This window comes from Neorhizobium sp. P1_A6 (assembly GCF_056406795.1).
On sequence record NZ_JBFTZM010000002.1, the window covers coordinates 172,669 to 399,655 of the forward strand.

Consider the following 226,987-nt stretch of genomic DNA (forward strand, 5'->3'; position numbering starts at 1 on the left):
CAATTGTTTGGTAGCTTGCGAATATTGCAAGGTACCAAACGAACTGTCAAGTGTCGTGTGGTGCTGCTCCGACGAAGGTGATGTGGCTGCGAACAAGCCCGGGCACGCGCCGATACGAGAAATTCCGCATCCAGCGGCATCGCTTCAACGCTGAAGCTCGAGCACCGCTCCTCAGTCCTGTGCGGTCGGCCGAATGACGATGCTGCCGACATTGACTTCGGGCGGCTGCTCCAGTGCGAAGAGAATGCCCCGTGCGACTGCACCGGGAGGGATCGCGATATTTCCTAAGCGCTTACCGATGGCCTCCTTGACTGCCTGGTCTGTAATCGAGTCTCCGAAGTTCGTGGCGACCATTCCCGGTGATATCTCCGTGACGCGAAGCTTCGGTCCCGCCTCCTGCCTCAGGGCTTCCGTCACCGTCCGGACTGCATTCTTGGTCGCGGCGTAAACGCCCATCGTCGGTAGTATCTTGATACCCGCGGTGGAGATGACGTTGATTATGTGGCCGCTTCCCTGCCGCGTGAACACCGGCAGCGCGGCGGCGATCCCGTAGAGAGTGCCACGCAGATTAACGTCTATCATTGCGTCCCAATCCTCGACACGCAGCGCGTCGAATCGCGAGATCGGCCCAATTCCGGCGTTGTTAACGATGGCATCAAGTTTGCCGCCTCGTTCGACCGCCAATCCAACAAGCGCTTCAAGATCGCGCCGGCGGCGGACATCGGTCGCTAGGAACGCAGCCTTGCCGCCCGCAGCGGTCATCTCGGCCGTGATCGCTGCGAGGGCCTTCTCGTTGCGGGCGCCGAGCACAACGTAAGCGCCATGTTTCGCCAGCAATTTCGCCGTCGCGCATCCAATGCCACTGCTTGCCCCTGTGATCGCGACGACTTTGCCTTCGACGCTCATTGCCGATCTCCATCGCCGAGTTCTTCCGAAGAAAATAGCCAAGCGCGGCAAGATGATCTATGCTTCGTAGGCTATGAAGTTGTCGCAATCGTCCAAACTGGTGGCCGACCCACTATCGAATGTGCTCGATGTCCTTGGTGCGAGGGTGACGCGGCGCACCCGAATGGAGGCCGCGGGTGAATGGGCTCTCGCGTTTCCCGCAATGGATCGGCTCAAGTTCGTCGCGGTGTTGCGCGGCACGAGCTGGATGCTGCTGCCTTCACGCGAGCCTCAGTTCATGCAGGCGGGTGACGTCGGTCTGCTAGGACGCACTCCCTATGTAGTGGCAAGCGATCCGGGCCAAACGCCGATCGATGGACAGGTCTTTTATGGGGCTTCTGGTTGCGACGTGGCCCGCTTCGGAGGCAATGACACAATAGGGATTGGAGGAACGGTCAGCTTTGCCGCTGACAATGCAGACTTCCTGCTCGACATGCTGCCGGACTTTTTGCTCGTCCCCCGCGGCACGCCTGCGTCGGGAGCAATAGCAACGATCCTCAATCTGATGAACGACGAGATCCAGCGAGACAGAATTGGCGGAGAAGTCGTCAGTTCACGCCTGGCCGACATCTTGTTGGTAGAAGCGATCCGCGCCTACGCAAGCCAGCCCGAGCAAGTCGGAATTGGATGGTTTGGCGCGCTCTCAGACCCCCGGCTAGGTCGGGTTCTCCAAGCGATCCACGAGGATGTCTCGCGGCCTTGGACGGTGGCCGGGCTCGCGAGCGTCGCCGGTATGTCGCGCGCCGCTTTTTCCGCCGCCTTCGCCCGCCGCGTAGGTCAACCGCCGCTCACCTACTTGCGGGCGTGGCGCCTAACCATTGCTCGTGCGGCGCTGGCTAGGGGGGATGCGAATGTTGCCACTATAGCAAGGAGCGTTGGCTACGAGTCCCAGAGCGCGTTCGGTCACGCTTTTAAGCGCGAGTTCGGAAGCCCTCCGAAAGCTGGCCCGGCATCGTGACGCAAGCAGACGCGCGACGCGAGTGCCAAATTCAATTCGCAGAAATTAATTCGGATCTTTTACAGACGGCGCAAAGGTCGTTATTTTAGAGATCTGTCCGTTGCTACCGACTGTGATTTGATCACCTCCGCGAGCAAACTCCTTGCCATCGGCCTGGATGATAACCCAAGTCAATAGAGCCACATTGTGGTGCGAAGAGATATCGCCGATTTCGAAATGTCCGCCCGGGAATCTCTCATGGAACGTGGCCATGTCTTCGATGACTAGCGAGCGACCGGTGGTCAGGTCATGTCTTGCAGTGTGGTATTCGATGTTCTCGCTCAAAACCTCGTTGGCGATCTTCAAACGCTCTTCGATCGAGGTTGTATTCCAAGCGCTTAGATATTTTTTGTAGATCTTCCAGGCTTCTTGATTCGTCATAGCTGATCCTTCTCTTTTCGCCGGACCCGGAACTGCCTGTGCTGAAGCCGGGATTGGTAAAACCACCAAACTCACTAGGATAACTGCGTAACGCAGGACTGCGCTGCCCCACTGTTGCGCCGCGATCGGGTTCGAACCGGGCAAGGCCATCTATCTTTCCTTTCACAGGGTGCGTGGAGCGATTGCACCCGTCGATTGATAGCCCCTCGACGTGTCAGAAACCGTCATCATCGAACGCCAATCACGATCCTGCTGCCGCCACCGCGCCGCGAGGGATTGGCGTCGACCGGGGTAGCGCTCCTCCGAAACCGTCCGTAGTTGCAGACGATCGACGCGGAAGTGGCGGAAAGCCGATCTATGTTCGCACCAGGCCGCCAATACGCGCACATCATCGAAATAGACGATGGCGATCGGCCAGACGGTCCGATCCGACAACCTGCCGTGGGTGTCCCCATAGCTGATCGCGACTTTGTGTTGCCGGCGGATGGCATCTCGCAACAAAGCGACCTGCGGAGGGTCCTTGCGCTCCGACGCCGAGGCCGCGGTTACGAGAGCAGGTGGCGCATCATTTGTCGCTGGGCCGTTTTTTCTGGCGGAAAGTATCTTCGCAAGAGCCCTCTCGCTGCCTTGTGCCAAGGCGGGATCGGCGCGCTGCCGCACCCAGCCTAAACCGAGGATTACCGCGTCCAGTTCATCCGATGAAAACGCGAATTCTGGGAGAAAGAAGCCTTCTCCCAGACGATAGCCGATACCCGCCTGTCCATCGAGAGGCGCTCCGAGCGAGCGTAGCGTCTCAATGTCCCGGTATACGCTCCGCCGCGAGATACCTAGTTCACGCGCCAAATATTGCGCCGTAACGGGCATCCTGCGTGCTCGTAGCAGGCTTATTAGTTCAAATAGACGCCCCGTTCTCGACATATACAGGCTCTTTCTCGACAAATGCCGTTTTCTTAGGAGATTATCTAAGTTGACCCTCGATACCAGCCTTGTCGATGACTGACCAAACCTCTTGGATTCGGCCTCCTCGGAATTCGTAGAAGACGTTCTCCGCGAAGGCCACCTTCCGACCGTTCACAGGAACGCCAAGAAATTGCCCTTTCGGCGTAACGTCGAACCACAGCCGGGCCGCGATATGGGGCGGTTCAGCGACAAGGATCTGGATGTCGAAATGGAGGTCCGGCATCTGCTCGAAATTATCCTCGAGCATTCGCCGGTATCCACTCAGGCCAAGCATAGTGCTGTTGCGACGAACATCATCCTGGACGAAGCGTCCGAGATTTTCCCAATCTTGGCTGTTCAGGCAGGCGATATACCCGAGGTAGACGTTTGCAAGATCAATTGTGGTCATTGTCGGTCCTCGCACAGATGTCTCGCGAATGGTGCGGCGGGCTAGTGGCAAAAATCCCGATCTCAACGGTGATGTCCCTGAGTACTAGCGATGAAGGCACGCAGATCCGCGAGCAGCAGTTCCGGCTCTTCCATCGCTGCGAAATGACCACCCTTGGTCATCTCAGTCCAACGCACGATATTGTACGTCTTCTCCGCGTACGATCGCGGCGGAGGTATGAAGACGGGGTCAGGGAACGCGGCGACGCCTGTAGGCACGTCCACACGCGTCCCGGCGGGCACCTTGTCTGCACCCTCTTCCCGTTGGCCTTGATAGATCCAGGTCGCAGTCACGACCGCAGCGGGCGCCACGTAAAGCATAATGTTGGTCAGCAATTGCTCTTCGGAAAAGCGCTCCCATAGGTCAGGGCTGCCATCATCGCGCTTCGGCAAGTCGGACCAGACACCGAACTTCTCAAGGATCCAGGCCGCCGCACCAACGGGACTGTCTGCCATCGCGACGCCTAGCGTTTGGGGCCGCGTACCCTGCTCATGGCTGTAACCTCTCTCTCGATCGGAATTGGCAGCGAAACGGGCCTGCCAGTCCTCCTCAGCGGACGTCGTCGGACGCACATCAGCGGCCGTGATCGGGACCATGTTGAGGTGGATGCCAAGCAATGCTTGCGGACGACCATAGGCCATTCGGGTAGCGATGCCCGCGCCCCAATCGCCGCCCTGCACAAAGTAGCGCCGCTCGCCGAATAGCTCGGTCATGAACCTGTGCAGTAGCTCCGCAATCCGGATCGGACCAAGGATGCCTGTGGTCGGGTTGGAGAAGGCGAAGCCCGGGAGGGACGGTATGACCACGTCATGGCCGTCTGCGATGAGCGGATCGATCATCTGCTCGAACTCAATGAAGGACCCCGGCCAGCCGTGTAGAAGAAGGATGGGCGGTTTGGTCCCGTCGCCTACTTCGTGGATAAAATGAAGGCGCTGGCCGTCAACCTCAGCGGTGAAATGAGGACGCCGATTTAGCCTACGCTCGACCTCGCGCCAGTCGAATCCGTCAAGCCAGAACCTGACCAGGCGCTGAAGATCCGCTTTGCCTATTCCGGATCGCCAGCCCCCGGCGTCTGGCAGCTGATCCCAGTCATAAGCTTCGACTTTGCGCCTGATCTCATTAAGGCGTTGATCGGGAATATGGATGGTAAATGGCGTCGCCATTTTTCCCTCCTTGAATTAGTGCTCCAGTATTGGGCGGATCGCCCTCGTTGATGGCTTCGCGCACACCGTGAGTCTCATCGGACAATAGCTAGGCCGCGGGGACTTAGCCTCAATCGCGCAGCGTACATTTCGTCACGCGCGCCGGTTCGACCTTATTCGACCTGCTTGGCGGGTAAAACAGTGCAGGCGCGGGAATCGGTCAGTCAGCTCGTCTTTTATTTTGTCGTGAGCGTCCACTTCAGCAAACGGTATGCCGATCAGCCGCTGCGGATCGAGCGGAACGCCTTGCGCATCTCATCAGCGAAGATCGCGGGCTGCTCGACGGCCGCGAAGTGGCCACCACGATCAACCTTGTTCCAGTAGAACAGGTTCGGCCACAGCGCCTCAGCCCAGGCCTTCGTCGTCGTGAAAATCTCATGCGGGAACACCGTCGCCGCCATCGGCAGTTCGATTCGGCCGGCATTAGCACCGCGACCGTTCCGCGCGTTCTCCCAGTAGAACCTAGCGGAGGACGCCGCCGTGCCCGTGAACCAGTAAATCGAGATGTCGTCGAGCATCCGGTCGATGCTCAGGGCATCCTCGGGGTTTCCCCGGTTATCGGTCCAGGCCTGGAACTTCTCGTAGATCCAGGTCGCTTGTCCGACAGGCGAATCTGCCAGGCCGTAGGCGATGGTCTGCGGGCGCGTTGCCTGTTCGCGGAAGTAGCCGTAGCCGTCGCCGGTGAAGCGCCTGACGCCGTCGATGGCAAGCTGCTCCTCAGGGGTCGGATGATCGGGAAGCTTATCGGGAACCACCAACTGCCAGTTCACGTGGGCAGCGACGAGCCCGGCTGGCCGCAGATGGCCCAGCGCATGGGTCACGCCGGCTCCCCAGTCGCCGCCTTGGGCGACCCAGCGGGTGTAGCCCAGCCGCTGCATGAGTGTCGCCCAGGCACGCGCCGTCCGCTCGACCGTCCAACCGCCCTCGCGCGGCTTGTCGGACCAGGCGAAGCCGGGCAGCGAGGGGATCACGACGTCGAACGCGTCCTCAGCGCGAGCGCCGTGTGCGGTTGGGTCGGTCAGCGGCCCGATCACGTCCAAGAACTCGGCGACCGACCCCGGCCAGCCATGCGTCAGGATCATCGGCAGCGCGCCCGGATGCTTCGACCGTACATGTATGAAATGAAACCCGAGCCCATCGATCTCGGTGCGGAACTGCGGGATCGTGTTGATCCGACGCTCAAAGCGCCTCCAGTCGTAATGGTCACGCCAATGGGCGATCAGCGCCTTGGCCTTGGCCAGCGGGACGCCCTGCGACCAGTCGGCCACTGTCTCCCGCTCGGGAAGGCGTGCTGTGACCAAGCGCCGCTTCAGGTCGTCTAGCGCAGCCTGCGGGACGGCCACCCGGAAGGGTATGATCGCGGAGCTGGCAGGAGCGAGAACGGGCGTCGCATCTTCAGCAAACGCTTCGGTCGACAAGTCCCCAAGCGTTGCGACTGTGATGCCTTTGACCAGGCCGCGCAGAACCAGCCTGCGCGACGGCGATTTCAGATTATTGAAAGACGATTGCCGGATCATCGGATGGCTCCTTCGAAATAAAGCAGCGTTCGCGGAACGGTCGGGATTCGGACCATTGGGCTAGCTCGCGATCTGGCCGCCACTCCAACGGAGCTCTTCCGAGTTCTCGTCGAGGAAGACGTAGAGGGCCGTGATCCCGCCATCGCGGACGGTTATCACATCGCATCCCGTGTATGCCGGCGCTTCGCCGCGCGGCCCCGAACCCCAGGCGAGCCGACCTGCGTTGTGGAGCACCTGCGGCGCGCCACGCGGCGTGTAGGCGAAGTGTGGTTGTTTCTTGCGGAGATCGCCAGCGAACTTGTCGATCGCCTCTCGTCCGACGATCACGCCCGGCGGGACATAGAGGACGCCGTCCTTCGCCCAGAGTTCGCCGATCGCCGCGCGGCGGCGCTCATCGTTGTTCTCGCCGAAAACCTCCTGCAGGTTCTGGTCGAGCAGCTCACGAATCCGGTCTGCGGACTCAGATGACTTTTTCATAATGAGATCTCCTCGGAAGATGGCCCAGGGGGCTGGCCGCACCTAGGTTTACCCGGCGGCGAATTCGTCCGTCCGTTGTTGCCTTCAGCGAAGCCCGAGTTGCTGCATGACAACGGTGCCCGAGGGGTAGCAGTTGAACGACTGGATCTTGCCGTCCCGGATTTGGAAGACATCGCAGCAAGGTGCGTCCATTCGCTTGCCCGTCGGCTGAACGGTTCCCGACGGGAGGTCGAGTGGCCCCTTGTGGGTGCCCTGTAGCGCCAGCTCCACAACGATCGTGTCGCCGACCTCGAACATGCGAAACAGTTCGCGATGCATGTCGGGAAAGGCCTTCGCATAGACTGCTACCGTCTTGGCCACATCACGGCCTTGGTAGGTGACAGCGATGGATTGGTCAGTCAGCGTACCATCGGGTGTGAAACAGTTGATAAATGCCTCAAGATCCTGGCGCTCGGCGGTCTCGTAGGCCGCGCGGACAATCTTCTCATTCTCAGTCATGTGCTTATCTCCTCTACTGCTCTTCAGACGAGATAGGACTGCACCAGACTGATGTTCAGGCCTCCAATTGCAATGGATTTTTGCTCCCAGTAGAATAATGACCATCATGCGATCCGTCACCGACCTCAATGATCTCTACTATTTTGCCCGGGTCGTGGACTCGGGTTCCTATACGGCTGCGGCAAAAGCATTGGATCTTCAGACTTCGAAACTCAGCCGGCGGGTTACCCGGCTTGAGGAAGAACTGGGCGTGCGCCTGATCAATCGCACGACCCGTCATTTGTCGCTGACCGAAGCCGGTCAGATCTTCCACCGACACTGTGTGGCACTGCTCCAAGAAGCGCAGGCGGCAAGGGATGCGATCGACCACATCCTTGCCAGGCCTCAGGGGCTGGTGCGGATGTCTTGCCCGATCGGGTTGCTGCAGGGGGGGCTCGGCGCCTTGCTCGGTCGTTTCCTGGGCGATTATCCTGAGGTACGCATTGCGCTTAATGCGACCAACCGGCGCGTGGATGTAATCGAAGAAGGTCTCGACCTTGCCATCCGCGTGAGATTGCCGCCGATCGAGGATACCGAACTGGCCATGCGCCAGTTTGGAATTTCAGAGATGATCCTGGTCGCCACGCCCGACCTGGTTCGCACCTATGGGGAACCTGCGGCTATTGGAGACATGGCGGGCATGCCATTGCTGTCAATGGCGGCGCCGGATGGCAGGACCATGTGGCGGCTGACCCACCTGTCCGGGCAGAAGTCAGAACTCGCCATCATGCCCCGGCTTGCGACAGATGATCTTCTGACCCTAAAGGGCGCGGCTTTGGACGGCCTCGGCGCCGCGCTCATACCGGCCCACCTGGTCGCCATGGAAGTCGAGGCCGGAGCCCTCACTTGGCTGCTGCCAGAATGGAAGACGCCCGGCGGCGTCGTGCATGCGGTATTCCCATCCAGACGTGGGATGATACCGGCCGTCCGCGCCCTGCTCGATTACCTGGTGGCTGGCTTCGCGTTACCAAAAGTCGGGACAAGTCCATGAACCGACCTGGCGCGCGTCCGAGCTTCGCTATCAGATGCAGTCAGTTTTGGCCACGGTTCGACGTCGCTGGGTCGCCTTCGGTCAGGCGAACCCAGTTGCCATAAACGAACGCGGCCTGATCGGTTTCGCCCAGCCCGCAGTCCGCCAGAAATCGCCGCGCATCGCCGCCCGGACGATATTGGTAGGGAAAGTCCGTGGAAAACAGCAGCCGGTCCGCTCCGACGATCGCGGCGGCCCTCGCCAGATAGTCGGGCAGGAACATGCCGCTCGCAGTGACGTATAAGTTGCGGCGCAGGTAAGTCGCAATAGGGTGATTCAGTCCCGAGAAGCGGTCCAATGCCGCCAGCCGTTCGGCATAGAACCGCACGACCTCGCCCCAATGGCCGAGGATCACTTGCAAGCCGGGCAACCGATCGAACGTGCCGCTCAGCACCAAACGCAGGAACTGGATGCCCGCATCATAATGCCAGCCGAGACCGAACATGGCGAATACGGCATCGACTTCTACTGAGAAGCCGGAATAATAGGCGGCTCGAACCTCTGGGGGGCGTGCGGGGATGAAGCAGCAAAGGAACGTTCAGCGCGGCTGCGCTCTCGAATAGAGGACGAAGTTCCGGATAGTCGAGATTTCGATGTCCGACCCGACCGCACAGGATGGCTCCCTTGAAGCCAAGGGTTCGGACGCAGCGCTCCAGTTCCAGCGCGGCCTCGTCCGGCATCGCCACCGGCAGCGTCGCCGATGCCTGCAGACGATCGGGTCGCCGCGCGACCGCCTCCGCTACTGCATCGTTGGCGCTTCGTGCGAGACCGACGCTTTCCAGCCCCAAATCGTGCAGCGCCGGCGTGGTCAGCGACAGAACCTGAACGTCGAGCCCGGTCTCGTCCATCAGGGCGATGCGTCTGTCGGCAAGATCAAGCAAACGCCGTTCGAGCTCTCCTGAGTGAATGGAAACGCAAGGATCCGCCGAAGCCAGATCAATCGCATTCCAGGCCTCGCGCACTTCCGCCGTCAGATAGTGCTCCTCGATGCCGGTTAGCTTCATAGGTCTCTTCCCGTCCCTTGAGCGATCACCACGGCACGGTCTCGCCAAACCGGTCGATGAAGCGCAGCCCCGATTTCCCCCGCTGCACGAGCAGCGTTTCGACCAGGGTCGGAATGGTCTCCTCAATGCTGAACGGCGCGTTTGGTCCGCCCAGCGCGGTGCGGATCCAGCCTGGTGCCATCAACACCATCGCACGTGGATCGTCGGCATGGCGGGCGGCATAGCTCCGCATCAGTTGATTGAGGGCGGCTTTGCTTGCGCGATAGACCTCGAAGCCGCCATTGGTGTTGTTGGCGATGCTGCCCTGTCCGGACGACATGACTCCGATGAGACCATCGGCAGCTACCAAATCCTGGAGGCCGTCGACGGCGCGCATCACCCCCAGCGCGTTGGTCAGCATCACGTGCATGAATTCGTCGGTCGAAACCTGGGCGATCGGCGCGGATGCGTCTCTATTGGCTATACCAGAGTTGACAAACAGGATGTCCAAGACGCGGTTTGACAGTTGCTCGTGCAACGCTGAAATCTGCTCAGGCTCGGTGATGTCGAGCGGCGCGATCGTTACCTGATCGGGATGGGCATCGGCGAGCGTGTGTAAATCGGTCCGGCCGCTTTCGCGGACCGTGCCCACGACCTGCCATCCCTGCTTGACGAACTCGATCGCCATCGCATGTCCAAGGCCGCGCGATGCGCCGACAAGCAGTATTGTCCTGGGATGCTCACCCGAAAATCTATTCATGTGGCCGGCCTTTCATCGTTGCCGCCCAATTATGCGTTTGACCACGGGATGCACCAGACGCATAAGACGCAAAGTATGATTGCGCCGAACGCTATGCATTGCGCGAAGCCGCGGTATAATGCTGCTATGAACGCTGTCGACCTGAACCTCCTTACGGCACTGGACGTGTTGCTGACGGAGCGCAGCGTGACGTCCGCTGCCAGACTCTCGGCCTCAGCCCTTCCGCTATGAGTCGGACGCTGGCGCGGCTGCGTTCGGCCACGGGCGACCCGCTGTTGGTACAAGCCGGGCGCTCACTCGTCCCCACCCCCCTATGCCGCGCAACTGGTAGAACGCGTTCACGTCCTCGCCCGCGATGCGCGTGCGGTGCTGACGCCAACCGTAGGGTCACTGGACCTGGCTTCGCTCGACCGAACCTTCACGATTCGCGCCAACGAAGGTTTCGTCACGCTATTCGCTGCGGCGATCGTCACGGCGATTACGCGCGAGGCCCCGCTTGTTCGCCTTCGCTTCGCGCCTAAACCCGACAAGGATGCGACCCCGTTACGGGAGGGAACGATCGACATCGAAGTTGGCACTCAGGGTGTGTCCGCGCCTGAAGTGCGCACCCTGCGGCTCTTTCGCGACCGCTTCATCGGTGTGGCCCGCCTTGGACACCCCTTGCTCGACGGAGCGATGACGCCGCAGCGTTACGCCGCTTGTGGGCATGTCGTCGCATCGCGCCGGGGCGCGTTAACGGGTCCAGTGGACAACGCGCTTCAGGAACTGGGCCTGGAACGCAAAGTCATCGCGGTTGTCCCAGGTTTCCTCGATGCGTTAACGATCGCGCGCCAGTCCGACCTCATCGCGTTGGTGCCGCGCTCCTGTCTTCGCAATGGGGAAGTGGCAGCGCAAGGCCTGGAAGACTTCGGCCTTCCCGTGTCCACGCCCGAACTGACAATCAGCGTGATGTGGCCCCCCCCGCCTCAATGCAGACCCGGCCCACCGATGGTTTCGGCAGAAACTCGCCGCGATCTGTCAGGCGATGCCCTGACGCGAGCCAGACGCAGGCTGCGATTTCAACACGGGCATGGGCATCATCGTCCGGAAAGGCGGAAACCATTTGAGCTTACGAGGGAAGGCGTCTCCGTAGCGATGTTCGTACTAAAACCGACATTGCTTTCGGACCGTACCGCAAGGTAGCAGGCTTCGATAGGCTCTGTTTTTCCGCTGGCCTGGCAGCCTGGGGGTTGGTCCATCAGCTATCCTCACCCAGTACTGTAGACGATGATCCGAATGTCGGGCCTGTCTTCATAAACGAGCACGCTGAGGTGAAAGGTCCGCCAGCCAAAGTTTGCCGAATGCAATTCCTTTCGGCTGTCGCCAATTCGGACGATTTCCGGGTCGCTCCACCATTTCTTCGCAAGCGGAAACGCATCCACTATCTCATCCAGCAAACCGCGAAGGATCGGATCCGAGCCGCCGGTAAGGTAGTCATGACGGGCTTTGAGGAACATAAGTCGGGCTGTCGATTGCCAGTCACGCACGCTTTTCCGGTAAGCGTCGGAAAAAAACACGATGCGAAGAATGTTCGGGTTTTGCTCACCGAACATCGGAAACTGCTCAGACGCCGCCTTGTTGAAGGCCAAGACATCCCACCTTTTGTCGAGAATGTAGGCGGGGTCGGAAAGAGCGTTGATCATGGTCAAAAGCCCGGCGGGCAACTCTGAAACCTGCGCTTGAGACCGCCGGGCCACCCGACCAGCCAAAGCGTAAAGATGCTCCTGCTCGGCACGGTCGAGCCGAAGACCGCGGACCAGGCGATTGAGGAAATCATCGGAAACCTGAATATCGCGCCCTTGCTCGAACCACGTGTACCAAGTGATGCCAACGCCAGCTAAGGTCGCGACCTCCTCGCGGCGAAGACCCTTTGTCCGTCTGCGGGGACCGGGACTTATGCCAAGTTCTTCGGGTGAGGCTTGCTCGCGACAATACCGAACGAACTCCGACAGCTCGTTTCGCGCCGCTGGTCGTGCCAATCGCTCCGCCGTCATCCAAGCATCCCCAGCTATTACTTTAGTAACAGGATAAAAGTCATATAGTAACAGTCTAAACCTCCCGATATTGTCTTGGCAACAGGGAGAAGTTCATGTCGGTTTCGGTTGTCGGCCTTGGGAGAATCGGGACCGCCGTTGTCCCCCACCTTCTCACTCTCGGCGAAGAGGTGCGGGTTTGGAACCGGTCGCCTGCCGCTGTCGAAAAGATGGTGGCGTTGGGCGCAACTCCGCTGAATGACGTCCGCGCCGCGTTCGCTTCCGAACTGGTCTTGTCCATCCTGTTCGACGATGCCGCCGTTCGCGAGGTCATCACGCACGAGGCAATTGCTTCGGCGACTGGTCGAGAGACTCTGCACGTCTGTCTGTCAACGCTGAGCCCAAATCTCGCCGATGAGCTTACCTTGGCGCATCAGAATGCGGGCATGGGCTATCTCGCTGCTCCGCTGTTCGGACGACCCGAAGCTGTTGAGCAAAAGGCCGCCAATATATGCGTCGCCGGCGACCCCGCGCTGCTTGAAAAGGCGCGTCCTTATCTCGAGAGTTTTGGTCGCGTCTGGGCACTAGGCAATGAGCCTCGTCAAGCGAACGTCGCGAAGCTCTGCGGCAACTTCCTGATCGGCGCCGCGGTCGCAGCCATGGCGGAAACGACGGGAATACTGAAGGCCGAGAAAGCAGATGCCGACGCCTTCATGACCCTGATGACAGAAACCATATTTGCGTCGCCAATCTACAAAAACTACGCGCGATCCATCACCGGTGCTCGACCGCTTCCTGCGAGCGGACTTGCGATGCCGATCAAGGATATGGGGCTGCTGGCGGCGATCTCCGCAGAAAATCAATTGAGCAACCGAGTTCTGAAGGCCCTCCGCGAAAGCCTGTCCCGAGCGCAAGACATGGGCTTTGGAGCAGAGGACTGGTCTACCGCATTGGGGCGTTCGGCTCGAATGGCCAGCGCGGTTGCATAGATGATCATCCCTAGAAGTGAGGGCACACCATGCTAGCAGCCTATTATGATCGGCAAGGGACCGCCGACGACGTTCTTGTGGTTGGGGAACTTGCCGATCCCGAACCCGGTTTCGGCGAGGTCCGCGTGAGGGTCGCGATTTCCAGTGTCAATCCGACCGATATCAAAGCCAGGACTGGCTTTGCCGGTGCGCCGATGGCGTTCCCCCGCATCGTTCCCCATCACGATGGCGCAGGCACGATCGACAAGATCGGCCCCGGTGTCCCCGAAGCACGGCTCGGAGAACGGGTTTGGCTTTACCGCGCGCAATACGGCCGGCCCTATGGAACCGCTGCAGAGTTCGTGGTGCTTCCAAGCAACCTGGCAGTCCCTTTGCCGGACAACACCTCGTTCGAGACCGGCGCCTGTTTGGGCGTGGCGGCGATTACCGCGCATCGATGCCTGTTTGCCGATGGAGATGTCCGCGGGCGGCGAGTTCTTGTCCAGGGCGGCGGCGGCGCTGTCGGCACTGCCGCGATCCTTCTCGCAAAGTGGGCCGGGGCATGGGTCGCGGCGACCGTCAGCCGCCCGGAACAGGAGAAGGTGGCACTCGACGCTGGCGCCGACCTCGTCATCAACAGGCATTCCGAAGATGTTGCTGCGGCCATCAGGAACGCTACCGGAGATGCCGGCGTCGATCGGATTGTTGACGTTGATCTCGCCAACAATGTCGACGTCGACATCGCATGTCTGGCGCCAGGCGGGGTTGTCACGGCCTATGCGACAGAAGATCCCACAGCCAAGCTGACGATGCCGTTCCGGACAGCGATGTTCGGGAGCTATGTGTTTCGCTTCGTGTTTTTCACCACCATTCCGGACGCGGCCTTTCAGTTGGCCGTTAAGGAGGTGACGGCATGCGTTGCGGCAGGTCGCTATCGGCCTCACATCGGCCTCGAAGTTCCAATGCAGCACATTGCCCAAGCGCATGCAGCCCAGGAATCCGGAAAGATCGTCGGCAAAATTCTTGTCCGGGTCGGTGATTGAAAGTGCCGGGCAAGAACGTGCTCATCGGCAGTCAACCGGTCAGGACAATTCCGGTCGGCGTGGTCGCGGTAGGCAGCCCCCGCAATCAAATAACTTCTAAACATCGGGGAGAAAACATGGACCATTCTATCGCTGCCTGGCAGCCCGATCTCGGTCAACCACTTCAGTTGGCCCCCATTGAAGCGCCGCAACCCGGTCCGAACGAAATCCTTGTCCGAAACAGGGCAATCGCCATCAATCCAGTGGACTGGTTGCTGCAGGACACCGCGCTGTTCCCATGGCTGGACTATCCCGCGATCCTCGGCAGCGATGTCGCAGGAGATGTCGTTGCGGTCGGCACCAATGTCGTGAGATTCAAGGTTGGCGACCGCGTCCTTGGGCAAGCGGTTGGGGCGACCACAAATCGGCCTGCGCACGGCGCTTTTCAGAGCTTTACCCTAGTCCTCTCAAACATGGCTTCGAAAATACCGTCGAATATTTCCTATGTGAATGCCGCCGTCCTGCCTCTCGGCCTCGGTACCGCGGCTTGCGGCTTGTTCGAAAAGAACCACCTTGGCTTGGAACACCCGTCGTTGACGCCGAAAGCGACAGGAAAGACCATCCTGGTCTGGGGCGGCTCATCGAGTGTCGGGTGCAATGCAATCCAGCTCGCTGTTGCTGCAGGCTACGAATGCATCACTACGGCATCGCCGCATAACATGGACATGGTGAAGAGCCTGGGCGCTACGCTCATGTTCGACCATGCCGATAAGTACGTGGTAGATCAGGTGGTGGAAGCTCTGCGCGGAAGAGAGTTCGTTGGCGCCCTCCATGCGACAGGAAATATCCAGGATTGCTTTTCTGCAGTCAGCGTTTGCGACGGGAGACGGTTCGTGTCGACAACGCTGCCTCCTCCAACGGACTTAGCTGCCGGCGTTGAAACCAGACTAATCTTTGGGACCAGCCTCAAAGATAACGAGGTCAGCAAAATCGTGTATGTCGACTTTCTCGCCGATGCGCTTGCCGGAGGTAAATTCCAGCCCGCGCCACCGGCGCAGATCGCTGGCCACGGCTTGGAAAGCCTCCAGACCGCCCTGCACACTCAGAAAAGTGGGATGTCAGGCGCAAAAATAGTGGTGAGTCTGGAGGCATAGGCGAACGGCTCCGGCATACGGTGGAAATGCCGCGTGAGCTAGTTCCGGCATGGGCGCCATCCCGTTGAATCAGGGCATACTTGAATCGCGGGGCCAATGTCAGACGCAGTTGAAATGATGCAGTAGCTCGTCAGATTTTCCAAACCCGCCGTTCGTGGGCACCTTCATCAAGCCGCATACAAGAGATGTCTCTTTCAAGAACGGGCCGATCAATCGCCCAACAATGAATGAGATTGATCGTGCCACGGATCGAAGCCACGAAAATTGAAAGAACGATCCGGAACCGCCAGCTTCGAGAGATTGTGCCTCTGGCCGGCAGCATATCGAGATGGAGGCACGTGGCGAGTTCCTCGCCGGTCCGTGACCTGTCCAGTTCTGCAGTGCCACGGCCTCAAAATATCAGCTTCCCCCGAGTGATGATCTCGGTAGCCTTCATGACAATTCCCTCAATGAATACCCCCCATTGAGTAGGCGGTGCCGTCTTGGCATTCCTCTTCTCTGCCGCCTCACCAAGGATGCGGGCCTCCTGACCTCGGGTTCTCTGGAATTCCTCCTTGTTATTTTCGGTAAAGCCGTGCGCGATGACGTCGCACAGCGCCCTGGCATCCTTCAGCGCCATGCTGATTCCTTGTCCGCCAGGTCCATAGGGATGTGCGGCATCCCCGCATAAGATAGTCCGGTCGCTGAACCATCGGACCGGGGACGTTCCATTATAGACAGGGCCGTAGGCCAATATGGCGTCGGCGTCCTTGGTGAACTGGTCGAATTTGCTGCGAAGCTCAGGGCTCCATCGTTCAGCGCGTCTCGCCAGTTCTGCCTCGACACCCGCTCGCGTTGCCAGGCCGGCCTCCGCTTCGGGCATGGGAATATGCGTCCACAGGAATACGCTCGGCTTCGTGGCTGTCTCGTGCGCCTTCCCGCAGGAGGCGATTCCGACCTGTTGGCCGGGATAGTGGTAGAGCGTCATTTCGACGTTGGCATCGTCACGGATAATGAGCCCGATCCCCAGATATCCGGCATAGGTCTTGGTTGACCCCTGGCCGGGGTTCAGGAACTGCCGGACCGTTGAACCCACGCCATCTGCCCCGACGAGCAGGGTGCCGGTAACGGTTTCCCGCGAGTGCGACGTCACTTCGACCCCGCCGTCCCGTTCGGTTAGACTGGCGACCTTGAACCCGGTTGTCACCGGAATGCCGAGGGCCTGTGCGCGCTTCATCAGTTTTTCATGGAGCGCCAGCCGCGTGACGATGATTGCGGAGGGAGCAATCTCCCGAGCGGAGAAGCTGGCGGACAGGCAGCCAAAGCGCATGTCCACTCTCTTTGTGGCCTCGCCCACAGGGGGCAGTTTTATCAGGTTCAGGATGGCGACACCCTCGGCGGATACGCGCACGCCGCTCGTCGGCCCATCGAACCGTTCCCTCGCTTCGAGAACCTGACAATCGATATTCTGTTCGGCAAGCATGATGGCGAGGCTGAGACCAGCCACCCCCGCGCCGATGATGATCACTTTTGGACTGTGCATTTGAATTCCGGACAGGAGGGACGATTTTCGAGGCTATCCAATAGCAGAGCCCGGCCGAAGAATCGATACATTGTATCGTTCGATGCAATGTATCGAAACATACGTCGCATTGGTCGAATTTGGATGCTATCCTGCCGGTATGTCGAAGAATGCATCCAGCATGCCCTGGGAGCGTCCGGAGCCCCGGCCGCGTCCCGCCCCTGTGCCGCTCAGCCGCGACGCCATAGTCCGTACCGCCATCGCGTTGGCGRATGCCGAAGGGCTTTCGGCGGTGACCCTGCGCAACGTGGCAACCGCGCTGGGTGCAGGTCCCATGCGGCTTTATGGCTACATCGCCACCAAGGAGGATCTGCTTGCGCTAATGATCGACGCGGTCTACGCGGAAATGCTCGCCGAAAAAGAGACACCCGCGGATGAATGGCGCCTGCAAATCGCTACACTTGCATGTGCCTTGCGGGGTGCCGCATTCCGCCACCCCTGGTTCATCGCCTTGTTGGGCGGAAGGCCGCATCAAGGCCCCAATGCCCTGGCGTTCACCGAGGCTATGTTGGCAGCAGTCGCAGATGCGCCTAGCCTCGACGGGATTGATGCGATTTTCCAGGCGGCGAAGGTTATCGGCGCCTATGTCCTCGGTGCGGTCCGCGACGAGACTGCCGAAGCGGTCGCAGTTTTGGAAAGCGAGATGACCAAAGCGGAATGGCAAGCCGAAAACTGGCCGTATATGCAAAGAATGATCGCGACTGGACGCTTCCCGATGCTCGCCAGGGTCATCAGTGAAATGGATCATCCCACGCCTGAGGCAGTTTTTTACGAGGGCCTCGAGTGCGTCCTCGACGGGATTGCGCGAAGATCTCCGAACTGAGGGGTGGGCTAGGCCTCGAGGACGGATCAGGCTCGCGGCACAGCTTCTATTTTGCGTCACCCTTTCAGTTCGCTTTCAGCACTAGGACTCAAAAACACCACATGACGCTCGCGACGAGATGGATCCTGCCGAGGAAGATGGCGGCGGGGCGGTGATAGCGTGTGGCGAGGTGTCGGCAGGGTGATGTCACGTTGTTTGGCTGAAGCCGGACGAAGCGCTTGCCGTTGAGCTCAGGTAGCTGTGCCGATTGCGAGCGCCGATATGACCGATCGGCCGTCGGCTCGAGACATCGATCCAAGAACCGGCTCGCCTCCGGCGAAGGCACAGGCGAAGTGCGGCCGCGTGCACGATTCTCTCGTGGCCGCTCAACGCGTTGTGGATCCAGCGGTACACCATGTTCTTGCCCGCGGATGCCTATGTGGCCTCGCTAGCTGCGTACGATCGCGATTTCTCTCACGGGCAAGCGACGCCGCATAGGCAGAAGATCAACGGAGCGCGTTCGCCGGAGGTAGTCGGTCCCGCCTTACGCATTGCGGCGCTTCTCTAATCGGCGGGGTGAGGTCAAGCTCCTTTCGAGCTTTTTCCTGGGCGGGACGAGGCAAGATCATCGTCCGCAGTCGGCCCATCGCGGTCATGGCACACGCAGCAAAGGCCGACCAGTGGTGCCGAATTTGGCCATTCGGCAAATCAACTCGCGAAGTAGCGCGTTGGCGTTGTGCCCAATGCCTTCTTGAACATGACGATAAAGGCGGTAGCCGATTCGTATCCCAAGTCGCTCGACACCCTCTGGACCGTCGCGCCGCTGGCCAGTTCGCGCAACGCGATGATCAGGTGCAGTTGCCGCCGCCATCGGCCGAAGGTCAGCCCCGTTTCCTGGACCATCAGCCGCTTTAAGGATCGCTCACTCATGGCAACGTGTGCCGCCCAATCGACCAGGGTGCGACGGTCGCTCGGCTCCGCCATCAGGGCAGCAGTGATCGCGGCGATTTTGGGATGGCTGGACGCGGGTAAGTCCAGCCCCTGTATCGGCATTTGCGCGAGTTCATCCAGCAAGACCCGCACCATGCGGCCGACATGGTCGTCTGGAGCATAGTTGACCGATACATCTGCCAGTCGGAGGATCATCTCGCGGAGCATCGGCGACACAGACAAAGTGCAGCACTCCTGCGGCAGCGTCGCCGCGTCTGGTTGAACGAACAGATAGGACAGGCGTGCGTTGGACGTGACCTGGTTGCTGTGGGGCACGCCGCCGGGTATCCAGACTCCGCAGTCCGGTGGGACAATCCAGAGGCCATTTTCCGTCTTGCAGGTGACCGCCCCGTGCAGGGCCAAAATGAGCTGCCCTTGCTTGTGCCGGTGCTGGGGCACCTCAGCTTCATAGTCACTGAAGTCGAGGCGGACAGCGAAGGCCGGGCGATCTGACCAGTCGGGATCGAAGTCGTCGTAGCAGGAGCGCAGCAGCTTTGCGGATTGGCCCGATTTGGAGATCATTTGGCATTATCTCCAAATTCGTGCGCCCTGCAATAGTCTACTATCGGGCGATCAACCACCGAAAGGAGACTGTTATGCGAATTTCTGTCGTCGGCGCAACGGGACGAGTTGGCGCCAAGCTGACCCGGACCCTGCTGAGCGCCGGGCATCAGGTCAGAGTGTTGTCGAGAGGTGGCCCCGCGCTCGACGCACTGGTCGAGCTCGGAGCAGAGCCATTCCTGGGAAGCTTTGACACTGGAGCGGGAGACCTTGACCAATTTTTCCAGGATGCGGATGCCGCCTTTCTCATGGTGAAGACCGATTGGAACAACATCGAGGGACACTACCCCGCTGTTGCCCAGCGCTTCGTCGATACGCTCGAAAAATCCTCCGTCAAACTGGCCGTAAGCCTGACGGCCATGGGGTCGGACGTGAAGGGGAAGACGGGTCATTTCGAGTGCTTTCACGATCTGGACCAAAAGCTCAACGAACTCGGCAATATCAATTTGGTCCACCTGCGCGCCGCATGGTTCATGGAAGATCTGCAGGCGTGGACGGCACCGGTTGCCAAATACGGTCGAATTGCCTGGTTCTGCAAACCTGATTTGAAGATGCCTTGGGTAGCGACCGATGACATCGCATGGCTGGCAGCGAAGGAACTGACCAATCCGACGGGCAGACACCGCGTCTATCTCGAAGTCGGCTCGGAAGATGTCTCGATGAACGAACTGGCCGTGATCATTGGCAAGGAGATCGGCAGGCCGGTGGAGTACCGATACATCGAGACGACCCGCAAAGACGTGGAAGCCGAATTTCTGGCGCGGTTCGGGACGCCGGAGAAATGGCAGGACGACACTCTGAGTGCTGACGCTTTGAACAATGGCATCGTAAGGTTCCATGGGGAGCACGAGGATCGTCCGAAATTGCCCACAACGATGGAGCGGTTCATTGGTGATGTTTGGAAGCCGCGTTACTTGGAGGCGGTCAGAGCGGGAGACCAACGAGAGACGTTTCCCATGTGGACCGCCAGAGACTAGCTGGATGTCATGCTGGTTCTTTTGAATTGTCCCAGCAATTTTCAGTCCTTACTGGATGCTGTCGCAAATTATTGCGGTAGCTATATGACCGCAATTGGCGCTCCAGCCGAAATCGCGGCATCGTCAACTTAACGGAATGTGGAATTCGATGTGCGATGACGGGCCATGAAAGACCGTGTCCACTCTATCGCCGCCATCGCTTTCCCGCTGAAATCATTGCCCACGCGGTGTGGCTCTATTTCCGGTTTCCCTCTCAGCCTGCGAATGGTCGAGGGTTTGCTGGCTGCCCGTGGGATCATCGTCTCGCATCAAACGGTCCGGCTTTGGGCCGAGAAATTCGGACATGCCTTCGCCAACGAGATTCGCCGCCACTCAGCCGGCCGGCTCGGCGACAAGTGGCACCTCGACAAGGCCGGCATTTCGATCCGGGGCAAGAAGCGCTGGCTGTGGCGTGCCGTGGATCAGGACGGGTTTGTTCTGGAGGTGTTGGTGCAAAGCCGCCGCAATGCAAAGGCGGCCAAACGCCTTATGCGTAGGCTCTCAAAGAGCCAGGGCCGAGCGCCGCGGAGACCGTGCTGGCAATCGATCATCAATTGCTCAGGTTTGCCCCGCTTTGCAGTCAGTTCGGCCAGGATACGATTGAACACGCCAAGCCTGCTCCATCTGATGAAGCGGTTGTAGATCGTCTTATGCGGGCCGTATTCCTTCGGAGCGTCGCGCCATCGCAGCCCGTTGCGCAAAACGAAGATAATACCGCTCAAAATCAGCCGGTCATCAACGCGCGGAACGCCGTGAGACAGCGGGAAATACGGCTCGATCCGGCGCATTTGCGCCTCCGACAACAACAGCAGATTACTCATTGCAACGGCCTCCTTTCGATCCCAATGAATCAAAGGCAGTAGGCCACCGCAAGCTATTTAATAGGTCCTGAGCCTAGCTTGCTTTTCGGACGATTATGCTCAGCGCGATGTCGATCATCGTCGTCGTGGCGATGATCGTCGGCATCGTTATCATCAGTGCGATTGATGCTGACATGCCGATCATTGTCGTCGGCTTCATCTTCGATGAGCGGCGTGAGAAACATCCACATCCATGTCGGAAGCGCCGTAATCCCCGTTGCTAAATCGGCTTTGATAGCCGCTCCCACAGCGGGATTCTTAAAAAGCTTGGCAAGTTTGCTCTTCACGTGTTCACTCTCTCCTTCGCGGCCTAAAAGATCGCGAAGCCAGTGCAGCGCTTGAACGACGCGCATCGCAGGGCGCCCAGCCCAGAATAACTTGCTGGCGGCGGTCGGACGAAAGGTGATCGTGACATTACCAAGCTTAATTGGCCGCCGACGTGCATCAGTATGAACAACGATTTTTGCCGGGACAGCGTCAATCAACCCAAGGTTGTTTGTTGCTGTCATGCCATCTACAAGCATCCGAGTCTGGTCGCGACGCCCGACGACCGCCTTGCTGGCGAGTGATGTGAAGCGAGAATATCAAAAGCGTCCGTAGCCGTTCAGAGTTCTATGGCTGACGGCTCTCATCCCGTCGACCACATATAGCGTACCAGACGCGATCTATGACCATCATCTGAGAAGCGACATAAACGCCGGCGCCTGCGGCTGAAGAGCGGTGGTCCTGAGCTCCATCGTTAGGTGCAACCTCATTGTTTTTGCCAAAACTGAGAACGACCACGTTATTCCGATAATTTTGATGGCACAAATGCCTTCAAGCGAAACAATCGGCCGTTCCCCTGGTCAGGCGGCTTTCTGAGCCTCGATCTGGGGCGTGGTCACCTGTTTTGGGATGGACGTGTTCGTCTGGATCTCGATTTTGCGGGGCTCCAGGGCCTCGGGGATTTCGCGAACGAGGTCAACTGACAACAGTCCGTTCGTCAGATCGGCACCAGAGACGCGAACGTGATCAGCGAGTTCAAAACGGTGCTCGAAGGGCCGACCGGCGATGCCACGGTGCAGAGAGCCTTCTACCCTGCGCTTCGGGTAATTGGATTATAGTCGCTCTGGCAAGCGCCGCCTGAGATTGTGCCTCAACGTGCCAACTGAACCATCCAATCTGCTCCAACGGCCCGCCTTTCGTCCGAGGGTAACGCGTCGGTCGATCTGTTGCGAACGTATTGCCTGGGCGAAGCATGCATGACCCGTTTGAAAGCCGCGCTGAAGGCGCTTTCTGATTCATAACCCAGTGATTGCGCAATGGTCGACACCGGATCGCTGGAGGCGGCGAGCCGGTCTGCCGCCAACAGCATCCGCCAGCGCGTTAAGTAGTCTATCGGCGTCAGTCCAACCGTTCCGCGGAATTTCATCGCAAATCTTGAACGAGACATACCGGCACATTTTGCGAGCGATTGGAGGTCCCAGCGATGGGAGGGATCCCGATGCATCGCATTGATAGCCAAACTTATCTGAGGATCCGACAGCGCGAACAGCCAGCCTATCCTGGGGCCGGACTGGTCCGTTATGTGCAGTCTCAGCGCTTGCACGAGCATCATGCTAGCGAGATTTTGGGCGACGAGATAGCCGCCTGGCTGGGGATTTGACAGCTCTTCCATCATGCGCTGAACCGACCAACGAAGAGTAGCTTGATCGGATTTCTCCCGCAGATGTAAGATGGGAGGAAGCATATCCAGGAGCAGGTCTGCCGAGCCGCTCGCCAAGGTAAAATAGCTACCGACAAGGAAGAAATCACCGCCGCCATTGTAAGTCAGGACGCCGTCTTGGCGCTTTTCAGCGTAGAGTGCCGCGGCGTCAATTGGCGCGAGTTTGGTGTCGCTAGCCAGCCGAAAAGCCCGCCCGTTCGGTAACAGGAAGCCGTCGCCTGATTTCAGGAAGACCGGATCGAGAACGCCATCCACTACCAGCCAGCACGCGCCAGAAGTGACCGCGTAACATTTGATGCCATTGTTGCGCGGGAACTGGATGGACCAGTCACCCCCGGCGGCGAAACCACCGGACACATGGCTTCGAGGTTTTAGCAGTGAGAGCATATCGGAGAGCGGGTCTGTGAGCATCGGATACGATCGCGACAATAATAGCTACTTTCCAGCATAGCACGTATCGCGGCGACATGTATAACTTTGGCTAATGAAGAACCGCACGCATGACGCGAGCCTCAGAAAATCTCGAAGCCTAGCGAGAGGATAACTGCGAAATGAAAGCAATTATATTCGATGCGACACAACCGCGTGGGATTGGTTTCGGCGAAGTGCCAGACCCAATGCCGACGCAGGCCCAAGCCCTTATCGAGGTCCATGCTTTCTCGCTCAACTTCGGCGATGTTGCTACGCTGGCTCGGGGAAAGCCCGGCGACATACCGGGGTGGGATGCGGCTGGCGTGGTCGTTCGTCCCGCTGCTGACGGGTCGGGACCAAAGGCAGGCGCTCGCGTAAGCAGTTTCGGTTGGGGCGGCGCATGGGCGGAACTTCGGGCGGTTAACACCGGCGAACTCGGCGTGGCAACACAGGACGTTGACTTCGCCGCCGCAAGTGCGCTGCCGGTCGCCGGGGTTACGGCGCTGCGAGTCGTGCGTACATTCGGCACTTTGATCGGCAAGCGCATTCTTGTTACCGGCGCTTCTGGTGGGGTCGGTCGCTTCGCTGTCCAACTCGCGCATCTGGCTGGCGCCCACGTCATCGCCAGCGTCGGGTCAGTGGGACGAGGCGTAGGGCTCGTTGAGCTTGGTGCCGATGAAGTCGTCGTGGGGCTCGATGGCATAGCGGCACCTGTAGACGGAGTGATCGATAATGTGGGCGGCGCGCTTTTGACTGGTGCGATGCAATTGCTGGCCAGGGGCGGCGCTTTGCAGAGCGTGGGCGTATCGTCAATCGAGCCGAGCACGATCGATTTCGCCCAACAACGTTTACCAGATGGCCGCAGGGCTGCAGGGAGACGGATCGAGGTTTTCGGCGTCGGCTCCGGCTTTGGTCAAGATCTCGGCTACCTTCTGACACTGGTGGCGCAGCGGCGGCTCAACGCCTGTATTGGCTGGCGTGGCGATTGGCAGCAGGTTGCTGAAGCTGTGGACGCGCTGCTTGGCCGCCAGGTCAATGGCAAAGCGGTTCTAGACATTCGCAGGAGTGGTCAGTGAGCCTCCCTATTCACCATTGGCCGGAACAGTGGGTAAGTTTGAACAATAGGCTTCACGCCCAAATGCCGGTTTCACGGCGTCAAGTTTTTAGTGGCGGCGGCCCATTTGGCTTCTCCTGTTACGTTTGATCTCCGATGGCATCAAGTTCAGATAATGTGTCTTCGTCGAGCTCGATCGAAGCAGAAGCGATGTTCTCTTCGAGATGCGAAAGGCGCCCTGCGCCTCTCATCCCGGCGGTGCGACGAAGGCCTTCTCCGGGAACGCCCTGCCAACCACCTCCAGGAATGCGCGCACCTTGGCGCCGACCAGGCGGCGTGAACTTTGCAGCGCCCAGATCTCCACGGGCGGCCCGGCTTGTTTCCCCCAATAGGCAAGCCTGCCGGCCTCGATGTCTTCGGCAACAAGGAGCTTGGGCAGCATGGCTGCACCGGCGCGTGCCAGCACGGCATCGCGGACCATCAGTAGCGACGAGAGGCGGAGAACCGGGGCCGGCCGCAGGACAATGTCCGCCTCCGTTCCGGACTTGATACGCCAGAGGGTCCCGGGCGGTGTTGCGGAGAGCAGAACGGCCTTTACCGTCGCTTCCTCGCCATCCACGCTGGGGGCGGGGCGGGGCATGCCGGGTGGTGCAACGATCAGCCGTTCATCGTTGAGGAAACGGCGGCCGACGAGGCGTTCGTCCGGCGATGGGTCGATCCGGATGATCAGATCGTAACCATCCTCAACCGGATCGACCCTGCGGTCTTCCGCAACGATTTCGAGCTGGACCTCCGGAAAGGCCAGCGCAAATCGCGCACCGATGCGGGGCAGCGCGACATGCGCGAAGACGACCGGCGCGCTCACCCGCAGCCTGCCTCTCGGCGTGGATGCGCCAAGCACGACCGCTTCTCCGGCCTCGGCGATTTCGCTCAGCAGCCCGTGCGTGCGCTCATGCAGCGCCCGTCCCTCGTCCGTCAGTCGCAGATTTTGGGGTCCGCGCTCGATCAGCCTCACCCCGAGGCTCTCCTCCAGTTCGGCGACCCGCCGCGACAAGGTGGCTTTCGAGCGGCCGGAGACGCGGGCGGCGCGGCCGAACCCACTATTTGCAGCGACAAGGTCGAAGTCGGACAAAGCCTGAAGATCCATCATCGTGTTCCGTATTTGAGACAAGCAATATCGATATTGGCACCTTCTCAACGACAATGAAACGGCTACCTTCTCCCTCATCAGATGCAGACACACCAACACCAGGAGATTTCGACATGAGCATTCTCGTGACAGGCAGCACAGGAACCATCGGGGCGCAGGTCTTGGCCCATCTTCAAACGCGCAACGCCGATGTTCGCGCTCTGACGCGCTCGCCCGAGACGGCGCAGTTTTCTGCTGGTGTGACGGCGGTCCGCGGCGACCTCGCCGATCCGGATTCGGTGCGCGCAGCGCTCGAAGGCGTCAGCACGCTGTTCGTACTGGCCCCAAATGTCGCGGACGAACTGACGCAGGCGATGCTGACGCTGACAGTCGCCCATGAGGCCGGCATCAAGGGCATCGTCTATCTCTCGGTGTTCGGCGGCGACGCCTATGCCGACGTGCCGCATTTTGCGGGTAAGTACACGGTGGAACGTATGATCGAGGCGCTTGATCTGCCCGCGACGGTTCTGCGGCCCGCCTATTTCATCCAGAACGATCTTCGTCAGAAGGACGGGCTGCTGAAGGCCGGCGTTTATGCCTCGCCGATCGGCGCGAAAGGTGTGTCGATGGTCGATATCCGTGACATCGGCGAGGCCGCCGCGATCGAACTGGTTCGCCGTGAACAGGCCGTAACGCCGCTCGGCCGCGAAACCTACGCCCTAGTTGGTCCCGACAGCCTGACCGGCGAAGGCATCGCCACAATCTGGAGCGAAGCCCTTGGCAAAGCGATCCGTTATGGCGGTGACGATCTCGTCGCTATGGAGCAGCGCACCAAGACCATGCTGCCCGCTTGGCACGCGCTTGACCTGCGCCTGATGTTCAGCCGCTATCAGACGGAAGGCGCTGTGGCGAGCGCCGACGACCTGGCACGTCTGGCCAAGCTGCTCGGTCGCGCCCCACGCTCCTATGCCGCTTTTGCCAAGGATGCCGCGACCCAATGGTCGAAGGGCTGAGCCCGTATACCATCCACGACTGAACAAAGGAAACCTGCCATGATCACCATCCAACCCCTGTTGGCCGAAGATGCTCCGGCCGTGGCCGCGATGCGTCAGGCCGCCTCGGCTCATAAGGGCGATGCACTTGGCCCCGAGGCGCGTCCGATGTTCGACGCCATGTTTGCCGCAACACCGGCTGCGGCGGATGTCCGGGTCGAGGCAGCGACGGTCGGCGGCATTGCCGGCTTCTGGGTCCGGCCAGCGAATGCAAGGCCGAGTGCGCGCATCCTTTATCTTCACGGTGGCGGCTATGTGCTCGGCTCGGCCCAGGCATTGGCCCATTTCGCGGGGCAAATCGCCGTACGCGTCGGCGCCGATGCCTTCGTCCCGGACTACCGGCTGGCCCCCGAGCACCCGTTCCCGGCCGCTATCGACGATGCGGTTGCCGCCTATCGCGGTCTTGTCGCGGAGGGAGAGGAAGGGATCGCGGTCGTTGGCGACTCGGCGGGTGGCGGTCTGACGCTGACGCTGCTGTCGATCCTCGCCGCCGACAAGACCGGGGGCATGGTGCAGCCGGTCGGCGCGGCAGTTATGTCGCCCTGGACCGACCTGGCACTGACCGGCGACAGCTTCGAAACCAGGGCCGAGGCAGACCCGATCTTCACGCGCGGCGTCCTCCAGGGTTTTTCCGACATGTACCTCCAAGGCGAGGATGCCACCCAGCCCAAGGCATCGCCGCTTTACGCCCCACTGGCCGGCCTCCCGCCCGTTCGCATCGATGTCGGCGACAACGAAGTACTGCTCTCCGATTCCATCCGCTACACTGAGCAGGCACAAGCGGCGGGCGTGGAGGTCACGCTTGCGGTCTGGGAGGGCATGCCGCATGTCTTCCAATCTTCGCTCGGCCAGTTTCTCGCGGCCGAGCAGTCTCTGAATGCCATCGGTGATTTCCTACGCCAGCGGCTCGAAGCCTTGGCCAAAGCCGCCGTCCCTTCCAACCCGCTCAAAGGAGCTTGATCATGACGCGCGTATTGTTTGTAGGCCAGAAGCCTGAAACCGTAGACTTCTCCGATCCCTCTTTGCCACCGGGATTCAATGCTGAAAAAATCCAGGCGGGCATCGACATCGCCGAGACGACTATGACCGAGCGCGGTTGGGACGCCGACATCTGCATGATCGCTCCCGACGACAGTGGCATCGCCACATTGGCATCGCAGCTGGCGAAAGTGGGCTACAATTGCGTCGTGGTCGGCGGCGGTCTGCGCATCCCGCCAAAGGGATTGCCGTTCTTCGAGAAGGTCGTCAACGCGATCCACCAGGGCGCACCGAAGGCAGCGATCGCATTCAACACCCGTCCCGAAGATACGGCAGAGGTCGCGGCGCGGTGGATCGGCGCGGATTGAGTGCAAGATCAGGTTGTCGATGTGGGAGGGCATGCAGCTGTCTTCCAATCTTCCCTCGGCCGGTTTCCCGCGGCCGAGCGGGCCGTTACCGCCATAGCTGATTTTACTCCGCCAGGGGCTCAGCAATGCTTCCCGTCCATCAGCACAACTTCGCAGGTTTGACATGAAAATTCTGGTATTGGGCGCGACCGGCGCCACCGGCCTGCTCATCGTCGGCAAGGCCGTCGCAGAGGGATACGCGGTCGTCGCTCTCGTTCGCTCGAAGGTGAAGGCCGCGGATCTCGCCGGCGCCGAACTGATCGAAGGCGATGCCCGCGATCCCGCTGCTTTGACCGGCGCCATCGCTGGTTGCGATGCCGTCGTCAGTTCGTTGGGTACGGCCATGAGCCCGTTCAAGGAAGTGACCCTGCTCTCGACGGCGACCCGCGCACTGGTCGGCGTCATGGAGCAGCAGAATGTTCGTCGTCTGGTGTGCATCACCGGGCTGGGCGCCGGCGACAGCCGCGGTCATGGCGGCTTCTTCTTCGACCGGCTGTTTTTGCCCCTGATATTGCGAAAGGTCTATGAAGACAAGGACCGCCAGGAAGATGCGATTCGGACCAGCAAGCTCGACTGGACCATCGTCCGGCCGATGGTGCTCAACGACAAGCCGGCGCGCGGCGGCGTCAAGGCGTTGACCGACCTGTCCGGCGTCCATGGTGGTTCTATCGCCCGAGCCGATGTTGCCGAGTTTGTTGTGCAGCAACTCACCGCCGATACCTGGCTGCGCAAGGCGCCGCTGATCACCTGGTAGCCTCTGGAGCGAGGTCGGGATCAGGGCTTGAAAACCAGATTCTATGGCCGACAGACGAAAAAAGCCAGTTGCCCTTCTCGTCTAGCGGATCGTTGAACTTGGCCTTCTTTAGTCATTTGTAACGGGCTGCCCGAGGCGACATCCTTGTGGCAGTCTCTCCAGTTTGTGGGGTGATGCCTTCTTCAGCCATTCTCGACAGCCGACGCCGCCCGCCGGATCACGTCAACGACGACTGTGGGCTGAGAAAGCATCGGTACGTGGCTGCGTGCCACCTCCGTGACAGTCGCTCCCATGCGCTTCGAAACCCAGCATTGAAGATCAGGGTGCACTGTATGATGTTTCGTCGCCAGTACATACCAACTCGGCTTCGATTTCCAGGCAATGCGGTGGGCAGTTAGGCTCTGCTGGTTGAACAGATCAAAGACGGGCGCATAATGGGTGGCCCAGATGAGCTTGTGCTCTTCCGCCGATAGATCGCCTGCAAAGAATTCCGTACCGTTTGGAAGCATCCAGGCCCATCTGCGACCTCGACGCCGGAGAAGATGTCGGATGGATACTTCTCCAGCTGGTCTTGCACGGTTTCACCGATGTCCGGGGCGACGGCGGCGACGTAGACAAGACCGATCACACGCTCATCGACGCCCTTAGCGGTGATCGTTGCGCCACCGTAGGAATGGCCGACGCGGTTGAGCGTGCGCTTGACCGTCGCCACATCCTCTTCGAACGAGTCCAGGCCATATTGGACGGCAATCACCTCGTGTCCGTCTGCCTGGAGCGCTGGGTCACCTTGCTGAAGCATGAGCCGTCGGCCCAAACACCATGGCAGAAAATTATGGTAAGCTTGGATGGAGTTGCCATTTTTGTTTCTCCTTCGTTGATATCAGCCGAAGCTAGATTTCCCTTCCATAGGTGACAAAGACTTTGCACGCTCGACCTATGCCTTGAAGGTATAGCGAGGGATCGGATGGAACTCCGCCATTTGCGTTATTTCATTGCCGTTGCTGAAGAAGGCAACTTTCTGACCGCTGCCCAGCGGCGACTAAATATCTGTCAGCCGTCATTGAGCCGGCAGATCCGCGATCTTGAACTTGAAGTCGGCGTAGAGCTGTTCGAGCGGCAGGCGCGCGGCGTTGTGCTGACCCCTGCTGGGCGTGTCTTTTTGGATCACGCTCGGCTGGCGCTTCCGCAGGTCGAGGCGGCGAGCGAAGGCGCCCGGCAAACAGCGCGACCGAAAAGGCCCGTGCTTACTATGGGGTTTCTGGTTGGGCTTGAGGTCACGTGGCTACCTCACCTGTTGCGCATGATCCGCGAGGAAGCACCTGAGACCGAAATTACACTATCTGCTCAGTCCTCCCCAGACCTGGCTCTTGCGTTGATGCGCGGAAAGCTGGATGTAGCCTTTCTTCGTCCCGAGCAGAAAAGCTTGGGCGTTGCAGCAGAGGGGACTCAAGCGTGACGTCGCCGTATCGGTAACACATCAGCCGTTTTTTGGCGTTTTGGCCAGCTCTTGGTTCGGGTTTTCAGGCTGCGGGAACCTGCGGGAGCATCTGATGAATGAGCCATCCCTGACGCCATTGGTCCTACTGGTCGAAGATCAGCCGCTGCTTCGCGTCGAGGCCGAGGATATCCTCAAGGGGCGGGGCTTTCAGGTAATTTCCGCGATGAGTGGCAGCGAAGGGCTGTCGCGGCTGGATCAAGACGCGACCCGGTTTAGCGCCGTGATCACCGACGTGCGGCTTGGCGATGGTCCAAAGGGTTGAGACATTGCCCGCCGTGCCCGCGAGTTGGTGCCGACCATGCCGTTGGTCTATGTGACATCCGACAGTGGGGATGAATGGGCGGCGAACGGGGTGCCTGGCAGGCTGGCCCCTAGTCGGTCGTCTCGAGCCCCAACGCAACCCTTGCGTCGCGCAAGCCGCGGGCAGCATCGCGGTTTCCAGTCTCAGCCACAGCTTCAAATATACGCATGGCGTCACTGGCACGGTTCAGGTTGATGAAGGCATAGCCTCTCAGCACAAGTAAATCGGTGGTTTCCGGTTGCAGAAGTGCGCGTTGGTCCAAATAGATGAGAGCCTCGCGATAGCGCCCGGCGTCAAAGGCCAGATTGGCGCGATTGGCAAGGATCGCCACCTGGAGTTCGGACGAGCGCTGCATGCTCTGCGGCGCCTTGGTTGCGGCAACGGCGGCCTTGTCGATGAGGCCGAGCCTCAAATAGGCGAGGCTCTGACCATAAGCGGCGTCCTCACGCGTGGCGTGCACGGAGGAGCCTAGCGCCGCCTGAAAGGCCTCAGCTGCCTCTAGGGGCCGGTTCAGATCCATCAGGCACCATCCGCGCTGCAGTGCTGCCTGAGGTAAAAGATTTTCCACTCCGCTACGGACATCACACGTTGTCCGACCAGCGGATGTTGTCGGGCGGGACTGGCGGGATACCGCCACAGATGCTGCGGCGTTCGTCTGTCGTGATCGGGTTGCATCCCCCTTTCCGCTTTGCTGCGCGGGCTCTGGTGCGAGTTGTGGAGACTTGGCAGCTGAGATGATGCCGAGATCGGCGATGCGTTGTGAACGCCCCGCCCAGGCTGATCGGATCGCTTCTGTTCCGGCGCGGTCATTCAACTGCTGTCGGGTTATGGCAAGTCCATAGGCGGACGGCTCGTCTGCCTTCCACTGGAGCGCGGTCTCGAACCACCGTGCTGCCGTGTGTGGCTGATTGAACGCGCGCGCATACCAGCCAAGCTGCTGGGCGGTCGGCACATATTTCGCTTGTAGGGCCGTTCTGGCGATGCGTTGGAGAATCTCGGTCGCAATTTGCAGCGGAGGATCGCTCGCCAACAGATTGGATGTGGCTGCCAGATATGTCGCGCTTGCCTCTTCGGAGCTGTCGCGCCAAGGGTACATGACGTCCTCCGCTCGTGCCGCCTGTCCGCTTTTGAGGAGCGAGAGGGCAAGACCTTGCGACGCCGACACACTCTTCTCGATCTGTCCTGCCTTCGAGAACCATTGCTCAGCCTGCTTGGCCTCGTCATGACGCAGTGCGTACCATCCCAAGAGCAAAGCGTCCGAGGCTTTTCCTTCAGCCTCAGCCATCCGGCGCAGGCGCTCCAGATAGTCCGGGGCTACGTCGCTGCCGGGGGTCCCGTTTGCCGTCGCAACCAGCCGGCGTGCAAGATCGTTGCGGATGGGCTCGAATTCCTTTTCCCGCTCCAGGGCGAGGAGCGGAGTGAGTGATGACGAGGAGAGAAGGGCAGCGGCTTTCTGGATCGTGGCAACCCGTTGCGGTTCGACCGTACAATTTTCCAGGACGTAGCGATACACGTCCACGCCCCGCGTCTCGCGATCCGTGCGGATGAAGGCTTCTGCCAGGCGCCACAGAACATCGACGTCACTACAGGTGCGCAGGGCTGGAATTTCTGCCGCCAGGGTGATGACTGTCTGATATTGTTTCAAATCGGAGGCGTTGATCAGCCGCACGCGGTTTTCCGCCAGATTCAAGCGTTCCAGAAGATCCTGTGGCGGCTGCCACGTTCTGTCCGTCGCCTGACGTTCCGCAATGGCCTTGCGGACTTCGCTGTAGCGCCCCTCGGCATATTGTCGCCACACCTCCTCAAGCCGTTCATCCCGTTCCATCGGTATTTCGAGCGGATTGGCAGGCGGTGTCCAGTCGGGATAGAGGGCTCGCAACCGTGCAATCTCTGCCTGTAGACGTGCATTGTCGCCACGAGCAGCGAAGTAGCGAAGTGCAGAGAGGTCAGGCTCCGGCTTTGGTTCTGCCGCCGGAGGCGCCGGATCTCCAGCTTGGTCGGGTTCTCTTGTCTTGGGCTGAAGCTGCGCCTGTTCTTGCATTGCCGCGGGGGGAACGGCAGTATCGGGCGCGCCCTGGCCCGCGGGCTGAACCGTGAGGATCTGCTGAGCCAAGGCCTGCGGATCGGCAGGCACGGCTTGTTGCGCGACGCGCTCTTGTTCCGACCTGACCGTGGCCGCCACGTTTGCAGGTAGGCCAGGAAGGCTTACCTTGTCGCGCAGGCTTGCGGCGAAGCCTCCGCCAATCAGGGTGGCCGTGAGAAGGACAAGCGGGAGCTTCATAGACATGAGGGATATTTCTCCCGAATGCCCGCCAGGACCAGCAATTGCAGCGTCGCGGGATAATAGAGATCAGGTTGGAACTGGATCGACGACGGCGGGAGGGGCGTGCCGTCGACGCGGCATGCCAGGAAATCACGGATGGCGCGATAGCCCGGATCACGCAGGGTCTCGACCGGCCGTCCCGTCAGCAAGTCGATCACAGCCGGGATGCCATGCTCATCCACCATGGCGTCCATCAGGCCGCGCATGAGTCCCGGATCATTGATATTACTTCTGGCAAGATACAGCGGAATACGGATGGCATTGTAGGAGAACTGTGCCTCGAAACCCTTGGCAGGGACAGGATGCTGCTTGAGGCTGACCCATTCCGGGGGAAGCCGAGCTCGGTCTATCTGCAGCGTGCGGATCAGTTCCAGTCCGTCGTCTGACAGTGCCTGCCACCGGTCGGATGGCGCAAGAATACCCATCACGGGCAGCGCTTCGAAAATCCAGTAGGACGGATTGACGACGGGTCCGTCTTGGCGGTCCTCAGCCCGAAATCCGATTGCTCCCGGCAAAAGAATGGTCCGCCCGCCCGCCGAAATGACCGTCTTCGACAGAATGCTCTGCGCCATCCGTGCCGCGGCCTGAATGAAGTCCATTCGCTTCCATCTTGAGCCTGCAAGGCCCAGTGCGTAAGCGATCAACAGGTCTCCGTCCGTCGCATTGTTGATATCTTGGACATGAGGAGACGCGTCGGGTTCCCATTTCCAAGCCGAAAGCCCATCGTCCCGCAATAGCAATTCGGTGCGGGTAAAGGACCAGATCTGCTCGAAGTCCGACGGACTGTCGGCAAGATAGGCAAGCAACAGGCCGTAACCCTGGCCTTCGCTGTGGCTGACGGCGCCATTGCCATTGTCGACGATGCGGCCGTTGGGTCCGAGGAACTTTTCCTTGTAGGCTGACCATTCCCGGCCCAGGACCAGCGGCTCCTTGGCCTGGGTGAAGCCGGCAGAGCTGAGAAGTGTCAGGCAAACCGCCAGCGTGATCAGGCGTAGCATCATTTCCGCCTCCCAAGACGACTAAGGACGGATGCAGTGGCAAGCCCGAAGATCACCGCAAACACGACCAGAAGGATGGTGTAGGCGAGGACATTGGTAGACAACCAGTTGGTGAGAACCAGTCGATAATTGTTCAACGAGACGCCGCCTGTCGATCGGTAATCAATTTGGCTCTCCGCAAGCACGGTGACGGTATCGGTCTTGCTTGCATAGGCGCTCAACCGACCGCCAACATCACCCCACCGATCCAGCCTGGTTATCATCTCGACAGAGGTTTTCAGTTCGGCCGACGTCGGACTGGTGACCAGCGTCCAGCTGGCCTCACCTGCGGGGCTTGCGCCTTGCGCAATCAGCAGGCTGTGCGTCGGAGATGGACGAAACGGGGGGGCCGTACTGGGCAGGATCCGCAGAGACGCGGCGGAAATGTCAAAGTTGCGTTGCAGCCACGCCTGGAACGCGCTCACTTGTCCGCTCCAGATTCCGCCGCTGACACGCGTGCGCCATTGCTCGAATGCCGCAGATGTTGCAGCAGCGGGGGCTGCTAGCGGCGATGCCGGCCTCCAGGACGTTGCACCATCGGCAGCGATGGCTGTCTGCGCAAGAAGCCTGGCAGGCATCTGGGAAAGGCTACCAAAAAAGATGGCGTTGCGATCGCCCACGGCCGTGGGCGTTGCCACAAGCTCAGTTGCAATCACGTGCCCCGCCGCCAGTGCCAGCTTTCCCATGAAGGTCGATACCGCCGACATCGTGTCAGCGTCGAAACGATCGACGAAAAGTTGAAGTGGCTCTTCGTCGCGTGCGTAGGGATACCCGGTGGCGGCCAGCGCCGCCAGGTTGGGAGTACGTCCAATCCGGCCAAAGGCTGGCATCTGCCATTCGGACGTATTGAAGATGGCGAGGCGCGGTTCGGCAGCCGCCGTCGAACCTGGAGCACAGAGCGTATCGGCTTCCGTGGTGATGATCGCCTCCAAGCCGATCGTGTTGAGGCCAGGCCTGATGTGACGCAGGGCGACCTTGATGGGAAGGTGCCGCAGGATCCCGCCCTTCGAGGAGGTGATCGGAACGGTCGAGGCTATGTTTCCGTTCACATAGACGTCGATATGGCTGCCCGGCAAGACGGCGTCGGTGAACGCCGCGTCCAAAAGCAACTGCCCTTCTCCAAAGGCGTTGGCGTAGAAGTCCGACGGGACCGCAAGATTGAAGTTGGTGCGTACACGGCGTCCCGGAAATTCAATCGTCTCCATACCAAGCTGCGACAGGGCAAGGGTCTCACCACCAAACAGGAGCGGTGCATCCGGCGTGCTCCACCGCTGGGTGGTGATGACGTCACGACGCGTCGCGAGAGAGCGATCCAGCGGGGTCACGAATGTATCGATCGCCGCGCGAATGTCGGTCCAACGCGGGCCGGTGATAAGAAGAACCGGCTGATCCGTCTGCGGATCAACGGCCCAAGTCAACAAGCTGCCGTTTTGAGCTGCGGCGGGCAATCCCGGAAAGACCGGCTGCAGTTCAGCCGCAGTACCGATCACAATGCCCAAATGTCCCGGCCTGGGTGCTGGCAATCGCTGCGAATGGAACGAGAAGCTCTGGCTTGGCATGCCGGCGAGCAGCGACAGTCCCTGTGCAAGCCGAAGGAGGGGAACTGTCGCGCCTGGCTGCCCGAGGGTTGGAAGCAGTACCTCGAACGATGTCGCGCCCTTGGCATCGGCACCGATGGCCCGGATGGCCTCGGCGATGGAGGGTGCCGTACCGGTCTGTCCTCCAAGCGTGAGAAAGGTTTCGGCGGGATCAATCCTCGTCCAGAGCTCATAGGTGGAGCGGATGTCGCAATCAGTCCTGTGCCGCTGGTTGGCCCGAAATTCGATCTGGTTGGAGCCGGCCTGCAGAATGCCCGCTGGCACCTCCAACGACACAGTGCGCGGCCTGTCCGCAGCGCTGATGGCTTCATCTGCAACTTGACGTCCGTTGAGCAGAACCGTCAAGCGCGATGCTTCCGGGGCGACCACGATGGCGTTGCGAAAGCTGAATGCGAGGCTGATTGGACCGGAAACCTGCTGTTCGGTCAGGTAGATCGACCATGATCGGCGGTCGAGCTCGCCCGTCAGGGCCAGTTCCGGCACGGGAAGGATATAGCGGCGGTTCTGCCGCTCCGGCGGTTGAGCCGAGGGAGTGGTGTCGGATCGCCGGTCGTTGTTCGGCGCAGGTTGCGCCGCCGGGCCGCGCGGGAGCAGCTCAGGCAGTTGGGGTGCTGGCGCAACGGGAACGGATGGCCTTTCCGGCCCCATGTCGAACGGCGCCGCCTGGGCGAGGACGGGCCCGGTTGCAGCAAGCCAGATGACGAAGATCGAGAATAGGAAAAAAGGACGGCGTGTCATGTACCCTTCCCCATGCCCCGGAAGAGATAGATCAGCCCACGGCTTGTCTGGTAGAGCGACAGCCCGAGAAACCAGAGCGTGCCGCGGACAAGGCCCGGATTGCGCCTGCGGCTCGTCTGGAACTCTTCCCATTGCGTGGAATTGGCAAACAGGAGATCGGCGATCCAACGGTGGTCGAGCGCATCGCGCGGCCGGTATTGGCAGCCGACCTGAACGGTGTCGCCGGACGATTGCGCCCCACGAACGACGATCGGCAACAGGGCAAGCTCCTGCTGTTCATCATGCGGCCTGAACCGCAGCACGGCTTCCGCGCCGGGGCGGATGGCCGACAATTGTTTGCCGAACACCTGCAGGCCCGCTCCGCCCACCGAGACATCCTCGATCGAGGCGGGATACCACCTGTCCTCGACGCCAAACTCGCAACGTCGCCGGACCCTTATGCGTCGCGAGGACGATTTTTCGCCGCGCTCCGAGACCACTCCCAGCGCGCATCCGGCGAGAATGAGGTTGATAATGTTCCAGCCGCCGACGACGAGGGTCACGTCCGCCTTGTAGGGCTCGGTGTAGATTTTAAAGATCGTCATGATGACGGCGATGACCTGCACCGCAAAGATCACGAAGAACGGTCTGCTGATTTCCGAAAGCCGATTGACGGAGACGGATTCATCCTTGGCGGTGACCTGGAATGTCGGCTTCCTCGGATTGACCATGACCGACACGACCGCCGGAAGAAGATGGACTGTCTGCACGAATTCATAGAGCTCGGAGATCCAGGGCCAGCGGAACGAGCCGTACAGATAGTTCTGCATCATTAGGTTCACCAACATGTAGGCCAGCGTGTAGGCGAGGAACTCGCCGCCGGACGCGGTGAAGATCTCCAGGTCGAAGAAGATATAGAAGAGCGGCGCGATGAGAAAAATCGTGCGCGGGAAAGGAAACAGCCAGAACAGCGTCGACGACATGTAGCAGAACCTCTGTGGGATAGAGAGGCCGCTTTTCAGGAAGGGCATGCGAAAACGCAGGATCTGCATCATTCCCTGCGCCCAGCGGCTTCGCTGGCCGATGAAGCTGGCAAAGGTCGCAGGTTGAAGGCCGGCGATCAGAGGCTTGTCGACGTAGATGCTGTTCCAGCCCGTACTGTGCAGTTCGAGCGCAGTCTCGCAGTCTTCCGTGATGCTCATGCCGCTGAAGCCGTTGGTCGTCTCCAGCGCGCGGCGGCTCAAGACGGCGGCAGAACCGCAGAAGAAGGAGGCGTTCCACTTGTCCAGACCGCGTTGGATGATGCCGTAGAACATCTCGTTCTCGCTCGGCATGCGCTCGAAGGTGCGCAGGTTCCTCTCAAGAGGATCCGGATTGAGGAAGAAGTGCGGCGTCTGGACCAGGAACAGCTTCGGGTCTTCCTCGAAATAGCCGACTGTCTCGAGCAGGAAGTCGCGTGCCGGCGCATGGTCGGCATCGAAGACGGCGATTAGCTGGCCTTGCGAGTGGGCAAGGCCGTTGTTGAGGTTGCCGGCCTTGGCATGCTCGTTGCGCTCACGCGTAAGGTAGTTTGCGCCCAGCTGCCGACAGAGGTCAGTCAGTAGGGCGTGACGCGCGACGGCCGTCTCCGACTCGCGAACATCGGCCGAATTGCGCTTTTGCAATGTTCCGCCGTCATCCAGCAACCAAACCCTCAGCCTGTCTGCCGGATAGTCCATCGACTTTGCTGCGGCGATGGTGTTGGCCAGCAGCATCGCATCCTCGTTGTAGGAAGGAATAAACACGTCGACCGCCGGAAAGGTTTTCTGTTGGCCTGCCCGCGACGGGCGCGACGCAAGCGGCATCGCCACGATGAACAGGCTGAGAAACAGCATCAGAATGTTGTACATCTCCGCCAGGTACAACAGCATTCCCGGGATAAAGTTCTCCGGCTGATTGATGGGGGGCAGAGTTTCGGTGGTGCGCCAGTAGGCATAGCGCAGAACAATGGAAACGCCGAACGCGAGCGCCACAAGCCGCCAGCGCCCTTCTGACTTGAGAAGCTTCAGTCCGCCCATGATAATGACGACCGTCACGCTTACGATCAGTTGGGTCTGCAGATTGACAGGCAGGGTGATCACGCTGACCACACAGGCTGCCATGATCGTCCACAAGATGATGCCCAAGGCCTTATGCATGGTCATTCCTTTGGCACGTGGCGCTAAGCGCTAGTGCGCCGCTTCACGATCGCCTGGGTTGGAGCAGGCGGGCGACATGGGCGCGGCATCAATGCAATCGGGGGAGGGCACGGCAACCTGTGCCCTTCCCGTGTTCTCGGCTGTGTGAGAGGCAGGCGGTGGTACTGGAACGACCATGGCGTCATCAGACTGCGCGCTCGAAGCCGCGGGAGCGACGGTCGTCGCGACCGGCAAGGCAGGAGCCGCAGCCGGTGCTGCCGGCGCGCGCCGCGTTATGGCAGAAGTGGTGCTCCGGTCGACCTGGGAACGCGAGTAGCTGAATGGGAACGTCTGCGCGGACGGTTGGGCCGCAGGATAGATCGGTTGACCGGTCTGGCCGATCCTCGGATCACCGGAGGATGGGCTGCCGAAGGGGTTCCAGATTTCGCCGTGGAAGGTGCCGATCAGCGTGTAGCCGTACATGACGCTCAGAAGTTCACTTTCGTTCGCGCGCTTGTCGCACAGGCGCAGCCTCATCTGGACCATGCCGAAATCCCGGCCGATGCCGCTTCCGCTGCTGCGCGAACGGATCTGCTGCCAGCCGAAGAGACAGGCATCTCCGCCAGCGCTGCGGCCGGATGCATAGGCAAACGGGCCATAGGCGTTCTGCAGGTAGATATTCGAACGCGTCATACGCACACCAGGCACCGCCGCCGCATATTCACGCCGGAGACCTGCCTCGTTGACGGTTCGATAGTGCCCCATGCTGGTGTTGCTGCCCTGCGACCCGCCGATAAAGCTGACCTTCAGGTAGTTCTGGCCAGGGATGCTGGAGTTGGTCGCCAAGGACACTGTCTGCTCGGTCGCGTTGGTGTGTTGTGTCTGGACAACACCCAATACGGAGGGCCCACCGGGCGGCGGCATGATCAGCGCTTTGTCGGCGGATAGAAGCTCTGGGCCCACGGGGGCTTTGACGGTACCTGCAGTGCCACAGCCGGTCAGCATTGATACGAGCAACAGAGTTGTCAAGCGAGCCTCGATCACCGTAAATTCCGTTCAGTCCTAGGTTATACACGTGAGAGGAATCTCAAGACGATTTGCGGTAGAGGGCAACTTACTCACAATGGTGGTTAACAGATCGTAAATGCTTAATGCTCGATTAAGGATTTTTGGGCTTGCACAGAGCTTCGGCGCAGCCGCGGTACATAGGAACAAGGCGGCCAAAGCGGTCGCGGTCGGTTCCTCTTACGCTGCGGATCGCGCAAATAACGCATAGCTCCATATCAGCCGTGGAAGGCGGTTCGATCTTTTCCACCTAGTTTGACCTGGTAAAGAAGGGTAGGTGTCCGCCTGCTTGATCAGCGCGGTGGCCGCGTCGCTCCCGGCCGAAGCAGTCGTGCAGCCGTCGCCCGTTTTCTTACCAACCATTCGCCTTGTAGACCACTGGGGCCTCGAAGGGCTCCCTTCGCCATCGCCGATGGTCTGGCCTCAACCGCGATAGGATCGTCGATTGGCGTAAACGCCATGGCCAGGTCTGCTGCCAGTGAAGCCAATTCTTCATTTCGTGCGTTCAACATCGTTGCTTCGAACTTTGGCCCTTCTCGCAATCAACGGGAGACGTACATATGTTCGAAAAGGCGATGGGGGTATACGCGTCGAATGGCATTGCAAAATCAGATGTCAGAGGGTCTAGGACTCCCCTATGCGGTTGCGCTCTCGTTCTGCACGATTGTCAGCGGCTTGGTTTACTGGCCGATCCGGAGCGCGACCAAAGATCTCAAGGGCTCGATCACGATCATTACAGAGAAGATGGTGACGCAAAAGGAGATGGAATGGCGCACGACCCGCGGATCGGAGGACCGGGCGCGGGCAGATGCAGCATTGAAGGAAGTCCGCACAGCTCAGGTCCCGCGCGAGGAGCTCGACCATGGGTTGGCAAACTACGACCAGAGGTTCCAAAACAGCAGCGCCAGATCGACGAGGGGAAGACCGCCCAGGACAGCGTCTACGGCCAGCGCGACATCTCCTCGATCTTCGGAGCGTCTCGACCGGGTCGAAAGGCAGCGCAACGCGCCAGGGGGTAGTCTACGCCCTAAGTTTCACGCGCTTGCCGATCATTGGCATTGTCGCGGCTACTGGCTGGCTGATACCAAGCCCAAGGTCAAGGCGTAGAGCGGAACAATCCAGAGCAGAGTGGCAAAAAAGCCTGAGAACCAAAACCGCCTCGGTATATCATCGTCCGCCAGTCGCCGTATTGGCCGTCGCGGTTTCCGCGCCTCGGACATCCTCCAGAGCAGGCCGGTGAAAAACAGCCAGCTTGCAATGCCGGCAATCAATGTCGCGGTGCAGAACATCACGACGCCTAAACCGATTGCCAGTGATACGAGAAGCCCGCTGAATTCGTAGTTTAGGAACGCGATGACCGCGGTGGCGATCGCCAGGCTGACCACCAATAGGGGCCAGTGGCCCCGAGCGTTGATGATGGCCTCTCTAGCTTCAGATGGCACGGCGCGCATTGCAGCCGAAATGTTGGCGTTCAACTCATCCTCCCGATGGCATCATCTTTCCGCCGTTGGCGGAGCGCCACATTTCCAATCACCATGAGTGGCAAAAGGTTCCGGCTGATGAAGATCGCTTGAGAAGTCCGAAGCTTTAGAACGTACTCCACCCGCCATGGCGCCATGAGCAGGGATCGGCTTTCGTTTCGGCGGCGGGGACGTTCATCATTCGTTTCGGCAGCGCTAAATTCGCCAGACGGAGGAAAATCAGAGAGATAGGCAAATCAGCCCACATTTGATCGTTTAATATCCCCATCGACCGACGCCCCTTTATTCTCAGTGGAGTGTGTTGCTCGTTGGACAATTGGAAAATGACAAAGACGGAATGGGTAATGTTGGTGGCAGTGGCAATCCCGGTTTTGCCGCCCCTGTTGAAGGAGGCCGACTTTGGTGGGAAACCTTGCGGAAGTATCAGCGAAGCGATCGCCGGCGGATCGGCCGGCCCCATGGCTAGTGCGCAGGCGAACTTGCTGGCCCCTCGATTTCATGAGTATATTCCATCCGCGCATTTCATGGCGGACCTTGAGCCCCGCAGCCTCAATTGGCTGCCGGGCTTTTTTCGTTCCGGCGGGTTGTCGCGATGGGGTCTTCAGGGTGAAGCAAGCATAGAAAGCCCGACCAGCAGGACTGATTGGCAGGGCTCCATGTCGGGAGTAGAGCGCGGTCGCACTGCGTCCCGTTCTCCCGGAAAAGTTCTCGGCCGCCCAATGGTCCTCGGCGACGTGGGCTTTCCCGGTCTCCTTATGCTGACCTAACCGGCCAGATCGGGAACTGTTCCCCGCATCTGGTCATAACGGAGGTAAGCGAGATAGTTGGGAGCCCTGTTCCTCAAATCATAGAATAAGTTGGTTTGCGGTGCCGGCTGAGATCTCTCAATGTATCGGGTCTCGGCCGATCTGAATTTCAGTGCCTGTATCCAGCACGATATGCAAGTCACGTATCATGCCTGCTGCATTGAACGCTTGTAGGTTTGCTCGTCTCAGCCGAGCGAAAGCGGGTTTATGCTTTTACAAAGATCAGGGGGATGATAATTCATGGCCCTAGATCGCATTCTGACGGCGTTAGCTCAGGTAGTTTTGGCCGGTCTCACTCGGGTGAAGCCACTTGAGCCTCTCAATAATCGATCCGCAGAACGAGCGGCTCCGCCGTCATGATTTGCAACACCTGGTGACGATGGCCAACGACGAGAATTTGGCGACATTCAACAACCCGAAAGCAAAAAAAGCATGATAGCAGCGTACATTGACGAATTCATCATGTTTTGCGCTGGCCTTTGGATGACGGGGATCGGATTCGATTATCTCTCGCTGTCACGCAATCCGGCCCGTCAACCGTCGGTCGTTCGTCATTTCAAGTGGATGGGTCCGCTGCTGCTCGCTATTGCGATCATTCTAGCCGCCGCCTCGTGACTCATCACAGACGCAACCTCCTCGGGTACAATTGATGCAGTGAACGGTATTTTGGCCTGCGAGTCGTGCGGATGGGATCACACAGAATCAATTGTCCCTTTCGGCTCGTACATTCTCCGATGCGCCGCTTGCGGCGAAACTGTCGTCGCAACATCCTTCATCGCCGTGCTCGACACCGATCATCAATGCTCTGCCTTCGTTGACGCCGGTCCCGGACAACACCCTCAGCCGAAAGCGCTTGTCGCGCGGGGACCGCTCCGGCTGATCGCAACGACAATCAATGCCGCGGCAAGCGATGGAACTTTGATCCGCCTGATTTTCGAGCCGACGGGCTAAACGAGCGCGGCTTGAGGCGCCTGAGGACGTCATTGGACCGGCACTTTCCGCATTCCCTGGTTTTGTCCCGCCGAGGCCAGCGGCCGAAGCACCATTAGGACGGCAAGATCAAATATCAACTCCGTTGGATACAGCTTCGCCTCCCATATTTTAGATCTGATTTTTAATCCCAAGGAGATTTAGGTTTGAGTCCCTATCTCTGCAATCCCGCGATATGAAGTGCGTCGCCAAGCGACTTCGACAGCGCAGGTTCGCAGTCGACGCCTGAAAAATGCATTCTGTATTGAAAGTTGGGCTGCAATTCCAAAACGCGGGCCGCAGCACTCTGGGCGTCGAGATTACGTCCGAGTTTCGCGAGCGACGCTGCCAACAACATATGTGAGATGCTGTGGCGGGGGTTGAGTTGAACAGCCTTTTGCGCCGCCATGACGGCCTTGCCGAAGTCTTCCAACCGAAAGTGACCAAGTGCCAGGGCGTGAAATGCGGACCATGCCCACGGATCAAACGGGCTAAGGCGCAAAGCTCGCTCGCCCCAGTCGATGGCGCGACCGGCATCTCCGGCCCACCCGAACATCACGCCGCCAACAATATAGGTGATTGCGGAGGATGGGCTGATGGCGAGCGCAGCCTCGGCTGCGGCGAAGGCGGCATCGCGATCATGTTCGTCCATTCCAATCGAAAACGCAGCGAACGTGAGCGCAAGCGAGTCGTCCGATCCGTGCTGAAGTGCTTTTCGCGCGTATCGAATGGACGCCATTCGATTTTCTTCCAGAAGTCCAGCACGTAGGAAAAGACAATGGTGACACATAGCCGCAAACGCGTGCGCCAACGCGTAGTCCGGCTCAAGAAGCAATGCCCGATCAAGGAGCACCAACGCCGTCGTGACCTCTGTCGGCATACCGCAATAAACATCAGGTTGAGCCTGCAGGACGAGATCATAGGCGTCGAAGCTATCGGGACGCTTACGTCTGACGCGCTCAAATTCCGCCCGACGCAGGCGCGGCTCGATGGAGCCGACGACGTTGAGGGCGATTTCGTCCTGGAGATCGAAGATGTCGACGATTGGGCGGTCGAACCGTTCCGTCCACAATAGGCTTCCCGTCCTCGCCTCGACCATTTCGACAAATACCCGGACACGATCACCGGACCTGCGTACGCTGCCTTGCAGGATATAGCGCACATCCAGTTCCTCACTAATCCGACGCAGGTCAAGGGACTGGGTCTCGTAGGTAAAGCTGGATTTCGGCGCAATCACCGTCAGCCATTTTATCCGCGACAGCCCCGCCGCGATGTCTTCAGCGACGCCGTCGGCGAAATACGCATTGTTAACATCGCTTGGTGCAGAGAACCGGAGGATCGCGACCGACGGCCGTGATGAGCCAACAGGCGAGGATAGCGACGGTTCATCGGGCTTGCCGGATGGAGCCGCCCCGGTTTTCACGTCGGGGCCGACATAGCGGTAGCCTCGTCGCTGCAGCGTTTCGATCCAGTCCGAACCTGCTTCACTGGACAAGGCGCGTCGGAGAGCCGCCACTTGAACCGTGAGATTACTGTCTTCGACGGCAAGTCCGGGCCATGCGGCGTCCATGAGTGCTTCCTTGCCAACCGGCGTTCCCGCCCGCTCAAGGAGTACACGCAACAGCGCCACTGCGCGTCGTCCAAGGCCGAGCGGCTCGGCTCGGCAGAACAGAATTTGGGCGTCCACGTCGAGGCGAAACGAGCCGAATGTTAGGATCGTCGCCATGACGAAAAGAAATAACATCCGCGGACAATTTGCAAGAATTTCGCAAGTCCTTCGCGACTTCCATCAGCCGTTTCTCCATCATCTGCTCTCCGCGAACCAGACAAACAAGATGGGAGAGGATGAGATGAGCAAAAAAGCAGTCGTCCGAATGCCGGAGGAAGGCAGAGAATTGAGTTTGGCCGGAAAGCCGCTGAGGTTCCTGGTGACCGGCGATGACGCGAAACATACTTCGATGTTCGATTGGACCTTGCCCCCAAGCTTTTCCACGGGGCTACACGTCCACCACGTCCTGGAAGAGACGTTCTTCGTCCTTGAAGGTGAATGCGAGTGGCAGATCGGGGATCAAAGGATCGTCGCCAAACCCGGTGCCTACGTCTTCATCCCGCCAGGAGTACCCCATAATATCGCCAACCATAGCGGCAAAACGGCGAGGATGATTATGACGGTCTCACCCCCCGGACATGAACATTATTTCGAAGAACTCACGACTCTTGTCGCAAGCGGCGGGCCGCCAGACGCGGCGGCCATTGCTGACTTGAGGGAGCGCTACGACACGACGCAGTTGTCTATCCTGCAAACGTGAGACGAGCGCGGAATTTGGGGCATCAGAGACCTGAATGTTTCGGCTCCTGTTGGCCCCATAGGGGACACCACGACGATGGGAAAACAGCGAGTTCGACAGTTCGAATCTCCTTCAGGCGACCAGCGCTCACCGGCATCCCTACATCTCGGAGAGCCGCTGGACCGCCCCTTGCGAAGCCCGATGACATCGGAATGTGGAGTCTGAGGTGTGACACCGTTTCGTTGGCCCGTTAACGAGGTCAGACACTTCTGATCAGCCGTTCCCGGCTGACGCTGATCAACCGGAAGAAAACGCTGCGTCACTGAAGAATTCGGCCAGTGCCTTCGCCGTTTCGATGGGAAACTCTTCAGGAAAGAAGTGCCCGCCCGGCATCGAATGACCGACGACGTCGCCTGCGAATTGTTGCCATAACGCCAACGGCCCTCCGTCATTGGAATACCAGGTGGCCAATGCACCGGTCCCGCTCCAGAGGACCATGAGTGGGCAACGAATCCGGTGCCCAGCGATTTGATCTTGGACGTCATGCTGGCGATCGACGCTTGCTGCAGCACGATACTCCTCGCAGATCGCGTGAACATGGTCTGCACTTCTAAGCGCCTCGACATAGGCCTCTCTGATCTGTGGCGGGAACACCGCGGCGGAAGATCCCCAGCCTGTGAGCGCATCGTCGATAACGGCCTCCGGTGCACCTGCGATTAGTCTTTCCGGCAAAGGCTCGGCTTGCGCCAGTAAGACCCACGGCCAAAAGCCTAACGCAAATCGGTCATCAGCTTGATCCCAGACGGTGGAGGTCGGGACGACATCCAGAACGGCAAGCTTTCTTATCGCCGCCGGATGATCGAGCGCCATGCGGTAAGCGACACGGCCGCCCCGGTCATGGCCACCGATCATGAACTCGCTGAAGCCGAACTTTTCCATAAGCTCGACCATCTCGGCCGCCATCGCGCGTTTGGAATAGGGGAGGTGATCGGGGGTGGAAGGAGGGCAAGCGCTGGCGCCATATCCACGCAGATCGGCACAGATGACGGTGAACTCAGAGGCAAGCAGAGGAGCGACGTCGCGCCACATGAGATGGGTCTGTGGGAAGCCATGCAGCAAGAGAAGCGGCGGGCCGCTCCCGGCAACGGTGGTGAATATCGATCCACCCGACACGGAAATTATTTGCGCATGGCTGTGGTTCGGCATGTTGCTTCTCCTTGCAGCGTCATCGTCACTCGTGCGCTCAGTTGAACGGCCAGCCGGGTCCCGGCAGTGGTTACTTCGATGGAAACGATTTGACCGGTGCCGGGCCATCTCATTCATCTTGTCCATACCGAGCCACAGCGCAGTGGTGATGAAGAGGGTCGATCGGTCCTCGCCGCCGAGCACACAGGCGAAAGCGCGCCGGTCGGACTTGACCTCGTCAAGCAGTTCGCCGCCTTCTAGTACTCGGCGACAATAGCCATTGAGCACGTCCGCGTACCAGATGGCGCCCTGGCTGTCGAAACATATCCCGTCTGGCGGACCGGGAAGCTCTGCCCAGATCGGCCGGCTGGAAAGGCGGCCGTCAGCGGCCACATCGAATGCGGCCAGGTGCTTCCCCCAACTTTCTGCGCAGACCAGAGTATGGCCATCACTAGATAGAGCCATACCGTTTGGAAACTGAAGTCCTTCGGCCTGCTTTTCCGCGCTGCCATCTGGCAGGATCAGCATAATCGCCGGACCACTGACATAGATCCTGCCTGCAGCGTCGATGACGATTTCGTTCCACGCTCCCGAGCCGAGCGTCGTGAATTCTTCCAAGCTCTTGCCATTGAAACGCATGAGTGACGACGAACCGGACGGGACCACGAGAAAGGTCATTCTCCGGGCTGAAATCGAATGACAGCCGCGGGGGCTTTCGCCGGAATGACAGTCCGGGATTGATTTGCCTCTTCGAGGACCCGGATTTCGCTACTGGCCCAATCTGCAAACCAGAGCCCGCCTTGATGCCAACGGGGACATTCGACAAGGCCTCTTCCCTTCAACAAGACATTTGCGGAGATGTTCGTCTCCTCGGTCGTCCGCACGTACCAAGGACGCATGACTTCCCGTCGCGCCGACACTCTGGAGCGGAAACCCTCGAAGTTGGATCTCGCGCATTCCCGCCAAGCCAGGCGACCAGACAACCGAGGGAGACCGCCAAACCCTCGAGAAAACAGCAGACAGTCCTTGAGGCGTTTCGTAGCGGAGCGCGGCACCCCAGCGTCTCCGAATGTTCGGACGCGCAAATGTCGCGCAAGCGTGGCCGAAGCGACTTGGAGCCGTGCGCTTTGTCGCTCGACCGGTGCACAAATAGTCGCAACGAAAACTTAAGCACTTTGTAATAATTCTAATCAACGGCCTCGTCGCAGAGTGTGTGACGGCGTGTCTGAGTTCCGCATCCATGTGCCGCTGGAACACGCTTGTCCAGCTTGTTGACCGATTGAATCGGCCCGGAGCCTTGGCGGCCCCGAGCGACAGGAGTGAGACTATGCCATCCAAAATTTTCACCCGCATCAGTGCTAAACTGACCGCCATGTCAGCGGTCGGCATCTTCATGGTTTTAGCCTTGCTGGCGGCGGTCTGGGTTGGCGACGCCTCGGCCGGTAGAAGCTCCGATTTTGGACGCATACAATTGATCATTTCCCGGGATTTGGTGGACGCAAAAGCATCGCTGCGCGGCATGATGATGGGAATGTTGGAATTGCGCCTGGCGGAGACGTTGACGGATTCAACGAAAGCGCGCGAGTATGTTGGCAAGCGGCATGAATCGCTGACCAAATACCTGACGAGCGCAAGCGCTCACGTCACGCTGCAGGCCAACAAAGATCGAATAGCCAAAGTTATTGAGCTGACGAGCCAGTGGATGACCGAATACGAAGGTCTGTCCAAGTCGATAGGCGCCAGATTAAGCAGTGCTAACAACGATTCGGAAGCGTCTGCTGAGGAAAAAGCTGCACAGGGCAAGCTTTTGAAGATTGCCGATCAGATCGGGTCGTTACTCGATGAATGCGTGGATGCGGCCAAAAGCAAAGCGGACGAAGCGGGAGTCCAGATGTCGTCTGCATCGAGCCTGGCGTTGCAAATCAGCCTTGGGATGGGGTTCCTCGTGGTTGCGACGCTCGTCGCCTCGGCAATCTTTGGTTCGAAGGCGATCGCCCGCCCCATCGGCCACTTGACAGCAAGCATGAAACACCTCGCCAACGGCGACCTCGAGACCGCAGTGCCGTTCGCAGGTCGAACCGACGAGATTGGTGAAATGGCTGGCGCTGTGGACGTGTTCAAGCAGAACGGCATTCGGATCCGCCAGCTTAATGCCCAGGAGCGTGCCCTGCAGGAAAAGAATGCGGATTTGTCCTCGAGTATCTCGACGGTCGTCGCTGCGGCCGTTGCTGGAGACTTTACCCAGCGAATTCAGAAAACCTATGACAGTCCCGATCTCGATCGTTTCGCGGCGAGCGTCAATGAGCTTGTGGCCTCCGTGCACCGTGGTGTCGGCGAGGCCCAGCGCGTCATCGCGGCATTAGCGCGCGGGGATCTCACCGACGAGATGCGGGGCGAATTTCAAGGCTCATTCGCAGAACTCAAGCGCGACGTGAATGCAACAATGGACGGTTTGAGAACCGTAATGGCAGAAGTCCGCACGGCGATAGACACGATCAATTCGGGCACCGGCGAGCTCAGCAACGCGTCTGGCGACCTGTCCAAACGTACCGAACAGCAGGCGGCTGCATTGGAGGAAACTGCCGCAAGTCTGGAGGAAATCACATCGGCGGTTAAGAGTTCGACGAACCGCGCGGCCGAAGCCAGTCACATGGTCAGCGAGGCGCGCAGAAGCACGGATCAATCGAGCGCAGTGGTCACCGATGCCGTCGCGGCCATGGGACGTATCGAGAAAGCCTCCGGCGAGATCAGCCAGATCATCAACGTGATCGACGAGATTGCGTTTCAAACGAACCTGCTTGCGCTTAACGCCGGGGTGGAGGCAGCGCGGGCCGGAGAGGCCGGCAAAGGCTTTGCGGTCGTCGCCCAGGAAGTCCGCGAACTTGCGCAGCGTTCCGCTCGCGCCGCCAAGGACATAAAGGATCTCATCACGCGCTCAGGCAGCGAAGTGCAGAGCGGCGTGAGACTTGTGACCGCCACCGGCGAGGCACTGAGCCTGATCCAGGGTCAGGTAACCAGGATCAACGAACATGTCCAGTCAATCGCTACGGCGGCAAAAGAACAGACGATCGGCCTGTCAGAAGTCAATACAGCCATCAATCAGATGGATCAGGTAACGCAGCAGAATGCGGCCATGGTCGAGGAGGCCACCGCAAGCACCAGCCGGCTGGCGGAAGAAGTCATTTCCCTTTCGCGTTTGATTTCGCGGTTCAAGGTGCAGGCTGACGGGCGGCCTACCCTTTCGCTCGCCGGTGCGGTCAACCATCATTCGCCCTCGGCGTCTCCAGCGCATGCGCTGCGTCAGACGTTCGTAAACGCGGTGGGCGCCAAGGCAGTCTAATCATAAAGAGTACCAAGGAGAGCATTCGTGGCTCTCGTTTGCTTCCAGTCAGCCGACCTCTTCCACCGCCAACGCCCCTTTCGGGAGGGGCCTGATGAGCGACTTCGCAGAGAGTGTCAGGTCGAGCCAATCAGCCCACGCGTTGCGCTCGAGGATAACGATCTGCCGGTCGTGGTAAGGGGCAATGTCCGGCCCCGGTTCCATCGTCAGCATGGTGAAGGCTTGGCCCACTTCCGCGATGTCGCGCCAGATGCCGGCGATGCAGAAGATCAGCTCGCCCGTCTTGGTGAACAGCCACTTGTCCTTCCGCTTCTTTTTCGGGTCCTTTGGATCGGTGAACTCGTAAAAGCCATCCCCGATGATCAGGCTTCGATTGGAGTTGAACTCTTGGCCCTCCGACCGGAAATTATAGACAGGCCGCTTGTTCGGCCCGGGCCAGCTCCAGCGCCGCTGCACGAGTTCAGCCTCATCGCGCCCGTCGTCTATCGTCCTGATGATGGGGCCGACATCAGTGATCTTGATGTCCTCGCGTGGCTGCAGGCTCGGCGCTCCTTCGCCGAAACGGATCTTGATCTTGAGGTCGGCGAAGTCCTCGACGGTCGAGGCGACATCCACCATCAGCCGATAATCATTGCACATGCGTCCTCCGTTTTGGCTCTGGTCGTTTCAGGATATCGTTCCTGCTATGTTCCGATCATGATGAGCGCGAAGATTTCCCAGTCCGACGCCCCGCTCGACGAGCGCCACGTCATCATAAGACGCGATGACGGCGATGTGGAGATGGTGGAGCTGCCGTGGGGGCTGCGCCCTCGTGACGGCGGTCCGCGCGCCGTGAACGTCGTCCGGTCGGAACCAAGGATGTTCCCGACCCACCGCTGCCTGGTGCCGGCCTCGGAGTTTCGTAAAGGCTATTGAAATTCAGCTTTCGATCTTGCGGCGGGGCCTCCTCCTGGGCTGTCGGAACCTCACCGTAGGATCCGCGTTGACAGGACACGAGGCGCAGAGAGCACGATATGGGAATTTGGCAAGGCACTTGGCGCAATCAATACGGCTCGACCGTCGTGAACACTGGTCGAGTGRTCTGAACAAAAACCTGGCGGAGAGAAATCATTTCCCCTCGGCGAGAATGCCGTCGGCCAGTTCATCTATACTGCAGACGGCCACGTGGCCGCGCAGCTCGCCCGTCATGGGCGACGTACCTTCCCATCAGGCGACTGGCGCGCGGCCAGCACAGAAGATGGCGCGCGCGCATTCAAGGAGTATTTCGGCTATTTCGGCACGTTCTCCATCGATACCGAAAGGCGGACGGTCACGCACCATATCGAGGGCGCGTGGTTCCCCAATCTGGAAGGCGGAGACCAGAAGCGCCATTACCGGTTCGAGAGCGATCTCCTGGTGCTCGACGCCGACACGGACTGGGGAAGAGTGAGGATCGTCTGGCGGAAGGCAGGAGCGCGCGACGCGAACAGGGAGAAGGCAAAATGACTAAGGTCGTCGAAACCAGACGGGTCGCTGAGGATGCCGACGCGCTCTGGGCCAATATCGGCAAATTCGGCGCGGTGGGCGAGTGGCATCCGATGCTGGCTGGGGTCGACAGCGAAGGTGAGCGCGAAGGCTGTCTGCGTGTCGCCAAGGGCCAGGACGGTAGTCGCCAGACCGAGCGCCTCCTCGAAACGGAGCCAGAGCACCATCTTTATCGCTATCGCATGGAAGAGACAGCTATGCCCGTTCGTCACTACAGCGCCGAATTCCGGGTTGATGACAATGGAGATGGCACGAGCACGGTCGTCTGGTCGGCAGTGTTCGAACCGATGCCGGACGGTTCAAAGGCCGTGGAAGTAATAAGACAATTTCTTAAGGCGGGCCTCGACAACATTTCGAGCATGCACGGCGGAGCGACGGCTTAACTTCGGCGGCGCTGATGATCGGACGGCTTATTTACCGCACGAAAAAGCTTCGGTTGACCGGCTTCGTTGATAGCCAGCGAGAGCGGATACCGTTCGATCACCGGCTCGAACGTCGACTCCGACAGCAAGCGAGAGCACATCGATATGACTGCGGGCGTGACGATTGCCCCTTTCGATAAGGCTACCGACTTTGGTCGGTCAAAAATCTAGGCCAAGGAGAGAATCATGGATTGGCAGTTGTCCGAGCGGTTCAACTTCGAAGGCAATGAGATCGCCTGGGACGTCATTGGCGCAGGGCCGCCTGCGGTGGTGATGCATGGTTCTCCGTTCTCTTCGCTCGAATGGCGGCGGGTCGCGCCATGGCTCGCGCAGCATCGACGGATTTTCTATTACGACATGCTCGGCTATGGCCGCTCGAGCAAGCCCGAGGGCGATGTCCTGCATGGTGTTCAGAACAGTCTGTTTGCGGCACTCGTGAACCACTGGGGCGTCCAACGACCCGACATCGTTGCGTATGACTTCGGCGGCTCGGCAGCTCTGCGCGCGCACCTGCTTAACGATGTCGATTATCGCAGTCTCGTACTGATCGACCCAGTGGCGATCAGCCCGCAGGGCTCAGCGCTTGTACGGGCCGCGAAGGCCCATGGAGAAGTATTCGCCGCCCTGCCTGCCTACGTCCATGAAGCCATGCTGCACGCCTACATCGGGGCGACGGTCAAGCGTGCGCTGGATGAGGAGGCGACGCGGCTCTATCTCGATCCCTGGCTTGGCGATGAAGGGCAGAAGGCGTTCTGGCGCCAGATAGCCCAAATGGATGATAAATACAGCGAGGAGGTGGAATGGCGCTATGGTGAGATCCGCTGCCCCGTGACCATCCTGTGGGGGGCTGAAGACGAGTTTATACCGTTGAAGGACGGCGAGGAACTCGCGCGGCGCATCCCAGGCGCGTTATTCACGGTCATCCCCTATGCCAAGCATCTCGTCCAGGAGGACGCGCCCGAGGCGATCGTCGCTGCGGTGCTCGACGTCTGGCGTCAGTAAACAGGGTGAGACATTCGTTAGGCCCAACATGGAAGAGTCACTCGGCCAAAAGGTTCACGCGACACCGTTGCGCCAAGGACAAGAAAATCGAGGCCCGCGCGCCACGTCAGAAGAATGTCTCAATTGCTCCAACCACATTATAGCTTTCGTCGATTTCATAGATCAGGCGCCATTTGTCGAAAGTGGTGCACGGGTGTGACGGGCTCATCGCGACCGTGTCGCCGATCTTCAATCCATGGTCGGCAGGACCCCTGATCGTCGTATGTTGATCGTTGATGATGACGATCTCGTATCGCTCGGCATCAAGAAGTCGGGGAAGGGCGCCGTCCCGGGATGCTTTTGTAACCTCGGGCGGGCCGGCATCGTGGCCGAAATCTCGCTGCCCGACGCCCACGACAATACGATCCGGCTCTGGAATCGACAGCACGTGGCCCCATACTTCCCGCGCCTGGTCAAAGGAGAGATCTGTTTGCTGTGCAATATCGCTGCGTTGCCTCAGATCCTCGAACAGCCGCCGATACAGTCCCGAATCATGTGTCAGGTAACAGCCGCTCCGGATGACGACTTGCAGCGGCTTGCTGAGCTGAAGATGGCGAGGCATCTCGGCAACTAGATCGTAGAAGGAGCTGCCGCCAGCGCTAAGGATGATTTTCTCGCATGCGCTGAAGAGACCCTCTCTGTCACAAGCGCGGATCATCTCGGTGAGGCTGTGAAGAAATGCTGGTACGGCCGCTAACCCTTCTTTTTTCGACCTTGTTTGCAGGACGCCCTCATATCCCTCCACCCCGACGAGACGAAGGTGAGGAGAACTTGCTTGAACCGCTTGCGCGACGTCGACGGCGGATTCAACGGTTCGAACGCCGCAGCGGCCGCCGGGAAAGCCTCCTTCCACAAGCACCTGCAGCGGCCGGCCGGGCGAGAATTCCTCCGCGCTTGCGCGCAGCCGTTCAACGCCGTCAATCGAGTCGACCAGACAATAGAAATCAAACGCAGGATCCGCGGCGAGTTCCTGCAGGACAAAGACAATCTCCTGAAGCCCAACGAGTTCGCTCGCATAGAAGATACGGTCGAAACCAAGGCGTCGCGCGGCGCGGACCTGGTGAAAGGTAGCAAGGCTGATACCCCAGCAGCCGTCGGCAAGCTGCCTCTGGAACAACTGCGGACTCATTGTGGTCTTGCCGTGAGGACAAAGAACGATGTTGGGCGCAAACGCTTCGAGGAAGCGAAGCATGCGTTTGCTATTGTGCTCAAGCGCCTTCCGGCGCAGCGTGCATACGGGCAGCGGAAGGTCGCCGCGCAGGAGATTCCAGCCGGCGTCTGCGATGGACGAAAGATCCAGCGCATCATTGCCCGGACAAGGCAGCCCCTTCTCCAAACCCGTCAGCCGACCGGTCGGCCCTGTTCCCAGCTTTGTTATCTCAGCTTCGCCTGACATCGCTTGCCGCCGCGTCCGATAACAATTGTCGAATGGCAGTCAGCACCGCATGCGGAGCCTCCCGCGGAATGAAGTGTCCGACGCCCGGCAGGACGACTCTCTGATAAGAGCTGGCAAAGTACTGTTCCTTGTCCTCGGATGTCTCCGGGAAGTTGTCGGCATCGTCGGCGCCTTGCAACATTATCGTGGGAACCCGGACCGGCGGATTTTCGAGCAGCTTCTTTTCCAGCTCCTCATGCTCTGGCGCGCCTGCGGCCTCTCCCCAGCGCTGCAGGTAGGCGTGAATGCTGATCGGCGCCCAGTCGCCGTTCTCCCAGGATGCGGCTGTAGCCTCGAACTCCGCATCATCGAACGTCCAGCCGGGCGACCACGTTTGCCAGAGATAGCGGCAGAGGCGGCGCCTGTCCTTGTCCATCGCCTCGCGGCCTTGCTTGGTGGCCACCAGCCATTCATACCAATAGGCCTTCGCCAGATCGTAGGACATTTCGCCGACCGGTTTCGAGGTGGCGTAGCCTGCCGCCATCGCAAGGAGCCCACACACACGCTCGGAGAACAACGCGCCGACGACGTAGCCGGCTCGAGCGCCCCAGTCGTAGCCCACCACGAGAACGTCGCGGAGCTCGAGACCGTCGATGAAATCCGCCAGGTCCTGACCCAGCGCCGCAATAGCGCCGCTCCTCATTGTCCCAGCCGAATGGATGGTCGTCGGCGTGCAGCCGCGCAGGTAGGGAGCGAGAACCCGGTAACCCGATCCGGCGAGTTCAGGCGTGATCTTGTCCCAGCACCGCACGTCGTCCGGCCAGCCGTGAACCAGCACGATCGGTTTTCCTCGACGATCGCCCGCCTCTTCATAAGCGAGATTAAGATGGGGCGTTTTGATGTATTTCGTCATGAGCATGAAACCAAAGTCGTCCAACACGTGTTTTAAATCTTTCCCAGGTGAGCCGCAGCGCATCGCTGGTCAGCGATGCCGCTCCGCATGTTGGCCCACCTGCCGAAGTCGCAATTCGCTACAACGATCAGGGGAGAGGCTGGTTCCCCTCTCGCCGCGGCGACGCGTTGAAGGGCGAGAGGGAGACGATCATCGATGACACGTGTCGGTGAATGTCGATTGGCGCCAGTGCGCGCTCACCTGGGCGCGAAGCGAGCAAGATTATTCTTCGACCTGTGTGGCCAACGTATTTCAGCGGGCGCCTGAACGCGTTGCGGAAAGGATAAAGGGAATGGCAACACCGTTCAAAGTCGACTGGTCAGATGAGGCCTTCGATGCATTGAAGGCGCGGGTGCGATCATATCGTTTGCCTGACCAGCCGGATGATTCCGATTGGTCCTATGGCTGTGATCCCCAAACCCTGCGCGAACTCTGTGCCTATTGGGTTGACCGCTACGATGTTGATGCGATGGTCAGAGATCTCAACTGCTTTCCGCAGTTCACGATGGAGATTGATGGGCTGAGGCTTCATTTCGTTCACGTTCGAGGCGAGGCTGAGGGCAAGCGGCCACTGCTCCTGATCCATGGCTGGCCCGGCTCGACTTACGAATTCTGGCCGGCGGTGGAAGCCTTGGCGTTCCCATCCCGTAACGGTGGACGTGCCGAAGATGCTTTCGACCTCGTCGTCCCATCGCTGCCGGGCTACGGCTTTTCTGCGAAGCCCAACCAGCCGATCAGCCCGCGGCGCATCGGTGCATTGTTCAACGCGCTGATGCGCGAGGTCCTGGGGTACGATCGCTACCTCGTTCATGGGACTGACTGGGGTGTAGTGATCGGTCCATGGATGGCGCTGGATCAGGCCAATTCGATCCGCGGCTTGCATATTGATTATCTCGGCACTGTCCCTGAGGACGCGCCGCAGGATGACACCGAGCGACGATGGATGCAGCAGTTTGCGGACTATGAGAAGCGGCTGGGTGCCTATTCACACCTTCAGTCCACGCGGGTACAGTCACTCGCCTATGCGATGCATAACAATCCCGTGGCCCAAGCCGCCTGGCTCCTCGAGCGCTTTCACGATTGGGCCGACCTGGGCGAACGTTACGGTGGAAGACACCGAGCTGGAATAGGTCTCCCCGCAATATCGACCTGCTTGCCCTCGATCGTTCAGGTCGAGGGCAATTCGCGTCAGATCTGCCGGTTTTGGGGCGGCATCAGCCGTCAGTTTGCAGCGCTGGAATCAACGGCAATGACGGCGAGGTGCATCAACCGATTTTCGCGGCATCGTCCTGGAGAACCGCGCCGCTATCCTCAAGCTCCGGCGGTGCCCCTATCGATTGTCGTTTGATGAGCGTGGTTGCGAGTACCCGGCAGCGTGGCGTATCGCCCATACCGGTAATACGCCGGACAAGGATCTGCGCGCTTTCAAATCCCAGCTCGTAGACCGGCTGAGCGATGACCGTAATCGGCGGGCTGGTCACGCTTGTCCAGTCGGCATCGTGGAAAGCGACGAGCGACAGATCGCCGGGGATGGACATTCCCAATCTGCGGAGGGTTTTGAACACTTCAAGCGCCACCACGGTATCAGACGCCAGTATGGCAGTCGGCCTGTCGGCGCCCTGAAGCAATTCGGCAATGATCTTGTCACCCAGACCGCGACGGTGGGCACCGAGCCGGATATAACGTTCCGGATGCTGGATGCCGGCTGAGCGGCTTGCCGCGACGACGCCCTCTATTCTCTCCATCACCGTGCTGAGGTTGATCTGGTGCGGTCCCCGGTAGATCGGGTCCTCCGATTCCGTGGCAGAGATGTAGGCGATACGGCGATGGCCAGCCTCGATCAAGGCTCTTGTAGCGGCCTCGGCCGCCTGCCGGTCGTCCGTGACGACGGCATCGACCACAAGGTCCGGGATGGTCCGGTCCAGAAGGACGAGAGGTCGGCCCGATCGTTGGACCTCGTGCAGATGCTGGGTCTCGAATACCGAAGCTGGCGTAACGATCAATCCGTCCACCCGCTTGCCCATCAGCACGCGTACGGCAGCCTTTTCCTTGGCGGCATCCTCGCCGGAATTGGACAGGATGACATCGAATCCGGCAGCGTGCGCCGCATCGCTGATCCCGCGCACGGCCTGACCGAAATAAGGGTTTTCGATATCGCCGACGACGACGCCTATCGTCTTCGACTTTCCAGTCGTCATACTGCGCGCAAGCTCGTTGGCCTGATAACCGAGCCTCTTTGCGGCTTCGCGAACCTTCTCCTTCACGACAGGGCTTGCCGTGCCGTAGCTGCCCAGGACACGCGCGGCCGTCGCCTTGGACACGCCCGCGCTCTGGGCAACGTCCGAGATGGTTACCAGCCGCTTTGACGCCGTTCTCTTCATCATGGGTCCGTGACATAGGCTGAGAAAAAAACGGCGTCAAGAAAATCACACCATTGACATGTGAGACCGGTCTCAAATACGCTTGATACCGGTCTCATTTGGAAATACCGGCGCTTTTATGCCTTGGATAGACGAGGCCCTGCGGCAATCAAAGACGAAGGAATATGCATTTGACAGCCCCATCCTCAGCCAAGCGGGTCGCCGTGATCGGTAGCGGTATTTTTGGTGTCTCCTCGGCGGTTCATCTGGCCCGACTGGGCGTGCACGTCACTCTTGTCACGGAAGGCTCGCTCGCCAGCGGCGCGTCCGGCCGGTCCCTGGCATGGCTCAACTCGGCGCGTTTCCGTTCCGCCGAATATCACCGTCTTCGGGTCGTCGGCATCGATCGCTACCGGACGCTGGCGAGCCGCAATGAAGGCGCTGCATGGCTGCGCTTCGAGGGCGGCCTGACATGGGATGCGGACGACGCGTCGAACCGGATTGCGGAAGCCTACGCTCACGAGCAGGCGATTGGTTATGACTGCCAGCTTCTTGACGCAGCAGACGTGGCGAAGGTCACGCCCGGCATCAACGCGGCCGCGATTTCGCGTCAGGGCGCGATTTTCAATCCGGGTGAGGGCTGGGTGGATCTACCTTCCCTGATCGACATCCTGGTGCAGGAATTCAAAACCCTCGGCGGCCAGGTGGTAACCCATGCCGGCAAAGCCGTCGTCAATATCAAAGCCGGACGTGCGGCAGGGGTCTCGACTGCAAACGGCATGCATATAGAGGCGGATGCGGTTCTCGTCGCCACCGGTGCGGCCGTGCCTGACATGGCAAAACAGGCAGGCCATATCATTGCCGATGACACGCCGATCGCGCTTCTTGTCAAATCGAAGCCTTTCAAGCTCGCAGTTCGCGCCGTTCTCAATACACCGAACGTGGCGCTGCGCCCCACGCCGGACGGCGCCATCGTCTGCGATTCCGCATGGTCGGAGGAGGAACTCAATCGTGGACCCGATGGGACTTACGAGGTGAAGGATGAGACGCTTCGTCGCCTTCTTTCGGAAGCCTCGAACGTGCTCGAAGGCAACCCCGCGCTGGAACTGGAGAGCTATCATTGCGGACCGAAGCCCGTGCCAGGCGACGGGGAGTCGGTGATCGGCCCGCTCGAGGGCATCCCGGGCTATTTCGTCGCATTCAGCCATAGCGGCGCGACGCTGGGGCTGATTACCGGCGAGCTCATCGCCCGTGAAATCGTGACCGGTGAGATGAGCCCTCTGCTTGCAAGTTTCCGGCCGGCCCGTTTCGCGCAGAAAAGTCAGGCTTTGGCCTCGTAAGCCGCGCGTTAGGGAGGAGATCGCAGATGACGGCGAAGGAGAAGGGTTTGGAGATGACCGATCCGGAAATTGCCGTCGAATTGTCCGGCGTCGACAAATGGTTTTCCATCCTCCAGGTGTTGCATGACGTCAACCTCACCGTCAGGCGTGGCGAAAAAGTGGTGGTTTGCGGTCCCTCGGGTTCTGGCAAGTCCACCATGATCCGCTGCATCAACTATCTGGAAAGTCACCAGAAGGGCCGTATCATTGTCAACGGTACGGAGCTGACCGACAATAGGAAGATCATCGACCGCGTCCGGCAGGATGTCGGCATGGTGTTTCAGAACTTCAATCTCTATCCGCATCTTACCGTGCTCGAGAACTGCACGCTGGCTCCCCGCTGGGTAAAGGGCGTTGGGAGAAAGGATGCTGAGGCTGTGGCGCGCGCCTATCTGGAACGGGTGCGAATTCCCGACAAAGCCGATTTTTATCCAAGCCAGCTGTCGGGCGGACAACAGCAGCGCGCGGCGATCGCCCGATCGCTCTGCATGAACCCGAAGATCATGCTGTTCGATGAACCGACCTCGGCACTCGATCCGGAACTCGTGCGCGAGGTGCTGGACACGATGGCGCAGCTGGGGAGCGACGGTATGACCATGGTGTGCGTCACGCATGAAATGGGTTTCGCGCGGCAGGTGGCGGACAGGGTCGTTTTCATGGATGCGGGACGGATCGTCGAAACCGCGCCTCCGGAGGAGTTCTTCAGCAATCCACGGGAAAGCCGGACAAAGGCGTTTCTCAACCAGATACTGCACTAGCGGGTTATTTCTGCAGCCGGCGCGGTTTGCGGCAAAAAGCATACGGACGGGAAAACGTTCGGTGGACAAAACAATGATACAAAGGGAACAACAGCCATGTACATATCCATCAGCATGCTTCGCCGTTCGGCCATAGCGCTCGGCACCCTTGCCGCCTTCGTGGTTCCGGCGCTGTCCGCCTCGGCTCAGGCCCTGCCGAAGGCGATCAAGGACGCCGGCGTGGTCCGGATCGGCGTCAAATGCGATTCTCCTCCATTTGGAGCATCCGGCACCGACGGCAAGCCGGCCGGCATCGAGATCGAAATGGCAAAGCAAATCGGCATTGCCGCCTTCGGGGCCGCCGAAAAGGCGGAACTGAGCTGCGTGGCGACGGACGCCCGCATTCCTTCCCTGACTGGTGGGAAGATCGACCTGATCATTGCCACGCTCGGCAAGACTCCGTCTCGCGAACAGGTGATCGATTACTCCGATATCTACTATTGGGGCAGCAGCCGGGTGATCGTGCCGAAGGACAGCAAGGTTCAGAAGCTGGCCGACCTCGACGGCAAGTCGATGCTCATCATCAAGGGCGGCTCGCAGCTGAAGTGGTTGAAGGAACGCTTTCCGAGCCTGGAATTCGTCCAACTCAACACCAATGCCGACAATCTGCAGGCCCTGCAGCAGGGCCGTGCCGACGGATATGTGGGCGATGCGATCACCATCGCGACGCTTGCGGCCAACTATCCTGAATTCCGAACGCTGGAAGAGCCTGTCGATCTCGGCTTCAATGGTGTTGGCGTCCGCAAGGGTGAAGACGAGCTCAAGGCTTTCGTCAATGGCGTCCTCAAGAAACTGAAGAACGAGAAATTTTACTCAAAGACGGTGCCGACCTTCGTCAAGGATCCGATTGTCGCGGCGGAAATGGTAAAATCCTTCGAAACGGATCCGCCGGCCGCAAAGTGAACGAACATGGGTCCTGACGGTTCGACCGTCAGGACCCATGTTCACCGGTATTTTCGAGCAGGATGACGGCCATGGATTTTGCTTATATTCTCGAGGCCCTGCCGGATCTGATGACCGGCCTGAAAATGACGCTGATCGTCAGCTTTCTGGCAATATTCCTGTCTTGCCTTATCGGCCTGTTAGGCGCGGTTTTGCGGACAAGCGGGATTAAGCAGCTGCAATATGCTGTCACTGCCTATGTCGAATTCATCCGAGGCACGCCTTACCTCGTGCAGATCTTCTTTATCTTCTATGGCCTTCCGAGCCTGGGGATGCGGTTCAGCATCTTCTGGTCCGGGGTCATTGCGCTGACGGCCTGGGCAAGTGCCTTTCAGATCGAAAATTTCCGGGCCGGTCTCGCGGCTGTCGGCAGAGGAATGCATGATGCGTCGGCGTCGCTCGGTCTCAAGCGATGGCAACATTCGGTATTCGTCATCCTGCCTCTGGCGACCCGCGCCGCTCTGCCGTCGGCTATGAATACGATCGTGGCAACGGTGAAGAATTCCGCATACCTGCAGGCGATCGGCCTGGTGGAGCTGACTTTTGTCGCGGTCGACCGGATCGCCTACGATTTCCGGGCGATCGAGATGTTCGCTTCGATTTGCGTGATTTATCTGCTCTGCGTCTTCACCATCTCCGGCCTCGGCTACATGGTCGAACGGCGTCTCAGCCGACCATTCGGCGGGAGGTAGACGATGCTGCTTCTGGAATTCCAGTCCTTCCTGTTGGACGGTCTCTTGAATACCGTGTTTCTCTCGTCGGTCATGATCACGGGCGGTACGCTTTTCGCGGTGATCTTCGCAGCCGGCCTTTCCGCCCAATCGGCGTGGTTGAGACGACCTGTCTACGGTCTCGTCGAATGCCTTCGCGACATTCCGCTGATGGTCACGGTCCTGATGGTCTATTTCGTGCTGCCGCATGCGGGGCTATCGTTCAATCCGTTCTGGTCGAGCGCCCTCAGCGTGTCGGTCTGGGGCGGGGCGAACGGCGCGCATATTATTCGCGCCGGCTTGCTGTCCGTGCCGAGCGGCCAGCGGGAAGCTGCGCTGTCATCCGGCCTGCGCGGCTGGAAAGGACTGTTTCTGGTCATCCTCCCACAGGCGATGCCTGTCATCCTGCCCCCTTACGTCAGCCTTATCACCAGCCTCACCCAGGCGAGTTCTCTGGGTGCGGTCCTCGGTGTCAATGAACTGCTGCGCTCGGCGCAGATCCTGATCGAGCAGACAACCATCGCGCGCGGAGGAAGCCCGGCCTATCTGGTCTATGGTTCCATTCTGATCGTGTATTTCGCTCTCTGCTGGTCGATATCTGGCTTGGGCGCGAAGCTCGAGCGGCATTTCGCGAAACCATACCTGCGGGCGAATGGCAAGACTCAGCCGGCGGCGCCTGCTGTTGTCCCGCAAGCCACCATGACCTGAGCTGCAGTCTGAACGATATCGAGCGGGCCGGTTCGCCTCGCTCACGCAATTGCTGCAGAACAGCGGCAGCCGTCGCAGCTGCCGCAGGATTCTACTCGCTTTTAGAACTTGTATCCGACTGCCAGCATTGCAAAGGGTTGAATGTCGTCTTTGACGATCGGGCTGTCCTTGGCATCCCCGAGCAGGAAGCCGGCCCCGCCGGCGCCTGTGACGCTCCAGTTCTCGGTCATCATGTAGGTGACCGAGCCCTTGAGATCGACGCGCTTGATCCCCGCCTTCGCTTCGTATTCCGCCAGGCCGGACCGAGCTGACTGGATCGACGTCACCCCGAAATACGACTCCATGTGTTTGTCGTCGGCCCATGTGCCGGACACATCGGCGGAGAAGATGAAGCGTTCGTAGCGATGGGAAACTTTCGCGCCGAAAGTGCCGGTCAGTCCCTCGCTGCCGCCTATGGTCTTGTCCAACTTGGCGTAGACGCCGAATGGACCGACGTCATAGCTGACAATCCCTCCGATGACGCCGCCCATGTCGATGTCGCCCAGACCACGCAGATGGTCCGAGTCGTCCTCCTTGCGCCCCATCTCGACGCCACCGGTAACACCTACCCTGAAACCGTTTGTTTCGAAAAGATCGACAGTGAGGCCACTGGTATCGAGGTGCACGCGCTCCCCAAATTGGGCGGAGATAAGCGGAAACGGCTGCACCTCGAATTCGTCGGATCCTTCGTATTCGGGCATATAAATTGCTCCGACGCCGATCGTCACCTTCCAGTCATGCAGTTTGCCGCGAATGCCGCCGTAGCGTCCGTTATCGAACTGCTGGGGAGGGGCAATCGCCGCGTCCGTTGCTTCAAGGTCGGCAGCAAACGCCGTGACCGAGAAAAGTGCCGAGGCTGCGGCCAATGCCGCGATCGAGATTTTTATCGTCCACCTTCGCTGAATGATGTCGGAAGCCCCAACTCCGCTTAAGACCGTTTTGCGGTGCCGGTCTTCCGGATGATGTTGATCGTGCTGGCTCACCAAATTAACTCCTGATTATAAAAGCTAAAGAAACCGGGGTATGGTTTCGGGGAGAAGTTGCGGTTGAAGAATTGCCGCAGCATTACAAGTCGAGATGAAAATCAGCCGGCGATGTCGGTGCGCCAGGGCCAAGCGATAGCCACTAAATCCTGCTGCGAATGCCGGCGAGCAGCGGACGAACGGAGCAAGGCTTTGGGGGTGCTGGCCATTGCTCCGTCCGTCCATGCCGCCTTACGGAGCCGCCGGTCGCTGGAGGGCTCGACCGCCGTTCCTCCGTAAAAAGTGCAACGGCTTCGCTGACGCGTATGCCGCCCCCCTTGGATGATATGTCAGTGTGTAATGATCGGTTTTGGCTTCTTGTCGATCCATTCCGGCGGCGCGCCATACTTGGCCGCCACGACTCCCACCAATCCAGGCGCGCGCCCGAAGGTGTCACACGCCGGGTATTTCGGTTTTCCGCCGAGCCAGGACCGCATCCTTTGCCCTGAAGGAAAGGAGACGTTCAATCCTTTCGGCTCCTTGCCGGAAATGAGCATTCGCGAAAAGTCGGACGCGAACTTCGAGGCGAGGCCGTATGCGTCCCCGACTTCAGAAACGCGGGGCTTGTCCTGGATCGAATTTGCGCCGCGGGCCCACACCATCGCCGCGGTCTGAATGCCGCCGCCATCGACAGCCTCCGCTTCGACGGCCAATCCTCCGAGGCCGAAGGGCAGGCGTGGCACGCTGACGGGCAGGACAAAGCCGGTGCCGACGGTTACGGCGGTTGCAACCCCGGCCATCGCCTTGTTTGTCGGTACGATATCGGTGACGACGGACCGTATTGTCAGATCCGCCGGTTGGCCGGCCGAGACCATCTGGTATTTGTCGCTGAGGGCGACGCAGAGCGCCCGGTCCAGAACGTTCGACACCAGCGAGCGGTCGGCTTCCGTTTTGATGCGGGATGCGGCGCTGAAAGAGAAAGTCGTCGGCATGATGCTGACGGTCTTCACCGCGGCCATATGTCCACCATCAATGTAGAGACGTTTCTTGGCCAGCGTTCCTTTCGGTGCGCCGAGATTGCCGTAGGAGGTCAAGGTGCCTCCTTCCTTCAGAGGCACCGAAGTGCATCCACTTGCCGCAAGGGTCAGAGACAAAGCGAGACCCAGAGATCTGAAAGCAGGAATTGGTGAAGGGCCGACACGTCGGGGAAACAATTGAATGGATGGATTGCTGCGCACGCTTTCTGGCCTCCGTCAGGGATGTTCTGGGATGACAGTGAGGGCAAAGGATTGCGGCGGCATTACAGAGGAGCGGTCACGGGCGAGCACGGTGCCGTCTGTCAGAGTTCGATTGTAACCTGCGTTCCGGTCGAGCCGCTTTGGAGACTGACTTGTCCGCGATGGTTTGCGACGATCTGTTTCACCAGGCTCAAACCAAGGCCTGCGCCTCTGCTTTTGGGGGTAACGCGGTAAAAGGGCTCGAAAACCAGCTCCTGATGTTCGGCCGGTATGCCTGACCCTTCGTCGGCCACGGTGATCCGCCCGCCGGCCGAGACCGAAACAGTGATCATTCCCCTATCGCCACCGTGGTCGATCGCATTGCGGACCAGATTGCTGACCGCCCTTGGCAGAGCGGAAGGGCTGCCGCGCCGCTCAACGCTCTCCACCTCGCTTTGAAAAGAGATCCGGTAGCCAGCGGCGATCGCCTGAGGCGCCAGATCGGCAACCACCGTCCGTGCGATCTCGACGAGATCGACCGCTTCATGGAGATCGGTCGCCTGGTCGTTGCGCTCAAAGTCGAGCAGCTGTTCGGCGGTCTCGGCCAAACGCGCAACGTCGTGCAGCAATCGCCTGCGTTCCTGACCCTCGGGCATGCCGTCGATCCGGGTCTGCATGATGGCGATCGGCGTTCTGAGCTCATGCGCCGCGTCGATCAGGAAGCGCTGGCGTTTCTTCAATTCGTTCTCGAGCCGCTCCAGCGTACCGTTGAATGCAATCACCAGCGGAGCAACCTCTTTGGGAATACCTTCGACCGGCAGGCGTGCTCCATGCTGGCGCGGTTGGATCTGCGATGCTTTGTCAGCGACATCGCTCATTCTTGCAAGCGCACGGCCGACGATTCGCGGGACGGCGAGGAAGATCGCAGGCAAGGCGACCGCGAGCAGAGAGACGTAGATCGGATAGGCCTTTGCCAGAAGGGCGAAGACCGGCGAGCCTTTGTCAGCCACGCCGCCAGACAGAATCCGAACCTCGCCGACGGCTGCTTCGGCATTGTCAATCGTCGCAGCCTCCTTCGTCGCAGCGGATCCCCGTATGTCCGCGTCGTCGAACAGATGGACCAGATGGGCGAGCTCAGCATAAGGTCGAGGGATGGTGCCATAGGACACGGACGCACCATCTATCGTGGCCACCACATACCAAAGCGAGCTGTTCTGCTCCTTGAGTGCCCTTAGCCTCGGCGTTTCTCGTAGCTCCAAACGTCCTTGGCTGTCGCGTGTCGCGGCCGCGGCTATCGCAGAGCCGATCTTCTCCTCCATGGCAATGTTAGGCGACATGATCGTAGCAGCCCATACGCAAAGCCCGAGGATTACCGCAGCAATAACTGCGACGATGACCAGGCTGAGTTGCCAACTCAGCTTCCACCAAAGCGAGGGGGTAGCCTTGTCGTGCATCATTCCTCCCTCAGGAGATACCCGACGCCGCGGATATTGTGGATCGCGACACCGGCACCGGCATCCAGCAGTCGTTTGCGCAATCTTGAAATATGCGCGTCGAGCGCGTTCGACTGGATTTCTTCTTCGTAATTGTAGACTGCGGCCTCCAGGGTCGATCGAAGGACGGTTTTGTCTTTCCGCTTGGCCAGCGCCACTAGGACGAGAAGTTCGCGCCGGGGCAGGTCGAGCGGGGTCGACGCCACGGTTACGCTCAAATGCAGGGGATCGATCACCATCCGGCCCACCGTGATTTGAAGTTCCGCCAGACTTGGCGGTCGGCGCAAAACCGCCCGCAATCGCGCCATCAGCTCGTCCACAAGAAACGGCTTGCCCAGATAATCGTCCGCGCCGACATCCAGCCCTTCGACACGCTCCAATGGCTCATTGCGCGCCGTCAGCACAATGATCGGCGCGTCGGTGCCTGTCCGCCTCAACATCGGAATGAAGGTCAGCCCTTCGCCATCAGGCAACCGCCGATCGAGAAGGATTGCATCGTAGGTATTCTGGCGCGTCAATTCGAAAGCGTCCGCAAGATGCGTGGTGTGATCGGTGACAATGCCGTGTTTGCTCAGCGCCGCTGAAAGAGCGTCAGCCAGCTCTCTCTCGTCCTCTATCAATAGAAGTCTCATCGTCCCTTGGCTCTCCTGTCCCGTTGTTCTCTGCCGCGAAGATTGCGGCAGCATGACGGGGACAAAGGAACCATCAGGTAATGTTGCTGCAATTCTCAAAGCCTAGCAACCGGAACCATCCAGTCGCGAAAACGCGAGGCGCCGCCCGCAGGTGGCCGTGCTTTAAATCCAGGGAATGTCGCTATGGCTTTGAAATGGACAATGAGATTGACCAAGGCGGGGATGCTTCTGGGAGGCGTCTACCTCGCCGTCGTGTTTATCGATCCCGCACGCGGAACGGTCGATGCGAATGAACGGGTGAAAGAGGTTGTCGCGGCGGTCGCGGCGAACCAACGCGATAAACCGCTGGAACTGGCTCCTTCGGAAATTGCCGACATCCGGCCCACTTCCGTGGTGGAACGGCTGCGCGTCAGCGGGGACCTCGAGCCGATCAATCGCGCCGTCCTACACGCCAAGGATGGAGGCAGGATCATCGAGGTTCGCGCCGTTGCGGGACAGGCGGTCAAGGCAGGGGACGTGCTGGCTCGTTTCGAGACGGACGATCTCCAGTCATTCCTCAAGCAGCGTGAAGGGGATCGCGATGTCGCGGCGGCGGAGATGCTGCTTGCCATGCAGTCGCTCAACAGGATCGAACAACTCGCGGATAAGAACATCGCGAGCCAGGAGCAGCTCGACAAGGCACGAAGCGAAGTTGCCGCCTCGACTGCCAGACTGAAAAGCCTTTCAGCCCAGGCGGATATCGCACGCACTGCTTTGCGGGAGGCCGAAGTTCTGGCGCCGTTCGACGGCATCGTCTCAAGCCGGGCGATCAATCAGGGCTCCCGCGTCGGCGCCGGCGCCGAACTTTTCACGATCGTCGATACGAGCATTCTGGACGCAAAAGTCCTGGTCTCGACGCGCGACGTGCACCGCGTTGCGATCGCCCAACGGGCAGAATTGCACATCGACGGGCTTGACGGGCAAACCGTTGTCGGAAGCGTGGATCGTATCGGTCCCGTCGCCGACCAGGGCACGCGCTTCATTCCGGTCTATATCCGGCTCTCCAACGGTGGCGCCCGCCTGCGAGGCGGATCGTTCGCGACGGGCACGATCCTGGTCCGGCAAAATGAAGACGCGATCGTGATACCGGCTATCTCGCTGCGCAAGGACGAGACGGGAGACTATGTCCTGAAGCTGAAAAAAGGCCGTCTCGTCCGCCAGCCCGTGATTGTCGGATCGGGATCAGGCGGGAGTGACAGCCTGGAGATTTCCGAAGGCCTGGCCTACGGCGACACGATCGTGACCGCGCCGCTGCCTGAGCTGCGGCCGGACGTCACCGTCACGATCCCGAAGGCGGGCTGACATGTTTCTCACCCGCATTTCGATCGCTCATCCCGTCTTCGCCTCCATGATGATGGTGGTGTTGCTTGTGCTTGGCGCGTTTTCCTACCAGCGCCTCGGCGTCGACCAGTTTCCGAATGTCGACGTCCCGGTTGTCGTGGTCACGACGACCTATCCAGGTGCGACGCCCGAAACCATCGAGACGGAGGTGACCAGGCCCGTCGAGGAGGCGCTGAATACGATCAGCGGCCTCGATGAGATCACGTCGACCTCCTACGAAGGACGGTCGATCGTCATCGCCCAGTTCAAGCTGGAGGTGGAGAGCACGATGGCAGCGCAGGACGTCCGCGACAAGATAGCAGCCCTCGAAGCAGAGCTTCCGGAGGAAGCCGACAAGCCAGTCGTGGCGCGGTTCAATCCATCGGACGAACCGATACTTTCGGTGGCGATCAGTTCACCTTCTCTCGGCATGCCGGAACTCACAACGATCGCCGACCAGCGCGTGTTGCGCCAACTGACGACGATAGCCGGGGTCGGGCAGGCGACGCTGATCGGCGGGCAGAAACGGCAGGTCGACATCAGCATCGATGAGACGCGGCTGCGCGCATTGGGTATCGGCGTTGACGAAGTCATCAAGGCCCTCCGGGCTGCCAATCAGAACAAGCCTGCCGGAAGCGTGATCAGTGGTCTGACGGACCGCACTATTCAGGTGCAAGGGCGGATTGCGGAACCCAAGGATCTTCTGGATATGATCGTCGCTCGCCGCGGCGGCGGAGCTGTCTATCTCCGCGATGTTGCCACGGTAAAGGATGGCGCCGCGGATCCGGAAAGTCGTGCGATCTATAACGGCGAAGCCGCGCTCGCCGTCGCCATCGTCAAAGTCCGGGATGCGAATACCGTGCAGGTGGTGAGCGATGTTCGCAAGCGGCTCGGCCAGCTGAATGCCGAACTCAGTGCCCAAAACATGCGGCTTCAAATCATCATGGATGCCTCGACCTCCATTCAGGAGTCGCTTGGCCAGGTGCAATCGACATTGATCGAGGGAGCGGCACTGGCGGTCGTCATCGTTTTCCTGTTCCTCAACTCATGGCGAAGCACGGTGATCACGGGGCTGACGCTTCCAATCGCCATGATCGGCACGCTCGCTGTCATCTATTTTCTCGGCTTTACGCTCAACATGCTCAGCCTGCTGGCATTGACGCTCTCGATCGGCATTCTTGTCGATGATGCGATCGTGGTGCGCGAGAACATCATGCGCCATCTTCGCATGGGCAAATCGCATCTCAAGGCGGCTCTCGATGGCACGAGCGAAATCGGGCTCGCGGTGACGGCGACGACCGCCACGATCGTCGCCGTCTTCCTGCCTGTCGCGTTCATGGAAGGCATGGTTGGGCGCTTCTTCTACGAGTTCGGGGTTACAGTTTCCGCTGCCGTGCTGATCTCGCTGTTCGTCGCCTTCACCCTCGACCCTATGCTTTCCAGCGTCTGGCATGATCCCGACGCCGAGCCCGGCGCAAGGCGCGGACCGGTTGGACGATCGATCGCTCACTTCGATGCCGGATTCGAAAGGCTCGCCGAGCGCTATCGGCAGATCATCCGCTGGACCCTGCGACATCGTTTGATCACGCTCGCACTGACTGGCGGCATCCTCGTCGGCAGCATTTTGATGGTTCCCCTGGTGGGTGTCGAATTCGTTCCCAATGCGGACGAAGGTCGATTCCAGATCAACGTGACGACGCCGGCAGGTTCTTCGTTGGACTACACGCGCACCAAGGTTGGGCAGATCGAGAAGGCGCTGCATGAGTTTCCGGAAGTTGCTTCGATCTACTCGACGATCAACACCGGCAGCACCATGGGCAAACATAAAGCCGCCATTCTCGTCAGCCTCGTGCCGTTGGAGCAACGCAAACGGACGCCTGCCACCATCGCGGGTCCCATCCGAGAACGCCTTTCCGTCATACCGGGAACAAAGATCGCCATCATCCAAGAGGGCTTGGGCGGAGACGCCAGTCCGATCCAACTAAGCGTTCTGGGTGACGATCAGCGGGTACTGGAAAAGATCGCGGCGGATCTGACCACAGGCATGCGCGGGATGCCTGGCATGGTGGACATCAATTCAAGCGCTGGCGAGGAAAATTCCAACCTTTCCGTTCGGCTCAAGCGTGAGCAGGCGAGTGATTTGGGCATCGGTATCTCCGAGTTGGCCGGAATGCTCTCGCCGCTGATCGGCGGCGAAGACGTTTCCACCTGGACCGATACGCGCGGACAGACCTACGATGTTGTCGTCCGGCTTCCCCGCGACCAGCGCTCCAATGCCGCCGCTCTCGGGGAGTTGATGATCAAAGTCGCAGGCGACGACGMAAGCGATAGCCCGCGCATGGTCCGGCTGGATCAGGTCGCGGACATCGCGGTCGTCCCGGCGGCCTCCGAAATCCGTCGTCTCGACATGTCCAGAGAGATCCTGATCTCGGCGGATATATCTAGCCGAGCCGCGGGGGATGTCACAGCCGAACTGGAAGCCATGGTAGCCAAGCAGGATCTTCCGACGGGCTACCGCATAAAATTCGGTGGCGATTCCGAGGACATAGAGAAAGCGACAGGCGGCATGTTCAAGGCGCTGATGATGGCGGTGATCTTCATCTATGTCGTGTTGGCGTCTCAGTTCGGAAGCTTCACCCAGCCGATCGCGATCATGGCTGCACTTCCCCTGTCGCTGATCGGCGTGCTTATTGGCCTCATGGTCGCGGGAAGCACCATCAACATGTTCTCGATGATCGGCTTCTTCATGCTGATGGGGCTTGTTACCAAGAACGGCATCCTGTTGGTCGATTTCGCCAACCGGGAGCGCCGGCAGGGCTCGACCCTCAGCGAGGCGCTCGTCAATGCAGGCGCGGTACGGTTCCGGCCGATCATCATGACATCGCTCGCGATGATCGCCGGCATGATCCCGCTCGCGATGGCGGCCGGCGGCGGTGGCGCGCAACGGGCTCCGATGGCGCATGCCGTCATCGGCGGCCTTGTCAGCTCTACCCTCCTGACCTTGATCGTGGTGCCTGTCATCCTCTCCTGCATCGACAGTCTGACGCTGTGGATTGCGGGGAGGGTGCGGACGCATTCGACCAGCGAAAACGAACTCCAATCGCCGAAATCGGCAAAGCAATGACCCGTAAAACCGTTCTCCGCCTCTTCGGCAGGTTTCTCTTCTCCGCCATCATGATGGCGGCCCTTTTTGGAGGGCCGCTTGTACTCCTGGTTCTTCTCTCCAGGCGGTTCACCATGTAGCGGACTTGCTCGGTTAGAGGTAGGTCGGCTGGCAGGCCAAGGGATTGTGCCGACCCCTTTTAGGCAGGATTGAGGGCGGCAAATATGTTGTCATAAGTTCCGTCGCGTTCAGCCCAGCGGCGGGCCTGATCGCGTTCGAGGAGCAACTCGCCGCGCGGGTGGTTGCCTTGCTCGAGCATCGCAATCACCTCCGAAATATAAGAGCCCAGAGGCATCGCCCGAGGGTCGGCAGCCTGTGCAGTGCCGGTCAATTCGGTCTGGACATAGGGCGGCGACAATTCGAGAACCTCGACAGGCAAGGTTCGAAGCTGGTGGCGCAGCGAGACCAGCCATGAATGCAGGAACGCTTTGCTCGCGCAATATGTGGCAAAGTCGGCGCGAGGCACGAAGGCGAGCGCCGAACTGGTCGCCATGATAGTTGCGTGACGTTGCTTCCTCAATGTCGGCAGGAAGGCGGCAATCACGCGCAGCACGCCGAGGATGTTCGTCTGCACGATCGTTTCGGCCTCGGCCACCTTCCAATCTCCGGACGCGATATCCTCAGTTCGAGAAATCCCGGCGTTGGCTATCAATATATTAAGGTCGGGGAACCGCACGCGGACGTCGCTCGCCAGGCGCGTCAGGGAGTGGGGATCGTCCAAGTCGAGGTGCATCCCGACAATGCCGGCGCGACCGGCCGCGATGCTTTCAAGCAGGCCCTGCCGCCGTCCCGTTACGATGACGCGGTTGCCTCGATCATGAAGAGCTTCGGCAAGCGCACGGCCAATCCCGCTCGTGCCGCCAGTGATCAGTATAGTGTTGTCGGTCATTCTCATTGTTGGAACCTTTCCGAAGTTCTGCGTTCAAAGAAAGGCCACGGCGTAGTCATCGAAACCCATACGGGCATCCCTATCGAAGACCAGGTTTCCTTGGTCTTGGCGAAAGATCGGCCTTGGGTGATGATATAAATCCATACCGCGCGCCTTCAAAGTCGAGTTCTCCCTGCTGGGACCTTCTCGACAAAGGACGCGTTGGATGACGGTAACGCCTACGACAGCGCGGGCTTCATCGCTGCGGCCAAACACCTAACCGAGCCAGCGCCCGTGGTCAACGCCGTTGCCCGAGCGGCGCTTTCTTTCGAGAATATCAAAAAGCCCCGTAGCCGGTTAGGATTACGGGGCTTGAGGCAACGAAATGTTGTTGGATCAGGATCAGCACGAGTTTGCCTGGTTCGTCGGGCTGTTCGGGTTGGAGGTAGACGCGTTGGTGCCGTTTGCCCCCGCAGTGGTCGGGCTCTGGCCGCAATTAGCATTCGTGCTGCCCGCATTACCCGCGCCTTGCGCGTTGGTGCTGCCCGTCGTTGTGGTGTCGGGCACTATCGCGCCTCCGGCTCCAGTGCCCGGGGTTCCAGTGCCGGTGGCGTCGGTCGATGTGCCGGTGCCGGAAGTGCCGGTCGAACCCGAACCGGCCGAACCGGTGCTGCCGCCAGTACCCTGTGCGAATGYGGAAGTAGCAAGACCAAGCGCAAGAGCGCTCACAGTGAGAAGCTTTGCGATCATGAAGTGTTTCCTCTCAGTTATCTCAACGACATCCAAACCGCGGGTAGCATCTAAAGTTCCCGCTGTATTAAAAACAATCGAAACCGCCGAATGTTGAACGACCGCCACGTCGCCGCTGGTCACGACGGCATTGGTCATGCCGTCGTGACAACCCGAACATCGCCTTTGCGATCGACAACGAGGACGACGACCTCTCGTCCCGAGCGCCGGACAGTCACGTCGACCGAACCATGTCCGACCAGCAGATGCCGTAGGGTGACCTCGTCGAGGAAAGGCGGAAGCCGAGGCTCGTTGAAGCTGACCTGCAACGCGTTCGGATCGAAGTCGAGGCCGAGGCACGATTGCAACAGCGAGAGTGGCGCTGCCGCGGCCCAGGCCTGCGGCGAGCATGCGACCGGATAGAAAGTCGGCCCTTGTGCTCGCTGGCGCGCCAGTCCGCAGAAAAGTTCGGGAAGCCGGCGCAGATCGATATAGGTCGAAGCCGTAAACAGCCCTTCGAATATTCGAGCCGCCTCCACTCTAAACCCGTAACGAGCGAGGCCGCTCGCGATCAGGGCATTGTCATGTGGCCAAATCGAGCCGTTGTGGTAACTCATTGGATTGTAACGCGCCTCGGTCGATGGAATTGTGCGGATGCCCCAACCGCAGAAGGATGAGGCGCTCATCATCGTGCGGACGACCCGTTCGGCCCGGTCCGGATAGGCGAGCCCGGTAAAGAGCGCGTGGCCGGCGTTCGAGGACCGGACCCGGCAAGGCCGCTTGTCCCGGTCGAGTGCCAGCACGTAGGTGCCAAGCTCTTCGTCGAAGAAGGTGGAATCGAACGCCCGGCGAAAGCCCTCCGCTCTTGCCATAAAGCTTGTCGCCTGTTCCGGCCGGTCCAGCCGGCGGAAGATCTCCGCTGCCGCTTGCCAGGCGCCGTAAACGTAGGCCTGCACTTCAGCGATCGCGATTGGCCCGTTGGCCAGTGTACCGTCGGTGTGGAAAACGGAGTCGTGGCTGTCCTTCCATGCCTGGTTGATCAAGCCTTCTTCGGTCTGCCGCCCATATTCAACGAAGCCGTCGCCGTCGCGGTCTCCGTGCTCGTCGATCCATGTCAACGCCGCCTCTATGTGCGGCAGGAGGGGATAGATCGTCGCGAGATCACCGGTTCGCTTCAGGTATTCCCCGGCCAGCATCACGAAAAGCGGAGTCGAGTCGATACTGCCGTAGTACCGCCGGAAAGGCACTTCGCCCAGTTCAGCCATCTCTCCGGAACGGACTTCGTGCAGGATTTTCCCCGGTTCGGCGTCCGATGCCGGGTCAATCTCCGTCGCCTGGTTGGCCGCAAGGTGTCCGAGGACGCCGCGGGCGATGTTCGGATCGAGCCAGAGCGTTTCAAGCGCGGTGATAAGGGCGTCGCGGCCAAAGACGGTGCTGAACCAAGGTATGCCGGCGTAGGGATAAGGGCCTTCCGGTTTATCGGTCATCAGCATGTAGAGATCTGAAACACTGCGGCGTGCAGCCTCGTTGAAGATCTCGTTCGACGTCGTGATCGACGCCGCGCGCGAAGACGCGGCGCGCAAGGCCCGGCGGGCGTCCCGCAAGGCAAAAAAGAAGGAACGGTAGCCGGGCTTGTCGCTTTGCGCGGCCGGATCACAGCCGATCTCGATGAACAGCGAGCGGATTTCATGCGGCGCCAGTTCGAGGTCATAGACGACAAGGTCACTGCCAAGCTTGTCCGGCTGCGGGTCGAAGGAAAGCCGTGTCAGTCGTCTCTTGCTGTCCAGACCGACATAGGAGAGGAGGATGGAACCCTGCTCGATGACAGCCGGAAGATGGCGGCCTTTTCTTGCCCTCACGGTGCCGCGGACCTCGAAAAGATCGGCAAAGTCTGCTGCGAATGCGATCTCAATGCGAATGTGCTGCGGCCGCTCGTCATAATTTTTGACGGTCAGCCGCTCGTAGCAGGTTGCCTTCCACAGGAAGCGCGACCTGCGCAGATGGATGAGGTCATGCTCCAGAATGAGCTTGCCCTTCCCGTCGAAGAGATCGGGGTTGGTTAGGTCGCAGGTGAGCGTTGCGTTGTCGTCGCGCAATGTCGACGACAGCAGCATCGGGCGCCGGCCGTTGATCGACAGGTAGAGGTGAGAAAGATAGCGCGTGTCGCGGTGGAAGAGGCCTTCGGGGCTGCCCGGGCCGCAGAGCGCGTCGCCGTTGTGATCGAAGACGGCGAAGGTATCGCCGTGCTTCAGGGTGCGTGGCCGCCGCTCCTGCAGCGATGCGGCAGCGGGAATGAAGAATTGCGCGACCGGTGCGCCTGGGCCGGCCAGCACCCCGGTCGGGTTGTCCGCAGAGGTGATCGACATGGCTTCTCCTTAAGATTTCAGGCGACCACCTGCAGGTCGAGTGCCTGGCCGTTTGACCGACGAATACGCGCAGCCTTGGTGCGAACGCCCGGCAGATTGCGATAGATTTCGAAATAGTCTCGCGCCATACGTCCGGCTGTGAAGCGTTCCTCGAATGTACCGCGCACTTTTCTCCGATCCATCCGCAACGCCCATTCGACGTTTTCGGCCGCCTCGGTCACACTGTCGACCAGAATCCCGGAAACGCCATCGTCGATCACCTCCGGAACGGAGCCGCAGCGGAAGGCGATAACCGGAGTGCCGCACGCCATGGCCTCGATCATGACAAGTCCAAAGGGCTCGGGCCAGTCGATCGGGAAAAGCAGCGCGCCGGCATTGCCGAGGAAATCGGCCTTCTGGTGCTCGTTGATCTCGCCGATGAATTCGACATTCGGATGGCTCTTGACCATCGGCTCGATCACCGTCTCCCAATAGGCCTTGTCGGCATTGTCGATCTTGGCCGCGATCTTCAGCGGCATGCCGACCTTTGCCGCGATCTCGATTGCGCGGTCCGGCCGCTTCTCCGGCGAAATACGTCCGAGGAAAGCGAGGTAGTTGCCTTTCGCTATTGCAGTGAACGGCAGGAGATCGGCGGGTAGACCGTTGTAGACGGTTCCGGACCACTTGACCGGCGGCATCGGGCGGCGCTGGTCGTCGGAGATCGAGACCAGCGGAATTTCGGGAAAGGCCTGATAAAAAGGATGCAGGTCCGGCAGGTCGAGGCGACCATGCAAGGTGGTCACCGTGCGGTCGGCAAAATTTCGGACCAGCGGGAAATGCAACAGGTCGATATGGAAATGCAGGATATCGAATTCGCGCGCCCGGCGGCGGACTTCCTCCAGCATGACGATCTGATGCGGCAGGTGGTCCCTGACGGCCGGGTTGAGCCGCAATGCGACCTGCGAACACGCCACCAGCTTCGCGTCGGTAACGGAATCACCGCTTGCAAAGAGAGTGACGTCATGGCCCTGGGCGACAAGTTCTTCGGTGAGATAAGAAACAATGCGTTCGGTTCCCCCGTAGAGCTTGGGCGGAACACTTTCAGCAAGCGGTGCGATCTGAGCGATCTTCATCGGCAAAACCTCCTCGTGAGAGCAAAGAGTCGTCGGCAAAAATCATGTCCGCGCCCGTCAGGACAGCACGCGGGGTCGAAGTCTTCAGGTTTCAAACAACTGGCGGCGACGTCCGTTCCAGTAGCTGCACAGGCCGAAACGGTCGCGAAGCCGTCTGTTTCGTCGCTTTCTGCGGTCGCTTCTGCCCGTTTCCAATAGAACTGGCAGGGTCGGCGCGGGGAGAGGATCGCTGCCGCCGTCGAGCGCTTTCAGAGCCTCCAGGATTTCGTCATAAGTGACGATGTTGTCCATGCCCGGATAACGGCGCAAGGCAGGCATGGATTCAATAGCGGATATGTCGGAAGCCCATGAGGCGAGGATCGCCCGCTTCTCGTCCCTGCCGATATGTTCGGCCGCCAGCACGTCCCGCGGGTGATTAAAATGCGAAGCCGGGTGCAGCAGATGCGCGGCGCTGATTGCTTCTACGGCCTGCTCTGGTGCGGTATTGTCGATACTTTCCTTTCTCATCCTGTGACCCCATTGCTGGAGATGGACATTTCGCCCGGTTGTCGATTTGTTGGTTGAACGGGTTGGCCCGCCCTTTGAGAAGGGCGGGCCGGATCATCACTCAGAAGTCCATGCCCGCCCCTGCGGGCATGGCAGGAGCGGTTTCCTTCTTCGGCTTTTCCGCAATCATGGCTTCCGTCGTCACGAGCAGACCAGCCACGGAGGCGGCGTCCTGGAGTGCGGCACGGACGACCTTGGCCGGATCGATGACGCCCTGGGCGTAAAGGTCGCCATATTCGCCGGTCTGGGCGTTCCAGCCGTAGGAGAACTCGCTCTTCTCGCGCAGCTTGCCAACGATCACCGAACCTTCGGCGCCGGCGTTCTGGGCGATCTGGCGAACGGGAGACTCGATGGCACGGCGAACGATCTCGACACCGACGCGCTGATCCTGATTGGCAGTGCTGAGGTTATCGAGTGCCTTGACGGCGCGCAGCAGCGCGACACCGCCGCCGGGCAGGATGCCTTCTTCGACGGCGGCCCGCGTCGCATGCAGTGCGTCGTCAACCCGGTCCTTCTTTTCCTTCACCTCCACTTCCGTCGAGCCGCCGACGCGGATCACGGCAACGCCGCCGGCCAGCTTGGCCAGACGTTCCTGCAGCTTTTCGCGGTCGTAGTCGGACGTGGTTTCCTCGATCTGGGCGCGGATCTGGGTCGTGCGACCGTCGATCTCTGCCTTGGAGCCGGCACCGTCGATGATGGTGGTATTCTCCTTCTCGATCGACACTTTCTTCGCCCGTCCAAGCATGTTCAGCGTGACGTTCTCCAGTTTGATGCCGAGGTCTTCGGAGATGACGGTGCCGCCCGTCAGGATGGCGATGTCTTCGAGCATTGCCTTGCGGCGATCACCGAAGCCCGGAGCCTTGACGGCTGCGATCTTGAGGCCGCCACGCAGCTTGTTGACGACGAGGGTGGCAAGCGCTTCGCCTTCGACGTCTTCAGCGATGATCAGCAGCGGCTTGCCGGACTGAACCACGGCTTCCAGCACCGACAGCATGGATTGCAGGTTGGAGAGCTTCTTCTCGTGGATCAGGATATAGGGATCCTCGAGTTCCACCCGCATCTTGTCCTGGTTGGTGACGAAATAGGGGCTGAGATAACCGCGGTCGAACTGCATGCCTTCGACGACTTCGAGTTCGATTTCGGCAGTCTTGGCTTCTTCAACCGTGATAACGCCTTCGTTGCCGACTTTTTCCATGGCTTCGGCGAGATACCGGCCGATTTCGGCATCGCCATTGGCCGAGATGGTGCCAACCTGCGCGATCTCGGAATTGTTGGAGATCTTGCGTGCATTGGCCTTCAGTTCCTTGACGACCGCATCGACGGCAAGATCGATGCCGCGCTTCAGGTCCATCGGATTCATGCCGGAGGCGACCGCCTTTGCACCTTCCTTGACGATAGCCTGGGCAAGAACGGTCGCGGTCGTCGTGCCGTCGCCGGCCAGATCGTTGGTCTTCGATGCCACCTCGCGCAGCATTTGGGCGCCCATGTTCTCGAACTTGTCGTCCAGTTCGATCTCCTTGGCGACCGACACGCCGTCCTTGGTGATGCGGGGCGCTCCGAAGGACTTGTCGATGACGACGTTGCGGCCCTTGGGCCCAAGCGTCACCTTCACGGCATTGGCCAGGATATCGACCCCACGCAGCATGCGTTCACGGGCATCGGTGTTGAACTTGACTTCTTTCGCAGCCATTTTTCACTCCTCGATTAGGCAGCTTGCTTGATTGATGGACGGTGTTCTCAGGCGGCTTTCTTCTGCTCGGTCTGGGCCTCGATGATGCCCATGACGTCGCTTTCCTTCATGATCAGCAGGTCCTCGCCGTTGATCTTGATCTCGGTGCCGGACCACTTGCCAAACAGGATGCGGTCGCCAACCTTGACATCGAGGGCCTGGACCTGGCCGGCGTCGTTGCGCGCGCCAGGGCCGACGGCGATGACCTCGCCTTCCTGGGGCTTTTCCTTGGCAGTGTCGGGAATGATGATGCCACCCTTGGTCTTTTCCTCGGATTCGACCCGGCGGACGAGAATGCGATCGTGAAGCGGTCGGAACGACATGTTTTCCTCCAATGGACAAACAATGATGACGTTGTTCCCCTGGCCGGACCGGATGACCAGTCCGGGCGGGTGCAAAACCTCGCGCGAGCGTTTTGCGCGAAATGATCTGGTTTGCGGATTTCGGGATTTCAAGAGAGCCCGCGAAAAAATCAGCACTCTTTGGAGATGGCTGCTAAGACGATGGAAAGGAACAACAAACGTGGGCTTGGCGTTTTGAAAATGTTGATGGGCCGCAAAAAAAGCGCCCGCTTCAGACTGGTATGAAACGGAGACGAAGCATGCGATTTTCATCAGATATGGAACGTCAGCTCCACGGCTACGGCCTTACCACTGCTCACATCCTCTACCATATCCCCGATTTCGAATCCGTCCTGCAGACATATGTTTGGCAGGACTACGATCTGGTACCTGATTTCCCTGAGATGCACAGGTTTCTTGATTTCTGGCAGGTCAACCTTGACGGCCCGCTTCACTCCGTGCGTTACACCCACCAGCGCCTGATCGGCCCGCACGAATGGCGCCGTGTGGACGGCGAGTTCAAGCTGCACTAACGACAGCACTTGAACAGAGATTTTTCGCTTCCTAACTCATCGCCAGCCGAGGCTCTCATGAGCTCGTCACCGTCACATTGGCTTTTGAGTGGGTGGCAAAATGGAAGCACAACAAGAAACGATCCGTGATCTCGACGTCGAGGAGCGCGAGGAGATTTCCATCAACCTTGCGCAGGCTCTCCAAGGAACGGCGCGGGAGGCCTGGGCCGAGGGCAACAGGCATTTCGCGATGCTGTCAAACAATATGGCAGAGGCAATCCGGACGAATGCCGATGAGCTCGCGCGTGATGATCCTGAGGGCGCAGAGCGCGTGCTCAAGCAGGCAAAGGCGATGATTTCGCAGTTCAATGCCCAACACCCCTATAGAATGTTAAGCATGGCCGTCCATTGAGCGTGCCGCGATCGGCGACGGGTTCAAATCCTGAAACGGTGGACGGGTGTGCCGCGCACGCCGGCTTCGAAGGCGAAGAGCGTTCCGGGTTCGAACGTGCCGTTGTTGTCGGTGGAGAGGGTGGTGACGTAGATCGTTGCGAGATCCGGCCCGCCGAAACAGGGCATGGTCGGTGATTTCGCCGGCATTTTGTAGATCTCGACGACCTCGCCCTCCGGCGACAGCCGGTTGACGCCGCCCGAGAGGATGCCGGCGATCCAGTAGAAACCATTCGCATCCATGGCGGCGCCATCCGGCCGGCCTTCTTCCGGGGCGAAATCGTGCAGCCGGCGAGGGGGACCGGTGACGCCCTTCTGCGGATCGAAATCGAAGACCTGGGCAAAAAGGCCGCTGCTGTCCGAGTGATACATGGTTCGGCCGTCCGGGCTCCAAGCAAGGCCATTGGAGGTCAGCAGCCCGCCATCGATGATCGTGGTGAAGGAGCCGTCGGGCATGACGCGATAGAGGCGGGCATTGCCGGTCTGCGGGATAGCCTCGTCACGGGTGCCGACCCAGAAGCAGCCGTCGGGGCCGACCTTGCCGTCATTGAGCCGGCTGTCGGGGCGCCCGCCGTCGGGATTGCAGAGCAGCTTCATCGTCCCGGTTTTCGGGTTCAGGAGGTGAACGCCGTTTTCGAGCGCTACGGCGATATCGCCGCTTTCGCAGAGCGCCAGGCAGCCGATCTTGTGCGGCATGTCGTACCGGTCGACCTGTCCGTTGGCGTGCAGGCAGATCGCTGCCGGCGCCAGGATGTCGACCAGCCAGAGATCTCCGGTGCGGTCGTCCCAAGTGGGCGATTCGCCGACCTTCAGCGGAAAGTCGATGACCCGTCGCACCTTCGGGGTGATGATGTCCGGTTTGCTCATGCCCCAGCCTTTCCAGGAACGATCAGGCCGTTTCTGTCGCGCTGCCTGACTTGTCCGTCGTGTTCGGTTTCGCAGAAGCTGCCGCCCTGAAAGAATGCGGCTACTGCACTTTCGGCTATCTGCTCGATACGCAGGTGATCGCGACTATGGTCCTGCGGGCGATAACCGAGGCGCTCGGCAGTTTCGTCGCGCCACCAGCCGGAATCGTTGCGCGAAACGCCGTAGACGACAGCGGCAGCGATTTCCGGGTGGGTAAGGCCGATCCAGACGAGCTGGTAGAGGTCGCGAGGGCTGATCCAGATGGCAGCCGTGCGTTCGCTGTTCGGATAGGCGGCAGCGTTGCCGATGCGGATCGACAGTGTCGAGATGCCGGCCTTGTCGTAATAAAAACCCGCGACCATCTCGCCCCAGCATTTTGACAGGCCGTAACGCGTGTCGGGGCGGGGAACATCGAACGGGGTAATCGTTTCGGACCGCGGATAAAAGCCAGTCGCGTGATTGCTGGAGGCAAAAACAACGCGGTTCACGCCGGTTGCGCGCGCTGCATCGTAGAGATTGTAGGTACCGAGGATATTTGTCTGCAACATGTCGTCGATGCCTGCCTCGTTAGGCAGACCGCCAAGATGGATGACACCGTCCATCCCGTCGAGGGCGGCGCGCATCGCATCTGCATCCGCGAGATTGCCTTCGAAAAAACTTTCACTCGATGCAAGCTCTTTCGCCGGTCTGACATCGATCAGCCTGATATGCTGCACGACAGGGCGCAGAAAATCCCTGAGCTGCGTGGCAATGCGGCCCGCCCCGCCGGTTATTGCGATCCGTTTCACAATGCGTCTCCCTGCGGCCGCCATCAGGCGTCGATAGATTGAGCCTCGACGCCTTGGAACATGCGGGCGCGCGCATTCAGGATATGCGTTTTCATGGCGTTGTGCGCATCCGTTTCCCGACGGGCGAGGATGGCTTCCACGATTGCCGCATGTTCGTCCTGCACATGGCGGACATGCAGCGGCGTCCGCTTGAGGCTGAGGCTACGCGTCACCGACATGCCGATCGAAAAATGCGGCTTGAACCACTCCCGGACGATCGTGTGGAACTGGTTGCCGGTCGCCATGGCGATGGCATCATGCAGCCTTTGATCCTCCTCGGCACCCAGTTCTCCGACCTCCAGACAGTGCTCGAGTGCCGCGAGCGCCGCCATGATGCGGACCTTGTCATTAACCTGCCAGTTGCGCGCCGCGAGTGCCGCGGCTTCCGCCTCGAGGCCTGCCCGGAACTCAAAAAACCGCTGCACGTCGGCCAGTGAACCGACCGGGACCTGGTTGAGGACTGAAGAGTCCGGCCGCTGCCGCACGTAGGAACCGGAGCCTTTGCGCGAGACGATCAACTGGTCGGCACGAAGACGCTCCAGGGCCTCGCGCACGACCGGCCGTGACGCGCCGAACATCACGGAGAGATTGGGCTCCGACGGAAGCCTTTCATTGACTGGAAAGCGGCCATCAGCAATCATTTCCACGATCCTCTCGTAGATGATGTCGCTGAAGCGAGGCTCGGCCTTGGCTGCCGCTATCACGCCGGCCTGGTTCATCAACGTCCCTTTTCACGTCCCCATTCGGGGAACTCGGGCTGCGCTTCCTTTTCCGGAGAATAGAGACCAGAAATCCTGCGGCCCGCCGTGAGCCTTTGATCGACGAAGGCTTCCTCCGCCACGTCTTGAGGATTGGCCACGTCTTGAGGATTGTAAGTCATGCGTCTCCTCCCGTTCGGCATGCTTTTGGGAGGTAGGACTATTGAGCCTGTCAAAATCTGTCAATACTTGTAATCATCTGAAAACCGGTTATGGTCCCGTTTGCCGATGGGATGGAGGTCCATGGCGGTCTGTTGGCTGGGAACCCGGCCAGATCGCCAACCAGGTCGGCACGGTCTGAATTGGGAGGAGATCTATGCGCGACGATGAAATCATGTCTTCCGGCGTAACCCGCCGGACATTCCTGGCGGGTGTCAGCGGGGCAGTGGCCCTGTCCATGGCGGGCGGCAGCGCGAGCGCTGCCGGGGCCAAGGAAGCACCGCAACTGGCAGCCCTGGTGAAGGACGGAAAGCTTCCGCCGCTGGCCGAACGGCTGCCGCAAACCCCCATGGTGGTGAAGCCCTGGGAAAAGATCGGCACGTATGGCGGCACGTTGCGGCGCGGCCTGCGCGGCTCGTCCGACCACAACGGCATCCTGCGCATGGTCGGCAACCAGGGCCTTGTCCGCTGGAATATGGACTTTACCGCAGTCCTGCCGAACCTTGCCGAGAAGTGGGAAGTCAATGCCGACGCCTCGCAATTCACCTTTCATCTGCTGAAGGGTGCGAAATGGTCGGACGGTCATCCGTTCACGGCCGACGACGTGGTGTTCGCGATCGAGGATGTCGTCAAGAACAAGGAGCTTTACAGCTCCACGCCGGCCCAGCTTGCCGTCGCCGGCAAGCCGGTGATCGTCGAGAAAATTGACGACTACACCGTCAAGTTCACCTTCGCTGCCGCCAACGCGCTCTATCTGGAAAACCTGGCGACCCCGCTCGGTCAGCATCCGACGCTGTTTGCCAAGCACTACTGCAGCAAGTTCCTTCCGAAATATAACCCGAATCTCGATGCGGACGCGAAGGCGGCCGGAGCGGCAGGATGGACGGAACTTTTCCGTTCCAAGTGCGGCGATATCGAAATCCCTTCTCGCTGGTCGAATGTCGAAAAGCCGACAATGGATCCCTGGGTCGTCAAGGAGCCCTATTCGGGCGGTGCAACCCGCGTCGTCATGACCCGCAATCCCTACTTCTGGCAGGTCGATACGGAAGGCAACCAGCTTCCCTATATCGACGAGTTGAATTTCGGCATCTCTCAGGACGTCGAATCCCTGATGCTGAACGTCATCTCCGGCAAGATCGACATCCAGGAGCGCCATATCAGCGTGCTCGCCAACAAGCCGACCCTGTCGCAGAACATGAAGAAGGGCGACTATCGCCTGATGACGCTGGTGCCGTCCGCGGCACAGCAATGCTCGCTCTATCTGAACATGACCCACAAAGACCCGGTGTTGCGCAAGATCTTCGCCGACAAGTCCTTCCGTCAGGCTCTGTCGACGGGCATCAATCGCCAGGAAATCATCGACATCGTCTATTTCGGCCAGAGCGAAGGTTACCAGACCGGTCCGCGGCCCGGTCATCCCTGGTACCATGAGAAGCTTGCGCGCCAGTTCACCGAATACGCCCCGGACAAAGCCAATGCCCTCCTGGACAAGGCGGGCCTGGACAAGAAGAATGCCAACGGGATCCGCCTGCGGCCGGATGGCCAGCCGATCTTCTTTGCGGTGGACGTCATCCCGACGCTTTATCCGGACCTCGTGGATACGCTGGAACTGGTGAAGGCGCATTGGGCCAAGATCGGCATCGACATGAAGGTCAATACGATCGAGCGCGCGCTCTACTACACCCGCGGCGACGACAATGCGCACGACGCGCAGGTCTGGCCGGGCCCGGGCGGTCTCGATCCGATGCTCGATCCGCGCGACTACTTCGCGTTCCACCCACAGGGTTCGCGCTACGCGATCCCGTGGACGCTCTGGTACACGTCGAACGGCCAGAAGGGCGAGGAACCGCCGGAAAGCCAGAAGAAGCGTATGAAGCTCTTCGACGCCGCCCGCTCGACGGCCGATCTCGCCAAGCGCGGGGAAGTCATGAAGCAGATCTTCGATCTGGCTGCCGAGGACTTCGAAGTGATGGGGATCTGCCTTGCCGTCGGTGGCTTCGGCATCATCCGCAACAATCTGCGCAACGTGCCTGAGAAGGAGCCGGACAGCTGGTCCTGGCCGAATCCGGGTCCCGCTCTGCCACAGCAGTTCACCTTCACGAGCTGATCTGGGTTTATCTCGCCGGTGCCGCCGTCTGATCGGCGGCGGCACTCCTCCAGCCCCGTTGCATGGACGTTGAAGCGACAGCCTTTGGCCTCGCGTCGGCATGCCGTGCAATCCGTATTGCGAGCGTTCGATGCTGAAATTCATCGTCAAGCGACTTTTCTGGATGATCCCATCGCTGTTTGCGGTGAGTTTCCTGGCCTTCGTCCTGATCCAGCTCCCGCCCGGCGACTTCGTCACCACCTACATTGCCACTCTCGCGTCTTCCAACGAGGTAGTCGACCAGAATACTGCCGCGCAGCTGCGCGAGCGGTTCGGCCTCGACCAGCCGATGTTGATACAATATTTGAAATGGATCTGGGGCATCCTTACCCGCGGTGATTTCGGCATCTCGTTCGAGTGGCAACAGCCGGTCTCCGGTCTGATCTGGGAGCGCATGGCGCTCACTCTTGTGCTGGCCCTGGTCAGCCTGATCGCCACCTGGGCGCTGGCGCTGCCGATCGGCGTCTATTCCGCGGTCAAGAAATACTCGATCGGCGACTATGCCTTCACGGCCTTCACCTTCTTCGGCCTGTCTATCCCGTCCTTCCTGCTGGCGCTGGTGCTGATGTATGTCGCGGCGGTCGAATTCGGCGCGGACGTCGGTGGGCTTTTCTCTCCGGAATACGAGATGGCCTCCTGGAGCCTTGCCAAGATGTACGACCTGCTGACGCATCTGTGGCTGCCGGTTGCGATCCTGGCGATCTCATCTACCGCAAGCCTGATCCGCGTCATGCGCGCCAACATGCTGGACGAGTTGCCGAAGCCTTATGTGACGACGGCGCGTGCCAAGGGTCTTTCCGAGTTCCGGCTGCTGATCAAATATCCGCTGCGCATCGCACTCAACCCATTCATCTCGACGATCGCCTGGCTGCTGCCGAACCTGATTTCCGGCTCCGTCGTGGTTGCGATCGTCCTCAACCTGCCGACCGCCGCCCCGCTGCTCCTCCAGTCACTGATGGCGCAGGACATGTATCTCGCCGGCGCCTTCGTGCTTTTGATCTGCGCGCTCACCCTGATCGGCTCGCTGATCAGCGACATCCTGCTTGCGCTGGTCGATCCGCGCATTCGGCTAGAATAGGAGAACACCCATGGTCGATGTCTCCATCACCAATGTCAGGCCGGACCGCGCCGCCGTTGCCTCGCAATGGCAGCTCATCTGGTGGGCTTTCAAGCGGCATAAGCTCGCCATGGCGGCGCTCGTCGTCACGCTTGCCATGTATATCGTTGCGCTCGTACCGGGCTTCTTCGCGATCAACGACCCGTTCATGCAGAATGCCCGCTCGACGTTTCACCCGCCGCAGGGCCTTCACCTGTTCGATACCACCAACGGCTTCCAGATCGGACCGCATTATTATGGGATGAAACTGACGCGGGACCCGAACACGCTGGCAGCCGTCTTCGTGGAGGATACGGGCATGAAGGTGCCGATCGCCTTCTTTGGCCGAGGCTACACCTATTCGGTACTCGGTCTTTTCGACACCGACATTCACCTGATCGCCACCACCGACAAGAGCAAGCCGCTTTATCTGTTCGGCGCCGATCGCCTCGGCCGCGACGTCTATAGCCGCACGGTGCAAGGTGCCCAGATATCGCTGTCGATCGGTCTGGTCGGGGTCTTCCTGTCGCTGCTGCTCGGCATCGTTCTCGGCGGCATCTCCGGTTATTATGGCGGCCGGATCGATTTCGTCATGCAGCGCGTCATCGATTTCGTGCTGTCGCTGCCGACCATTCCGATCTGGCTGGCGCTGGCGGCCGCATTGCCGCAGGGCTGGCCGGCGACACTCCAGTACATGATGATCACCATCATCCTGTCGTTCACGGGCTGGGCGCAGCTTGCCCGCGTCGTGCGCGGCCGCTTTCTGTCGCTGCGCACCGAAGAGTTCGTCGCCGCAGCACGCCTCGACGGCGTCTCGGAAGGCCGCATCATCTTCCGCCACATGTTGCCGAGCTTCTCAAGCCACATCATCGCCTCGATGACTTTGGCGGTGCCTGCGATGATCCTCGCGGAGACCTCGCTGTCGTTCCTCGGTCTCGGCCTGCAGCCACCGACGATCTCCTGGGGCGTGCTGCTGCGTGAAGCGCAGAACATCCGCTCCATCGCCACCGCTCCATGGCTCTTCATGCCGGGGCTTGCGGTCGTCGTCGCCGTCATGGCGCTCAACCTCTTCGGCGACGGCCTGCGTGATGCGGCCGATCCCTACAACAAGTGAGGCGCCGATGACCGATGTCCTTTCCATCGTCCCCCGCCCCTCGATTGCAGCGGGCAAGCCGTTGCTCGAAGTCAAGAACCTGGTGACCGAGTTTGCGCTCCGCACCGGCGTCTTCAGGGCCGTGGATGATCTTTCCTTCTCGATCGAGCCTGGCAAAACGCTCTGCGTCGTCGGCGAGAGCGGATCGGGGAAATCCGTGACCGCGCGCTCGATCCTGCAGATCGTGGACTCGCCCGGCGAGATTGCCTCCGGATCGATTTTACTGCACCGCCCGGACGGCACGTCGCTCGACCTCGCCAAGCTCAACCCGCGCAGCCGGGCGATCCGTTCGGTGCGCGGCCGCGACATCGCGATGATCTTCCAGGAGCCGATGTCGTCGCTTTCGCCGGTGCACACGGTTGGCGACCAGATCACCGAAGTGCTGCGGTTGCACCTCAACATGAGCAAGGCGCAGGCAAGGACCGAGGCAATCTCGCTGCTGCGGCAGGTGGAGATACCCGATCCGGAAAAGGCGCTCGACCGCTACGCCTTCCAGTATTCCGGCGGCATGCGCCAGCGCGCCATGATCGCCATGGCGCTCGCCTGCAAGCCGCAGCTGCTGATTGCCGACGAGCCGACCACGGCGCTCGACGTGACGACCCAGGCCGAGATCCTCGACCTGATCAAACGGCTGCAGCAGTCGACCGGCATGGCCGTGCTGTTCATCACCCACGACATGGGCGTCGTCGCCCAGATCGCCGACGACGTGCTGGTCATGCATCATGGCGTCGCCAAGGAATACGGGCCAGTCGAGCAGATCTTCCATTCGCCGCAGGATCCTTACACGCGCATGCTGATCGGTTCGGTGCTGAAGCTGGAGCAGAAGGCCGAGATCAGGCTTGCCCGTCCGCCGCTCGACACGACAGCCGAGCCGATCCTCACCATCCGCAACCTCTCCATGCATTTCGGTGACATGAAGGCGCTGAACGACGTCTCGATCGCGCTGCTTCCCGGCGAGACGCTCGGCATCGTGGGAGAGAGCGGCTCCGGCAAGACGACGATGGGCCGCTCGATCATGCGTCTCTACGATCCGACGGGTGGCGAGATGCTTTATCGCCGAGCCGACGGCAAGGTCGTCGATCTTGCCAAACTCGAAGGTGCCGAGCTGAAGGCCGCGCGGCGCGAACTGCGCATGGTCTTCCAGGACCCGTTCGGGTCGCTCAATCCGCGCATGACCGTCGCGCAGGTGATCGGCGAACCCCTGCTGGTCAACGGCATCGCCCGTGGCAAGGAACTCGACGAGCGGGTCTGCCACCTGATGGATCAGGTCGGCCTCGATCCCGCCGGACGCGAGCGTTACCCGCATGCGTTTTCGGGCGGCCAGCGCCAGCGCATCGGCATCGCCCGGGCGATCACGCTGAACCCGCGCATCATCGTCGCCGACGAGGCGACCTCGGCGCTCGACGTTTCCGTGCGCTTCCAAGTGCTCGATCTTCTGATGCGGCTGCAGGACGAGCTTGGTCTCGCCTACATCTTCATCAGCCATGACATTGGGGTCATTCGTTACATGTGCGACCGGGTAGGCGTCATGTATCGCGGCAAGCTTGTCGAAGTGGGTGAGGCCGACAAGGTCTGCAACGCGCCGGATCACCCTTATACCCAAGCGCTCATCTCGGCCATTCCGCGACCGGATCCGCGCGACCGCGATCGCTCCAGGCGATTCCGCTATACCGAACCCAGCCAGGTCAAGAATGGGAGCACGGCAGGATGAAGATCACCGGTATTCGCACCTTCCTTATGCAGGTCGGCTCACCCGACCTTGAGGCGCGGCAGACAGTGCCGGTGCCAAAGTCGGCCCAGCCTTTCGGCGGAACCCGCAACTGGCTCTTCCTGAAAATCGATACCGACGAGGGCATTACCGGCATCGGCGAATGCTCCGGCTGGCCGCGTGTCGTCGAAACCGCGATCAAGGATCTCGCCCCGCTTCTGATCGGGGAAGATCCGACTCATATCGAAAAGCTGTGGCAAAAGATGGCGATCGCCATGATGGGCCACGGCATGCTCGGCACGGTCGGTGGCGGCGCTGCGACCGGCATCGACATGGCGCTGTGGGACATCAAGGGCAAGGTGCTGGGCGTGCCGGTATGGAACCTGCTCGGAGGCAAGCTGCGTGACCGAATTCCGATCTATTCGCATGCCAACACGGTCGAAAAGGCGCTTTCCCTCAAGAACCGCGGCATCAAGGCGCTCAAATGCGGCGGCGTTTCCGATCCGGTTCGCAAGGTCGCCATGCTGCGCGATGCCGTCGGCGACGAGATGGACATCGCGATCGATCTGCACGGCCCGCCGTGGATGACGCCGGCCGATGCCTGCCGCCTGGTGCGCAAGCTCGAACCCTACGAACTGCTTTGGGTTGAAGATCCGATCGCACCGGACAATGTCGAAGGGTACCGGCGTATCCGCGACGCGGCCCATATCCCGCTCGCAGCCGGCGAACGCACTGCGACCATCTTCGGCGAACGGCAACTGATCGAGGAAGAACTGGTCGACGTGATCCAGCCGGATACGGGACGCGCCGGCGGCATTACCCAGATGAAGAAGATCGCCGCGATGGCGGAAGCGCATCACATCCAGATGGCGCCGCATTCTGGCTCGCTCGGCCCGGTCGCGGAATATGCGGCACTTCATCTGCTCGCCTCGATCCCGAACGCACTCATCCTCGAACGGATCGACGACGACTGGGAGGGCCGTAAGCACACGATCGTGCCGCACCCTGTCCAGCAAGGCGGTTCGCTTGCGGTCCCGAATGGGCCGGGTCTCGGCTGCGATATCGACGAGGAATTCGTCGCCCGCTTCCCGAGCGACGGCAACGTTTCGATCCCGGTGCAGGAAAGCGGCGGCGCCTACGCGCCGGGGACTCACGGCGAACGCCTCTACGTGCAGACGCGCCTGTCGCGCCGGCATTACTTCAACACCTGAGGGCGGCCCAGCCATGAAAAATTGATCGGGACATCGTTCGCGGCGGCGATGAATATTGTGGGAATAGACGCTGTCCATCATTGCCGAGGCGATATAGGAAGGCTGCTCCAGCAACAGGCAGACCGCAATGGATAACTCGATCAAGATAGATAATCGCGGCGACTTCGGGCTGTGGGCTATCGAAGTGGCCAAGCAGATCGTCGCCGAAGAGGGTTTTGAACTGGCCAAGGCGTCACGAGACGGCACCGAGGACGAGGTCCGCGTCGCCGGCAATGCGCTGGGACAGGCGATCACCAATGCACTCATCGAGGTGTATGATGGTCTGCTCGAAGGCGTGCCTGAAGAGTAGTGCCCTCCTTATTCCGAGACAAGAGCACCTTGGTTCTGCGGAAACGGGAAAGGCCGCCGGCTGACCGGCGACCTTTTTCGGCTGCGATAGCAGCAGACGATTATTCAGCAGGCTGGGCTGAGGGTATCAGCACAGCGTTTTCGGCATCGACATTGCCCGCCATGGCGGCAGCGAACTGCGTCGGGTCCAGCTCATTTTCCCAGCGGGCGACGACGACGGTCGCGACCGCATTGCCGACCAGATTGGTGAGCGCCCGGCATTCCGACATGAAGCGATCGATGCCGAGGATCAGCGCCATGCCGGCGACCGGCACGGATGGGACCACCGAAAGGGTCGCCGCCAGGGTGATGAAGCCGGCTCCGGTAATGCCTGCAGCTCCCTTCGAGCTCAACATCGCGACAAGCAGCAGCAGGATCTGGTCGCCAAGCGTGATCGGCGTGTCGGTCGCCTGGGCAATGAAGAGCGCGGCCAGCGTCATGTAGATGTTGGTGCCGTCGAGATTGAAGGAATAGCCGGTCGGAATGACAAGACCGACCACCGAGCGTTTGCAACCGGCGCGTTCCATCTTTGCCATCAGGCCGGGCAATGCCGCTTCCGACGAGGACGTGCCGAGCACAAGAAGCAGTTCTTCCTTGATGTAGCGGATGAGCGAGATGATCGAAAAGCCGTTGTAACGTGCGACGGCGCCGAGGACGACCAGCACGAAGAGGAGCGAGGTGAGATAGAAAGTGCCGATCAGCATGGCAAGATTGGCAATCGAACCGATGCCGTATTTGCCGATGGTAAAGGCCATGGCGCCGAAGGCGCCGATCGGGGCAGCCTTCATCAGGATGGTCACGAGACGGAAGATCGGCGCGGTCAATGCCTGCAGGAAATCGAGGACCGGACGGCCGCGTTCGCCGACCATGCCAAGAGCGATGCCGAAGAGAACCGAGAAGAACAGCACCTGCAGGATATCGCCCTGTGCAAAGGCACCGACGATCGTATCCGGAATGATGTTCATCAAGAAGCCGGTGATCGTGGTGTCATGCGCCTTCGCCGTATAGGTCGCGACCGCCTTGGCGTCGAGCGTGGCCGGATCGATGTGCATGCCGGCACCCGGCTGAACGATATTCGAGACGAGCAGGCCAACGGCGAGCGCGAGCGTCGAAAACACCAGAAAGTAGATCATCGCCTTGCCGGCGACACGCCCCACCTTTTGCAGATCGGCCATGCCGGCAATGCCGGTTGCGACGGTCAGGAAGATCACCGGCGCGATGATCATCTTCACCAGCTTGATGAAGGCGTCGCCGAGCGGCTTCAGGGACGCGCCGGTATCCGGATAGAAGTGACCGAGCAGGATGCCGGCGGCGATCGCCACGAGAACCTGAAAGTAAAGGTGGCGGTAGAAAGGAAGCTTGCCGTGCGTTGGCGCATCGGAAATCGTTGCGTTCATCATATCCTCCATGGCGCCCCAACCAAATTGGCCTCCCGGGGCGCGGCGTTGCTGTTGCTGCAGGCTTTCTCGGAGCAACATGCGTGCCAAAAGGGCGGATATTTCCAACCGTTTGATTTATCTCGTTTAAATTTGGATGTGGAAGGCGAGTTACAGGATAGGCCGTGCGGATTTTCGCATCGGCCTTTGCATTTCATGCGGATTTATGCACACATTCACCGATGCTTGAGCAGCGTCATCGAGAGAAATCGGTCAAGGTTCCCCCGTTCGCACGGTCAACCTGGCCCGTCTTTGGCCTGGCAGCCACCGCGCTCCTGATATCCGCTCTTTATGCGGCCGGTCACTACGGCCGCAGTTCCGCAGTCGCAGCGCTCATTGCACAGGGCCACGCCGATGCAAATCTGAAGGTTGCGCTGTTGCGTGCGGTGCTCGAAAGACCGCGCGCGCTTCCTCTGCTTCTGGCCGAGGACCAACAGGTGGTCGGCGCGCTCGCATCGAGAGACGCAGAAGCGGTCGATGCCCTGGACCGAAAACTGGAAGGGCTCGTGGCCGGCACCCACGCCTCCGTTCTCTACGTCACCGGTAGGGACGGCATCGCGGTAGCGTCCAGCAACTGGCGCGAACCCTTGAGCTTCGTCGGCAACGATTATTCGTTCCGCGAATATTTTCAACGGGCGATGGAGAACGGAACGGCAGAGCACTTCGCCTTGGGCAGCGTCAGCAAGCGCCCCGGACTCTATATCTCGCGGCGCGCCGAAAACCAGGCCGGCGCCCTCGGTGTCGTTGTGGTGAAGATGGAATTCGACCAGCTTGAAAGCGATTGGCGGGATGCAAACCGTCCCGTCTATGTCACCGACGCCAATGGTGTCGTTTTGATCACCAGCGTTCCCTCCTGGCGCTTCACGACGGCTGCGCCATTGCCGGCAGAGCGGCTTGGCGCCATCCGCCAAAGCCTGCAATTCGGCGACGCTCCTTTGACGCCTCTTCCGATCGTGCGGCCGCAACCTCTCTCTGACGATGCATCGATCGTTTCGGCGGTTCTGCCGGGAACAAGCGAGGGCGAATATCTTCGCCTTCTGACGCCGGTCCCCTCGACATCCTGGCGCCTTGAATATCTCGTGCCGACCGAGCCGTCCGTGGCAGCCGCGGTACGCGAGGCGCGGCTGCTTGCACTTGCCGTGCTCGTTCCGATCCTGGCGCTGATCGCATTCCTTCTGAGGCGGCGGCAGATGATCACCATCCGGATCGCCGCGGAGAAAACCCTTCGCGAAGAGCTCGAACGTCGTGTCACGGAACGTACCGTCGATCTGAGCCGCGCCCGGGACCTCCTGCAGGAGGAGATTGCCGATCACCGCAGTACCGAGTCAAAACTGCAGGTAGTGCAGCAGGAGCTCGTGCAGGCAAACCGCCTTGCGATCCTTGGCCAGGTTGCGGCCGGGGTTGCCCATGAAATCAACCAGCCGGTCGCGACAATCCGCGCCTATGCGGACAATGCCCGTATCTTCCTGCAACGGAACCGGAAAGCCTCGGCGGAGGAAAATCTCGGCGAGATCGCAGCGCTGACGGAGCGGATCGGCATGATCACCGAGGAGCTCAAGGCCTTTGGACGCAAGGGACGAACGCCGCCCGAAGCCGTCGATCTGCGGAGTGCCATCGAAGGCGCGGTCGTTCTTCTGCGGAGCCGCTTCGCCGGACGGCTCGACATACTCGCGATCGATCTGCCGCCGCCCGGCCTTGCCGTCACCGGCAATCGCGTCCGGCTCGAACAGGTACTGATCAATCTTTTCCAGAATGCCTTGGAAGCGCTGGAAGGCCGGACCGATGCAAGCGTCAATGTCTCCGTGGAGACGCTGTCGGACGAGGTTGTGATCCGCGTCTCGGACAATGGTCCCGGCATTGATCCGGCAATCAGAAGCTCGCTCTTTTCGCCGTTCAACACGTCCAAGGAAAAGGGCCTTGGACTTGGTCTGGTCATTTCGAAGGATATCGTCGCCGACTACGGCGGTCGTATCGAAGTCGAAAGCGGCGAAACCGGCACGACTTTCATTGTCTATCTACGCAAGGCGGTATCATGAGCAATCCAACACCCGTCATTCTGGTTGACGACGATGCCGATCTTCTCAAGGCTACCGCCCAGACGATCGAGCTTGCGGGCTTTGCAGTCTTTCGATTTTCGAAGGCTTCCGACGCGCTGGTCCGGATCGACGATAGTTTCGCGGGCGTCGTCGTCTCCGACATCCGCATGCCGGAGATCGATGGGCTGCAGCTCTTCGACCGCGTCCGCAAGCTCGATCCGGACCTTCCCGTCATCCTGATGACCGGCCATGGCGACATACCGATGGCCGTCAAGGCGATGCAGGATGGCGCTTACGACTTCATCACCAAACCTTTCCCTGCGGACCGTCTGGTGCAGGCCATTCGCCGGGCTGCAGAAAAACGGCGGCTGATTCTGGAGAACAGGACACTCCGCGATGTGGCCGAACAGGCACGCGACGACCTGCCGCTCATCGGCCAGACCGTCGCCATGGAGCGACTGCGCAGAACGCTTCGCCAGATTGCCGATACCGACGTCGACGTTCTGGTGACCGGGGAGACGGGCAGCGGCAAGGAGGTCGTTGCCAATCTGATCCATCGATGGAGCCGGCGCTCGAAGGGCAGTTTTGTCGCGCTCAATTGCGGCGCGCTTCCCGAAACCATCATCGAAAGCGAATTGTTCGGCCACGAGCCCGGCGCTTTTACCGGAGCGCAAAAGAAGCGGATCGGCAGGATCGAATATTCGAGCGGCGGCACGCTTTTCCTCGACGAGATCGAAAGCATGCCGCCCGCCACGCAGATCCACATGCTGCGCGTCTTGGAAGCGCGTGAAGTGGCACCTCTCGGCACCAATGAGACACGGCCGATCGATCTGAGGGTCGTGGCCGCCGCCAAGGTTGATCTCGGCGATCCCTCGCAACGCGGCGCATTCCGTGAAGACCTCTATTACCGGCTCAACGTCGTCACCATCTCCATCCCGCCGCTGCGTGAACGGCGCGACGACATCCTCCTCCTGTTCGGATTCTTCTGCGAACGGGCCGCCAAGCGGTTCAACCGCCAAACGCCCGCTCTGTCATCCTTTACCCGCCAATATCTCGAAACCCACCATTGGCCCGGCAATGTCCGCGAACTGTCTCACTTTGCGGAGCGTTTCGTCCTCGGGCTTGCAGGTGACGACGACAGGACGACGGCGTCACCTGATGCGGGTTCCCTCACATTGCCCCAGCGTCTCAACCAGCATGAAGCGGAAATCCTCCGGGAGACGCTGGCCAGCAACGGAGGCGATGTCCGTCGCACGATCGAGGCGCTCGGAATTCCGCGAAAGACCTTCTACGATAAGCTCCAACGGCACGGGATAGAGCGCGCCTCCTTTGACCAGGGTGTGAAGCCGGCCAGATAGGTCCCAGGGGCGCAGGCAGGCTTTCTCGGTTCGCACGGGGGCCACGTCAGCGATAGACCGCGGCACAAAAATAGGTCAACCTGCTGCAATCGAGCAGAAGCATGGCCATCCTTCATCAGCCGGAGAACAAGAGGCGCGAAGAGCCCTCCTCAGCTACTGATCGGCGGTCATCAACGATGGTTGGAGGATGAATGGCTGGTCGTCTGAACGGTAAGGTGGCCCTCATCAGTGGCGGCGCGGGCGGATGCGGGCTTGCCGCGACCGAACTTTTTGCCCGGGAAGGTGCTGCGGTCGGGATCGTGGATCTCCCGCATAGCCAGGGGGCGGCCGTCGCCGCTCGCCTGCGCCAAGAGGGTATGACGGTTGCGTTTGCACCCGCCGACGTTTCCGACGAACTGCAGGTGAAACACGCGGTAGAGGCGATTTCCGGCGAACTCGGACCGATCACGGTGCTGTTCAATCATGCCGGAACGATCATCGTCCGGCCGTTCCTCGAAACCTCGGTGGAGGACTGGGATCGGCTGATGGCCATCAATGTCCGCAGCATGTTCCTGATGACGCGTGCCGTCCTGCCGCAGATGATCAAGGCTGGCGGCGGGTCCATCGTCTGCACGTCGTCGATCTCGGCGGTCGCCGCCACACCGATGGAAGTTCTCTACGATACGACCAAGGGCGCGTGCCACATGTTTGCCCGGGCGATCGCGGTCGAGTTTCGCGACCGCAACATCCGCTGCAACGCCGTCTGCCCCGGCTTCATCCAGACACCGCATGGCCAGAAGGAGGTCGAGGAACTGACCCGCTACGGGGTCGACGTCTCGGACGCGGCGATCGCGGCCCAGCAGGGCAGGATGTGTCGGCCGGACGAGGTGGCCAAGGCGGCTCTCTACCTTGCAAGCGACGATGCCAGCTTCGTCAGCGGTACCCATCTGTTTGTCGATAATTGTTTTACAGCGATGTGAGGGGAGGGGGAGACATGGCTTTGGAAAAAGGCGGCCTGTGGCGCAACTGGGTCGGCAATCAATATTGCGTCTCACAATTCAAGGCATCGCCGGAAACGGAAGCCGAAGTGGCGGAGCTTGTGCACGAAGCCGACAGGCGTGACCTGGCGGTGCGTGTTTCGGGCTCGGGACATTCCTTCACGCCCGTCGTCGGCACCAACGGCCTGCTGCTGTCGCTCGCAAACCTGCGCGGCGTGCAGAATATCGACCGCGAGCGAAAGCAGATCACCGTCGCCGGCGGCACGCGCATCAACGAAATCGGCAGGACGCTGAAGGAGCACGGTCTTTCGCTGGTCAACCAGGGCGACATCGACAGCCAGGCTGTTGCCGGCGCGTTTACGACCGGAACCCACGGTACGGGGATCAAGCTCGGAAACCTGGCCTCGTCGATTGCCGGCATGCGTATCGTCACCGCCACCGGAGACATCCTCGATATCGACGGTCGCGACAGGGACAGGCTGCATGCGGCCCAGGTTTCGGTTGGTACGCTCGGCGTTATCTCTTCGCTGACGCTCAACGTCATGGACGCCTATAATCTGCACGAACGTCTCTGGCGGGACGATTTCGAAACCTGCATGGAACGTCATGACGAGCTGGCTTCCCAACACCGCCATTTCGGCTTCTTCTGGTGCCCGACGCCCGAAAGCCGCCATCTCTATTGCCTTGCCGACACGTCCGCGGTCTCGAGCACGAACAAGCTGGCCGATGTCTGCGAGATGAAGGTCATGGACATGACCGACGCAGCACCGATGGAAGGCGAATTCGAGAAAATTGCCTATAGTTCGGAAGTTTATCCCATCGAATACGTGCCGAACTTCGTCGAGCTGGAATACGCCGTTCCGCTCGAGCACGGCAAGGCCGCGGTGAGGGCTGTCCGGGATCTGATGCTCAACAAGCACACCAACTGCATCTATCCGATCGAATACCGGTTTACCGCGGGCGATCCGGCCTGGATGAGCCCCTTTCATCACCAGGACAGTATCACCCTGTCGGTGTCGGGTGGTCCGGGTATCGATTACTGGCCCTTCCTGAGGGACGTCGACCAAATTCTTGGCAGGTACAATTCTCGGCCGCATTGGGGAAAGATGCATTTCCTCGACACCGACGACGTCACAAGGCTTTACCCTCGCGCCAAGGAATTTCGAGCGCTCCGACGGGATTTGGATCCGAAAGGCCGGTTCCTGAACGACCACTTGAAGATGTTGTTTGGATAAGGATCAAGCGCCTAGGCAGCGGCAGCCTTGGACGGTTTGAGGCCGAGAATGCGCACTGCGTTATCGTGGAAGACCTTTTGCTTCGTGGCGGCACTCATCTCGATCTCATCGAGAAGTTTCAGGCAGACGGCCGGATCCCAGCAGGGATAGTCCGTACCGTACATGACGTTGTCGGCGCCGAAATAGTCGATCGCGAACTTCTGGCCGGCGGAATGCGGCGAAACCGTATCGGTGAACATCTGGTGCAGGTAATGGCTGACCGGCTTGGTCAGGCCGGCGGTCTTTGAATTTTTGTCCATGCGGCCGGATTGGTATGGCAGCGCGCCGCCCGTATGCGACATGACGATCTTGAGGCCCGGGTGACGCTCCATCATGCCGGAAAGGATGAGCCGCGACGCTGCCGCGCTCACTTCGACCACGCGGCCGAGGCTCAGGTGCAGGGCATCATTATAGCCCTGCATCACGTCGGCGAAAACCGCATCGGTCGGATGCAGGAACATCGGCAGGCCAAGTTCCGCGACCCGCTGGTAGAAGGGTTCCAGCCGGACATCGTCGATCATGCCCTCCTTGCCGACGCTGCCGGGCAGGTTGACCCCCATCAGACCAAGCCGGTTGACCGCATCGTCGAGCACTTCGATCGCAACTCGCGTATCGACCAGCGGAATCGCCGCAGAGGCCCAGACGCGGCCGGGATAACGCCGCTGCGCCCAGGCCATTTCCTCGTTCCAGGCGAGCGCCGCGTCGCGGCCTTCCTCGACCGGCAGTTCCGAAAAGTAGATCGACAGCGGGCCGATCGAGCAGACCACCGAAATGTCATGGCCGAGACTGTCCATATAGGCGAGCTGCTCGTCAAGATCGAACCATTCCTTCCAGCTCGCCACCGTGCCGCGGCGCCCATTGGCGCCGTGATAGGTATAGCCGCCGCGCGCATTGACGACCGCCCTTGGAAAACCTTCGCGCTTCAGAAGCGGTTCGAAAATCGACCGCGGCCACCAGTGAAAATGGGAATCGATGATTTTCATGAGACTATCCTCAAGATGTTCTTCAACGGTTGCTATCGACGCGCCAGGAATCGGTCCTGCTTTCCAGGAACGACAGGATCTGGGTCAGCAGCACACCGAGCACGACGACGATGACGATCGACACCATCATCTTGGTCGTCTGCATCAATTGCCCATAGTAGGTGATGGCGTAGCCAAGGCCGGCATTGGCGCCGAAGAGTTCGGCGACCACGACACCGGTCAGCGCCCGGCCGACGCCGAGGCGAAGGCCGGCCATCATCACCGGCACGGATCCCGGCAATGCAACACGCAGGAAGATGTCGAGCGGCTTCGCCCCGAAGGAACGCGCCGCGCGGGCAAGGTCGCGATCGGTATTCTTGATGCCGGACAGGGTGTTGGCATAGATCGGCGTCAGCGCGAAAAGGAAGGCGATCGCGATGATCGTCGGCCGGCCGTATCCGAGCCAGGCGACGAAAAGCGGATAGAAGGCCACGGTCGGCGCCGAATATTTGAACCAGATGAACGGTTCGAGCGCCGATTCCACATCCGCAAACCAGCCGGCCAGCATGCCGAGGACAATACCGACCACGGCGGCAAGACCGAGCGACCAGGCGAAGCAATAAAGCGTCGCCGCCACATTGGTGGCGACCGAACCATCTTCGAACTGAGCCATGAATTCCACGGCGACCTGGCTCGGCGTCGAGATGAAGAACGGATTGATGAAGCCGGTATCGACGGCGATCTGCCAGAAAACCACGATGCCGATCATCGACAGGGTGCCGAGCACGAGCGCCTGGCGGCGATAGAAAAGTTCGGCGATCATTTTGACCTCCAATCGCGGACCTTGTTCTCCACCGAGCGAACGATGACGGTCAGCGTGTAGCCGAAGGCGCTGACGATCAGGGCATAGACGAGCAGCCGGTCGATGCGCATGGCGGAGCCATAGAGATTGAGCTGATAGCCGATGCCCGCCTGCGACACGAACAACTCGCCGACGATGACGCCGAGCACGGCGCGGCCGACGGCGAGCCTCAGGCCCGTGAGCAACGCCGGCAGCGAACCCGGCACCAGGACGCGGGTGAAGATATCGAACCTGGTCGCGCCGAACGAACGCGCCATCCGGAGAAACCGCGGATCGGCTTCGCTCATGCYGGCCATGGTGTTGAGGACGATCGGGAAAACCGCGCCGAGGAAAACGACGGCGATCTTCGGCGCCATGTCGATGCCGAGCCAGATCACCATGATCGGCAGCAGCACCAGCGTCGGGGCGATATAAAGCGCCATCAGCGGCGGATCGATCAGGTAGCGGGCGATCTTCGAGGTGCCGAGCAGCACGCCGAGCGGAATGGACACCACGATCGCCAGCGCGAAACCGGCGACGAATTCCGTCAGGCTGATACGGGCGTGATAGAGGAAATTGTCATTCCGGAAGATGTCGATCGCCGCGAAGAAAACCTCCGTCGGGCGGCTGGTGAAACGGCCATTCACCCAGCCCATGGTCGGCGCGATCTGCCACAGCACAAGAAATGCAAGGACGGCAAGCGTCCCGATGATCGCCGAGCGGGACGGACGCAGGAAGGAAAGGGACAGCTGTCGGGTTTCCGCTGGTCCGGCGGTTATTTCTGCCGATCTCATGCGACCTCCTGCACCAGCTGCATGCTGGACATGTCTTCCGCCAGATGGGCGCGCAGGCGCTTGCGCAATTCGTGGAACTCCTCGCTGTCGAGGATTGCCTCGTTGCGCGGGCGCGGCAGGTCGACCTTGATTACTTCCTTGATATGACCCGGGTTTCGGCCCATGACGACGATCTTGTCGGCAAGGAATATCGCTTCGTCGATATCGTGGGTGACGAACAAAGCCGTTTTCTTGGCGCGCTCCCAGATGCGCAAAAGCTCGGTGCCCATGATCTCGCGGGTCTGGGCGTCGAGCGCCCCGAACGGCTCATCCATGAGCAGCACTTCGGGATCGACGGCAAGCGCCCGGGCGATATTGACGCGCTGGCGCATGCCGCCGGAAAGCTGGTGGGGATGATAGTCGGAGAAGCGGCCGAGGCCGACGAGGCGGATCATCTGCATGGCCCGCTCGTTGAGGTCGCCGCCGCTCCAGCGCTGCATTTCGAGCCCGAACTTGACGTTGCCACGCACCGAACGCCAGGGAAGCAGAGAGGCTTCCTGAAACACCACCGCGCGGTCAGGCCCCGGGCCATCAACCCGCTTGCCATCGATCTCAATCGAACCACGCGTCAGGTCGACAAGCCCCGCGACCGCCATCAGCAGCGTGCTCTTGCCGCAACCGCTGGAGCCGACGATGGTGACGAATTCGCCCTTTTCGACCGACAGGTCGACACTGTCGACGGCAGAGAACACCTCGTTGCTCTTCGGTTTGCGATAGTCGATTCCGAGATCGCGGATTTCAATCTGCGCCACTGCTTTCTCCTCCTGGAGCGGGCCTCCGCCCGCTCTCGTTATATTGTCATGCAGATGGAAGGCTCACTTCGGCTTCCACTCGTTGTAGGTATCGTGGAACGTGCCAATCCAATACTTGTCGACCGGCATGGGCTGCTTATAGGTGCCGTTCATGATGCCGACATCCCAGAAGGCCTTCATGCCCGCGTCGCTCGCCAGACGGCCGTCTTCGAAGATCTCGTCGATGAAGTCGTCATAACCGCGGTTGAGATAGGTCTCCTCGAGGCCGAGCTTGGCGGCCAGAAGCTTGACCGACTCTTCCTTGTGGGCCTTGGACCACCGGACAGCCTTGGCAAAGCCGCGCAGCACGGCCTTGATGGCATTCGGATCGTTCTTGATGAAATCCTCACGCGCATAGAAGCAGTGGAACGGGAAATCTGGCGCAATCGACTTCTGTTGCAGGATCAGGTTGAAGCCACGATCGGCCGCCATGAACTTTTCCGGCGTCGCGAAGATGTTGACTTCGAGCTGGCCGGCTTCCATCGCAGCGAGACGCGGCACCGAGCCACCGCCCTGGACGATCTGCACTTCGCTCTTCGGATCGATGCCCTTGGTCTTCAGCGCATAACGCGTCAGGAAATCGGTCGACGAACCGAAGGTCGAGACACCGAAGCGCTTGCCCTTGGCTTCTTCGAGCGTCTTGATCGACGGCACCGAATACCAGTCGAAGACGGCCATGTTGAAGCCGCCGTAGAAGATCTTCACGCCCTGGCCGGTTTCGACCCCGACAAGCGCTTCCGAGAACGCGCCAACGCCGATATCCACGGCGCCGGCGACCATGCCGCGCACCAGATCCGTGCCGCCCTTGAAGGCGACGATCTTCACGTTGATACCCTCTTCCTTGAAGAAACCCTGGGCATCGGCAACATAGATCGGCAACAGGGTCGAGGTATTGAGCGGCAGGCCGATCGTGATGTCCTTCTTTTCGATCGCCTGGGCGCTCGCCGCCTGCCACGACAACGCGGCAAAAGCCGCCGCTGTCGCCATGGTTTTCAGAAATTTCAACATTCTCTCCTCCTTGTGACGCCGACACTCCCTGCGGCATCCGCTTTTCGTTAATTCCAGTGTCCCTTCAGGCCGCCTCGCTCCTCGGGAAAGAGGCGTCCGTAAACTTCAGCAGGAGGCTGCGGGCCTCCTGAACGGCAGCCGCGCCGGCTTCGGCAAGCGTGGCTTGCAGCCGCTGCAATTGCCGCACCGTGGTCGCGGGAAGGCTGCCGATCTTGCGGTCGAGCATCACCTGAGCGTCCTCACCGGTAGTCTGCGGCCAGACGGCCTCGCGTGTCTGTCCCTTTGTCGATACGACAACCCGCGCTGGCCAACCTTTGCCGGCGAGCGTGTCGTCGGCCGCGATCGTCACGCGCTTGGCAAAAGCCATGACTTCCGCATTGAAGGGACGAGTGCGGTCGACATCCATCATCCGTGCGGGCTCGAAAGCGGCAATGCCGAGCTGCAGGCCGAGATGAGCGATGGTCGACAAACGATCTTCGGCAACAAGCGGCCGGCTGACGACCGGAGCCGCGACCGGTGGCAGAAAAACTTCGATACTGTCGACAGCATTGGGGTCGACACCCTTCTCCAGCAGATAACGGAAAGCCTGGATCGCATTGACGCCCTGGCGGGCGGAGACGAAGGGCTTCATCCCAGCCCCTGTGATCGCCAGCGGATCGACATGGTTAGGCTCCAGGGCAACCGCTGCCGCCGCTTGTCCTTTCATCCAGCTTGGAGACAGCAGTTCGAGATCGCCCTTGATGCCGGCCTTCGCGGCAAGCGCTGCCCGGATACCCTTCAATGTGGCTTCGCCGATCACCAGCCAGCGGGCCGACGGCATGCCGGAAGGGCGACCGTTGCGTCCCGAACTGCCGGCCATGGACAGCACCAACGCCTGGGCAACCTGTTCGTCCGAAAGACCAAGCGCAATCGCCGCGCTCACAGCCGCGACAGCCGGCGCTGCGAACAGGCCCGGCCAGGTTTCCGGCAAGGCCGAAACGCCGCCGACGGCCTCCGACAGCGCCAAACCGACGGCATGGCCAGCGGCAACGGCCTTCGCATACGCTTGATAGTCCTTTGCGAAAATGAGTGCCGTTGGCACCGCCATGGCACCGGGTGCTGCACAGGAAGGCACGTGGATCGCGTCCCATTCCGTAAAACGGATAACCGCCGACGCGCCCGCAGCAGAGGAGACTGCGTCGCCGGCACCGGTCTCGCGATAGAAGGCGAGGAGTGAGGAGCCTTCGGACGCACCGGCACCGGCCGCCAGACATGCCAGCGCGTCGACGGTATGGAGGTTGACGAGATCGCGGAGTTTCTGGTCTCCGCCATCGACCGTCAGAAGAATGGAAACGAGATCGCGTGCGTTCATTCAGCCGCCTCCCGCATTGAACTATTGCCAAGTCCGACCGGGCGCGACGCGACGATCGTCTCGCCGTCGAGCGTGAAGGCCGTCGTCAGGATGCCGTAGGGGGCCGGCGCGGCAAGCGGCGTTTGCGCATCGGCCACGACCTTCAGCGGCCGGGTGCCATGCGGTGCCTCGAGATGCCAGTCGATCAGTTCGGCACCATAAGGCAGACGGAAAGCCGAAATCGAGCCATTGGCGGGAAAAGCGGGAGACACCCTGTCCAGCTCGGCGCTCACGGAGGCAAGGCGCGCGGCGATTTCGGAAACGGCGGAGAATGTTTCGATCCGGCGAACCCAGACGCCGTTATAGGCGATCGACAGGCGCACCGCAAAAGTGCGGCCGAGTTCTTGCCTGCCGGTGCGGATGAAACGGCGATCCTGGGAAAGATTGGGCGCGACGGCGACATAACATTCCTCGGCACCGGCAAGCCGCACGGCCCGCTCGACCGGGCCGGTGAAATCGCCGGCCAATCTGCCCTTGATATCACCCGCCTTGAACGCCTCGCGGGCGATATCGTCCGTGCGGCGCACGAGATCGAGTTCGGCGCGATCCGCCTTTCCGCGAACCGCGGTGAAAAGCTCCGTTGCATCGGAGAGCTCGACCGGCAGGACGGAGAGAATTTCATCGACCACGCCCCCCGGCATGCGGTCGAGTTCGACCACGCCGAGACGTTTCGCCCCGACCTTGGCCAGCCGCTCGCCCGCAAGCTTGCCCGGGAAGGGCGAATGGGCGACTTCGAAGGTAGGGCTGACGGATTTCACCCATTCGCCGACACGCTTCGACAGCGCCGTCAGGAAGATCGGCAGGCCGTCGCGCAGCACCAGGACAAGAGCATCCGACCAGTAAGGCGTGAAACCGGAAACCCAAGCAACGCCGGCCGAGCGCACATGATTGGTATAGATCAGCACACCGTCGAGACCGGCAGCGGCGATCGCCTGCTGCAGGCGCATCTGCCGGGCTTTTACATCGGCGAGGGAGAGCTCTTCCTCGCGCCACAGGATCAGACCGTGTCTCATGCCGCTACCCTCCGGGCGCCGACCGAGAAGAGTTCGCGCGGCGTCTTCGTCAGGATTTCCGGACCGTCGGCGCGGACGATCAGCGAGTCGCCGTGCACGAAATAACCGATCTCGGGATTATATGTGTTCGGGTGCACGATCATCGACATGCCTTCCTCGATCACCGTGTTCACATCTTCGAGAATATGCGGCTTGGTATCCGGGAAAAGGCCAAGGCCATGGCCGCGCACGCGGGTATATTCGCTGGTCACATATTCGCCCAAACCATGGGCGCGAAAAATGTCGTTTTCCGCCCGGGCGATATCGGCCGCGGTAACGCCCGGCTTCACGACGGCAAGCCCAGCTTCGAGAGCGTCATTGTAGATTCCGAAGACCTTCCGCTGTGCCTCATTCGGCTCGCCGATGACCAGCGTGCGGCAGATCTGGACGTAATAGCCGTTGACGCAAGGGGTGAGTTCGGTCGTCACCAGATCGCCCGGCTTCAGGATCTTGCCGAGCGGCGGCGCCATGCCGCGCACTTCCGGACCGCCGACGCCGATGATCATGAAGTTGTCGTCGACGCCTTCGTTGCGGAAGAAGGACTCGATCTCGGCGATCAGCTCGTAATCCTTCTTGCCGACAGCGGCGGCATTGCGGAACACCGCATAACCCTCGTCCGCCAGCCGTGCGGCGCTGCGCACGGCATTCAGCTCGTCGGCTGATTTCACCATCAGCAAGCGATCGACCAGCGCCGTCGCATCCTCGAACCTGAGGTCACCGCGCTGTGCAGCCAGCCCATAAGGCAGATGACGTTTCGGGCCGGCGGCGATGCGGCTATTGCCGAGCCGGGCGATGACACCGGATACCGTGCCAATCAGGTCGCCAGCGATCACCGTCTTGACCTCGGGGCATTCGACCGCGGCGCGTTCGCCTTCCAGCTCGTCGTCGAGATAGAGCGTCACCTCACCATCGCGGGTGACGACCGCCAGGCCCTCGCCTTCGAGAATGCCGAAATCGGCGGCATAACGCAGGTAGTCGTTCTGCCAGGCATTGCCGTAGAGCACGAGGCCGTCGAGCCCCGCCTCCAGCATCGCCTCGATCAACCGTTTCTTGCGGATTTCGCCGATCATCGCCATGTCCTCAGCCGTTCACTGCGAGGCGCCGCGGCATCTGCGGTTCGGCATAGCCGTAGTCGCGGACTGCCGCTTCTCTGGAGACCAGACCATTGGCGATATCGTCTTCCAGATCGGTGCGTGAACGCTTAGCCGGATCGCCGTAACCGCCACCGCCGGCGGTGAGGAAGGTGATGCGATCACCCGGTGTGAAGTGAACATCGGTCGCCTTGTTGACGCGCAGCTGCGTACCGTCGGCACGGTCGATGATCGCAACGCTGACCTCGCCGGTATTGCCACCATGCAGACCCCAGGGCGGGGTGACGGTGCGGTCGAAATTGATATTGCCGCGGCAGGCGCGCAGGCAGCGATAGGTGAGCTCGATGCCGAGACCGCCGCGATGCTCGCCGGCACCGCCGGAGTCGGGCCGCAGGGCATGCCGTTCGACGATGAACGGATATTTGATCTCCTGCAGCTCGACCGGCGTGTTGCGTACGTCGCCCTGGCAGACCGAGACGGCCGCGGATTCGCCGTCCTCATGCGGGCGACCACCCCAGCCGCCGCCAAAGATGTTCATCAGCAGGAAGCGCGAACCGTCGTCGTAGAAGCCGAAGAAGGAGCAGCCGCCCATGTCGCCCTTGTGGGCGGCCGGGATCAGCTCCGGCACGGCCGGAGCCAGCGCCTTGAGGATTGTGTCGATCACGGTCGGCAGCGCGATGCTCCACTGGCCGAGTGCGGCCGGTGGGCGGGCCGAAAGGATCGTGCCGTCCGGCAGGTCGACGTTGAGCGCACGGAAGCAGCCTTCGTTGACGTCGAGTTCCGGCGAGGTGAGCGCCTTGAAGGCGACGCGGGCGGCCGCGATGCCGCCCGAGCGGCCGGAGTTCAAGGGGCCGTTCACCTGCGGATGCATGCCGTGGAAATCGACGGTGATGGTCGAGCCGGACACGATCACCTTGACGGCGATCCTGAGCGGCGTCGCGAGATCGCGGCCATCGTTGTCGAGGAAGCTTTCGGCGGAATAGGTGCCGTCCGGAATGCGCTCGATCACCTGGCGGGCGGCTTTGTCGGTCTGGTCCCAGATGGTCTCGACGCAGCTTTCCACCACGCCGCGGCCGTAGCGAGCAACCAGTTCGGCATAACGCTTGGCGCCGATCTGGCAGGACGCGACCTGGGCACGCAGGTCGCCGAGGCTGGCATCCGGATAACGGATATTGTCCTGGATGATCTGGTAGAGCGTGTCGTTGAGCTCGCCGGCCTTGTAGATCTTCAGGGACCGCATCTGCAGGCCTTCGGAGTAGATGTCGGTAGTCGCGTTGGAGCCGAAACCCTGGCGGCCGCCGCCGATATCCACCCAGTGGGCGCGGTTGGCCGCAAAACCGATCAGTTCACCGTCATGGAAGCAGGGCGCGTAGACGACGACGTTGTTCAGGTGCTGGCCGCAGATATGGCCATGGTTCATGACGAGGACGTCGCCCTCTTCGAAACCCTTCAACCCGTATTTCTTGATGCCGTCCTCGACGGCGATGCCGAGGTCGGCGAGGAAGATCGGCAGGCCGCCGCGGTTCTGCGAGATCATCCGGCCGGTGGTGTCGATCAGGCCGCAGCAATAGTCGCGGACTTCGTAGATCATCATGTTGTAGGCGGATTTGCAGAGCGCTTCGGCCATCTCGTCGGCATAGGCGACGATCGCATTGCGGACGACTTCAACGGTGATTGGATCGTTTTTCTGGAGGGTCATGTTCTTATTCCTCGCTCTGCTTGGCGAGCGTCACCAGCAGATGGCCTGCCTCGTGGACGACCACTTCGTCGCCGGGATGGATCAGGATGGTGGAATTCGGTTCTTCGATGACGGCAGGGCCGGTAAGCTTGAAACCAGCCGGCAACGCCGGGCGCCAGTAGATTACCGTCTTCAGCGGCTTTGCCGGATCGTCGAACACCACATCGCGGCTGCCGACTTCAGCTTCCTCTTCCGGCTCCCATGGACGGGACAGCCATTCCTCGGCAACGTTGTCGGTGCGGGCGGCGGTCAGGACCAGGCGCAGGCTGACGATTTCGAGTGCTTCGGTCGGCGCCGACTGGCTGTAGCGGCGGTCGTGCTCGGTATCGAAACGGCGGCGGACCTCACTGGTATCGCCCGACAGCATGCCGGTGTTCTCGATCGGGATCGAGATCGCATGTTCCTGGCCGACATAACGCAGATCGGCGAAGAAGCGGTGATCCGCCTCGTTTTCGACGATGCCGTCGCGCTTCATCTGCTCACGGCCGCTGGCGACGAGTTCGGCATAGACCTTTTCGACGCCGGCCTCGGAAAGTTCGCCGACGCGGCCGATGAAGGTCTGCACGAAATCCTGGCGCCAGGACGCCATCAGCATGCCGAGCGCCGAGAAGGTGCCTGGCAGTTTCGGGATGATCACCAGCGGAATGTAGATCTCGCGGGCAATCGCGATCGCATGCAGCGGACCGGCGCCGCCGAAGGCGATCATTGCCGTATCGCGCGGGTCGATGCCCTTGTTGATCGAGACGGCGCGCACCGACAGCGACATGGAGCTGTCGGCGATCTTCGCCACGCCGAGCGCTGCCTCGACCGGATTGAGCTTCAGCGTGTTGCCGACCTTGCTCAGCATTGCCTGTTCCGAGGCCGCTCTGTCGAGCGGCATGCCGCCGTTCAGGAACCGCTGCGGATTGATGCGGCCGAGGATCAGGTCGGCGTCGGTGACGACCGGCAAGTCCGCCCCCTTGCCATAACAAGCGGGGCCAGGATCGGCGCCGACGCTCTGGGGACCCACGTGCAGACCGCCCGCATTGTCGACCCAGGCGATCGAACCGCCGCCGGCACCGACTTCGACAATGTTGACAACTGGCAACTGCATCGGCTGGCCGTCAGCCTCTTCGCCGATCACGTAACCGGTTTCGATAGCAGGCGCTCCATCGGTGATCAGGCTCGACTTGGCGGTCGTGCCGCCCATGTCGAAACCGATGCAGCGCTTGAGGCCGAGCAGCTTGGCGAGACGTCCGGCGCCGATCATGCCGGCGACCGGACCGGATTCCATCATCGAGACTGGCTGTTCCTGCGCCTGACCGATCGACATCACGCCGCCGTTCGATCGCATGATATGGATCTTGCCGTCGAAGGCGCCGGAGCGGAGATAGGTTTCGAGACGCTTCAGGTAACCTTCGACGCGGGGGCCGACAAAGGCGTTGAGCGCGGTGGTCGAGGACCGCTCGTATTCGCGATATTCGCGTAGGATTTCGTGCGAGAGCGTCACGAAGATATTCGGCAGCGCCTTGCGCAGCATGTCACCGACGCGACGCTCGTGGTCCGGATTGGCCCAGGAATGCAGCAGGCAGATGGCAACGGATTCGACGCCCGCGGCCTCGATCTCGGCGATGACCGCGGCGACTGCCTTTTCGTCGAGCGCCTGCAGAACTTCGCCGGAAGCAAGGATACGCTCCGGAATTTCGAAGGTCAGGCTGCGCGGTACCAGCGGCTGCGGACGCTTGAAAAACAGGTTGAAAGCCTGGATGCGGTTCGAGCGGCCGATCGCATAGACGTCGCGGAAACCGCGCGTGGTGATCAGTGCGGTGCGGGCGCCCTTGCGCTCCAGCACCGTGTTGATGGCGATCGTCGAGCCGTGAAGAATCTCGTTGAGCTGGTTGGGATCGCAATTGGCAAGCTCGAGACTGCGGGCGATGCCCTGGGTCGGATCGGCAGGCACGGTCGAGGTCTTCGACGTTACGATCTTGCCGTCGACATAACCGACGAGATCGGTAAACGTGCCGCCAATATCAATTCCGACAATATTCATGCGTCCTCCTGTCCGCATGGAACCCATGCGGAATGCTTTAATCTTTGCGGATTGGGCCGAGACCTCGGCAGCGGTGGCAGGAACACTCCGGCTGACGTTAAAGCGCCAGGCTCCCAGTGAGATTGTTCATGTCATTCCTCATCCTCGAACAGCATTTGATCTATTCGAACGGTAACTAGCAACGGGTTTGGGGGCTTTAGGTTTGATAGCCTATAGGCTATAGGTTATCACCATGTTCAATATCACGCTCCGACGCATGGAAGTCCTGGTTGCAGTGGTCGAGGAGGGGAGCTTCGCGGCTGCCGCCGACCGTTTCGGTATCGCACAGCCATCGGTCAGCGCCCATATCATGGCGATCGAGAAGGAAATCGGCGGGCAGATTTTCGTGCGGCGCCGGGGCCGCAAGCCGCTGCTGACCGAGATCGGCCAAAGCGTGCTGCAACATGCGCGAGAGTTCCTGGCCGAGGCCGACGACATGCGCGCAGATGTCGTGAAAATCCGAGGCGAGACCGGTCAGCAGGTGATTCTATCTTGCCAGCGAAGCCTCGCCAATTTTGTCCTGCGAAAAGATCTGACGGACTTCGCTATCGCGCGGCCGGATATCCAGCTCGTGCTGAGGATCGGCAAACAGGAGGATGTTTTTTCCGAGGTTCGCGATGGCGTGGCCGACGTCGGCTGCTTTCTGGGCAATGAAGACCTTCGCGGCGTCCGGGCTGAAACCATCGGCCGGGAGAAACTGGTTCTCATCGCCGCGCCAAACCACCCCCTTGCCCACCGTAAGCGCGTCAAGCCGCAGGACGTGGCACGTTATGACTTCGTCGGCCCTCCGCCCTCTTCGCTGTTTGGACGCGGCGTCTCGAAGCTCCTGGCGAACGCTGGTATCAGCCACGTGAAGGTCGCGGCGCAGGCGACCGAGTACCAGTTCCTGCGCGAGTTCGTTGTTGCCGGTGTCGGCATTGCCTGTTCGCTGGAACGAAGCGTAGCGGCTGATCTCGAGCGTGGCGAGCTGGTCAAGGTCGATCTGGCCGGAGATGAATTGGGCTTCGATGTACGGCAGATCGCTTCAATCCGCCGCCCGTTGTCCAAGCCTGCCAGTGACTTGATGGATTTCCTTCGCTCAAGACATCAGGCGCCCGGTTAGCGGGACATGTTTTCCCCCAAATCTCTAAATCCCTGACCCGTCGAACTGCTGTCCGTCGGTGCCTTCCCAGGGCGAGGGCATTGAAAACCGGTTGAGGTTGGCCGAGGGCATCGGCATCCAACACTTCAATTCCGGCTCGGCATATTCGATGATGTGCCCGGGCGAGGAATCGGAAGCGCGCCAGCCTTCTCCACCGAACTGATCGCCATTCGACCAATAGGCGAGGTCAACTTCTGCCGGTCCCTGTTCGGACGGGCGAATCGTAACCAGGATCCGACTACCGTCCTTCGGTGCGCTTGCCATGTGGCGCCAACGGTCCGTTTCGTCCATCCTTCTTCTCCTGCCTTGCTGTCAGTTGCAACTGTCGCCTCGCCATCGAAAGCCGTCAACTCAAACTTTGCAGAGGCACACGATCTCAAACCCGTCAGAGACTTTTCCAGACCCAAAGGCGCGCCGACGGGTCAAAATTATTCAAAGCGGCCAAATTTAAGATCTCAACGCAGTCAGGCCGCGCTCCACGCCGATTGCGGAGCTGCGAAAATTGTGTGCCTGTGCAGCGAACTTCCTGTCTTCGCTACAGTTTGCGGCGGTAGAACGGGGTTGCACAGGGCGACACGTAAAGCGGAATAACAGGTGAGCCAGTACACGATGATCGTCATCGGCAACAAGAACCTTGTTTCTTCCGGCACTCGCGATGCTTGGGAGCGAGCAGGAATAGAGTTGCAGGGACCCGTGCTGCCGCCCGCTTTCGAAATGCGGCTTGTGCATGCCGCCCACGGCGTGCTGATCGATGCCACCGAAGACGCCAATCTGATGTTCCGGATATCCGAGCAGCTTGAAGCTGCTTCGGTTCCTTTTCTTTTTGTCGTGACGGAGCAGCAGGGACCGGAGCGTACCGGTTCCTATGTGCTCGGTTCCAAGCCAAAGCATATCAAAGAGATCGTCGAGGAACTGCTTTGGCAATACGACAGCGGCGTCAGACATTAGGTTTCCGGCCTCGCGACGCTGCAACGTCGGCGATGAATATTTCACACATTATCCTGAACACGTGAAGCCGAAGAACGTCGCGGTCTTGCCCCGGAGGAAGCTCGCATTTCGCTCGCAAGATGACTCGTTCGGCAAGAACTCCTGATCCCTTCTTCGAGTGAAGAAATCGGCGCGCCATGCGGTGGACATCCGAGGCGAGGTCATCGATCCGAGGACTTCCGTCTTCCTGCATATTCCGGTCCGGCAGGTTCGGGATGATAGTCATTCACAGCTCCCTCCTGCGCAGAATAACCCGATCGCCGGACATGTCGTTCCCGTACGGTAGCGGACAAAGGATACGCGACCGATATGGCATTCCGCCCTCCCTGATGGCTGCATTTCCGGCACTTGGTACGTTACGTACCAAGCTTGCCCGGCAGGCGCCAAAGGACTAGCCTTGATACATCGTCCCTGATGATTGCGGTAAGCAGGTTGAGGCCTGCTATCCGGTAATGCTGCCCCTCAGTGGTTCGGTCACGGATTTCACCCTGGCGACCGATGCCTAGCGCATTCTTGAGAGCGTGGTGAGCCTCGCCCTTGTTAAGGCCGATCTGGGCGCGCCGCTGCATCTCCGTGTCGGGGATCCACGCTATGATAAAGAGTGTCCGCTCCACACGGCCAACCTCGCGCAGCGCAACCACCAGATCGTTCTGGCGTGGATAGGAGGCAAGCTTGCGAAGCAACTGGCTCGGCTTGATCTTGCCGGATGCCATGGTCGCGGCGCAGCGGAACAGGTCGGGTCAGTTCGCGATGATCAATTCCTCGCGAATCTTGCCACCGGCCAGTTTGCGCAAATCCTTGGGTGTCGCTGCGGGATTGAATACGTAAAGGCGCTTCGAAGGCAAGTCGCGGATGCGCAGTCCTGACACCGAGCTTTCGCGTTGGGTATGCTCGACCATCGACCTTCTCAATGCCCTACGAGAACTGGAAAGCTGGAAGGTTTGCGTTATCGCCATGAACGGCATGGCATTCGACCTGTCGTCTCCGCATCGCCGGATGCTGACGACCTTTCTCTCCGGCATTGCGGAATTTGAACGCAACCTCATCAGCGAGCGGCTGAAATCCGGCCTCGCCGCCGCGAAGGCGCGCGGCAAGAGCCTCGGCCGCCAGACCGGACAGCGCCCCAAATCGGATCGGCTTGCGTCGAAAGTTCTGGCGCTCGTAGCAGGAGGCCGCAGCTACCGCTGGATCGCCCACGATCTCTGCATCAGCAAGAATACAATGACCAGCATCGTCCAGCGCTATCGCCTTGAAGACCCTAAACTTTGCAATCCAGCATCCACTGGACCCCGTACCTATCCGTGAGCTTGCCATAGTAGCTCCCCCAAGGCTGCATCGCGAGTGGTGTCGTCACCTTACCGCCAGCCGTCAGCTTCGCAAACAGGTCGTTAGTCCGGCCCCGATCGTCCATGATGAGAATATGAGCCGAACCTCTCATCGGCTCGGCGTCGTGATTGTCCGAGGCGAAGAATAGAATTCCTGGTCCCTCGAAACGGGCATGCATCACCTTACCCTTCATCCCCTCGCTGGCGAGTGGAACACCGTGATCTCCGTGGCGCATCAACATGGTTACCCCACCAAGACCGCATTCCGTATAGAAGGTGAGCGCAGCATCACACTGCGTGGTGAAGAAGAGATAGTTGGCCAGTTGCATGGTTCAAACTCCTACTGCTGCCGGGCCTTCCGGCCCGGCTTTTCTGATGTCCAATGTGGTTACGCAGCCGACCCGGTGATGGCGCGTATAAGGTCATCGTTGTCATAGCTACGGCCAGCAATCCCCCAGGCTCCGTCAGGTGCATAGACGATGTTCGACCAAATATATTCGCGTCGCAGCCGCCCGCCTGCGGCTCGTTCGACCACATCGGTTGCTTTCTCGATAAAGGCCCGCTTAGCTTCCGCCGTCGCCAGTGCGATCTCTGGCAGTTTCAGTTCGATGAACGCTGCTTCTGCTGGTTTCCCGGCCACAAGAACGTGCTCCTTAGGAAGGACGTTTATCGAGCCGACAACATTCGAAGTCATGAACGCATTTCCGTTGAGGCCGGAGACCTCAAGGACGGCCTCCGTCAGCCCTGCAAAGGCCTCCGCCTGCGCGGCAGGCGACAGCAGGCCTTCCGGTATGGTCAGTGTGATGGGCATGGTCTCTCCTTGTTTTCGACATGTCCGGGTGCGATATGTACCGAACGCTCTCTATCATTAGAGAGTGGCAACTCTCTAATCAAGATAAAAAGAGCGTTTGCTCTTTATGAGGTTTATATGCGCTACACCGCTGAACATAAGAAGCGTACCCAGGCGAAAGTCATCGCCGCCGCTGGGCAGATGTTTCGTAAAGAAGGATATGGTGGCGCGGGCATCGACGCGCTGACAAAGGCAGCAGGAGTGACAAACGGCGCCTTCTACGGGCACTTTCGATCCAAGAGCGAAGCCTTCCGCATTGCCGTCCTTACTGGCCTGGAAGATTTGCGGCTGGGAATATCGGCCCTTAAGGCCGAACACCAACAGGGCTGGCTGAAAAACTTCGTCACCTATTATCTGGGATACAAGCGGACATGCGATCTCGGTGAAAGCTGCGCGTTGCCGAGCTTGTCGGCCGACGTCATGCGTACCGACAACGAAACCCGAGATGCCTATACCGAAGAATTGCAGCGCCTCATCGCGGAAATCGCTGCTGGTCTCCCAGAAGCTGCTCCAGGTGATCGTGAAGGTACTTCGCGAGAAGATCGGGCCATTGTATTACTCGCCCTTCTCACCGGTGGTGTCACTCTCGCTCGGGCTGTATCGGATCCTGCGCTATCCGAGAAGATTGCCGAGCTTGTGACGACGGAAGCGCTACACCGGGGGATACCGGAAGCGTAAGGCAGCAAGCCTATCAATTGGCGATTTGCCAAGCGGCCAACTGCGTCAAAAGCTTGACGTGTCATTTCGCCCCCAGCCGGAGCCGACCCCCGGGAGGCAACGGGTTCATCAAGTCCGAAGGAGACACCATCACGATCCGCAGGCTCTGATTGCCGTGTATATGGAGGAATTGCTTCGCGAGGCCGGATTTGACAGCATCAGCGCCCACTCGTCATGCGCTGCGGCGATCGAGTTGCTTCAGGAGAACACCTGAGCTTGCCATAATCGAAACCCGGCTGCGGGACGAGCCATGCGACGCATCGCCGAAATACTCGCAAAGTCGGGCGTCCCCATATCGTGCACTCCGTCGAGCGGACGAGGGCACAAACCATCCTTTGATGGGAACTAAATGCAAATGGGTCGGCCCTGTGATCCAGACGAGTTCGTCAAGGCGGTGAAGGAGTGCACGTTCCCGGCCGCCGAAATGCATTACTCAAGCACCGGGTGATCCTTTGAACAGCTGCTCATACGCGCGCGCAATTCGCCTGTGGACGGCCCGGCCTTTGACCTATTCAAGCGGTAGGATTACGCCGTCTGCTCCGCAGGATTGACTGAAGCAAATCCGGCACGTCAGCCTCGGCTCCATCAATCAACTGATGATGGTGGGAACCACTATCGGAAGGAATGAAAGCACTGGAGCTTGCCAGAAAAACGGCGATGTCGCTGAGCTTTTCAGGATCGGCCAGTCCGCGGCGATAAAACCAGAACACGATCCTGGCAATGGCTTCGGGATCGATATCCGCCGTTTCGGGAGAAGAAACGGCCAAGCTGACCGCGTTGCGCATGACGTCGACGTCATGCATGGTCATCACATTCCTGTCGAATTCTCGGGCTTGCATTGCAATCCTCCTGCAGCCGACAGACGAATTATATGCCCGTTCAGGCACGCCTGAAATAAAAAATGAGGCATCGAAGACTTTGGTCAGATAGCGTACGGAGTAGGTTGATTTCGCTTCGGATGGTGCCATCCTGACACAGGTGCTGAAGCCCGCGCCAGAACGGCATTTTCAACGAAAATGTCGGCCAATCCGAAATGGTTGGGATGGGGAGGCGGCGGAAACCAGCTGCCCCACCACGGATGGCTGGTTAGGCGGAAACAGGCATCGGGGGCGCTTTGGCCGAAGACGACGTTCCAGCTGCAACCACCACCATCGGCATGCCGGCTTCAAGGCATGCGGCAGTGAAGGCTTCGCGCGCGATCTCGACGGGCGCTATTCTCTTCAGTGCCGCCCGGCATCTGTGGACGGCGCGGTCATACCGCTCCCCGAGAAAGTCCAACGCGTCGTAGACGTTGTGAAAAGTATGATCCAAGCCGTTTGGCAGCCGGATGTTCACCGGGGTGCGGAACGGCATTTCCGGAATGTTCATGATCTCCTCCTTTCACATGCCGGATGAAAAAGAAGCAGAATCGATTTGGTTATTGGCCGCCGAGATTCAAGAGGTCACGCGGATCGCCTGACCTCTTCGTTGGTTTCCAGGATCTTGTCGATCGTGATCGGGAAGTGACGGATGCGTTTGCCAGTCGCGTGGAAGATCGCGTTGGAGACGGCTGCGGCGACACCGATAATGCCGATCTCGCCGAGGCCCTTGGCGCCAATGGGGCTCACCTTGTCATCCTCCTCATGGACGAAGATCACTTCGATGTCCTCGACATCCGCATGGGCCGGCATGTGATATTCGGCGATGTTGTGGTTCATGATCCGACCGGTGCGATGGTCGACCATTCCTTCCTCGTGCAGCGCCATGCCGATCCCCATTACCACACCGCCAAGGATCTGGCTGCGGGCCGTCTTGGGATTGAGGACGCGGCCGCCGGCGACGGCCGAGACGATCCTGGTCACCCGTGGCACACCAAGTTCCTCATCCACCTTCACCTCGACGAACACGGCGGAGTGAGTGTAGCTGATAAATTTCTTGGCCTGTTCCTGATCGGGCGCAACCTTGCCGTGCTCCTCGATGAAGGAAACGCCGGCAGCGTCCATGATGTCGCCGATCGAAACGCCCACCTGGTGGTTTCGATCGAGCACGAGGCGGCCCTCCGCAAGGGTGACCTCATCCTGCGAAGCTTGTCCGAAGGGTGAATTCGGCATCGACTTCGCGTGCTTCAACAACGTGTTGCGCACGGCATCCGAGGCAGCCTGAACAGCCGAACCGCTGGAGGCTGCGGTCCATGAGCCTCCTTCGACGCCGGTTTTCGGCAGGCTGGAATCACCTATCAGGACGGTGACATCATCGAGCGGCATCCCGAGTGCCTCGGCGGCAACCTGGCCGAGAATTGTGTAAGTGCCGGTGCCGATGTCCGATGCCGCTGCAGAAACAGCGGCCTTGCCGTCTGCCGACAGCCGAACCTTGGCCTCCGCCGGCATGATTGTCGCCTCCCAGATGCCGGTCGCCATGCCCCAACCGACGAGGTCGTTGCCGTCGCGCATCGAGCGCGGCGCAAAGGACCGGCCGTTCCAGCCGAAGCGCACGGCGCCCTCGCGATAACACGCGTCCAGCGCCTTGGAGGTGAGCTGTTTGTCCTGGTTCTGATCTCGCGTGGCGAAATTGCGCAGTCGCAGTTCGACGGGATCGATGCCGACTTCGTAGGCGAGTTCATCCATCGCGGTTTCAAGGGCGGTAACCCCGGTCGCGGCTCCCGGCGCGCGCATGTCGCCCGGCGTCGAGACATCGAGTTCGGCCAGCCCGTAGGAGAGCCTGACATTGTCGCATCTGTATGCGAGGCCGGACCAATTGACGACGTTTTCCTGATAGTCCTCGTAACGAGACGTTGCCTGCAGTGCATGATGCATGACCGACAAAAGCCGACCCTCCCGGTCCGCGGCCAGCGAGACGGCCTGGATCGTCGCGGGGCGCCAGGTGAGATAGAACATCTCGCGCCGGCTCATTTCCACCTTGACGGACTGCTTCAGATCCAGAGCTGCCATGACGGCGAGGAAAAGCTGATGTTTCGGGCGCAGGCCAGAGCCAAAAGCGCCGCCGACGAAACTGTTCTTCACCGTCACTTTTTCCGGATCGAGCCCAAAGACGTTGCAGACGTAATCGCGCGAGTTCTGCGAGCCCTGCGTCTTATCGTGGATGGTGAGAAAACCGTTCTTCTCCCACAGCACGGTCGAGGCGAAGAGTTCCATCGGGTTATGATATTCGCCTTCCAGCCCGTATTCGCTGGAGATCTTGAAAGGAGCATCGGCAAAGGCGCCCTGCGGGTCGCCGCGCGGCACGGGCGGAACGAACTCCTCCCTGCGTGGCTGAGGGGGAACGTAGCTACGCGTCTGTTCACGGGCGAGATCCGTATGCGGTTCCTCGGCAACGTAGCGCACACGCACCAGTGAAGCCGCGTCGCGTGCGGCCTCGAAGCTCTCGGCGACGACCAGGGCGATCGGCTGGCCGTCATAGAGGATACGGTCGTTTTCAAGCGGCCGGAAGGGATGACCCGGGAGGGCGACCGCGTCCTTCCATTTGTCGTCGTCCTCGGCAGTCTTCGGCCGGTTTTCGTGGGTATAGATCTTGATGACGCCGGGGAAGCGTTCCGCCAGGCTGGTTTCAATTTCGACAATCCGGCCGGTGGCGACGGTCGAAAGGACTGCGTAGCCATGGAGCATGCCGTGACCACCATGATCGGCGGCGTATTTGGCGCTGCCGCTGACTTTCAGGGGGCCGTCGATACGCGAAAGCGGAAGCCCGACGACTTTGGTTTCGTTCAGCATTGGTCCTGCCTCCTCACTGTACGGCTTTGACGACCTGATCCTGCGGCGTGCCGGAGGCGGCCTGTCTGAGGGCTCGGACGATCGCCTTTTCCGCGAGGGGGATTTTGAAATCATTGCCGCCCTGGCCCTTGGCTGCAGCAAGGAGCCGCCCGGCGATACCGCGGAAAGTAGCCTCGTCCGCCGGCTGTCCGGCGAACTCGGCCTCCGCCAACGTATCGCGCCAAGGTTTATGGGCGACGCCGCCCAGCGCCACGCGCAGGTCGACGATTTCGCCGTCGGCGATATCGATGGCTGCCGCTACCGAAACGAGCGCAAACGCGTAGGAAAGACGGCCGCGCAGTTTCAGATAGGTATGGTGGCGGGCGAAGTGATTGCCTTCGAGGCGGATGGCCGTCACCATCTCACCAGGGGCCAAGGTGTTGTCGCGCTCAGGTTGATCGCCGGGAAGCCGGTGGAAGTCTGTCATGGCAAGATCACGCCGTCCTTCCGGTCCCTCGATTTCCACCGTCGCGCCCAGCGCCGCAAGCGCCACACACATATCCGAGGGGTGGGTCGCGATGCACTTGTCACTTGCGCCGAGAATGGCGTGAATGCGGTTGGTTCCGCCAATCGCGGAACAGCCGGAGCCCGGTTCGCGCTTGTTGCAGGGGGTAGAGGGATCATAGAAATAGAAGCAACGGGTGCGTTGCAGCAGGTTTCCGCCGGTGGTGGCGGCATTGCGAAGCTGCGGAGAGGCGCCGGCCAAAATGGCACTGGAGAGCAGCGGATAGCGCTCCTGAACACGCCTGTCATAAGCCACGGCCGAATTGCTGGCGAGCGCTCCGATGCGCAAGCCGCCGCCGGGCAGATCCTCGATCTCCTTCAGGGGCAGCCGGTTGATATCGACGATCGCAGTCGGGTGCGCGACGTCGTATTTCATCAGGTCGACCAGATTGGTGCCGCCGGCGAGAAGCTGCGCGCCCGGATCTGCCGCAAGCGCGATAACGGCATCCTGCACGGTTTCGGCGCGGGTATAGGAAAACGGTCTCATTCCGCAGCCTCCCGCAGAGGTGTTACACCTTCCCGGTCGAGGACATGCTCGATCGCATCGGCGATATTGGTATAGGCGCCGCAGCGACAGAGATTGCCGCTCATCAGCTCCCGGATCTTGGCGCGGCGGTGAGCGCGGCCTTCGGCGACAAGGCCGACAGCGGAACAGATCTGGCCGGCCGTGCAGTAACCGCATTGAAAAGCGTCGTGCTCCACGAAGGCCTTTTGCATCGGATGCATGTCTAGCGGCGTTCCCAGCCCTTCGATCGTGGTGATCTCGGCGCCGTCGATTGACACGGCGAGCTTCAGGCATGCGTTCATCCGTTCGCCGTTAATGAGGACCGTACAGGCGCCACACTGGCCGTGGTCGCAGCCTTTCTTGGTGCCCGTCAACTCCATCGGACCGCGCAGCAGATCGAGCAATGTGACCCATGGGTGAATATCAAGCACGCGGTTCGTGCCGTTGATGTTGAGCGAGATTGCGCAGGTCGGAAGGGCGGAGCTTGAGGTCCCTTTGTCCATCGGGGCTGCCTTTCGTTGGGAGATCCGGCGGTTGAATAGGCGCCTAACGGCAGCCGGTAGGGATTGTTCCTGTCATCCTTGCGGCCAATCTCTCGGCGTCTCCTTCCACGACGGGGCGCCGATATTGGACTAGATATTTTCTCCGAGCTGGGCGGCAAGATGGATGCGGGCACGGTTGACCCGGCTCTTGATCGTCCCGAGCGGGCAGTCGCAACGTTGTGCCGCAACCTCGTAGCTCTCCCCCTGGATCAGGACGATATCCAGAGCCTGCCGATAGTGAGCGGGCAACTCCGAAAATGCTTTCTCGAGTTCCCGGGCACGAACCGACCATTCTTGAGGCGCCTGGACCGACGGCTGTGGCGAAATGCCTTCTCCCAGACCGATCACCTCCCGCTTGGCAAGCCCGAACTTCGTGCAGAACGTGTTCCGCATGATGGTGAAGAGCCAGGATTTCAGGCTGGTCCCCGGTTGAAATTTGTCGATATTCGCCAGCGCTCTGAGAAGGGTCTCTTGCACGAGATCATCGACGTCGGTCGATGTCCGGTGAAATCGCCGCGCGAAGGATCGGAGCGCGGGTATCAGATCCACGACCTCCGAACGAATATGCGAGTTGGAACGATCGACCGCCATGGGGCCTCCTGACAAGACAACCGACGGAACTGCCGTGAGAACCAATTGTTCCGACGTTTTATCGGAAACCCGCGCCTCTAATCAGCTTTGGCAGATGGTCCAGCGAAAATTCGGCGACCCGGCGCAAGCAGGTCACCGGAGCGAATATCCGCTCAACGGCGAAGGCTTGTCGCAAGATCAGGCGCTGGGAAACAGAACCGGCAATCTTTGCTCTGCGGTGATCCAGTTCCGGACGTGATAACGCCGCATTACGGCAACGTTTATTGCGAAAATGGCGACCCCCAGAATAACGGCGACGGTAACGCTCGAGCCGGCGGCCGTCTTGACGACCACACCGGCAAAGACTCCGGCAATCGCACCGGCGATGACGCTCACTAGGCCCGCCGTGCTCATGAATGATTGCCAGCGCGACGGCCTGAAGGCCTTGTCGCTCAACACGGCCTGGTCGTCGTCATGAGTGGAATGGATCAGATATTTTTCCATCGGCGGCGCGACCTCGACATAAAAGTGGCGGATTCGCGCGATGCCGCGTGCATGCACCATGTCTTCGATAGCGACCTGAACGGTTCGCACGAATGTTACAAGACCGATGAAATAGAGGCATGGCAGCAGGATTAGGCTGAACAAGACAAACGGCTGCCCCATCTGTGTGACTTGCGCGACGAAGGCAAGGGCGATCGTCGCACTCGAAACTGATGTCAGAAACAGATTGGCACGTTGGTTCGCCTCCTGGATTGTTGCCGCACGGGCGGTCTGCAGCACGAAATGTTCGGTGGTCATGAGTTGCAGGATCTGCTGCGGGGTCTTGGCTTCGCCCGGCTCAGCACCAATCGCTTGCTTCGCGTGCCGCTCTTTCATCGCTCCGTCGCAATCCCGGCAGCTTGAGGCTTTCCGGCAGAGTGCCGGCAGCATGTTCTCGAGCTTGCCGATTTCCTCGATACAGTTCGCCGCTGCCGGCCGCGACAGCGGCCAAATCATGTGGCATGCGTCCGCGGGCACATGTTGGCGCATCTTGCGATGAAGAACACGCCAACGTCGATAGTGTTCCAATAAGCGGCTTGGCACTCTCAACCTTGCAGGGGACGGAATTTCAGCCGGCCAAGGAGCGTGCGATCAATACGAGCCAGTGCCGGACCTGCGTAAAAATCAGGAAGTTGTCGTGAACGCGTTGCTGAGCACGCTGGCCGAGCACCTCTCGCTTCCACTGGTCCCGTAGCAAATCATCGAGCGCAGCCGTGATTTCGCGGGGGTCCTCCGGATTTGCCACCAGATATCCATCCAGGCCTGGGCGGATTTGCTGCCGCAGCCCCGCGGCCTGCGACCCGATAACGGCGGTGTGCTTCCACATGGCTTCCGTCGCGGTCAACCCGAACCCCTCCTGCAAGGAGTTCTGCACCACGATATCCGAGCAACGCTGCAGCGCATTGACGAGCAGCGCGTTGTGCTTCTTCGAACTCATCGGCAGCACGACGATTGCGACGTCGGCTTGGAGCTCCGGCGTCAAGCCTGCATAGGCATTGCGGAGCTCCGCCAGCGCCTCCTTGCCCTCCGGATCATCCTCGATCGAGCCCGGATCGGGGCCTGCCAGGACCAGCCGCGCTAATTGCAGGGATCGTCGATGCCGCTCCTGGAGGTCGGTTCTGCTTTCCAGCTCGCGCTTGAGGGTGACGAAACCCTCCATCAGCGGAAGGAAGCCCTTTAGCCGATCCCATCGAGAAATCTGTGTCACGATAGGGCGATGGAGAAGTCCGATATCTTCGTGTTCGGTGGCGGGTGCCCATGTCCCGTCGCGCTGAAGCCGTCTCGCGGGGTCAGGGAATGGTGGCGTCAGCATCGGGCCGGGCGCCCGGATCAGGCCACCGTTGGCAAGCATGCCGACCAGCTTATGGACCGATAGATCCCTGTTCTTGTGGCTGAGCGGATCAATGGCGGGATGAATGATCGCTGCCCGACCAGCGAGACAACGGGGAATATACTCCGGGGCCGTGAACACCGCATGATCATAGGCAGATGCGGCTTCTTCAAGGAAACTCCAGGCGGCTTGGGTTTGAGGTGTCTCTCGATCAAGGCCGATATGGCAGCGCCAGATCGCCGTGATGTCCATTTTCTTCCTCAAGATCGCGCCTGCTCCCAGCGGTTGAGGGTCGTGGACGACCAGCACGTCTCGGGGTGAGACATAGCGCGCAATTGCCTCCGCCGTATCGCGACTGACCCGGCTGTAGAGATCGCGCTCCGCTTGGCCAAGGTTCGGATCATCGTGGCCATGGATCAGGTTGTGCAGCCGCTTGGTCAGTCGAAAGAAGTCTGGATCATCGGTGTCCATCACGAGCCAGTTGGCATCGATGCCGAGTTCGCGCAGCAGCGCGAGAAGCGGCGGCAGCAGCTCGGCCACGCCGCCGCCGTGACGGGTGCTGTTGACCATCCACACCCGGTGTCCCTTGAGCACTGGGAGCAGGCTCTTTGCCTCGTGGCGCAGCTCGCGCACCATCGTGCTGAGATACGCAACGCCCTCGTAATCGTCGAGCGAGACATGATGCTGTGGTTCGACCAGATGTGTCATGAAAAAGCTCCTGCATCATCTTCGACGACACCTTCGCACGGAGCGCCGGATGAGACGCCTGTTCCGACAGCGATACGCTTACGCCGTCTTTTAAAACGACCTAACGCGCTCGTGATCCGACTGATCCATCAGGCCGTTCGAGCCATCCTCAATTGTTTTGGAACTTCGGGCAGCCGTCCCGGTTTACAAAATTCGGCGTGACGGTCCAGTCAAAGCCGACGCTCGGCCTGTCGCGTGCCATGACGGCCAAGGAGACAAGCCAATCTCGGGGGCAAATTGGAACGGAGATTCAAATGAAGAAGTTCATGGTCATCGGCTGTGTCGGGTTGTGCCTGACAGCTTGCACGTCAACAGAGAAGGGTGCCGGGATTGGCGCTGCCACGGGTGCAGTCGTCGGCGGCGTAGCAACGGGCAATGTTCGCGGCGCCGCGGTTGGTGCGGCCGTGGGTGGCGTGTCCGGCGCCCTGATCGGGAATGTCGCCGGGCAACCCGGCCGCTGCTACTACCGCGACAGCAACGGAAACCGCTATGTCGATCGATGCTGAGCGCTTCCCGATCTTTGTTGGCTAGCGCCTGAACCGGTCCTGTGACAGGAGGTGACAGGTTCGGCGTCCGACAGGGAAAGGTGGAAAAAGGAGAGGCCGGGATGGCCGACTACCAGCGCATGCGCGATCACATGGTCGAGGTCCACATAAAGCGGCGCGGGATACGGGATGCGCATGTCCTCAACGCGATGCGCACCGTGTCGAGGGAACATTTCGTTGCCGACGGCATGGCAGAATTCGCCTATGAGGACACCCCGCTGTCGATCGAGGCGGGGCAAACCATCTCCCAGCCCTATATCGTTGCTGCGATGATCGAGGCGGCGGAGGTGCGTCCGGGTGACCGCGTGCTCGAGGTCGGCGCCGGTTCCGGATATGCGGCGGCGGTGATCGGTCAAATCGCCGAGCGCGTCTATGCAATCGAACGGCATGGAGCTCTGGTCGCATCCGCAAGACAGCGGCTGACGGATCTCGGCTACGACAATATCGACGTGATCGCCGGCGACGGTACACGCGGACTGCCGGAGCATGCACCCTTTGACGCTATCCTGGTGGCCGCAGGCGGTCCGGCGGTGCCGCCGGCACTGAAGGAGCAACTCGCGGTGGGCGGGCGGCTGGTGATCCCCGTGGGAAAGGAGTCTGGCCAGACCCTCTGCAAGGTCGTCCGGTGCACCGCGACGAGCTATGAGGAATCGCTCCTCGGAGCGGTGATGTTCGTGCCGCTGATCGGGGAGCAGGGATGGTCCGAGGATGGTCGGCGCGCCGCGAGCAATCACAAGTCCGGCGCCTCGCGCAAGCAGAGCCTGCCGGAGATGATTGCCCAAGCGGCCGAGGACCTGCCGGATTTCGACGATCCCGCCTTCGGTCGCCTGTTCGACCGCTTCGGCGACCGACGTGTGGTTTTGCTGGGCGAAGCAAGCCACGGGACGGCTGAATTTTATCGAGCCCGTGCCGCAATCACGCGCCACCTGATCGTCCATCGGGGATACACGATTGTCGCAGTCGAGGCGGATTGGCCGGATGCGGCGAGAGTTGACCGATACGTCCGACACCGGACCGCGTCCGAACGTGAGGAGCCTTCGTTCCAACGCTTCCCGACTTGGATGTGGCGCAACACGGAAGTTCGGGCACTGACCGAATGGATGCGGGAGCGCAATGCGGGTCTCGACGCCATGGAGGATCGGGCCGGCTTCTACGGGCTCGACATCTACAACATGTCCGGCTCGATCGGCGCCGTGCTGGATTATCTGGATCGAGTCGATCCGCAGGCGGCGGCAGTGGCGCGCGAGCGTTATGGCTGTCTGACGCCCTGGCAGAAGAACCCAGCCACCTACGGCCGGGCGGCGCTCAGCCGCGGCTATGTGGAATGCGAGCAGGCGGTGATCGAGCAGTGCCAGGCGTTGCTGCGCAAGCGGCTCGACTATGCGAAGAACGATGGCGACGCCTTTCTCGATGCCACCCAGAACGCCCGGCTGATCGCATCCGCGGAGCGCTATTACCGCATCATGTATTATGGCGGAGCCGAAAGCTGGAACCTGCGCGACACCCACATGTTCGAAACGTTGCAGCACCTGCTTGACGCGAAGGGACCGGATGCCAAGGCGGTCGTCTGGGCGCATAACAGCCACGTCGGCGACGCGCGCTTTACCGATATGGGCGCAACCCGTGATGAGCTCAACATCGGCCAACTCTGCAGAGAGGCTTTCGCAGGCGAGGCGGCCTTGATCGGTTTTGGCACCCATACCGGCACGGTGGCCGCCGCGAACGACTGGGATGGCGACATGCAAATCATGCGTGTCAATCCCTCTCGCCACGATAGCTACGAGCGCCTGTGCCATGAGGCGGATAAGCACCGCTTCCTTCTCGACCTTTCGCCTGGCAAACACGAGCCTTTGAGACGCCGCCTCTCGGAGCCGCGGCTCGAGCGCTTCATCGGCGTCATCTACCGACCCGACACGGAACTGTGGAGCCACTACAGTCAGGCGGTCCTTCCCGAGCAGTTCGATGCCTATGTCTGGTTCGACGAGACCCAAGCGGTGACGCCGCTCGGCCCCGAGCATCATCGTGGCATGCCGGAAACCTATCCATTCGGTGAATAGAGCGATGCTCTACTTCGCGATGAGCCTGGGCGACAGCAATGAACCCTGCATCGTTCGCGGAACGCGTCAGTGCGCCCCACCGCCGCCACCGGTCTTCAAATCTATATTGCGCAGGACGAGCGCCAGCGGGATCGCGCAGGCAGAGATGACCGCAAGCACATGGAAGACATCGATATAGGCGAGATAACTCGCCTGCGTCCGTACCTGTTCGCCGATAAGGCCGATTGCCTGGTTTTGCGCATCCGCCATGGACGAGCCGCGCTCCGTAAGGAAATGCTGCAGGTTCCGCATCGTCTCGAAAAAGGCCGGGTCGGAGGGCACGATGTGCTCCACCAGCCGGCTCTGGTGCCACTGTTCGCGATGGGCAAGCACGTTGGAGGCGATCGATACGCCGATCGAACCACCGGTGTTGCGCGCCGCATTGATGAGCGCGGAAGCTTGGTCCGTCTGGTCCGGCCTGAGCCCGGCATAGGACGCCGAGGTGATCGGAATGAAGATGAGCGGCAGGCCGAGCCCCAGATAGAGCCTCGACCAGACGAAAAAACCGAAGTTCAGGTCGGGGTTCAAACGGGTCACATCATACATCGCGAAGGCAATAATGCCGGCGCCGATGGCGATCAGGTATTTTGGCTGGACTTTCGAACTCAACTGCCCGGCGACGAACATCATGACCATGGTCACGAAACCGCCGGGAGACAGCGCCAGGCCGGCCCAAGTGGCGGTGTACCCGTAGTTTTGCTGCAGCACCTGCGGCACGAACTGCGTCGTGGCAATCAGAATTGCGCCGGTTGCCAGCATGACGATAAAGCAGGAGCTGAACTGCCGGGTGGCGAGCAGCCTGATATCGGCGGCAGGATTTTTCGCCGTCAGAAGCCATGGGATCGAGGCCAGCAAGGCAGAGACGCAGATCACGGAGGTGACGATGATGAAGGTCGAGTCAAACCAGTCCTCCACCTGACCGCGGTCAAGCACCAGCTCCAGCGCCCCGAGGAAAGTCGCGACCAGGAGAAACCCGATCACGTCGAAACGCATACCCTGACGCCGCATTTCCTCACGCTTCTTGCGCAGCGCTTCCGGCTCCTGCACCAGGAGATAGACGAGCACAAGGGCGAAGGCGCCGACAGGCCCGTTGATCAGGAAACACCAGTGCCAGGAGAAGTTGTCGGAGATGTAGCCGCCGAGCGTTGGGCCGATCACCGGAGCAACGACCACTGCGATGCCGAACACCGCAAAACCCTGACCGCGTTTTTCCGGCGGAAAAGAATCGCTGAGGATCGATTGCGACACCGGTACCATGCCGCCGCCGGCAAAACCCTGGATCATCCGGAAGATCAGGAGCGAGGGCAGGTTCCAGGCGAGCCCGCAGAGAATTGATGCGACCGTAAAAAGCGCAAGGCAGATGAGATAGAAGCGCTTGCGGCCGTAACGCTGGGCGACGAAACTCGAAGCGATCAGAGCGATTGCATTGGAAATGAGATAAGTCGTGACGACCCAGGAAGCTTCGTCGGAACTGATCGCCAGGCCGCCGGAAATATAGCGTAGCGCGACATTGGCGATCGTCGTGTCCAGTACTTCCATGAAGACGGCGAGAGCAACGACCACCGCCACCAGCCATGGATTGGTGCTGCGGTCCGCACGTTCTTCGCCGGCACCGCCTGTCGTCGCTGCATTGGCCATGTCAGTTCCTTGGTCTCACGGTCACGGTCGGTACGACCGACATGCCGGGACCGATCCCCACATCCGTCGGCCATTGGTCGACGACGATTTTCACCGGCACGCGCTGAATTACCTTCACGTAGTTGCCGGTCGCGTTTTCTGCGGGCAACAGAGAGAAGGCCGTGCCCGAACCCGGCTGGACCGAGTCCACCTTGCCGTGCAGGACGTGGTCCGGATAAGCGTCGATCGTCAGATCGACCGGCTGGCCGGGCCGCATGTCGGCGAGTTGCGTTTCCTTGAAATTCGCGGTCACCCAGATTTCGTCTGGAACGAACATGGCGATCGCCTGGCCGGCTTCGACGAACTGGCCCTTCGAGCCGCTCAGTTTCACGACGCGCCCGGGCTGAGCTGCGGTCAGCGTGGTATAATTAAGATTCTGCTCAGCGCTTTCCCGCTGGGTTTCTGCCTGCTTGAGGCTGGCGGCGGCGCTATTGCGCTGGGCCTCGGCAGCCACTTTGTTCTTCATTGCCGACGTGACGCGTGCTTGCGCCTGACTATAGGCGGCCTGAGCCTGCCGCAGGTTCGCCTCAGCCTGCTGCGAGGCCTGTTGGCTGCCGGCTCCGCCCTGGACGAGCCGGCGCTCGCGGGTCGCCTCGTCCTGGGCAAATTGCAGTGCAGCCACGGTGGAGGCTTCTTGCGCACGCGCTTCGTCCACGGCCGCGGTTGCAACCTCGATCTGGGCGGCGGCATTGGCGATCGCAGCGTTTGCGTATTCGATCTGGGCCTCGGCCTGATCGACGGCAATCTGATAGTCGCGCGGGTTGATCCTGGCGATCACCGCGCCAGCAGCGACGTGCTGGTTGTCACGGACGGCAACCTCATCGATATAACCGGAAACCTTGGCTGCCAGCGAGAAGCTGCGGGCGTCCACAAAGGCGTCGTCGGTCGTCTCGTAGGGATGGAAATAGATCAGCCAGACGAAATAGGCCGCCAACACCAGCGCGATCAGCGCAATGGCCGCTAAAATGATCCTCCAGGGATGCCGGCGGATGAGCGAGGGCTTCTTTTCGTGTTCCTTCTGATCGGATGCCTGCTCCTCCCTTTCCCGGTTCTCGTCTTGGGGATCGGTTGGGCGGTTCGCTTCGTCATCAGGAACGGCGCGCTGAGCTTGAGCCAAGGGATGCCTCCGAAGATTGCTGCGCAAGCACCCGAAACTTGGGAAGCCGGCTTAGGTTCCTGACGAGAAGCGGAGTTGCCGCAACTTCAGGTTCGAAGATGGTCGTCCGCAGTCATTGCCACGCGGCCTCGTTTTTTTGCTCATAGTCGGAGAATGCCTTCTTCAGACCGCCCAGCACTTCCGCGGATGTCTCGAACATCGCCTTCAACTGAGGTTCATCGACTTTTTCGATATCTTCCCGGAGATGGTCCATTGTCTCCTGAAGATGCCGTTGCATCTTCTGCGTATGGTGACGCGGATCATGATCGGCTCGGTTAGCCATGGGGTCTCTCCTATGGTGGACGTTTCGATCAACTCGCCAGTTCCTGCCCGGTTCCAGGTCTAACTCTTTGCCTCTATTCTCGGTTCCCGATATCGGATTTCGAGAGTGCGTGGACTGTGAATTCCTGCGGAGTAGCAGCCTATTTCCGCAACGAGCTGCTCATCCGCCGGAAATGGATTGACGCGTCGGGGTATGCAGACCTCGTCGCGCTCTGTCAGTTTCTGCCAAGTCCGGCTTCCAGCCAAGTTGGTTTTGCTCTGGGCTTGCTGCACGGAGGGTCGCTGGGGGCGCTTGCCGCCTGGGCGGCATTCACGCTTCCATCCGCGCTTCGGCAACAGGAAGGACGGTACGTCGTCCAGGATAGGCACTGCTCGGCGCAGCCGAAATCCTCGCCAGGCAACCGGAAGCCATGCAACTTCGTTGTTGGTGTACGGGGAACGTCATCGCCGGCAAAAAGAGAACGGAAGGGAGTGCCTGATGGGTTGGTCCTTCAAGATCGGGACGGTCGGCGGCACGGCAGTGCGCATGCACATCACCTTTGCGCTCCTGCTTGTCTGGGTATGGCTCGCGCATTATCGGATGGGCGGCGCGCCGGCTGCGTGGGAGGGCATTGCCTTCATCCTATCCGTCTTTGCCTGCGTCGTATTGCACGAGTTCGGTCATATCGCCGTTGCGCGCTACTTCGGGATCAAAACGCCGGATATTACCTTGTTGCCGATTGGTGGTGTCGCTCGTCTTGAGCGCATGCCCGAAGAGCCATATCAGGAACTGCTGATTGCCATCGCCGGTCCGCTGGTCAATGTGGCGATCGCCGGGCTGATCGTTCTTGTGCTCGGCGTATCGGTGGGAGTGGAGCAGATCGTCAAAGTCGATGATCCGGGTATCGGCTTCTTGACGAGGCTCGCCGGCGTCAACATCTTTCTTGTCTTCTTCAACATGATCCCCGCCTTTCCGATGGATGGAGGCCGGGTGCTGCGCGCCGCTCTCGCCTCGCGTCTCACCTGGTCGCGTGCCACACAGATTGCCGCCGCGACCGGCCAAGGGCTTGCCTTCGTTTTTGTTTTCGCGGGCCTCTTCTATAACCCGCTGCTGATTTTCATCGGCATCTTCGTTTATCTCGCAGCGGCGGCAGAAGCGCAGAACGCGCAGATCCGCGAAGTCTCCGGCAGCATTCTGATCAGCGATGTCATGGTCACCAAATTCGCAAGGCTTGATCGTTCGGCGAGTATCGACGAGGCAATTGAAATGCTGCTTGCGACAACACAACGCGAATTTCCGGTGGTCGATTCCGACGGCCGTTTTGAAGGTCTTCTGACGCGTGACGACATGATCCGCAGCTTGAAGGACAAGGGTCCGGACACGCCTGTCGCAAGCGCGATGCGCATCGATATTCCAAAAATCCATTATCGCAAAAGCCTGGAAGAGAGCTTGCGATTGATGCAGCAGGGAAATGTGCCGGCCATCGCCGTTGTAGATAGTGCGGATCATCTCATAGGCCTCATGACGCATGAGACGATCGGAGAAATGATGATGGTTCGTGCCGCCGTATCAGGCGGTTTTCGCTTTGGCCACCTGCGCAGACAGCAATGAGCTTCTCTGCACTGGAACCCAATTACAGAATCTCGGTTTGGGCCAGGAAGGAAATTTACAATGGCTCAAGATCCTGTCGAACCCATTCCCCATCCTGTACCTCCGGTGCCACCACCAGTCACGCCCATACCTCCCATCAAGGAGCCTGAACCAGACCGTTTGCCCGACGAAGAGCCGAATCCCAATCCGGATGAGAATGACGAGCCGCCCAAAACCGCAACCCTGAAGATAGAGAATGCCCCACCTTCGACCGCGCTTGCTGCACAATTGGGATGACGATCATCCTTTTGCAGAAAACGCAGTGGTCGAAAGTGAGGGGACGAGGGCAGGGGAGGTGCGCCACCTCAGAGGAACACCCCAGTCAATGTGATGGAACCGTCCTTCTCCCCGGGTGGGCCTGGGAGAATTCTATGTCGTCTGTCCAGACAAAGGGCATGCCCGCCTCAAGGCAAGCGGATACGAAAGCTTCCTGGGCGATATCGGAGGGTGCGGAATTTTCCACCGCGGCACGGCATTTGCGAACCGCTCTGTGCCAAAGTTCCCCGCGACGCGACGGCCATTCGTTCTCAAGAAAATCCAAAGCGTCGTATGCATTCTGAAACGTGTGTTCAAGGCCTGATTGCAGGCGCGTAGTCACAGGACATGAGAATGGGCTACCTGGAATTTCCATGACGACTTCCTTTCATGTTCACCGGATGAAAAGACAGCCGCGATTGTTAGTGGCAAATGTGGCGAGGGAATGCCCTCCGCGGCAGTTTATGGGGCGATCGGCGCATCAGGATGAAAGCCGCCGGCATTCTCATGGGTTCATCCGCCAGTGCCGGATCGATCGCCTGCGACGGCCTGTGCACGGATATAAAGGGCAACCGTCCTCGCGCTGACTGTTGCCCTGAAGGGGCAATAGCAGACGAGTTTATGCAGCTGGCGGCGATGCGTTCAGGCTGCCGAGTTCTGCGACTGCGGGCCTGCCGCGAAAGCGAAAAGCCAGGGAGAGAAGAACAATATCGCTCCAAGGATCAGGTTGGCTACGTCGCAGAGCTTGGCGTTTGTCCACTGGTTCATTTCAGCCTCCATTTAGAGAGCGTTTGAACGACGTGCGGAGCGGCCGGTTAGGCGGCTACCGCGTCCGGATTTATTTCGCGTTTGGCCATTTGGGTCAGCAGATCGTTTCGTTGCAAGGCGTAGTCTCGTCAGGGAACTTTTCCGGAGGGATCTGGTTACGGATACGACCGAAAGGGCGCTGCCTCGTCGCCCGTTAACCGATAATATCTGCCGGCAGACTCCGTGAAGTCGACGGCTCAAATCCGCGATCAGTTCCGAACACTCCGTGTCCGTACCGCCGGTTTGATAAGGCCTTTCGGATCAATACCGGACAGGTTTGAAGCATGGGCCTGCGTTTGGAGCGCGGCAGCTGCGAATTCGATGCTTGAATAATAGCGGAAGCAGTCGGGGAAACTTTAACCGGTTGCGCCATCGAAATTACTGAAACGGGAGTGATAAACCATGTTTCCAGGTTCGAAAAAGCGAATATATGTCAGCATGATCGCTGGCATTCTGATGCTCTCGGCCGCCGGTATTGCTCCGGTCGCAGCGCAGGAAATCCCCAACGACTTCACCGCTATCGTACGCCAGAAGATACCGGCCGTCGTCGCAATCACGACCAGGCAGATTATCGAGGATCAGCCAACGAACGATTTCCTTAGTCCTCTCGATGGCCGCGGCTCCGCACCGGTCCAGCCACAGGTGCGAGAGGCCCTTGGCTCCGGTTTTGTGATCAGCAAGGATGGCTATATCGTCACGAACAACCATGTTGTTGCTGATGCCAATGAAATTCATGTCGTCTTCACCGATAAGCGCACTGCGCCCGCTCGGCTCGTCGGTCATGATTCGGCAACCGATATTGCGGTGCTGAAAATAGATCCGCGGCCCGATATGGCGGCGACCGTCTGGGGTGACTCGGACGCCTTGCAGCCGGGTGCCTGGACCATCGCGATCGGCAGCCCCTTCGGGCTCGGGGGAACCGTCACTGTCGGAGTGCTTTCTGCTCGTTCGCGCGACATTCAAGCCGGCCCTTATGACGACTTTCTTCAAACTGACGCCTCAGTCAACCAGGGCAATTCCGGCGGCCCCCTGTTCAATGCGCGGGGCGAAGTGATCGGCGTCAATACCGCCATTGTCTCGCCATCGGGTGGCAGCATCGGCATTGGTTTCGCAGTACCATCCCGCACCGCCCGGCCCGTCGTCGAGCAGTTGATCCGGACGGGCCGGATCGAGCGCGGCTTTATCGGGGTGCATCTCCAGGAGGTCACCCCATCGATTGCCCGGGCGCTCGGAATACCGGACAGCAAGGGGGCGTTGGTGGCTTCCGTCGATCCCGGTAGCCCCGCTGGAAAGGCAGACGTACAGTCGGGTGATGTGATCACGCGTTTTAACAAAAGGGATATCCAGAGCCCCCGTGACCTGACGCTTGCGGTGACGAACCAAAAGCCCGGGACGACAGCAACACTCGCAAGCAACCGTGGCGGCTCTGCGCAGGAGGTCACGATAACCATTGGCGAGCGCACCGATGACGAGACACCGACGAGTGCAATTGCGCCAACGCCGGAAGCGGGCGACCAGCTTGGACTATCGCTCGGTCCTATCCCGGAGGAAGCGCTTCAGCAGCTAGGTGTCCCGCCGGGCACCGCCGGAGTGTTTGTGCAAGACGTGGCACCTGATAGTCTCGCCGCTGACAACGGTCTTGAGGCCGGCGACGTGATCGTGTCGGCCAACAACCAGAGCGTAACCCAACCATCCGATATCGAAGAGCAGTGGGCGAAGTCCCGTCAGCAGAACAAACCCATACTGTTTCGCATCAAGAGGCAAGGGCAATTCCTTTTTGTTGCCGTGGCCCGATCGTGATCTTAAAGGCAAGCCATTTGTCCCCTATCGGCAAAGCTGTGATAGGCCGGCGCCTCGTTCTGCCAACGTCTTGACGATGCCAGCGCCAATCCCGCGGCTTCCTCTCGTTACCAGTGTCTGCATTTGTGTGAGAGCCGGCATGACAGATCTCCTGGACGATCAGCCAAAATTGACGGGCGTCTGACGATCAAGGCTCTTCATCATCGATCTCCAGCAGATCGACCAGCTCCGCTACCTTTCCGGTTGGCAGTTTTCGTCCTTCGTTCACCAGCGCTTCGTCAGCATTCACCCAAGCCCAGGCTTCGGCCAGATCGCGAACCGAAGCTCCTGTCGCCAGGATATCGGCAACCAGGGTTTCGTCGACGGGTCCGAGAACGGCAATTATGTTTTCAGAAGATAGATCCATGGGACTGCCTCCTTTCGGCTTCTTCCGGGAAGATAGCGGCCAAAACTGCAGATCAACCGGCTCCCTACAGAATTGTGATCTCCAACGTGAACACCCCAGGATCAACGTTCGATAGCGACGTGAAGAATGATGCCCGAACGCTTAGTCTGGAACATCCCCGACTCCGATATGTTTTATCGGAAGTGACACAAAGGAGGGACAGATGCTCTCCGTTGAGACAAGGGTTTTCGATTGGGCCAAGCGGATATGCGTAATGTGTGCCATCGGGCTTCTGCCGGCATCGGCTTTTGCCCAGGCACCCGCCAAACAGCCGGATCGCTGCCAGGCGCCGGATCGGCAGCAGAACCAGAATATGACGACGACAGAAGACAATTCACGACCGGCAAATAAATCCGGCACAGAAAAATTGTCCGACTGCAATGGCGTTTTAAAGCCACCTTCGACGGGCGATAGCGATTTCGTCGAGCCGGCCCCGCCGGTCGGCAATACACCTGTAATCCGGCCGGACGAGGTCCCGCAAAGGCAGCGGTAAGCATGGCTGACTGGAGTTGGCGATGAGTTCCGGCGATAAGAAAGCCGCGTCGGACGTTCCTGCAGCAAGCCGAAGTGATCCCGAGCAGCCATGCGATCAATGCCCGCTCAGCGAACGGGCAAGTTGGAGGTGCTGTTGCAACGTCGGCAACATTTTCTTTGCAAGTTCCGGCACCGGCCTGCCACCCTCACCGGCCTTTTCGCCGAATTCGGAAATATCCTTCTCGTGGGTCGAGACGATATAGTTCACGAACTCCTTATCGAATTCGGGGCCGTTTAGGCGCTGAAGCTTTTCGATCTCGTTTTGCGCCTCGGCGGTCACAAGGCCGGTAACCTTTACCTCAAGATCTGTGGCGAGAGCCGTAGCTTCGTCCTTGGCTTTGCGATGGTCGTTGATCAATTTCTGGGCGAAAGAGCGTACGCCGTCGCTGCCGCCCATTTTCGCAGCGAGTTCACCGAGCCTGATTTCCGAATTGTCGGTTTTGATCGCGTCGCTCAGAAATTCCTTGTCGCTCTTGGCCATGGCGGCGGCGGCCGTCGTACAGCCGATCGCTAATATCAGGCCGGCAAACATGAATTTGTATGGCATCGCTGCACCTCATGTCTCTTGACAAGGCACCACGCCCGTTAACTCAATTGAGAGAAGAGTTGTTCCGATCCGATTACATCATTGTGGAGCCATGGCAGCCGAGGCGCTCTACCTGCATAATCTGGAGGCGACCGGAAAAACGGTCGCGTTCCGATTCGAGCGGGTTGTGCGACACCTCCGGAAAGTTCGGGGCGAACTTTAGCGAAGGTGCTGGTCGCGATCCTATGTCTGCAATTTTGTCTCAAAGCCCCTGCAGAACGACATCGAGGCTGCAGTTATCCGATCCGGCAAGTGGTGAGCACGGTCTTGGAAACAGCGCTAGACGGATTTTAGGATGAGCGCGCGAGCTTGATCAAAGCGCGCTAACGTTTTCGGCTTTTGATTTTCCGGTCTTGCGGTCCTGGCCTATCTCGTAGCTTACCTTTTGTCCCTCTTTCAGAGAACCGCCCCGTTCCAGAGCAGAAACGTGCACAAATACATCCGCCCCTCCGTTCTCCGGAGTGATGAAGCCAAACCCCTTGTCGTCGTTAAAAAATTTGACAGTGCCAGTCGGCATGAGAACTCCTGATCGCTTGCGCGGCCGCTTGCCGCGGCGCAAATCTATAGCGCAATCGCCGAGCGATCAATGGGCGCAGGAGCTCTAAGCCGCAGAACTCGCCAACGCCCGGGAGGTCAGCAGGCGGAGGCGAGAAGCGCCTGGCGTCTGAGCAGCATCCCGAACAGATCGCGCGGCTCGTCCGGATCGGCCAGCAGATCGAGCTGGTTTATGGAAGTCGAGCCGCTCACCCGGTCGCGGACATAGCGGAGCGCAGAAAAATCCTCGATCGCGAAACCGACGCTATCGAACAGCGTGATCTGCTTTTCCGACGAGCGCCCCGGCTTTTCGCCAGTGATGACCTGCCAGAGTTCCGTCACCGGATGGTCGAATGAAAGCTGCTGGATTTCGCCCTCAACCCGCGTCTGCGGCGGAAACTCCACAAAGATGTCCGAGCGAAGCAGGACGTCGCGGTGCATCTCCGTTTTCCCGGGGCAGTCGCCGCCGACACCGTTGATATGCACGCCAGGGCCGATCATGTTGTCGGTCAGGATCGTGGCATTGTGCTTATCGGCGGTCGCGGTGGTGATGATGTCGGCAGTCTCGACGGCCTGCTCGGCAGAGATGCAGGCTTCGATGTCGAAGCCAAATCTCTCGAGATTGCGGCGGCATCGGGCGGTCGCACCGGGATCGATGTCGTAAAGCCGCAGCCTGTCGATACCGAGCAAGGATTTGAAGGCGAGCGCCTGGAACTCGCTCTGGGCGCCGTTGCCGATCAAGGCCATGGTGCGCGCCCCCTTGCGCGCCAGGTACTTTGCTGCGATCGCCGAGGTGGCGGCGGTGCGCAGCGCCGTCAGGATAGTCATTTCCGATAAAAGCAGGGGATAACCGCTGTCGACATCGGAAAGAACCCCGAAGGCCGTGACCGTCTGGCGGCCGGAGCTCGTGTTTTTCGGGTGGCCATTGACATATTTGAAGCCGTAGAGCGTTCCGTCGCTGGTCGGCATCAGCTCGATCACGCCGTCCCTCGAATGGGAGGCGACTCGCGGGATCTTGTCAAAACTTTCCCAGCGGCGAAAATCATCTTCAATGTAACCCGCCAACTCGACCAGAAACCTTTCGACGCCGGTTGCGACGACGAGGTCCATCATGTTCTCGACGCTGATGAACGGCACGATGTTCAGGTTGGCGGGTACGGGCATCAGAAACTCCTTGTCGGGCGGTCCATGACCTTACGGCCCATCAGGCTGGCGGTGAGATCGACCAGCAGCGTTGCGGTGCGACCGCGCTCGTCGAGGAATGGGTTGAGTTCGACCAGGTCCAGGCTGGTGACCAGGCCGCTGTCGTGCAGCATCTCCATAACCAGATGCGCCTCGCGGAAGGTTGCGCCGCCTGGAACCGTCGTGCCGACGGCCGGAGCAAACGTGGGTTCAAGAAAGTCCACATCGAGGCTGACATGCAGCAAGCCGTTCGCCGCCGCGACCTTTTCAAGGAAAGCACGCAGCAGCGCCGCGACCCCATGTTCGTCGATCACGCGCATGTCGTGAACCGTCACCGCGCTCTGGCGCAGCGCCGCCCGCTCGGCCGGATCGACGCTGCGGATGCCGATCATGCAGACGCGGGCCAGATCGACGGGATGCGAGAGTTTCGGCAAATAACCTTCGAAACCCGGCTGACCAGTGAAGTAAGCGACGGGCACGCCGTGCAGGTTGCCGCTTGTCGTGGTGTCGAGCGTGTGGAAATCAGTGTGCGCATCGAGCCACAGAACGAAGAGCGGCCGATCTGCTTCGGCGGCCCGGCGGGCAAGGCCCGCCACGGTCCCGGCGGAGATGGCGTGATCGCCGCCCAGGAAAATTGGCATGCCTTCGCCGCTTTCGCGATAGGCGAGTTCCGTCAGCAGTTCGATCCAGGCGACAATCTGTGGCAGGCGTCGGATCGCGGCGTTCGGATGCGTGACATCGGACAGTTTCGAAATGCCGACATTGCCGAGGTCGGTCACCTCATGACCCAGTTCCCTCAGCGCCGTTTCGAGACCGGCGGTCCTGAGCGCGCTTGGGCCCATCTCGCAGCCGAGTTGGACCGCGCCGTCCTGCAGGGGGATGCCAATGAGTTTGCAATGCATGTCTTGATCTCCGTTATGATGATTGGACCACGAAGGCGCGGCAGATTGAACAACTCAATTTGCCAAATTATTCGAATTGGCTTATCAAAATGGTATCTTCGATAGGCGCTTTGAGCATGGACGATTTTGACAGCAAACTTGTGACGCTATTGCGTCACAACGCAAGGCGGAGCATTTCCGACCTTGCGACGGATCTCGGGGCCTCGCGCGCCACCGTTCGTTCGCGCATGGAGAAGCTCGAAAAGGCCGGCAGCATTCTCGGCTACACGGTCATTTTGCGGGCTGACGCTGTCGAACTGCCGGTGCGCGGGATCATGATGGTGGAGATCGAGGGTAGGGCGGCGGACCAGGTCATCAAGGCGCTTGGAGGATTTCCGGAGATTTCGGAAATCCACACGACCAACGGTCGCTGGGATCTGATCGTTGAACTCGGTACCACGACATTGGCCGAATTCGACACCGTGCTGCGGCGGGTCCGTTTGGTACCGGGGATTACGGCGACGGAAACCAGCCTCGTGCTCGCGACCCCCCGTAGCACCAAGGCCCGATTATAGAACGGGCCGCAGCACCGGATGCCGCGGCCTTCCGATATCCGGATGATTTAAAGATTATTGTGGGGTCATGTCGAAGCCGAACCACTTCGTGGACAGCTTCTTCGTTGTCCCGTCCGCCTTGGCGGCCGCGATCGCCTCGTCGAATTTCTGCTTGAGCGCAGTATCCGCCTTGCGAAGGCCGACCGAGCTGCCGGCGCCGAGGAACCCACCCTGGAAGCGAGGGCCGACGATCGTCATGTCGCTATTGGTCGGCTTCTGCACGGCGGTCATGAGGTAACCCATCGATGCCATGACGAAATCGACACGACCCGAAATGAGATCGAGGTCATGCTGTTCCGTGGTCTTGTACTCGCGAACCTGCACGACACCCTTCAGGTATTCGTCGATGAAGCGCGCGGCGATGGAAGCCGTCTGGACGCCGACCGTCTTGCCCTGCAGCAGCGGCTTCAGCTCCTCGACGGCCTTGCGAGCGCCGGCTTCGTTGGAGGCGAGCGAGAAAAGCTGGTCCTTCATCGGCATTTTTGCCAGGGGGCCATCCTTCAGTGTGGCAAAGGACTGCCCGGTGCTGCCGTAGGACATGGAGAAGTCGATGACTTCCTTGCGCTTTTCGGTGGCCGACATGCCGGCCATGATGGCATCGAACTTGCCGGCATTGAGGGCCGGGATGATGCCGTCGAAGGCTTGAGCGACGAACGTGCACTTGATTTTCATGCGCTCGCAGAGGTTCTTGCCGAGTTCGATGTCGTAGCCGTCCAGTGTGCCATCCGGACGGGTCAGGTTGTAGGGCGGGAAGGCACCCTCCGTGGCGATGACGATTTCCGTTTTGTCCTGCGCCGCAGCGGCCGTCGCCATCAGCGTCATGGCGGTGAAGGCAGCGGCGATTGCCGTCTTGATGATTTTCATCTGTCAGTTCCCTCTCTTTGTTTGGGTCGAATGGTGGAGCGGCTCAGCCGCTGATGAATTTTCGGAAGCGCTCGGACTTCGCGTTGGTGAACATGTCCTGCGGCCGGCCTTCCTCTTCGATGGCGCCCTGGTGCAGGAAGATGACACGGCTCGAGACATCGCGGGCAAAGCCCATCTCGTGCGTGACGACCAGCATGGTGCGGCCTTCTTCGGCAAGCGCGCGCATGACGCGCAGCACTTCGCCGACGAGTTCCGGGTCGAGCGCCGAGGTCGGCTCGTCGAACAGCATCACCTTCGGCCGCATGGCAAGCGCGCGGGCGATGGCGGCACGTTGCTGCTGGCCGCCGGAAAGATGCGCCGGGTAATGATTGCGCTTGTCGGCAATACCCACCTTGGCCAGCAGAGCTTCCGCCTCTTCCAGGCATTCGGCGCGCGAACGCTTCTGCACGTGTAGCGGCGCCTCCATGACGTTTTCGAGCACCGTCTTGTGGGACCAGAGATTGAAGCTCTGGAACACCATGCCGAGTTCGGAGCGGATACGCTCCACCTGCCGGCGGTCGGCAATACGGCTCTTGCCGGAGCCGGTCGGCTTCATGCGGATGGTCTCGCCGGCAACGGTGATTTCGCCGGCATCGGGCGTCTCGAGCATATTGATGCAGCGGAGCATGGTCGACTTGCCGGAACCGGAGGAGCCGAGGATCGAGACGACCTCGCCCTCGCGCGCCTCCATGTCGATGCCCTTCAGCACTTCGACCGGACCGAAACTCTTGCGAAGCCCGCGCAGGGTGATGGCCGCCGGTGCGGGTGGATTGGTCGAAGGCGTCATCTAGCGGCTCCCGTGGATGTGCTGGGCAAGGCCGCAGGCTGGCGCAGGTGCGGGCTCAGTTGATACTCGGCGAGGGCGACAAGCCGGGTGAGGATGAAGTTGATGGCGAGATAGATGGCACCGGCGACGACGAAGACTTCGATCGCCCGATAGGTCTCGGAAATCAGCTTGGCCGCGACGCCGGTCACTTCCATGATGGTGATGATCGAGGCAAGCGACGTCGCCTTCACCATCGAGATCATCTCGTTGGAATAACCCGGCAGGGCCTGGCGGATTGCGAGCGGCAGGGCAATGCGCCGGAAGGTCATGAAACGGGACATGCCGCAGGCGCGCGCCGCTTCGATCTGACCGAACGGGACCGAGAGCAGCCCGCCGCGGATGATCTCGGCGGAATAGGCGGCGGTGTTCAGCATCAGGGCAATGACGGCGCACCAATAGGGGTCGCGCAGCACCACCCAGAATATACTCTGGCGGACCTCGCGAAACTGACCAAGGCCGTAATAGATCAGGAAGATCTGGACGAGCAGCGGTGTTCCGCGGAAGACGAAGATATAGGCCCTCGCGAACCAGTCGAGCGGCAGCATGCCGGACAGCCGGCAGAGTGCCAGGCCGAGGGCCAGGAATGCGCCGAGCACGATCGCACTCGCGGCAAGCTGCAGCGTCAGCGGCACCGCGGCAACGAGGCTCAGGAAGGTCTCGTAGAGAAACGGCAGATCCATCAACCCCTCCTGACGCCGCGCGTGAAGCGCTTTTCGCTGAGTTGCAGGAAACCTCCGGAAATCGTCGAGATAGCCAGGTAGATGGCAGCGGCGATGACGTAGAAATCGAAGGGCAGGCCGGTGGAGCCGGCGCCGATCTGCGACTGCCGAAGGAGTTCGACAACGCCCGTGACCGAAACCAGCGCGGACTCCTTCAGCACGACCTGCCAGACATTGCCCATGCCGGGAATTGCGTGGCGAAGCGTCAACGGCGCCAGGATCCTGCGAAACCGCAAGGAGCGCGACATGCCGCAGGCGATCGCCGCCTCCAGCTCGCCGGAATGCACCGCCCGAAAGGCGCCGCGAAAGACCTCCGTCTGCTGTGCGCCGGAGGTGATGCCGACGGCGAGCGCGCCGGCCAGGAAGCCCGGAAAGCCGATGAAGCCTTCAGCGCCGAACAACCTGCCGATCGCGGTCACGGCAGCGCTGCCGCCGAAATAGAAGAGATAGATGACCAGAAGATCGGGTATGCCACGCAGAACGGTGGTGTAGAAACCCGCCATCCCCCGCGTCACCGGACCGCCCGAGACCTTCGCCCAGGCACCGAAGACGCCGATCACGCCACCGATCGCAAAGCCGGCGATGGCGATCAGGACCGTCATGACGGTGGCTGCGGCAAGGGCCATGCCCCAGCCATTCGGGCCGGTTCCGATCAGATCCAGTATTGTCGGCTGGTTCATGGAGACCTCATCCACATGGAGGTTTGTTCATGTCCAGATCCCGGCGTCACGGCACGAGAGCGCGACTTGCGCACCTCGCGCCGGGTCCGCCGGGTCAGAACGATGGCGTCAGGTCCAGCTTGCTCCACTTTTCGGAGAGCTTTTTGATGACGCCGTCCGCAGCCGCCGACTTGATGGCTGCGTCGAACTTCTCCTTCAGATCGGTCTCGCCCTTGCGCATGCCCATGGCGACTTCCGTCGCCAGCATGGCACCCTTCATCAGCGGTCCGACCATCGCCAGATCCTCGTTCCCCGGCTTGGCAAGTGCGGTGGTGCCATAGACGCCACTATCGAAACCGGCATCGATGCGGCCGGCCTTGAGGTCGAGATCGCGTTCGCCCGAGTTCTTGTAGGTGCGGACGGTGACGCTTTTACCGAAATAGGCGTTGATCAGCTGCTCCTGGCTTGTCGATTGCACGACGCCGATCGTCTTGCCGGAGAGAACACCGCCGATCGTCTTCATGACGGGATCGGCCTTGTCCTTGTCGTTGAGGTTCAGCCGTTCGCCGGTCATCGGCAGCTTGCTGACCGGGCTGTCCTTCAGCGTGATGAAGGTCGCCACTCCGCTCGCATAAGGCACCGTGAAATCGACGACTTCCTTTCGCTTTTCATTGATGCCAAGGGTCATGATGAGGTCGAACTTGCCGGCATTGAGGCTGGGGATCATGGCGCTCCATTCACCGGCGATCAGCTCGCACTCCACCTTGGCGCGCTGGCACAGGTCGTTGATGAGGTCGATATCGAGGCCCGTCAGGTTGCCCTTGGAATCCAGTGCGTTCCATGGGGGGAAGGCGCCTTCGATGCCGACTTTCACATGCGTCCAATCCTTGGCTTCTGCGCTAGGCAGCATGATGGTGAGAGTGGCGGCCAGCGCGGCCGCCCAGAGTTTCCCGGTTTTCATGTCATGTTCCCTTATTTGTTCGTTGCGTTGGAGAGGAAGGTCGGAATGTCATATTCCGTCGATGGCAAGCACCGTGCAGGCCTGTTTCAAGACGGAGCGAATGCGGTTGCGCGTCTGGCGCGCATGAACCGCGAAGAAAGGGGTATCGGCATGCCCTTGCGGCAAGGCGGCCAGTTCGCGAAGCCCTGATAGTGACGGCCAGGCCGGATGCGGAAGAGCATTGTCGTGATGGAAACGGTCACCAAACGTGTAGTTCAACGGAACGAGGAGGCGGGAGGCCTGCCGAAGGCGGTCGTTGATGATCTCGGCGCGAACCGGATCGGTTTCCTCATGCGCGACACCGTTGATCGCTTCGGCACGCCGGCGCAGTTCATCCACCACCGAGATCAGGGCATTCAGATCCATCCGTCCCGCCAGATCGGCGGCCAGGCCGTCGAGTTCATATTTGAGCGAGGCTGCGTAGGCGGTGTAGTCGAGCGGCAGAACGCGGGCATCGAGCAATTCACCGAGCACGCGCAACACGATCTCGGTGTCGCGCTGAAGATTGGCGGGATCGATCTGCTCTTCCGTATCGTGCGGCGTGTGCCACCACCACCCGAGCGCCGTCAGCATCTTCACCGGCCCTGGGGGCTGATGGCTGAGGCTGCCGAACATCGAGGGAACGCCGACGCCCCAGAAGGACTGGTCGGCAGCGCGCCCGTGACGACGGCCGCGATGCACCTGGCCGGTCACCGTTTCGACCGCCCTTGCCGCGACCGCCTTCAATTCGTCGATGACGGCCGAGTTCGTCAGGATGTCGGCGCCTGCACCGCCGGTGGAATCGACATTCACATGCGCAACGCAACGCTGTTCGAGCTCGTCCCAATATTCGTCCGCATACCAGGCGGACCCGGAATAACGGCCGTGGGAATGGCCGGACCAGAAGCAGATGCGCAGGCCCCGCTGCCAGCTCTCACGTCGCTCGGCCAGGAGACGCGCGGCTTCCAGCATCGTGGCGTTGGCTCCGCCATTGTCCATCACGCCGTAGTGCCAGGTATCGTGATGGCCGGAAAACAGGACGAAAGGTGCATCCGGCCGATTATCCGGGAAAAGCTCCGCAACCAGGATGGGCGTCTTGCGCCAGCCCGTATCGACCTCCGTCGTCAGGCGGGCAACAGGCGCCCTGCCGGCGCGGCAGGCCTGACGGAGCCGCTCGCCGTCGTCGCGGGAAATCGTGCAGATCGCCGTCCTTGGCAATTGCTTGCGTGTATATTGCGACGGGCTGCCCCAGACGGGCGACACGCACATTTCGTAGAGGTGTTCGTTGGGGCTGACGTGGAGCTGCCCGATTGCGCCGCGGGCACTTGCAAGGGCCGCGACGTCTTCGGTGGCAATGCCATCGACAAGGATGATGCGCCCCTTGACGTCGATGCTCTCGAAATCGGCTTCGGTGCCTTCTGCGACATAGATGACGTCCGCCGATATGCCTTCACCAGGCGTCGAGACCGACATGGAATGGGTAATGCAGCGGATCGCGTCGCCATCGATTTCGACAGCAGCCTTGCCCGGCAGGCTGATATAGGCGTCGTGCGAGAGAAGCTGCGTCCGATAACCGTAGGAGCCTATCTGCCTTTCCAGATATCGAAAGCTTTCCAGCTCTTCCGCCGTGCCCGAAAGTTTCACCCGTTTGCCGAACTCGTGGATGTGGCCCATCAGGATCTGGCGGTCGGGCTGGAGTTGCGCCTCAGACATCCCGCTTCTCCCGAATGTCTGGCTGGACGTCATCGGGGATCGGATTGATGAAGGGAGTGCCTTCGAGCCGTGCCGCAAAATCGGCTTTCGCTTCCGCAACCAGTTCCGGCTTCAGGATGAGGTCGACCGCGGTCGATGCCATTACCTTGGCCGCATGCGTCATGCCCTTGTGCGCGGCGGGCAGCTTGCCCTGGGCGACGAGCTGCCAGGAATGGCCGGGCGTGCCGATCGCATAGGTGGCGCCGCGCATCTGGACGGTCGGCACGACCCAGCTCACTGTCCCGACATCGGTGGAGCCGACGAGCGTTCCGTCGCCGCTTTCCGGCGGGAAGATGACATCGCAGAGGGACACGCCCTTGCGGACCTTCAACCCGAACCGTCCGAAGGACGCAGCGATATCGGCCTGACTGAAGGTTTCCTGGAATTTTGCGGCGGTCGCCTTGTCCGCCTCGTCGAAAGGCGGCAGGCCGACGCGCTCGATGTGGTTGTGCATCAGCGTTTCGAGCGGCGTATTGCCGACCAGGTTCGCATCGCCACTGACGATCTGGCTGCGCACGGAGGTACCGGTCATCAGGGCCGCGCCGGCCGCCACATCCTTCACGCGGGCCACGAGTTCCAGAAGTTCCGGAAGCGTGCGCGACCGGACGAGATAACGCACCGATGCCTTCGCCTGCACGACGTTCGGTGCATGGCCGCCGGTGTCGGTAATGGCATAGTGGACACGTGCCGTGGACGGCATATGCTCGCGCAGATAATTGACGCCGACATTCATCAGCTCGACTGCGTCGAGCGCGCTGCGTCCCAGATGCGGCGACGCCGCCGCGTGCGACGCACGGCCGGAGAAGTGGAAATTGAGTTCGTTGCAGGCGAGCGAGATCGGATTGTTGACGCCGACGAATGCGGCCGGGTGCCAGGAAATGGCAATGTCGACATCGTCAAAAACGCCGGCACGGACCATGAAGCCCTTTGAGGAGCCGCCCTCTTCGGCCGGGCAGCCATAATAGCGAACGCGGCCCGGAAGATTGTTCGCCTTGAGGTAATCCTTGACGGCGGCGGCCGCCAGCATGGAGCCGGAACCGAGAAGGTTATGCCCGCAGCCATGGCCATGGCCGCCCTCGACCACCGCCTTTACCTCGGCAAGGCCCGCGACCTGGCTGAGGCCGGGCAGGGCGTCATATTCGCCGAGAATGGCGATGACCGGACCGCCTTCGCCGGCCTCGCCCATCACGGCCGTCGGGATGTTCGCGACATTGCGCGTGACCCTGAAGCCCTCGGCTTCCAGCAGTTCGGCATGCGCCGCGGAGGAGCGGAACTCTTCGTAATTGGTCTCCGGAACTTCCCAGATATAGTCGCTAAGCTTGGCAAACCGGGGTGCCTTGCCGTCAACGATCTCCCAGACGTTGTCGAAATTTTTCATTTTGCCTACACATTTCATCCAAAATTGGTACCAATTTATGGGAAGATTCTTCTTTCGGCAAATGAAATTTGTGGCTAGTGATTAGGCAAATCGCCTCCCGGTCGCCTGAGGTTAAACGGATGAACACCCTGCTCGACGAACCCATCGCAGACGGCGAACCAGATGCCACCCAGCTTATCCTTACGGATATCCAGTCCGGAATACTTCAGCCGGGCACATGGCTGAAGCAGGTCGATCTCGAAACGCGCTACGGGCGCGGGCGCAACGAGATCCGCCGCGCGCTCGACCGCCTGGCGCAGAAGCGCGTCGTCGAACACGTGCCGAACCGCGGCTATCACGTTTACAAGGCTGACGGAAAACAAGCCGACGACATTGCCGAGATTCGCATCCTACTGGAAACCGGGGTGGTCCCCAAAGCTGTGGCCGCGGCGACGGCCGACGATATCAGCAACTTGCGCGTCCTGGCCGAGCGGTTCGAAAACCTTATCCTGCACGGCACCGTGCTGGAGCAATATGAAGCCAACTTGAATTTCCATCGTGCCTTCGTCCAGCTGTCCGGTAACGACGAACTGGATGGGATCATTGCGGAACTTCGCCAGCGCACGTCTTCCGCTCCGGTTTCCCAGTGGAAGACGCGGGCGCGAATAGAGCAATCGGCTCGGGAACATCACGAGATGGTCGATCTTCTGGAGGCGGGCAACACCAGTAAGCTGAAGGCGCTGATTGAAAGGCACATCCGACAGAGATAAAGGTGTTCGGTAGATCCTACACTGCGCCGGCGTCGGGTGAGCTTCATCCGCGTTGAAAGGATGCGGCGCAACTTCTGAGCAAGCGGATGCGATCCGGCCTCAAACCGCGCGACATCAGAGAGCTCGGCCTTCAGCCGCCGCGTGTTTTTGCTCGCTATTGCCGGACGCTTGCAAGAAACTGCTGAAATCTCGGTGACTTCGGAGACTGAAAAAGCTCCGCGGGAGAGCCTTCCTCTTCCACGGCTCCCTTGTGAAGAAAAACAACTTTATTCGAGACGTCGCGGGCGAACGCCATTTCATGGGTGACGACCAGCATCGTTCGTCCCTCCTCGGCCAGCGATCGCATGACCTTGAGGACCTCTCCGACCAGCTCCGGATCAAGCGCCGACGTCGGCTCGTCAAACAGCATAACCTTCGGGCGCTGGGCAAGTGCGCGGGCAATTGCAGCACGCTGCTGTTGCCCGCCGGAGAGATGCGATGGATAAAAATGCCGTTTGTCGGCGATACCAACCCGGGCAAGCAGGGCCTCAGCCTCTTCGATACATTCGGCACGACTGCGCCTCTGCACATGGACCGGCGCTTCGATCACGTTTTCCAGGATCGTCATGTGAGACCAGAGATTGAAGTTCTGGAATACCATGCCGACATGCTGGCGGATGCGATCGACCTGGCGGCGATCGGCAGGTTCTGCTTTGCGGCGCCCTTTTTTCATAAGATATGCTTCCCCGGCGATCGAGATTTCGCCGCTATCGGGCACCTCCAGCATATTGATGCAGCGGAGCATCGTCGACTTGCCCGATCCTGACGACCCCAGAATGGAAATGACATCGCCCTCGCGCGCCTCCAGGGAAACGCCCTTCAGCACTTCCAGCGGGCCGAAACATTTGTGCAGGTTTTTTACCGAAACCGTCGGCGTCTTCGTGTTCTCGGCAGCCAAATTTATCCCTCTGCTCAGCATGCAGTTTCCCTAGGTGTCGGAGGCAATGGCGGAAGGCGCAAATGCGGCGAAAGCCAGCATTCCAGGCCGACGAGGATGCGCGTTAGCACGAAATTGATCAGCAGATAGATGGCGCTCGCGACAATGAACACTTCGAACGCTCGGAAACTATCGGCGATCAGCTTTCCCGCCAGGCCGGTGATTTCCATGATCGTGATAACCGATGCGAGAGCCGTCGCCTTTACCATCAGGACGATCTCGTTGCCGTAGGCCGGCAGCGCCTGGCGCAATGCGATCGGGAAAATGATCCGTCGAAACAGGAGAGCGCCGGACATGCCGCACGCGCGGGCGGCTTCCACCTGCTGCGCTGACACCGATTGAAGCGCACCGCGGAAAATTTCGCCCGAATAGGCGGCCGTATTCAGGGTCAAGGCTATGACGGCGCACCAGTAGGGTTCCCGAAATATCGTCCATATACCGAGCGCCTGCAGGGACGGCCGGAATTGCCCCAAGCCGTAGTAGATGAGAAACATCTGAACGAGCAGCGGAGAGCCGCGAAACACGAACACGTAGGCGCTGGCGATTGTGCGCCCGGCCGTTCCACCCAAAACGGACGTCAACGCAATCGAAACGGCAAGAAGTGTCCCGGCGGTGATGGATATGGCGGCCATGCTCAAGGTCAGGGGGAGACCGCCCATCAGGGTTTGGAACGTCTGCGCGAGGAAGTCGAAATCCATCACAATGCCCTCCGAATTCCGCGCAAGCTTCGCGTCTCCAGCCGACGAAAAAGAATGGAGGAGATCCAGGTGATGACGAGATAGAGAACGATGGCGGTGAGGTAGAACTCGAAGGGCTTGCGGGTGGAGCCGGCAGCGATCTGCGACTGACGCAGGATTTCAACGAGGCCGGTGACGGATATCAGCGCAGATTCTTTCAGCACCAGCTGCCACGTGTTGCCAAGACCTGGCACGGCGTAGCGAAGGACGAGAGGGGCAATGATCCTGCGGAACTTCAGCCATGGTCGCATGCCTATCGCGGTGGCGGCTTCGAGTTCTCCACGCGACACGGACTGATAGGCGCCACGCAAGACCTCCGCCTGATAGGCAGCGGAAACGACGCCGAGCGCGATCGTTCCGGTCAAAAACGCGGGCATGCCGATATAACCGTCATATCCGACCATTCCCCCCAAATGACCGAGGATGGCGCTGCCGCCGAAATAAAAGAGATAAATGACGAGAAGATCCGGCACGCCGCGCAAAACGGTCGTGTAACAGTCGCCCGCCCAGCGCACCGCGAGATATCGGGACAGCTTCATGGCAGCAACAAGCGAGCCGATCATGGTGCCTGCGAGAAAACCGCACACCGAAACGGCGACCGTCATAAGCAATGCGGTCAGCAACAGGCTGCCCCAGCCGCCCTGACCAAAACTCACAAGTACCAAGTACTTCTCGATGGCTTCCATAGACTTTCCCGTGCGGCGTCTCAGCCCGAACCGACAGCGCGTCGGTGATGCCAAATACGTTCGAGTTTCGACATGTTCTTCAGCGAGCTCTGCACATGAGCGCTCGCCGCCTTAGCGGCTTCCTCGGGGTTGCGAGCCAATATTGCGTCGGCGATTGCCTTGTGCTCGTCAAAGTCCGTGTGCTCCAGATCGACCCAGAGGACCTCCAGCCAAAGGGCTAGGCGCAGCTGCTGGTAGATCTGATCCGTCGCGCGCACCAGCGCATCGTTCTTTGTTGCCTCGGCGATGACCCGGTGGATATAAAGCCCGAGCTGCAGGTTTTGCGCAGCGTCCGATGGCGTTCGGTTGTCGGAAACTTTGAGGACCGCCATCTGTTCGATGACGTCACGAAGGCGCGCGAGATCCTCGTCCGTCGCCTTCTCGCATGCGAGCTTCGCGGCGCAGACGTCGAGCGCCTCGCGTACGACGAGGAGATTGCAGAAACCCGTAATATCAAGATCGGTGACCGTATAGCCGAGGTTTCGCTGCCCGACGACCAGCCCCTCTTCCTCGAGCTTCATCAACGCCTCCCGCAGAGGCGTGCGGCTCACGCCGAAACGTTTTGCGAGATTGTTTTCCGATAGGCGTTCCGATGGCCGAAGTTGGCCGTTCAGGATCAGATCCTTCAGCTGGCTGTAGGTCGCTTCGCGCAACGAAACCTTTGGCTCTTTGTTTGTCGCAGACACCGAATCCCTCTCAATGCTTCCATCGCTCTCACACAAATAGCGTCAAACTTGATTTGTCATGCTCGTCGTTTGGCCACTTGCATCTTTTTATGGAATACGATTATGTATACAACATTGCGCACATCAATCAATCGCTTTTGCGAGATTGTTTTTCATTGCGTGATCTGAGCGTGGTCAGGAGGTCGGATGATAGAAATTCTCGAGCTTGACGAATTGCGGGCCCGATACTCGGCGGCATCCGGTGGCGACATCTTCGATCCGGATTTCAGTAGGGTGGCAAAGCTCGTTTTCGGGGATGGCGACAGCCGTCAGGCGCCCTATTGTGGAGTGCCGTCGCTGTTGAAAGCGCCTTATCGACCTGACGCCGCGCCCGCTTTTGCTGGGATCGACGTCGCACTCCTTGGTATTCCCATGGATCTCGGCGTGACCAACCGGAGCGGAGCCCGGTTTGGGCCGCGTGCTGTGCGCAATGTCGATCGGGTAGGCCCCTATGAACATGTCCTTCGCGCAGTTCCGACAGCGCAAGTGCGGGTCGCCGATGTCGGCGACGTGCCATTCCGAAGCCGGTTCGATCTGGCTTCGTCGCATGACGATATCGAGAGTTTCGTAGCAGCCATCGTTGCGGCCGGTGTCGTGCCACTGTCAGTTGGTGGTGATCATTCAATCGGGCTGCCCATCCTGCGCGCGATCGGAAAGGAGCGCCCCGTCGGCATGATCCATATCGACGCGCATTGCGATACCGGCGGATCATTCGAAGGCTGCAAGTTCCACCACGGCGGGCCTTTCCGGCAGGCGGTGCTGGACGGCGTTCTCGATCCGAAACGCACGATTCAGATCGGCATCCGGGGTAACTCCGAGTATCTCTGGGAATTCTCGTTTGCGTCAGGAATGACGGTGATCCATGCGGAAGAGGTAGACGAGCTTGGCCTGCAAGCAGTCATCCGCAAAGCGCGCGACGTCGTGGGGGATGGACCAGTCTATGTCAGCTTCGACGTCGATTCGCTGGATCCGGCTTTCGCGCCAGGGACCGGCACACCGGAGGTTGGGGGTCTCTCCTCCGCGCAGGCGCTGGGCCTCCTGCGCGGTCTGAGAGGTCTTGATATCGTCGGCGGCGATGTTGTCGAAATTGCCCCGGAATACGATCCGACAACGAATACCGCACAGGTCGCAGCGCAGGTTCTCTTCGAACTCCTGTGCCTGTCGGCAGAGGCGTTTACGGCTCGCACGTCAGGAAAGGAAAATATCTGACGGGCAGATTTGGTTGCAACCGCTCCGTTCAAAACGGGCACAAGAAAAAGGGGAATGAACAATGAAAAAGACCATTATAGCAATCATCGCCACCACGCTGGCGGCTGGCGCTGCCTACGCACAATCGAAGCCAACGGAAATCAAGATCGCCACGGAAGGTGCCTACGAGCCGTGGAATTTCACGGGACCAGACGGCAAGCTCCAGGGGTTTGAAATCGATCTCGCAACCGATCTCTGCGGCCGCATGAAAGTCAAATGCACGATCGTAGCGCAGGATTGGGATGGCCTGATCCCCTCGCTGAACGCCAAGAAATTCGATGCAATCATGGCGTCGATGATCGTCACCCCGAAACGCCTGGAGGTGATTGCCTTCAGCAAGCCTTATGCTTCAACGGCTGCGGCTTTCATGGTGCAGAAGGACGGACCGTTGGCAAACCTGCCGGGCACCGGCACGGTCGTGGACCTGAATGGTGACAGCGCAACGCTTGATGCGGCATTGAAGCCGCTTGAGGGCGCCCTCAAAGGCAGCAATGTCGGCGCGCAGGTATCGACCGCAAATGTCGCCTTTCTCGATAAGTATTTCAAAGGCACCCTGAAAACACGCGAATACAAGACGACCGAGCAGCACGATCTCGATCTGCAGGCCGGTCGCATCGATGCCGTCGTCGCCCAGAAGACGGCTCTGACGGCGACGCTCTCGAAAGCCGATTTCAAGGACTACAAGATTGCCGGCCCGACATTCACCGGCGGCGTCTTCGGCCAGGGCATCGGCGCAGGATTGCGCAAGGACGATACCGCCCTGAAGGCGATGTTCGATGCTGCGATCGAGGCAGCCAAGGCCGACGGAACGATCGACAAGCTCGCCAAGAAATGGATCAAGACCAGCGTCGATTAATGCTTGGATCTGGAAAGCGAATGGACCCGGCAGGCGCGGAGCGCGCTTGCCGGTTCCCAACAAAACAGGCGCACCTGCGCTCGATAAATCAGGAGACACCAAGTGACGGTTTTGCCAAACTCCCTGGAAGCGCGCGATGCGGCCTTTGTATTGCACCCCTATACGAACGCATCGCAGCATCTGAAAGACGGGCCGCTGTTGATCGCGAAAGGCGACGGTGTCCACGTCATCGATAGTGATGGCAACCGCTACATCGAGGCCTTGGGCGGGCTCTTTTGTGCGTCGCTCGGATTCAGCGAGACGCGCCTCGTGGAAGCGGCATACCGGCAGATGCAGGAATTGCCTTTTTACCACAGCTTTGGCGGCAAGTCGCACGAGACCGCAATCGAATTGGCCGAGCGGCTGATCAAACTCGCGCCTGTTCCGATGTCGAAGGTGTTCTTTGCCAATTCGGGGTCGGAAGCAAACGACACGGCGATGAAGCTGGTTTGGTACTATCACAACGCCATCGGCAAGCCCGAGAAGAAGAAGATCATCTCGCGGATGAGAGCCTATCACGGTGTGACGATCGCCTCGGCAAGCCTGACGGGACTTGCGAACAATCATCGAGACTTCGACCTGCCGATCGACAGGGTCCTCCATACCGATTGCCCGGAATTCTATCGTTATGGGCTTGAAGGCGAGAGCGAGGAAGAGTTTGCAACACGATGCGCAGAATCGCTTGAGCGTCTCATTCTCCAGGAAGGACCGGAGACGATCGGAGCGTTTTTTGCCGAGCCGCTGATGGCGTCGGGTGGGTGCATCGTCCCGCCGGCGACCTACTATGAAAAAGTTCAGGCAATCCTGCGCCGCTACGATATTTTGCTGATCGCCGACGAAGTCATTTGCGGCTTTGGCCGCCTGGGAACGATGTTCGGATCGGAAAGCTTCGGCATGCGGCCTGACATGATCACCATGGCAAAGCAGCTTTCAGCCGCTTACCAGCCGATTTCGGCAATCATGATCAACGAGAAGGTCCATCAGTCGATCGTCGCGGAAAGCGAAAAGATCGGCACCTTCGGTCACGGCTTCACTTATAGCGGCCATCCAGTGGCCACCGCCGTCGCGCTGGAAACACTGAAAATCTACGAGGAGCGTGACATCCTTGGACATGTTCAGTCCGTTGCGCCGTTATTTCAGGAGCGTCTGCGTGACCTCGGCGAGCATCCGCTTGTCGGCAACGCACGCGGCCGCGGCATGATCGGGACGCTCGAACTTGTCCGCAACAAGGCGACTCGGGAAGCGTTCAAGCCGACCGATGGCGTCGCGATCCAGGCCGGAAAACGCGCCCAGGCGCATGGCGTAATCACGCGTGCGCTTGGCGACAACTTTTCTTTTTGCCCGCCGCTGATCATGACAGAGACCGAAATCAACGAGATGTTCGATCGGTCTCAAGTTGCCATCGATGAGACTTACGGCTGGGCGAAAACGTGCGGCCTGATTTGAAGGGATCCATCATGCGGAATTTTGAAAAACCGGGACGGTCGGTCGCCATCGGCCGTAATGGAATGGCTGCGACCTCACATCCGATGGCGACGCTTGCCGCGCTTGAAATCCTGAAGGCGGGAGGCGCCGCTATCGATGCGGCCGTCGGGGCTTGCGCTGTCCAATGCGTCGTCGAAGCGGGTTCAACCGGCGTCGGCGGCGATTGCTTCGCTCTCCTGAGCACCAACGGCGGGGCTGACGTGGTCGCCTTCAACGGATCGGGGCGAACGCCCGCGGCCGCTGATCTGTCCTGGTACCAGAGTCAGGGGATCCGGACGATCGAACGATTTTCGCCGCACGCCGTGACCGTGCCCGGCGCCGTCGACGCCTGGACTCGCCTCGTTGCGGATCATGGTCGGATGCCGATGGAAGACGTGTTGTCGCAGGCAATATCGTTTGCACGCGAGGGTTATGGAATAACGTCCCGCGTCGCCGCCGACATCTCGCACCAGGAGGAATTGCTGAAGCGCGACCCGTCTTGTCGGCGCATATTCCTCGTTGACGGCAAGGCCCCCGATGTCGGCGCGGTCCAATATCAGCCAGAGCTGGCCGGCACGCTTGAGGCCATAGGGCGCGAGGGCCGCGATGCCTTTTATCGTGGCGGCATCGCCGAAGAGATGGTTTCTCATCTTGCCGCGCATGGCGGCCTTCACACGACCGACGATTTCGCCACCGCGGGCGGCGAGTATGTCAAGCCGATCAGCGCCAGCTATCGCGGTTGGGATGTCCATGAATGTCCACCCAACGGTCAAGGCATCATCGCACTCCTGATCCTGAAGATACTGGAGCGCTTCGCACCGGCCGGAGATCCGCTCGATCCTGAAAACCTCATCGTGGAGGTCGAAGCGACGAGACTGGCTTATGCGGCACGCGACAGATGGGTCGCAGATGCTTCCACATCTGAAACTCCTGTCGACTTTCTCATGTCCGATGCGCTTGCCGATGAACTTGCTGCAAAGATTGACCGTAAGGCCCCAGTAGATGCCAAGGCCATCCTCGGCGGCGTCGAACACTCCGACACGGTCTACATCTCAGTCGTCGACAAAGATCGCAATGCCGCGAGTTTCATCAATTCGATATTCCACCCCTACGGAAGCGGCCTGATGGCGCCGAAGTCGGGCGTGCTTTTCCATAACAGGGGTCAAAGTTTCACGCTCGAAGAGGGCCATCCCAATGCCATTGCACCCCGCAAGCGGCCGATGCACACGATCATCCCCGGCATGGTGACGAAGGGCGGGCGAACGATGATGTCCTTTGGCGTCATGGGCGGCCATTACCAGGCGATGGGGCATGCCCAATTCCTCTCCAAGTTGATCGACTACGGTCTCGACATCCAGGGCGCCATCGATCTCCCACGCCTCTTCCCGCTGCCAGGAACGGCAACGGTCGAGATGGAAGAAAGCCTTCGCCAGTCTGCCGGCGACTATTTCACGGCCAGGGGCTTCAAAGTGCAGCCGCCGAACTGGGCAATCGGCGGCGCCCAGGCCATATGGATCGATTGGGAACACGGAACGCTTCACGGCGCGTCGGATCATCGCAAGGACGGTTGCGCCTTGGGATATTGATCGCGGTGGGACCTCAGCCATGGATTGGCTGACGCGCCGTTGATGAGCGTCAAGCGAGGTATGGCAAACGAGGGTTTGTCGGGGCCGCACCAAGTTCCGATCGGTCGAGGCGCTTGGGCCGACACCAATCCTTGCGGGCCGCTTCGCTGAGAACAAGTCCATGGCCCGGACGGTTTGGTGCGAATGCAAAACCGTCCTTGATCTCGACAGGCTGCTCCACCAGGTGATCGAAATTCTGGAACGAATATTCGAGCCATTCGACTTCCGGAAGTGCGACGGCCATGTGCACTCCGACTTCCAGGAACGTATTGCCCAGGCTGATCGGGACGCCAAGCTCGGCCGCAAGCCAACCGATCCGCATGACGTCTGTCACCTGGCCATGGACGTTCAGCAGATCGGTCCCGAAATTTTCCATAAGGATCCGTTTTCCCGTTGCGTCGAGATATTCTCCACTGTTGATCTGCGTCCAGTTGACCGCGTGACGGAGTGTCCGGAGCCCCTCGAAGTCATGGCGCAGAATTGGGTCTTCAACCCATAACAGATCATGGCCGGCGTCGCGGATCGCCGTAAGCTTCACCAGGGCTTCCTTCGAATTCCAGGCCTCGTTGGGATCGATCATGATATGTGAACCGGCAGGCACGACTTCCTTCAACAAATCGAGACGACGCATATCCCGTTTGAAGTCCGGATGGCCCACCTTGATCTTGAATGCCGTGTATCCCAGGCTCGCGGCATGTGAGAACAGCGCGCAGAACGCTTCGTCGCCGAGGTGAAAGTCGAGACCGCTGGCATAGGCGCGAACACGGTCACGACGGCTGCCGAGCAGCGTGTGAAGCGGTAATCCGACTTCCTTGGCGGCGAGGTCCCACGATGCGACCTGCAGCGCCTCGTGAAATGGCAGCGAAAAGGCGCGCTGGTTGCCGCCCCTCGGGCGATGTACGCGATGGACTAACGCGATCGCTTCCTGGCCCTCGATGCCAGGCCAAACCTCGTTTGCAAAAACCGCCTCGATCTCGGCTTGATCCGGGAGGGGATGAAAGAGAGTCTGGATAAAGCCCAGCCCGATCTTTCCGCTTTCGCCCACAAGTTCGAGAGCAGCGAYGTTGACGTCGTCGGCTCGGACCTGACTGTCTCCGATTACCCTGTCGCGGGCGAACTGAAATCGGGTTATACGGAATTCTGATAGGGGCATAACAGCGCTCTCTGATCGTTTTAATTTGTCAACTGATCTATCAATGGTATTATCGGACGTATGAAAAAATCGCAAGCGCGTAAGGGAAGATCAGCCGGCGTCGAACCCGCCGCGCCGCGGCTCAGCGACGTCGCCTATGAGCGGATCCTCGAGAGTCTGTTCGAACGAAAGGTTCCTGTGGGCGCATTCATCTCCCAGAGCGAGCTTTCGGAAATCGTCGGCGTGCCGGTCGCGCCGCTCCGCGACGCCCTGCGAATGCTTGAGGCCGAAGGCATTCTGACGATCCATCCGCGCTCCGGAATCCAGTTCGTTCGACCGGGTCTCGACCTGACGCGTGCGACATATCAGTTCCGCTCGATCATCGAGAGGTCGGCCGTGCGAGTCTTTGCCGAACAGGCGGAAGAGGAGTTGATGAACAGTCTGGAAGTCCGCCATTCCAGGCTTATGCGTAAACTGGAGAGAGATGGACTTACCGTCGATCATCTCGCGGAGATGGATCTCCTCGAGCTCGAGCTTCACGGCCAGATCGTCGCGGCACTGCGTAATCCGCTGATCGATACGGCCTATCGTAGAATGCACAACTACCTGCGTTTGCTGCGATTGGAACGGAAGGTCACGCCTCCGATCCTCATTCGGACATTGAAGGAGCATCTGGATATTCTGGAGGCATGTTCCACCAGGGATGCCGATGCCGCAGAGAAGGCGCTTCAGGCGCATTTCCAGGCAGCGATTCATCGAAATATGGGACTGGTTTGACCGGAACCGCGCGTCCAGTCGTCTTGGCCTTGCCGAGCCTTCGAAAGATTGCTATCTCTATCTGATCGATCAGATTTGCAATCTGATATGTGGGAGGATGGATTAGATGCAGATCACCAAACGTGAGTTTCTCGCCGCGACGGCCGCCCTGGCGCTGGCCGGCAACATTCGCTCCGCCAATGCGGCGACCGCGATAAATTACTGGCACCATTTCACGAGCCAATCGGAGATGGCCGGCCTGTTGAAAATCATCGAGCTGTTCGGCAAGGCTCACCCGGGCGTCACGGTCACGCAGGAAAGCATCCCGAACTCTGAATATATGGCGAAGGTTTCGTCCGCGGTCGTGGCCGGCGGCCGGCCGGATACCGGTATGGTCATCGCGGAACGCTTCGCCGACCTGACGGCGATGGGCGCATTGACGGACATTACCAAGCGGGTGAGTGCATGGAAGGGCAAGGCCAATCTGCCGGAAAACCGGTGGACCGGCATGTCCCAGGGCGGCGCCGTATATGCCGTTCCAGCTTATGCCTTCGTCGACTGGATGTACTACCGAAAGGACTATTTTGAGGAAGCGGGCCTGGCAGGCCCGCCGAAGACCTTGGATGAGTTCGTTACCGCCTGCAGGAAACTGACCAACCCCGCGAAAGGTCGCTATGCGTTCGGCATGCGAGGTGGCGCGGGGGCGTTCAAATACGTCATCGACATGATGGAGTCCTTCGGCTCTCCGATCGTGAAGGACGGGCAGGCGGCGATCGACAAGGCAGCCGCAGTCGAGGCCATCAGCTTCTATTCGAGCCTCTTTCTCAAGGAGAAGGTCGTTCCACCAAGCGCGCCCAACGACAGCTATCGCCAGATCATGGAAGGATTCCGCACCGGTCAGACCGCCATGGTCTGGCATCATACGGGATCGCTGATCGAAATCTCCGCTGCTCTCAAAGCGGGCGAACAGTTCGCCACGGCTCCCATGCCGGCGGGCCCGAAGGCCCATATTGCGCGTGTTGCGTATGCCGGCAACGGCATCATGAAGGACGACAATATCGACGCTGCCTGGGACTGGATCAGTTTCTGGGGTGAGACGGACGCGGCAGTCGCCCTGCTGGAAGCAACGGGCTATTTCCCCGCGTCGACGGCGGCGCTTGAGGATAAGCGGATCAAGTCCAATCCGGTCTATCAGGCCGCTTCAAAAACACTCGAGTTTGGTCGGCTGCCCAACAGTTTCGTCGGCGCTGCAGGGTGGTCGGAAAATGTCGTCAATCCCGCCTTCCAGTCGGTTCTGACTGGGCAGTTGACACCCGTGCAGGCCGTTGACCGCATGATCCAAGGGCTCGAAGCCGCGCTTCGTTAGTCAACCAGACGCGATGACCGTAACGTCGTCGCGTCCCAGAGGACGGCATGCGCCGCGATCACATGAAGTCAATCTTGCCACGTGGACCAATCACGCTGCTCGGAAACCTCTCCGAAACGCGGTATTGGGTCTACCTCCTGCTGTTTCCGAGCCTTGTCCTGCTTCTGCTGGTGGTCGCCTATCCGACGCTCTACGGCTTCGTCATCAGCGTGCGGGAAATGCGCCTCACCCGGCCCGGCCTTAACGGCTGGGTTGGGATGAAGCACTACGTCGCGATGATGTCGGATCGGGTCTTCTGGATTTCGTTGAAAAATACAGCGATCTGGGTGACGGCAGCTATCGCCATCGAAGTGACGCTCGGCTTCGTCGCGGCCGTGGCGCTCAACCGCAACCTTCCAGGTACGAAGTTATTCGGCGTGCTGATCCTGCTTCCCTATTTCCTGCCGAACGTGGTGGCCGGACATATGTGGGCTCTCTTGCTGGATCCACGGCTGGGCGTCATCAACGACCTGCTGGTAGGGATTGGGATATTGAGCACCTACAAGGCGTGGTTTGCCGATCCGGCCACCGCGTTGGCCGCGACTATTCTGGTCGAGGCGTGGCACGGTTTTCCGTTCTTCGCACTTCTGTTTCTCGCCGGATTGAAGGGCATCCCGGAGGACCTGTACAAAGCTGCGGCGGTCGATGGCGCAGGCCCCGTCCGTCAGTTTCGTCTGATCACGGTGCCCATGCTGAAGACGGTGATCGCCGCGGCCGTCATCCTGCGCGTGATCAGCCTCGTCAACTCGCCGGACCTGCTGCTCGTCTTGACCGGCGGAGGCCCCGGCAACGCCACGCAGGTCCTGTCGCTCTATGCGTTCCAGACTGCCTATCGCGAGTTCAATTTCGGGTATGCGGGCGCGCTTTCGGTCGTCATGTTCATCCTCCTCATGCTGTTTGCGACCATCTACATCAGGCTAACGCGCGTCACGAAGGAATGAGAATGCTCAAGACCAGCCGCAGCCGGCGCCTTGCGGGAGACATCCTGACCTATGCCGTGCTGACAACTCTGACGACGTTCTGCCTCGGGCCGATCCTCTGGATGTTTCTCACGTCCCTCAAGACGGAGGCGGACATCGTCACCTCGCATATGCAGTACATCCCCCGAACGGTCACCTTTCAAAACTATGTCGCCATCTGGACGCAATCGAACTTTCCGGTGCTGATTGCAAACAGCTTGGTGGTAACCACAATTACAGTGGTGATCTGCGTTCTGACCGGGACGCTCGCGGCTTATGCATTCGCGCGGCTGCCGTTCAAAGGCCGAGAGAAAATCATGCTCGGCTATCTGCTGGTGCGGATGTTCCCGGCCGTTATGGTGATCATCCCGCTCTACGTCATGATGCGGACCGTGGGCCTGGTCGACAGCCGCTTCGGATTGGCGCTTGCCTATACCAGCTTCCTGTTGCCGCTGTTTGCCTGGATGCTCAAGGGCTTTTTCGATGCCGCGCCGAAGGAGCTGGAAAGCGCTGCTCGGATCGATGGCTCCACACGACTTGGAGCCATGGTGCGCATCGTCTTGCCATTGGCGCGAAATGGTCTCGTCGCCAGTTCGGTATTCATCGCGATCGCTGCGTGGAACGAGTTCATTTTTGCGCTCATGTTGACGACCGGGCAGGGTTCCCGAACGTGGCCTGTCGGATTGCAACTGATGGTCGGCGAATTCCAGCTGCCGTGGGGAGTGCTGGCCGCCGGCGGCATACTCAGCATCCTGCCGGTGGTCGTCCTCTTCGCGATCGTTCAGCGCGCGATGGTCCAGGGTCTTACCGCAGGCGCGATCAAGGGTTGAGGAGAAAACGATGGCCACCCTTTCCATAAGCGGTATCCGCAAATCCTACGGGGCGCTCGATGTTCTCCACGGAATAGACGTCGATCTGGAAGACGGCGGCTTTCTGGTGCTGCTTGGACCCTCCGGATGCGGCAAGTCCACCTTGTTGAACATCATTGCCGGGCTCGACGAACCGTCGGCCGGGGATATCGCCATCGCGGGCCGGTCGGTCACGGCCCTGCCGCCGAAAGATCGGAACATCGCAATGGTGTTTCAGTCCTACGCGCTGTACCCGACGATGTCGGTCGAACGAAACATCGGCTTCGGGCTCGAAATGCGGGGCGTACCCGAGCAAGAGCGCAAGGCGGAAATTCGCAAAGCGGCGGAGATGCTTCAGATCGGGCACCTTCTCGATCGCCTTCCTGCAAATTTGTCCGGCGGCCAGAGGCAACGCGTTGCCATGGGGCGCGCGATCGTGCGCAATCCCGACCTTTTTCTCTTCGACGAACCGCTCTCGAACCTGGACGCGAAACTGCGCGTCGAGATGAGAACCGAGATAAAACGTCTTCATGAACGTCTTGGCACCAGCATCGTCTACGTCACCCACGACCAGATCGAAGCGATGACGCTGGCGACGAAGGTGGCCGTAATGAAGGGCGGTTATGTTCAGCAGCTTGCCGATCCTCGAACCATCTACGAACGCCCAGCCAACATGTTCGTCGCAGGGTTCATCGGTTCTCCGGCAATGAACTTCATTCGGGGGAAACTTCTTTCGGATGCTGACGGAACCCGGTTCACGAGCGAGGGAGTGCTCGTCGCGCTCAGCGGTCCCGGGATCGCGAATGGAACGCGAGAGTGCGTGTTCGGCGTCAGATCGGAGGAGCTCAAGGTCGTCGAGACAGAGGACGCTTTTCTTGAAGGAGTGATCGACGTCGTGGAGCCGACGGGTCCGGACACCATGGTCACGGCCATTATCGGCAACCAGGCTGTCATAGCCAGAGCTGAACCGCGGTTCAAGGGTCGAAGAGGCGACCAAATTCGGTTCAAAGTCGACCCTTCAAGCATCAATCTTTTCGACGCCGAAACTGAGGTTAGAATAGATATTGGCGATGGGCCTCCAGTCCGTATCGCGTCGGTCTAATCGGTTTTATCGAAAGGCCTGCATTGACGTCTAGCCGCGCTTGCTCTCTCTATCCGCGCCGATGTGATCGTGGCCAGGGAGGGCAACATGCGGTTCCTATCGAGCATTGAGGCGTTGCGCGCGGCACTTGCCGCAGCCAAGGCGAAAGGCGGGACGGTCGGCTTCGTTCCGACCATGGGTTATCTCCATGCCGGACATATGGAACTTGTCTCGCGAGCCCGCGCTGAAAACGAAATCGTTGTCGCATCGATTTTCGTGAACCCGCTTCAGTTCGGTCCGACGGAAGACCTCAGTCGATATCCGCGCGACCTGGAGCGCGACAGGGCGATGCTGGAGACAGCGGGCGTCGATATCCTGTTTGCGCCGGGCGTCGAGGATATATACCCGCGGCCCATGAAGACGGTGGTTGATGTGCCGGAGCTTGGATGCGAGCTCGAAGGCGCGGTTCGACCCGGGCATTTTGCGGGCGTGGCGACCGTCGTCAACAAGCTCTTCAATATCGTGCAGCCGAGGAACGCCTATTTCGGCGAAAAGGATTACCAGCAGGTCGTCATCATCAAACGGATGGTCGACGATCTCGCATTGCCGGTGCGCGTCGTTTCCGTGCCGACGGTTCGGGATGCGGATGGTCTCGCCCTGTCATCCCGCAACGTCTATCTCAGCGAGGAAGAAAGACGCGCTGCGGTCGTCGTCCCTCGCGCCCTGGACGAGGCGGAGCGTCTCGTCGCTCAGGGTCTCACGGACCCGCAGGTCCTTGAAGAAAAGCTTGTCGGCTTCATCAGCCGCGAGCCGCTCGCAAAACCGGAAGTCGTCGCGGTCAGGGATGCCTCCACGTTGCAGGCTATCGCGAAGATCGAGGATCCGGTGGTCGTTGCGCTGTTCGTGCGGGTCGGCACGACCAAGCTTCTCGACAACCGGGTGATTGCGAAAAAAACGATGTCTGGGACAGGAGAAGCGCGATGAGTGCCGCGGGCTGCTTAAAGCGCCTGACGCCCAGTCGGATCCGGGCGATGAAGGGTGGAGCGCCGATCGTCTGCCTGACCGCCTACACAACGCCGATGGCGCGGCTGCTGGATGAACACTGCGATCTTCTGCTTGTCGGGGATTCGCTCGGCATGGTCCTCTACGGCATGGAGAGCACCGTTTCGGTGACGCTCGACATGATGATCGCGCACGGCAAGGCGGTGATGCGCGGTGTCACGAGATCCTGCGTGGTCGTCGACATGCCCTTTGGCAGTTATCAGGAAACCAGGGAATTGGCCTATCGCAATGCCGTGCGCATTCTGCAGGAAACCGGCTGCGACGCGGTCAAACTCGAAGGTGGTGAAGAGATGGCCGAGACCATCGCTTTCCTGACCGCTCGCGGCATCCCGGTCCTTGGCCACATCGGCCTGATGCCGCAGCAGGTTCATACCGCAGGTGGCTACCGATCCGTCGGCCATTCGGACGAAGAAGTGGCGAAGATCCGGCGTGATGCCGAAGCCGTCGGCAACTCCGGAGCCTTTGCGGTGGTTATCGAGGGCACGGTCGAGACATTGGCTCGCGAGATGACGGCAGCTATCGCCGTTCCAACCATCGGAATCGGCGCATCGGTTGCTTGTGACGGCCAAATCCTCGTTTCGGACGACATGCTTGGGCTGTTCAACGACTTCACGCCGCGCTTCGTCAAGCGCTATGACGAGCTGGGCAAGAGGGTGGGGGCGGCGGCAGCAGCTTATGCGGGCGATGTTCGCTCCCGAGCGTTTCCCACGAAGGAGCATACGTTCAAGCGCCGGTCGTGATGGCACGCTTTGTTGAGCCGGAGAGCAAGGGAGCGGAGACGTATGACGGGTGGCTAACTTGGTCCTTGTCCCTCGTCCTACCTGGAAAACCGTTCTATCCGGAAGTCGTGGATGGGCGTCTCGGTCGCGCCGGTCGAGATCAATTCCGCCATCACGTCGCCGACGCCGGGGCCGAGCTGGAAGCCGTGGCCGCAAAATCCGAAGGCATGGAACAGCCCCGGCGTCGTTGCCGATCGTCCCATGACGGGAAGGCCGTCGCCGACATAACCTTCGCAGCCGGACCAGGTGCGGATCACCGAGACATTGGCAAGCGCCGGCAGGATCGGCAGGAGGGCGCGCAGCTGGCCGGGAAGCCTGGCGGGGTCGGCCTTGGCATGGCCGGTATCGAGCGAAACATCGGTACGTTCCGCGCCGCCACCGAAGACGATGTTTCCGCGTTCCACCTGGCGCAGGTAACCACCGCCGTGGTCATGCGCCCAGACACCGACGACCGGGAGGATGCGGTGCGGCAGCGGCTCGGTCACCCCCATCTGCRGCCCCTTCGCGACGATCGGGACGGCTTCGCCGAACTGTGCGGAGATCCGGGCGCCCCAGGCGCCGGCGGTGTTGAGGAGGCAAGCAGCGGCATGGACGCCGTTCGAGGTCTCTACCTCGAAGCCATAAGCGCTTCGCCGGATCGCTTTCACCTCCACGCTCTCGACGATCTTAGCACCGATACGTCTCGCGGCATCCGCGAAAGCCGGGGCGATCAGGCGCGGATTGCCGCTTCCGTCCTCCGAGGAAAAGGAGGCGGCGATCGCCTCAGGCCCGAGCCCCGGAAAACGTGCATGGAGCTCCGCCGCAGTAAGCTCCTCAAGGTTAAGACCCCAAGGTCTGGCGGCTGTCGCGAAGCTGCGCATCTCCTCGAGACCCGCCTGGCTGAACGCCAGCCGGACATGGCCGGTCGCCCGAAACTCGACGTCCCGGTCCAGCATCTCCGCCGCCTTGCCCCAAAGCGTCAGGGATCGCCGGGCGAGGGGAAGTTGTGGCAGGTAGCGGCCGCTGCGGCGGATATTGCCGAAGGAAGCGACCGTCGCGCCGCTGCCCACCCGGTTCCGCTCGATGAGCGTCACGCGCATCCCGCGCCGGGCGAGAAAATAGGTCGATGCGGCCCCCATCAGGCCGCCACCCAGCACGATCACATCCATAAGGCCATTTCCGCAATGTCTCTCATCCCTGCCACCATTCCGGTGCGGCCGGCCGGTGTCAAAGTCGAGGTTTTCATCGTCCCATAAGCCGGACCTATGGGACATCTTTGCCGAGGCATAAGCGGCACTTATGGGCAGCGGCTTTTTCGCTCTTGGACCGCCTTTGCCCATTCGTGCCAGCTTCATGACAAGCAGCAGGAAAGGATTGAGCGACATGGACAGTGCGGCCGCACCCGGCAAAGGCTCCCACGATCAGCAGGACTGGAAGATCGGCGTCGATATCGGCGGGACCTTCATCGATTTCTGTGCGCTGGAAACGCGATCGGGCCGGGTTGCCTCGCTCAAGGTTCTGACGACACCGGACGATCCGGGTGCGGAACTGATGACGGGACTGTCGCTTTTGGCCGAACGGGAAGGGCTCGAACCGGCAGCCGTCAGCCGTTTTGTCCATGGAACGACCGTCGGCATCAACACCGTGATCCAGCGTCGCGGCGTGTCGCTGGCGCTGATGACCAATGCCGGCTTCGAAGACGTCATCGAGCTGGCGCGGTTGCGGATGCCGGACGTCTATTCGCTGTTCTGCTCCCGGCCGGACCAGCTCATCGCCCGCGACATGATCTTCGGCATCCCAGCTCGCTTGCGGGCGGATGGCAGCGAGATCGAGACGCCGAATCTGGAGGCGGTTGCGGCAGCGGTGAGCAAGGCGAAGGCCAATGGCGCCGCCGGCATCATCGTCTCCTTCCTGCATTCTTGGCGCAACGACGCCCATGAAGCAGCGGTCAGCCGGGAAATCGCCCGGCTCGCCCCGGAGCTCTTCGTCTTCACGTCCTGCGAAGTCTGGCCGGTCATCCGCGAATACGAGCGGACCACCACCGCTATCCTCAACGGTTACGTCCATCCGCGCGTCTCCGGTTATCTGACCGCACTCGAGGAAAAGCTGTTGTCGCGTGGCGTCACGGCACCGGCGCTGCTGACCAAGTCGAATGGTGGCGTGATGAATGCCGACGAAGGCAAACGGTCCTGCGTGCAGATGCTGTTGTCCGGCACGGCCTCCGGTGTCATAGGCGCTGCCTGGCTCGCCCGTCGTGCCGGCGAAAAGCATATCCTTACCCTCGATATCGGCGGCACCTCGGCCGACTTTGCCCTGATCATCGACGGCGAACCGCAATTCGGCACCGGCGAGCTGGTCGGCGAGTTCCCGCTGCATATCCCGTCCGTCTCGGTCAGCTCGATCGGCATCGGCGGCGGTTCTATCGCCAGCGTCGACGCACAGGGCGTGTTGCGGGTCGGGCCGGAATCAGCCGGCTCGACACCTGGACCAGCCTGCTACGGACGCGGCGGAGAACAGACGACCGTGACCGATGCCATGGCCGTCTGCGGCTGGCTCGGTCACAGCCAGATGGCCTACGGGCAGCTACAGATCGACGTCGGGCTTGCCCGCGCGGCCGTCACGCGGCTGGCGGAAAAGATCGGCCGGACGGCGGAGGAGGCCGCCCAGGCCATCCTCGACGTCGCCATCTCGGAAATGTTCGTGGAGGTGGAGAAACTCGCATCGCGCGCCGGCGTCGATCTCAGGGAATTCACGCTGATGCCGTTCGGCGGCGGCGGCCCCATGCTCGGCGCGTTTCTCGCCCGCGAATTTCGTATGGCGAAGGTGATCGGCGCACCGCGCCCGGGTGTCGTCTCGGCGCTCGGGGGCCTGGTGGCTGATCTGCGCGGCGACTTCATCCGCACGGTGTTTACCCATCTCTCCGACGAGGCGGCACCACAATTGCGCGAGGCGCTGGACGCGCTTGCCGTCGAAGGACGCAACTGGCTTGCCAAGCAGGGGCATGCCGGCGCCGCGACGCTCAATGTCTCCGCCGACATGCGTTATGTCGGCCAAAGCTTCGAGATCGAAGTGCCGATCCAGCCAGCCTGGATCGCCGATGGTAAGCTCGGTTCGATCGAGGAAGCCTTCCATGCCATGCATGCCCGGCTCTACGATTTCCATGATCCGGACGGAGCGATCGAGATCGTCAACCTGCGTCTCTCGGCAATCGGGGCCGGCCCGGCACTGGAAATCCCGGTCGATGCCCAAGAGGACGGTGGGGCGGTGAACCCCGAGCGCGAGATCCCGGTCTTTACCGGCAAGAGCTTCGAGTGGATCGGCCTCTATCGGCGTGATCGCCTGCGTCCCGGCAGCCGCTTCGTCGGCCCGGCGGTCGTTGCCCAGGAAGATACGACCTTTGCGATCCCGAGCGGCACACATGTCGAGGTCGATCGTCACTTGAACCTGCATCTCACCTTTTCGGAGTAACGGCCCATGTTCGATCCCTTGAACCTTCAGGTGTTTGCCAATCACACCCGCGCTGCTGCCGAAAACATGGCTTATACGCTGCAGCGGACCGCGCATTCCGCCTTCGTCAAGGAGACGGAAGACTTCACGGTCATGCTGGTCAATCGCAGAGGCGAGACGTTCGGCGTGCCGATGGGATTGGGCGCGACCTGGTATCCGGGTCTCACCTATAGCCGCGCGATCGCGATGATCGACGACTACAAGCCCGGCGACGTGGCATTCACCAACGATCCCTATTCCTGCTTCGTGGCGACGCACGCGCCGGACACCCATCTGTGGAAACCGGTCTTCTACGATGGCGAGATCATCGCCTGGACCGGCGGTCACATCCACAATACCGACATGGGTGGCGCGGTGCCGGCCTCCCTGTCACGAGCATTGACGGAAATCCATCAGGAGGGCATCCGCTTCCCGCCGATGAAACTGGTCAACGAAGGTGTCTTCGACGAAGACATCCTCAAGATCATGACCACCAATGTCCGCAAGCCCGATCTCAATATAGGCGACATGAAAGCCCTGGTCGGGGCGCTCAACACGGGCGAACGCAAGATTCTCGGGATGGTCGAGAAATTCGGCAGGAAAGCCTTTCTTGAAGGTACCGAGGTCCTGCTCGACCACGCCGAAGCGCAGGCGCGCGATCTTCTGCGCGCGATGCCGGACGGGACCTGGGAATTCGTCGATTATGCCGACGAGGATTCGGTCGAAGCCAACCCGTGCCGTCTGAAGCTGACGCTGACGATCAGGGGCGACGAGGCAATCCTCGATTTCACCGGTTCCGACCCGCAGCTCGGCTCTTCGCTCAACGTCCCCTCGGGCGGCGACCCGCGCCATACGATGCTTCTGGTCGGCGTCTATTACGTACTTTACACGTTGAACCCGAAGATCCTCCTCAATACCGGCCTGACGAGACCGTTCTCCTGCATCACGCCAAAGGGCAGCGTGCTCAATCCGATCGCGCCGGCTGCCGTCGGCATGCGCTCGCTGACCTGCGCGCGGCTGCGCTCCGTCATATTCGGCGCTTTCTGCCAGGCCGTGCCTGAAAAGCTGCCGGCAGCACCGGCAGGCAACAACTGCATCGTCAACGTCATGACGACCGACGAACGGAACGGCCGCACCGTGATCGCCGCGGTCAATCCGGTGGTCGGCGGCGGCGGCGGCATGCCCCACCGCGATGGCACCAACGGCTCCGGCGCCGATGCCGCCTATCTCAAAAATACTCCGATCGAGATCACCGAGACGGAAGTGCCGATCGAGTTCGTCAAATATGGCCTGGCAAAGGACAGTGGCGGCGCCGGACGCTGGCGTGGTGGGTTAGCGACCGAAATGGCCTTCCGGGTTTTCTCGCCTGGCAGCCGTATCACCGCCCGGAACCGCGACCGCAGCTTCTTCCGCCCCTGGGGCACACTGGGCGGCAGGGCCGCCGGTCTGTCCGACATGGTTCTGAACCCGGGCCGTGACGACTTCCAGCGGCTCGGCAATATCGATACCGCGGTTCTGCAGCCAGGCGACGTCCTGGAGATCCGCTCAGCCGGCGGAGGCGGGCGCGGCAACCCCGTCGAGCGCGAGACCTGGCGCGTGGCGCGGGACGTCGCACGCGGCTATGTTTCTTCCGAGGCTGCCGAACATGATTATGGCGTTGTCATCCGCGACGGCATGGTGGACGAGGCTGAAACCGAAAAGGTGAGAGCCGCTCGGACCGCGCCGACCGGACACTTTCACTATGGCCCCGAGCGCGAAGGTTACGAGGCGCAATGGACGCCGGAGGCCTACGACCTGCTGACCGACCTGCTGCAGGGCCTTCCCATCCATTGGCGCTTCTTCACCAAGACGGAGATCTTCCGTCGGATGAAGGGGCGGGTCGGAGCCGAAGGCGTGGCCGCCGCGTTCGCGGATGTGCGCGCTCGCTTCACGAACATGCCAAACCCCGCCGAGGCGCGGAAAGAGGCTGCCGAATGACATCCGGATTGCAGCCTGCCGCTCTCGGGGGGCGAATTGTGCGCCTTGCCGAAAAGGGCAGGCCGCAGGTTCGGTTCCGGCTGGATGGCGCCGATTGCCAGGCACTGGCCGGCGACACGGTGCTCACCGCCGTCCTGGTCTGCGGACCTGCCGTGCGGCAGTCGGAATTCGGCCGGGAGAAATGGGCGGGCTTCTGTCTGATGGGAGCCTGCCAGGATTGCTGGATATGGCAGGAGGACGGCTGCCGGCTGCGGGCCTGTTCGACAATGGTCGCCGAGGGCATGCAATTGCGGACCGTGCCGCCGGAAACATGGCCATGACGGCACCGGGCGCTGAAAAGGTGGTGATCGTCGGCGCCGGCCCGGCCGGTATCCGCGCCGCAGAGCGTCTGGTGCAGGCCGGTGTCAAACCGATAGTCATTGACGAGGGCACCAAAGCGGGTGGCCAGATCTATCGGCGCCCGCCACGGGGCTTCGTGCGATCGCCGGAACAGCTCTATGGACCGGAAGCTCGCAAGGCCGTGGCGCTTCATACGGTGTTCGACCGCATGGTTGCCGCCGGACAGATCGACTATCATCCGCAAAGTTCGGTCCTGACGATCGCCGGCAATTTCCTGCAGGCGCTGACGCCGACCGGTCGCAGGGATTTCACCTACGACCGCCTGATCCTAGCCACCGGCGCCATGGATCGTCTGGCGCCGATTCCCGGCTGGCAGGCGCCGGGTGTCTACAGCCTCGGGGCGGCGCAGATCGCCCTGAAGGCGCAGGGCGTCGCCCTCGGCAGCCGGATCGTTCTTGCTGGTTCGGGGCCGCTGCTGACACTCGTCGCGACCCAGTTGCTGAAAACCGGCGCCAAAATCGCCGCGATCCTCGACACCTCCTCGATCAGCGACCAGGCAGCAGGTCTTCCGGGCATGCTGGCAAGGCCGGTCCTTGTCCTGCGTGGCCTGCTGATGCGGGCAAAGCTCGGTCGGCTTTATCATGCCGGCGTGACCTTGGACCGGATCGAAACCGACGAACGCGGCCCCGCCGGCCTGGGTTGGCGGGATGCTCGCGGCCGGTCGCATGTGACGGCATGCGACATGGTCGGCCTCGGCTGGCACCTGCGCGCCGAAACGCAGCTCGCAGGCCTGGCAGGCTGCACGTTCGACTACGACGAAAGCTGGTCGCAATGGTTGCCCCGGACCGACCGGATGGGCAGGGCGACAGAGGGACTTTATCTCGCCGGTGATGGCCTGAGAATTCTCGGCGCGGACGGGGCGGAGGTCGCCGGTCGGCTTGCCGCGACCGCCTGCCTTGCCGATATGGGTCTTCCTTCGGCGGACGCAACGTCGGATCTGCGCCGATTGCGCCGCTACGAACGTTTTGGCCGCGCCATTGCCCGCGCCTTTCCCTGGCCGGGCGAAATGGTCCGCGCCGTTCCGGACGAGACGGTCGTTTGCCGTTGCGAAGGGGTGACGGCAGGTCAGTTGCGCGAGAGCGTCGTTTACGGCGGTGGCGAAGCCAATCGGGTCAAATCGCTGGCGCGCGTCGGAATGGGCCGCTGCCAGGGGCGTTACTGTCACCTCGCCGGCGCCGAGCTGATCGCTGAAAAGGCCTGTATCAAGGTCTGTGATGCGGGCCGGCTCCGCGAACAGGCCCCCGCCAGACCCCTGCCGATCGGTGAATGGGTTCGCGACGCCTGACCGGCTGGGCCGAGATGCCTAAGATTCCAAACCACCGGCCTTCAGGACACTGGCACAGGCCTCCCGAAGATCGTCGCGCATGGCGAGATGGCTTCCCGTCAACGGGCGGTCTCGGCTGGTGAGCAAGGCGATCGGCACGGAAATCTTCTGCTGCAGCGGCCGAAGGACAAGCCCCGGAAACTGTTGCCATGGCAGGAGCCGATCGACGATTGCGACACCAAAGCCGTCGCGAACGAAGGGCAGGGCGGTAATCGAGATATCGATCTCGATCGCCGGGTTGAATATTTGCTTTTCCGCGGCCGCGGCGCTGATCAGAAGCCGGCCCGGCAGTGTGCCGGCCCGGTAGGAGATCAAAGTCTCGTTCTGTAGGTCAGCAAAACCGATCCGATCCAGTTTGGTCAGCCGATGGTGCTCAGGGACGATGCAGACAAGTTGCGTGTGCCCGAGTGTCTCCACGTCGATACCCGGACGGGCCGTGTTGTTCATCACGATTCCGAGCGGCGCGTCCCCGTCGCGGATCATGTCGACGACGTTGACCAGCGGGGCGATCAGCGAGCGCACGACGATATCAGGATGGGCCGCACGGAACGACAGAAGCGCTTTGGGTACGATCGACATCGCCGGCGGTGCTGACGCGGCGATCCGGATCAGCCCGGTGCGGCCGAAACGCATGTCCGTGGTGCGTCGGCGAAGGGCGCTGAGCTCGGAAAAAATCCGCTCGCATTCCGGATAAAGCTCCTCGGCTTCCCGGGTCGGAACCAGCTTTCCGCGCAGCCGGTTGAAAAGCTTGAAGCCTAGCTGGTCCTCGGCATGCAGCAGGATTTGGCTGAGCGCCGGCTGCGATATGTTGAGCATCGCCGCAGCACCGGTCACCGTCCCGGTCCGCATGAGCATGCAGAATACCTCGAGCTGGCGTGCCTGCATCCGGGTCACCGTGTCCTTTGGTTCGCGGGTTTCACTCTAGTCCATAGGCCCCAAGATCAGAAATCCGCCACCTTGCCCCAGGCGGACGTTTGAAAACGTTTGGGATGATAGGGTAGCGGATTGACGATCGGGGTGGCGGCGGTGACGATGTCGGCGATCAGGTGGCCGGCGCCGGGTCCGATACCAAAACCGTGGCCGCTGAACCCTGCCGCCAGGATGAAACCCGGAACGCTCGCGACTTCGCCGATCGCCGGAACCCCGTCCGGCGTCGAATCGATATAACCGGCCCAGCTCGCAGTGATGCGGCGCCCGCCGATCGCCGGCAGCAATTCGACGGCGCGCTCATATGTCAGCTTGATCGTGCTCGCGTCGACGGCCGGATCGAGGATGCGCATATGCTCCATCGGCGTCGGTCGGTCGAGCTGCCAGCGGGCCATGCCTTCGTGGCCGCTGCGCAGACCTTCGAGGCCGCCGGGCGACAGGCTGCGCCAGCGGCGCATGAACATCGGCAGGAACTGTGCCGCGAAACGCATGGTCTGGGCCGTCAGGTCGATCCGTCCACGCCCGCTGATGGCGAGCGTGTGACCACCGTCACCCCGGCGGGTTACCGAGACGCGGGCGGTATGGAGCGCGTCCGGCAGGTTTCCCTCACCGGGACCGACGGAGAGAATGGAGGAGCGGATCGAGGCTTGCGGGAAACGAATGCCGAGCTGGCGGCAGAAGGACGACGCCCAGGCGCCGCCAGCCAGGATGGCGACCTTGGTTCGGATCGTGCCGTGTTCGGTTACGACAGCCGAAAGCTTGCCGCCTTCCGTCTCGATGCCGCGCGCTGCGCAATTCTGGAGCACTGTCCCGCCCAGCTTCACGATCGCGCGGGCAACCGCCGGGGCGGCATTGGCGGGATCCGCCGTCCCGTCCGTCGGGGAGAACACGCCGCCCTTCCAGGTGCGGCCTGTCGCCTTGCCGCGCTCGGTTGCCTCGGCACTGTCGAGCATGTGGGTGGTGACGCCCACCGTGCGGGCGAAATCCCGCCAGCGGGCCCAGCCTGCCAGTTCTTCCTCGTTGTCGCTGAGATAGAGGAGGCCGCAGCGCCGGAAGCCGGTCTCCTCGCCGGTCTCGGCGGCGAAGCGTTCCCACAGGTCGAGGCTTTTGGTCGCCATTGGAAGTTCGCGCGCATCGCGGTTCTGCTGCCGGCACCAGCCCCAATTGCGGCTCGATTGTTCGGCGCCGATCCGCCCCTTTTCGATGAGCGCCACCTTCAGGCCGCGTCTGGCGAGATAATAAGCCGTGAAGACGCCGACGATACCGGCACCGATCACGACAGCGTCGGCGGAACGCGGCAATCCGGCATCGGTTTCGACGAGCGTGAGCGGTGCTGGCATGATATTCAATCTCCTGGGCGCAACCGGATCGATGCCTCAGCATAATGGCGCAGCCCGCATCGCGGTTACCGCACACAGCCTTCGAACAGCACAAGATTCCGCCCGTAACCGATGATGCAATTTATTGTGCTGGCCGTCCCTGCGCAGAATGAAATAGACAAGAGAAGCCATAGTGTTAAAGTCGATCTCGAACTTTCGCGGCATAAAATGCTGCCGGCCTTGGGAGATGTCCACACGTGAAGCTCGATCGTATCGACATCAAGATCCTCTATGAGCTGCAGAAGAACGGCCGCATCACCAATGTCGAGCTTGCCGAACTGGTCAATCTTTCACCCAGCCCCTGCCTGATGCGCGTCAAAAAGCTTCAGCAGGAAGGTTATATCCAGGGTTATTCGGCCCAGATCAATATCGGCAAGCTTGGCCAGACCCTGACGGTCTTCACCGAGGTCACGCTCAAAAACCATCGCCAGATCGACTTCGCGCGTTTTCTCGCAGCCGTGGAAAAAGTCGACCAGGTGATCGAATGCCACCTGGTGTCGGGGGGATACGACTATATGCTCAAGTTCGTCACCGCCGGTATCGGCGAATATCAGACCATCATGGAACGGCTGACCGATATGGATATCGGCATCGACAAATATTTCAGCTTCGTTGTCCTGAAGTCGCCGATCGTCAAAGCGCATATGCCGCTTACCAGCCTGTTTCTGGTATAGCCGCGGCATGCTCCCAGCCAATAATTATTATCCGCGGAAATGAGACGGCAATTGCCGCCTCAGCCGTGCACATAGGTTTTGACGAGCTCGGGATCACGCTCCAGACGATCGAGCCAGCCCGGATCGAGCTTCGGCACGGACGAGAACAGCAGTTTCGAATAGGGGTGCTGCGGGACCTTCGAGATCGCAGGCGTGATTGCCTCGACCTTGCGGCCGTTATACATCACGACGATCTCGTCGCAGATCGCTTCGACAACCGACAGATCGTGGCTGATGAAGATGTAAGAGAGGGAAAGCTCCCGCTGCATTTCCTTCAGGAGATCGATGACAGCCGCAGCAACGACGGTGTCGAGGGCGGAGGTGATCTCGTCGCAGACGATCAGTTTCGGCTCGGCGGCGAGCGCTCGGGCAAAATTGACGCGCTGTTTCTGACCGCCGGAAAGCTCGGCGGGGGTTCGGCTGCGAAGCGTCTTCGGCAGGCGGACCATGTCGAGAAGCGCGTCGATCCGGGCATCCCGAACCTTGCCTTTCATGCCGTGGTAGAATTTCAGCGGCCGCCCGAGAATTTCCTCGACCGTCTTTGCCGGATTGAGCGAGGTGTCCGCATGCTGGAAGACGATCTGCAGCTCGCGCAATTGCTCCCGGCTTCTCTGACCGACGGAGCGGGCAAGTTCGCGCCCGTCGAGGGTCAGTTGGCCGGCTGATGCGGGGAGGATACCGGCAATCGAGCGTGCAAGCGTCGACTTTCCGCAGCCGGATTCACCGATGATGCCGAGATTGCGGCCTCGTTCCAGGGAAAGGTTTGCCTCCTGCACGGCCTTGACGAGCGGCAGACCGTCGGCCTGGACCGGACCGTATCCGGCAATCAGGCCATTGACCTTCAGGAGCGGCGTGTGTTCCGGGGCTGCAACAACGGCACTTTCGCCGCGAGACTTTGGTTCAAAGGCCGACAGCAGCTCGCGTGTATAAGGATGCTTGGCATCGGACAGGATGTCGGYGGTATTGCCGACTTCCTGCACATCGCCGCCCCGCAGCACGACGATGCGGTCGGCAATCTGTGCGACGACCGCGAGATCGTGGGATACATAGACGCCGGCGATGCCGCTTTTCTTCATCACGGCCTTGAAGGCCCGCAACACCTCGATCTGGGTTGTCACGTCGAGCGCGGTGGTCGGCTCGTCGAATATGACGAGCTTCGGATCGGCGATAAGCGCCATCGCGGCGGCAAGACGCTGCAACTGGCCACCGGAAACCTGATGCGGGTAACGGTTGCCGATCTCCTCGGGATTGGGCAGCGAAAGCGCCCGAAACAGGGAAATTGCCTTCTCTCTGGCCTGCGCTAGCGGCATCAGCCGATGGATGCGCGTCACTTCGACGACTTGGTCGATGATGCGCTTCGACGGGTTGAATGCGGCCGCGGCGGACTGCGGCACATAGGAGACCTCGAGGCCACGCACATGTGCGCGCTGCCGCTCGCTTAGCGTCATCATATCCTTGCCGGCCACCGTGACGCTGCCGCTCGAGATCCGACAGCCGGGGCGGGCATAACCCATGATCGTCAGCGCGATCGTCGTCTTGCCCGATCCGCTTTCACCGATCAGGGCGACGATTTCGCCGGGCGCGACATCGAGGTCGACGCCTTTGATAATCTCGATGCGGCGGCCCGCATCGGTCGTTGCCTCTACCCTCAGATCGCGGATTTCAACGAGATTTTCCATTCACGCGCTCCGATCGCGAATCTTCTTGGGCAGATTGTCGATCAGCAGGTTGACGCTGATGGTGAGGCTCGCAATCGCCAGCGAGGGAACGATGACGGCCGGCGCCCCGAATGGCAGGCCACCGATATTCTCGTGAACCAGCGCTCCCCAATCCGCATAAGGCGGCTGGACGCCGAGGCCGAGGAAGGAAAGCCCGGAGAGAAGGAGGACGATGAACACGAAGCGGATGCCGAAATCGGCGAGCAGCGGCCCCGTGATGTTCGGCAGGATCTCCGAAAAGACGACGTAAGGAATGCCCTCGCCACGGGTTCGGGCAACCGTGATATAGTCCATCGTATTGACGTTTACGGCAAGCGACCGGGCAAACCGATAGGCGCCGGGCGTGTAGATCACGGCGAGCATGATGATCAGCACGGGAAGCGACGACCCGACGGCGGCAGCGACGACCAGACCGGAAAGCTTGCTTGGAATTGAGTTGAGCGCGTCGAGCAACCGGCTCAGCAGCGTATCGAACCAGCCACCAATGACGGCAGCCGCCATGCCGAGCGCGGCACCACTGAAACACGCGAGACAGACGGCGGCAAGCGAGATGCCGACCGTGTAGCGGGCGCCCATGATGATGCGCGAGAACATGTCCCGGCCCAGATAGTCGGAGCCGAGAAGCAGTTTGCTGCTGATCGGGCCGAAATAGTCGTCGTCGATGATCTCGCCGACGGGATACGGAATGATATGGGGCGCGAGAAGGGCGATAACCGCCCAGAAGAGAATGATCGTAAAGCCGATCATCCCAACCCAGCTGAAACGATAACTTACTCTGCGGCCCAGTGTCGTGGACGTCGTCATGGTCAGCGCACCCTCGGATTGGCAAGGATTGCAACAATGTCGGCGAATGTGATGAGTGCGAGGTAGCCGACGCAGAAAATGATGGCGCAGGATTGAATGAGCGGGAGATCCCGGGTGGAGACGCCATCGACCATCAGCTTCGCGACGCCGGGATAGTTGAAGATCGTCTCGACGATGATGACGCCGCCGACCAGGTAGGAGAGCGAAAGCGCAATCGCATTGGCGATCGGGCCGACCGCGTTCGGCAGTGCGTGTAGCAGGACTGCACGCCAGCGTGACGCGCCCTTGAGGATCGCGGCCTCCACATAGGGGGTGTTGATCGTATCGATGACGGCGGCGCGGGTCATGCGGATCATCTGGGCCGAGACGACGAAGGTGAGCGTGAAGACCGGCATGGCGTAGATCTTCAGCACCTGCCAGAAGGATGTGACGTCGCTGGTGAAAGACAGCGCCGGCAGCCATTTGAGATAGACGGAGAACAGAAGTACGGCCGAGGTCGCAATCATGAACTCGGGCACCGAGATGATGCCGATGGTCAGGACTGTGACGATGCGGTCGTAGACCGAGCCGCGAAACATCGCGGCGGTGATGCCAAGCGTCAGCGACAGGGGAACCGCAAAAAGAGTGACGATGCCGGCAAGGCGCATCGTGTTGACGAACCGCGCCCCAATCAGTTGTGCGACCGGTAAATTGTTGACATAGGAGGTCCCCAGATCCCCCTGCAGCAGGCCGATGAGCCATCGCCCGAAACGGAGGAAGGCAGGTTCGTCGAGATGCATTGCGGCCCTGAGACCGGCAACGGCTTCCGGCGTCGCAGCCTGACCGAGCAGGATCGTGGCGGTATCGCCCGGAAGCATTGCCGTTGCGAAAAAGACCGCGAAGGACACGATCAGCAGCGTCAGGGCGGAACTGCCGAGACGGTTCGTGATGAGTCCAAGGACATAGGTGCGCAATAGGGTTTCCTTGCCTGAAAAGTTCGAGATAGCCGGCACCATCCGTGGACGAACCAGGGACAGTACTATCAGGCGCAACCGCGGCGGCAGAAGAAGCTTCCCCCTGCCGCCAAGGGTCAAGCCTCAGGCGTCAAGCCAGACGTATTCGGCAAAGGCGTAACCCATCATGCCGCCGAGCGGGTTGGCTTCAAGCCCCTTCAATTTCCCCGAGATCGCATCCACGTTCGAAATGTAGACCGGGATGACCGTACCGGCTTCCTCGGAAATCATCACCTGCATCTGGCCGTAGATTTCCTTGCGCTTGGCCTCGTCGAGAAGACCGCGCGCTTCGACGAGCATATTATCGAATTTCTCCGATTTGTACTGGCTTTCATTCCACGGTGCATTGGAGGCGTAGAGAAGCGAAAACAGGATGTCCGGGGTCGGCCGCGGATTGATGTTGCCGAAGTGAACCGGTGCCTTCAGCCAGTAATTCGACCAGTAGCCGTCGGACGGAACGCGCTGAACGTCGAACTTCATGCCGATCTCCGAGGCCGACTGCTGGACGATCGTCGCCATTTCCACCCCCGCGGTCGGCGCTTCCGACGTGATCATCGGGATGGACTGGCCAAGCAGGCCGGCCTTCTGGAAATGGAACTTCGCCTTGTCCGGATCATAGGCTTTCGGTTTCAGTTCCGCATTGTGATAGACGCTGGCCGGGGAGACCGGCTGGTCGTTTGCGATTTCGGCAAGGCCGCGCAAGACGGATTTCTGAATCTGCTGCCGGTTGATCAGATATTTCATGCCGGCCGCGAAATCGGCCTTGTCGCCGGGGGCGAGATCGAGACGGATGTTGAGGTCGGTATAATTGCCCGAGGTCGTCTGCGACAGCACGAAGCCGGGCTGGCTTTCCACCAGCTTCATCGAGCGCGGCTTGATCGACGCAGCCAGATGGATGTCTCCCGAAAGCAGAGCGTTGACGCGTGCGTTGTCGTCGCTGATGGCAAAGAACTCGAACGAATCGACGTGGGCGCCGCCTGCCTTGAAGTAGTTGGGGTTCTTGGTGAAGATCGATTTCACCCCCGGCTGGAAGGTTTCCATCTTGAACGCGCCGGTACCGATGCCCTTCGAAAAGTCGGTCGTGCCGTCCTGCACGATCATGAAATGGTGCTGCGACAGGATGGTCGGCAAGTCGGCATTCGGGTTGGCCAGGGTAATCTCGACCGTCAGCGGATCGACGTCCTTGACGTCGGTGATCTGCTTGGCGATCGCGTTGACCTTGGAGCCGACGGCAGGATCGAGATGCCGCTTCAGCGAGAAGACGACGTCTTTCGACGACAGCGACTTGCCGTCGTGGAAGGTGACGCCGGAGCGAAGCTTGACGGTCCAGACCTTGGCGTCTCCACTCTTGATGCTTTCGGCGAGTTCCATCTGAACGCTGCCAGCCTTATCAAGGAAGGTCAGGCGATTGTAGATTGCGCAGCAGCGGACATAGTCGGTCGACAACGATGCCTTGGCTGGGTCAAGTGTATCGGCGGTCGACGACGACCAGCCTGCCGCCTTCAAATGCCCGCCTGACTTCGGGGCGGCCGCCACCGCGCTGGAAGCCCGGCCGAGGGTCAAGCCACCTGCGGAAAGTGCGACGCCACCCGCCAACAGCGTCGTCAGCAGTTCGCGGCGGCTTGCGCCCCGGCGGATGGCGTTCTCGATCATTGCGTCGTCGGACGTGGTCCAGTTCGTGATCTTGTCGTTCATGTCATTCCCCTTTTCGCTGGTTGGCGGGCAACCCATCTTCCGTGGTTTGGCCCGATGCTTGAAAAATCGTGAATTCCGTCAGTTGCCGTGCGCGGTCCTCACGGCTTCGGCCAATCCGGCCATGGACGTGAAATGATAGTCGGGTTCGGTGAACTGCGACGGTTCGATCGTGCCGCCGTAGCCAGGCTGCGCATGTCGACGCTGGATCCAGCAATTCGTCATCCCAAGATCGCGGGAAACGCCAATGTCGTGATACTGGCTCTGGGCGACATGCAGGATGTCGCTCTTGTCGCCCCCATCCTTGGCAACGAAGTCGAACACCTTGTGGAAGAAGGCCGGATCGGGCTTTTCCGTACCGGTGTCGTCGGCGGTGAAAGCGGCATAAAATGGATTGCCGAGCGCTGCTGCGAAATAGTCGAAAGCCCAGCGGCGCGCATTGGTCATGGCGATCAGGCGATAACGCCGGCCAAGCTGTGCCATCGCTGCGGCACTGTCGGGGAAAGCCTTCCAGATCTTGGCGGAATCCCGCAGGCGAATGCCATAGGCCTCCTCAGCCGGCAGTCCGAGCCTCGGCGCAATCGCAAGATAGACGCGCACCAAATCATCGGGGAAAAGATCGGCATCTCCGGAATACCGGGCGGCGCGATAGAGAGAAAGCGCCTCTTCGCTGTCGATGGCGACATTGGCTTCGGCGGCGATGTCCTGCAGGCAAGACGTCAGACCGCCCTCGAAATCGATGAGCGTCCCGACCACGTCGAAGGTCATGTACTTGAATTCCGGAAGAGCTTTCGTCAATTCCATATCCCCAGTTGATGCTGCTGGCATAAACGCCACCTGCGAAAGAATATGCTGTTCCCGGCCTAGACGTTCTTCTATCGAAAATGCTGGATTTTCGGGGGCCTGAGGCCCTCATTGACTGCAATAGTGACAGTTCGGTGGAACGGTTTTCGCCGAATCGGCAGGGCAGCTCGGCACAAAATTTCGAAATCGAGCTGCCGACGATATTTCAGCCGGCAGCCCCAAGGCCGGGTCAGCCCTTCACCGCGCGGCGGACATCGGGATCTTCCAGGGTCTGATCCAGTGTCTTTGCGGTGCGTTCGATAATCGCGTCGATATCCGCCTCCGTGCAGCAGAGCGGCGGCGCATATCCGATGACGCCGTTGGCGAAGGCCCGGATTACCAGGCCATTGTCCCAGGCGCGGTCGAATACCCGGCGGGCCGGCGCGGCTTCGGCCGGAAGAGGCGTCTTGGCTGCCTTATCGGTCACCAGCTCGATGGCCGCCAGCATGCCGCGACCCCGGACATCGCCGACCAGCGGGTGGGACTTGAGGCTTTCGAGACCTGCCATAAGCCGGGCACCGGCCTTGATCCCATTCTCGAGCAGCCCGCCTTCGTAGAGCCTCAGCACTTCCAGACCCACGGCGGCGCTGACAGGATGGGCCGAATAAGTGTAACCATGCCCGACCGCCGAGGCACCGGCGCCATCGGCGATCACCTGGTAGACATGATCCGCCATGAGCACGGCGCCCATTGGAACATAACCCGAGGTCAGGCCCTTGGCCGTCGTCATGAAATCGGGGACGATGTCATCCTCGCTGCAGGCAAACAGCGGCCCGGTGCGCCCGAAGCCGGTAATCACCTCGTCGGCGACGAACAGGATGCCGTATTCCTTGCAGAGGTTGCGGATCGCCTTCATCCAGCCCCTGGGCGGGACGATGACGCCGCCGGAGCCCTGGATCGGCTCTGCATAGAAGGCCGCCACGCGATCGGCGCCGACTGCCTCGATCTTCGCTTTCAGCGCAGCAAGCGACGCTTCGAGGATCGATTTCGGATCCTCGCCGACCGGGTTGCGATAGGGATAAGGCGACGGGATCTTGTGCTGCCAGTCGAAGGGAATGCCGAAGCCGGCATGGAAGTTCGGCAGCGCCGTCAGGCCGGCGCCAACCGTGGAGGAACCGTGATAACCCTGTTCGATCGAAATGAACTGATCGCGCTGTGGCTGACCCTTGGCAATCCAGTAATAACGGATGAAGCGGATCGTGCTGTCGACGGCGTCCGAGCCGCCGAGCGTGAAGTAGACATGATCGAGATCGCCCGGCGCACGGTCGGCAAGCTCGGCGGCAAGCCGGATGGCCGGCTCGGAACCGAGGCCGAAATAGGCCGTCGCATAGGGAAGCTCCCGCATCTGACGGGCCGCGGCCTCGACGATCGATTCATGCCCGTAACCGGCATTGACGCACCAGAGGCCGGCAAAGCCGTCGATCAGCTGGTGCCCTTGCGCGTCGGTGACGGTCGCGCCCTTGCCCGAGGCGAGCACCCGCACGCCCTGCTTTTCATGGCCGCGATAAGACGCGACGGGGTGGACGAGATGGGCGCGATCGAGTTCGATGAGGGAATTGCTGAGCATGGTTGTCTCCGGATCAGCCGAGGGCTTGGTTGGCCAGGGCAAAGGTGGTGAATGTCGAGGTAGCGGGACGGGCCACGACCGGGCGTGCCATTGCGATGCCGCCGCCCGCATGGGCGAGCGAATGCTCGGCCAGCCACGCGGCGAGGCCGGCATCGCCGGTATCGACCCTGAGGAAGGCACCGGTCCGGCGGCTCATGAAATGGCTGACGAGCGCCTTGGCATCCTCGAGATCCGTCGCGACGACGGGTCCGATGACCTCGCCGCGACCGAACGCCCTGATGCAGGCAAACCCTGCGATCTTGCCATTGCGGCGGATCACGGCGAACTCGCCGATTTCGGCAAATTTTGCGATCAGCGCCGAACGGGCGACGCCAAAGGCGTCGCGATCGATGGCGGTAATCTCGGCGAGATCGGCAGCCATGGCGGTCTCGGTGTCGGTGGGCGCCGGCACTTCGCCGACGGTGCCCTGATGCTGGAAAACCGCGCCGGTCTTCCGGAAACCCAGCTTTTCATAAAGCGGCAAGCCATCGGAGGTGGCGATCAGCCGAAGCGGCCGCTCGCCACCAAGTCTGAGGACGGCGTCCATCAAGCGTCGTCCGACGCCACGGCCACGCAGGTTGGCGCCGACGATTACCATGTTGATGGTGGCGCAGTCATCGCCGTAGGGGGTCATCAATGCCGTGCCGACTACTTCGCCGGTCTCGTCCAACGCGACCATGCCCTCGCTCAGATGCAGGGCGACCTGCCAGTCCTGCAGGCGGTGCGGCCAGCCGGCTTCGCGCGAAAGGTGGATGGCGCGATCCAGGTGCTCGATGCCGAAAGGTATGGTTTCGATGTCCCCGACGGGCATGGACGATGCTCTCCGTTTTGAGCTTCGAGTTTCGAGGGGAAGGGGCCGGACGATTATCCGAAGGCGGGGCCGGCGGCGGTATCTTTCGCCAAACCGGCGGCTCGGGACCGCATCTTATGCCGCGCGTCCGCAATCATGGTCGAAAAAAGCCTGGTCGTCGGCCGCCACGCCGGCCACGATCTGCAACCAAATGCCAAACCGGCGCCACGATACGAAACTTTCTGCTTCGGATAGGGGGAAATCAGTCGGCTCGGCTGCCCGAAGCGGCTTTATGATCATGTCGTCAACCGAAAGGCTCGATGGGCCATTACGCAAGGACCAAGCGCATGACGACGTTCCGCCCGAAATACATCACCTTCGACTGCTACGGCACGCTGACCAACTTCCAGATGGCCGAAGCTGCGCGTGACCTCTATGGTGATCGTCTCGACGAGCCGCGCATGGTGAAGTTCATCAAGAATTTCGCAGCCTATCGGTTGGACGAGATCCTGGGCGACTGGAAACCTTATGCGGACGTCGTCCACAACTCGCTGGAACGCAGCTGCAAGGCAAACGGTGTCGCCTTCAAGGATGAAGACGCCAGGATGGTCTATGAACGCGTCGCGACATGGGGTCCCCATGCGGATGTTCCTGCCGGTCTTGCCAAGGTCGCCAAAGAAATCCCGCTCGTCATCCTCTCGAACGCGATGAACGACCAGATCCACTCAAACGTCGCAAAGCTCGGCGCGCCGTTCCACGCCGTCTATACGGCGGAACAGGCAAACGCCTACAAGCCGCGCTTTCAAGCCTTCGAGTACATGTTCGATATGCTCGGCTGCGGCCCGGAAGACATTCTTCACTGCTCCTCGTCCTTCCGTTACGACCTGATGTCGGCACATGACCTCGGCATCAAGAACAAGGTCTGGGTCAACCGTGGTCACGAGCCGGCCAACCCCTTCTATGGCTATGTGGAAATCTCCGACATTTCCGGCCTGCCGGGCGTGGTCGGTCTCTAAGGAAGGCCGAAGCCGATGAAATATGTCTCCTACTGGCATGATACGGCGCCCCGTTTTACGGGCGCCGTGGAAGGGCCGATCGAAGGTCACTACGACGTTGCCGTGGTCGGCGGCGGCTTTACCGGGCTCGGCGCGGCGCGTCAGCTCGCCATGGCCGGCGCGAAGGTTATCGTGCTGGAGGCGGAGACGGTCGGCTTCGGAGCGTCCGGCCGTAACGGCGGCCACCTGAACAACGGCCTTGCCCACAGCTATCTCTCGGCCAAGCAGGAGCTCGGCAAGGAGCGCGCGATGGCGCTCTACAAGGCCCTCGACGCCTCGATCGATACGCTGGAAGCGATCATCGCCGAGGAAGGCATCGACTGCAACTTCCGCCGCGCCGGCAAACTGAAGCTTGCTTCCAAGCCGAAGCATTTCGAAGGGCTCGCCAGGAATTTCGAGGCGGTTCACGCGGAGGTCGATCCGGATACGGCATTGCTGTCGCCCCAAGACCTCGCCCAAGAGATCGGTTCACCTTTCCACGGCGCGATGTTGTCGAAGAAGAGCGCCATGATGCATATGGGACGCTACGTCGTCGGCCTCGCCGAAGCGGCAAAAAGGCGCGGCGCAATCATCGTCGAGAAGGCGACGGTTACCGATGTTTCGAAATCGGGCGGCCGACATCTGCTGAAGACTGCCCAAGGCTCCGTCACGGCCGACAATGTCCTGATGGCAAGCGGCGCCTACACGATACCGAATTTCGGTTATTTCCGCCGGCGGATCATGGCCGTCGGCAGTTTCATCATCGCCACCCGGCCGCTGACGGAGCAGGAAGTCGCCGCGACGATGCCGGGCAACCGCACCTGCGTCAACAGCATGAATATCGGCAATTACTGGCGCCTTTCACCGGACAATCGGCTGATCTTCGGCGGTCGTGCTCGATTTTCGGCGACCTCCGACCAGCGTTCCGATGCCAGGAGCGGCGCAATTCTTCGCGATAGCCTGACCCGTATCTTTCCGCAGCTTTCCCATGTCGAGATCGACTATTGCTGGGGCGGTCTGGTGGACATCACCAAGGATCGTTACCCGCGGGCGGGCTTCCATGACGGGCTGTGGTACGCGATGGGTTATTCCGGCCATGGTGCGCAGCTGGCAACCCATCTCGGCACGACGATCGCCGACGCGATCCTCGGCCGGCCGGACAGAAACCCCGTCAAGGGGCTAGACTGGCCGGCAGTTCCGGGTCATTTCGGCAAGCCGTGGTTCCTGCCGCTGGTCGGGCTTTATTACAAGATGCTCGACAAGGTCCAGTAACGGAACTCTTGCCATCGCCGAGAACAAAAAAGGTGGGTTGCGATTGCAACCCACCTTTTTTGGATAAGCGTTCCAAGTGCGGAAACAGGCTCAGGTGAGCCCGCCGATATGGAAAGTCTTCACTTCCAGATATTCCTCGATCCCGAGCTGCGAACCCTCGCGCCCCAGGCCCGACTGCTTGACGCCGCCGAACGGGGCGACCTCGGTCGAAATCAGGCCGGTATTCAGCCCGACCATCCCGAATTCCAGCGCCTCGCCGACCCGCCAAGCCCGCTTGAGGCTTTCCGTATAGAAATAGGCGGCGAGCCCGAAGGGCGTGCCGTTGGCAATGGCGAGCGCTTCTTCCTCGGTCTCGAAACGGAAGAGCGGCGCGACCGGGCCGAACGTCTCTTCGCTGGCAAGCTGCATGTCGGTGGTGGCTCCGGTCAGCACGATCGGAGCCGTGTATTGGCCACCCGCCGGCAGATCGGCCTTGGCCGTGACGATTGTCGCGCCTTTGGCGAGCGCATCCTCGACATGGCGGTTGATCTTGGCGATTGCGGCATCGTTGATCATCGGGCCGATCGAAACACCCGGCTCGGTTCCGGGGCCGACCTTCATGGCATTCACCCGGGCGGTGAGCTTCTCGGCGAAGCGATCGTAAATGCCTGCCTGCACGAGAATGCGGTTGGCGCAGACGCAGGTCTGGCCGCCATTGCGGAATTTCGAAATGATTGCCCCTTCGATGGCAAGGTCGATATCCGCATCGTCGAAGACGATGAAGGGAGCATTCCCGCCGAGTTCCAGCGACAGCCGCTTGATACTGTCGGCCGCGCCGCGCATCAGCAGCGAACCGACCGGCGTGGAGCCGGTAAACGAGATTTTCCGCACGGCAGTGTTGGCCATGATCTCGTTGCCGATTTCCTTCGGCATGCCGGTGACGATGTTGACGACGCCTGCCGGGATGCCGGCCATTTCCGCGAGAACGCCGAGCGCAAGTGCCGAATAAGGGGTGAATTCCGAAGGTTTCACCACGACGGTACAGCCCGCGGCGAGCGCCGGCGCGATCTTGCGGGTGATCATCGCGTTCGGAAAATTCCAGGGCGTGATGATGCCACAGACGCCGACCGGCTCCTTCAGGACGATGATGCGGCGGTCTGGCGTCGGCGAAGGAATGGTCTGACCGCCGATGTGGCGCGCCTCTTCCGCAAACCACTTGACGAAGGAGGCGCCGTAACGGATTTCACCGCGCGCCTCGTCGAGCGGTTTGCCCTGTTCGGTGGTCAGCATCAGCGCCAGATCCTCGAGATGTTCGATCATCAGGCCGTACCAGGTTTCAAGTAAGGCGGCGCGCTCTGCATGGGTACGCTTCTTCCAGGCCGGGTAGGCCTTCTCGGCAGCCTCGATCGCCGCACGTGTCTCGTCGCCGCCCATGTCGGGAACGGTGCCGATCACCTCCTGGCTCGCCGGATCGAAGACGTCGACGGTCTTGCCGGAGCGGGCGCCAACCCAGGTGCCGCCGATCAGACCTTCTTGCCGAAACAGGGAGGGGAGCTTCAAATTTCGCATATGTCCAATCCTCGATACGATGTTCAGAGTGCGGTGAGCAGCGCCGCAGTGATGATGTCCGTCCGGTCCTTGCCAGGAACCGTGCCGATGCCGTTTTCCGTGACCGCTTCGATCGCCGTCATGACGGCGGTCGCCGCATCCTTTTCGCCCAGATGATCGAGCATCATTGCGCCGGACCAGACCGTGGCGATCGGGTTGGCGATCCCGAGATGGGCGATGTCGGGCGCCGAGCCATGCACCGGTTCGAACATCGAAGGCGCATTGCGCTCGGGGTTGATATTGGCCGAGGCGGCAAAACCGAGGCCGCCCTGAATGGCAGCACCGAGATCGGTCAGGATATCGCCGAACAGGTTGGAAGCGACCACGACGTCGAGCGTTTCCGGGGCCATCACCATGCGCGCCGCCATGGCGTCGATGTGATAGCTGGTGACCTCGACGTCAGGATATTCCGCTGAAAGCTGCCGGGTGACGTCGTCCCAGAACACCATCGAATATTTCTGGGCGTTCGACTTGGTCACCGAGGCCAGCTTGCCGCGCCGCGATCGGGCCTGTTCGAAGGCAAAACGCAGGATGCGCTCAACGCCCTTGCGGGTAAAGATCGACGTCTCGACGGCAACTTCATCCGCCGTGCCCTGATGGATACGGCCGCCTGCGCCGGAATATTCGCCCTCGGTGTTCTCGCGGATGCAGAGAATGTCGAAGGAGGTCGTTTTCAGCGGTCCTTCGACACCGGCCAGCAGGCGGTGAGGGCGGATGTTGGCATACTGCACGAAACTCTTGCGGATTGGCAGCAGCAGGCCATGCAGCGACACCGAATCCGGCACTTCTGCCGGCCAGCCGACGGCACCAAGCAGGATCGCGTTAAAGCTGCGCAACGTTTCGATCCCGTCTGCCGGCATCATTGCGCCGGTTTGCTTGTAGAAGGCGCAGGACCAGGGAAATTCCGTGCCCTCAAGCGCAAAGCCGCGCCCGTTGGCAGCCTTCTGCAGCACCGACCATGCGGCCGCTGTCATGTCGCGGCCGATGCCGTCGCCTGGGATCAGGGCAATCCTGTGTGATTTCATGTTCTTCGTCCTTAAAGACCGATCAAGACGCTCTTGCTCTTGCGGTTGGCGTGGAAAGCTTCCCGGCCGAGATCCTTGCCGATGCCGGACTGCTTGTAACCGCCGGTCGGCAGGATGTGGTCGCGCGAGCGGCCGTAGCGGTTGACCCAGATGGTACCGGCCTGCAGCCGGCGGGTAAGGCGGATCGCCCGCGAAAGGTCGCTGGTAAACAGGCCGGCGGCAAGCCCGTAGCTTGGATGATCGGCAAGCATCATGGCTTCTTCCTCATCCTCGAACGTCTGCAGCGTCAGAACAGGCCCGAAGATCTCCTCGATCACTGCCGGCGACGTCTGGTCGACGCCGGTGAGCAGGGTCGGGGAATAGAAATATCCGGGAGCGTCCATGGGGCGGCCACCCGTCAGGCATTCCGCCCCGGCTGCAACGGAGGCTGCGACAATGTCGCCAATGCGCTGGCGCTGCCTGTCGGAGATGATCGGCGAATACTGGCTCGCCGCATCCCAGGTGGGGCCGGGCACGATCCCTTTCATTTTCTTCAAGATTGCCTCGATCAGCGGCGCGGCGACGCTTTTTTCGACGATCAGGCGCGATCCGGCGACACATGCCTGGCCGGCATTGCTGGTGATGCTGGTGGTAACCGCCGCCGCGGCACGGTCGATATCGGCATCCGCGAAAACCAGCTGCGGGCTCTTGCCGCCGAGTTCCAGCGTCATCGGCTTGATGCCGGTGCGGGCGATGTTTTCCATGATCGCCGAGCCGGCGCGGGTGGAGCCTGTAAAGCTTATCTTGGCGATATCGGGATGGCCGGTGATGGCGTTGCCGGTAGTCATGCCGTCGCCGAGCACGATGTTGATCAACCCGGCCGGTATGCCGGCACGCACGGCGAGTTCCGCCAGGCGGATAGTCGAGAACGGCGTCATCTCGGACGGCTTCAGCACGACGGCATTGCCGGCGGCAAGCGCCGGACCGAGTTTCCATGCGGCCATGTTGATCGGGAAGTTCCAGGGCGTGATGGCGCCAACGACGCCATAGGGTTCGGTCATGATCATGCCGAGATTGCCATCGTCGGTCGGCACCAGGTCGCCGCCTTCCTTGTCGGCGAATTCGGCGAAGAAGCGGATCTGTTCGGCCGAGACGGCGATGTCACCCTCGACCAAGTGGCCGACCGGACGAGTGGAGGAGACGGCTTCCAGCCTTGCAAGCGCCACGGCGTCCTGTTCGATGAGATCGGCCCAGCGATGCAGCACCTTCACACGCTCGCGCGGGCGGATGCCGCCCCAATTGCTTTGCTTCAGAGCCGCCTTCGCCGTCTGCACCGCCTGGTCGACGAGATCCGCATCGGCGACGGGGCAATCGGCATAAGCCTTGCCGTCGGACGGTCGGTGCATTGCAATGACGCCTTCGGCCGCCACGAGGCGATCGCCGATGAAATGTCCCATCGGCGGGGCCAGGCTGTCGGGATCGAAACTCAGGCTCATCGGCTTATCTCCGGTCACTGGACGACAATATTACCGGATCGGTGGAACGGCTTGATCCGGTAGAGCGAAAGGCCGCAGCGGAAAAATCCGTTTTGGCGGTCAATCACGGCGTATTCTGCGGAGCGGACCGGAAGCGGTGGCTGCGCCGCGGCCGCACCTATCAAGGGGTGACGGTGACGTAGACCTTGCGGACGGTCTCGATGGTTTTCCAGACGCCGATAAAACCCGGCTTCATGACGAAACTGTCGCCCGCCTTGTAGACAACGGGCTGGCCGCCTTCGGGGGTGAGTTCGACGACGCCGGACAGGATGTGGCAGAATTCGAAAGTCTGGCCCTTGATCGAATGTGTGACGCCGGGCGTCGCTTCCCAGACGCCGGTATGCACCAGTTCGCCATGGGCTACGTCCTGCGCCCAGGTCTTGAACTGCGGATCGCCGGAGATCAGTCGGTCCGGTGCGGGAACGTTTTCGCGCGGTGCAAAGGACGGCTGAGGCTCGATGGTCTTGAGAAGCGACATGGGATTCCTTTCGAAGTTGAAGATTCAGTAGCCGCGCTGCCGATCGATCAAGCCAACCGGGTCGAGCCCGGCGCGAAGCCGCTTGATATTGTCGATGACAGCGCGTGCGGCGGTATGCGGCTGGGTGATGCTGGCAATATGCGGGGTCAGCAGGATGCGTGGGTGATGCCAGAGGGGATGGCCAGCCGGCAGAGGTTCCGGGTCGGTGACGTCGATTACGGCGCCGGATAGGTGCCCGCTGTCGAGTGCCGCGAGAAGCGCGTCCTGATCGAGCTGCGGACCACGTCCGACATGAACCAGTCCGGCGCCCGCCGGCAACCTAGCGAAAAGTTCCGCGTCGAGAAAACCGCGGGTCTTGTCGGTCAGCGGCAGCAGGCAGATCAGCACATCGGTCTCGGCAACCATGGTCGTCAGTCCATCCTCGCCGGAGAAACACCTGACACCTTCAATCTCTCGCGCGGACCGACTCCAGCCGGACAAGGGAAAGCCGAAGGGTTTCAGCCGCTCAAGCACGGCCTGACCGAGATTGCCAAGCCCCAGGACGCCGATACGGCGCTCTCCGGCCTGAGCCTGCGGCAGGACCTTCCAGACCTCCGCCTGCTGCTGTGCCAGATAGGCCGGCAGGTTGCGGTGGAGCGACAGGACGCCGAGGACCACATATTCCTGCATCATCCGCACGATGCCTTGTTCGACCATGCGCACGATCTTCACGTGGTCGGGCACGCTGGCGGTTCGGAACTGGTCGATACCGGCGCCGGTCGAAAACAGCACTTCGAGATTGCGGTAGCGCGCCAGATTTTCCGGCACTGTCCAGGTCATGAGATAGCGCACCCGTTCGGGATCCACCGTCGCCGGATCCATGGAGAAGGGCAGGTCCGGGATTTCCCGAGCAAAGGCATCCTGGAAAATCCGGCCGCGGGCCGCATCGGAATTGAAGAGGAATGTCATGGTCGCGATACGTTCCTGCTCATTGGAGTTCTGCACGGCAATGCCGGCCAAGCGCCTCAATCATGGCCTGGCAGTCGTCGAGTTCGCTCGCCAGAATGAATTCATTGGGTTTATGGGCGCGGGCAATGTCGCCAGGCCCGCAGATGATCGCATCCACGCCGGCGCGCTGGTAGAGACCTGCCTCCGTCCCGTAGCTGACCGCCGCCAGCGGCTCGATCCCCGCCAGATCTTGCAAAAGACCGGCGAGGGGCGAGGTTGGCGCCAGCAGCAGCGCCGGATAGGCGCTGAGAACCTGCCAGTCGACATCGAAGCCTTTCATCGCCAAGGCTTCGGCAACCGCCCGCACCGGGGCAAGCAGCGCTTCGGGATCTACCGAAGAGATGGCGCGGGCCTCCAGTTCAAGGCTGCAGATTTCTGGAATGATGTTGACCGCCTGACCGCCACGGATCGTGCCGATCGACAGAGAGGAATAGGGTGGCTCAAATTCTGCCTCGAACGGTCCCCGGGAAAGATCGACGGCCGCGGCAACCGCAGCCTGCTGCACGTCCGTCATGGCATGGATCGCGTTGAGGCCGAGATCCGGCCTGGAGGAGTGGCCCGAACGGCCCTTGAGCGTTACCCGGGCTGCCGCCTTTCCCTTGTGAGCCAGGATGGCCCGCATTCCGCTCGGCTCCCCGATGATCGCACCCAGCGGCGGGGCACACAGGTCCTGCAACCGGGCAAGAAGATGCGGCACGCCCCGACAACCGGCTTCCTCGTCGTAGGAAAAGGCAAGGTGGACCGGGCGGGAAAGCGGACTTGCGAGAAGCGCGGGCACGGCTGCCAGAGCGGCCGACAAAAAACTCTTCATATCGCTTGTTCCGCGTCCGTAGAGCCGGCCTTTCTCGTTCCTCAACGAAAAGGGATCGCTGCCCCAACCGGCCTCGGCGGCCGGAACCACGTCCATATGTCCGGACAGGATGTAGCCCGGCTGGTCGGCAGGACCGATCGTGGCAAAAAGATTGGCCCGGTCACCTTCAGGCCCCGGCAGGATATGCGCGGCGATCCCGAAGGATCTGAGATAGTCCGCAATCCATTCGACGATATTGCCGTTGGGCGTGCCGACGACCGAGGGAAAGCCGACCAGCTTCTCCAGGATGTCCAAAGCTCGCATCGACTGTTCCCGCCTTCCAAAGCCATGACCTCGTGGCCGCCACACCTTGCTTTCGCAGAGCATGCGAACCAATCCTGGCAGGCAAGGTTAGAGGCAGGAGAAACCAATGGCTGCCGAAAGTGGACGCGATACGGTCAAATCTTGTGTTCGGCTTCGCTTCAGCAGTGAAATGTTTCGCGGGATCTCGACTAACGTGACCTCCGGGATATCCGATCGGTGCGACCCGCAGGAGGATATTTCAACTCGGCTGGAAGAATGATGGATAGCGAATTACCAGGAACCTTGATTGTCGATAATTTCGAGATGCGCCTTGCCGACGTCTCGAATGTCGAAATCTCCAAGCTGCAGTCATTGTCAATTTCGGTGGGCTGGCCCCACCGTGCAGCTGACTGGCAGCATCTGCTCGACATCGGGAAAGGGTATGTCGCGCTTGACGAGATCGGCCGCGTGGGAGCCTCAGGCATGTGGTTTCCTCATGGCGAGGGTTTTGCCACGTTCGGGATGCTGATTACCTCGCCGAGGCTGCAGACCAACGGGGCGGCCAGGTGGCTGATGAAACGGATCATGGCAGACTGTGGCCGCAACCGTATTCGTCTTAACTCGACGCGGGAAGCTCGGCGGCTTTATGCTTCGCTGGGGTTCAAGCCAAAGCAGACGGTTTATCAGTGCCAGGGTACGGTGATCGCGCCGATACCGCCTCAGCCGCTGGAGGAAGGACTCGTTTTGAGACGGCTGGACCGCGGCGATCTGGAGGCGGTCATCACCTTCGATACTCCGGCCTTCGGGACTGAACGCCGCCTGCATCTCCAGCGATTGTTCGAGAGTTCGATCTGCTACGGTCTATACCAAGGCGCGCGGCTGCGTGCCTTTTCGATGCGTCGGCGCTTCGGACGAGGACATGTTGTCGGGCCGGTGGTCGCCGGCAACGACGAGGACGCCATCACCGTCACCTACCCGCATATCGCCGCCCATGCCGACGGGTTCCTGCGCCTCGATACGCATATCGACACTGGCCCGTTTGCAGCACTCGTCCAGCAGTGCGGGCTCGGTATCTACGCTACCCTCACGACGATGGTGACTGAAGGGACAGCCGGCTATGGTACCGGACAAAATGACAGCCCGAAAGTCTATGCCCTGGCCTCGCATTCGCTCGGGTGAGACTTCTTCTGATATCAGGTATCAAGTTGTGCGCTGCCAACACTATGTCGGATAGGCGGCCCGCAGCGGTCGGCTTAAAAAGGACTTGGTCAATGACATTCAAATTGGCTCCTGGGATCCGGTAGAGAGTTTTCGGCGGGCAGGCGTGAAAGCCCGACGCCGGCCTCTTGCGGAGTGCATTGTCCCGGTCGATGCCGCTGGCTGCAGGTGGCAGCACTCGCAACAAAATCAAACAAAACCAAACACACGCTTGCACCGGCAAAGGCTAGATTTTCTCATCTCCGCATGAGGAATTCGCCATGTCTATCGAGACCATTCGCCCGAAGAAAATTCTTGTGTTTCTGCCCCCGGCTGCGGCCAACGCGATCGTCGCGAAACTGGCGAGCCATGGGCATGACGCCGTGGCGGTGTCGACGCTTCCGGAGGCTTTTATTGCACTCCGTTCGGATCATTATTCCTTCGCCATAACGACCCGACCTGAGATCGATCTCCTGCGCAATATCCGCTCTATACCAGTGGTCAATCTCGAGGTTTTCTTCCACACGGAGCCTTCCGGCGATGGTCCGCTGGTAACGTCAAAACGGTTCGACAGCAACGCATTCATGAAACGGATCGAGTTTCTTGTTCAGCCCATGGCGACAAGAGTTGAACCCGCAGGCGCCGAGCGGGCAACGAACGAAGCGGTGCGAGAACCGAAGACGCCCCGATGGTGGAGCGCCGTAAAGTCCATGTTGGGGTTGCCGCGCCGGCGAGAAGGATTGAAGGATGTTCGATCCTAAGAGGCTTCCAATGGTCCTGGCAGAAAACCAGGCGATGCTGACGACCATGTTCTTCAGCGACCCGATGGGAAGCGACTATTCGCAGATCGTTGCGACGAGGCTGGAGGTCCGCTGTTAAATCTTCCTCAACCATGATGGCCGACCTTCACAAATGTCATTCCCGGAGAGTGTTCGTGAACCCGAAGCTCATACTTCTCAAATATCTTGGATTTTTATCCGCTGTCGCCTGTCTATCCGCGCCTTCCGCATCCTTCGCCTCCGAAGGCGCGTCCCGGCTCCCGAATTGGCTGAACGCCCATGTCGGCGCCGGAAACGGCCAGATCGCGCCGATGGTGCTGGAAAGGGCACGTGCGCTTTATCAGGAAAAGCTGTCGCAAGGTAAGATCAGGAACGCCTGCTACTTCGCCATGGACGCTACGCGGCCGAACGACCTGACCGAAGGGCCTGCAGGGGGGCGGTTCTACATCATCTGTGAGGCTGAGCAGTCCTTTCGCGTAATTTCGTCGGGGCACGGCGGGGGCCGCAACCTGCTGGGCGTCGCAAACTTCACCAATGGACGGCAGTGCGCGAAGAACTTCGGCAATGCCCTCAACTCCAATCTGACCGCAGGCGGGGCCTATCTGACCAGCGAGATCAAGGCCTCCTTCAAGGGCTACTACAGCGTTTCCCCGAAGCAAGAGACGGTCCTGACCAGGTCGTTCGTGCAGTTCGACGGCGTCGGAGAAACTGCGAACGCCAGGCAGCGCGCGATAGGCGGACATGCCTCCGCACTCGTCTCCGGCATCTGCATGATGAAGAAGCCGGATAGTCCATACGCCAACCGCGACGGATATGTTCCCCGTGGCAAGCTGGTGACCTATGCGGGCGGCCGCAGTGATGGCTGCACCAGCTGGTCGCCATCGGAGACGCCCCAGGTGCTGTCGATGGTCAAGGACAATCCGACGACCCTCTACGTCTATCCGGAGTCAAAAGACATCGCGGCTGTCTCCAAGGCACTGGCGACGGGCAAGGCACCGGAGAAATCAGGACTTTACTGGAACGCCACGTGCCTGCAGGAGATCGGCGCGCCGAAGTTCTGGGCGAAGGAGACGCTGGAGCCGATCATCACCAAATACACCCAGGATCATCCTGCACCGCCGCCACGGCCGGTTCCGATATGTGAAGGCTTCCTTTGAGGTTCGACTGGACTGACCACACGAAAACTCTGACCTCGCGCCTTCAACCTTGGCTTTGACCCAAGTGGATAAATAGGGCTAACATCCACGTCAGCAGTGGCCTCTCTCTTGCGAGAGCGCTGCGCTCATGGAGATGCAGATGAGGCGCGCGCTTTTCCTCCTGAAACTGACGACGATCCTGATCGGGATGACCTATTCGGCGTCCGGCGCCTATGCAGGTCCCCAGTCGGTTCTTTGGAGCGCCTTGCGGCCTGCGGATCAATCGAGATTAGATGTCGCGTTACCAGGCATGGCGTCCAGTCGCTCCCAGGGCGAAACACTCGCGTGGCGTGACGAAAGCCGTGCAGTAGAGCTGACCGGGTTCATCCTGCCCGTCGATCAGGACGGCGACCTCGTCTACGAGTTCATGCTGGTGCCCTGGGCCGGCGCCTGCAGTCATAGTGCGGCTCCACCGCCGAACCAATTGGTCCATGTCGTAGCAGACGAGCCATTCCATCTTTCGAGGGTGTACGAGGTGGTCACCGTGACGGGGAACCTGCGACCCGGCCTGGACAAAGCCCAGCTCTTCATCATGGACGGTGTGCGCGCCCTCGACTACGGCTACAGCATGAGCCATGCTGAGGTCGCGAGAGCGACCGATATCGCGGATCCCGACCTGAAGTCGGTTTCACCGTTCGGCGTGCTTGCGCGATGAGCGTTCGATCAGCAGCCGTGTCACGGCGCCGGTGATCGATCGTCAGAAAACCAGACGAAACGCAGTCACTCCTGGCCGTCGTCAAAAACCCGGTTTATCACCGAGACAGTCAATGCAACCGCCGTCCCCGGCCAGATCATCAGCATCGGGTGGTCGAAGATAAACACGCGATATTCGAACAGCATCGATCCCCAATCCGGCTTCGACGGGTCGGCCCCAAGGCCGATGAAGGCGAGCGAGGCGTAGGCGACTGCGGCAAGCCCCGCTTGGTTGCCGACATAGGCGAACATCAGCGGCAGAGTATTCGGCAGAAGATGCCCGGTAATCATCCGTGCCGGCGCAACGCCGAGGCTCCTCGCTGCCAGCATGAACGGCTGGCCGAGCACCCGCTGACTGAGCGAATGCGCAAGCAGCGCATGCGGCCCGACGCCAGCCAAGCCGAGCGCCAGTCCGGCGCTGAGCGGCGACAGGCCGAAAATCGCCGCCGCCGTCAGTGCGACGATGAGCGTCGGCATCATGATGAAGAACTCGCAGAAGCGCAGGATCACCTTCTCGCGCCAGCCACCAAGGACGGCGGCGGCGGTGCCCAGCAGGGTGCCAAACAAAAAACCGATGGCGCCGACCGAGAGGATGACGCAGGCAGTCCGCCAGCCGCCGGCCATGATCCGCGACAGAAGATCGCGACCGAGATGATCGGTACCGAGCAGATGGCTGGCGGTCATGCCGGAATGACGGGCAAGCATGTCCACCGTATCGGGATCATAGGGCTGCCAAAAACCACCGACACACAAAAAGACGGCGAGCGCCGCAAGCACGGTCAACCGGGGCATCGGGCGAGACGCGGATCGAGAAGGCGCATGGCGAGATTGGCGCTGGCATTCAATACAAGCATCCAGACGGCAATGACCATAACATAGGCCTGCAGCACCATCTGGTCGCGCGCCGCGATGCTTTGAACAAGGAACTGGCTGATGCCGGCAAGGCCAAAGAGAATTTCCATGGTCGCGGTGCTGCCGATCACCCAGCCTGCTTCGGAACGGAGCGCCGACAGCAGGGCGTAGAGAGCGCTGCGGTGGCCGTGCCGCCAGAGCGCCTGGCGTTCCGAAAGGCCTTTGGCAAGCGCCGTGCGAAAATGCGCCTGCCCGGCGGTTTCCTTCAGGTCGCGCCGATAGACGCGGGAGAGAACGGCAACCGAATGCAGCGCGATCAGCAGGACGGGCAGGACGATTGCCGTCCAATCATTGGCGAAGGGTCTGACCCAGCGCAACTGCACACCGAGGACCCAGAGAAGGACAAGGCCCAGCCAGAAGGCCGGCACTGCCTGGACGACGACCGACAGAGCCCGGCTCATCCGATCGGCAACACTCCCGGGATAGGCCGCTGAGAAGAACCCGAGCGGAATTGCCAGCGCGATCGCCAGCGCCAGGCCGGCGAGACCGAGCGACAGCGAAACCGGCAGCCGTTCAACGAATTCGGCAAGTACGGGCTCTCCAGTCCGAAACGAACGGCCCCAATCTCCGCCGAGGAAATCTGCCAGCCAATGGAGATAGCGAAGCGGCACGGGCTGATCGAGGCCCCACTCCGCCCTCAACGCCGCGACGGTCTCATCCGTCGCCGGCAGGCTCCAGACGCGAATGGCGATCGCAACCGGATCGGCCGGCATCAATGTTATGACCGAGAAAGAGGCGAGCGAAATCACCAGCAGCCCCGCTATCGATTGTATGCCGAACCGGGCCAGTCCCATCACGTGGCCCTACTCCGTCTCGCCGATATCGGCGCGCAGCACGTGGTAGTCGGATCCCCACGGCTCATAGTTCTTCAGCCGCTTCGACAGGCCGACATACCAGACGGGCGACACCAGGAAAGAGGCGGGCGCATCGTCGAACAGCTTCTGCTGGGCATCCAGCGCAATCGCCACCCGCTTTGCCGGATCGCCTTCGGTCGCAAATCGATCGAGGATCGCGTCGAAGTCGGGTGAAGCATATTTCGCATAGTTCAGCGAAGCGCCGCTTCTCAGCATCGAGTTCAGGAAGAAGGCGGCATCGCCGCTCGGGGCAGTGTGCTGCGCCCAGAGCGCGATGTCGAAGTCACCGGCCGCAGCCATCTGCTGGATGTTTTCCACCACCTGCGTATCGATGGCGATGCCGATCTTTGCGAGTTCCGCCTTGACCACCGGCAGCATGGTGACGAGATCAGGACGCTGCGGATAGGTTATGACCAGCAGACGCAGCGGCTTGCCGCCTTTTTCGCGCATGCCGCCGCTGCCTTTTGCCCAGCCGGCTTCGTCGAGAAGCGCTGCGGCCTTGGCAGGGTCGGTCGGGCGTGCCTCTCTGCCCGCAAAGGGGAAATAGGAGGCGTAGGCGCCGGTGGCGGGGTCGCCACCGTTGATCGCGGTGGCAAGCTCCTTGCGGTCGAAGGCCAGATCGATCGCCTGGCGCACTTTCACATCATCCATCGGCGGCCGGGCAGTGTTGAAGAAAGCGAGATACTGGTATCCGACCGGGAACGGCTTGATCGCCAGATCAGGGTTTGTCTGGAGCCGGCTCACGACTTCCGACGGCAAGCCGAAAGCCAAATCGAGCTCGCCGGCTTCCAGCGCCAGCGTCAGGGTCTGCGCATCACCGAACTTGCGGAAATTAACCGGCGAACGCTTGTCGGCGCCGGCAAAATGCGCGTTAGGCTCGAGCGTGATTGAGGCATCCGCCTTGAAGCCCGAGATTCGATAAGGACCGCTGAAGACGGCGTTGCCGGCCGCGGTGGGTTTGTACGCGATCAGCGGCCATTCGGCGAAGAGCGCCTGGATGAAAGGCGCCGGCTTTTCGGTTGTCACCTTCAGCGTCAGGTCGTCGGCCGCCTCGAATGTCAGCTTGCCACCGGTGGCGAGCGCCGCCTTGTTGCTGGCAAATGTGTTGTCGAAACCCGCCGCCAGCGCTTTGGCTGTCACCGGCGTGCCGTCGGAAAACAGGCGGCCGTGTTTCAGGGTCACGGTCCAGGTCAGGTCGCCGGTGCGCTGCGCCTTTTCGGCCAGTTCAGGCACGAGCTTGCCGTCCCGATCGACGGTGAAGAGGTTCTCGCCGACCCCGTGGCTGACCAGCGCCCAGCCGTTCGAGCCCTTGGCCGGGTCCGTGCCACTGGTGATGTAGGTGGCGCCGACGCGAACCGGCTCGGCTGCAAAGACAGTGCCTGCGGTGACAAAGATGGCGGCACTGAGCCAGGCGGCGGCCAGGCGCGATAGAGTGTGCGACGTCAATTCTCTTTCCTCTTGTTCTATTCGGATGGGGTGCGAAGCCGCTGCTTGCGGCCCGTTGGGTGATAGGCGAAGTCCTCGACGATCCCACCGCCGAGTAGGTGCTCGCCGATGATCCGGTCGATCGCATCTTCGTTGACGCCGCCGTAATAGGTTCCTTCCGGAAATACCTGCAGCACGGGCGCCAGATTGCAGGGACCGAGACAGGTGGATTTTGCGGTCATCGTGCCGTCGCCGGCAGTGCGCAGGTTCTGCCGCTCCTGCTGGTTGCGCAGATGTCCCCAGATCACATCGGCTCCGGCCGCGTTGCAGGGACCGCCCTGGCAGACGAGCACGCGGCGTTTCTGGGCCGGCACGAGCGATCCCTCGGCAACGGGCGGCGTGTCGGTCTGCGGCACGTCCAGTGCTTCGGCGGTTTCGAGCAGTTCGCCTATCAGCCGCGCCATCAACGTGCTCGAGGCGATATCCCGGGTGATCGAAAGGGCCGGCCAGCGCCGGCTATCGGCCGCTTTCCAGCGCTTCAGCGATTTCGTCAGCCAGATAAGGAAGCTCGGCTCCATGGGCAGGACGAGCGGCACGATAACGACGGTTTCGGCATCCTCGTCGAGCAGATCGGACAGCGCGTCGCGCAGGGAGGGGGTACCCTGTTCGGTAAAGGCGACCCGAACCGTTCCGGCTCCGGTCACGCCAGCTGCAAGTTTTGCGAGCCGTTGCATTTCCAGATGCGGCGATGCCGCAAAGGCGGATTTCGCAATCAGCAGGACGGCGCGCCCGGATACGTTCTGGGAGGATAATCCCTGTGGTTTCACTGCCTTCGTCTCACTCAAAGGAGGAGGCAGCAAAAATGAAGGTTCCGGCAGGCACAGATAGCCCGACGAAACCGTCATTCCTGTGGCACACCCCGACCACGGAACTTCTATCGTCAGGCAGGTCTCCTGGCTCGCGGGTCAAAGCCTTGATCGCCCGTCTTCCCGGCATTGGCTGCCAGTGACATGTTGGGCGAAGGGCTCACCGCTCACAGTTGCGGGACAGCTCCGGTTTTGACCGGATTCCCTCTTAGCTTCCGTCCGAGGACGGAAGAACCTTGACGCCGCGAACTTACACGGCCTCCTCTGCCTGTCAACGCTGCACCTCAACCCGTCGTCTCGCAGGTGATCAGGAGCCGGGGAGGGCATGTTGCATCGTCATCTCCCGATGAAACGATCTGGTCCGGAACTGCCGTTGCAATTGCGGACCGAAGGATATCGCCTCAATGCGAGGCACCGGAGCCGCCGACGGCAACGATCGTAAAGGGTTTTCCTTCGACGGGGATCGTGCGGACTTCCTTCAGGCTCTCCGCATCGACGATGCGAACCAGCGAATGCCGCGGATCGGTGATGGCGACATGACCGTCCGCGACGGCAAGACGCGGCCGCGGATCACGCCAGTGACCGTCCTTGCTGTAGGGCTCGGTGACTTTTCCCTTGCGAACGATCTCGCCCTTGATCACATCCAGCACATGAAGATCACCGTCCTCCGTCAGGATGTAGGCACTGCGCGGCGTTGCTGGGTCCAGCAGGAAGTCGACGCGGCGGGTGGGCAGGGCGATCAGCCGGAAGTGCTTCTCGCTGTCCGGATCGATCAGGACGATTTTGTCCTCGCCGTAGTTGCCGAGGAAGAACTGCATTGCCTTACCGCCAAGCAAGGTACCAGTCGAACCTTTCGGCATGTCAGATGGGTAAGCGAGCATTTCCAGTTTCGGTCCATCAAGTCCGCCAGGACGGGCGACAAGAACGCCTTCCTTGCAACCGAAAGCAACCAGCAGGGATGAAGTGGCCTCGCCGTGAAGATCGGTGCATTTCGCGACGTCGCCGAGCTGCCTGCCCGTCTCGTCAACGACGCGAAGTCCGACCCGCGGCGGCAGTTCGTCGGGCTTGGTTTCGACTTCGGTGTTTGGAACCGACACCAGCACGAAACGACCCATCGTTACCGCTACGCCGTGATGCGGCTTCGTCGTGTCGATTGTCTTCACGTCAGCCCTGCCTTCGAGAAGAGCCGCTTCGTCGATGATATCCGCCTTGCCGCCTCGATCGTAGAAGAGGATCGCATGGTCGTCATGCGGAACGACGTGGAAAGGACGCTTGCCCTCGAAAGTCACGGGCAACAGCCCCACCTCGGAGACCTCCAGGTCCCGATGTTCCCCGTGATCGGAGAAATCGATGCCAGTCTTGAGGACGTGCACGATGTCATGATCCGACTGCGTGGCGAATACGCTCCGGCCGGACGCGCTGGCGGTCAGCGCCGCAGGACCCTTGACGTCGTAGCGGCCGAGTTCCTTGCCGTTCTCGAAGTCGATGGCGCGGACGACTGGATTCGTATGATCGCCGACAAACAGGCGCCATGCCTCTTTCGTCTCATGATCATCATCGGCAAACGCTCCGGAAGCAGCAAAGATGAGGCCTGACGCGACAGCTGTCAGCAGACGGTTTCGAGTGAGAAAAGACGAGACGGGTGACGGCCCTCGCTTGTCGATCCCGATCTCATCGACGGCGAACTTCTTTCCGTGCGGCTCCATCAGGATGCGGTTGAGAAGCGTGGTTTTGCCAGCACCGAGATAGCCGGTCAAAACTGCCACCGGGGTTGGTTTAATTTTCTGCGGTGACATGACTTGTCTCCAGATTGATGGCCACCTTGGTCAAGATTCGTTGTATGTTATAACATTACTAACGCAATCGTTGTCAATCCCCGGAATGCGATGATCGACATTTGCCGGATCGCGATGCAGATCGAAACAAGACTGGCGGAGATGGACCGAGAGTGGGATGTCGAACGAACGCTGGAGACGAACGCTTCAACCGCCTTGGATGGCCGGGAGCTATCGAACTGTACTTTCCCGAACGATAAGCTCCCATTCGACGGGTGCGGTGTATGATTTGGCATCGTTGATCCGTGCGACGATCGCCTCGGCCGTCAGCTTGCCAATACGCTCGCGATCAGGGCGAACCGTCGTTAGGGAGGGACTAACGCAGCTCGCCGCCTCGTTGTCTCCAAATCCAACAACGCCGATATCTTGGGGAACGCGCCGGCCGAGTTTCCGCAGTGCCCGAAGCACGCCAAACGCAACGACATCGCTGTTGCAGGCGATTGCGTCGATCTCGGGATGGCGTTCCAGAAGCTCGCTTGCAAGCCGCTCCCCGAGTTCGGGGCTGCCGCCTTGCTGCGCCGTATGCTTGACGATGTCGGGGAGGCCGGCCGTCGCTGCCGCAGCTTCCAGCCCGCTCAAACGCTTCTGGGCGCGTTTATCGTTTTCGCGAACGCTGCCAACGAAGGCCAGGCGCCGATAACCCTGACCTATGAGATGGTTGGCTTGCGCTGCGCCGACACGTGCATGATCGAACCCAACGGCGGTATCAATCACTTCACCGCCCGTGTCCCACATCTCGATGATCGGGATGTCGGCTGCCTTCAGAAGCTCGACGACTTTCGGGGGATGGTCGACGCCGATGATGGCAACGGCCGCCGGCCGCCAGCTCAGGATGGACCGGACGAGACGCAGCTCCTGGTCGGCATTGTACCTTGTATTGGCGAGCATGACCTGCAGGTCATGCTCCAGCAAAGCTGATTGCAGCGTATCGATGATGTTGGCGAATTCGGAATAGTAGAGTGAGGTGACGACAACGCCAACAATGTCCGAGCGCGTGCCCGAAAGCCCGCCGGCGAGCCGGTTCGGCACGTAATTTAGCTCCTCCATCGCAGCATTGATCTGACGGCGAAGTTCGATGCGGACCGTGTGCGGGGCGCGCAAGGCGCGCGAGACGGTATTGACTGAAACGCCCACCCGTTCGGCGATCGAAGCAAGGGTCGGGACGTTGCGGGCTACCTTGTCGGAAAGTTCAATCGTCATCTCAGCTCAAAAAAATCCCGTGAGTGATCGTTGCGTTAACGGTAACTTTATGCCATCTTTTTGAAATGGAGGCAAGCGAAAGAGGGACCGAAGTCGTTCTTTCGCCTGACACGGCAGGCGAAAGCCAGCTATCGGCGACGCGGAGGAGCACTATATGGCTGAAAGGCCAAACATCATTCTGATCATGACGGACCAGCAGCGCTACGACTCGATATCGGCGCTCGGGTTCCCCTATGCCGTGACCCCCAATATTGATGGACTTGTCGAAAARGGCGTGGCGCTTACCAATTGCCACGTCAATGCGCCAAGCTGCGTTCCCTCGCGCGCAAGCCTGTTCACCGGTTACCACCCGCATACGACGGGCGTTCTGGCCAACGGCCAGGCATGGCAGCGGACCTGGGTCGAGCAGCTACGTGACGCCGGCTATCGCTGCGTCAACGTCGGCAAGATGCATACAATCCCCTACAATTCGGATTCCGGTTTCCACGAGCGCTACGTCGTGGAAAACAAGGATCGCTATATGGAAGGCCGCTGGTATTTCGACGAGTGGGACAAGGCCCTGGCCGCCAACGGCCTCGTCAAACAGCAGCGCGAACACTACCGTAAACTCGACGACTATCGTGACAGGCTGGGCTGCTTCGACTGGAAACTGCCCGAGGCGCTGCATTCCGACGCCTTCGTCGGCAATATGGCGAAGTGGTGGGTCGAGACCTATCCGACGACCGAGCCGCTGTTCCTGCAGGTCGGTTTCCCCGGGCCGCATCCGCCGTTCGATCCGCCGGCGCGCTATACCGAGCCGTATCTCAGGCGCAACGATCTGCCGCTGCCAAGGCCGACGAAAGAAGAGTTGGATTCTCTCCATCAGGAGCTGAAGGACAAGCGCCAGCACGACGTGGAGGTCGATCACGACTCCGTCGTCTGGAGCCTCGACCCGTCTGAAGATCAGATGCAGCGGCTTTGGGCGCATTATCTTGGCAATGTCACGCTGATCGACGAAAAGGTTGGCGAGCTGCTCGGTTCGCTTCAGGAGCGCGGCTATCTCGAAGATGCCATCGTCATCTTCACCTCCGATCACGGCGAATGCCTGGGCGAGCATGGCTTGATTCAGAAATGGTCGATGTATGACGTCGTCACCCGCGTGCCGACCGTCATCTGGTCGACGGCCGGCCGGTTTGAGGGTGGACGCTCGGTCGACGGTCTCTGCCAGCTCTTCGACCTCGGCCCGACCATCCTCGAATATGCCGGCATTGTGCCGCCGAAAACCTTCGAAGCAAAAAGCCTTAAGCCGGCGCTCGAAGGCAAGGACTGGACGCCGCGCGACCACGTGTTCTGCGAACAGATCGGCGACGTGGCGATGGCCGGCGGCGTCGAGTTCATGACCGCTGTGAGGAGCAACCGGTGGAAGCTCGTCCACTTCAAGGGCTCTGAGGACGGACAACTGTTCGACCTCGAGAACGACCCAAAGGAGGTGAGGAACCTCTGGAGCGATCCGGCCCATGCGGAACGGAAGCGCGAGCTTCTGGATGTTATGCGCGACTGGCTGATCGAATCCAACTTCAAGACGCGTGACGTCATGGCGGGTGCGCGATGAGCCATCGATATTGCCGGGACGGATCAGCTTCCCGGAGGGAGACATGACCTTGTCCATCACAACGAGTGAAGAAAAGCCCGAGCCGGCCAGCCGGTCGTCCCTCATGTCCGGTTCGATCGCAATGATGGCGGTCAACATCGCCGCCGTGGCTGTCGGCATCATTCTCTGGGCTGTCGTGACGTCACAGGGGGTCGTCGGCCTTCCGACGCCTCTTGCCGTGGCGAAGCAGGCGGTGATCCAGGCGCAGAACGGGCTTTTGTGGTCGGATGCGATTTCGAGCCTTGGCCGTGTCTTTACCGGCTTTGCGCTCGGCATCGCGGTGGCAATCCCTGTGGGCTTCCTGATGGGCTGGTATCGCATTGCCCGCGGCATCATCGAGCCTTACGTGCAGTTCTTCCGCACCATCCCGCCGCTTGCCATCATCCCCCTGGCGATCGTCACCATGGGCATCGATGAAACACCGAAGATCTTCGTCATTTTCCTGGCGTCCTTCCTGTCGAGCGTCGTGGCGACGTATCAGGGCGTCGTCAACGTCGATAGAACGCTGATCAACGCCGCACGCGTGCTTGGTGCCAACGACTTCACCATCTTCCGGCGAGTTATCGTGCCCGCCTCGTTGCCCTACATCATGGTCGGCGTCCGCATCGGCCTCGGGTCGTCCTGGGCAACCGTCGTCGCGGCCGAACTGATTGCCGCGCAATCGGGCCTTGGCTTCCGCATGCAGCAGGCGCAGCTCTATTACGATCTTCCGACGATTTTCGTCAGCCTCATCGCGATCGGCGTGCTCGGTCTCATCATGGACCGCATCGTTCAGACGACCGATAGCGTGCTGACCGCCTGGCAGGAAAAGCTATGAACACAAAAATCTCGTTCCAAAGCGTCACCAAGACTTTCAGCATCGCAGGGCAGACCTCCTTCAACGCGTTGCAGGGGCTCAACCTCGATATCGAGGACGGCGAATTCATCACCGTGGTTGGCCCGTCCGGCTGCGGCAAGTCGACGGCCATGAATATCGCGGCGGGCCTTACCAATCCGTCGTCCGGACAGGTGCTGGTGGATAACGTGCCGGTCAGGGGACCGGGGCCTGAACGTGGCGTGATCTTCCAGCAATACGCGCTCTTTCCGTGGCTGACAGTTCGTCAGAACGTCGAGTTCGGCCTGCAGATTGCAGGTCACCCGAAGGCGGAGCGCGGCAAGATTGCGGACCATTTCATCGGCCTCGTGGGCTTGAGCGACTTCTCGAACTCCCTGCCGAAGACGCTTTCCGGCGGCATGAAGCAACGCTGCGCGATTGCGCGGGCCTATGCGGTCAATCCGAAGATATTGCTGATGGACGAGCCCTTCGGCGCGCTGGATGCTTTGACCCGCGTGCAGCTTCAGGATCAGTTGTTGGCCACCTGGAGCAAGGAGCGGCGCACGGTGATGTTCATTACCCACGACGTCGACGAGGCCGTTTATCTTGGGAGCCGCGTCGTCGTCATGGCTGCCCGCCCGGGCCGGCTTCACAAAATAATTCCGGTTGATCTGCCCTATCCGCGCACCGAGGAGATGCGCCTTTCGCCCGAATTCTCGACATTGCGCAACGAGGTGTGGCGGTCGGTCTACCATCCGGCCGCGGCCTGAAGCTTTCAAAAACATCGGCTGTTACAGGGAGGAAATGAACATGCTGACGAGACGTAATCTGATGAAGACGACGGCGGTCGCCGCTGCGGCGAGCGCATTTTCCATCGGCGGAAAGGCAAGCGCCCAATCCGCTGACATGACCATCGGCTACATTGCCGACTTTCCCAATGCCAGTGTCCTGGCAATCGCTCAGGACCAGAAGCTCTGGGAGGCGGAAGGTATCACGCCGTCGGTCAAAGTTTTCACCAACGGCCCGATCCAGATCCAGGCGATGGGCGCCGGCAGCTTGAATTTCGGCACGATCGGCCCCGGAGCGCTCTGGCTGCCAGCGAGCGGTCGAGCCAAAGTGGTCGGCGTGAACGATATCGGATTTTCCGACCGCGTCATCGTGCAGGGCAATATCGGCACGATCAAGGATCTGAAAGGCAAGAAGGTCGGAGTGCCGCAGGGCACTTCCGGCGATATGATCCTCCGCATGACGCTCACCAAGGCCGGCATGACGGTCGGCGACATTCAGGTCGTGCCGATGGATCCTGCAACGATCGTTTCCGCGTTCACGTCAAAGCAGATTGACGGTGCCGGTATCTGGTATCCACTGATCGACACGATCAAACCGCGCGTTCCGGATATGAAGGAGCTGGCGTCTAACCAGGATTTCTATCCGCAGACGTCGTTCATCAACACCTTCGTCGCCCGCAACGAAATCGTCCAGCAGAACCCGGATCTCGTGAAGAAATTCCTGCGTGTCATGAAAAAGGCGATGGATTACCGCGCCGCGAATATCGACCGGTCCATTCAGATTACGACGGCCTTCCTCAATGCCCCGGCAGATGCGACCGAGAAGGTCGCCCGCAGCCGCAAGATGCTGACAAGCAGAGAACTGGACGCCTTCACAAGGGACGGCACAGTCAACAAGTGGCTGGCGGATTTCAACAAGATGTTTCAGGAGTTCGGCACGGTGAAGGATCCGTTGCCCCCGGAACAGTTCTATACGGGCGATCTGTTCACCAGCGCTTGAGCCTCATCCGCTCCTCGCTTGTTAGCCGACCGGCCGCGATGTCGTGAAAAGGCGGCGCGTGGCCGCCTGATCGGAGGGATCAGCGCCTTTACGCAGTGGTTCCCTCGTAGCCGTCGATGTCATCGATGGACCATCCCGAAAGATGCATGTTGTGATGGTTTCACACCGCTTTCGGGATGGACGTCGGCGGACGGGCGAAAATCGGGTTGGGCTGGATCAGAACACCAGCTCCGCATCATCGACAATGTAAGGAGCGTAGCGATAATCGCGGATAAAACTGATCCGTTCGCCACTCCATTCCAGCCACATGAGGTGGGTCGGTTTTGGGTCGCCTTGGCCGCTGAAAACGGCGATGATCTGCCGGCCCTCCAGCCAGGCCGGGACAAGCCATATTTCGTCGCACTTGGCGTAGATCGTGAAGAACAGACCGACGTCTGCAGCCCCGGAGCGTAGCGGGTGCGAGGACTGCCGGAGTTTCACGTCCTCGGCGAGGAGCGCGCGCAGACCATTCCAGTCCCGCTGGTTGAACAGCGAAACGTAGCGCACCACGGCAGGGGAGGGGGCCGTCCGGTTCGGAAGGGGGATGCTTTGCGCATTGATCTCCCGGAGCCGCGCACGTCCCCGCGCCAGATGCCCCTTCACCGCGTCAATTGTGATGCCGAGCAACGAGGCTATCTCTGCCAAAGGTTCGTCGAGCACGTCTTTCAATATAACGGCGCTGCGCTGCAGGACAGGGAGTTCATAAAACCGCGACACCGCAGTGTGCATCGCTTCTTCATGCATGAGACTCTCCAAGGGATCGAGATTGATTTCGTCGACGACGTTTTCCGCGGCCTCGACGGGCTCCGCGGCACGGATCGCCCGGCCGCGCAACAAATCCAAGGCGCGATTATGAGCGATCTTGAACAACCAAGCCCGCAGGTGCGGCGCCTCGTGCAGGTCTTCAAGGGCAACAAGAGCTTTGGCAAAGGTGTCTTGAACGACATCCTCGCCATCGATCACCGATCCCATGAGGCGGGCGCAATAGCGATGTAACTCCGGCCGCAATGCCTCGGCCAGGACTGCGAACTCAGCCCGTGTGCCGCGGTCCGGTTCCGACAATCCAGCACTCAATCCGCAAACCTTTCCATTATGTCCACGCCCTTGTCGCCAGACAATCCGAATGCGAACCCATCAGAATAAGCCGGATTGTCAAGCACAGCCACCACGTTTTCGCCGAAGAGCCTCGGTGGCATCGGCGCCCCGAAACGCGCCACGAATGCTTCGGGTTCGATGTCCATGGCCCGGGCATAGGCGCTGGCGGCGATGTCACCGATGCCGGTGCCTAAAATCACTTGCCGAGGCAGGATTGCCTGGAAACGGATACCAAGCTGCCTCTGCTCGGAAACCCGATTGGCATATTTGGCCATGAACCAGAGCATGCGTTTGGCGCCGCCATAGCCGCCTGACATCGGCGATCCATCGACGGCCGCGCCACTCGACACGACGACAACCCGGGTCCCGGGTTCGAGCGGCAGGTTCAGCGCGCCTTGCAGCCAGTGTAGCCCGGCTTTGACGTCGTGCTCCCAGGTCGCGGTGAAATCGGCCCAACTGATCTTGTCCAATCGCTCCATCGGCGGTTTCGCTCCGGCGTTCAGCACAAGTATATCCGGCCGAACGTCCGCAAGGATACGGTGTGCGGCGGCCTCGTCCCTGGCATCGGCGGCAATCGTCGAAACGCCCAGTCGGGTTCGGACAGCCTCGAGCGCATCGGATTGACGCGCCACAACCGTGACCCTTGCCTCCTGATCAACAAGTGCCTCCACCAGCACCAGGCCGAGCCCGCGGCTTCCACCGGTGACGACGACATTCTTACCCTTGAGACTCATCGGTCCTGCTCCTTTGCTTCGATATTGCAAAGACGATCGAGGCTCTGGAAAAGAGTCAGCCGCTGATAGAATTCGGGATCACGGAGACTTCCACGTCCACACGGCAGCGCCTATGGCAAAAGTTCATCACCCCCGAGCTTGCGCATATAGGCTTCGAACATGTCGGCCATTGCATTGGCGAACCCCTCGATCTCCGCCGCGTCATGCTGTGCCTCAGAAAACTCTTTCCCGACGGTGCTCATTGCCGTGAATATCAGGTCACCCGCCATGTTACGGACTGTCTTTGGAGACCGTGGCAGCGCCTCTAGCATGAAAGCGTCAATGTTGCGGCTGCCTGCCTCGCGTGCCTCCAAAGCCTCCGGCGCATCTCTGTAGAGCGGTGCGGCGTCGTCCAGTGCAACGCGAACCGCAGCCTCGTCGCATTCGGACTGAATGAACATGTGGACAAGCCTGCGGAGCCTTGCGAGCGGCGGCATCGAGCGGTCGCCCAGGATATCGCCCAGCAGGCTGGTGGTCTGCCGCCATTCGTCGCTCTGCAGACGAAACAGAATAGCGGCCTTGTTGGGGAAGTACTGGTAAAGCGAGCCGACGCTGACGCCGGCCTTCTCAGCCACCCGCGCGGTGGTGAAGCGATGCGCGCCCTCCTCAGCCAAAACGCGAACGGCAGCCTCGAGAATTGCCTTCACCAACTCTTCCGAGCGGGACTGCTTCGGCAATTTTCTCGAGGAAATTGAATAGCTTGCCCGGTCGTTCATGTCTCAGCCCCGTAAAGCGATTAGCAAACGCGACTAATTAATCGTATTTTCTGCCTCAACGCAATCAACGGAAACACGAACGGTTCTGATCATGAATTCCACCCTTTTGAGCGCTCCGCTCGCTCCCTTGCTGGACCGCCTCTTCAAGCAGGCCGACGCCGCTACCAGCCCCGCCATGGCAGCAATGTCGGAGGAAGAACGCGACCGCCTGCTGACAAGCAAGACCGAATATCTCGACCTCTATAGCCGGCTGAAAGACCTCTGGCTGCCCGTATCCAAGGAAACGGGCGAGCTTCTCTATATGCTTGCGAGGAGCATGAAAGCAAAAACCATCGTCGAATTCGGCACCTCTTTCGGTGTCTCGACGCTGTTCCTCGGAGCCGCGCTCCGCGACAACGGCGGAGGTCGCATCATCACCACGGAGTTCGAGCCGTCCAAGGTGGCGCGCGCCCGCCGGAACATCGCTGAAGCAGGGCTTTCGGATCTTGTCGAGGTGCGCGAAGGCGACGCGCTTCAGACGCTTGCAAGCGATCTGCCGGAAGGCATCGACCTGCTCGTGCTCGACGGCGCCAAGGCCCTCTATGAAGACATACTCGCCCTGGTCGAGGATCGGTTGAGGCCCGGCGCGCTTGTCCTTGCCGACGACGTCGACTTCAGCCCGGAATACCTGAAACACGTCCGCTCGCAGACCGCCTCTTACCTCTCGACCCAGGTCGCCGAGGGCATCGAGCTTTCCATCCGCCTCGGCTGATGCCGAGACCCACGCCAACAAACCACCCATAGGAGAATGAAAATGCATGTATTCGTTACAGGCGCCACCGGCTGGGTCGGCTCTGCGGTTGTCGAGGACCTGATCGGTGCCGGCCATACGGTGAGCGGTCTTTGTCGTTCAAGCGGAAAGGCAGCCACGCTGTCCGCCATCGGCGCGACCCCCGTCGAAGGTTCGCTGGACGACCTTGGGCTCCTGCGCGCAACGGCCTCAAAGGCCGACGCCGTCATCCATACCGCCTTCAATCACGACGATTTGTCCAAGTTCCTCGAGAATGTCGAGCAGGACCGGCGCGTGATCGAAACCCTCGGCGAGGCGTTGGTGGGAAGCAGCCGCCCGCTGATCGTCACCTCCGGTCTGATGGGTCTGCCTCGCGGGGCGACCGAAGCCGATCTTCCAAACCCGGCGTTTCCGCGCAAATCGGAGGTCGCGGCGCGATCTGTCGCCGAGCCCGGCGTGCGGGCGGCCACGGTGCGCCTTGCGCCTTCGGTGCATGGCATTGGCGATCATGGCTTCGTCCCGACCCTGATCCGTTTCGCCCGTCAGACAGGCGTCTCCGCCTATGTCGACGACGGCACCAATTGCTGGTCGGGCACTCATCGTCGTGACGCCGCCCGCGTCTATCGCCTTGCTCTGGAAACAGGTGTCACGGAAGCGGTCTATCACGCCGTCGCAGAAGAGAGTGTGCCCTTCAGGCAAATCGCCGAAGCGATCGGAGCCGCGCTTGGTCTTCCGGTCGAGTCCCGGCCGCGCGAGCATTTCGGCTGGTTCGCCCATTTCGCGGGAAGCGACATGGCGGCTTCCAGCACGAGGACGCGCGCACTCCTCGGCTGGCAGCCGCGGGAGGTGAGCCTTCTCAGCGACCTCGGTCGCCCGGAATATTACGCAGGCTGACTGAAATGCAGAACCCGCGCCTCGAAGGCGGGTTCTGCACCGTAAGCGTTCACGTCAGCCAACGCGGTCCAAGTCAAAGAAGGAAAGACGATGAACGACACGATCACACAATTGGCTACGGTCGGCGCGTATGACCTGCGGATCTATGACGTCCTCGAGGGCGAGATGGAGACTCTGTTGCAGGTCCTTGCCGAACTCGCCCTTCCCATGATGCCGGAATTCGGCATCATGCCGGTAGGCTTCTGGACGGAGGAAACCACTGACAGGCTTTTCCAGATATCGAGCCATTCGAGGCTCGAAGATGTCCAGAGCAACTGGGATAGCTTTCATGCGGATCCACGGTGGCAGGAAGGGCTTGCACGGATCCGACAGGACCGCGTCATCGTGAAGAAGGTCGAGACCGTTCTTCTGCGCGGGCTCGACGGCCTGCCTTCAGCGGGAGGATATCTGTGATGTCACTCGAAGGAAAGACTGCTGTCGTGACCGGCGGCGCCCGCGGTATAGGCCGGGCTTATTGCGAACGCCTTGCGGCGGACGGAGCCAACGTCGTGGTCATCGACAGGGACGACGCCACCCCACTCCTGCCGTCGCTTTCCGGCAACGGACAGAAATATGCACTCGTCTGCGATGTCAGCGAACCTTGGAACATTGAAGGCGCTGCATCGACCGTTCTCGACCTGTTCGGTTGCTGCGATATCTTTGTAAATAACGCCGCCTATATGCCTATCACGACGCTCGAGACCGTCACTTCCGAGGTCTGGCGGCGCGTTCACGCCATCAATGTCGAATCCATTGTTCACTTCGCCCGAGAATTTGTCCCGGCGATGGCTGCTGCAGGTTGGGGAAGAATCGTAACGACGGGATCTGCAGTGACGCTTCACCCTCAGACGCGCGACCTCGCCTACATTGCCAGCAAGGGCGCCGTTCACGCTGTCACGAAGGCACTCGCCAACGAACTTGCAGACAGGGGCATCACGGTGAATTCACTCGCTCCGAGCGTCGTTCTCACGGAGGGATTCGCCGGACGCCTGCCCCCGGGCGGGCCGTCCGCCGGCGAGATGATGGAGCGGCTCATATCCCAACAGACCATCAGGCGCGCCTGCGTGCCCAGGGACGTGGCAGACGCTCTGGCTTTTTTGGTCTCCGATGAAGCGGGCTTTATTACCGGGCAGATCATTCATGTGGATGGCGGCCGAACAAGAAGCGGCGCGTAATTCTTTCCCTCAAAGGCGGACCACACGGTCTACATCGACTATTCTGACAGCAAGCGACCGGCCCTCTCACCAATGCTGTGCCTCCATATGCGCCGACAATGTCATCTGCAGGGAGGTTTTCAGAGGTCATGACGCCGGAGCCTGTGTCGGCGATCAAGCGATCGCCCGGAGCCAGTGTTTTCGTGGCGGATGCACCTTTCGCGGATATCGTTGCCAAAACGCCATAATTGTTGCACCAAGATCCCAACACTATAGTCTCGACGTTGCAAATGGGATCAAAGTCGAATGCGCATTCACTACGGTTTTCTCGGCATATTCCTTGCAATTGCGCCATCGGCATATGCGCTGGAAGTTGGGCCGCCGCCGGCTTTGTCGCCGCTGCAGGGCCAAGCGCAAGCCGCTCATTTGAGCGCACAATTGCTGACGCGATATGCCTATAAGCCGGTTCCGCTCAACGATGCGCTATCCGTCAAGATTACAAATCGGTTCATCAAGTCCCTGGATCCGGACCGTATGCTCTTCCTGCAAGCCGACATCGACAAGTTCACGGCTGGCAGCGCCAAGATCGATGATGCCATCGTCCAGGAAGACCTGGATATTCCGTTTTCGATTTTTAATATCTATGCGCAGCGCGTTGTGGATCGCATGACCTATGCGCGCAGCTTGCTCAAGCAGGATTTCGATTTCAGCGTGCGGGAAAGCTACTCTTTTCTCCGCGACGAAGAACCCTGGCCGCAGTCGGAGCAGGAAAGGAACGAACTGTGGCGTAAACGCGTCAAAGGCGATTGGCTGCGTTTGAAGCTGGCCGGCAAAGCCGATGCGGCGATTCGCGAGACGCTCGACAAGCGCTATCAAAATATCCTCGAGCGCGCCTATACGTACAAGAGCGACGACGTTTTCCAGTCATTCATGGGCGCCTACACCACGTCGGTTGATCCGCACACGGATTATTTCGGTGCTGCCGCTTCGGCCAACTTCGACATTTCGATGAAGCTTTCGCTGGTTGGTATCGGCGCGGTATTGCAAGAACGCGATGGCTATACGACCGTCCGTGAACTCGTACCGGGAGGGCCCGCGCAACTGTCCGGAAAGCTGGCGGTCGGGGATCGTATTATCGGGGTCGGTCAGGGCGAGGATGGCACCGTAAAAGAAGTCGTGGGCACCCGCCTTGATGAAGTCGTGCAAATGATACGCGGGACCAAAGATTCCGTTGTCCGCCTGGACGTCCTGCCGGCAGACGCCGGCGAGAGCCACCGCGTCATCAGCCTGGTGCGGGACAAAATAAGCCTCGAAAAACAGGCCGCGAAAAAGGCCATCCTATCCGTGGAGGACCGCGGTGCGGCGCGCAGAATTGGGGTGATTACCCTGCCGGTGTTCTATGAGGACTTCGACGCGCGGCGCAAAGGCGACAAGGACTACAGAAGCGCAAGCCGTGACGTTGCCAAGCTTCTTGGCGAACTCAAGCGGGAAAACGTCGACGGCGTTTTGATCGATTTGCGCGATAACGGGGGAGGATCATTGGCCGAGGCGATCGATTTGACAGGCCTGTTCGTCGGCAAAGGCCCGGTGGTTCAGCAACGCGACGCCGAAGGGAAGGTCGAGGTAGAAAGCGATGATTTATCCGCGCCCGCCTGGACAGGCCCGGTCGGTGTGCTGATCAATCGCGGTTCAGCGTCGGCCTCCGAGATTTTTGCCGCAGCGATACAGGATTACGGTCGCGGTGTGATTGTCGGCGAGCCTAGTTTYGGCAAGGGCACCGTACAAACCGTTATCAATCTCGACAATGTCGCCCACAACAGCAAACCGAAATTCGGCGAGCTGAAATTGACGATTGCACAGTTTTTCCGCGTCGACGGTGGGACGACACAGTTGCGGGGTGTGACACCCGATATCAGCTTGCCGGGCCTTTCGGACCCTAAGACCCTTGGCGAGGCGAGTTATGACAACGCGCTGCCATGGGCCCAGATCAAGCCTGCGAAGTATACGGCCGCGGGCAATATGGCGGCACTGCTGCCGCAGCTAAAAAGCCGCCACGATGCTCGGGTGCAAAACGACCGGAATTTCCAGCATTTTGTCGAAGACGCCGCCGAATTGAAGGCGCAGCGCGAAAAGCGCGTCATTTCTCTCAATGAATCCGAACGTCAAAACGAATTGGCTGCCTTGGCAGCCCGTCTCAAGGCGCGCGAGCAAACCAACGACGGTTTGTCTCGCAGTGGAGACGATGGTCTGGAAGCAAACGAGCGTAGCCTGAGTGCTGATCTTGCTATTGAAAACGCCCGCAAGAACGCCAAAGACGTCCTGCAGAACGAAGCTGCCTCGATTGTTGCCGATGAAGCGGATTTGCTGCAGGGCACGTCAAAGCCCGGCACTCGGTGAAAGGCGGGCCGCCGCCTCGCCACTTAATTCCCGCCTGAATTGCGCAATTCGCGTTCGGCCCTTTCGAGCGCGCTGGCGTTCAGCACCTTACGAAGCAGCGCCACGGCAACGGCCCGCATGCGGAGATTGTACCAGCCCTCCGGTCCGTCGCCCGGCACTTCGTACACATCCAGCTTTTCATAAAGCTGCTGGAGACGGTTCTGGACGCTCCGCAGCGAGAGCCTTTTGCGCTGGGAGATCGCTTTATCGGTCAGGCCGAGCGCCACATCCACCAGGATTTCGTATTCCGCATCGCTTAAACCATGCGCATTGCCGAGGCTCTTCTGCTGGATGCCACGCACCTCGCGGTCGATAACGCATTGCGACTCCATGAAGACGCCGCGCAGCGCCAGCTTCAGCCGCTCGTCGGAGGTTGATTTCAGCACATACCCATAGGTCGCACCTTCCGGAACGATGCGTGCCACCCCGCGGACATAGGCTTCATCGGAATAGTTCGACCAGAACAGGATCTTGGTGTCCGGCCGCTCGCGCCAGATGGTGCGGGCCGCCTCGATGCCGTTTCGCTCGCTCATCTGCAGGTCCATGACCACATGCTCGGCCCGCGATTGGCGCGCCTGCACCTCACCGGCATGGCCGTTTTCCGCCTCCAGGACCGTGTCGCATTCCGGCAATGCGGCCCGCACCGCCTCGTGCAGATAGGACCGGTGCAGCGGGTCGTCCTCGATGATCAGGACCCTCATGACAATGGCTCCACCAGGCGCTTCGGCCCGACGGGCAGGGTGACCTTCACGGATGTGCCGCGACGGTCGGCATGACCGGCCATCTCGAACCGCGCGGAGATGAGCCGCGACCGTGTCTTCATGTTGTCGATCCCATGGCCCGCCTTGTCCTGCGGGCTGCAAATGCCATTGCCGTCGTCGTCCACCTCGATCGAAAGCATCCGCTTGCGGCTCGCAAGACGCACCAGGATGGTTTTCGGCTGGCCGTGCCTGATGGCGTTGTTGACGGCTTCCTGGACGATGCGGAACAGGGCCGTCGCCACGGTTTGGTCGAGGTCAACAAGTGCTCCGTCGCTTTCGTCAATCATCCGCCATTCGATTGGCTGCCCGCTTTCGCGCACCGAGCGTTCGAGATGGTTCTCGATCGCCTCCGCCACGCCGAACAGCTGCAGCACGGTCGGTTTGGCCTCCTCGATGATCTCACGAAGATCGTGCATGCATTGCTGCAGGGTGCGGCAGAGCGGTTCGAGCGCATCGCCATGCATGTCCGCAAGCCTCGACAGCCGCTCCATGCGCCGTGAGAGCCGCGTCAGGTCGGCAAGCGTCTGGTCGTGCAGGTCCATGCCGATCCTCTGGCGTTCGGCCTCCAGCGCCTCCGTCAGTTTCAGCGCCCCCAGCCGCAGCCCCTCCTCGCGGGCACGTGCCTCCGTCTCGACGATCGCCGAGCGCTTGGCCTGTTCGGCCGCCCTCAATGCAAAGAAATAGGGTGCCAAGAGGTCGGCGATCGAACGGGCGTTCTCGACATCCTCCATCGAATAGCTGTCACGTTCATGGCTGGAACAGCTCAAGGCACCTATGATATCTCCTTGGACCTTGAGCGGCACATGCAGCCTGCTCCTCAAGGAAAGCGCGATAATCGGGCTCGAAAAGGCGCCTTCGAAATGGAAGCGCGGGTCGGCACAGGCATCGGGCGACAAAAGGAAATCCACCTCTCCGGCCAAAAGCGTGCGGATCGGGCTGCCGGTCAAGAGCGCCGGCGGCTGCTGGCTCCAGGCAGTCGCAAGTCCGCTTTCGTAAGCGATGTGGTATTTGCCATCCACCATCTTGATGCAGACGTCGAGATGGTCGTGCGGAATGATGTGGCTGATCTCGGCGGCCACCGCCTGGATGATAGCATTAAAATCGAGCTGGCCGGCAAGAAGCCGGGAGATGCCGAGATAGCGGTCGAACAACGCGTTTCGCGCCCGATTGAGCATGACTGACCTCCTCCAGTCCTTGAAACCATTAGACGCTTCGTTGTGGTTCTTGTCTTGCGGGAACCCGCATATTTTGCGCGAGCACCCGCAGAAAGGTTGCTTGTATGCGCCTATACAACATCTGATTTCTCCTCCATTCTCCTCCTACTGAGCAAACGGGGCTCAGCGCAAACACTATCTTCGGCCACCGTTGAGGAGCGGCCCGAGGAGAACCCCGTTGGGAACTCTAGGGAGGAAATCATGATCATCAGAAAGATGCTTTTCGCATCTGTCGCTATCGCTTGCGTTGCCGGGCCGTTCTCTGCCCTGGCCGAAACTTCGGGCAAGAAGATTGCCCTTTCCAACAACTATGCTGGCAATTCCTGGCGGCAGGCGATGCTGACCAGCTGGGACAAGATCACCAAGGACGCCGTCGCAAAGAAGATCGTCGCCGCTGCCGATCCGTTCACGACCGCAGAAAATCAGGCGACCGAGCAGGCCGCGCAGATCCAGAACATGATCCTGCAGGGTTATGATGCGATCGTCATCAACGCCGCCTCGCCGACTGCCCTCAACGGCGCCATCAAGGAGGCCTGCAACGCCGGTATCACGGTCGTTTCCTTCGACGGCATCGTAACCGAGCCTTGCGCCTGGCGCATCGCGGTCGACTTCAAGGGGATGGGCGAAAGCCAGATCGAATATCTCGCCAAGAAGATGCCGAAGGGTGGTAATCTTCTGGAGATCCGCGGCCTCGCCGGCGTTTCGGTCGATGATGAAATCCACGCCGGCATCCAGGCGGGCGTGCAGAAAAACTCGCAGTTCAAGATCGTCGGTGCCGTCAACGGCGACTGGGCTCAGGATGTCGCGCAACGCGCCGTCGCGGGCATCCTTCCGAGCCTGCCGGAAATCACGGCAGTCGTGACCCAGGGTGGCGACGGTTATGGTGCGGCACAGGCCTTCGCCGCAGCGAACCGACCGACCCCCACCATCGTTATGGGCAACCGCGAGGACGAACTCGTCTGGTGGAAGCAGCAGAAAGACAAGAACGGCTACGAGACCATGTCGGTCTCGATCGCGCCCGGCGTCTCGACGCTCGCCTTCTGGGTGGCGCAGCAGATCCTTGACGGCAAGCAGGTGAAGAAGGACCTGGTTGTTCCTTTCCTGCGCATCGACCAGGCCAATCTCGAAACGAACCTCGCCAGTACCCAGAAGGGCGGCGTCGCCAATGTCGAATATTCGCTGGAAGACGCCCAGAAAGTCATCAGCAGCGCCAAGTGAGCTGATCCTCCCACACAACAGAGCACGGCGCCGGCGGGCGCCGTGCTCCCGCATCGCCCTGCCCAGATCATCGACGACGTGTTCCGCATGAATGAAGTAACAGCAAGACGAGAGGTGGCCGCGGCCCGCGGCGTCAAGGTGACCTTCGGCGCCGTCAAGGCGTTGGACGGAGCGGATCTCGTCATCCACGGCGGGGAATGCGTTGGTCTCGTGGGCCACAACGGCGCCGGCAAGTCCACCATCGTCAACGTTATCAACGGCAGCCTGAACCCGCATGCGGGCGAAGTCAGCTATGGCGGTGCCACGGCCCAACATGGCATCTCGACTGCACGAGCCAATGGCGTTCGCTGCGTCTTCCAGGAATTGTCGCTCTGCCCCAACCTGACCGTCAACGAGAACGCCCGCGTGATGCACGCGGAACTCGCCGGCTGGAACTGGCGCACCAGGGCAGTCGCCCTCGTCAAACAGCAATTGGGGGATATTTTCCCCGGCCATGGCATCGATTGCGACAGCACGATCGACGACCTTTCGATCGCCGAGCGACAGATGGTCGAGATCGCCATCAGCTTCGCCGGCCTGAACGAAAAGCCGAAGCTCGTCATTCTCGACGAGCCGACCTCTTCGCTCGACGCAGGGCTGGCGGCGCAGCTCATGGCCTATATTCGGAAGTTCGTCGGGGAGGGGGGATCTGTGCTGCTGATCTCGCATATCCTCGGCGAAATCCTCTCCACCTCGGACCGCATCGTGGTGATGAAGGACGGCCGCGTCGTTGCCGACCGCTCCGCATCGGAGTTCAGTACCCGCAGCCTCGTCGAAGCCATGGGCAACGTGGTACGCGAGCAAGAATGGCAGCGCGCGGCAGACAAGCGTGATGGCGCGCCCGTGCTTGCCATGCCGCCGCGACGGGGTCACGGTCTTGCCTTTCAAGCCCATCGCGGCGAGATGATCGGTCTTGCCGGTCTCGCAGGACATGGCCAGACGGAAACGCTCCTCGATCTCTATCTTTCGCACAATAGCAACTGGTGGCCGGCACGCCGGAAGGAGATCGCCTTTGTTGCCGGCGACCGCAGCCTGAACGGTATATTCCCGCTCTGGAGCATCCTGAACAATCTCAGCATCGCCTCGCTTGGCGATATTTCCTCCCGGAGCATCGTGAACCATGACCGCGAAGGCGTGCTTGGCGACGGCTGGAAGAAGCGTATCGAGATCCGTACGCCGGACATGGAAAACCGCATCCTGTCGCTTTCCGGCGGCAATCAGCAAAAAGTGCTATTCGCCCGTGCATTGGCGACGACCGCGAGGATCGTGCTGATGGACGATCCGATGCGCGGCGTCGATGTCGGCACCAAGCAGGAAGTCTATGACATCCTGCGCTCCGAGGCTGCCACCGGCCGCACCTTCATATGGTATTCGACGGAAATGGACGAAATTCGCCTCTGCGACCGGGTCTACGTTTTTCGGGAAGGCGCCATCGTCGCGGAACTCGCGGGCGACGAGATCACCGAGAAAAACGTGCTCGAGGCTTCCTTCAGCGCAGGCGAGGCGGCATGAAGATATCCTCCGGCACGATCCGCCTTATCATCCCTGCCGCGTCGCTGGCGCTGCTGCTCGCCGCCGTCTTCTACATGCAGCCGCGCGCCATGAGCTATACAGGCCTCAACCTGCTCTTCAATCTCGCCGTGCCGATCGCGCTCGCGACGGTGGCGCAAATGCTGATCATGGCGGTTAACGATCTCGACCTGTCGATGGGCGCCTTCGTCAGCTTCTGCGCCTGCGTGACGGCGACGTTCCTGCAGGCGTCCCCGGCAATCGGCGTGTTGATTTTCCTTGGCGCCATTGCGGCCTATGCCGTGATCGGCGTTGTCATCCATGTTCGAGAATTGCCCTCGATCGTCGTGACGCTGGGTATGAGCTTCGTCTGGGGCGGGCTTGCGGTCCTTATGCTGCCGTCTCCCGGTGGCGAGGCTCCGATCTGGGCCCGCTGGCTGATGACCTCCCGGCCTCCTTTTGTGCCGATGGCGATCGTCGCCAGCATCGTCATCGCGGCGGTCACCCATTTCGTCATCATGCGCTCCTCCGTCGGTGTGCTGATCCGCGGCATTGGCGGCAATGTCCGCTCGGTCGAGCGCGCCGGCTGGTCGGTTATCCGCATCCGCGCCGGAACCTATGCGTTGGCCGGCTTCTTCGCCGTTCTATCCGGCATCGCGCTTGTCGGCCTTACGACCTCGGCGGATGCGAATATCGCGCTGCGCTACACGCTGTTGTCGATCGCCGGCGTCATCCTCGGCGGCGGCGAGTTCGTCGGCGGCAAGGTCTCGCCGATCGGCGCCGTTATCGGGGCATTGACCCTCACGCTCGCCGGCTCCTTCCTCTCCTTCATGCGCATATCGCCCGACTGGCAGATCGGTGCGCAGGGCGCGATCCTGATCGTCGTGCTGGCGCTTCGCCTTTTCCTGAACCGGTTGGAAAAGCAGGAGAAGGGCCGATGAACGCCGCGCGCCTCCTCTTTACCAAGCCCTGGATCTGGTCCTTCGCGGCTACGATGATCGTCTGGGTCGTCACCGTTCTTTTTACCGGCGGCGCAAGCTCGCTTGGCTTGTCGCAGGCAGCCTTAACCTTCGCGGCCTTCTCGGTCATCGTCGGCATCGGCCAGATGTTCGTCATCACCCTCGGTCCCGGCAATATCGATCTTTCCGTGCCCGCCACGATGACGCTTTCCGGCACGCTGGCATTGAAGCTGATGGACGTGCAGGATGGCATGATCCTCGTCGGTCTGCTGACGTCGATCCTGCTGGGTTTCGCAATCGGCATCGGCAACTATGCGCTGATAAAACTCCTGCGCATCCCGCCGATCATCGCGACCCTCTCCATAAGCTTCATCGTGCAGTCGACGGCCATCTGGGCGAACCGGGGCCTGCGCATCAAGCCCCCGGAAGTGCTGGCGAGCTTCACGACATCCAGCCTGTTCGGCATCCCCAATATTGCGATCGTCGCCCTGATCCTCTCGGTGATCGCTTGGGTTCTGCTGAAAAAGACCATTTACGGCCGCTGGATCTCGGCGATCGGCCAAAGCACATTCGCCGCCCGGATGACCGGCATTCCGGTCGACGGCACGCGGCTCGTCACCTACATCCTCTGTGCCGTGCTGGCTTCGATCTGCGGTTATCTGCTCGCGAGCTTCTCCGGCGGGGCTGCACTGAACATGGGGTCCGAATACTTGCTGATGTCGATCGCCGTGGTGGTGATCGGCGGAACGGCGGTCGCGGGCGGCAATTCCAATATCCCCGGCATCTGGGGCGCGTCGCTTTTCATGTTTCTTGTCGTGTCGATGTTGAATACCTATGGCTTCGGCGCCGGGTTCCGCCTCATCCTGACCGGCCTCATCATCATCGCCGTCATCCTGGTTGCCGGCGGCCGTCAATCCAACCGATGAACAACTCCAATCGGACACATTCCCATGCCGCAGAAAACCTCCATCTACGAGATCCACGACGAAGCCTTCCGGCAGCTGATCGTCGGCAGCGCGGCCCTCGAGGAGCTTTATTCCGATTGCCGCTGGGCCGAAGGTCCGGTCTGGTTTGCGGATCTGAACTGCCTGATCTGGAGCGACATAYCCAACCAGCGCATGCTGCGCTGGGCGCCGGACGGCGGCGTCTCGATCTTCCGTTCGCCGTCGAATTTCGTCAACGGCAATACGCGTGATCGGCAGGGCCGACTGGTTTCCTGCGAGCACGGCGGCCGGCGTGTCATCCGGACCGAGATCGACGGCTCGATCACGGTTCTTGCCGACCGTTATCAGGGCAAACGGCTCAACTCGCCGAACGATGTCGTCGTGCGCTCGGACGGCAGCGTCTGGTTCACCGACCCGACCTACGGCATCAAGTCCGATTATGAAGGTTACCGGGCCGAGCCGGAGCAGGATACACGTAATGTCTACCGCCTCGATCCGGTGAGCGGCGATCTCGATGCGACCGTCACGGATTTTGGCCAGCCGAACGGCCTTGCGTTCTCACCGGATGAAACGAAGCTCTACGTCGCCGACTCCGCCTCCAGCCATGATGTCAGCGCGCCGCGTCACATCCGCGTCTTCGACGTGGTCGACGGCAAGCGTCTTGCCAAGGGCAAGATCTTCTGCAGTCTCGACAATGGCCTGCCCGACGGTTTCCGCGTCGATGTCCAGGGCAACGTCTGGACGAGCGCCGGCGATGGCGTGCATTGCTTCTCCCCGAAAGGCGAACTTCTCGGCAAGATCCTAGTGCCGCAGACGGTCGCAAACGTCACGTTCGGCGGCCCGCGCAAAAACCGGCTTTTCATCACCGCCACCAAGTCGCTCTATTCGGTTTTCCTGGCGACCAGCGGCGCGGCGCTGGGCTGACCTTTGAGGCGCGCGATCAACGTCCTTGAGCGGCGGATTGCCGTGAAGGCCGCGCCGAGCGCGATTATTCCGAGACCCATCATCAGGATTTGGTTGTACCCGCCCCACAAGGATTCAAGGATGGATGCCAATCCGGCCGCGGTGATCGTTGCCATCCGGTGCTGCTTGGCCATCGGGCCTGAGAAATCACTCGGATTGCCTGTGGCGCGGCCGAGTTCCCGGACATAAGCCGTCAAGACGGCAAAAGCACCGGCGGCCCAGCCGAGACCAGGCATGCCGATCCCGTATCCAACGCCCGCAAATATCAGAAGATCGGCGACGCGATCCGGGAACTCGTTCCAGAACGGGCCGTCCGGCTCTCCTTTTCCGCCTTCGACGGCGACCATGCCGTCGAACAGATTACAAAGCAGCCGGCCCTGGCAGCATAGGACGGCCAGCAGCAGGCAGGCAATCCGCGTCCATCCGACCGTTTGTCCCGCCAGATAGAAGGCGCCGCCGGCAAGGGCTGCCGCGACCATGCTGGCTTGGGATATCTGGTTGGGAGTGATGGTTTTCGACGCCATCCACCGCGCGATCGCGCCTGCCCAGCGGGTGTTGCGGCTTGCCAGAGGCCGCCTGTCGCCTGTCTCTGTCATGTCTTGGCCCCTCGTGCGGAGATCGAATAATTGTAGATCGTGGCGTAGCTCGTCGATACCAGAAGCGGAACCGCGACGGTCTTGAGGATTTCCGGCGTGCCGCTCGCCGCGTGGATCGCGACGAGAACAGCGGCCGAGCCGAGGCAGGCAATGAGCGGCGGCGCCCAAAACCGTGTCAGGCCGTCAAAGCGCTTCGAAAGCCCGTCGATCGCCGATTTCAGGAAAAGCGTCAGGCAAGCCGACATCACGCCCTGCACCAGACCCGAATAAAGCGGCCTTGGCATTTCATAAGCGCGATTGGCGAAAACGGCCCAGCCGCCCATGGCAAGAAGCGCAAACAGTACATGCACCGTCCCGCTGCGCGCCAGCCGCTTCAGCGCGTCCGACATCACAACGACCACCAGTAGCGTACGATATGAAAGAAGATCGGTGCGGAGAAGACGACGGAATCCAGCCTGTCGATCAGACCGCCATGACCTTCGATGAGATTGCCCCAATCCTTGATGCCGCGATCCCGCTTGATCGCCGACATAACCAGGCCGCCGAAGAAACCCATCAATGTGATGACGAAGGCGAGAAGTCCCGCCTGAACCGGAGTGAACGGCGTAATCCACCAAAGGGCCGCACCGATCAGAGTGGCGCTGATGACGCCGCCGACAAAACCTTCGACTGTTTTCGACGGCGACAGTTTCGGAGCGATCTTGGTGCGCCCGAACAGCTTGCCCCAGACGTATTGCAGCACGTCACTCAACTGGACGACGATCACCAGGAAGGCGATCAGCAGCACGTTGCGGCCCTCGTAGCCCGGGATGTTCAAGGTCAGCAGCGCCGGCACATGCGAGGCGCAGAAGACGCAGATCATCAGTGCCCATTGCACCTCGGCGATGCGGATCAGAAAGCGCTCCGTATCGCCCCTGAGCACGGATATGATCGGCATCAGCAGGAACGCATAGACCGGAATGAAGATCGAGAAGATGCCGTATTGTTCCGCCCAGAGCAGATAATACTGTAGCGGCACCACGACGAAGAAGGCGGCCGCCAGTGCCCAGTGATCGGCCCGGCGGGTGTTGATGAGGGTGACAAATTCCCGAAGCGCGGCAAAGGAGCAGAACCCGAATAGGATGAGAACGCCGATGCGGCCCGCCACGAAGGCAATGCCGATCAGGACGACCATGATCCACCAGGCCTTGATCCGGGCATTGAGATTTTCGATCGACGCGTTCGAGCCGGTCGGCGAAAGGCGCTGCTGCAGCACGTAACCAATGGCCGAGGCGAGGATAAGCACCCCGAAGATACCGGCCACCAGCGTCAAGAGATCGGAACTCGCGGCACTCATTCACCACTCCCTGCAGGTTTAGGAGACAAAGCTAAAAGAGCGCTTCGCATTCGTTCAAGGAAAGCGTCCTTGGTTTCACCCGGAGCGAACTGCAGGGCACTACCGAAGGTGACGGTGCAGATCAGCGGTATCGGAACGATCTCGCCCTTCGGCATGACGCGATTGAGATTATTGATCCAGACCGGAACGAGATCTATGTCGGGCCGTGCCGTGACCAGATGAAAAATGCCGCTCTTGAACGGAAGAAGAGGGGCCTCGGACTGGTTTCGCGTGCCTTCCGGAAAGAGGATCAGCGATGAACCGGCGTCGATCGCTGAGGCCATTTGCGCGATGGGATCCTCTGTCCTCTTGTCTCGCTCCCTTTCGATGAGGACGGCATTGAAGACGTCGCTGCCGATGAAGCGGTTGAGCGGCGATTTCAGCCAGTATTCAGCGCCCGCAACCGGACGAGCCTGATGGCGGAGCCTTGGCGGCAACACCGCCCAGACCAGCACGAAGTCGCCATGGCTGGAGTGATTGGCAAAATAGACGCAGGGGCGGGAAGGCAGCCCCTCCTCGGGCCATATGGCGCGAACCGCCGTGACCGCCCGGGCAAACAGGACGATTACCGCCGCCGCGGCCTTTGCAAAAAAACTTTTCATCCATCCCCCGGCCGAAGCTTGCGATCGCGCCGCCCAAACTCTAGCACCGTCGCCGCCGGAAGAAAGGAACTTCGCAGACGTCCAGCTGAAAATCGCAGGGATGCTGCCGCGCCACATCATGGAGAGGCTCATAGGCCCTCCACCGCCGGAGCAAGACTAGTTCTTTAGGTGGCACATCGCTTGCATCGCGTCCCGCGATCCGCCTGCAAGAGGAAACGGCCGTGTACGCGAACATAAATCCTTCGATCGACGTCAGGTTGCTGCGCACCACTTATCTGCTGCTGAGGGAGCGCAATGTCTCGAAGGTCGCCGTGCTGCTCGGACACAGTCAGCCGGCCGTCAGTGCCTGCCTCAAGAAGGCGCGGGAGATATTTTCGGATCCGCTTCTCGTGCGCAGCGGCCAGAAACTGGTGCTGACCGAGCGCGGCGAAGAGGTGATGGCCTCGATCGCGGCCATGCTCGAAGGCCTTCTGGACACACTGAACCGCAGCAGCCAGTTCGATCCCGGCATGGTTCACAGCCGGATGCGGATTGCCGCGGTCAACTGCTTCGGCACCTTCCTCATTCCGCCGATCGCCACCAGCATCCGAAGCGAAGCGCCCGGCATATCGGTCGATTTTTTCGCACCCTCGGAACAGAGCGACCTGATCGAAGATCTGGGATCGGGCCGGGTGGACATGGTGATCGGCAACTGGCCGGCGCCGCAGCAGAGCCTGAAATCGAGCACACTCCTGCATTGTGACATCGCCTGCGTGGTGCAGAAATCGAACCCGTTGGCGAAGCGCGGGCGCCTTCTGCTCGATGATTATCTGGATGCCGACCATGTGTCGCCGACGCCAGGCTCCAACGCCGTCTACAGCCCGATCGACGGTCGGCTGGCGCAGCTTGGAATGCGCCGCCGCATCGCCATGTCGGTTCCGGAATATGCGCTGATCCCTGCAATCCTTGCTGAAACAGATCTGATCTTCACCACGGCGCGGCCCTATGCGGAATATATTGTCGCCAATGCCTCGGCCAATCATCTGCAGCTCGTCGAGGCGCCGAGGGAGTTCGACCAGATGAACCTCTATCTGTTGTGGCACGAGCGGGCTCACAACAGCGGCGCCAACCGGTGGCTGCGCAATGTCATCCGCACCGTCGCCCGCCGCTTCGACCAAACACTCCACCCCGCGCCATCCGCAATCCCGCTGCGGGCTGCCTCTTGAGGCCGGCAGGTATAAGCAAACGGATATACCCGCTATCGATGACCGCGGCATTCACCTCCGACGCAAACTTGCTCATGCTGAAGGCAGGATTTACATCTGCCAAAGAATTGAGCAGGCAGGTTTAGCGCCGGAGAATTTCGAAATGTTGATGCACACTCTTCTCGTGGATGGCGCCAATCGCGATCCGGACCATGCCTGTTTCCACTGGGTCGATCGCGACAAGAGCCTGACCTATGCGCAGGCCGTCGATGCGATGGAGAGGGCTGCCGGCGCGTTGCACAGTTTTGGGGTCGGGCCGGGCGATCGGGTGACGATCTTTGCCCATAACGGCATGGACTAYCTGACGGTCATGCTGGGCTGCTGGCGGCTCGGTGCGATTTCAGCTCTCGTAAACGTCAAATTCGCCGATGAACTTGCCTATTATTTCGGCGACCACCAGCCGACCGCGGTTGTTTATACCCATGACAAGCATGAACAGGTGAGTACTGCTGCCGCCGGCGTGCCGACAATCCGGGCATTGATCTGCATGGATGGGCCGCAACCGGGCGCTCATTCCCTGCCGGACCTGATGGCCGCTGCCCTGCAGGCACCTGCCGATCCGGGCAATGAAGACGCCATCGCGCATCTTTCCTACACGTCCGGGACGACCGGCAAACCGAAGGGCGCATGCCTCAAGCACGAGCCGACGGTGCGGGCGACCCGTTGCATCGCCGAGCGGCTGCAGATCACCGCGGACGACGTCTCGTTCGGCCCGAGCGCTCTGTCGAGCTCCTACCAGCTCGTCGGCAATCTCCTGCCGCAGCTGTCCCGCGGCGCGGCGATCAACGTGATGGGCCGTTGGACTCAGGAGACCGGTTTCGATGCGCTCGAAGCTCGCGGCGCCACCATGCTCATCGCCAATCCGCCGATCCTGACCGATCTCCTCAACGAGGCCACCATCCGCAGCCGAGTGCCGGCGGCACTGCGCGTGAGCATGTCCGGCGGCGGTCCGGTTCCGCCGGTTCTCAAGGCTGGCTGGCACGAGAAGCTGAAGCTGCCGCTGGTCGAAAGCTACGGCCAGTCCGAGCTCGGCGGTTTCGTGGCGCTGGGCTTTCCGAAGCTCGATGCCGCCGACATCGAGACCCGCCGCGCCGGAATGCCGCTGCCGGACAAGGAAGTGCGCATTCTCAATTCCGACGGCAGCGAACTTCCCTGCGGCTCGGTCGGCGAAATCGCACTCCGCGGCGGCTTCATGTGGGGTTACTGGGGCAAGCCCGAAAAGACCGCCGAGACGCTGCGCGACGGTTGGCTGTGGACCGGCGATATCGGCACGATGGACCGGCACGGTTTTGTCACCATGATGGGACGTCGCTCCGAGCTTATCGAGGTCGGCGGCAAGACCTGGTATCCGCGCGATGTGGAAGAGGCGCTGTCGACGGTCGCCGGCATCGAGCAGGCGGCGGTGGTCGGCGTGCCCGATGCGGCGATGAAGACCCGGCCGGTCGCTTTTGTGCAGGCCGCCGCACCTATCGATGGTGAGGCCGCGAAGGCGCAGATCGCCGCCACGCTTCCCTACGACCTCTCCGTCATGACGGTGATCTCGCTCGCAGAGCTGCCCATGACCCCCACCGGCAAGATCGCCAAGGCGGAGCTGGCGGCACGCGCCGCCGCAGCCTGACAATGAAACCGAGGATATGACCATGAAACTGAAATCGCATTGGTGGTGGGACCATACGGCGCGGGATTTCTCCGAATTCGAGATGGAGAAGTTCGTGGCGATCCTGCCGATCGCCGCCGTCGAGCAGCACGGGCCGCATCTGCCGGTTCGCGTCGATGCCGCGATCAATGCCGGCGTCGTTGCCCGCACCGTCGAACTGATGGATGACGACCTGCCAGTTCTGGTCCTGCCGATGATGCCGGTTGGCAAGTCGGTCGAGCATACCGCCTATCCGGGCACGCTCACCTTCAACTACGACACGCTTGCCAAGATGTGGTTCGAACTCGGAGAGAGCGTCAATCGCGCCGGCTGCCGCAAGATCATCTTCGTCAATTCGCATGGCGGCCAGCCGCAGGTGATGGACATCGTCTGCCGCGAGCTGCGCATCAAGCTCGACATGTTCGCCGTCAGCGCCTGGGCGAGCGCCGGCGCCGATTTCTCCGACCTGTTCAGCGCCCACGAGATGAAGCATGGCATTCACGGCGGCGAAGCGGAGACCAGCGTGATGCTGCATCTGCATCGCGAACTGATCGACATGCAGTATGCCGAGGATTTTGTTCCCGTCTCCGTCGAGTTGGAGGCGGTCGGCGGGTTGCTGATGCCGGAAGGCCGGATCGGTTACGGCTGGCAGACCCAGGACGTGCAGCCTTCCGGCGCCTGCGGCAATGCCGCTGCCGGCGATGCCGAGCGCGGCCGGCTTTATGTCGAGCGCAGCGCCACCAATCTCCTGAAGCTGATCAAGGAAGTGCTGGATTTCCCGCTCGACCGGATCACTTCCAAAACCATGTACAAGGGCCGATGACTTGACGATGTCACCCGCACCATACGGCGTTTCCGGCCCCGAAAGGGGCGAGCTTCTGCTCGATGACGGCGTCGTGCTGGTGTCCGACATCTATCGTCCGATCGGCGGGGGCACATTTCCGGTCCTCCTGATGCGGCAGCCCTACGGGAGGGCCATCGCCTCCACCCTCGTGCTGGCGCACCCCTCGTGGTATGCCTCGCGCGGCTATATCGTCGTCATCCAGGACGTGCGCGGTTGCGGCGATTCCGGTGGTGTTTTCGAGGCTTTCGTCAGCGAGATGGCCGACGGCGCGCGCACGCTGGAATGGGCGGCTAAATTGCCCGGAAGCAGCGGCAAGCTCGGTCTCTACGGCTTCAGTTATCAGGCCGTGACACAATATTTCGCCATTGCCGGCAAGGGGAGGGTGCGGCCGGATGCGATTGCGCCTGCCATGGGTTCGTGGATGCCCCGTGACGACTGGGCCTATGAGGGCAATGCCTTCCGACTCGGGCTCAATGCCGGCTGGGCAGCACAGATGGCGCGGCTGACCGCGGCGCGTCGCGAGGATGCCAGAACCTATGGGGCGATTGGCGCGGTCACGGACGATGCGGCCCTCCGCGACCTGCTCGTTTCGCGGCCCGACATATCGCACCTCGCCAAATGGGTGGCGGACGAGAAGGACTATTGGGATGCGGTGTCGCCCGGCGTGCTGCTGGCTGACGATCCACTCGATATTCCGGTTCTCCATACCGGTGGATGGGCGGACTTCCTGCTTCAGGGCACCTGGGCTGCGGATGCCGCGTTCAGGGCCAAGCATTCGGGCAGCACCCATCTGGTGATCGGCCCCTGGGCACATGCGCCCTGGAACCGTGCAGGCGGCGCTACCGACATAGGGCCGGAGGCGGAACTCTCGATCGACCGCGCGCAGCTTGCCTTCTTCGATTTCTATCTCAAGGGGCTCGGCGAGAGACCCCAGCCGGTAAGGTTGTTCGACATGGGGCGTCGGGCCTGGTGCGATTTCGCAGATCGCCCCGTCAGCTCCGAAGCCGAGTTTTTCCTCTCATCCTCAGGCCTTGGTGCGGCCATGGTCAGCGACGGTAGCCTGTCGATGGAGAGCGGCACGCAAGCCCGCGACACGT

The 226,987-nt window shown here is 60.7% G+C and carries 209 protein-coding genes, 10 pseudogenes and 1 riboswitch (1 of these 220 cut by a window edge); of the genes and pseudogenes, 95 read left to right on the plus strand and 124 right to left on the minus strand.

Going from position 1 to position 226,987, the window contains the following annotated elements; translation table 11 throughout:
• Positions 1-171: 171 nt before the first annotated feature.
• Positions 172-906 (minus strand): SDR family oxidoreductase, encoded by a 735-nt coding sequence (locus AC1D3C_RS04930; RefSeq protein ID WP_040125214.1) that lies wholly within the window; start codon positions 904-906, stop codon positions 172-174.
• 73 nt (positions 907-979) lie between these two features.
• Between AC1D3C_RS04930 and AC1D3C_RS04935 the strand changes: the two genes are divergently transcribed.
• Positions 980-1,903 carry an AraC family transcriptional regulator gene (locus AC1D3C_RS04935; protein WP_040125213.1) on the plus strand — a complete coding sequence of 308 codons (924 nt, stop codon included), beginning with the start codon at positions 980-982 and terminating at the stop codon, positions 1,901-1,903.
• A gap of 45 nt (positions 1,904-1,948) precedes the next feature.
• Here AC1D3C_RS04935 and AC1D3C_RS04940 read toward each other — a convergent pair whose 3' ends face one another.
• From AC1D3C_RS04940 to AC1D3C_RS04970, 7 genes are all read right to left on the minus strand, one after another.
• Positions 1,949-2,473 carry a nuclear transport factor 2 family protein gene (locus AC1D3C_RS04940; RefSeq protein ID WP_157885325.1) on the minus strand — a complete coding sequence of 175 codons (525 nt, stop codon included), beginning with the start codon at positions 2,471-2,473 and terminating at the stop codon, positions 1,949-1,951.
• Between the two features lie 12 nt (positions 2,474-2,485).
• Positions 2,486-3,241: a helix-turn-helix transcriptional regulator gene (locus AC1D3C_RS04945; protein WP_040125209.1), complete on the minus strand. Its 756-nt coding sequence runs from the start codon at positions 3,239-3,241 to the stop codon at positions 2,486-2,488.
• 40 nt (positions 3,242-3,281) lie between these two features.
• On the minus strand, positions 3,282-3,671 hold the full coding sequence (locus AC1D3C_RS04950) for an ester cyclase (RefSeq protein ID WP_040125208.1): 390 nt from the start codon (positions 3,669-3,671) through the stop codon (positions 3,282-3,284).
• A gap of 62 nt (positions 3,672-3,733) precedes the next feature.
• The gene (locus AC1D3C_RS04955) at positions 3,734-4,873 is read right to left on the minus strand and encodes an epoxide hydrolase family protein (RefSeq protein WP_040125206.1); all 1,140 of its coding nucleotides are present in this window, start codon (positions 4,871-4,873) and stop codon (positions 3,734-3,736) included.
• Between the two features lie 257 nt (positions 4,874-5,130).
• Positions 5,131-6,429 carry an epoxide hydrolase family protein gene (locus AC1D3C_RS04960; RefSeq protein ID WP_040125204.1) on the minus strand — a complete coding sequence of 433 codons (1,299 nt, stop codon included), beginning with the start codon at positions 6,427-6,429 and terminating at the stop codon, positions 5,131-5,133.
• Between the two features lie 60 nt (positions 6,430-6,489).
• Positions 6,490-6,906: a nuclear transport factor 2 family protein gene (locus AC1D3C_RS04965; protein WP_051900573.1), complete on the minus strand. Its 417-nt coding sequence runs from the start codon at positions 6,904-6,906 to the stop codon at positions 6,490-6,492.
• A gap of 84 nt (positions 6,907-6,990) precedes the next feature.
• Positions 6,991-7,404: a nuclear transport factor 2 family protein gene (locus tag AC1D3C_RS04970; protein WP_040125202.1), complete on the minus strand. Its 414-nt coding sequence runs from the start codon at positions 7,402-7,404 to the stop codon at positions 6,991-6,993.
• A gap of 106 nt (positions 7,405-7,510) precedes the next feature.
• Here AC1D3C_RS04970 and AC1D3C_RS04975 point away from each other — a divergent pair, with 106 nt between their 5' ends.
• Entirely contained in the window at positions 7,511-8,434 is a 924-nt protein-coding gene (locus AC1D3C_RS04975; protein WP_247035048.1) for a LysR substrate-binding domain-containing protein, read from the plus strand.
• 40 nt (positions 8,435-8,474) lie between these two features.
• Here the strand turns inward: AC1D3C_RS04975 and AC1D3C_RS04980 are convergent, their stop codons facing one another.
• Genes AC1D3C_RS04980 through AC1D3C_RS04990 form a run of 3 tightly spaced genes read right to left on the minus strand, consistent with a single transcriptional unit; the run spans position 8,475 to position 10,216 of the window.
• Entirely contained in the window at positions 8,475-8,918 is a 444-nt protein-coding gene (locus tag AC1D3C_RS04980; protein ID WP_477482108.1) for an amidohydrolase family protein, read from the minus strand.
• Complete coding sequence (locus tag AC1D3C_RS04985; RefSeq protein ID WP_477482109.1) at positions 8,893-9,477, minus strand: amidohydrolase family protein; 585 nt, start codon at positions 9,475-9,477, stop codon at positions 8,893-8,895. The genes AC1D3C_RS04980 and AC1D3C_RS04985 overlap by 26 nt, the downstream gene beginning before the upstream one ends.
• A gap of 25 nt (positions 9,478-9,502) precedes the next feature.
• Positions 9,503-10,216: an SDR family NAD(P)-dependent oxidoreductase gene (locus AC1D3C_RS04990; RefSeq protein WP_040125197.1), complete on the minus strand. Its 714-nt coding sequence runs from the start codon at positions 10,214-10,216 to the stop codon at positions 9,503-9,505.
• Positions 10,217-10,342: 126 nt separating this feature from the next.
• Here AC1D3C_RS04990 and AC1D3C_RS04995 point away from each other — a divergent pair.
• Positions 10,343-11,249, plus strand: a pseudogene (locus AC1D3C_RS04995) (LysR family transcriptional regulator).
• A gap of 214 nt (positions 11,250-11,463) precedes the next feature.
• Here the strand turns inward: AC1D3C_RS04995 and AC1D3C_RS05000 are convergent.
• Positions 11,464-12,249, minus strand: a complete 786-nt coding sequence (locus tag AC1D3C_RS05000; RefSeq protein WP_051900571.1) for a helix-turn-helix transcriptional regulator — start codon at positions 12,247-12,249, stop codon at positions 11,464-11,466.
• A gap of 95 nt (positions 12,250-12,344) precedes the next feature.
• Between AC1D3C_RS05000 and AC1D3C_RS05005 the strand changes: the two genes are divergently transcribed.
• The 3 genes from AC1D3C_RS05005 to AC1D3C_RS05015 are packed head-to-tail and all read left to right on the plus strand — an operon-like array spanning position 12,345 to position 15,372.
• Positions 12,345-13,217, plus strand: a complete 873-nt coding sequence (locus AC1D3C_RS05005; protein WP_040125195.1) for an NAD(P)-dependent oxidoreductase — start codon at positions 12,345-12,347, stop codon at positions 13,215-13,217.
• Positions 13,218-13,246: 29 nt separating this feature from the next.
• A complete protein-coding gene (locus AC1D3C_RS05010) occupies positions 13,247-14,239 on the plus strand; it encodes an NADPH:quinone reductase (protein ID WP_040125193.1) in 993 nt (330 codons plus the stop codon).
• A 2-nt stretch (positions 14,240-14,241) separates the two neighbouring features.
• On the plus strand, positions 14,242-15,372 hold the full coding sequence (locus tag AC1D3C_RS05015) for a zinc-binding alcohol dehydrogenase family protein (RefSeq protein WP_244447630.1): 1,131 nt from the start codon (positions 14,242-14,244) through the stop codon (positions 15,370-15,372).
• Positions 15,373-15,763: 391 nt separating this feature from the next.
• Here the strand turns inward: AC1D3C_RS05015 and AC1D3C_RS05020 are convergent, their stop codons facing one another.
• Complete coding sequence (locus AC1D3C_RS05020; protein WP_040125189.1) at positions 15,764-16,894, minus strand: FAD-dependent oxidoreductase; 1,131 nt, start codon at positions 16,892-16,894, stop codon at positions 15,764-15,766.
• 139 nt (positions 16,895-17,033) lie between these two features.
• Between AC1D3C_RS05020 and AC1D3C_RS05025 the strand changes: the two genes are divergently transcribed.
• Entirely contained in the window at positions 17,034-17,756 is a 723-nt protein-coding gene (locus tag AC1D3C_RS05025) for a TetR/AcrR family transcriptional regulator (RefSeq protein ID WP_477482110.1), read from the plus strand.
• A 687-nt stretch (positions 17,757-18,443) separates the two neighbouring features.
• Here the strand turns inward: AC1D3C_RS05025 and AC1D3C_RS05030 are convergent.
• Positions 18,444-19,247 (minus strand): AraC family transcriptional regulator, encoded by an 804-nt coding sequence (locus tag AC1D3C_RS05030; RefSeq protein WP_040125187.1) that lies wholly within the window; start codon positions 19,245-19,247, stop codon positions 18,444-18,446.
• Between the two features lie 74 nt (positions 19,248-19,321).
• Here AC1D3C_RS05030 and AC1D3C_RS05035 point away from each other — a divergent pair, with 74 nt between their 5' ends.
• Positions 19,322-20,263 carry an NmrA family NAD(P)-binding protein gene (locus tag AC1D3C_RS05035; RefSeq protein WP_040125186.1) on the plus strand — a complete coding sequence of 314 codons (942 nt, stop codon included), beginning with the start codon at positions 19,322-19,324 and terminating at the stop codon, positions 20,261-20,263.
• Between the two features lie 155 nt (positions 20,264-20,418).
• A pseudogene (locus AC1D3C_RS05040) lies at positions 20,419-20,830 on the plus strand (IS6 family transposase); the annotation flags it as partial.
• Between the two features lie 5 nt (positions 20,831-20,835).
• Here AC1D3C_RS05040 and AC1D3C_RS05045 read toward each other — a convergent pair.
• From AC1D3C_RS05045 to AC1D3C_RS05060, 4 genes and pseudogenes are all read right to left on the minus strand, one after another.
• Positions 20,836-21,123, minus strand: a pseudogene (locus tag AC1D3C_RS05045) (transposase); the annotation flags it as partial.
• A gap of 53 nt (positions 21,124-21,176) precedes the next feature.
• The gene (locus tag AC1D3C_RS05050; protein ID WP_244447575.1) at positions 21,177-21,671 is read right to left on the minus strand and encodes a DUF6088 family protein; all 495 of its coding nucleotides are present in this window, start codon (positions 21,669-21,671) and stop codon (positions 21,177-21,179) included.
• Positions 21,672-22,007: 336 nt separating this feature from the next.
• Positions 22,008-22,235 (minus strand): annotated as a pseudogene (locus AC1D3C_RS05055) (Hsp20 family protein); the annotation flags it as partial.
• A 62-nt stretch (positions 22,236-22,297) separates the two neighbouring features.
• Positions 22,298-23,278 carry an AraC family transcriptional regulator gene (locus AC1D3C_RS05060; protein ID WP_040125184.1) on the minus strand — a complete coding sequence of 327 codons (981 nt, stop codon included), beginning with the start codon at positions 23,276-23,278 and terminating at the stop codon, positions 22,298-22,300.
• A gap of 140 nt (positions 23,279-23,418) precedes the next feature.
• On the opposite strand from AC1D3C_RS05060, the gene AC1D3C_RS05065 reads away from it, so the two are divergent.
• Positions 23,419-24,354: a zinc-binding dehydrogenase gene (locus tag AC1D3C_RS05065; protein ID WP_040125182.1), complete on the plus strand. Its 936-nt coding sequence runs from the start codon at positions 23,419-23,421 to the stop codon at positions 24,352-24,354.
• 225 nt (positions 24,355-24,579) lie between these two features.
• On the opposite strand, the gene AC1D3C_RS05070 is transcribed toward AC1D3C_RS05065, so the two are convergent.
• A complete protein-coding gene (locus AC1D3C_RS05070; protein ID WP_040125850.1) occupies positions 24,580-25,479 on the minus strand; it encodes a LysR family transcriptional regulator in 900 nt (299 codons plus the stop codon).
• Positions 25,480-25,595: 116 nt separating this feature from the next.
• On the opposite strand from AC1D3C_RS05070, the gene AC1D3C_RS05075 reads away from it, so the two are divergent.
• The 4 genes from AC1D3C_RS05075 to AC1D3C_RS05090 all read left to right on the plus strand — a co-directional run bounded on the left by AC1D3C_RS05075 (position 25,596) and on the right by AC1D3C_RS05090 (position 28,652).
• Positions 25,596-26,474 (plus strand): NmrA/HSCARG family protein, encoded by an 879-nt coding sequence (locus AC1D3C_RS05075; protein WP_040125181.1) that lies wholly within the window; start codon positions 25,596-25,598, stop codon positions 26,472-26,474.
• Between the two features lie 39 nt (positions 26,475-26,513).
• Complete coding sequence (locus AC1D3C_RS05080) at positions 26,514-27,473, plus strand: alpha/beta hydrolase (protein ID WP_040125179.1); 960 nt, start codon at positions 26,514-26,516, stop codon at positions 27,471-27,473.
• 2 nt (positions 27,474-27,475) lie between these two features.
• A complete protein-coding gene (locus tag AC1D3C_RS05085; RefSeq protein ID WP_040125177.1) occupies positions 27,476-27,859 on the plus strand; it encodes a hypothetical protein in 384 nt (127 codons plus the stop codon).
• 163 nt (positions 27,860-28,022) lie between these two features.
• Positions 28,023-28,652, plus strand: a complete 630-nt coding sequence (locus AC1D3C_RS05090) for an SDR family oxidoreductase (RefSeq protein WP_051900569.1) — start codon at positions 28,023-28,025, stop codon at positions 28,650-28,652.
• Between the two features lie 182 nt (positions 28,653-28,834).
• Here AC1D3C_RS05090 and AC1D3C_RS05095 read toward each other — a convergent pair.
• A pseudogene (locus AC1D3C_RS05095) lies at positions 28,835-29,510 on the minus strand (alpha/beta hydrolase).
• Positions 29,511-29,616: 106 nt separating this feature from the next.
• On the opposite strand from AC1D3C_RS05095, the pseudogene AC1D3C_RS05100 reads away from it, so the two are divergent.
• A pseudogene (locus AC1D3C_RS05100) lies at positions 29,617-30,087 on the plus strand (LysR family transcriptional regulator); the annotation flags it as partial.
• A 115-nt stretch (positions 30,088-30,202) separates the two neighbouring features.
• A complete protein-coding gene (locus tag AC1D3C_RS05105) occupies positions 30,203-30,412 on the plus strand; it encodes a response regulator (protein ID WP_157885324.1) in 210 nt (69 codons plus the stop codon).
• A 109-nt stretch (positions 30,413-30,521) separates the two neighbouring features.
• On the opposite strand, the gene AC1D3C_RS05110 is transcribed toward AC1D3C_RS05105, so the two are convergent.
• From AC1D3C_RS05110 to AC1D3C_RS05135, 6 genes are all read right to left on the minus strand, one after another.
• Positions 30,522-32,738 (minus strand): tetratricopeptide repeat protein, encoded by a 2,217-nt coding sequence (locus tag AC1D3C_RS05110; protein WP_244447574.1) that lies wholly within the window; start codon positions 32,736-32,738, stop codon positions 30,522-30,524.
• Complete coding sequence (locus tag AC1D3C_RS05115) at positions 32,729-33,772, minus strand: family 8 glycosyl hydrolase (protein ID WP_477482360.1); 1,044 nt, start codon at positions 33,770-33,772, stop codon at positions 32,729-32,731. The genes AC1D3C_RS05110 and AC1D3C_RS05115 overlap by 10 nt, the downstream gene beginning before the upstream one ends.
• On the minus strand, positions 33,772-36,147 hold the full coding sequence (locus AC1D3C_RS05120) for a cellulose biosynthesis cyclic di-GMP-binding regulatory protein BcsB (RefSeq protein ID WP_040125172.1): 2,376 nt from the start codon (positions 36,145-36,147) through the stop codon (positions 33,772-33,774). The genes AC1D3C_RS05115 and AC1D3C_RS05120 overlap by 1 nt, the downstream gene beginning before the upstream one ends.
• Positions 36,144-38,303 carry a UDP-forming cellulose synthase catalytic subunit gene (gene bcsA / locus AC1D3C_RS05125; RefSeq protein WP_040125847.1) on the minus strand — a complete coding sequence of 720 codons (2,160 nt, stop codon included), beginning with the start codon at positions 38,301-38,303 and terminating at the stop codon, positions 36,144-36,146. Before bcsA ends, AC1D3C_RS05120 begins: the two co-directional genes overlap by 4 nt.
• 30 nt (positions 38,304-38,333) lie before the next feature.
• Positions 38,334-39,287 (minus strand): cellulose biosynthesis protein BcsN, encoded by a 954-nt coding sequence (gene bcsN, locus AC1D3C_RS05130; RefSeq protein WP_477482361.1) that lies wholly within the window; start codon positions 39,285-39,287, stop codon positions 38,334-38,336.
• Between the two features lie 1,127 nt (positions 39,288-40,414).
• Positions 40,415-40,822 carry a hypothetical protein gene (locus AC1D3C_RS05135; protein WP_157885321.1) on the minus strand — a complete coding sequence of 136 codons (408 nt, stop codon included), beginning with the start codon at positions 40,820-40,822 and terminating at the stop codon, positions 40,415-40,417.
• Between the two features lie 1,244 nt (positions 40,823-42,066).
• On the opposite strand from AC1D3C_RS05135, the gene AC1D3C_RS05140 reads away from it, so the two are divergent.
• Both AC1D3C_RS05140 and AC1D3C_RS05145 read left to right on the plus strand, forming a co-directional pair.
• A complete protein-coding gene (locus AC1D3C_RS05140; protein WP_040125166.1) occupies positions 42,067-42,249 on the plus strand; it encodes a hypothetical protein in 183 nt (60 codons plus the stop codon).
• 39 nt (positions 42,250-42,288) lie between these two features.
• On the plus strand, positions 42,289-42,585 hold the full coding sequence (locus AC1D3C_RS05145) for a hypothetical protein (RefSeq protein ID WP_040125164.1): 297 nt from the start codon (positions 42,289-42,291) through the stop codon (positions 42,583-42,585).
• A 193-nt stretch (positions 42,586-42,778) separates the two neighbouring features.
• Here AC1D3C_RS05145 and AC1D3C_RS05150 read toward each other — a convergent pair whose 3' ends face one another.
• A complete protein-coding gene (locus tag AC1D3C_RS05150) occupies positions 42,779-44,347 on the minus strand; it encodes a winged helix-turn-helix domain-containing tetratricopeptide repeat protein (RefSeq protein WP_244447573.1) in 1,569 nt (522 codons plus the stop codon).
• On the opposite strand from AC1D3C_RS05150, the gene AC1D3C_RS05155 reads away from it, so the two are divergent.
• Complete coding sequence (locus AC1D3C_RS05155) at positions 44,328-44,912, plus strand: cupin domain-containing protein (protein WP_367396528.1); 585 nt, start codon at positions 44,328-44,330, stop codon at positions 44,910-44,912. The two genes, AC1D3C_RS05150 and AC1D3C_RS05155, sit on opposite strands and share 20 nt — an antisense overlap.
• Before the next feature lie 276 nt (positions 44,913-45,188).
• Here AC1D3C_RS05155 and AC1D3C_RS05160 read toward each other — a convergent pair whose 3' ends face one another.
• Complete coding sequence (locus AC1D3C_RS05160; RefSeq protein ID WP_477482362.1) at positions 45,189-46,097, minus strand: alpha/beta hydrolase; 909 nt, start codon at positions 46,095-46,097, stop codon at positions 45,189-45,191.
• A 198-nt stretch (positions 46,098-46,295) separates the two neighbouring features.
• Positions 46,296-46,754, minus strand: a pseudogene (locus AC1D3C_RS05165) (SMP-30/gluconolactonase/LRE family protein); the annotation flags it as partial.
• Positions 46,755-47,403: 649 nt separating this feature from the next.
• On the opposite strand from AC1D3C_RS05165, the gene AC1D3C_RS05170 reads away from it, so the two are divergent.
• On the plus strand, positions 47,404-49,416 hold the full coding sequence (locus AC1D3C_RS05170) for a methyl-accepting chemotaxis protein (RefSeq protein WP_040125163.1): 2,013 nt from the start codon (positions 47,404-47,406) through the stop codon (positions 49,414-49,416).
• Between the two features lie 48 nt (positions 49,417-49,464).
• Here the strand turns inward: AC1D3C_RS05170 and AC1D3C_RS05175 are convergent, their stop codons facing one another.
• A complete protein-coding gene (locus AC1D3C_RS05175) occupies positions 49,465-50,055 on the minus strand; it encodes an SOS response-associated peptidase family protein (RefSeq protein ID WP_477482111.1) in 591 nt (196 codons plus the stop codon).
• Positions 50,056-50,112: 57 nt separating this feature from the next.
• Here AC1D3C_RS05175 and AC1D3C_RS05180 point away from each other — a divergent pair.
• The 4 genes and pseudogenes from AC1D3C_RS05180 to AC1D3C_RS05195 all read left to right on the plus strand — a co-directional run.
• Positions 50,113-50,319, plus strand: a pseudogene (locus AC1D3C_RS05180) (SOS response-associated peptidase family protein); the annotation flags it as partial.
• Between the two features lie 165 nt (positions 50,320-50,484).
• Positions 50,485-50,901, plus strand: coding sequence for a lipocalin-like domain-containing protein (locus AC1D3C_RS05185; protein WP_477482363.1), 417 nt, complete (start codon positions 50,485-50,487; stop codon positions 50,899-50,901).
• Positions 50,898-51,323 carry an SRPBCC family protein gene (locus tag AC1D3C_RS05190; protein ID WP_040125160.1) on the plus strand — a complete coding sequence of 142 codons (426 nt, stop codon included), beginning with the start codon at positions 50,898-50,900 and terminating at the stop codon, positions 51,321-51,323. Before AC1D3C_RS05185 ends, AC1D3C_RS05190 begins: the two co-directional genes overlap by 4 nt.
• 225 nt (positions 51,324-51,548) lie before the next feature.
• Positions 51,549-52,364 (plus strand): alpha/beta fold hydrolase, encoded by an 816-nt coding sequence (locus AC1D3C_RS05195; RefSeq protein WP_477482112.1) that lies wholly within the window; start codon positions 51,549-51,551, stop codon positions 52,362-52,364.
• 106 nt (positions 52,365-52,470) lie between these two features.
• Here the strand turns inward: AC1D3C_RS05195 and AC1D3C_RS05200 are convergent, their stop codons facing one another.
• On the minus strand, positions 52,471-53,799 hold the full coding sequence (locus tag AC1D3C_RS05200) for a type III PLP-dependent enzyme domain-containing protein (RefSeq protein ID WP_477482113.1): 1,329 nt from the start codon (positions 53,797-53,799) through the stop codon (positions 52,471-52,473).
• A complete protein-coding gene (locus AC1D3C_RS05205) occupies positions 53,783-54,715 on the minus strand; it encodes an alpha/beta fold hydrolase (RefSeq protein ID WP_244447571.1) in 933 nt (310 codons plus the stop codon). The genes AC1D3C_RS05200 and AC1D3C_RS05205 overlap by 17 nt, the downstream gene beginning before the upstream one ends.
• A gap of 307 nt (positions 54,716-55,022) precedes the next feature.
• Between AC1D3C_RS05205 and AC1D3C_RS05210 the strand changes: the two genes are divergently transcribed.
• Positions 55,023-56,078 carry an epoxide hydrolase family protein gene (locus AC1D3C_RS05210; RefSeq protein WP_080719363.1) on the plus strand — a complete coding sequence of 352 codons (1,056 nt, stop codon included), beginning with the start codon at positions 55,023-55,025 and terminating at the stop codon, positions 56,076-56,078.
• Here AC1D3C_RS05210 and AC1D3C_RS05215 read toward each other — a convergent pair.
• Positions 55,996-57,114 (minus strand): LacI family DNA-binding transcriptional regulator, encoded by a 1,119-nt coding sequence (locus AC1D3C_RS05215; protein WP_051900548.1) that lies wholly within the window; start codon positions 57,112-57,114, stop codon positions 55,996-55,998. The two genes, AC1D3C_RS05210 and AC1D3C_RS05215, sit on opposite strands and share 83 nt — an antisense overlap.
• Before the next feature lie 167 nt (positions 57,115-57,281).
• Here AC1D3C_RS05215 and AC1D3C_RS05220 point away from each other — a divergent pair, with 167 nt between their 5' ends.
• The 5 genes from AC1D3C_RS05220 (at position 57,282) to AC1D3C_RS05240 (ending at position 61,626) form a co-directional block, all read left to right on the plus strand.
• Positions 57,282-58,430 (plus strand): NAD(P)/FAD-dependent oxidoreductase, encoded by a 1,149-nt coding sequence (locus AC1D3C_RS05220; protein ID WP_437179067.1) that lies wholly within the window; start codon positions 57,282-57,284, stop codon positions 58,428-58,430.
• Between the two features lie 26 nt (positions 58,431-58,456).
• The gene (locus AC1D3C_RS05225) at positions 58,457-59,227 is read left to right on the plus strand and encodes an amino acid ABC transporter ATP-binding protein (RefSeq protein WP_477482114.1); all 771 of its coding nucleotides are present in this window, start codon (positions 58,457-58,459) and stop codon (positions 59,225-59,227) included.
• A 96-nt stretch (positions 59,228-59,323) separates the two neighbouring features.
• On the plus strand, positions 59,324-60,169 hold the full coding sequence (locus tag AC1D3C_RS05230; protein WP_080719362.1) for a transporter substrate-binding domain-containing protein: 846 nt from the start codon (positions 59,324-59,326) through the stop codon (positions 60,167-60,169).
• Positions 60,170-60,240: 71 nt separating this feature from the next.
• Positions 60,241-60,900, plus strand: coding sequence for an amino acid ABC transporter permease (locus AC1D3C_RS05235; RefSeq protein WP_477482115.1), 660 nt, complete (start codon positions 60,241-60,243; stop codon positions 60,898-60,900).
• Between the two features lie 3 nt (positions 60,901-60,903).
• Positions 60,904-61,626 carry an amino acid ABC transporter permease gene (locus AC1D3C_RS05240; RefSeq protein WP_477482116.1) on the plus strand — a complete coding sequence of 241 codons (723 nt, stop codon included), beginning with the start codon at positions 60,904-60,906 and terminating at the stop codon, positions 61,624-61,626.
• A 101-nt stretch (positions 61,627-61,727) separates the two neighbouring features.
• On the opposite strand, the gene AC1D3C_RS05245 is transcribed toward AC1D3C_RS05240, so the two are convergent.
• The 4 genes from AC1D3C_RS05245 to AC1D3C_RS05260 all read right to left on the minus strand — a co-directional run bounded on the left by AC1D3C_RS05245 (position 61,728) and on the right by AC1D3C_RS05260 (position 65,969).
• Complete coding sequence (locus AC1D3C_RS05245) at positions 61,728-62,573, minus strand: MipA/OmpV family protein (protein ID WP_477482364.1); 846 nt, start codon at positions 62,571-62,573, stop codon at positions 61,728-61,730.
• 404 nt (positions 62,574-62,977) lie between these two features.
• On the minus strand, positions 62,978-63,865 hold the full coding sequence (locus AC1D3C_RS05250) for a DUF3313 domain-containing protein (protein WP_477482117.1): 888 nt from the start codon (positions 63,863-63,865) through the stop codon (positions 62,978-62,980).
• 101 nt (positions 63,866-63,966) lie between these two features.
• On the minus strand, positions 63,967-65,298 hold the full coding sequence (locus AC1D3C_RS05255; protein WP_477482365.1) for a sensor histidine kinase: 1,332 nt from the start codon (positions 65,296-65,298) through the stop codon (positions 63,967-63,969).
• Positions 65,298-65,969 carry a response regulator transcription factor gene (locus AC1D3C_RS05260; RefSeq protein WP_477482366.1) on the minus strand — a complete coding sequence of 224 codons (672 nt, stop codon included), beginning with the start codon at positions 65,967-65,969 and terminating at the stop codon, positions 65,298-65,300. Before AC1D3C_RS05260 ends, AC1D3C_RS05255 begins: the two co-directional genes overlap by 1 nt.
• 201 nt (positions 65,970-66,170) lie before the next feature.
• Between AC1D3C_RS05260 and AC1D3C_RS05265 the strand changes: the two genes are divergently transcribed.
• Positions 66,171-67,310 (plus strand): efflux RND transporter periplasmic adaptor subunit, encoded by a 1,140-nt coding sequence (locus AC1D3C_RS05265; protein WP_477482118.1) that lies wholly within the window; start codon positions 66,171-66,173, stop codon positions 67,308-67,310.
• Between the two features lies 1 nt (position 67,311).
• Positions 67,312-70,452, plus strand: a complete 3,141-nt coding sequence (locus tag AC1D3C_RS05270; RefSeq protein WP_477482119.1) for an efflux RND transporter permease subunit — start codon at positions 67,312-67,314, stop codon at positions 70,450-70,452.
• Between the two features lie 178 nt (positions 70,453-70,630).
• Here the strand turns inward: AC1D3C_RS05270 and AC1D3C_RS05275 are convergent, their stop codons facing one another.
• From AC1D3C_RS05275 to groES, 7 genes are all read right to left on the minus strand, one after another.
• The gene (locus AC1D3C_RS05275) at positions 70,631-71,386 is read right to left on the minus strand and encodes an SDR family oxidoreductase (protein WP_477482120.1); all 756 of its coding nucleotides are present in this window, start codon (positions 71,384-71,386) and stop codon (positions 70,631-70,633) included.
• A gap of 375 nt (positions 71,387-71,761) precedes the next feature.
• Entirely contained in the window at positions 71,762-72,247 is a 486-nt protein-coding gene (locus AC1D3C_RS05280; RefSeq protein ID WP_477482121.1) for a hypothetical protein, read from the minus strand.
• Positions 72,244-74,454, minus strand: coding sequence for an amylo-alpha-1,6-glucosidase (locus tag AC1D3C_RS05285; protein ID WP_477482122.1), 2,211 nt, complete (start codon positions 74,452-74,454; stop codon positions 72,244-72,246). The genes AC1D3C_RS05280 and AC1D3C_RS05285 overlap by 4 nt, the downstream gene beginning before the upstream one ends.
• Before the next feature lie 17 nt (positions 74,455-74,471).
• A complete protein-coding gene (locus AC1D3C_RS05290) occupies positions 74,472-75,566 on the minus strand; it encodes a glycosyltransferase family 4 protein (RefSeq protein ID WP_477482123.1) in 1,095 nt (364 codons plus the stop codon).
• Between the two features lie 84 nt (positions 75,567-75,650).
• Positions 75,651-76,073 carry a hypothetical protein gene (locus AC1D3C_RS05295; protein WP_477482124.1) on the minus strand — a complete coding sequence of 141 codons (423 nt, stop codon included), beginning with the start codon at positions 76,071-76,073 and terminating at the stop codon, positions 75,651-75,653.
• 100 nt (positions 76,074-76,173) lie between these two features.
• The gene (groL, locus tag AC1D3C_RS05300; protein WP_477482125.1) at positions 76,174-77,802 is read right to left on the minus strand and encodes a chaperonin GroEL; all 1,629 of its coding nucleotides are present in this window, start codon (positions 77,800-77,802) and stop codon (positions 76,174-76,176) included.
• A gap of 47 nt (positions 77,803-77,849) precedes the next feature.
• A complete protein-coding gene (gene groES / locus AC1D3C_RS05305) occupies positions 77,850-78,164 on the minus strand; it encodes a co-chaperone GroES (protein ID WP_477482126.1) in 315 nt (104 codons plus the stop codon).
• 278 nt (positions 78,165-78,442) lie between these two features.
• Between groES and AC1D3C_RS05310 the strand changes: the two genes are divergently transcribed.
• Positions 78,443-78,715 carry an usg protein gene (locus AC1D3C_RS05310; RefSeq protein WP_477482127.1) on the plus strand — a complete coding sequence of 91 codons (273 nt, stop codon included), beginning with the start codon at positions 78,443-78,445 and terminating at the stop codon, positions 78,713-78,715.
• A 100-nt stretch (positions 78,716-78,815) separates the two neighbouring features.
• Positions 78,816-79,106 carry a hypothetical protein gene (locus tag AC1D3C_RS05315; protein WP_477482128.1) on the plus strand — a complete coding sequence of 97 codons (291 nt, stop codon included), beginning with the start codon at positions 78,816-78,818 and terminating at the stop codon, positions 79,104-79,106.
• 23 nt (positions 79,107-79,129) lie between these two features.
• Here AC1D3C_RS05315 and AC1D3C_RS05320 read toward each other — a convergent pair whose 3' ends face one another.
• From AC1D3C_RS05320 to AC1D3C_RS05335, 4 genes are read right to left on the minus strand one after another with little or no spacing between them, the layout of a single operon-like run.
• Positions 79,130-80,011, minus strand: coding sequence for an SMP-30/gluconolactonase/LRE family protein (locus AC1D3C_RS05320; protein WP_477482129.1), 882 nt, complete (start codon positions 80,009-80,011; stop codon positions 79,130-79,132).
• Entirely contained in the window at positions 80,008-80,838 is an 831-nt protein-coding gene (locus AC1D3C_RS05325) for an NAD-dependent epimerase/dehydratase family protein (RefSeq protein ID WP_477482130.1), read from the minus strand. Before AC1D3C_RS05325 ends, AC1D3C_RS05320 begins: the two co-directional genes overlap by 4 nt.
• A gap of 23 nt (positions 80,839-80,861) precedes the next feature.
• The gene (locus AC1D3C_RS05330) at positions 80,862-81,596 is read right to left on the minus strand and encodes a FadR/GntR family transcriptional regulator (RefSeq protein WP_040125121.1); all 735 of its coding nucleotides are present in this window, start codon (positions 81,594-81,596) and stop codon (positions 80,862-80,864) included.
• Positions 81,596-81,757 carry a hypothetical protein gene (locus AC1D3C_RS05335; RefSeq protein ID WP_157885318.1) on the minus strand — a complete coding sequence of 54 codons (162 nt, stop codon included), beginning with the start codon at positions 81,755-81,757 and terminating at the stop codon, positions 81,596-81,598. The genes AC1D3C_RS05330 and AC1D3C_RS05335 overlap by 1 nt, the downstream gene beginning before the upstream one ends.
• Before the next feature lie 194 nt (positions 81,758-81,951).
• On the opposite strand from AC1D3C_RS05335, the gene AC1D3C_RS05340 reads away from it, so the two are divergent.
• The 6 genes from AC1D3C_RS05340 (at position 81,952) to AC1D3C_RS05365 (ending at position 89,457) form a co-directional block, all read left to right on the plus strand.
• Positions 81,952-83,901: an ABC transporter substrate-binding protein gene (locus tag AC1D3C_RS05340; protein WP_247035094.1), complete on the plus strand. Its 1,950-nt coding sequence runs from the start codon at positions 81,952-81,954 to the stop codon at positions 83,899-83,901.
• 130 nt (positions 83,902-84,031) lie between these two features.
• The gene (locus AC1D3C_RS05345; RefSeq protein WP_040125117.1) at positions 84,032-85,018 is read left to right on the plus strand and encodes an ABC transporter permease; all 987 of its coding nucleotides are present in this window, start codon (positions 84,032-84,034) and stop codon (positions 85,016-85,018) included.
• A 10-nt stretch (positions 85,019-85,028) separates the two neighbouring features.
• The gene (locus tag AC1D3C_RS05350; protein WP_477482131.1) at positions 85,029-86,150 is read left to right on the plus strand and encodes an ABC transporter permease; all 1,122 of its coding nucleotides are present in this window, start codon (positions 85,029-85,031) and stop codon (positions 86,148-86,150) included.
• Positions 86,151-86,157: 7 nt separating this feature from the next.
• Complete coding sequence (locus AC1D3C_RS05355; RefSeq protein WP_040125112.1) at positions 86,158-87,900, plus strand: ABC transporter ATP-binding protein; 1,743 nt, start codon at positions 86,158-86,160, stop codon at positions 87,898-87,900.
• Entirely contained in the window at positions 87,897-89,108 is a 1,212-nt protein-coding gene (locus AC1D3C_RS05360; protein WP_247136451.1) for a mandelate racemase/muconate lactonizing enzyme family protein, read from the plus strand. The genes AC1D3C_RS05355 and AC1D3C_RS05360 overlap by 4 nt, the downstream gene beginning before the upstream one ends.
• A 127-nt stretch (positions 89,109-89,235) precedes the next feature.
• On the plus strand, positions 89,236-89,457 hold the full coding sequence (locus AC1D3C_RS05365) for a hypothetical protein (protein ID WP_477482132.1): 222 nt from the start codon (positions 89,236-89,238) through the stop codon (positions 89,455-89,457).
• A gap of 100 nt (positions 89,458-89,557) precedes the next feature.
• Here AC1D3C_RS05365 and AC1D3C_RS05370 read toward each other — a convergent pair whose 3' ends face one another.
• Entirely contained in the window at positions 89,558-90,904 is a 1,347-nt protein-coding gene (locus AC1D3C_RS05370; RefSeq protein ID WP_408962363.1) for a dicarboxylate/amino acid:cation symporter, read from the minus strand.
• A gap of 209 nt (positions 90,905-91,113) precedes the next feature.
• Here AC1D3C_RS05370 and AC1D3C_RS05375 point away from each other — a divergent pair, with 209 nt between their 5' ends.
• From AC1D3C_RS05375 to AC1D3C_RS05390, 4 genes are all read left to right on the plus strand, one after another.
• Entirely contained in the window at positions 91,114-92,967 is a 1,854-nt protein-coding gene (locus AC1D3C_RS05375) for a sensor histidine kinase (RefSeq protein WP_477482133.1), read from the plus strand.
• The gene (locus tag AC1D3C_RS05380; RefSeq protein ID WP_477482134.1) at positions 92,964-94,325 is read left to right on the plus strand and encodes a sigma-54-dependent transcriptional regulator; all 1,362 of its coding nucleotides are present in this window, start codon (positions 92,964-92,966) and stop codon (positions 94,323-94,325) included. The genes AC1D3C_RS05375 and AC1D3C_RS05380 overlap by 4 nt, the downstream gene beginning before the upstream one ends.
• Positions 94,326-94,516: 191 nt before the next feature.
• Positions 94,517-95,284 (plus strand): SDR family NAD(P)-dependent oxidoreductase, encoded by a 768-nt coding sequence (locus AC1D3C_RS05385; RefSeq protein WP_477482135.1) that lies wholly within the window; start codon positions 94,517-94,519, stop codon positions 95,282-95,284.
• A 14-nt stretch (positions 95,285-95,298) separates the two neighbouring features.
• Entirely contained in the window at positions 95,299-96,537 is a 1,239-nt protein-coding gene (locus AC1D3C_RS05390; RefSeq protein WP_477482136.1) for a D-arabinono-1,4-lactone oxidase, read from the plus strand.
• Positions 96,538-96,548: 11 nt separating this feature from the next.
• Here the strand turns inward: AC1D3C_RS05390 and AC1D3C_RS05395 are convergent, their stop codons facing one another.
• From AC1D3C_RS05395 to AC1D3C_RS05440, 10 genes are all read right to left on the minus strand, one after another.
• On the minus strand, positions 96,549-97,559 hold the full coding sequence (locus AC1D3C_RS05395; protein WP_040125096.1) for an amidohydrolase family protein: 1,011 nt from the start codon (positions 97,557-97,559) through the stop codon (positions 96,549-96,551).
• Between the two features lie 22 nt (positions 97,560-97,581).
• On the minus strand, positions 97,582-98,361 hold the full coding sequence (locus AC1D3C_RS05400) for an ABC transporter permease (RefSeq protein WP_040125094.1): 780 nt from the start codon (positions 98,359-98,361) through the stop codon (positions 97,582-97,584).
• Positions 98,358-99,173: an ABC transporter permease gene (locus AC1D3C_RS05405; protein ID WP_477482137.1), complete on the minus strand. Its 816-nt coding sequence runs from the start codon at positions 99,171-99,173 to the stop codon at positions 98,358-98,360. The genes AC1D3C_RS05400 and AC1D3C_RS05405 overlap by 4 nt, the downstream gene beginning before the upstream one ends.
• Entirely contained in the window at positions 99,170-99,964 is a 795-nt protein-coding gene (locus AC1D3C_RS05410; protein WP_477482138.1) for an ABC transporter ATP-binding protein, read from the minus strand. The genes AC1D3C_RS05405 and AC1D3C_RS05410 overlap by 4 nt, the downstream gene beginning before the upstream one ends.
• A gap of 63 nt (positions 99,965-100,027) precedes the next feature.
• Positions 100,028-101,011 (minus strand): ABC transporter substrate-binding protein, encoded by a 984-nt coding sequence (locus tag AC1D3C_RS05415; protein WP_477482139.1) that lies wholly within the window; start codon positions 101,009-101,011, stop codon positions 100,028-100,030.
• A 64-nt stretch (positions 101,012-101,075) separates the two neighbouring features.
• Positions 101,076-102,362 carry a hypothetical protein gene (locus AC1D3C_RS05420; protein ID WP_477482140.1) on the minus strand — a complete coding sequence of 429 codons (1,287 nt, stop codon included), beginning with the start codon at positions 102,360-102,362 and terminating at the stop codon, positions 101,076-101,078.
• Positions 102,359-103,414 (minus strand): aminopeptidase P family N-terminal domain-containing protein, encoded by a 1,056-nt coding sequence (locus tag AC1D3C_RS05425; protein WP_477482141.1) that lies wholly within the window; start codon positions 103,412-103,414, stop codon positions 102,359-102,361. Before AC1D3C_RS05425 ends, AC1D3C_RS05420 begins: the two co-directional genes overlap by 4 nt.
• On the minus strand, positions 103,411-104,523 hold the full coding sequence (locus AC1D3C_RS05430) for a M24 family metallopeptidase (protein WP_477482142.1): 1,113 nt from the start codon (positions 104,521-104,523) through the stop codon (positions 103,411-103,413). Before AC1D3C_RS05430 ends, AC1D3C_RS05425 begins: the two co-directional genes overlap by 4 nt.
• Before the next feature lie 10 nt (positions 104,524-104,533).
• Positions 104,534-106,243: a hydantoinase B/oxoprolinase family protein gene (locus AC1D3C_RS05435; protein ID WP_477482143.1), complete on the minus strand. Its 1,710-nt coding sequence runs from the start codon at positions 106,241-106,243 to the stop codon at positions 104,534-104,536.
• A gap of 4 nt (positions 106,244-106,247) precedes the next feature.
• Positions 106,248-108,311, minus strand: coding sequence for a hydantoinase/oxoprolinase family protein (locus AC1D3C_RS05440; RefSeq protein WP_477482144.1), 2,064 nt, complete (start codon positions 108,309-108,311; stop codon positions 106,248-106,250).
• Positions 108,312-108,543: 232 nt separating this feature from the next.
• On the opposite strand from AC1D3C_RS05440, the gene AC1D3C_RS05445 reads away from it, so the two are divergent.
• Positions 108,544-109,452 carry a LysR family transcriptional regulator gene (locus tag AC1D3C_RS05445; protein WP_040125078.1) on the plus strand — a complete coding sequence of 303 codons (909 nt, stop codon included), beginning with the start codon at positions 108,544-108,546 and terminating at the stop codon, positions 109,450-109,452.
• Between the two features lie 24 nt (positions 109,453-109,476).
• Here the strand turns inward: AC1D3C_RS05445 and AC1D3C_RS05450 are convergent, their stop codons facing one another.
• Entirely contained in the window at positions 109,477-109,782 is a 306-nt protein-coding gene (locus tag AC1D3C_RS05450) for a hypothetical protein (RefSeq protein ID WP_040125076.1), read from the minus strand.
• Between the two features lie 318 nt (positions 109,783-110,100).
• On the opposite strand from AC1D3C_RS05450, the gene AC1D3C_RS05455 reads away from it, so the two are divergent.
• Entirely contained in the window at positions 110,101-110,439 is a 339-nt protein-coding gene (locus AC1D3C_RS05455) for a hypothetical protein (protein WP_477482145.1), read from the plus strand.
• 452 nt (positions 110,440-110,891) lie between these two features.
• Here AC1D3C_RS05455 and AC1D3C_RS05460 read toward each other — a convergent pair.
• A pseudogene (locus AC1D3C_RS05460) lies at positions 110,892-111,335 on the minus strand (Tn3 family transposase); the annotation flags it as partial.
• Between AC1D3C_RS05460 and AC1D3C_RS05465 the strand changes: the two are divergent.
• Entirely contained in the window at positions 111,331-111,783 is a 453-nt protein-coding gene (locus AC1D3C_RS05465; RefSeq protein WP_477482146.1) for a recombinase family protein, read from the plus strand. The pseudogene AC1D3C_RS05460 and the gene AC1D3C_RS05465 sit on opposite strands and share 5 nt — an antisense overlap.
• On the opposite strand, the gene AC1D3C_RS05470 is transcribed toward AC1D3C_RS05465, so the two are convergent.
• Together AC1D3C_RS05470 and AC1D3C_RS05475 are read right to left on the minus strand one after the other, a co-directional pair.
• A complete protein-coding gene (locus AC1D3C_RS05470; protein WP_247036186.1) occupies positions 111,737-112,132 on the minus strand; it encodes a VOC family protein in 396 nt (131 codons plus the stop codon). The genes AC1D3C_RS05465 and AC1D3C_RS05470 overlap by 47 nt on opposite strands.
• Before the next feature lie 59 nt (positions 112,133-112,191).
• Complete coding sequence (locus AC1D3C_RS05475) at positions 112,192-112,614, minus strand: tautomerase family protein (RefSeq protein ID WP_247136246.1); 423 nt, start codon at positions 112,612-112,614, stop codon at positions 112,192-112,194.
• Between the two features lie 117 nt (positions 112,615-112,731).
• Here AC1D3C_RS05475 and AC1D3C_RS05480 point away from each other — a divergent pair, with 117 nt between their 5' ends.
• Positions 112,732-113,331, plus strand: a complete 600-nt coding sequence (locus AC1D3C_RS05480; protein WP_477482147.1) for a TetR/AcrR family transcriptional regulator — start codon at positions 112,732-112,734, stop codon at positions 113,329-113,331.
• A 551-nt stretch (positions 113,332-113,882) separates the two neighbouring features.
• On the opposite strand, the gene AC1D3C_RS05485 is transcribed toward AC1D3C_RS05480, so the two are convergent.
• The 8 genes from AC1D3C_RS05485 to AC1D3C_RS05520 form a co-directional block, all read right to left on the minus strand.
• Positions 113,883-114,209 carry a hypothetical protein gene (locus tag AC1D3C_RS05485; protein ID WP_477482148.1) on the minus strand — a complete coding sequence of 109 codons (327 nt, stop codon included), beginning with the start codon at positions 114,207-114,209 and terminating at the stop codon, positions 113,883-113,885.
• A gap of 247 nt (positions 114,210-114,456) precedes the next feature.
• A complete protein-coding gene (locus AC1D3C_RS05490; RefSeq protein WP_477482149.1) occupies positions 114,457-114,738 on the minus strand; it encodes a DUF982 domain-containing protein in 282 nt (93 codons plus the stop codon).
• Positions 114,739-114,812: 74 nt separating this feature from the next.
• Positions 114,813-117,077 (minus strand): xanthine dehydrogenase family protein molybdopterin-binding subunit, encoded by a 2,265-nt coding sequence (locus AC1D3C_RS05495; protein ID WP_477482150.1) that lies wholly within the window; start codon positions 117,075-117,077, stop codon positions 114,813-114,815.
• A 13-nt stretch (positions 117,078-117,090) separates the two neighbouring features.
• Positions 117,091-118,107, minus strand: a complete 1,017-nt coding sequence (locus tag AC1D3C_RS05500; protein WP_477482151.1) for an FAD binding domain-containing protein — start codon at positions 118,105-118,107, stop codon at positions 117,091-117,093.
• A complete protein-coding gene (locus tag AC1D3C_RS05505) occupies positions 118,104-118,628 on the minus strand; it encodes a (2Fe-2S)-binding protein (protein ID WP_477482152.1) in 525 nt (174 codons plus the stop codon). The genes AC1D3C_RS05500 and AC1D3C_RS05505 overlap by 4 nt, the downstream gene beginning before the upstream one ends.
• A 129-nt stretch (positions 118,629-118,757) precedes the next feature.
• Complete coding sequence (locus tag AC1D3C_RS05510; protein ID WP_051900518.1) at positions 118,758-119,258, minus strand: sigma-70 family RNA polymerase sigma factor; 501 nt, start codon at positions 119,256-119,258, stop codon at positions 118,758-118,760.
• 177 nt (positions 119,259-119,435) lie between these two features.
• The gene (locus tag AC1D3C_RS05515) at positions 119,436-120,236 is read right to left on the minus strand and encodes a hypothetical protein (RefSeq protein ID WP_477482153.1); all 801 of its coding nucleotides are present in this window, start codon (positions 120,234-120,236) and stop codon (positions 119,436-119,438) included.
• Between the two features lie 112 nt (positions 120,237-120,348).
• On the minus strand, positions 120,349-121,818 hold the full coding sequence (locus AC1D3C_RS05520; RefSeq protein ID WP_477482154.1) for a glycosyltransferase: 1,470 nt from the start codon (positions 121,816-121,818) through the stop codon (positions 120,349-120,351).
• A 293-nt stretch (positions 121,819-122,111) separates the two neighbouring features.
• Here AC1D3C_RS05520 and AC1D3C_RS05525 point away from each other — a divergent pair, with 293 nt between their 5' ends.
• A complete protein-coding gene (locus tag AC1D3C_RS05525; RefSeq protein WP_040125054.1) occupies positions 122,112-122,363 on the plus strand; it encodes a YMGG-like glycine zipper-containing protein in 252 nt (83 codons plus the stop codon).
• A 101-nt stretch (positions 122,364-122,464) separates the two neighbouring features.
• Positions 122,465-124,459, plus strand: a complete 1,995-nt coding sequence (locus AC1D3C_RS05530) for a protein-L-isoaspartate(D-aspartate) O-methyltransferase (RefSeq protein ID WP_477482155.1) — start codon at positions 122,465-122,467, stop codon at positions 124,457-124,459.
• 66 nt (positions 124,460-124,525) lie between these two features.
• Here the strand turns inward: AC1D3C_RS05530 and AC1D3C_RS05535 are convergent, their stop codons facing one another.
• The 3 genes from AC1D3C_RS05535 to AC1D3C_RS05545 all read right to left on the minus strand — a co-directional run bounded on the left by AC1D3C_RS05535 (position 124,526) and on the right by AC1D3C_RS05545 (position 127,614).
• Complete coding sequence (locus AC1D3C_RS05535) at positions 124,526-126,136, minus strand: DHA2 family efflux MFS transporter permease subunit (RefSeq protein WP_477482156.1); 1,611 nt, start codon at positions 126,134-126,136, stop codon at positions 124,526-124,528.
• A 1-nt stretch (position 126,137) separates the two neighbouring features.
• On the minus strand, positions 126,138-127,292 hold the full coding sequence (locus AC1D3C_RS05540) for an HlyD family secretion protein (RefSeq protein WP_477482157.1): 1,155 nt from the start codon (positions 127,290-127,292) through the stop codon (positions 126,138-126,140).
• 112 nt (positions 127,293-127,404) lie between these two features.
• Positions 127,405-127,614 carry a hypothetical protein gene (locus AC1D3C_RS05545; protein WP_040125048.1) on the minus strand — a complete coding sequence of 70 codons (210 nt, stop codon included), beginning with the start codon at positions 127,612-127,614 and terminating at the stop codon, positions 127,405-127,407.
• Between the two features lie 140 nt (positions 127,615-127,754).
• Here AC1D3C_RS05545 and AC1D3C_RS05550 point away from each other — a divergent pair.
• Positions 127,755-127,943, plus strand: a pseudogene (locus AC1D3C_RS05550) (chromate transporter); the annotation flags it as partial.
• Between the two features lie 148 nt (positions 127,944-128,091).
• Positions 128,092-129,204 carry a site-2 protease family protein gene (locus tag AC1D3C_RS05555; protein WP_477482158.1) on the plus strand — a complete coding sequence of 371 codons (1,113 nt, stop codon included), beginning with the start codon at positions 128,092-128,094 and terminating at the stop codon, positions 129,202-129,204.
• A 361-nt stretch (positions 129,205-129,565) separates the two neighbouring features.
• On the opposite strand, the gene AC1D3C_RS05560 is transcribed toward AC1D3C_RS05555, so the two are convergent.
• Positions 129,566-129,874: a DUF982 domain-containing protein gene (locus tag AC1D3C_RS05560; protein WP_477482159.1), complete on the minus strand. Its 309-nt coding sequence runs from the start codon at positions 129,872-129,874 to the stop codon at positions 129,566-129,568.
• Positions 129,875-130,140: 266 nt separating this feature from the next.
• Positions 130,141-130,266, minus strand: a complete 126-nt coding sequence (locus AC1D3C_RS05565) for a hypothetical protein (RefSeq protein WP_275452114.1) — start codon at positions 130,264-130,266, stop codon at positions 130,141-130,143.
• Between the two features lie 441 nt (positions 130,267-130,707).
• Here AC1D3C_RS05565 and AC1D3C_RS05570 point away from each other — a divergent pair, with 441 nt between their 5' ends.
• On the plus strand, positions 130,708-132,105 hold the full coding sequence (locus AC1D3C_RS05570) for a Do family serine endopeptidase (protein WP_477482160.1): 1,398 nt from the start codon (positions 130,708-130,710) through the stop codon (positions 132,103-132,105).
• 187 nt (positions 132,106-132,292) lie between these two features.
• On the opposite strand, the gene AC1D3C_RS05575 is transcribed toward AC1D3C_RS05570, so the two are convergent.
• The 5 genes from AC1D3C_RS05575 to rocF form a co-directional block, all read right to left on the minus strand.
• Positions 132,293-132,511, minus strand: a complete 219-nt coding sequence (locus tag AC1D3C_RS05575) for a hypothetical protein (protein WP_477482161.1) — start codon at positions 132,509-132,511, stop codon at positions 132,293-132,295.
• A 628-nt stretch (positions 132,512-133,139) separates the two neighbouring features.
• Positions 133,140-133,631, minus strand: a complete 492-nt coding sequence (locus AC1D3C_RS05580) for a DUF4142 domain-containing protein (RefSeq protein WP_477482162.1) — start codon at positions 133,629-133,631, stop codon at positions 133,140-133,142.
• A gap of 352 nt (positions 133,632-133,983) precedes the next feature.
• On the minus strand, positions 133,984-134,187 hold the full coding sequence (locus tag AC1D3C_RS05585; protein ID WP_040125038.1) for a cold-shock protein: 204 nt from the start codon (positions 134,185-134,187) through the stop codon (positions 133,984-133,986).
• Between the two features lie 116 nt (positions 134,188-134,303).
• Positions 134,304-135,368: an ornithine cyclodeaminase gene (locus AC1D3C_RS05590; RefSeq protein ID WP_477482163.1), complete on the minus strand. Its 1,065-nt coding sequence runs from the start codon at positions 135,366-135,368 to the stop codon at positions 134,304-134,306.
• Positions 135,368-136,288 carry an arginase gene (gene rocF / locus AC1D3C_RS05595; protein ID WP_247036226.1) on the minus strand — a complete coding sequence of 307 codons (921 nt, stop codon included), beginning with the start codon at positions 136,286-136,288 and terminating at the stop codon, positions 135,368-135,370. The genes AC1D3C_RS05590 and rocF overlap by 1 nt, the downstream gene beginning before the upstream one ends.
• A gap of 116 nt (positions 136,289-136,404) precedes the next feature.
• On the opposite strand from rocF, the gene AC1D3C_RS05600 reads away from it, so the two are divergent.
• Positions 136,405-136,842, plus strand: a complete 438-nt coding sequence (locus AC1D3C_RS05600; RefSeq protein WP_040125033.1) for an Lrp/AsnC family transcriptional regulator — start codon at positions 136,405-136,407, stop codon at positions 136,840-136,842.
• Between the two features lie 54 nt (positions 136,843-136,896).
• On the opposite strand, the gene AC1D3C_RS05605 is transcribed toward AC1D3C_RS05600, so the two are convergent.
• The 7 genes from AC1D3C_RS05605 to AC1D3C_RS05635 all read right to left on the minus strand — a co-directional run bounded on the left by AC1D3C_RS05605 (position 136,897) and on the right by AC1D3C_RS05635 (position 144,097).
• Positions 136,897-137,745, minus strand: coding sequence for a transporter substrate-binding domain-containing protein (locus AC1D3C_RS05605; RefSeq protein WP_477482164.1), 849 nt, complete (start codon positions 137,743-137,745; stop codon positions 136,897-136,899).
• A gap of 43 nt (positions 137,746-137,788) precedes the next feature.
• The gene (locus AC1D3C_RS05610; RefSeq protein ID WP_040125029.1) at positions 137,789-138,571 is read right to left on the minus strand and encodes an ABC transporter ATP-binding protein; all 783 of its coding nucleotides are present in this window, start codon (positions 138,569-138,571) and stop codon (positions 137,789-137,791) included.
• Complete coding sequence (locus AC1D3C_RS05615) at positions 138,568-139,290, minus strand: ABC transporter permease (RefSeq protein WP_477482165.1); 723 nt, start codon at positions 139,288-139,290, stop codon at positions 138,568-138,570. Before AC1D3C_RS05615 ends, AC1D3C_RS05610 begins: the two co-directional genes overlap by 4 nt.
• On the minus strand, positions 139,290-140,009 hold the full coding sequence (locus AC1D3C_RS05620; protein ID WP_477482166.1) for an ABC transporter permease: 720 nt from the start codon (positions 140,007-140,009) through the stop codon (positions 139,290-139,292). The genes AC1D3C_RS05615 and AC1D3C_RS05620 overlap by 1 nt, the downstream gene beginning before the upstream one ends.
• 94 nt (positions 140,010-140,103) lie before the next feature.
• Positions 140,104-140,949, minus strand: a complete 846-nt coding sequence (locus AC1D3C_RS05625) for a transporter substrate-binding domain-containing protein (RefSeq protein WP_477482167.1) — start codon at positions 140,947-140,949, stop codon at positions 140,104-140,106.
• Between the two features lie 48 nt (positions 140,950-140,997).
• Positions 140,998-142,680 (minus strand): M28 family peptidase, encoded by a 1,683-nt coding sequence (locus AC1D3C_RS05630; RefSeq protein ID WP_477482168.1) that lies wholly within the window; start codon positions 142,678-142,680, stop codon positions 140,998-141,000.
• Positions 142,673-144,097: a M20 family metallopeptidase gene (locus AC1D3C_RS05635; RefSeq protein ID WP_477482169.1), complete on the minus strand. Its 1,425-nt coding sequence runs from the start codon at positions 144,095-144,097 to the stop codon at positions 142,673-142,675. Before AC1D3C_RS05635 ends, AC1D3C_RS05630 begins: the two co-directional genes overlap by 8 nt.
• Before the next feature lie 119 nt (positions 144,098-144,216).
• Here AC1D3C_RS05635 and AC1D3C_RS05640 point away from each other — a divergent pair, with 119 nt between their 5' ends.
• Entirely contained in the window at positions 144,217-144,846 is a 630-nt protein-coding gene (locus AC1D3C_RS05640) for a GntR family transcriptional regulator (protein WP_477482170.1), read from the plus strand.
• A gap of 154 nt (positions 144,847-145,000) precedes the next feature.
• Here AC1D3C_RS05640 and AC1D3C_RS05645 read toward each other — a convergent pair whose 3' ends face one another.
• The 4 genes from AC1D3C_RS05645 to AC1D3C_RS05660 are packed head-to-tail and all read right to left on the minus strand — an operon-like array spanning position 145,001 to position 147,970.
• Entirely contained in the window at positions 145,001-145,804 is an 804-nt protein-coding gene (locus tag AC1D3C_RS05645; protein ID WP_247136269.1) for an ABC transporter ATP-binding protein, read from the minus strand.
• Positions 145,798-146,520 carry an ABC transporter permease gene (locus tag AC1D3C_RS05650; protein WP_247136270.1) on the minus strand — a complete coding sequence of 241 codons (723 nt, stop codon included), beginning with the start codon at positions 146,518-146,520 and terminating at the stop codon, positions 145,798-145,800. Before AC1D3C_RS05650 ends, AC1D3C_RS05645 begins: the two co-directional genes overlap by 7 nt.
• Positions 146,520-147,245: an ABC transporter permease gene (locus AC1D3C_RS05655; protein WP_477482171.1), complete on the minus strand. Its 726-nt coding sequence runs from the start codon at positions 147,243-147,245 to the stop codon at positions 146,520-146,522. Before AC1D3C_RS05655 ends, AC1D3C_RS05650 begins: the two co-directional genes overlap by 1 nt.
• Positions 147,246-147,265: 20 nt before the next feature.
• A complete protein-coding gene (locus AC1D3C_RS05660) occupies positions 147,266-147,970 on the minus strand; it encodes a GntR family transcriptional regulator (RefSeq protein ID WP_477482172.1) in 705 nt (234 codons plus the stop codon).
• A gap of 186 nt (positions 147,971-148,156) precedes the next feature.
• On the opposite strand from AC1D3C_RS05660, the gene speB reads away from it, so the two are divergent.
• From speB to AC1D3C_RS05680, 4 genes are all read left to right on the plus strand, one after another.
• Positions 148,157-149,218 (plus strand): agmatinase, encoded by a 1,062-nt coding sequence (gene speB / locus AC1D3C_RS05665; protein WP_477482173.1) that lies wholly within the window; start codon positions 148,157-148,159, stop codon positions 149,216-149,218.
• A 61-nt stretch (positions 149,219-149,279) separates the two neighbouring features.
• The gene (locus AC1D3C_RS05670) at positions 149,280-150,113 is read left to right on the plus strand and encodes a lysine/arginine/ornithine ABC transporter substrate-binding protein (protein WP_477482174.1); all 834 of its coding nucleotides are present in this window, start codon (positions 149,280-149,282) and stop codon (positions 150,111-150,113) included.
• Between the two features lie 102 nt (positions 150,114-150,215).
• Positions 150,216-151,598, plus strand: a complete 1,383-nt coding sequence (locus tag AC1D3C_RS05675; RefSeq protein WP_477482175.1) for an aspartate aminotransferase family protein — start codon at positions 150,216-150,218, stop codon at positions 151,596-151,598.
• A gap of 11 nt (positions 151,599-151,609) precedes the next feature.
• Positions 151,610-153,202: a gamma-glutamyltransferase family protein gene (locus AC1D3C_RS05680; protein ID WP_477482176.1), complete on the plus strand. Its 1,593-nt coding sequence runs from the start codon at positions 151,610-151,612 to the stop codon at positions 153,200-153,202.
• 49 nt (positions 153,203-153,251) lie between these two features.
• Here the strand turns inward: AC1D3C_RS05680 and AC1D3C_RS05685 are convergent, their stop codons facing one another.
• The gene (locus tag AC1D3C_RS05685) at positions 153,252-154,394 is read right to left on the minus strand and encodes an enolase C-terminal domain-like protein (RefSeq protein ID WP_477482367.1); all 1,143 of its coding nucleotides are present in this window, start codon (positions 154,392-154,394) and stop codon (positions 153,252-153,254) included.
• Between the two features lie 60 nt (positions 154,395-154,454).
• On the opposite strand from AC1D3C_RS05685, the gene AC1D3C_RS05690 reads away from it, so the two are divergent.
• The 7 genes from AC1D3C_RS05690 (at position 154,455) to panB (ending at position 161,224) form a co-directional block, all read left to right on the plus strand.
• The gene (locus tag AC1D3C_RS05690) at positions 154,455-155,150 is read left to right on the plus strand and encodes a GntR family transcriptional regulator (protein WP_040125015.1); all 696 of its coding nucleotides are present in this window, start codon (positions 154,455-154,457) and stop codon (positions 155,148-155,150) included.
• Between the two features lie 106 nt (positions 155,151-155,256).
• Positions 155,257-156,495: an ABC transporter substrate-binding protein gene (locus tag AC1D3C_RS05695; protein WP_477482177.1), complete on the plus strand. Its 1,239-nt coding sequence runs from the start codon at positions 155,257-155,259 to the stop codon at positions 156,493-156,495.
• A gap of 74 nt (positions 156,496-156,569) precedes the next feature.
• The gene (locus tag AC1D3C_RS05700; RefSeq protein WP_244447568.1) at positions 156,570-157,475 is read left to right on the plus strand and encodes a carbohydrate ABC transporter permease; all 906 of its coding nucleotides are present in this window, start codon (positions 156,570-156,572) and stop codon (positions 157,473-157,475) included.
• The gene (locus AC1D3C_RS05705) at positions 157,472-158,323 is read left to right on the plus strand and encodes a carbohydrate ABC transporter permease (RefSeq protein ID WP_477482178.1); all 852 of its coding nucleotides are present in this window, start codon (positions 157,472-157,474) and stop codon (positions 158,321-158,323) included. The genes AC1D3C_RS05700 and AC1D3C_RS05705 overlap by 4 nt, the downstream gene beginning before the upstream one ends.
• A gap of 10 nt (positions 158,324-158,333) precedes the next feature.
• Positions 158,334-159,443 carry an ABC transporter ATP-binding protein gene (locus tag AC1D3C_RS05710; RefSeq protein ID WP_477482179.1) on the plus strand — a complete coding sequence of 370 codons (1,110 nt, stop codon included), beginning with the start codon at positions 158,334-158,336 and terminating at the stop codon, positions 159,441-159,443.
• 87 nt (positions 159,444-159,530) lie between these two features.
• Positions 159,531-160,406, plus strand: a complete 876-nt coding sequence (gene panC, locus AC1D3C_RS05715; protein WP_477482180.1) for a pantoate--beta-alanine ligase — start codon at positions 159,531-159,533, stop codon at positions 160,404-160,406.
• Positions 160,403-161,224 (plus strand): 3-methyl-2-oxobutanoate hydroxymethyltransferase, encoded by an 822-nt coding sequence (gene panB, locus AC1D3C_RS05720; protein WP_477482181.1) that lies wholly within the window; start codon positions 160,403-160,405, stop codon positions 161,222-161,224. Before panC ends, panB begins: the two co-directional genes overlap by 4 nt.
• A 77-nt stretch (positions 161,225-161,301) precedes the next feature.
• Here panB and AC1D3C_RS05725 read toward each other — a convergent pair whose 3' ends face one another.
• The gene (locus AC1D3C_RS05725; RefSeq protein ID WP_477482182.1) at positions 161,302-162,411 is read right to left on the minus strand and encodes an NAD(P)/FAD-dependent oxidoreductase; all 1,110 of its coding nucleotides are present in this window, start codon (positions 162,409-162,411) and stop codon (positions 161,302-161,304) included.
• Positions 162,412-162,625: 214 nt separating this feature from the next.
• Here AC1D3C_RS05725 and AC1D3C_RS05730 point away from each other — a divergent pair, with 214 nt between their 5' ends.
• Genes AC1D3C_RS05730 through AC1D3C_RS05745 form a run of 4 tightly spaced genes read left to right on the plus strand, consistent with a single transcriptional unit; the run spans position 162,626 to position 168,389 of the window.
• Positions 162,626-164,710, plus strand: a complete 2,085-nt coding sequence (locus AC1D3C_RS05730; protein ID WP_477482183.1) for a hydantoinase/oxoprolinase family protein — start codon at positions 162,626-162,628, stop codon at positions 164,708-164,710.
• Between the two features lie 6 nt (positions 164,711-164,716).
• A complete protein-coding gene (locus AC1D3C_RS05735) occupies positions 164,717-166,705 on the plus strand; it encodes a hydantoinase B/oxoprolinase family protein (RefSeq protein WP_477482184.1) in 1,989 nt (662 codons plus the stop codon).
• Positions 166,702-167,025: a (2Fe-2S)-binding protein gene (locus AC1D3C_RS05740; RefSeq protein ID WP_477482185.1), complete on the plus strand. Its 324-nt coding sequence runs from the start codon at positions 166,702-166,704 to the stop codon at positions 167,023-167,025. Before AC1D3C_RS05735 ends, AC1D3C_RS05740 begins: the two co-directional genes overlap by 4 nt.
• Positions 167,022-168,389 carry an FAD/NAD(P)-dependent oxidoreductase gene (locus tag AC1D3C_RS05745; protein ID WP_477482186.1) on the plus strand — a complete coding sequence of 456 codons (1,368 nt, stop codon included), beginning with the start codon at positions 167,022-167,024 and terminating at the stop codon, positions 168,387-168,389. The genes AC1D3C_RS05740 and AC1D3C_RS05745 overlap by 4 nt, the downstream gene beginning before the upstream one ends.
• Positions 168,390-168,407: 18 nt before the next feature.
• Here AC1D3C_RS05745 and AC1D3C_RS05750 read toward each other — a convergent pair whose 3' ends face one another.
• Positions 168,408-169,313, minus strand: coding sequence for a LysR family transcriptional regulator (locus AC1D3C_RS05750; RefSeq protein WP_477482187.1), 906 nt, complete (start codon positions 169,311-169,313; stop codon positions 168,408-168,410).
• A gap of 56 nt (positions 169,314-169,369) precedes the next feature.
• Complete coding sequence (locus AC1D3C_RS05755; protein WP_477482188.1) at positions 169,370-170,695, minus strand: NAD(P)/FAD-dependent oxidoreductase; 1,326 nt, start codon at positions 170,693-170,695, stop codon at positions 169,370-169,372.
• Positions 170,696-170,931: 236 nt separating this feature from the next.
• On the opposite strand from AC1D3C_RS05755, the gene AC1D3C_RS05760 reads away from it, so the two are divergent.
• Positions 170,932-171,408, plus strand: a complete 477-nt coding sequence (locus AC1D3C_RS05760; RefSeq protein ID WP_040124996.1) for an Lrp/AsnC family transcriptional regulator — start codon at positions 170,932-170,934, stop codon at positions 171,406-171,408.
• Positions 171,409-171,467: 59 nt separating this feature from the next.
• On the opposite strand, the gene AC1D3C_RS05765 is transcribed toward AC1D3C_RS05760, so the two are convergent.
• The 7 genes from AC1D3C_RS05765 to AC1D3C_RS05795 form a co-directional block, all read right to left on the minus strand.
• Positions 171,468-173,126, minus strand: a complete 1,659-nt coding sequence (locus AC1D3C_RS05765; RefSeq protein WP_477482189.1) for an ABC transporter ATP-binding protein — start codon at positions 173,124-173,126, stop codon at positions 171,468-171,470.
• Positions 173,127-173,975, minus strand: coding sequence for an ABC transporter permease (locus tag AC1D3C_RS05770; protein ID WP_247033451.1), 849 nt, complete (start codon positions 173,973-173,975; stop codon positions 173,127-173,129).
• On the minus strand, positions 173,972-174,922 hold the full coding sequence (locus AC1D3C_RS05775; protein WP_247033441.1) for an ABC transporter permease: 951 nt from the start codon (positions 174,920-174,922) through the stop codon (positions 173,972-173,974). Before AC1D3C_RS05775 ends, AC1D3C_RS05770 begins: the two co-directional genes overlap by 4 nt.
• Positions 174,923-175,045: 123 nt before the next feature.
• Positions 175,046-176,656, minus strand: coding sequence for an ABC transporter substrate-binding protein (locus AC1D3C_RS05780; RefSeq protein WP_477482190.1), 1,611 nt, complete (start codon positions 176,654-176,656; stop codon positions 175,046-175,048).
• A gap of 78 nt (positions 176,657-176,734) precedes the next feature.
• The gene (locus tag AC1D3C_RS05785; RefSeq protein WP_477482191.1) at positions 176,735-177,451 is read right to left on the minus strand and encodes an HAD-IA family hydrolase; all 717 of its coding nucleotides are present in this window, start codon (positions 177,449-177,451) and stop codon (positions 176,735-176,737) included.
• A gap of 235 nt (positions 177,452-177,686) precedes the next feature.
• Positions 177,687-179,063, minus strand: a complete 1,377-nt coding sequence (locus AC1D3C_RS05790) for an aminotransferase class III-fold pyridoxal phosphate-dependent enzyme (protein ID WP_477482192.1) — start codon at positions 179,061-179,063, stop codon at positions 177,687-177,689.
• Positions 179,064-179,076: 13 nt separating this feature from the next.
• Positions 179,077-179,913, minus strand: coding sequence for a GNAT family N-acetyltransferase (locus tag AC1D3C_RS05795; RefSeq protein WP_040124984.1), 837 nt, complete (start codon positions 179,911-179,913; stop codon positions 179,077-179,079).
• 326 nt (positions 179,914-180,239) lie between these two features.
• Between AC1D3C_RS05795 and AC1D3C_RS05800 the strand changes: the two genes are divergently transcribed.
• Both AC1D3C_RS05800 and AC1D3C_RS05805 read left to right on the plus strand, forming a co-directional pair.
• Positions 180,240-180,908: a haloacid dehalogenase type II gene (locus AC1D3C_RS05800; protein ID WP_477482193.1), complete on the plus strand. Its 669-nt coding sequence runs from the start codon at positions 180,240-180,242 to the stop codon at positions 180,906-180,908.
• 15 nt (positions 180,909-180,923) lie between these two features.
• Positions 180,924-182,198, plus strand: coding sequence for an NAD(P)/FAD-dependent oxidoreductase (locus tag AC1D3C_RS05805; protein ID WP_477482194.1), 1,275 nt, complete (start codon positions 180,924-180,926; stop codon positions 182,196-182,198).
• Positions 182,199-182,288: 90 nt separating this feature from the next.
• Here AC1D3C_RS05805 and AC1D3C_RS05810 read toward each other — a convergent pair whose 3' ends face one another.
• The 6 genes from AC1D3C_RS05810 to argE form a co-directional block, all read right to left on the minus strand.
• Positions 182,289-183,746, minus strand: a complete 1,458-nt coding sequence (locus tag AC1D3C_RS05810) for an NAD-dependent succinate-semialdehyde dehydrogenase (protein ID WP_477482195.1) — start codon at positions 183,744-183,746, stop codon at positions 182,289-182,291.
• A gap of 23 nt (positions 183,747-183,769) precedes the next feature.
• Positions 183,770-184,810: a tartrate dehydrogenase gene (locus AC1D3C_RS05815; protein WP_477482196.1), complete on the minus strand. Its 1,041-nt coding sequence runs from the start codon at positions 184,808-184,810 to the stop codon at positions 183,770-183,772.
• Between the two features lie 11 nt (positions 184,811-184,821).
• The gene (locus AC1D3C_RS05820; protein WP_477482197.1) at positions 184,822-186,285 is read right to left on the minus strand and encodes an aldehyde dehydrogenase family protein; all 1,464 of its coding nucleotides are present in this window, start codon (positions 186,283-186,285) and stop codon (positions 184,822-184,824) included.
• Positions 186,286-186,445: 160 nt separating this feature from the next.
• Positions 186,446-186,802: a cupin domain-containing protein gene (locus AC1D3C_RS05825; protein ID WP_041365006.1), complete on the minus strand. Its 357-nt coding sequence runs from the start codon at positions 186,800-186,802 to the stop codon at positions 186,446-186,448.
• A gap of 24 nt (positions 186,803-186,826) precedes the next feature.
• Positions 186,827-187,750 carry a 2-hydroxyacid dehydrogenase gene (locus AC1D3C_RS05830; RefSeq protein ID WP_477482368.1) on the minus strand — a complete coding sequence of 308 codons (924 nt, stop codon included), beginning with the start codon at positions 187,748-187,750 and terminating at the stop codon, positions 186,827-186,829.
• Positions 187,751-187,769: 19 nt separating this feature from the next.
• Complete coding sequence (gene argE, locus AC1D3C_RS05835; protein WP_477482198.1) at positions 187,770-188,903, minus strand: acetylornithine deacetylase; 1,134 nt, start codon at positions 188,901-188,903, stop codon at positions 187,770-187,772.
• Between the two features lie 258 nt (positions 188,904-189,161).
• Between argE and AC1D3C_RS05840 the strand changes: the two genes are divergently transcribed.
• The 4 genes from AC1D3C_RS05840 (at position 189,162) to AC1D3C_RS05855 (ending at position 192,709) form a co-directional block, all read left to right on the plus strand.
• Positions 189,162-190,061, plus strand: a complete 900-nt coding sequence (locus AC1D3C_RS05840) for a GNAT family N-acetyltransferase (protein WP_477482369.1) — start codon at positions 189,162-189,164, stop codon at positions 190,059-190,061.
• Positions 190,062-190,360: 299 nt separating this feature from the next.
• Positions 190,361-190,840, plus strand: coding sequence for a hypothetical protein (locus AC1D3C_RS05845; RefSeq protein ID WP_477482199.1), 480 nt, complete (start codon positions 190,361-190,363; stop codon positions 190,838-190,840).
• A 173-nt stretch (positions 190,841-191,013) separates the two neighbouring features.
• On the plus strand, positions 191,014-192,015 hold the full coding sequence (locus AC1D3C_RS05850) for a hypothetical protein (RefSeq protein ID WP_477482200.1): 1,002 nt from the start codon (positions 191,014-191,016) through the stop codon (positions 192,013-192,015).
• A gap of 139 nt (positions 192,016-192,154) precedes the next feature.
• Entirely contained in the window at positions 192,155-192,709 is a 555-nt protein-coding gene (locus AC1D3C_RS05855) for a DUF3299 domain-containing protein (RefSeq protein ID WP_477482201.1), read from the plus strand.
• Positions 192,710-192,774: 65 nt separating this feature from the next.
• Here the strand turns inward: AC1D3C_RS05855 and AC1D3C_RS05860 are convergent, their stop codons facing one another.
• The 6 genes from AC1D3C_RS05860 to AC1D3C_RS05885 all read right to left on the minus strand — a co-directional run bounded on the left by AC1D3C_RS05860 (position 192,775) and on the right by AC1D3C_RS05885 (position 199,839).
• Positions 192,775-193,539 (minus strand): ABC transporter permease, encoded by a 765-nt coding sequence (locus tag AC1D3C_RS05860; protein ID WP_477482202.1) that lies wholly within the window; start codon positions 193,537-193,539, stop codon positions 192,775-192,777.
• Positions 193,527-194,453 (minus strand): ABC transporter permease, encoded by a 927-nt coding sequence (locus AC1D3C_RS05865; protein ID WP_477482370.1) that lies wholly within the window; start codon positions 194,451-194,453, stop codon positions 193,527-193,529. Before AC1D3C_RS05865 ends, AC1D3C_RS05860 begins: the two co-directional genes overlap by 13 nt.
• Before the next feature lie 9 nt (positions 194,454-194,462).
• Complete coding sequence (locus tag AC1D3C_RS05870; RefSeq protein WP_477482203.1) at positions 194,463-195,959, minus strand: ABC transporter substrate-binding protein; 1,497 nt, start codon at positions 195,957-195,959, stop codon at positions 194,463-194,465.
• 17 nt (positions 195,960-195,976) lie between these two features.
• The gene (locus AC1D3C_RS05875) at positions 195,977-196,765 is read right to left on the minus strand and encodes a (2Fe-2S) ferredoxin domain-containing protein (RefSeq protein WP_477482204.1); all 789 of its coding nucleotides are present in this window, start codon (positions 196,763-196,765) and stop codon (positions 195,977-195,979) included.
• A 99-nt stretch (positions 196,766-196,864) separates the two neighbouring features.
• A riboswitch (cobalamin riboswitch) is annotated at positions 196,865-197,059 on the minus strand.
• 146 nt (positions 197,060-197,205) lie between these two features.
• Complete coding sequence (gene aztD / locus AC1D3C_RS05880; protein WP_477482205.1) at positions 197,206-198,600, minus strand: zinc metallochaperone AztD; 1,395 nt, start codon at positions 198,598-198,600, stop codon at positions 197,206-197,208.
• A gap of 210 nt (positions 198,601-198,810) precedes the next feature.
• On the minus strand, positions 198,811-199,839 hold the full coding sequence (locus AC1D3C_RS05885) for a LacI family DNA-binding transcriptional regulator (RefSeq protein ID WP_477482206.1): 1,029 nt from the start codon (positions 199,837-199,839) through the stop codon (positions 198,811-198,813).
• Positions 199,840-199,993: 154 nt separating this feature from the next.
• Here AC1D3C_RS05885 and AC1D3C_RS05890 point away from each other — a divergent pair, with 154 nt between their 5' ends.
• The 4 genes from AC1D3C_RS05890 (at position 199,994) to AC1D3C_RS05905 (ending at position 204,071) form a co-directional block, all read left to right on the plus strand.
• Entirely contained in the window at positions 199,994-201,430 is a 1,437-nt protein-coding gene (locus tag AC1D3C_RS05890; protein ID WP_477482207.1) for a sulfatase family protein, read from the plus strand.
• A 103-nt stretch (positions 201,431-201,533) separates the two neighbouring features.
• Positions 201,534-202,286, plus strand: a complete 753-nt coding sequence (locus AC1D3C_RS05895) for an ABC transporter permease (RefSeq protein ID WP_041366411.1) — start codon at positions 201,534-201,536, stop codon at positions 202,284-202,286.
• Positions 202,283-203,053: an ABC transporter ATP-binding protein gene (locus AC1D3C_RS05900; protein WP_477482208.1), complete on the plus strand. Its 771-nt coding sequence runs from the start codon at positions 202,283-202,285 to the stop codon at positions 203,051-203,053. The genes AC1D3C_RS05895 and AC1D3C_RS05900 overlap by 4 nt, the downstream gene beginning before the upstream one ends.
• Positions 203,054-203,111: 58 nt before the next feature.
• Positions 203,112-204,071: an aliphatic sulfonate ABC transporter substrate-binding protein gene (locus AC1D3C_RS05905; RefSeq protein WP_040125811.1), complete on the plus strand. Its 960-nt coding sequence runs from the start codon at positions 203,112-203,114 to the stop codon at positions 204,069-204,071.
• Between the two features lie 216 nt (positions 204,072-204,287).
• Here the strand turns inward: AC1D3C_RS05905 and AC1D3C_RS05910 are convergent, their stop codons facing one another.
• The 3 genes from AC1D3C_RS05910 to AC1D3C_RS05920 form a co-directional block, all read right to left on the minus strand.
• Complete coding sequence (locus AC1D3C_RS05910) at positions 204,288-205,172, minus strand: sigma-70 family RNA polymerase sigma factor (protein ID WP_477482209.1); 885 nt, start codon at positions 205,170-205,172, stop codon at positions 204,288-204,290.
• Positions 205,173-205,180: 8 nt separating this feature from the next.
• The gene (locus tag AC1D3C_RS05915) at positions 205,181-205,939 is read right to left on the minus strand and encodes an SDR family NAD(P)-dependent oxidoreductase (protein ID WP_477482210.1); all 759 of its coding nucleotides are present in this window, start codon (positions 205,937-205,939) and stop codon (positions 205,181-205,183) included.
• 110 nt (positions 205,940-206,049) lie between these two features.
• Positions 206,050-206,694: a TetR/AcrR family transcriptional regulator gene (locus AC1D3C_RS05920; protein ID WP_477482211.1), complete on the minus strand. Its 645-nt coding sequence runs from the start codon at positions 206,692-206,694 to the stop codon at positions 206,050-206,052.
• Positions 206,695-206,785: 91 nt separating this feature from the next.
• Between AC1D3C_RS05920 and AC1D3C_RS05925 the strand changes: the two genes are divergently transcribed.
• The 5 genes from AC1D3C_RS05925 to AC1D3C_RS05945 all read left to right on the plus strand — a co-directional run bounded on the left by AC1D3C_RS05925 (position 206,786) and on the right by AC1D3C_RS05945 (position 211,947).
• The gene (locus tag AC1D3C_RS05925; RefSeq protein ID WP_477482212.1) at positions 206,786-207,445 is read left to right on the plus strand and encodes an O-methyltransferase; all 660 of its coding nucleotides are present in this window, start codon (positions 206,786-206,788) and stop codon (positions 207,443-207,445) included.
• A gap of 42 nt (positions 207,446-207,487) precedes the next feature.
• Complete coding sequence (locus AC1D3C_RS05930; protein WP_477482213.1) at positions 207,488-208,357, plus strand: SDR family oxidoreductase; 870 nt, start codon at positions 207,488-207,490, stop codon at positions 208,355-208,357.
• A gap of 90 nt (positions 208,358-208,447) precedes the next feature.
• A complete protein-coding gene (locus AC1D3C_RS05935) occupies positions 208,448-208,810 on the plus strand; it encodes an NIPSNAP family protein (protein ID WP_247033390.1) in 363 nt (120 codons plus the stop codon).
• Complete coding sequence (locus AC1D3C_RS05940) at positions 208,810-209,571, plus strand: SDR family NAD(P)-dependent oxidoreductase (protein WP_477482214.1); 762 nt, start codon at positions 208,810-208,812, stop codon at positions 209,569-209,571. The genes AC1D3C_RS05935 and AC1D3C_RS05940 overlap by 1 nt, the downstream gene beginning before the upstream one ends.
• Positions 209,572-209,856: 285 nt before the next feature.
• Complete coding sequence (locus AC1D3C_RS05945; RefSeq protein ID WP_477482215.1) at positions 209,857-211,947, plus strand: carboxy terminal-processing peptidase; 2,091 nt, start codon at positions 209,857-209,859, stop codon at positions 211,945-211,947.
• Between the two features lie 23 nt (positions 211,948-211,970).
• Here AC1D3C_RS05945 and AC1D3C_RS05950 read toward each other — a convergent pair whose 3' ends face one another.
• Positions 211,971-212,687 carry a response regulator transcription factor gene (locus AC1D3C_RS05950; protein ID WP_247033386.1) on the minus strand — a complete coding sequence of 239 codons (717 nt, stop codon included), beginning with the start codon at positions 212,685-212,687 and terminating at the stop codon, positions 211,971-211,973.
• Positions 212,684-213,922 (minus strand): GAF domain-containing sensor histidine kinase, encoded by a 1,239-nt coding sequence (locus AC1D3C_RS05955; protein ID WP_247033385.1) that lies wholly within the window; start codon positions 213,920-213,922, stop codon positions 212,684-212,686. The genes AC1D3C_RS05950 and AC1D3C_RS05955 overlap by 4 nt, the downstream gene beginning before the upstream one ends.
• Positions 213,923-214,162: 240 nt before the next feature.
• On the opposite strand from AC1D3C_RS05955, the gene AC1D3C_RS05960 reads away from it, so the two are divergent.
• From AC1D3C_RS05960 to AC1D3C_RS05980, 5 genes are all read left to right on the plus strand, one after another.
• Entirely contained in the window at positions 214,163-215,179 is a 1,017-nt protein-coding gene (locus AC1D3C_RS05960) for a substrate-binding domain-containing protein (protein WP_477482216.1), read from the plus strand.
• 87 nt (positions 215,180-215,266) lie between these two features.
• Entirely contained in the window at positions 215,267-216,730 is a 1,464-nt protein-coding gene (locus tag AC1D3C_RS05965; RefSeq protein WP_477482217.1) for a sugar ABC transporter ATP-binding protein, read from the plus strand.
• Entirely contained in the window at positions 216,727-217,668 is a 942-nt protein-coding gene (locus AC1D3C_RS05970) for an ABC transporter permease (protein WP_477482218.1), read from the plus strand. Before AC1D3C_RS05965 ends, AC1D3C_RS05970 begins: the two co-directional genes overlap by 4 nt.
• Positions 217,665-218,612 (plus strand): ABC transporter permease, encoded by a 948-nt coding sequence (locus AC1D3C_RS05975; protein WP_477482219.1) that lies wholly within the window; start codon positions 217,665-217,667, stop codon positions 218,610-218,612. Before AC1D3C_RS05970 ends, AC1D3C_RS05975 begins: the two co-directional genes overlap by 4 nt.
• 24 nt (positions 218,613-218,636) lie before the next feature.
• Complete coding sequence (locus AC1D3C_RS05980) at positions 218,637-219,554, plus strand: SMP-30/gluconolactonase/LRE family protein (protein WP_477482220.1); 918 nt, start codon at positions 218,637-218,639, stop codon at positions 219,552-219,554.
• Here AC1D3C_RS05980 and AC1D3C_RS05985 read toward each other — a convergent pair.
• From AC1D3C_RS05985 to AC1D3C_RS06000, 4 genes are read right to left on the minus strand one after another with little or no spacing between them, the layout of a single operon-like run.
• Positions 219,512-220,189 (minus strand): CDP-alcohol phosphatidyltransferase family protein, encoded by a 678-nt coding sequence (locus tag AC1D3C_RS05985; protein ID WP_477482221.1) that lies wholly within the window; start codon positions 220,187-220,189, stop codon positions 219,512-219,514. The two genes, AC1D3C_RS05980 and AC1D3C_RS05985, sit on opposite strands and share 43 nt — an antisense overlap.
• Positions 220,186-220,578, minus strand: a complete 393-nt coding sequence (locus AC1D3C_RS05990; protein ID WP_477482222.1) for a hypothetical protein — start codon at positions 220,576-220,578, stop codon at positions 220,186-220,188. The genes AC1D3C_RS05985 and AC1D3C_RS05990 overlap by 4 nt, the downstream gene beginning before the upstream one ends.
• Positions 220,578-221,525 carry a phosphatidate cytidylyltransferase gene (locus AC1D3C_RS05995; RefSeq protein WP_247033379.1) on the minus strand — a complete coding sequence of 316 codons (948 nt, stop codon included), beginning with the start codon at positions 221,523-221,525 and terminating at the stop codon, positions 220,578-220,580. Before AC1D3C_RS05995 ends, AC1D3C_RS05990 begins: the two co-directional genes overlap by 1 nt.
• Positions 221,522-222,166 (minus strand): lysophospholipid acyltransferase family protein, encoded by a 645-nt coding sequence (locus AC1D3C_RS06000; protein ID WP_477482371.1) that lies wholly within the window; start codon positions 222,164-222,166, stop codon positions 221,522-221,524. Before AC1D3C_RS06000 ends, AC1D3C_RS05995 begins: the two co-directional genes overlap by 4 nt.
• Before the next feature lie 221 nt (positions 222,167-222,387).
• On the opposite strand from AC1D3C_RS06000, the gene AC1D3C_RS06005 reads away from it, so the two are divergent.
• The 4 genes from AC1D3C_RS06005 to AC1D3C_RS06020 all read left to right on the plus strand — a co-directional run.
• The gene (locus tag AC1D3C_RS06005; RefSeq protein WP_477482223.1) at positions 222,388-223,371 is read left to right on the plus strand and encodes a LysR family transcriptional regulator; all 984 of its coding nucleotides are present in this window, start codon (positions 222,388-222,390) and stop codon (positions 223,369-223,371) included.
• A 142-nt stretch (positions 223,372-223,513) separates the two neighbouring features.
• Entirely contained in the window at positions 223,514-225,028 is a 1,515-nt protein-coding gene (locus AC1D3C_RS06010) for a class I adenylate-forming enzyme family protein (RefSeq protein WP_477482224.1), read from the plus strand.
• Between the two features lie 22 nt (positions 225,029-225,050).
• Positions 225,051-225,869 (plus strand): creatininase family protein, encoded by an 819-nt coding sequence (locus AC1D3C_RS06015; RefSeq protein ID WP_477482225.1) that lies wholly within the window; start codon positions 225,051-225,053, stop codon positions 225,867-225,869.
• A gap of 7 nt (positions 225,870-225,876) precedes the next feature.
• Positions 225,877-226,987 carry the 5' portion of a CocE/NonD family hydrolase gene (locus AC1D3C_RS06020; protein ID WP_477482226.1) on the plus strand. 515 nt of this gene lie beyond the right edge of the window, so only the first 1,111 of its 1,626 coding nucleotides appear in the window; it begins with the start codon at positions 225,877-225,879; its stop codon lies off the right edge, out of view.

Excerpts from the sequence above, each read along its gene's own strand:
- AC1D3C_RS04930 (WP_040125214.1), bottom strand. The coding sequence starts at position 906 with ATGAGCGTCGAAGGCAAAGTCGTCGCGATCACAGGGGCAAGCAGTGGC.
- AC1D3C_RS04935 (WP_040125213.1), top strand. The coding sequence starts at position 980 with ATGAAGTTGTCGCAATCGTCCAAACTGGTGGCCGACCCACTATCGAAT.
- AC1D3C_RS04940 (WP_157885325.1), bottom strand. The coding sequence starts at position 2,473 with ATGGCCTTGCCCGGTTCGAACCCGATCGCGGCGCAACAGTGGGGCAGC.
- AC1D3C_RS04945 (WP_040125209.1), bottom strand. The coding sequence starts at position 3,241 with ATGTCGAGAACGGGGCGTCTATTTGAACTAATAAGCCTGCTACGAGCA.
- AC1D3C_RS04950 (WP_040125208.1), bottom strand. The coding sequence starts at position 3,671 with ATGACCACAATTGATCTTGCAAACGTCTACCTCGGGTATATCGCCTGC.
- AC1D3C_RS04955 (WP_040125206.1), bottom strand. The coding sequence starts at position 4,873 with ATGGCGACGCCATTTACCATCCATATTCCCGATCAACGCCTTAATGAG.
- AC1D3C_RS04960 (WP_040125204.1), bottom strand. The coding sequence starts at position 6,429 with ATGATCCGGCAATCGTCTTTCAATAATCTGAAATCGCCGTCGCGCAGG.
- AC1D3C_RS04965 (WP_051900573.1), bottom strand. The coding sequence starts at position 6,906 with ATGAAAAAGTCATCTGAGTCCGCAGACCGGATTCGTGAGCTGCTCGAC.
- AC1D3C_RS04970 (WP_040125202.1), bottom strand. The coding sequence starts at position 7,404 with ATGACTGAGAATGAGAAGATTGTCCGCGCGGCCTACGAGACCGCCGAG.
- AC1D3C_RS04975 (WP_247035048.1), top strand. The coding sequence starts at position 7,511 with ATGCGATCCGTCACCGACCTCAATGATCTCTACTATTTTGCCCGGGTC.
- AC1D3C_RS04980 (WP_477482108.1), bottom strand. The coding sequence starts at position 8,918 with ATGTTCGGTCTCGGCTGGCATTATGATGCGGGCATCCAGTTCCTGCGT.
- AC1D3C_RS04985 (WP_477482109.1), bottom strand. The coding sequence starts at position 9,477 with ATGAAGCTAACCGGCATCGAGGAGCACTATCTGACGGCGGAAGTGCGC.
- AC1D3C_RS04990 (WP_040125197.1), bottom strand. The coding sequence starts at position 10,216 with ATGAATAGATTTTCGGGTGAGCATCCCAGGACAATACTGCTTGTCGGC.
- AC1D3C_RS05000 (WP_051900571.1), bottom strand. The coding sequence starts at position 12,249 with ATGACGGCGGAGCGATTGGCACGACCAGCGGCGCGAAACGAGCTGTCG.
- AC1D3C_RS05005 (WP_040125195.1), top strand. The coding sequence starts at position 12,345 with ATGTCGGTTTCGGTTGTCGGCCTTGGGAGAATCGGGACCGCCGTTGTC.
- AC1D3C_RS05010 (WP_040125193.1), top strand. The coding sequence starts at position 13,247 with ATGCTAGCAGCCTATTATGATCGGCAAGGGACCGCCGACGACGTTCTT.
- AC1D3C_RS05020 (WP_040125189.1), bottom strand. The coding sequence starts at position 16,894 with ATGCACAGTCCAAAAGTGATCATCATCGGCGCGGGGGTGGCTGGTCTC.
- AC1D3C_RS05030 (WP_040125187.1), bottom strand. The coding sequence starts at position 19,247 with ATGATCTCCAAATCGGGCCAATCCGCAAAGCTGCTGCGCTCCTGCTAC.
- AC1D3C_RS05035 (WP_040125186.1), top strand. The coding sequence starts at position 19,322 with ATGCGAATTTCTGTCGTCGGCGCAACGGGACGAGTTGGCGCCAAGCTG.
- AC1D3C_RS05050 (WP_244447575.1), bottom strand. The coding sequence starts at position 21,671 with ATGACAGCAACAAACAACCTTGGGTTGATTGACGCTGTCCCGGCAAAA.
- AC1D3C_RS05060 (WP_040125184.1), bottom strand. The coding sequence starts at position 23,278 with ATGCTCACAGACCCGCTCTCCGATATGCTCTCACTGCTAAAACCTCGA.
- AC1D3C_RS05065 (WP_040125182.1), top strand. The coding sequence starts at position 23,419 with ATGAAAGCAATTATATTCGATGCGACACAACCGCGTGGGATTGGTTTC.
- AC1D3C_RS05070 (WP_040125850.1), bottom strand. The coding sequence starts at position 25,479 with ATGGATCTTCAGGCTTTGTCCGACTTCGACCTTGTCGCTGCAAATAGT.
- AC1D3C_RS05075 (WP_040125181.1), top strand. The coding sequence starts at position 25,596 with ATGAGCATTCTCGTGACAGGCAGCACAGGAACCATCGGGGCGCAGGTC.
- AC1D3C_RS05080 (WP_040125179.1), top strand. The coding sequence starts at position 26,514 with ATGATCACCATCCAACCCCTGTTGGCCGAAGATGCTCCGGCCGTGGCC.
- AC1D3C_RS05085 (WP_040125177.1), top strand. The coding sequence starts at position 27,476 with ATGACGCGCGTATTGTTTGTAGGCCAGAAGCCTGAAACCGTAGACTTC.
- AC1D3C_RS05090 (WP_051900569.1), top strand. The coding sequence starts at position 28,023 with ATGAAAATTCTGGTATTGGGCGCGACCGGCGCCACCGGCCTGCTCATC.
- AC1D3C_RS05105 (WP_157885324.1), top strand. The coding sequence starts at position 30,203 with ATGAATGAGCCATCCCTGACGCCATTGGTCCTACTGGTCGAAGATCAG.
- AC1D3C_RS05110 (WP_244447574.1), bottom strand. The coding sequence starts at position 32,738 with ATGTCTATGAAGCTCCCGCTTGTCCTTCTCACGGCCACCCTGATTGGC.
- AC1D3C_RS05115 (WP_477482360.1), bottom strand. The coding sequence starts at position 33,772 with ATGCTACGCCTGATCACGCTGGCGGTTTGCCTGACACTTCTCAGCTCT.
- AC1D3C_RS05120 (WP_040125172.1), bottom strand. The coding sequence starts at position 36,147 with ATGACACGCCGTCCTTTTTTCCTATTCTCGATCTTCGTCATCTGGCTT.
- bcsA (WP_040125847.1), bottom strand. The coding sequence starts at position 38,303 with ATGCATAAGGCCTTGGGCATCATCTTGTGGACGATCATGGCAGCCTGT.
- bcsN (WP_477482361.1), bottom strand. The coding sequence starts at position 39,287 with ATGCTGACCGGCTGTGGCACTGCAGGTACCGTCAAAGCCCCCGTGGGC.
- AC1D3C_RS05140 (WP_040125166.1), top strand. The coding sequence starts at position 42,067 with ATGATAGCAGCGTACATTGACGAATTCATCATGTTTTGCGCTGGCCTT.
- AC1D3C_RS05155 (WP_367396528.1), top strand. The coding sequence starts at position 44,328 with ATGACGAAAAGAAATAACATCCGCGGACAATTTGCAAGAATTTCGCAA.
- AC1D3C_RS05150 (WP_244447573.1), bottom strand. The coding sequence starts at position 44,347 with ATGTTATTTCTTTTCGTCATGGCGACGATCCTAACATTCGGCTCGTTT.
- AC1D3C_RS05160 (WP_477482362.1), bottom strand. The coding sequence starts at position 46,097 with ATGCCGAACCACAGCCATGCGCAAATAATTTCCGTGTCGGGTGGATCG.
- AC1D3C_RS05170 (WP_040125163.1), top strand. The coding sequence starts at position 47,404 with ATGCCATCCAAAATTTTCACCCGCATCAGTGCTAAACTGACCGCCATG.
- AC1D3C_RS05175 (WP_477482111.1), bottom strand. The coding sequence starts at position 50,055 with ATGTGCAATGATTATCGGCTGATGGTGGATGTCGCCTCGACCGTCGAG.
- AC1D3C_RS05190 (WP_040125160.1), top strand. The coding sequence starts at position 50,898 with ATGACTAAGGTCGTCGAAACCAGACGGGTCGCTGAGGATGCCGACGCG.
- AC1D3C_RS05195 (WP_477482112.1), top strand. The coding sequence starts at position 51,549 with ATGGATTGGCAGTTGTCCGAGCGGTTCAACTTCGAAGGCAATGAGATC.
- AC1D3C_RS05200 (WP_477482113.1), bottom strand. The coding sequence starts at position 53,799 with ATGTCAGGCGAAGCTGAGATAACAAAGCTGGGAACAGGGCCGACCGGT.
- AC1D3C_RS05210 (WP_080719363.1), top strand. The coding sequence starts at position 55,023 with ATGGCAACACCGTTCAAAGTCGACTGGTCAGATGAGGCCTTCGATGCA.
- AC1D3C_RS05215 (WP_051900548.1), bottom strand. The coding sequence starts at position 57,114 with ATGATGAAGAGAACGGCGTCAAAGCGGCTGGTAACCATCTCGGACGTT.
- AC1D3C_RS05225 (WP_477482114.1), top strand. The coding sequence starts at position 58,457 with ATGACGGCGAAGGAGAAGGGTTTGGAGATGACCGATCCGGAAATTGCC.
- AC1D3C_RS05230 (WP_080719362.1), top strand. The coding sequence starts at position 59,324 with ATGTACATATCCATCAGCATGCTTCGCCGTTCGGCCATAGCGCTCGGC.
- AC1D3C_RS05235 (WP_477482115.1), top strand. The coding sequence starts at position 60,241 with ATGGATTTTGCTTATATTCTCGAGGCCCTGCCGGATCTGATGACCGGC.
- AC1D3C_RS05240 (WP_477482116.1), top strand. The coding sequence starts at position 60,904 with ATGCTGCTTCTGGAATTCCAGTCCTTCCTGTTGGACGGTCTCTTGAAT.
- AC1D3C_RS05255 (WP_477482365.1), bottom strand. The coding sequence starts at position 65,298 with ATGCACGACAAGGCTACCCCCTCGCTTTGGTGGAAGCTGAGTTGGCAA.
- AC1D3C_RS05260 (WP_477482366.1), bottom strand. The coding sequence starts at position 65,969 with ATGAGACTTCTATTGATAGAGGACGAGAGAGAGCTGGCTGACGCTCTT.
- AC1D3C_RS05265 (WP_477482118.1), top strand. The coding sequence starts at position 66,171 with ATGAGATTGACCAAGGCGGGGATGCTTCTGGGAGGCGTCTACCTCGCC.
- AC1D3C_RS05275 (WP_477482120.1), bottom strand. The coding sequence starts at position 71,386 with ATGAGAATGACCGACAACACTATACTGATCACTGGCGGCACGAGCGGG.
- AC1D3C_RS05285 (WP_477482122.1), bottom strand. The coding sequence starts at position 74,454 with ATGTCGATCACCTCTGCGGACAACCCGACCGGGGTGCTGGCCGGCCCA.
- AC1D3C_RS05290 (WP_477482123.1), bottom strand. The coding sequence starts at position 75,566 with ATGAAGATCGCTCAGATCGCACCGCTTGCTGAAAGTGTTCCGCCCAAG.
- AC1D3C_RS05295 (WP_477482124.1), bottom strand. The coding sequence starts at position 76,073 with ATGAGAAAGGAAAGTATCGACAATACCGCACCAGAGCAGGCCGTAGAA.
- groL (WP_477482125.1), bottom strand. The coding sequence starts at position 77,802 with ATGGCTGCGAAAGAAGTCAAGTTCAACACCGATGCCCGTGAACGCATG.
- groES (WP_477482126.1), bottom strand. The coding sequence starts at position 78,164 with ATGTCGTTCCGACCGCTTCACGATCGCATTCTCGTCCGCCGGGTCGAA.
- AC1D3C_RS05310 (WP_477482127.1), top strand. The coding sequence starts at position 78,443 with ATGCGATTTTCATCAGATATGGAACGTCAGCTCCACGGCTACGGCCTT.
- AC1D3C_RS05315 (WP_477482128.1), top strand. The coding sequence starts at position 78,816 with ATGGAAGCACAACAAGAAACGATCCGTGATCTCGACGTCGAGGAGCGC.
- AC1D3C_RS05320 (WP_477482129.1), bottom strand. The coding sequence starts at position 80,011 with ATGAGCAAACCGGACATCATCACCCCGAAGGTGCGACGGGTCATCGAC.
- AC1D3C_RS05330 (WP_040125121.1), bottom strand. The coding sequence starts at position 81,596 with ATGAACCAGGCCGGCGTGATAGCGGCAGCCAAGGCCGAGCCTCGCTTC.
- AC1D3C_RS05335 (WP_157885318.1), bottom strand. The coding sequence starts at position 81,757 with ATGACTTACAATCCTCAAGACGTGGCCAATCCTCAAGACGTGGCGGAG.
- AC1D3C_RS05340 (WP_247035094.1), top strand. The coding sequence starts at position 81,952 with ATGCGCGACGATGAAATCATGTCTTCCGGCGTAACCCGCCGGACATTC.
- AC1D3C_RS05345 (WP_040125117.1), top strand. The coding sequence starts at position 84,032 with ATGCTGAAATTCATCGTCAAGCGACTTTTCTGGATGATCCCATCGCTG.
- AC1D3C_RS05350 (WP_477482131.1), top strand. The coding sequence starts at position 85,029 with ATGGTCGATGTCTCCATCACCAATGTCAGGCCGGACCGCGCCGCCGTT.
- AC1D3C_RS05355 (WP_040125112.1), top strand. The coding sequence starts at position 86,158 with ATGACCGATGTCCTTTCCATCGTCCCCCGCCCCTCGATTGCAGCGGGC.
- AC1D3C_RS05360 (WP_247136451.1), top strand. The coding sequence starts at position 87,897 with ATGAAGATCACCGGTATTCGCACCTTCCTTATGCAGGTCGGCTCACCC.
- AC1D3C_RS05365 (WP_477482132.1), top strand. The coding sequence starts at position 89,236 with ATGGATAACTCGATCAAGATAGATAATCGCGGCGACTTCGGGCTGTGG.
- AC1D3C_RS05370 (WP_408962363.1), bottom strand. The coding sequence starts at position 90,904 with ATGGAGGATATGATGAACGCAACGATTTCCGATGCGCCAACGCACGGC.
- AC1D3C_RS05375 (WP_477482133.1), top strand. The coding sequence starts at position 91,114 with ATGCTTGAGCAGCGTCATCGAGAGAAATCGGTCAAGGTTCCCCCGTTC.
- AC1D3C_RS05380 (WP_477482134.1), top strand. The coding sequence starts at position 92,964 with ATGAGCAATCCAACACCCGTCATTCTGGTTGACGACGATGCCGATCTT.
- AC1D3C_RS05385 (WP_477482135.1), top strand. The coding sequence starts at position 94,517 with ATGGCTGGTCGTCTGAACGGTAAGGTGGCCCTCATCAGTGGCGGCGCG.
- AC1D3C_RS05390 (WP_477482136.1), top strand. The coding sequence starts at position 95,299 with ATGGCTTTGGAAAAAGGCGGCCTGTGGCGCAACTGGGTCGGCAATCAA.
- AC1D3C_RS05395 (WP_040125096.1), bottom strand. The coding sequence starts at position 97,559 with ATGAAAATCATCGATTCCCATTTTCACTGGTGGCCGCGGTCGATTTTC.
- AC1D3C_RS05400 (WP_040125094.1), bottom strand. The coding sequence starts at position 98,361 with ATGATCGCCGAACTTTTCTATCGCCGCCAGGCGCTCGTGCTCGGCACC.
- AC1D3C_RS05415 (WP_477482139.1), bottom strand. The coding sequence starts at position 101,011 with ATGTTGAAATTTCTGAAAACCATGGCGACAGCGGCGGCTTTTGCCGCG.
- AC1D3C_RS05420 (WP_477482140.1), bottom strand. The coding sequence starts at position 102,362 with ATGAACGCACGCGATCTCGTTTCCATTCTTCTGACGGTCGATGGCGGA.
- AC1D3C_RS05425 (WP_477482141.1), bottom strand. The coding sequence starts at position 103,414 with ATGAGACACGGTCTGATCCTGTGGCGCGAGGAAGAGCTCTCCCTCGCC.
- AC1D3C_RS05430 (WP_477482142.1), bottom strand. The coding sequence starts at position 104,523 with ATGATCGGCGAAATCCGCAAGAAACGGTTGATCGAGGCGATGCTGGAG.
- AC1D3C_RS05435 (WP_477482143.1), bottom strand. The coding sequence starts at position 106,243 with ATGACCCTCCAGAAAAACGATCCAATCACCGTTGAAGTCGTCCGCAAT.
- AC1D3C_RS05440 (WP_477482144.1), bottom strand. The coding sequence starts at position 108,311 with ATGAATATTGTCGGAATTGATATTGGCGGCACGTTTACCGATCTCGTC.
- AC1D3C_RS05445 (WP_040125078.1), top strand. The coding sequence starts at position 108,544 with ATGTTCAATATCACGCTCCGACGCATGGAAGTCCTGGTTGCAGTGGTC.
- AC1D3C_RS05450 (WP_040125076.1), bottom strand. The coding sequence starts at position 109,782 with ATGGACGAAACGGACCGTTGGCGCCACATGGCAAGCGCACCGAAGGAC.
- AC1D3C_RS05455 (WP_477482145.1), top strand. The coding sequence starts at position 110,101 with ATGATCGTCATCGGCAACAAGAACCTTGTTTCTTCCGGCACTCGCGAT.
- AC1D3C_RS05465 (WP_477482146.1), top strand. The coding sequence starts at position 111,331 with ATGCGCAGTCCTGACACCGAGCTTTCGCGTTGGGTATGCTCGACCATC.
- AC1D3C_RS05470 (WP_247036186.1), bottom strand. The coding sequence starts at position 112,132 with ATGCAACTGGCCAACTATCTCTTCTTCACCACGCAGTGTGATGCTGCG.
- AC1D3C_RS05475 (WP_247136246.1), bottom strand. The coding sequence starts at position 112,614 with ATGCCCATCACACTGACCATACCGGAAGGCCTGCTGTCGCCTGCCGCG.
- AC1D3C_RS05480 (WP_477482147.1), top strand. The coding sequence starts at position 112,732 with ATGCGCTACACCGCTGAACATAAGAAGCGTACCCAGGCGAAAGTCATC.
- AC1D3C_RS05485 (WP_477482148.1), bottom strand. The coding sequence starts at position 114,209 with ATGCAAGCCCGAGAATTCGACAGGAATGTGATGACCATGCATGACGTC.
- AC1D3C_RS05490 (WP_477482149.1), bottom strand. The coding sequence starts at position 114,738 with ATGAACATTCCGGAAATGCCGTTCCGCACCCCGGTGAACATCCGGCTG.
- AC1D3C_RS05495 (WP_477482150.1), bottom strand. The coding sequence starts at position 117,077 with ATGCTGAACGAAACCAAAGTCGTCGGGCTTCCGCTTTCGCGTATCGAC.
- AC1D3C_RS05500 (WP_477482151.1), bottom strand. The coding sequence starts at position 118,107 with ATGAGACCGTTTTCCTATACCCGCGCCGAAACCGTGCAGGATGCCGTT.
- AC1D3C_RS05505 (WP_477482152.1), bottom strand. The coding sequence starts at position 118,628 with ATGGACAAAGGGACCTCAAGCTCCGCCCTTCCGACCTGCGCAATCTCG.
- AC1D3C_RS05510 (WP_051900518.1), bottom strand. The coding sequence starts at position 119,258 with ATGGCGGTCGATCGTTCCAACTCGCATATTCGTTCGGAGGTCGTGGAT.
- AC1D3C_RS05515 (WP_477482153.1), bottom strand. The coding sequence starts at position 120,236 with ATGATTTGGCCGCTGTCGCGGCCGGCAGCGGCGAACTGTATCGAGGAA.
- AC1D3C_RS05520 (WP_477482154.1), bottom strand. The coding sequence starts at position 121,818 with ATGACACATCTGGTCGAACCACAGCATCATGTCTCGCTCGACGATTAC.
- AC1D3C_RS05525 (WP_040125054.1), top strand. The coding sequence starts at position 122,112 with ATGAAGAAGTTCATGGTCATCGGCTGTGTCGGGTTGTGCCTGACAGCT.
- AC1D3C_RS05530 (WP_477482155.1), top strand. The coding sequence starts at position 122,465 with ATGGCCGACTACCAGCGCATGCGCGATCACATGGTCGAGGTCCACATA.
- AC1D3C_RS05535 (WP_477482156.1), bottom strand. The coding sequence starts at position 126,136 with ATGGCCAATGCAGCGACGACAGGCGGTGCCGGCGAAGAACGTGCGGAC.
- AC1D3C_RS05545 (WP_040125048.1), bottom strand. The coding sequence starts at position 127,614 with ATGGCTAACCGAGCCGATCATGATCCGCGTCACCATACGCAGAAGATG.
- AC1D3C_RS05555 (WP_477482158.1), top strand. The coding sequence starts at position 128,092 with ATGGGTTGGTCCTTCAAGATCGGGACGGTCGGCGGCACGGCAGTGCGC.
- AC1D3C_RS05560 (WP_477482159.1), bottom strand. The coding sequence starts at position 129,874 with ATGGAAATTCCAGGTAGCCCATTCTCATGTCCTGTGACTACGCGCCTG.
- AC1D3C_RS05565 (WP_275452114.1), bottom strand. The coding sequence starts at position 130,266 with ATGAACCAGTGGACAAACGCCAAGCTCTGCGACGTAGCCAACCTGATC.
- AC1D3C_RS05570 (WP_477482160.1), top strand. The coding sequence starts at position 130,708 with ATGTTTCCAGGTTCGAAAAAGCGAATATATGTCAGCATGATCGCTGGC.
- AC1D3C_RS05575 (WP_477482161.1), bottom strand. The coding sequence starts at position 132,511 with ATGGATCTATCTTCTGAAAACATAATTGCCGTTCTCGGACCCGTCGAC.
- AC1D3C_RS05580 (WP_477482162.1), bottom strand. The coding sequence starts at position 133,631 with ATGCCATACAAATTCATGTTTGCCGGCCTGATATTAGCGATCGGCTGT.
- AC1D3C_RS05585 (WP_040125038.1), bottom strand. The coding sequence starts at position 134,187 with ATGCCGACTGGCACTGTCAAATTTTTTAACGACGACAAGGGGTTTGGC.
- AC1D3C_RS05590 (WP_477482163.1), bottom strand. The coding sequence starts at position 135,368 with ATGCCCGTACCCGCCAACCTGAACATCGTGCCGTTCATCAGCGTCGAG.
- rocF (WP_247036226.1), bottom strand. The coding sequence starts at position 136,288 with ATGCATTGCAAACTCATTGGCATCCCCCTGCAGGACGGCGCGGTCCAA.
- AC1D3C_RS05600 (WP_040125033.1), top strand. The coding sequence starts at position 136,405 with ATGGACGATTTTGACAGCAAACTTGTGACGCTATTGCGTCACAACGCA.
- AC1D3C_RS05605 (WP_477482164.1), bottom strand. The coding sequence starts at position 137,745 with ATGAAAATCATCAAGACGGCAATCGCCGCTGCCTTCACCGCCATGACG.
- AC1D3C_RS05610 (WP_040125029.1), bottom strand. The coding sequence starts at position 138,571 with ATGACGCCTTCGACCAATCCACCCGCACCGGCGGCCATCACCCTGCGC.
- AC1D3C_RS05615 (WP_477482165.1), bottom strand. The coding sequence starts at position 139,290 with ATGGATCTGCCGTTTCTCTACGAGACCTTCCTGAGCCTCGTTGCCGCG.
- AC1D3C_RS05620 (WP_477482166.1), bottom strand. The coding sequence starts at position 140,009 with ATGAACCAGCCGACAATACTGGATCTGATCGGAACCGGCCCGAATGGC.
- AC1D3C_RS05625 (WP_477482167.1), bottom strand. The coding sequence starts at position 140,949 with ATGAAAACCGGGAAACTCTGGGCGGCCGCGCTGGCCGCCACTCTCACC.
- AC1D3C_RS05630 (WP_477482168.1), bottom strand. The coding sequence starts at position 142,680 with ATGTCTGAGGCGCAACTCCAGCCCGACCGCCAGATCCTGATGGGCCAC.
- AC1D3C_RS05635 (WP_477482169.1), bottom strand. The coding sequence starts at position 144,097 with ATGAAAAATTTCGACAACGTCTGGGAGATCGTTGACGGCAAGGCACCC.
- AC1D3C_RS05640 (WP_477482170.1), top strand. The coding sequence starts at position 144,217 with ATGAACACCCTGCTCGACGAACCCATCGCAGACGGCGAACCAGATGCC.
- AC1D3C_RS05645 (WP_247136269.1), bottom strand. The coding sequence starts at position 145,804 with ATGCTGAGCAGAGGGATAAATTTGGCTGCCGAGAACACGAAGACGCCG.
- AC1D3C_RS05650 (WP_247136270.1), bottom strand. The coding sequence starts at position 146,520 with ATGGATTTCGACTTCCTCGCGCAGACGTTCCAAACCCTGATGGGCGGT.
- AC1D3C_RS05655 (WP_477482171.1), bottom strand. The coding sequence starts at position 147,245 with ATGGAAGCCATCGAGAAGTACTTGGTACTTGTGAGTTTTGGTCAGGGC.
- speB (WP_477482173.1), top strand. The coding sequence starts at position 148,157 with ATGATAGAAATTCTCGAGCTTGACGAATTGCGGGCCCGATACTCGGCG.
- AC1D3C_RS05670 (WP_477482174.1), top strand. The coding sequence starts at position 149,280 with ATGAAAAAGACCATTATAGCAATCATCGCCACCACGCTGGCGGCTGGC.
- AC1D3C_RS05680 (WP_477482176.1), top strand. The coding sequence starts at position 151,610 with ATGCGGAATTTTGAAAAACCGGGACGGTCGGTCGCCATCGGCCGTAAT.
- AC1D3C_RS05690 (WP_040125015.1), top strand. The coding sequence starts at position 154,455 with ATGAAAAAATCGCAAGCGCGTAAGGGAAGATCAGCCGGCGTCGAACCC.
- AC1D3C_RS05695 (WP_477482177.1), top strand. The coding sequence starts at position 155,257 with ATGCAGATCACCAAACGTGAGTTTCTCGCCGCGACGGCCGCCCTGGCG.
- AC1D3C_RS05705 (WP_477482178.1), top strand. The coding sequence starts at position 157,472 with ATGAGAATGCTCAAGACCAGCCGCAGCCGGCGCCTTGCGGGAGACATC.
- AC1D3C_RS05710 (WP_477482179.1), top strand. The coding sequence starts at position 158,334 with ATGGCCACCCTTTCCATAAGCGGTATCCGCAAATCCTACGGGGCGCTC.
- panC (WP_477482180.1), top strand. The coding sequence starts at position 159,531 with ATGCGGTTCCTATCGAGCATTGAGGCGTTGCGCGCGGCACTTGCCGCA.
- panB (WP_477482181.1), top strand. The coding sequence starts at position 160,403 with ATGAGTGCCGCGGGCTGCTTAAAGCGCCTGACGCCCAGTCGGATCCGG.
- AC1D3C_RS05730 (WP_477482183.1), top strand. The coding sequence starts at position 162,626 with ATGGACAGTGCGGCCGCACCCGGCAAAGGCTCCCACGATCAGCAGGAC.
- AC1D3C_RS05735 (WP_477482184.1), top strand. The coding sequence starts at position 164,717 with ATGTTCGATCCCTTGAACCTTCAGGTGTTTGCCAATCACACCCGCGCT.
- AC1D3C_RS05740 (WP_477482185.1), top strand. The coding sequence starts at position 166,702 with ATGACATCCGGATTGCAGCCTGCCGCTCTCGGGGGGCGAATTGTGCGC.
- AC1D3C_RS05745 (WP_477482186.1), top strand. The coding sequence starts at position 167,022 with ATGACGGCACCGGGCGCTGAAAAGGTGGTGATCGTCGGCGCCGGCCCG.
- AC1D3C_RS05750 (WP_477482187.1), bottom strand. The coding sequence starts at position 169,313 with ATGCAGGCACGCCAGCTCGAGGTATTCTGCATGCTCATGCGGACCGGG.
- AC1D3C_RS05755 (WP_477482188.1), bottom strand. The coding sequence starts at position 170,695 with ATGCCAGCACCGCTCACGCTCGTCGAAACCGATGCCGGATTGCCGCGT.
- AC1D3C_RS05780 (WP_477482190.1), bottom strand. The coding sequence starts at position 176,656 with ATGAACGACAAGATCACGAACTGGACCACGTCCGACGACGCAATGATC.
- AC1D3C_RS05790 (WP_477482192.1), bottom strand. The coding sequence starts at position 179,063 with ATGCTCAGCAATTCCCTCATCGAACTCGATCGCGCCCATCTCGTCCAC.
- AC1D3C_RS05795 (WP_040124984.1), bottom strand. The coding sequence starts at position 179,913 with ATGCCCGTCGGGGACATCGAAACCATACCTTTCGGCATCGAGCACCTG.
- AC1D3C_RS05800 (WP_477482193.1), top strand. The coding sequence starts at position 180,240 with ATGACGACGTTCCGCCCGAAATACATCACCTTCGACTGCTACGGCACG.
- AC1D3C_RS05805 (WP_477482194.1), top strand. The coding sequence starts at position 180,924 with ATGAAATATGTCTCCTACTGGCATGATACGGCGCCCCGTTTTACGGGC.
- AC1D3C_RS05810 (WP_477482195.1), bottom strand. The coding sequence starts at position 183,746 with ATGCGAAATTTGAAGCTCCCCTCCCTGTTTCGGCAAGAAGGTCTGATC.
- AC1D3C_RS05815 (WP_477482196.1), bottom strand. The coding sequence starts at position 184,810 with ATGAAATCACACAGGATTGCCCTGATCCCAGGCGACGGCATCGGCCGC.
- AC1D3C_RS05820 (WP_477482197.1), bottom strand. The coding sequence starts at position 186,285 with ATGAGCCTGAGTTTCGATCCCGACAGCCTGGCCCCGCCGATGGGACAT.
- AC1D3C_RS05825 (WP_041365006.1), bottom strand. The coding sequence starts at position 186,802 with ATGTCGCTTCTCAAGACCATCGAGCCTCAGCCGTCCTTTGCACCGCGC.
- AC1D3C_RS05830 (WP_477482368.1), bottom strand. The coding sequence starts at position 187,750 with ATGACATTCCTCTTCAATTCCGATGCGGCCCGCGGCCGGATTTTCCAG.
- argE (WP_477482198.1), bottom strand. The coding sequence starts at position 188,903 with ATGCGAGCTTTGGACATCCTGGAGAAGCTGGTCGGCTTTCCCTCGGTC.
- AC1D3C_RS05840 (WP_477482369.1), top strand. The coding sequence starts at position 189,162 with ATGGATAGCGAATTACCAGGAACCTTGATTGTCGATAATTTCGAGATG.
- AC1D3C_RS05845 (WP_477482199.1), top strand. The coding sequence starts at position 190,361 with ATGTCTATCGAGACCATTCGCCCGAAGAAAATTCTTGTGTTTCTGCCC.
- AC1D3C_RS05855 (WP_477482201.1), top strand. The coding sequence starts at position 192,155 with ATGAGGCGCGCGCTTTTCCTCCTGAAACTGACGACGATCCTGATCGGG.
- AC1D3C_RS05860 (WP_477482202.1), bottom strand. The coding sequence starts at position 193,539 with ATGCCCCGGTTGACCGTGCTTGCGGCGCTCGCCGTCTTTTTGTGTGTC.
- AC1D3C_RS05865 (WP_477482370.1), bottom strand. The coding sequence starts at position 194,453 with ATGGGACTGGCCCGGTTCGGCATACAATCGATAGCGGGGCTGCTGGTG.
- aztD (WP_477482205.1), bottom strand. The coding sequence starts at position 198,600 with ATGTCACCGCAGAAAATTAAACCAACCCCGGTGGCAGTTTTGACCGGC.
- AC1D3C_RS05885 (WP_477482206.1), bottom strand. The coding sequence starts at position 199,839 with ATGACGATTGAACTTTCCGACAAGGTAGCCCGCAACGTCCCGACCCTT.
- AC1D3C_RS05895 (WP_041366411.1), top strand. The coding sequence starts at position 201,534 with ATGTCCGGTTCGATCGCAATGATGGCGGTCAACATCGCCGCCGTGGCT.
- AC1D3C_RS05900 (WP_477482208.1), top strand. The coding sequence starts at position 202,283 with ATGAACACAAAAATCTCGTTCCAAAGCGTCACCAAGACTTTCAGCATC.
- AC1D3C_RS05915 (WP_477482210.1), bottom strand. The coding sequence starts at position 205,939 with ATGAGTCTCAAGGGTAAGAATGTCGTCGTCACCGGTGGAAGCCGCGGG.
- AC1D3C_RS05920 (WP_477482211.1), bottom strand. The coding sequence starts at position 206,694 with ATGAACGACCGGGCAAGCTATTCAATTTCCTCGAGAAAATTGCCGAAG.
- AC1D3C_RS05925 (WP_477482212.1), top strand. The coding sequence starts at position 206,786 with ATGAATTCCACCCTTTTGAGCGCTCCGCTCGCTCCCTTGCTGGACCGC.
- AC1D3C_RS05930 (WP_477482213.1), top strand. The coding sequence starts at position 207,488 with ATGCATGTATTCGTTACAGGCGCCACCGGCTGGGTCGGCTCTGCGGTT.
- AC1D3C_RS05935 (WP_247033390.1), top strand. The coding sequence starts at position 208,448 with ATGAACGACACGATCACACAATTGGCTACGGTCGGCGCGTATGACCTG.
- AC1D3C_RS05940 (WP_477482214.1), top strand. The coding sequence starts at position 208,810 with ATGTCACTCGAAGGAAAGACTGCTGTCGTGACCGGCGGCGCCCGCGGT.
- AC1D3C_RS05950 (WP_247033386.1), bottom strand. The coding sequence starts at position 212,687 with ATGAGGGTCCTGATCATCGAGGACGACCCGCTGCACCGGTCCTATCTG.
- AC1D3C_RS05955 (WP_247033385.1), bottom strand. The coding sequence starts at position 213,922 with ATGCTCAATCGGGCGCGAAACGCGTTGTTCGACCGCTATCTCGGCATC.
- AC1D3C_RS05960 (WP_477482216.1), top strand. The coding sequence starts at position 214,163 with ATGATCATCAGAAAGATGCTTTTCGCATCTGTCGCTATCGCTTGCGTT.
- AC1D3C_RS05965 (WP_477482217.1), top strand. The coding sequence starts at position 215,267 with ATGAATGAAGTAACAGCAAGACGAGAGGTGGCCGCGGCCCGCGGCGTC.
- AC1D3C_RS05970 (WP_477482218.1), top strand. The coding sequence starts at position 216,727 with ATGAAGATATCCTCCGGCACGATCCGCCTTATCATCCCTGCCGCGTCG.
- AC1D3C_RS05975 (WP_477482219.1), top strand. The coding sequence starts at position 217,665 with ATGAACGCCGCGCGCCTCCTCTTTACCAAGCCCTGGATCTGGTCCTTC.
- AC1D3C_RS05985 (WP_477482221.1), bottom strand. The coding sequence starts at position 220,189 with ATGACAGAGACAGGCGACAGGCGGCCTCTGGCAAGCCGCAACACCCGC.
- AC1D3C_RS05990 (WP_477482222.1), bottom strand. The coding sequence starts at position 220,578 with ATGTCGGACGCGCTGAAGCGGCTGGCGCGCAGCGGGACGGTGCATGTA.
- AC1D3C_RS05995 (WP_247033379.1), bottom strand. The coding sequence starts at position 221,525 with ATGAGTGCCGCGAGTTCCGATCTCTTGACGCTGGTGGCCGGTATCTTC.
- AC1D3C_RS06000 (WP_477482371.1), bottom strand. The coding sequence starts at position 222,166 with ATGAAAAGTTTTTTTGCAAAGGCCGCGGCGGCGGTAATCGTCCTGTTT.
- AC1D3C_RS06015 (WP_477482225.1), top strand. The coding sequence starts at position 225,051 with ATGAAACTGAAATCGCATTGGTGGTGGGACCATACGGCGCGGGATTTC.